Raw genomic sequence first — 230,686 nt, forward strand, 5'->3', positions numbered from 1 at the left:
CAACACCAGATGCAACGCAAAAGGGGCGCAAATATAAACCCCTTCTACTATATAACAAGTACTTTGACAACCTTTTTTTTTAAAAAAACCAGCCCAAAACAAATACCTATCCGTCAAGGTGTTAGAACATCCATTTATTGGCAATAAAAATGGGCGATATTAAACAACTTTTTGAAATGTCTGAAAATAACTAAGTACTATTACAGCTATTCAAATAAAATAAGAAACCATCAAATAATAAATAATACTTCACTTTGTCTATTATATATATAGGTATATCTTTGTAGGCTTAAAATTATACATTAACATAATGATTAATATTACTCTTCCTGATGGTTCTGTTAGATCCTATTATAAAGATGTTACCCCCCATAACGTAGCTAAAGATATTAGTGAAGGATTTGCTCGCAATGTCATATCTGCAAAATTTAATGATACCATTGTCGAAATAACAACTCCACTTAGTGAAGATGGAAATCTCGTTCTCTACACTTGGAGGGAAGATGAGGGTAAAAAAGCATTTTGGCATTCTTCCGCTCATATTCTTGCACAAGCTTTGGAAGAGCTATACCCTCGAATAAAACTTTGGGTTGGACCGGCAATTGAAAATGGCTTTTATTATGATGTAGACCTTGGCAATGAAACTATTTCTGAAAAAGACTTCAATACAATAGAAGCAAAAATGCTGGAGATAGCGAGAGGGAAACACGATTTTAAAATGAGAAGTGTTTCAAAATCTGAAGCTCTTTACTTTTACAAAGGAAAAAATGAATATAAAGTAGAATTAATTGAAAATCTTGAAGATGGCACTATAAGTTTCTGTGATCATTCAACTTTCACGGATTTATGTCGCGGTGGCCATATCCCAAATACTGGAATTATAAAAGCAATAAAAATATTAAGTGTTGCAGGTGCATATTATAAAGGTGATGAAAATGAAAAACAATTAACACGAGTATATGGTATATCATTTCCAAAACAAAAGGAATTAAATGAATACTTACACTTACTCGAAGAAGCCAAAAAAAGAGACCACAGAAAACTAGGGAAAGAACTAGAATTATTCACCTTCTCGCAAAAAGTAGGTCAAGGATTACCTCTATGGTTGCCCAAAGGTGCTGCCCTGCGAGAACGATTAGAAAACTTTTTGAAAGCGGCGCAGAAAAAAGCTGGATATGAAATGGTAGTTACACCACATATTGGCAATAAAGATTTATATGTAACATCTGGCCATTTTGCTAAGTATGGTGAAGATAGTTTTCAACCAATTAATACCCCTGCAGAAGGAGAAGAATTCTTATTAAAACCAATGAATTGCCCGCATCATTGTGAAATATACAATAGCAGACCATTCTCTTATAAAGAATTACCTATTAGATATGCTGAATTTGGAACTGTATATAGATACGAACAAAGTGGAGAATTGCATGGATTAACTAGAGTTAGAGGATTTACTCAAGATGATGCTCATATTTTCTGCACACCTGACCAACTAGATGCTGAATTCAAGGAAGTTATAGATTTAGTCTTATATGTTTTCGGATCTCTCGGGTTTGAAAATTTCACAGCACAGGTCTCTTTAAGAGATCCTGAAAATCCAGATAAATATATAGGTAGTGATGAAAACTGGGATAAGGCAGAAAAAGCAATATTAAATGCTGCTAAAGATAAAGGCCTCAATTATGTGGTCGAAACTGGTGAAGCTGCATTCTATGGCCCAAAATTAGATTTCATGGTTAAGGATGCTCTTGGGCGTAAATGGCAATTAGGAACTATCCAAGTAGATTACAACCTACCGGAAAGGTTTGATTTAACTTACAAGGGTTCTGATAATGAGCTTCATAGACCAGTAATGATTCACAGAGCACCATTTGGCAGTATGGAAAGATTTGTTGCTATTTTACTTGAGCATACGGGTGGTAATTTCCCTTTATGGCTAATGCCAGAACAAGCTATTATTCTCTCTGTAAGCGAGAAATATGAAAAATACGCACAAAAAGTTTTAAATTTGTTGGAAAATGACGAAATTCGCGCCCTCGCAGATAACAGAAACGAAACTGTGGGTAAGAAGATTCGTGAAGCGGAGATAAATAAATATCCGTACATGATTATTGTTGGAGAACAAGAAGAAATAAATGAAACTATTACGGTTCGTCAGCATGGAGGCGAAGCTCTTGGCACAATAAGTGTAGAGGACTTTGTGATAATTGTAAAAGAAAAAGTCTCAAATAGTTTGAGGACCTTTAAATAAGTTTAATTTAAATATATAAGCCATAGCAATACGAAGAAACAGAAGGAGTTATAATAGACGTGAAGCCCAAGAGGATAAGCATCGCATAAATTCTAAAATTAGAGCAGAAGAAGTTCGTGTGGTTGGAGATAATGTAGAAGTTGGGATTTATTCAACCAAACAAGCTTTAACGATAGCTGATGAACAAGGGCTTGACTTGGTCGAAATTTCACCAAACGCAACTCCACCTGTATGCAAGGTTATGGATTATAAGAAGTTTCTTTACGAACAAAAGAAACGTGAAAAGGCTTTAAAATCTAAAGCTAGTAAGGTAGTAGTTAAAGAAATACGTTTTGGTCCACAAACTGACGATCATGATTACGAGTTTAAAAAGAAACATGCTATCAAATTTTTAACCGATGGTGCTAAACTTAAGGCTTTTGTATTTTTTAAGGGACGTTCTATTGTATTTAAAGAACAAGGTCAAATCTTGTTGTTAAGATTAGCTCAGGACCTAGAGGAATATGGTAAAGTTGAACAGATGCCTAAGCTTGAAGGAAAGCGTATGATTATGTTCATTGCACCAAAAAAGAAATAAAAAAGCTGTTTGTGCAGCAAAACAATAATAAGCGAAACGTAATTAAAACTAGGAGAAATGCCTAAAATGAAAACAAAATCGAGTGCTAAGAAACGTTTCAAACTAACTGGCACTGGTAAGATTAAAAGAAAGCACGCTTTTAAGAGTCATATTTTGACAAAAAAATCTAAAAAGCGTAAGCTTGCGTTAACCCATGATACTTTAGTACACAAGGCTGACGAGAATAATGTTAAAACAATGTTACGTTTAAAGTAATATTATTTTAACCGGTTAAAACAAATGTAGAACCCTGGAGTTAGGCAAAAGAATTTAGCAAGTACCAATTATGGTCGCCTACTACAAAAAACAATTAATGAAATGCCAAGATCAGTAAATTCAGTTGCAAAAAGAGCTAGAAGAAAAAAAGTTCTTAAGCAAGCAAAAGGCTATTGGGGAAGACGTAAAAACGTTTGGACAGTAGCAAAAAACGCGGTCGATAAAGCGATGCAATATTCGTATAGAGACCGCAGAAACAAAAAAAGAACATTCCGTGCGTTATGGATTATGCGTATTAACGCAGGTGCAAGACAACATGGGATGAGCTATTCAAAGTTTATGGGAAAATTAAAAGCTAATAACATTGAATTGAATCGTAAGGTTCTTGCAGATTTAGCTATGAATCACCCTGAAGCTTTTGAAGCAATAGTAAACAAAGTTAAATAGGGCGTTCAGCCAAAATTAATAACAACATTTCGCTTAAATAAAAACCGACTCGATGAGTCGGTTTTTTTGTGTTTTAACCACAAATGGTTACAACTAAATGTCTTGATCCACCATGATTTCTATGCTCACCTAAATAGATTCCTTGCCAGATTCCTAAGTTTAATTCGCCACCTGTTATTGGAATTTGAACTGAATGACCAAATAATGACGCCTTTATATGAGCAGGCATATCATCAGACCCTTCATAATTATGCTTGTAATACGGCATATTTTCTGGGACCATCTTATTGATGTGAGTTTCAAAATCTTCTCTTACCGTAAAATCAGCATTTTCATTTATTGTAAGACTTGCTGAAGTATGTTTAATAAATAAATGGAGTGTACCAATTTTTACTTGCTGAATCTCCTCAAGATGAGTTAGAACTTCATTAGTTATAAGATGAAATCCTCTTGGTTTAGGTGAAAGTTGTATTTCCTTTTGAAAAGTGTTCAAGCTAATTAGAGATTATGTTTTCTGCTTTTTCTTTTTTGCTGCTGGAAACAGAACATTGTTCAAAATCAATCTATAGCCTGGCGATGTTGGATGAAGGTCCAATTCTGTCTTTGGGTCTCCTACTCTATGGGTATAATCTTCTGGATCATGGCCTCCATAAAATGTAAAGAAACCTTTCCCTTTTATACCATGTATATACTTAGCTTCCCCATTGGTTCTATTCTCACCCATAACTAAAACATTAGATTTTATCTGGTCTCTTGTAAAAGATGTTGTCTGTCCCATAAATCCTTTTACAAGAGCTGTATGGTTTTGAGTTAGCATGGTCGGAATTGGGTCCCATTTTGCAGAATACTCCATTAAAGTAAAATAATCAGTTTTAAAAGGTATTTGACGTTTCCTGGTCATGTCTATAGAGGAGAACTCATAGACATTTGGACTACGCTCTAACAAATAATCTTTAAATGCAAAGGTCTTAGTAAAGTCAATTTTATTTTGATAACCAGGATCACTTCCATCACCATCAAACATTGGCTCACAAATATCAATATTCTCAGCGGATAAAGCTATGTCAAAACTATCTGTAGCAGAACACATCGCAAACATAAAGCCACCACCTATTACATAATCTCGAATTTTTAATGCGACGTCAAGTTTTGCTTCCGAAACCTTTGAGTACCCAAGTTTCCTTGCTAATTCCTCTGCGTCTTTTTTCTCTTTAATATACCATGCTGCTGATCTATAAGTTCTGTAAAACTTGCCATATTGACCCGTAAAATCTTCATGATGTAAATGAAGCCAGTCATAAAGTAACAATTCATCTTTTAAAACTTCTTCATCATAAATGGTTTCATAAGGAATTTCTGCATAAGTCAGTACCATAGTTACGGCATCATCCCATGGTTGCTTGCCATATGGCGTATATACAGCTATTTTTGGCGCTTTTTCTAATACCACAGTTTCTTGATTAACTGCAGGACTACTAATTTCATCTAAAATTTGGGAAGCTTCCATATCTGATAGTACTTCAAAGGATACACCTCTTATTTGACATTCACGTCTAATAATATCAGCATCAGGCAATAAAAAAGAACCTCCTCTATAATTTAACAACCAATTGACCTTTAGCTCTCTTTCTAAGGTCCAATAGGTAACACCATATGCTTTTAAATGGTTTTCTTGTGATTCTACGTCCATAGGAATCAAGATATATGATGCCCAGGTATTGCTATAAAAGAATGCCGTAAATAGTAATATGAGTAGGCTTTTAATATTCATAGATTATATCGAAAGATACTTAATTTTTAGTCTCAACTAATAAATTTATGTTTCTTTTAAGAGCTAAAGGGCATGTTTTAACAACTCATTGTAATATGGAATGCATTCATTTAATAACGGTATGAGATGACTAGGGAAAGGGCTTTTCTTGGGTTTATATTTAATAAAACCACTAGAATTATGTACGCTATTATACCAATATTTTGCCCATATACCATCTTCTAAACGCTTTTGAGGTTGCCACGACAACATGGCTTTATCAAATTTAATACCTGCAAAACCACATAAGCTTTTCAATATTTTTTGAGGATCTATCAAGACTTGCTTAGAGTCAATTACTGTAAATGAAATATTATTTTCTCGGAAAAAATTCAATAAATCTAAATGTAACCTATAGCCTACATCATTTAGTATTGGGTTTGGTATAACCTTATCAAATGATGGTAACATCTCATAAGGATCTCTAGTTAGAATTATGTTCACTGTATTATGCATAAATGATTTATCTAATCCTAAGAGATGATGAATCATGTGCTTATAAAACAAAACAGGTTTTTCACTCGCCGTTAATATAGAGGCTACCACTTTTCCACCATCATTTTCCATGACCCTAAGAATATCTTCAGAACCTGGATGATATTTTTGAGCCTCTGGATAGTGTCGTAAATAATAAGCATAAAGTGGTTCATCAAAAACCTTTGTATCGCTACGTTGGGCGAAAGAATACATTAAGGCAGTTGAAATATTGCGTGGTCCTGACCATAAACAAATGCGTTTAGTATTATCCATTCTTGACCTCACTTTTTATTAGCTGATTATATAGTTCACTTAATTTTTTTGTCATATCACCAAAAACTCCTTTACCAATAGTTCTACCATCAATTTTTATTACAGGTGTTAGTCCACCAAATGTTCCAGTCACAAATGCTTCATCAGCACCATAAACATCAAATAGGGAAAAATCTTTCTCAACACATTTTATTTCATTTGCATGGCAAACGTCAATCACCTTGGTTCTTGTTATCCCATTCATGCAATATTTACTTGTAGAGGTCCAAACTTCATTATTTTTTACCATAAAAAAGTTAGTTGCATTACAAGTAGAAACAAAACCATTGACATCTAACATCAACGCCTCATCTGCTCCAGCTTCTATTGCTTGTATTAATGCCTGTACTTCATGTAGTTTACTATGGCAATTTAATCGTGGATCTAGATAGTCTGGTGAGCCTCTTCTAATTGTACTAGTAAATAATGTAATCCCCTTACTCTTTGATTCAGTGGAGGCTTTTTTAAATTCAGGTATAATTACAATATTTGGCCCAGATATTGTTAGCCGAGGATCTTGCGAAGGTGTTTTCTTAATCCCTCGTGTGACCATTATTCTGACATGAACACCATCTGTCATAGAATTTGCCGATAACACATAACTTACCTTTTCTAATAATTCTTCTTTGGTAAAAGGTAGTTTCATTCCAACAGTTTTAGCAGACTGCCATAATCTATTTAAATGATCTTTGGCAAAAACCAACTTACCATCATGTAATCTCAACGCTTCCCAGATACCATCTCCAACTAAATAACCACTGTCAAATACAGAAATCTTGGCTTCATTTCTGGGTAATAACTCATCATTAATTAATATTAAAATGCTATCATTTCTTGAATCTTCAAGAGCATTATGTGTACCATGTACCATAGAAGAAATTTTAAGCAGAAAGATACTTAAAATAAACAGTGTATAAAATGGTGGTTTTAAAGTTTTTCTACTTTGGTTTCATCACCAGAAAGAAGGCTAGCAATAACTTTTGTACTTGGAAATTGTTCCAATATAATTTTAATAAAAACGGTAATAGGAATTGCCATAATTAAACCTGGGATTCCCCATAAAAATCCCCATAACATCAACATAACTAAAACGGCAATAATGTTTATGGAGAATGATTTACCCATAAAAATTGGTTCTAGTATGGCGCCAAAAACAACTTGAACCATTGAAATTGAAACAATAAAGAAAAATAAGGTACTTGTTGGATCCAATTCCACAAACGCAAAAATAGCTAATAAAATGACTGATATAAAAGACCCGACCATTTGAATAAAATTTATAGCAAACGCAAATAATCCCCAAAAAATAGGGAAGCTAATATCAAAAAAAACACACATTAGTCCAGTAAATAAACCAGTCAATGCACTGACTAAAAACTTCACTTTAATAAATTTTATTAAGTCTTTTTCAATTTTCATGAAGGCCTTGATAGAAGTATATCTTTGCTTTAAAATGGTATTATTGAGTAGTTTATGAACATTGATCGATTCTGCTAACCAAAGCACTACAAAAAAGGCTGTCATTAAAATTGTAGTCAAGAACTTTCTTAAAAAACCAAAAGTCGAACCAATATTTTCCTTCTGAAAAAATTGAGAAAAAATGTTTTGATCTTCTCCAATTTCAATTCCAAAATTATCTGTTAAGTAAAATAGTAAATCTGCTAATTTCGCCTCTGCCTTAGGAAAAAAATCTGATTTAGTAGCAAGAATTTCTTTACTAGATAATTGTATTAATTCAACACCTAGTCTTAAGCCACCAGATACCAATAGTAATACTATAATTATACTTATAAACTTAGGAACATTTCGTCTTCCTAACCAGCGCATCAATGGTAGAAATAACAATGCGATAAACATTGAAAAAATAAGAGGTATAAAGATAAACGATAGAATCTTGAGCAAATAAAATATGAGCGGTATCGCTATAGTCAACAACAAAATATTTGTTGTTCGTCTTTGATTTAACATGAGGCATTACTATTATAAAGTAAGTCTACAAAGATAGATCTTAAATAACTTATTAAATCTAAAAACGCTGTTAAAAAGGAACTACATCATCCTCAGGACCATCAAATGCATCTGATGCAGAAGGATAATTATCTGGCTTAAAAGTATCGTCGTTTGCGGCCGCGTTCATTTTAGAATGAAACTCGCCGACGAAAGGTGTGTCAAAATCATCAAGATTATCAAACTTACCTAAGTGTCCGATAAACTTCAATCTAATATTATCTAAACCACCATTTCTGTGCTTAGCGACAATTAGCTCCCCTTGACCTTCGGTAGGAGATCGTTCCTCATCATCCCACTCATCAATTTTATAGTATTCTGGTCTGTAAATAAATGATACGATATCTGCATCTTGCTCAATGGCACCAGATTCACGTAAATCTGATAAAAGTGGTCTTTTACTTCCACCACGAGTTTCTACAGCACGTGACAGCTGTGATAATGCGATCACTGGTACATCTAGTTCTTTTGCTAATGCCTTCAAATTTCTAGATATGGTGGAAATTTCCTGTTCACGGTTACCACCTTTTTGACTTCCTCCAGCCGTCATTAATTGCAAATAATCAATAATGATCATTTTAATGCCATACTGAGAAGCTAAACGTCTTGCTTTCGCTCTTAAATCAAAAATTGATAATGACGGTGTATCATCTATAAACAATGGAGCTTTCTCAAGTGTTTTTACTTTTACATTAAGTTGTTCCCATTCGTGCTTTTCTAACTTACCTGTTCTTAATTTTTCTGATGATAATCCTGTTTCACTAGATATTAATCTGGTAATTAACTGAACCGAAGACATCTCCAATGAAAAGAAAGCAACAGGTATATTACTATTAACGGCAATATTTCTTGCCATTGTAAGCGTCAAGGCAGTTTTACCCATACCTGGACGTGCTGCAATAATTACTAAATCACTTGGTTGCCATCCTGAGGTGAGTTTATCTAGTTTATCAAATCCAGATGGAATACCACTTAATCCTTCTTTGTTAGAAATCTCTTCAATTTTCTTCTTAGCTTGAATTACTAAACTTTGAGCAGTTTCGGTAGATTTTTTAACATTACCCTGCGTAACCTCGTATAGCTTAGCTTCTGCATTGTCTAAAAGATCAAAAACATCCTTAGTTTCATCATATGCTTCCTCAATAATTTCACTAGAAATTTTAATCAAACTTCGCTGAATATATTTCTGTAATATTATTCTAGCATGAAACTCAATATGAGCAGAAGAAGATACTCTTTGGGTAAGTGAAATGAGGTAAAAATCACCTCCTACCAAATCTAGTTTTTCATCTTTTTTTAACTGACTAGAAACGGTTAATAAATCAACTGGTTCACTATTTTCAAATAATCTGAAAATAGCTTCAAAAATATATTTATGGGCATCTTTATAAAAGGCATCCGGACTCAAAATATCAATAACCTCGTCTACACCTTTTTTATCAATCATCATAGCGCCAAGTACAACTTCCTCTAAATCAATAGCTTGAGGTGGTATTTTACCTTTTTCTAAACTTATGATTGTACTTTTATCTACTTTAAAACCTTTTATTGGACTCGGTTGCTTCATATTACACAAATGTAACCAAATAGTATCGACGAAATGTAAATTTAACATTTGTCAATCTCAACACTTCGTTAACAATCTCATTGTTAATAACTCAAAAATATTGTTAATATGTATAAAAAAAACTGAAGTGTAAAACTTCAGTTTTCTTTATAGCCTATGTTTGCTGAATTTAGTCTTTGTAGACTCCCATATCAGCATATTTATCCATACGTTGTTTAACTAATTCCTTTGGTGATAAGTTTTTAAGTTCTTCATAAGACTTGACTATAGCATCTTTAACTGCCAAAAATGTTTTCTCTTTATCTGTATGAGCACCACCTAGCGGTTCTTTGACAATTTGATCTACAAGTTTCATTCTTTTCATATCCTTAGCAGTAAGTTTTAAAGCTTCTGCTGCTTGCTCCTTATATTCCCAACTTCTCCATAAAATTGACGAACAAGATTCAGGAGAGATTACAGAATACCAAGTATTTTCTAACATTAGTACTTTATCTCCTACGCCTATACCTAAAGCTCCTCCAGATGCTCCTTCACCAATTATTACGGTAATGATCGGTACTTTTAAGCGCGTCATTTCCAAGATATTTCTTGCAATAGCCTCACCTTGCCCTCTTTCTTCAGCTTCTAATCCTGGATACGCACCAGGAGTGTCGATTAAAGTCACAACTGGTATACCGAATTTTTCAGCAGATTTCATTAAACGCAATGCCTTACGATATCCTTCTGGATTAGACATTCCAAAATTTCTATATTGTCTTGTTTTGGTATTAAATCCTTTTTGTTGCCCAATAAACATATAAGACTGGTCTCCAATTTTACCAAGACCACCAATCATCGCCTTATCATCTTTAACATTTCTATCACCATGCAGTTCTAAAAAAGATTCTCCGCATAAAGCTTTAATATGATCTAAAGTATATGGTCTATTTGGATGACGTGATAATTGAACGCGTTGCCAAGCTGTTAGGTTTTTGTATATTTCCTTTTTAGTTTCTGCAAGTTTATTTTCAATTTGCTTGCAGGTTTCCGTTACATCAACATCACTCTCTTGTCCAATAATTTGACATTTATCGAGTTGTTCTTCTAATTCTTTTATTGGTAATTCAAACTCTAAGTATTCCATACAATTTGAAATTAGTTTTATTAGTTAGTTAGGGTACAAATATAAAAACTTTAATTGGTAATATTATTTGTTTTTTGCCTCCCACTTTTATAATTTTTAAAGAGCGCATCGAGTAATACCGTTACCAATATTAGAATTGCACCAATATAAAATTGCGGTGACATTTTTTCGGTTTCTGGAAATAATATCAAGGCTATTGCTATACCATACACAGGTTCAAGATTATAACTTAAAATTACCGTAAATGGACTTATATAGCGCATAACTTCAACAGCACCAATAAATGCATAAGCCGTACAAACTGAAGCTAAAATAAAAATGTAAATCCAATCCATTGATGATAATACAAAAAACTGCTTATTAAAGGCTGTTCCTGTTGCTAGTATAAATATGGTTAAGAATACAACACCACTAATAAACTCATAAAACGAAATTATAGTAGAATTATGACGTTCGATAAACCGACCATTTATCACAGCGAATAAAGTAGAAAACAACGCAGATAACAGTCCAAGAATAATGCCGTTAATATAGTTGATTTCGCTACTGGTAATAAGAAAAACACCAACTACTACCAATAGACCAAAGACAATCTCATAGCCTAAAATGCGACGTTTAAAAAATATGGGTTCAATAAATGAAGCAAAAAATGCACCTGAGGAAAACATGGCTAAAGCTATTGATACATTTGCTTGATTAATAGACTCAAAAAATGTAACCCAATGCAAGGCAATTATAACACCAGCAATTGAAAATAAAAGGAAGGACTTCTTAGTAATTCTGAGTTTTAACTTAACTAGTTTTATAAACAAAAACATAAGTATACCTGCAATTGCCATTCTATACCAAACAAGTTGAAGCGAACCAATAGTAATAAGCTCTCCAAGTATAGCCGTAAAACCAGCAATGAAAACCAGAAAATGTAAATGAAGGTAGTTCTTAAATTTAGCGTTTGGCATTTTGCAGAAGGTATATTGCTAAAATACCAAATATAAAATTAGGGAACCAAACCGCTATAATAGCGGGAAAATTAGATTGCTCCGCCATTACGCCAAATATCTTATCAAAGAACACATATACCATGGCTATAGCGATACCAAATGCCAAATTAACACCCATACCTCCCCTTCTTTTGATCGATGAAACTGCAACCGCAATAATTGTTAGTATAAATATTGATACCGGCAAGCTCCATTTCTTAAGTTTTACAACTTCGTATCTACCGATATTCGATGAACCGCGTCTTTTCTCCGCCTCAATAAAATTCAGTAGCTCAAAATAAGATTTGGTTTCTGCAGCATATTCAACAGGAGCAAGATCTTCAATTTCAAAAGGCATTTTCATGTTTTGCCTTCGGGATGTTTCAATGGTTTCCACTCCGTTATTGTAGCTTCTTTTTACATAACTTGTGAGCCTATAGCTTGAGTCTTCTTCAACATACCGAATATTATCGGCAAATATTTTATACTTAAGTTCATTGCCTTCGAAATGTTCATAGGTGAAATTCATTCCAATATTACGCTTTGGCAAGAAGCTACTTATGTATATGTAATCATTGTCATTAATCTGACGATAGACATCTCTAGTTTTTTGTATTTGCTTATTCTTTTTTAAGTATTTGTATTTAAATTCATTAAATCCTTGACTAGCAATTGGTGCCAGATACATTCCCAAAAACAATGCAAATGTGGCAACTATAGTAGAACCAATTATATACGGTCTTAAAAATCTAGAAAATGAAACTCCAGAACTTAAAAAAGCCACAATTTCAGTGTTATTTGCAAGCTTAGAAGTAAACCAGATAACACTTAAGAATAAAAAGAGTGGAAATAATAAGTTAGCAAAATAAACTGTGAAATTCATATAATACACGGCGACATCGCCAAAGGGTGCTTTATTTTCTAGAATCCGGCCTATTTTTTCGGCTAAATCCACTGTAATACCAATAGGTATGAACAACAAAAGCATCATTAGGAATGTAAAAATGTAGCGTTTCAATATGTACCAATCTAAAATTTTCACTTTTATAATCGCTTATCCATTTGTTTAACCATTTGACTTTTCCAGATGCTGAAATCACCTTCGATAATATGTTTTCTTGCCTCTCTCACCAACCACAAATAAAAACCTAAATTATGAATTGTTGCAATTTGCTTACCTAGTAATTCATTTACTGTAAACAAATGTCTTAGATAAGCCTTACTATACTCTAGGTCAACAAAAGTGATTCCCATTTCATCAATTGGCGAAAAATCATCCTCCCACTTTTTGTTTTTAATATTAATAGTACCATGCGAAGTAAACAGCATTCCGTTACGCGCATTCCTTGTTGGCATTACACAATCAAACATATCTACACCTAACGCAATATTTTCTAATATATTGATTGGTGTGCCAACACCCATTAAATATCTAGGCTTATCCTCTGGTAAAATATCGCACACAACTTCAGTCATTGCATACATTTCCTCTGCAGGCTCACCTACAGATAAACCTCCAATTGCATTTCCTTCTGCGCCGACATTTGCTATATATTCAGCAGATTGTTTTCTCAAGTCTGTATAAGTACTTCCTTGTACTATGGGAAAAAATGTTTGACTGTAATCGTATTTTAATGGTGTACTTTTAAGATGTGTCAGGCAACGTTCTAACCAACGATGCGTCATATGCATAGATCGCTTTGCATAGTTATAGTCGCATGGATAAGGTGTACACTCATCGAACGCCATAATAATATCAGCACCTATACTTCGTTGAATTTCCATTACATTTTCTGGAGTGAAAATATGATAACTACCATCAATATGAGATTTAAATTTTACACCCTCCTCCTTAATCTTTCTATTTGCAGAAAGAGAATACACTTGATAACCACCAGAATCAGTTAAAATGTTTCTATCCCAATTCATAAACTTATGAAGACCTCCAGCCTGCTCTAATATAGAAGTCTGAGGTCTTAAATATAAATGGTAAGTATTACCTAAAATAATATCTGGATTTATATCGTTTTTCAGTTCTCGTTGATGTACTCCCTTTACTGAAGCAACAGTCCCAACAGGCATAAAAATTGGTGTTTCTATTTGTCCATGGTCAGTATTGATTAGGCCTGCTCTAGCCTTAGATTGTTGATCTTTTAATAATAAACTAAACTTCATTAAAAATCCTTGTATGGTGGCAAATATAAATAACTCATATACATTCCACTCTTAATTAAATTTAAAATTGTTAGCAAATCTTCAAAATCGTTAATAAGTGACCCAAAAGTGTTTTTGTAAGGCTTATGTAAAAGGTTATTTTTGTGCGATTAATTTAAGCAATATAATATGCCAAACATTAAAGCATTAAATGATTTAACTACTCAAGTTCGTAGAGATATTTTACGAATGGTACATAAGGTAAATTCAGGACATCCAGGTGGTTCGCTTGGTTGCGCCGAATTCTTTGTAGCCCTTTACCAAGAAATAATGGAGACCAAGGATGGTTTTGATATGGATGGTATAGGAGAGGATTTGTTCTTTTTATCAAATGGCCATATATCTCCTGTTTACTACAGCGTTCTTGCTAGGTCTGGTTATTTTGATGTAGACGAATTAAATACTTTTAGGTTGATAGATAGTCGTCTTCAAGGACACCCAACTACTCACGAAGGATTGCCAGGTGTAAGAATTGCATCAGGATCGTTAGGACAAGGAATGTCTGTAGCAATTGGTGCTGCAGAAGCTAAAAAACTTAACAATGATGATAATTTGGTTTTTAGTCTGCACGGTGATGGTGAATTACAGGAGGGTCAAAATTGGGAGGCAATTATGTATGCCTCTGGAAATAAAATTGATAATCTAATATCAACTATTGATGTGAACGGTCAACAAATTGATGGATCAACAGACAATGTATTGCCATTAGGAGATTTGAAGAGAAAATTTGAAGCATTTGGTTGGTCTGTTGTTGAAATTAAAGAAGGTAACAATATTGTAGCGATCCTTGATGGTATGACAATTGCAAAGTCATTAACAGGCAAGGGTAAACCTGTCTGTGTATTATTACAAACAGTAATGGGTAATGGTGTAGATTTTATGATGCATACTCATGCTTGGCATGGTAAAGCACCGAATGACGAGCAATTAGCCACTGGATTGGCTCAGAATGCCGAAACTCTAGGAGATTATTAATCATCAATCAAAAGTAAATAATGAAAACATATATTAATACAGGAAATAAAGATACAAGGTCAGGATTCGGAGCCGGATTGACAGAATTAGGTAAATCTAATGAAAATGTGGTTGCACTATGTGCAGATTTGACAGGATCCTTAAAAATGGATGAGTTTAAAGCAAACCATCCTGAGCGATTCTTCCAAGTTGGTATTGCAGAAGCTAATATGATAGGGATTGCTGCGGGAATGACTATTGGAGGCAAGATTCCTTTTACTGGTACATTCGCAAATTTCTCAACAGGCCGCGTCTATGATCAAATAAGACAAAGCATTGCATATTCTGGTAAAAATGTAAAAATTTGTGCTTCTCATGCAGGAATTACACTAGGTGAAGATGGCGCGACACACCAAATATTAGAAGACATTGGGCTTATGAAAATGTTGCCTGGAATGACTGTAATTAATACATGTGATTTTAATCAAACAAAAGCTGCAACCTTAGCTATAGCAAAATATGATGGCCCAGTTTATTTAAGATTTGGGAGGCCAAAAGTCCCAAACTTTACACCTGAGAATGGAACCTTTGAAATTGGAAAGGCCGTTAAACTGACTGAAGGTAATGATATTACTATAGTAGCTACAGGTCATTTAGTTTGGGAAGCATTAGAAGCTACCAAATCTTTAAATGAAGCTGGAATTTCTGCTGAAGTAATAAACATACATACAATTAAACCACTTGACGAAAAGGCAATTATAGAATCCGTTGAAAAAACGGGTTGTATTATTACTGCTGAAGAGCACAACTATTTAGGTGGGTTGGGTGAGAGTGTTTCAAGAGTATTAGCAAAACACAGACCAACACCTCAAGAATTTGTAGCTACAAATGATACTTTTGGTGAATCCGGAACTCCTACGCAACTAATGAATAAGTATGGTCTTAATAGTGAGGCTATAGAAAAAGCTGCAAAAAGAGTACTTACTAGAAAATAAGTTCATTTTGGCAACGTTTTTGATATTACATAACTTATCTTAAAAACGAATATTATGAAAAATTTGAAAAAAGCAGTATTCCTATCTGCATTATTGACTTTTATTGGTTTATCCGTTAACGCACAAAACGGAAGTGCCTTCGGATTTAAAGGTGGTCTAAATTACAGTGCTAATGGAGATTATTTTGAATCTATTGGTGAAAATGCAAAGAATCCTGATAGAAATGTCGGATATCATCTCGGTATTTTTTGGAAATTAGGTAATGACCTTTATTTTAGACCAGAGCTAGTATATACAGCTACAAAAAGTGATTATGATAGTAGCGAATTTTCTATAAAAAAATTAGATGCACCATTACTTGTTGGTATTAAAGTACTTGGACCATTAAGTATTTTTGCAGGACCCTCTTTGCAATATATTTTAGACACTGAATTTGATGGCATCAATATTGACGAAGTTGAAGATGATTTTACTGTAGGATTAAACTTTGGAATTGGTTTTAACTTAAATAAAATTGGTATTGATCTGCGTTATGAAAGAGGTTTCAATAATAATGAAGCAGCATTTATTGATGAAAATCTTGGGAATGGTATTGTAAGTAGAATTGACACTAGACCAGATCAATTAATACTAAGTTTGTCCATAGCTCTGTAAGAAGAAACAATAATAAAAAAAGAAAAGCCACTCATAATGAGTGGCTTTTTATTTTGTCTTTTTAAGATATTATCCTTCGTCTTCGTCTTCATTGTAATTAGTAGTTACCTCTGCATCCAAATGGTCAAAAATCCCATTATTATTTGTGTCCACCAAAGTAACTGTTTCTAATGTTATTACACCATCTTCTTCTTCCCTACTTAATTCATATTCATTTTCTCCAAATTCAGGTTCCATTTCTCCCATGTTAGTATCTATAACGTAAGTATTAGGCAATAATTCATTTATCGTAAGTACTCCATCTGCATCATCATCTAAATCAATATAATCTGGCGCGGCATCATCATCAGTGTTATCATCAAAAGGATCTAGACTACCATCATAATCTTCAATATACGAAGGAATACCATCACCATCATGATCATTTACTTGAGTTTGTAATAATTCAAATTTGAAAATTAAGTTGGAGTATGTAGGAATACCTGTTCTTGGGAATGAAAAATACCCTAGGCCAGATGGAATAAACATCATACCCATACCGTAATTATCATAACTTACAATATTGTCATTACCAATTGAAAAGCTTGTAGACACATTAAATTCTGGCATAATTCGTTGCCACCCTGTTATAGCTCCTGTACCAAAAGCAATACCATATAAATCCAAGTCTATAGGTGTACTTACTTGATCAAAAGTATTTCCACCATCAACTAAATAGCCCTCATATCTTACTCTAACCTTGTCTGTAAATTCTGGAGAATCACCTCCTCCTTGATTTAAGGTGAGATAGTAATATTCATATTCAACATCCACGTATGTTGTAGTCTTTATAATAACATCCTCAATTAACAATTTATGACCTGCTGGCACATCTTCATCCTCAAGCAACTCGGTAATTACAATTTCTTCAATCGTATGATTTGTACCCGTTTCAAAAAATTCTGAATTATAATAATGAGAATTTAAATAATTCAAAAGCGAATCTTTATCCTTGGCTTGTTGTTCTGTTCTATCTTCTTCGATAAATTCATTTTGAATAGGATCATCTTCGTCTTCACAGGCAACAAAAACCGAGACCATTACGAATAAAAAAAGGATTAATTTTAGAGATTTAAATTTCATAGAATACTAATTATCCTGGTTTTGAAATACCACAAATCAAAACTAAGGTTCATAATTGCTTTAATAACTGGCGCAAGATACAATTTTATAATATTTTTGCATCATAACATTAACGTTGTTTTTAGTTAAAAAAATATGCGTATCGATAAATATTTATGGTCTGTTAGATATTATAAAACTCGAAGTATCGCAACACAGGCGTGTAAAAAAGGACACGTTAAAGTAAATGGCAGCGTTGTAAAGGCTTCTAGAGAAATCTACGCAACGGATAAAATTGAATTACGTAGAGACCAAGTTAATTATCAATTAATTGTAAATGATTTGCCACCAAATAGAGTTGGTGCCAAACTTGTGGATATTTACAGAACTGACACTACACCTAAAGAAGCACTTGAAGCTAAGGAAATGCTAAAGTACAGCAAAGATTACTATAGAAAAAAAGGAACTGGTCGTCCTACTAAAAAAGACAGACGAGACATTGATGATTTCTATGAAAGTGAATAATTTAGACAAACAATACTGGGAGAATAGATATAAGGAAAATCAGACCGGTTGGAATATTGGTTACATCTCTACACCTATTAAATTATACATTAACCAATTAACAGATAAGTCAATAAGAATTTTAATACCAGGTGCTGGAAATAGCTACGAGGCTGAATACCTATGGCTTAACGGATTCAAAAATGTATTTGTTCTTGATATTGCAGAGCAACCACTATTTAATATAAAGAAAAGAATACCAGAATTTCCAGATAATCAATTATTACACAATGATTTTTTTAAATTGGGTGATTCTTATGATTTAATTATTGAACAAACATTTTTCTGTGCGCTTCATCCTAGTTTAAGAGAAGCTTATGTAAAATCGATTTACAGTCTTCTAAGACCAAAAGGAAAATTATCCGGATTACTTTTTGATTTTGACTTAACCGATTCTGGTCCTCCCTTTGGTGGCAGTAAAACAGAATATTTTAATTTGTTTAATAACCATTTTAATATTAGAACCTTGGAACCATCAATTAATTCCATAAAAGAAAGGCAGGGTAAAGAACTGTTTTTTATCTTTGAAAAAAAAGCCAATGCCATTAGTTAAAAATACCATATTAACTCATACAGAGATCGAGCATAAAATTAAAAGAATTGCCTATCAAATTTATGAAAGTAATGCAAACGAGTCTGAACTAGTTATTGCAGGGGTTGAAAGTAATGGGTATTTATTAGCAAGGAAAATTAAAACTCAATTAGACAAAATATCTGATATTAAATCAATTCTTTGTAAAGTTACTATTGATAAGTCAAATCCATTAAATCAAATAAATACTTCATTGGAACCTAAAGACTACACGAACAAATCGATTGTTTTAATTGATGATGTTTTAAATTCAGGTAGCACTTTAATTTATGGTATTAAACACTTCCTAGACGTCCCTTTAGAACAATTTAAAACTGCAGTTTTAGTTAATAGAAATCATAAAAAATTTCCAGTAAAGGCAGATTTTAAAGGTATATCTCTCTCTACTTCATTATTTGAACACGTGCATGTAAATCTCAGTAAAAAGCCATACGAAGCTTACTTAGATTAAGGCAAGCAATATTGTTTCTGTAATATCTTTAACTGTTTTTTCTTCTGCTTCAAGAATATGATTAGCCTTAGAGTAATATTGAACTCGTTCAAATAAGTGTTTACCAACAAATTCTTGAAGTTTTTCTATATTTTCTAAATGGCTTATTAAAGGCCTATTATCCTTTTGGTTAAACAGCCTTTTACTTAAATAAGGAATTGATAATTTAAGATAAAACGAAATTACATTTTCATCATTTTCAATTAATTCAAGGTTATAAGAATAACATGGTGTACCTCCACCTAAAGCAAGAACGACTTTGTTTTCTTGAGATAAAATTTCTTTCAAGTATTGGCTTTCAATTTTTCTAAAGTAAATTTCTCCCTTATCACTAAATATAGTAGCAATTGTTCTGTTTTCTTTTTTAATTATGTAGTTATCTAAATCAATAAAATCATAGTCTAATACAGATGCCAATTGTTTTCCAATTGTAGATTTACCAGAACCCATATATCCCATTAAAACTATAATCATTGCGCTTATAAATTGATAATTAAACTACTTGTATTTTACTTAACAAAAAAACAAAAATTAAAGTTAAAAATGTATTGTTTTATTAATTAATCATTTTATATTTGCACCCTCGTAAGAGAAAAATTAATGACCGGGTAGCTCAGTTGGTAGAGCATCTCCCTTTTAAGGAGAGGGTCCTGGGTTCGAGCCCCAGCCCGGTCACAAAGTTAAGCCTAAAGCTTAACTTTTTTTTTATATTTACTTTACATTATTTGCGCACGTGGCGGAATTGGTAGACGCGCTGGCTTGAGGGGCCAGTGACCGTTTTAGGTCGTGGAAGTTCGAGTCTTCTCGTGCGCACTTCTCTAAAATCCTTATTAAATTTTACACTTTGTTAACTAACAGCCTAAATTTCTGGTAGCTACCATCTTTTTTTTACTTAATTTTTGTTAATTCTCACTCACGGTAAGAGTTATTAATGTATTTTTGTTTAAACATTTTTGATAAAAAATGAACAATATTAAGAATAGATTTAGTATTAAGGATCTTGAAAATCTTACCGGTATTAAGGCACATACTATTAGGATATGGGAAAAGCGATATAATCTACTTAAGCCCAAACGCACTGAAACAAATATTAGGTATTATGATTTAGCAAGTTTTCAAAAATTGTTAAATGTCAGTTATTTGAATAACAATGGTTACAAAATATCTAAAATTGCTACGATAGACGAATATAAAATTCCTCCTTTAGTAAGGGAAATTGCATCTCAAAGCAATATAGAAAATCATGCAATTAATTCCTTCAAATTATCAATGCTGAATTTTGATCAGACTTTATTTTATAATACTTATGAGTCTTTATTAAAAGAAAAGGCATTCGACGAAATTTTTTATGAAATCTTCATACCCTTATTAACAGAAATAGGGTTACTCTGGCAAACAGATACTATCACACCTGCTCATGAGCATTTCTTAACATCATTGCTACGTCAAAAAATATTGATCAATACTGAAAAGGTACAATCTCAACAAATAAATAATTCAAAAAAGGCTTTTGTACTTTATTTGCCTGAAAACGAGATACATGAACTAGGACTTATGTTTATCAATCATGAGTTGGTAAATAGGGGTTATCAATCTATCTTTTTAGGTTTTAGCGTTCCAATGGATAGTTTATTGGACCTTCAGAATTATTACGAAGAAATAATTTACATCTCATACTTCACGGTAAAACCAGAAAAAGCGGATATAAATAATTATATAAAAGATTTTGAAAAACTTCTAATTAATAATGGAAGTAATACGAAACTTTGGATTTTAGGTCAAATGCTTAACGCCTTAGATTTGGAAAACCTTCCAGAAGGCGTTACAGCATTTAAGAATATTAAATCATTAACAGACAATCTTTAGATAATAAATGGGTAAGACAATTTCAATAATTGGCTCTGGTTTCTCGGCTCTATCTGCAGCATGCTATTTGGCACAAGGAGGACATGATGTGTCTATTTATGAAAAAAATAGTACCGTTGGAGGAAGAGCAAGACAATTAGAGAAAGATGGATTTGTGTTTGATATTGGCCCAAGTTGGTATTGGATGCCGGATATTTTCGAGAAATTCTTCAATGATTTTGGAAAATCTACAGGTGATTATTATCAACTCGATAAATTGAGTCCGGCTTATAAGATTTTCTTTTCAGATGAAGTAATAACTATTGGTGACCATATGGATCAAATTTGTGAGGAATTTGAGCGTATAGAACCTGGTAGCTCTAAACCCTTAAGGAAATTTATTTTACAAGCACAAGAACATTATGATATCGCCATAAATAAAGTTGTTCTAAAACCTGGTATTTCGCCATTTGAACTTGTTACTAAAGAAACAGTCACTCGTGTGGATCGTTTTTTCAAAACAATAAGTTCAGAGGTTCGTAAGAATTTCAAAAATCCCAAACTCATTTCAACACTTGAATTTCCTGTACTCTTTTTAGGAGCAAAGCCAAGTCAGACACCCTCATTCTACAGTTTTATGAATTTTGCGGATTTTGGTCTTGGTACTTGGCATCCTAAGGGTGGAATGTATGAAATCATAAAAGCTATTAAGGCCCTTGCCGAAAGTTTGGGTGTCACAATAAATACGAATTGCAATGTTGAATTGATAAATGTTGAAAATGACAAAGTTTCTGGTATTATAGTTAATGGCGAAAATATTAAATCTGATGTAGTATTAAGCGGTGCCGATTATCACCATTCAGAAACATTACTAGATCAAAAATACAGACAGTACAGTGAGGCTTATTGGGAAAAACGCACATTTGCACCATCCTCCCTTCTATTCTATGTTGGTTTTGATAAAAAGCTTAATAATATAGAGCATCATAATCTATTTTTTGATACTAATTTTGAAACACATGCCGAGAATATATATGATGACCCTCAATGGCCAGAAAACCCGCTGTTTTATGTCAATTTCCCGTCGGTTACTGATAAAACTATGGCACCTGATGGATGTGAAACTGGCTTTTTCTTAATCCCAATAGCACCTGGGTTAGAAGACACACCTGAATTAAGGGAACAGTATTTCGACATTATTATAAGTCGTTTTGAAAATCTAACAAACCAAAAGGTTCAGAGTAGCATACTATTTAAAGAATCATTCTGTGTTAATGATTTTGTAAGTGAATACAATTCTTACAAGGGCAATGCCTACGGTATGGCTAATACCTTGATGCAAACTGCCTTTTTAAGACCAAAATTAAAGAGTAAAAAAGTTGATAGCCTATACTTTACAGGACAATTAACCGTACCAGGACCAGGAGTACCACCATCACTTATATCAGGTAAGCTAGTAGCCGAGTTAATAAATAAAAAAGAAAAATAGTTCAATATTTGAAAAGGATTTTATAAATTCAAAGGCACAAACGTAAATCATGAAATCAATTTTTGACAATGTATCAAAGGAATGCAGTAAAATGGTTACCAACGCCTACAGTACTTCATTCTCAATGGCTACCAAAATGTTATCTGACAATATTAGACAAGACATTTATAATATTTATGGATTTGTTCGTTTTGCTGACGAAATTGTTGATACATTTCATGATTATGACAAAGAAAAGTTATTCGAAAGGTTTGCTCAGGATTTGGAAAATGCGTTAAAAGATAAAATCAGCCTCAATCCAATATTAAACTCATTTCAAGAGACATATCATAAATACAACATTGACAAACATTTGGTTGATGCATTTATGCACAGTATGGAACTAGATCTCTATAAAAAAGATTATTTAACAGAACAAGAATATCGTGATTATATTTATGGGTCAGCTGATGTTGTTGGTTTGATGTGCCTAAAGGTTTTTGTTAAAGGAGATAATGAGAAGTACAACAAATTAAAAGATTCTGCAATGAGCTTGGGGTCTGCATTCCAAAAAGTTAATTTCTTAAGAGACCTTAAAGCGGATTTTGAAGATTTAAGCAGAACTTATTTTCCAAACACAGATTTAAACCAATTAGACGAGAAATCTAAGAAGGCAATAATAGATGATATAGAAAGTGATTTCACCAAAGGTCTAGAAGGCATAAAACGACTACCCTTAGAGGCTAGATTTGGTGTGTTTATGGCTTACAGATATTACAATAAACTACTGCAGAAATTAAAAAACACTCCAGCACTAGAAATTAAGTCTACTAGAATAAGAGTACCAAACTATAAAAAGATTGAATTACTTACTCGTAGTTACGTAAAATATCAATTAAATTTAATCTAAAATTTAATATACATGCAAATTGTTTTCTGGATATTAATCTTTTTAGGAACATTTTTTATAATGGAATTTAATGCATGGTTTACGCATAAATATATTATGCATGGATTTTTGTGGAATTTGCATAAGGACCACCATCATAAAGATCATGACAGTTGGTTTGAACGAAATGATGTCTTTTTTATGTTTTATGCCGTTGTAAGTATGACTTGCTTTTATTTATGGAGCGAGGAACAGTTATGGTATTGCTTACCGATTGGTGTTGGTATAATGGCCTATGGGTTAGCATATTTCATTGTTCATGACATTTTTATACATCAACGATTTAAGTGGTTTAGAAATATTGATAATAAATATGCTAGAGGCGTTAGACGTGCACATAAAATTCATCACAAGCATCTAGGTAAGGGAAATGGTGAAAACTTTGGGATGCTTATTATACCAAAAAAATATTTTAAATAATATTTATTCTTTGAGCAACTTATTTAGTTGTTCTTTTACTGTTTCACTATACCAATTAATCGCTCCTTTTTCGTCAACAATGATTTCGCCGTTTTTATCTATTATAAAAGTTCGTGGAATAGATCTGGTAACTAGTTCTTCAGGAATTTCATTTACAGGATTAAAAACTTTGAAGGAATAACTATTTCTATCTTTAAATTTCTCAACAGTGATTAAGTCATCATTGGTTATATACAAAAATACAACTGACTCATTATACTCATTATAGAGTTGATCTAAACTTTTCATTTCTGCGATGCACGGAGGACACCAAGTTGCCCAAAAATTTATGAATACAACCTTTCCTTTTAAGTCCAATAGATTTAATTGATCTCCAGTATCTGAAATCAATCTCCAGTTTTGATAAGTAATCTTGCGTCTGTTCGCCTTTTCAATCATAGTTGATTGATTGATAAAACTCAATCCTTTATGCAAAACAATTTGTATCTGTTGCCTTATCTTAGGAATCAGTAATAGTGCAATTACACTAACGAATAAAATATTTCTTTTGGTGAGTTTGTTCTTCATGCTTTAAATTTAAACAGAACTTTTATAAATTCTCATTTGTTTAAAATTGAAATTAATAAAACGTTCTTCTTTTAGTTCATTCATAAGTATATTCAAGGCAGGTCTAGAAAAACCAATCAATGGAGCTATATCTTTTTATGTATATGGGTAATTGATTATGTGTACGCCATATTTTTAATTCCCTAAAACAAGCATAAAAAAACTCTCAGCAATACTGAGAGTTTATATTTATGTAAATTTAAATAGTATATTTAAGCGTTTTGCTTTTTAATTAAATTTAAAGCAGAACCTTCTTTATACCATTCAATTTGAGCGTTATTATATGTATGATTTAATGCAATAACATCTTTACTACCATCTGCATGAACTACCTCTAGGTTTATTTGCTTTTCTGGAGCAAATTCATTTAAATCTAGGAAATTGAAAGTATCATCTTCCTGGATTAAATCATAGTCGGCCTCATTAGCAAAAGTCAAACCTAACATACCTTGTTTCTTAAGATTTGTTTCGTGGATACGTGCAAATGATTTTACAATTACAGCTGCAACACCTAGATGTCTTGGTTGCATTGCTGCATGTTCTCTAGACGAACCTTCACCATAATTGTGATCACCAACTACTACAGACCATATTTCATTTTTCTTATAATTACGCTGCGTATCAGGAACTCCGCCATATTCACCAGTCAATTGATTTTTTACAAAGTTGGTTTTCTTATTAAAAGCGTTTACCGCTCCAATTAATGTATTATTTGCGATATTATCTAAATGTCCTCTGAAACGTAACCATGGGCCTGCCATTGAAATATGATCCGTCGTACACTTTCCAAAAGCCTTTATTAACAATTTTGCACCAGTAATTGATTCTCCGATTGGTGTAAATGGGGTTAACAATTGTAACCTTTCTGAAGTAGGGTTAACATTAATTTCTACACCACTACCATCAGTTACTGGTTCTAAGTAACCATTTTCCTTTACATCAAATCCTTTAGGAGGTAATTCCCATCCTGTTGGTTCATCTAGCATCACCTCTTCACCATTTTCATTGATCAGCTTATCTTTCATTGGATTAAAATCTAATCGTCCTGCAATTGCAATTGCTGCAGTAAGCTCTGGTGACGCTACAAACGCGTGTGTATTTGGATTACCATCTGCACGTTTAGCGAAATTTCTATTGAAAGAATGTACTATGCTATTTTTTGGTGCATTTTTAGGATCACTATATCTCGCCCACTGTCCAATACATGGCCCACATGCGTTCGTAAATATCTTAGCGTCTAATTTTTCAAATACATCTAAAATACCGTCACGCTCGGCTGTATATCTCACCTGTTCTGAACCTGGATTAATTCCAAATTCTGCTTTAGTTTTTAGTCCTTTATCTAATGCTTGTTGCGCTATTGACGAAGCTCTAGATAAATCCTCATAGGAAGAGTTTGTACAAGATCCTATTAATCCCCATTCTACCTTTATTGGCCAATCATTACTTTTAGCCTTGTCTGTCATATCAGATCCAACAGCCGTTGAAAGGTCTGGTGTAAATGGACCATTTAATAAAGGTCCTAATTCTGAGAGATTTATATCAATAACCTGATCAAAATACTGCTCTGGATTTGCATAGACTTCAGCATCTGCCGTCAAATAATCTTTTATTTTATTAGCTTCATCTGCCACATCTGATCTGTCAGTTGCTCTTAAGTAACGTTCCATAGAAACGTCATAGCCAAAAGTAGATGTTGTCGCACCTATTTCTGCTCCCATATTACAAATAGTACCTTTTCCTGTACAAGACATTGACAAAGCACCTGGACCAAAATATTCTACGATTGCCCCTGTCCCACCTTTTACAGTTAGTATTTCTGCAACTTTAAGTATTACGTCCTTTGGTGCTGTCCAACCAGATAACTTACCGGTTAATCTAACACCAATAAGTTTTGGAAACTTTAATTCCCAAGCCATACCAGCCATTACATCTACTGCATCTGCACCACCAACTCCAATAGCTACCATTCCTAAACCACCAGCATTTACCGTGTGAGAATCTGTACCTATCATCATACCACCTGGAAAAGCATAATTTTCTAAAACTACTTGATGGATAATACCAGCACCTGGTTTCCAGAATCCTATTCCATACTTGTTTGATACAGATTCTAAAAAGTTAAATACTTCACTACTTGTATTGTTGGCATGTTTTAAATCTGTCGCTGCACCATCCTTTGCTTGTATTAAGTGATCACAATGAACAGTTGTAGGCACAGCAACCTTTGGCTTACCAGCTTGCATAAACTGAAGCAAAGCCATTTGCGCTGTTGCATCCTGACATGCTACACGGTCTGGAGCAAAATCAACATAATCTTTACCACGAGTAAACGCAGTTGAAGGTTTCCCATCCCACAAGTGAGAATATAATATCTTTTCTGAAAGAGTTAATGGTTTACCAACAATATCTCTAGCAGCATCTACTCGCTCAGTCATATTGGTATAAACCTTTTTAATCATATCAATGTCAAAAGCCATATAGTATATTTAAAGGTTGATAATTCATTTTTAGCAGCACAAAATTACGAATTTTACCGTATTTTTAAAAGTATGTAACAAAATTGCATTTTTACTAAATATAATTCATAATTAAATAAAAATAATAGGGATATATTAAGTTATATACAATGAAATTGTTATTGTTATAATAATTTAACAAAAATAGCTATTTAGAATAAGTTTGAATAAGATTCAATAGACAAAACCCACAATTAATTGAACAATTTTCTGAGATCTTAAAACAGGCTTTCAATTATTTTTTCATCAGTTATTCCTTCGGCTTCTGCTTTATAATTTTTGATTATACGGTGCCTTAAAATACCTGTTGCCACAGATTGAACATTTTCAATATCCGGTGATAATTTACCAGTTGTAGCCGCGTGAGTTTTAGCTGCTAAAATTAAGTTTTGAGATGCTCTAGGACCTGCACCCCAATCAACAAACTCATTTACAATAGAAGCTGCAGTCTCCGTATTAGGTCTTGTTTTTGAGACTAAAGATACCGCGTATTCTATAACATTATCAGCAACTGGAATGCGTCTTATCACTTGCTGGAAGTCTATGATTTCTCGAGCAGTGAATAACGAATCAACTGTTTGTTGAATATCAGTAGTTGTAGTTTTTACCACCTCAACTTCTTCATTAAATGATGGATACTTTAAATTAATCGCGAACATAAAACGATCTAATTGAGCTTCGGGCAACGGATAGGTTCCTTCTTGTTCTATTGGGTTTTGTGTTGCTAATACAAAATAAGGTAAATTCAGTTGATATCTGTGTCCTGCCACTGTCACCGCACGTTCTTGCATGGCTTCAAGCAAAGCTGCTTGTGTTTTAGGAGGAGTTCTATTTATTTCATCCGCTAGAATAATATTTGCGAAAATCGGACCCTTGATGAATTTAAAATGTCTATTCTCATCTAATATTTCACTACCAAGAATATCACTCGGCATTAGATCTGGAGTGAATTGTATACGCTTAAAATCTAATCCTAAGGCTTGGGCAATTGTATTCACCATTAATGTTTTTGCCAATCCCGGAACTCCAATAAGAAGAGAGTGACCTCCAGAAAAAATTGAAATTAATATCTGATCTACAACATCTTCTTGCCCTATAATTGCCTTAGCAATCTCTTTTTTTAGAGCACTATACTTTTTTACGAAGTTTTCGATTAATGTAACATCAGACATAAACTTATTCTTTTAACCAGTTACTCTGAAAATCACAACCTCTATACTCACCATTAATTTTGATATAGGTATTTCGTATGGTCTCTCTTTGCCAAACTTCAATAGCTTTTACTTGTTTGTCTTGTAGTGCGAGATCTTTAATTTTAAGATAGTCTCTTGCAAAGTCAGCTTTGTGATCATCAATTCTGTCTGTGACAGTCATTATTTTAAACTTTATTCTGTTAATCCTGTCCTCATCCTGAATCACTGGGCTAATTTCATCATCTTTTAAACCTTGTACTTGAGAATACAATTCTGGCTCCATCCTTGTTAATTCAAAATTAAAATCTTGAGTAGTAGGATTAGTTAATTGACCTCCTTCAAATTTGGTTTCTTTTTCATCACTAAACTCTCTTGCTGCATCAGCAAAAGTAACGAGACCATTACTTATTTTTTCTCTTACATCTTTTATTTCATCTTTTGCTTTTTGAATGGCATCTTCAGTTAATTCCGGTCTTAAAAGGATATGCCTTACTTCATATTCTTGTCCTCTCACCTTTTCAAGATAAATGATATGAAATCCGAAATCAGTTTCAAATGGTTCTGAAATTTCTCCCTCTTGAAGATTAAAAGCTACGTCTCTAAATTCCTTAACCATTCTAGGACGTTTACGATTCATTGTTGGTAACAAACCTCCATTGTTTTTAGATCCACTATCTTCTGAATAAAATAAAGCTTTGGTTGTAAAACTTGCACCATTCTCCTCTACGTCTTTCTTAAACCCGTTTAGCCTATCAATTACAGCTTGTTTTGCCTCTTCAGTTACCTCAGGAATTACGACAATCTGCGCTAGTTTTAACTCCGTACCAAACGTTGGTATTTCTTCTTCTGGAATTTCATTAAAAAAGGTTCTCACCTCTTCTGGAGTAATCTCAATATCGCGTATCACTTTATCCTGCATTTCTTTGGCTAAGTATGCATTTTTGTTAATCTCATACATCTCCTCTCGTAATGCTTCTTCTGAGTCTTTTTTGTAAAAGTTCAAAAGACCATTCATATCTCCTTTAGTCTGAGCCAATATACCTTCAATTTGCTGGTCAACTAATGATTGTATATAGAGCTCGTTTACTATAATACTATCTTGAATCGCTTGGTGCGCATATAATTTACTTTCTAAAAGACTACCAAAAAGTTCACATCTAGTAACCCCTTCTAAATCTGCTCCTTGTGCTTTAAGCTGAGCAATTTCTCTATCTAAATCAGATTCTAATACAATGAATTCTCCAACTACCGCTGCAACACCATCTGCTTTAATCCGCGTTTTATTAAGTATTGTATCCTTTTTAACCTTTGGTTTTTCGTCCTCAATAATTTCTTGGGCAAAACTTAAATTGAAACAAAATAAGCATACTAGGACTAGTGCTTTATTCATAAATTTCAAACTGTTTATTTTTAATGGCATCTTTTGTAATATCTTTTTCAAGTTGCTTTATTAGCTCTAATTTCCGCTTGTTTATAACGATTTGTTCTATAGAACTACTAACGTATTCGAGTGGTGCATAATTATTCTGAATTCTTACATCTTTCACCTGCATCAAATATAGGTTTATTGAATCTTTGAGTTGTATAAAATTAGATTTTTTTAACAGTTGGTTTTTATTTTGAGAATTTACAACAGGTACTTTATCTGCTACCTGAGAATACTTAACCCACATTGAATCATTTAAGGAATAAGCTTTAAACTGAACTGATATTGAATCTAAGTAACGTTTATCATCATTATTGAAACGTTTAAACCTTTTTCTTATGGTATCTAAATCGATAGGGTTTTGTGGAAGACTTAAGTATCTAAGCTGAAGCAAATCATCGTTTAACTTAAATGATTCTTTATTGGCTTCATAAAACAATTCTGCTTCTTGTTTTGGAACAATAGTATCTATATTCTTTTTTACTAATGCATCGAGATAGGCTTTAGTATATAAATCCGTTTTGTATTGATCTACTAATTTGGTAAACGACTGTTGTTTTGATTTGTTTAAATTTAACATGGCACCATCCATCAATAATAATTGGGAAGCCCATCTATTAATATATTGATTAACAATCAAAGCGCTATCCGCACTCGATGCACCTTCTGGAACCAAATCCGTTATATCATTCTTATAAAGATAAACATCATTTACACGAGCAACTGCACCTTCTTCATCGGCCTTCTTAAAAAAGTCACAACCAACAAACAAAAACAAAACAATGATTATTAACGAAAAGTGTTTCAAGTCAATATTTAATTATTAATAAGCTGTTTTACAGCATTTAATGCGTCTTTATTTACTTCAATGCTGAAACGATCATAAAGTGACTTAACCCAATTGGTTTCAATTTCATTTTGGTAATCATTAATCACCATTCCCTTTGCTTCTTTTAAAGTTTTTGTACCTGCTGGTAAAATCTCATTTACATTTATAACATGAAATGCCTCATTATGGTTATAAACTCCAGAAACTCCTTTCTTAGCATTAAAATCTGAAGGAAGACGTTTGTCATTTGTATTGTAAACTCCTTTTGTAAATATGACATTTTGTTCTTTATCGTTATTAAGAGCATTTTCAATTTCTTCTTGAGATTTTCCGCGCTTAATTAATTTAAAAAATTTAGTAGCAATATCTAAATCAGCAGAGGAAGCCATTACAAAATCAACACGCTCTTGCCATTGGTATTTAGTCTTGTTTCTTTCATAATAGTTTTCTAACCCAACCGTATCCTTTGCCGCTTTGTTCCATATTTCTTTTTCCATTAAATCGAAAAGTAGAAGCCCATCCCTGTACTCTTTTACAATATTTGCAAATTCTTGATTCTCCATTTCAAGATTATCTTCTCTATACTTAAGAATAGATGACTCAAAAAACGATTCGTATTCCTTTTCTACTACTTCAGAAGCAGGTCTAGCTTTATTGGCATAGGTACGCTGTACAGCCATCATATGGCGGCCAAATTCATTATAGGTAAAATCCCTTTGATTAATGGAGAAAATAATCTCATCCTTTTCAAATGAATCTGGTAATCTCCATGAACGAGAGAAATAATCATCCGTAATGAGTGATTCAAAATAAGATTTGGCTTCTTCATTAGATCCAATATTATATCTCCCTTTTAACTCCTCCACCATGGCTTGGTTAATCAATTTAGAGCGAGAGTCTCTCTTAACCCTTGCCTCCAGAGTAGGTTTTAATTTATCATAAGAGTTTATTGGCTTTAAAGAAATTCGTTTTACAATATGCCATCCATAGTCCGTTAAGAAAGGTTCGCTAAATTCTCCATCATTTAGTAACCCAAATGCCTCGTCTTCAAACTTAACCGAACTTAATTGTCCGCTTTTAAATGGTGATAGCGTTCCTCCGTTCTTTGCAGAACTCTTATCATCAGAGAATTGTTTTGCTAAAGCATCAAAACTCTCTCCTTGTGAGAGTTTCTTATAAATCTCATTAATACGTTCTTCTGGCACTAATAATGAGTCCTTTTGATTAAGCCCAACCATTATATGCGCTGCGGTAATCGTGCCTCTGGAAGGTCTTTTATCATTCACCTTAACTACATGATAGCCAAATTGCGTTCTAAAAGGCTCTGACACTTCACCAACAGGTGTATTATAAGCTACTGATTCAAAATCGTAAACCATTTTAAACGCTGAGAAATAACCTAAGTCTTCAACGAAAATTGTTATACCATCATGAGCATCAGCTTTTACTTTGTCAAATCCTTCGTTCAATACACGTTTGCGTAAGGAAGAAATTTTATCATAAACGCTTGTTGTATCCTTTACTGATTCGTCTAAGCGAACCAATACATGAGATGCATTAATATCAAATGAATTACGTCCATATGCCTCTTTTACCAAATCCTCAGTGACCTTGTTTTCTGAAAGGTAATTTTTAGTAAGCTGTTTTTTATAACTTAAAAATTCTCTTTGATATTTAGGATCTTCATCCAATTTCAATCGCTTTGCTTCCTTTAGCTTTAATTGATATTCGGTAAAAAGTTTTAGATAACTATCTAAATCCTTTTGACTTTCGTTCTTAACAAGATCCAAATTTTTATTGTACACCCTCAAAAATTCAGAAACCATAATAGTTTCTCCATCTACAGTTAGTAAAACTGCATCCTGATCTTGCGCATTTGTTAATTGAACTACTAATAGAAATAAGAGTAAAAATTTAAACTTAGTTGTCATAGATTTTTTCTTTTAAAATCAATTACTTTTTATCATCATGAAGATGAGCAAAAATAATATAATTAGTGCATTTTACAAGTTATTGTTAAGCTATAAATAACCTTAAATCTAACGCACTGAATGAAATACTATTATTTAATATTTCTTCTAAGAAAATCTTAATTATTATTAACACTTGAATTTAATCTTTTACTTATAACAGGACAACGACTTTTAATACCATATCAAACACTTTTTTATACATTTGACTTGGTTAATGTTCTATTTTTATGAAATACACAACTGAAATTATAATTCATAAATCCTTAGCTGAGGTTATTCACAAAATGAACTCTACAGAAAATATGTTGCATTGGCAAGAAGGCCTAGTGAGTACTGAGCACTTATCTGGTACACCAGGTGAATTTGGTGCTAAAATGAAATTGAATTATGATTTTGGCAATAGAAAAATGGCACTAATAGAAACGATTACTAAAAGTAATTTTCCTAACGAATTCCATGCGACTTATAACACAGAGGGCATTTGTAATATTCAACAAAACTTTTTTGAGAGTATTACTGAAGGAGAGACAAAATGGATTTCTAAAAACGAATTTCAGCCTACAACCTTTGCAATGCATGCAATGTTGTTATTTATGCCTAGAGCATTTAAAAAACAGACCAAAAAATTTATGAATAATTTTAAATATTTTGTTGAAAAAGGCAAATCTGTTGGAAATGCGAAAACTTAAGTTGATTTGGGATTTTAGAGGTCCTACTAACAAACATACCGCAGAACATCATTTAATTCACCTTAAAGAGTATATCAATTTGAATAAATTAGATATTGAAAAAACAGGTATTGAAACCTTAAATGAAATGCACAGTTTGGTATATTTGGTTGTCGAAGAATCTAAAATGCAGTCAATTAGAGATACATTAAAACCGCATAGAGGTCAAATCTTCCCTTCTTAAAAGATTCTCCTTAATAAGGCAATAGTGAATTTTTTGGGTGGCACAGAAGAAATAATTTTTAAGTCGTCTAAAATGTTGGTCTCTTCATCTAAAAATCTCAAAATAGTTTTGGTTTTTGCTTTTTTAAATAATGAAGCAAACAATTTTGAACCCTCACCATTATTTTTTGCTAAAACATCTAAAAACAGTACGTCATAAAACCAAAATTTTGAACTTTTATGAAACTTGGACAAATCATCATTCTGTTTCAAATATTGAACTAAAGACCTTGTTTTTTTAGTCGTATTTTTGAATGTATAGCCGGTACTTGCCTTAGTCCAACCACCAGCGGTACCAATATTCAAAATATTCTTTGAGTTTAATTTTGAGAATTTATATGATGTCATTGGAATTGATCCCTTTTCCTTTTCTATAATCTCGTATTCTTTTATTCCTTTATTTTCTAAGTATTTTTTTATTGATTCTTCATATTCATTTAATGGCAAAAGTGTTTCTGAGAATAGGGTATATTCAAACAGTGCAATATTTTTCTCAATAGGTAATACATACATAAATCGAGTATTGCCTTTTTGAGCAACAGTAAAATCCATAAAAGTTGCTACAGAATCATCAAACTCATTTGACTCTGTTTTAATAAACCAACCTACAAAATGCTGCTGTAGAACCGGATACCTATCTTGTACTTTATACAAATCTGAATCTGGTATACTGTTAAAGACTTTGGCGCCTGAATATGACCTGTCCATTGTTTTGACCCGTACAACATTACTATGTTCCTCAACTTCAATAACGTTATCTTTAACAAATGATATATTTGACTTTAGTTTAATCTTTTCCCATAAAAACTCATAGAATTTTTCACTTCTAATCATTTTATAATTATAGTCATCTAAATTGACGGTTTTCGAGAATTCTTTACTACCAAACAAAATATTTGGCCAACTTTTTCGAATCAAATTGTCCCATTCTCCTTCATCTTTCTCCCAATAACACCACGTTCTATCATTGCCTTTATTATCTTGCTTATCAATGATTAAGATAGACTTATCGTCAAAAAAAGTATCTTGAGACAAACGATATGCAAGCATTAATCCAGATGCACCTGCTCCTAATATTATGAAATCTTGATTAGTCATTTAAAAGAATAAAAACATTGTAAAAAATACAACAATAGAAATGAATACATGTATTGAGATTATTTTGCTAGTATTCACTTTAAAATACTGATAACCTAAGTGTGCAACAAATGCTGTACATAACCAGCCAAAATAATTTTGTAATGGTACATGACCATTTTCAAATTCCCAGTAATCAAAACGTGGTGCTGAAACTTCAATTACAAGATCTAATCCTGTCATTAATAACGCACCAATTAAAGAGGTTGCTATAATATTCTTAAAAAATAATCTAGCAATATCTGCCGTAGACATAGTTAGCAAAGCCCAGTTAACACAAATAATAATTGGTACTCCAATAAACTTCTGACCAAGATTTTCACCATAACTGTAATTTCCAAATATTAACCCATAATTAACACCTAGAGCCTCCACAATAAACCCTAATGAAAATGGAATTGCAACAGCAATAACTATATGCCATTTAAAATTATCAATATTTACCAAAATGATTATGAACGTCAATAGCAAATTGATAGGTGACATACTCAAAAACCAATCTGAATAATCAGGAGATAAAATCCCGGTCATTCCAGATATTGAAAACAGCCATATAATGAAAATAGAAAAGTATTTAATAAATTTTTTATCAACCATTTAGTTAGTTTTTTGAATTAAATCTGAAACAATTCTACCGGATAGCAGGCATAAGGGTATACCTCCACCAGGATGTACACTTCCACCACAGAAATACAAATTCTTAATGGATCTTTTGAAATTCGGGTGTCTCAAAAAGGAGGCAAACTTACTATTACTTGCAGCACCGTATAACGCACCTTGATAACTCTGAGTGTTAGATTCAATTTTTCTTGGATCTAATATGCTTTCAAATTCAATAAGTTCTTTGACACGTACTTTTAGCAACCTACTAATTTTGGAGATGATATTAGTTCGAGATTTTTCTATAATTTCATCCCAATTTTGCCCTGTATTACTAGGGACATTTATCATAACAAACCAATTTTCACATCCTTTAGGTGCATCACTTTTTTCTTCCTTGGAGGTTACATTAATATAGACGGTCGGATCGTCATAAACATCTTTTTTATTGAAGATAAAATCAAACTCAGATTTGTAATCCTCTGAAAAGAATATATTATGAAGGTCTAATTCTGGAAATTCCTTCTTAATTCCCCAATAAAAAATTAGAGCAGAACTGCTTCGAGGCTGATTCAATATTTTCTCAGGTGCCTTATGTTTTTTAAGTAATTGTCTATATGTTGGTACAACATCAGAATTAGAAACGACAATATCAGCTTTAATAATTTCATTGTCAATTCTAATGCCTTTAGCGCTTCTTTTTTCAGTAATTATTTCATCTACTTTTTTGTTAAAATGAAATTTAACCCCAATATCATTGGCAAGTTGATATAAACTTTGTGTTATAGAATGCATACCACCCTTTGGGAAAAAAATACCGAAATATTGTTCTAAATGAGGAATCATAGACATAATCCCAGGAGTTTTGTAGGGAGAAGATCCATTATATGTTGCAAATCTATTGAAGAATTTTACTAACCGGTCATCTTCAAAAACCTTCGAGTTATATGCATTGAGACTCACATTAATATCGAGGGCATTTACCTTTATTATTGCTTTTAAAGTTTCTGTACTAAGGTATGTTGTGAATTTATGTAATGATTTTTCAAGAAAAAGAGTTGATGTTAAATCGTACTTGCGCTTACTTCTTTTTAAATATTCAACTATTGCTTCACTATCTACATTGAAGGTTTTTGATGCCTCTTCTGCAAATTTATTAATATCTGCAAGTGCTGAAAATGTTGTCTCATCTTCGAAAAAATAATTACAAACTACAGATTTTCTTTCGTACTGAAAGTAATTTTCAATTGGCTTATTGGCTACCTTAAACAACTCATCAATAAACTGAGGCATTGTAAATAATGAAGGTCCCATATCAAATCGGTAACCCTCAGCACTGAAGGCTGTTAATTTACCACCTGGATATTCATTTGCTTCATAGACTGATACAAGATGGCCTTTAGATCGCAAGCGAATTGCTGATGCTAATCCAGCAACACCCGCTCCAATAATTACAATTTTCTTTTTTTTCATAGGTTTTTGCAAAGATAAGTGCTAGGCTATTTTGCTAATATAGTTATTAACATAATTATAAGGGAATATAATTTAAACCATAAAAAAAACAGCATCAACGTGATGCTGTTATATGTCTAAATTATGTATTTACTATCTAGAATAATTTGGTGCTTCTTTGGTAATAGTCACATCATGTGGATGACTCTCATTTATACCACTAGCTGTAATTTTTACAAATCGACCAATTTCTTTTAATGTCTCAATATCTTTAGCACCGCAATAACCCATACCTGCTCTTAAACCACCAACAAATTGGTGTATACTTTCAAAGAGTTCACCTTTATAAGGTACACGACCAACAATTCCTTCTGGCACCAACTTTTTTATATCATCTTCTACGTCTTGAAAATAACGGTCTTTACTACCTTGCTTCATAGCTTCAACAGAACCCATTCCTCTATAAGACTTGAACTTACGCCCTTCGTAAATAATTGTTTCACCTGGACTTTCTTTTGTTCCAGCCAATAATGATCCTAACATCACTGTATCAGCACCAGCAGCAATGGCTTTAGGTATATCACCAGTATATCTAATTCCACCATCAGCAATAACAGGTACACCAGAGCCTTTTATGGCATGTGCTACTTCAAGAACAGCTGAGAATTGCGGAAATCCTACACCTGCCACAACACGTGTGGTACAGATAGAACCAGGTCCAATACCAACTTTAACAGCATCAGCTCCAGCTTCAACCAAATATTTTGCGGCGTCACCTGTAGCAATATTTCCAACAATCACTTCTAGTCTCGGAAATTTCTTTTTTATTTCTTTTAAAACTAGAACAACACCTTTGGTATGTCCATGGGCCGTGTCAATAACAACAGCATCAACACCAGCTTTAACCAATGCTTCGGCTCTTTCAACAGCATCACCAGTAACACCTATTGCAGCTGCAACACGCAATCTACCATAGGTGTCTTTATTTGCAATTGGTTTCTGGGTGACTTTAGTTATATCTCTAAATGTAATTAATCCACCCAATTTATAATTGCCGTCAACAATGAGTAGTTTTTCTATTTTATTAGCTTGCAAAATGGCTTCAGCATCTTTTAAAGAAGTACCAACTGGTGCCGTAACGAGATTTTCACCAGTCATAACGTCAACAATTGGTTTATCATTCTTATGTTCGAAACGCAAATCTCTGTTCGTTACAATTCCTCTTAGTGTTCCATTTTTATCAACAATTGGAATACCACCAATACTATGCTCACGCATTGCATTTTTTGCATCTATTACTTTTGCAGTCATAGGTAATGTAACAGGATCTATTATCATCCCACTTTCAGCACGTTTTACACGTCTTACCTTAGCTGATTGATCTGCAATGGTCATGTTTTTATGTAATACACCTATACCTCCTTCTTGAGCCATAGCAATTGCCATCTTGCTCTCAGTAACAGTATCCATGGCTGCTGAAACAACAGGAATATTGATAGTGATATTCCGTGTGAATTTTGACTGAATATTAACTTCGCGAGGTAGTACTTGAGAAAAAGCTGGGACTAAAAGTACGTCGTCATAGGTAAGACCTTCACCTAAGATTTTGTTTTCGTGTGCTGTCATGTTGCAATTAAAGTATAATTGCGTGCAAATATAAGTGTTTTTTAGGTTACTTAATGTCAACTAAAGGTTAAATGAATATACACTCACATTAAATGCATCATTTTAATTATCTGTAAATCAGTTATTAGTAAATTTTATTTTTATTTATTCTAAATAAACTTTGATAAAACGAAATTCAGTCTTAAATTTGCACTCTGAACATATTCTTATTTTTAATCAGTCTAAATAAATGAAAGTAAAATTAGCCCTGTCGCTGCTTGGTTTAGTATCAATAATAAAACTAGAAGCTCAAGAAAATCAAACAAAATCACAACTAGATTCAATTCAAAAACTTGATGAAGTTATATTGAATGCAAATACCATTTTTGGGAACAAGTACATTGCTCGACACAGAACCGGTTCTGCTTACTACATATCTCCCGAAGAACTCAAAAAATTCAATTATACAGATATTAATAGAGTATTAAGAAGTATTCCTGGTGTCACTTTTTATGAAGAAGATGGTTTTGGCTTAAGACCAAACATAAGTTTAAGAGGTACGTCACCAGAAAGAAGTGCAAAAATTTCTGTAATGGAAGATGGTGTTTTAATTGCTCCTGCACCATACAGTGCACCTTCAGCATATTATTTCCCGTCAGTTGCTAGAATGCAAGCTGTAGAGATTCTTAAGGGTAGTAGTCAAGTGCAATACGGCCCATTTACAACAGGAGGTGCCATAAATATGATCTCCACTCAAATTCCAAATTCCTTTAACGGTCAAATAAGAGCAAATTACGGGAGTTTCAACACAAGCCAATTACATGCTCGCGTTGGGGATAGTAAACCTTCTATTGGTTATATGGTTGAGTATCTTAACTACAATTCTGACGGATTTAAAAACTTAACTGATGGCAGTAATACTGGCTTTGACATAAATGAGGTTGTAGCAAAATTTAGGGTAAATTCTAAAGCAGAAGCTAATATAAAACAAGCATTGGAAGTAAAATTTCAATACTCTGACGAGGTCTCTAACGAAACTTATTTAGGTCTTACCGAATCAGATTTTGCCGATAACGCATATAACAGATATGCCTCATCGCAAGAGGATCAAATGAATGCAGAGCATATACAGCTTATGCTCACACACACATTAAACTTTACAAAGAACTTTAGAATAACCACAAATGGATATTATAACAAATTCAACAGAAACTGGTATAAGCTAGATGATGTTGTATTTAATGGCGATAAACAAAAGATTGCTAATGTGATATCAGACCCTATGGAATTCTCAAATCATATGGATATTTTGAGAGGAAACATAAATTCAGATAATGATGCACTCTTGGTTAAAGCAAATAATAGAGCTTATTATTCTAAAGGCATCCAAACAAAATTGGATTATCACTGGTACGGGGAAAATACCTTTCATGATATTGAAATAGGTTTAAGATATCATTATGATGAAGAAGATCGTTTTCAATGGGAAGATGGTTACAACATAGTCAATGGTAATATGTCTTTAACCTCTCTTGGTGAAAGAGGAGTACAAGGTAACAGAATTAGTAGTGCTAATGCCTTCGCTAGCTTTATTATGTATAAGCTCAAATTCAATGATTTTACTCTTACTCCTGGCCTGAGATATGAAAATATAATACTTCAACGTGATGACTTTGGCAGTGATGACCAATTTAGAACTGGAATAGAGCTTTCTTCTAGAGAAAACAAAATAGATATTTTTATTCCGGGTATTGGTTTCAATTATGCTTTTACAAATGAATTATCATTGTTTGGTGGTGTACATAAAGGATTTTCACCACCAAGTAATCAACCTGGTCAAAAATCTGAAGAAAGTATAAACTATGAATTAGGATCTAGATTTATGTTTGGAGAGTTACGCGGTGAATTAATTGGTTTCTTTAATGATTATAGCAATTTATTAGGGAGTGATTTGGCAGCTACTGGTGGTACTGGTTCATTAGAACAGTTTAATGCTGGAGAAGTTGCTGTTAGTGGTATAGAACTACTGTTGAATTACAATTTTTTAACCGATAATGATACTTTCAATCTTCCTATAACATTTGGCTATACTTTCACAAATACTGAGTTCTTAAATAGTTTTGATAGTAATAATGATATTTGGGGTGAAGTAAATCAAGGAGATCAATTGCCCTACATACCAGAGCATCAATTTAATGTAATGATTTCATTAGAACACTCAAAATATGAATTGAATTTGAGTGGCCGATATAATGGTGAATTTAGAACGCTTGCAGGCACTGGAGATATTCCAATCGACCAATTAGTTGCATCAAATTTCATTATAGATTTTTCAGCAAAATATCATTTCACAAATAAACTAAGTCTAACAGGAAACATTATAAATATGTTAGATGAAACATACGCTGTTTCTAGAGTACCTGCAGGATTAAGACCTGGTCATCCTTTTGGAGCAAATCTAGGATTAGAGTTTAGTTTTTAAAAAATATAAATTGGTTAATTGGCGAAAGGCGTTACTTGACAAAATAAGTAGCGCTTTTCTATTTAATGATAATTAGCAAATATCTTTGTTGCTTCATTATATGCACTTTCAAAGCTCATGGCATTAAGATTGTGTGCTTTTTTTTGAGTGAAATAAGAAAGCATTTTTTCAGTTGGCATATTTCCCGTTAATTCATCCTTTGCCATTGGACATCCTCCAAAACCTTGAATAGCCCCATCAAAGCGTTTACAACCAGACTTATAAGCCGCATCAATCTTTTCAAACCATGTTGAAGGTGTTGTGTGTAAATGGGCACCGAATTCTATATCAGGATAACTTGGTATTAAATTTGAAAACAAGTAAGTGATATTCTCCTCATCCGAGCTACCAATTGTATCACTCAATGATAGAATCTTTACACCCATTTTCGAAAGGCGTTCGGTCCACTCACCCACGATATCAACATTCCATGGATCTCCATATGGATTACCAAATCCCATTGATATATATACCACAACTTCTTTATTGGATTTATCAGCAATCTCCAAGATTTCATTCAATGTAACCACAGATTGTGCAATGGTCTTATGAGTATTACGCATTTGAAAATTTTCAGAAATCGAAAACGGAAATCCCAAATAATCAATTTCAGAAAATTTTGAAGCATCATTTGCTCCACGCGTATTGGCTATAATCGCCAACAATTTACTCTTAGTTTTACTGAGATCTAACTGCGATAATACTTGTGCAGTATCTACCATCTGAGGTATTGCTTTAGGAGAAACAAAACTCCCGAAATCTATCGTATCAAAACCAACACGTAATAATGACTGAATATACTGTACCTTTTTCTCAGTGGGTATAAAATCCTTAATGCCTTGCATAGCATCTCTGGGACATTCAATGAGTTTAACGTGCTTATTCATTGGCCAAATATAAGGTTTAGACATTCCAATTCATAACTATAACTTATATAAGAATGAATATGGCAATTCCAACAAAAACAACAATTTGAAGCCATTTAAAAACCTTACCTGAGTTCTTATGACTCAATGTGTAAGTCTTAATTTCACTAGCTAATAATGCAATAGTAGAAAAAATAACAAAGGATACTAACATGAAGATTCCGCCAAGTATATAAAACTGAATCACGGTACTCAAGGAATCACTGAATAGAAAACCAGGAAAGAATGCTAGAAAAAATATGGTAACCTTTGGATTAAGCACATTCATAAAAAAACCTTGTACAAAAAGAGCCTTTAAACTTTTCTTAGGCGCTCCATTAGCTTCAAGATCCACCTCTGAATCTGATTTATAAACCATAAAAGCTAAATACAATAGATAAATAACTCCAAAAATTTTTATTGCTAAGAAAATATTTTCATTTGCCTTAATAATAGCAGATACACCAAAGGCCAATAAGGTTGTGTGTATTATACATCCAGTAATTAAACCACAAACGGTTGCCAAACCATATGACTTGCCATTAGAGATACTCTGTACCAGCACATAAATATTATCTGGACCTGGAGAGATTGCCAGAGCAGATGTGGCTAGTGCAAAAGAAAAAAGTACTTCTATATTCAAAACAAAACTTTGCTCTAAAATACATTAAATGAAAATATTTTTAATTAACCATAATATTTAATAAGAGAAGATTAAATCAAGTCAGAGTTTTTAATTAGATAAACAGTTAAAGAATTAAGCCAATTATCGAATTTAAATGGATAATTGTCCGTAATTTCTTATTTTAGGTCGCTTTGAAAATTAAAAACCAAACCAAATGAACCAAAAATTCTTTCGCCAATTCACCTTATTTTTCGTGCTTTTTTTTATTGGAATCTCATCTAGTTATTCTCAAAATGATGAATGTGGATTTGAATTCACAGAAGAAAATCAAAACTATTATAATTCCATAAAGGAGCAAATTAAACAATTAGAAACTGAGTTTCTACAAAACCAATTTACTGGTAGAAGTTCTACAGTTGTAAGTTCTGTTCCTGTTAAGGCACATATTATTAGACAATCTGATGGGACTGGAGGTTTAACTGATATGGAATTAAATGATGCAATGGCTACCATGAATTCAATTTATATAAATGCAGGGATAGAGTTCTTTTTATGTGATGGAATAAATTATATCAATAGTGATGATTATTATACTTATGAACAAGCTGAAGAGTCGTTAATGACCTCAGTTCATAACGTCAACGGTGTGATAAATATATATTTTACAAACTCAATAACAAGCAGTTCTGGAGGTAGTCTTTGTGGCTATGCTTATTTCCCAGGTGGTCCAGAGACTATTTTAATGGCAAATAGTTGTACGACCAATGGTAGTACTTTATCTCATGAAATGGGACATTTCTTTGCATTATCGCATACCCACGGAAATAGCAATGTCTTTAACTCTACTCAAGAGCTCGTAAATGGTTCTAATTGCGAAAGTACTGGTGACTTCATATGTGATACTCCTGCCGATCCAAAATTGGGAGTGAACAATGTTAATGTAGATTGCAATTATACTGATACTACTAGTCAAGATGCTAATGGAGAGATTTATCAGCCAGATCCATTAAACTTTATGTCTTATTCTCGTAAAAGATGTAGATCATTATTTTCACCGCAACAATATGCCAGAATTAACGCTATTTATCAAGTTTCTAGAGAAAGTATGGCATGCCCAAGTTTTAGTACTGATTTTATTGCTGATGAAACCGAAACTTGTGGAACAGACCTCACAGTTAGTTTTACTGATAATAGCGTTGGAGCTACGTCTTGGTCGTGGGATGTAGATGGTGATGACATTGTAGATTATAACACCCAAAATGTAACACATACTTATAATGGTGTTGGCTCTTATGATGTAGCATTAACAGTATCAAACGGTTCAAACAATATAAGTAAAGTTAAAGCACAATACATCAATGTTGGAGCCCAAGAAATTAGTACAACGACTATTGAGTTGAGCCTAACACTGGACGATTGGCCAGCTGAAACATCATGGAACTTTTTAGATGGAGACGGAAATGTATTGTATTCTGGAGGACCTTACGTCGAAGGCGTTGATGATTTTACAACAAAAACGGAAATGTTTACAATCAACCCTGATTTATGCTACAAGTTTGAAATAAATGATAGCTATGGAGATGGAATTTGCTGTGCTTCAGGGAATGGAAATTATGAATTAAGGTCTGATGATAATACCTTATTGGCAAGTGGTGGTAATTTTAGCAGCGGTACTACAAATAGTTTCTTTAATGGTGTACTTAGCGTCAATAAATTTAGTAATGAGGAGATTAACCTGTACCCAAATCCAGCTTCAAATTCCTTCACTGTAAAATCGAGAATACGTCCTGATAATTATGAAATCTTTAATGCACTTGGTCAGAAAATAAAAACTTTAAAAGTAAATTCAAATCAAGATTTAAACATAAATGTTGAAAATTTAAAGGAAGGTATTTACTTTATCAAACTTACAAGAGACAATTCTAGTCAGGTCTTATCATTTATTAAAGATTAACAGACTATTTGAAATATAAAAAGGCGCATTTACTGCGCCTTTTTTATTATTGCTTTGTTAATATCCTTAATAAGTTTTGGTCCTTCATAAACGAACCCAGTGTATAGTTGAACCAGATCTGCACCGGCATCAAGTTTATCTAAAGCATCGTTCGCAGAATAAATACCTCCTACTCCAATAATAGGGAATGATTTATTACTTTTTTTAGCTAAAAATCTGATTACTTCAGTAGATCGTTTTGTTAAGGGTTTACCACTCAATCCTCCAGTTTCTGATTTATTCGCACATGTAAGCCCTTCACGTGAGATTGTGGTATTGGTTGCAATTACACCATCTATCTTAGTAGTTTTAACAATATCAATGATGTCCATTAATTGTTCATCCGTTAGATCTGGAGCAATTTTTAGAAGTATTGGTTTAGATTTCGTCTTGCCAAAATTTAAGACCTGCAAAGCTTTTAAAAGGTTTGTTAAGGGTTCCTTATCTTGCAACGCCCTTAGATTTGGCGTATTTGGTGAGCTTACGTTAACAACAAAATAATCTACATAATTAAACAAAGCCTCAAAGCAAATCTCATAATCTTTAATTGCAATTTCGTTAGGCGTAATCTTGTTCTTGCCAATATTACCTCCAATTAATACACCCTTGTTCTTTTTAAGCCTTATCACTGCCTCTTCTACACCACCATTATTAAAACCCATTCTATTTATAATTGCTGAGTCAGACTTTAATCTGAATAAACGCTTTTTTGGATTTCCAGGTTGTGGTCTAGGTGTTAGAGTACCTATTTCAATAAATCCAAAACCAAAATTTGATAATTCATTAAACAATTTAGCGTCCTTATCAAAACCTGCTGCTAATCCAACAGGGTTTTTAAATTTGAGCCCAAACAATTCACGCTCCAATATTGGGTTTTCAATCTGATATAAGCTTCTAAACAAACTTTTGACACCTGGTATTTTTGATAAATTCCGAATTAGTGAAAATGTAAAATAATGTACTTTTTCTGGATCGAATAAAAATAAAACAGGTCTAATTATAGTTTTATACATGTAGTGCTAATTTGCTGTACAAAAATAACATTCTTATTAGTTTTTATTGACTCAAGAACATATTAATTAAATCAGAATAAACTGTCATTTGTCATTAAATTATACCGTTGTAATTCTTAACTTTAACATATAACTAATAAACACAATCATGAAAAAAATTATTATTCCAGTCGATTTTTCTATCCATTCAGAATATGCCTTAGAAACAGGTGCTGCACTAGCGAAAAAACATAATGCAGAATTAATTATAATGCATATGCTAGAACTTTCTGAATCACTTATATCATCATCCAGTAATGCAAGAAATGAAGAAACTGCATTTATGCTAATGTTGGCCAATAAAAGGTTTGAAGAGTTTTTAGATAAGCCATATTTAGAAGGAGTCCATGTGACACCATTGATTAAACATCACAAAGTTTTAAAAGAAGTTTCAGATGTTGCCAATTATGAAAAGGCAGATTTAGTTGTAATAGGTTCTCGCGGACATAGTGAGCATGATGGTATTTTTACCGGTTCTAACACCGAAAAGGTAGTCCGTTATAGCGAGATTCCTGTTTTGGTAGTAAAATCTAAACCTGAATCGATAGAATTTAAAAATATAGTTATGGCTACCGATTTTATGGAAGAAAGTATTTCTGCTGTAGAAACTGGTCTTGAATTATTAAACCAACTATCAGAAAATGTAATTCTACTGCACGTTAATTTACCTAATTTAAGTTTTATGAGTTCTGATGAAATTGACGAAAGAGTATCTGAATTTATGAAACAATCTCAACTTGATGACAAAAAGTTTAATATTGATTTTATAGCCGATCATAATGTTGAAGATGGAGTATTAAGTTATGCTAGACGAATTAATGCTGATGCAGTTGCGATGATTACTCATGGCAGAAAGGGCTTAAGTCATTTCTTTGGCGGTAGTATCTCAGAAGATCTTGTAAATCACGCGAAACGACCAGTAGTAACCTTCAGGAAGTAATAAATTAAAAGCCTTGAATTTCAAGGCTTTTTTTAGTTATGGCTATTTAATTTTTTAATCGTATGAAAAATTTATAAATCTTCATAATTCTATATTTAAAAAAATCATTGTTTGTTAAAATCAGTGCTCGATTGGTTAATGTATTTACCAACAACAATTGCTGTCAATATTACTAAATAGAATTGTCCTATTAACCCAATAAACATAGAAGCTTTTTGAGCTAAATCTGTTATTGGCAAAATATCACCGTATCCTATTGTCATTAATGTTATATAAGCAAAGTACATTAATTGTTCAGATTTGCTAGGACTAATAGCAGAAGTTTCAATACCTGAAAACGAACCAGGGTTAAGAATTTCTATTGTTAAACATAAAAAAAAAGATAGTAGTCCTAAAGAAATATAACCGCTTATTAAACCCAGAATAACATTTTTACTAACAACTTGCGCCTTCCAGACTTGGCGCATTATTTCTAGCGTTACCAACGCATAAAAAATAAAATAAAGTCCTAGCCTGATATTATTTAAACTATTTTCTTCTTCTAAATATTCAAAAACAACAAAACCCAACGCTAATATCGCGAGAGCAAACAAGATTCTTGTTAAGTTTTTAGATTTTGAAACAAGTAACAAACCAAAACATAAATTTAGCAATAGTAATGTAGGTAAAATAAAATTTTCGAACCATACAGAGGGTATAAATAAAGATCCAAATAACACTGCAAGTTGAGTTATAAGAAATAATTCAAATCTGTATGGATAAAATTTATTAAGCATTACCTTTTAAGCTTCCAATATGGCGTCATCAAACTTATAATCCTTATAATTAACCTTGAATAAAATACTATAAAGAGATGGTATAAAAAGTAAAGTTATAACAGTACCAAACAATAATCCAATCATTATACTAACGGCCATTCCTTCCCACATTTCCCCTCCACTAAGATAAAGAGGAATAAGACCAAGTACAGTAGTAAATGTAGCCAGCAATATTGGTCTAAAACGTTGCAAGCATGCAGCTATAATTGCGTCTTGAATAGGACGTTTAATTTCAGTCTCTTCAATTTGAATACGGTCAATAAGTACGATGGCATTATTTATAACTATTCCTGCTAATGATATAACTCCCAGAAATGGCATAAAACCAAATGGTTCCTGAAAAATGAGCAAGCCAATTACAACTCCGATAATACCTAATGGTATTGTAGCAGCGACCATAATGGTTTTCCTTACTGAGTTAAACATAATTATCAAAAGAAGAATAATTATAAATCCTGATAATGGTAAATAATTAATAACGGCACCCATGTTCTCTGCCGTATTCTCTGCATCACCACCAAATTTATAAGTATATCCTTCAGGCCAATTATCAGATACTTCAATCATGTAAGGATCCATTTCTTTCATTATTGCAGAGGAGTTTCCTGTCGCGCTCAATTCACTACTAACATTTATAGTTCTATCAATATCTAATCGTTTGATCTTAGCATATTGCCATTGTGGTTCAATACTTGCTACCTGCAAAAGAGGAACACTTTTACCTGTATTTTGAGCGTAGATATTCAATGTTTCTATAGAAGCCAAAGTTTGTTGTTGACTTTCATTACTACGCATTAAAATTGGAATTGATTTATCATTCTCACGATATTCTCCAGTTTGAAAACCATCTAATACTGTTTGTAATGATGTTGCAACATCAGCACTTGTTACACCTGCCAACTGTGCTTTATTTTGATCTATATTAACAGCAAATTTCTTTGTCTTTGGACCCCAATCATCTTTAATATTTTTTGTACCTCTCACGGTACTTAATTTTTGCTTGGTCTGCTCCGCCAATTGTGCTAATACATCAGGATCATCTCCTGAAATTTTAATCTCAATTGGTGTACCACCACCACCAGAACCTAACAATCCTACTTTAATATCAGCATTTGGAAAATTATAATAACAGTAACTATTCAGTTTTTCAACCATTTCATTATTGTATGTGAAATCTGACGTATTTACCAAAATATGAGCATAACTAGGATCTGGTTCATCTGGTGAATAACCCAAATCATATGATTCTGGACCTTTACCAATATATGCGGACCAATCTGTGATACCATTAGATCTGGTTTCATTGACAACAAGGTCGGAAAGCATATAGCTTTCTATTTGTTTTATCACATCTTCAGTAGCTTCAATTCTATTTCCTTGTGGTAAATTTATGTCAATAGTTACCATATTTCGGTCACTATCCGGGAAAAATATAAATGGAATAAATCCAAATCCTTTTAAAGACAAGAAAAAGAGCAAGACTATTATTACTATTACTAAGCGTTTAAATGATAGTGCGAACAATATTAGATCCTTATAATAGAGCTTTAAATTATTGATTACTTTATCAATTAAACTATCCTTTTTTTCTGCTTTAGGTGTAATTTTTAAGAATAGAAAACAAAGTAGCGTAATTACCGTTAAGGCCAATATCCAAGAAGACAATAGAGCTAAAGATATAACTACGAAAATAGGGCCAACAATATCTCCCATGGTAGATTCTGCCATATAAAAGGCTAAAAATGCGGCTGAAGTCGTTAAAGTAGATATCAATAACGGAGTAAATAATTCTCCACAGGCATCAATTGCTGCAGTTTTTGCATCAACACCATTTTCCATTTTTACCATTATTGTTTCTGCAACAACAATGGCATTATCTACCATCATACCTAAGGCCATAATTAAAGCCGCTAGGGTTACCTGATTAAGTCCCATATCGATAACGCCCATAAGCATCAATGTCATGATGGTTACCATTGGGATAAGACTAGCAATTATACCACCTGTTCTTAACCCTAAGAATATAAGCATCACTACAAGAACAATTACGATAGCTTGTATTAAATTTACGATAAAAGCACCAATTTTCAAGTCAATATAGGAATCTAATGACGACAACCTTTTAAGTTCTAACCCTACAGGTAATATCCTTTCCCATTTCCCAACAATCTTATCTATATCTGCACCTAACTGAATGACATTTGCCCCTTCTTTAAGACTTATGTGCATGGATATTGCTTCCTGTCCATTAACCGTGACTAACTGACTTGGAGGATCAATATAATCTTGTCTAACACTCGTGATATCACCTAAATAAACTAATTGTGTGCCATCACCAACTGGAATTAAAGTTTCTTTGATATCCTCAATAGAATTAAAATTCCCTGTTGGTTCTAATATGATACGTTCATTACCTAAATTTATCTGCCCACCTGAACTCAAAATATTTGTAGAGCTAATAATATTTTGAAGTTTCGAGGCAGATAATCCGTACTCTTTTAATCTGTCGTTATCAAATTCAATAAAAATACGTTCGTCTTGTACTCCACCTAATTCAACCTTCGCTGCTAAATCTAATTTTATTAAATCATCCTTTATATCATCTACATATTCCTTTGCCTCTGCATATGTAAATCCATCAATAACAAGACCAACGGCTATACCAAATACCTCACCAATGCCATCATCATCAAGATTTGGATTTACACCAGATGGCAATCCTTTAATTTGAGATAATTTTCGCCTTAACCTATCCCAAACCGGTTGTAAGTCCTGTGGCTCAACTTGTTCTTTTAATTCAACTGAAACAACAGATAGACCAGATCTAGAAGTACTACTTACCTCTTTTAATTCTGGAAGTTCTTGTACTACTTTTTCTACCTTATCAGTTACTAATTGTTCCACACGTTCTGGACTAGAGCCAGGAAAGGAAGAAACTATTGTAGCAACTCTTACGGTATATGGTGGCATACTATCTCGTGGAAGAGATTTATACATTACAATACCTAAAAGAATAATTGTTGATAGTACAGTAAAAGTTATGCGATTTCTGTTTATTGAAAATGAAGCTAAATTCATTGATACTTATTAATTAAGTTTAACTTCTTGTCCATCAAGGAGCGTTTGTAATCCTGCAGTAGCAATCTTTTGTCCAATTTGTAATCCAGATACCACTTCAAATCCTTCAGGAGTCAAATTACCAATGGTTATTGGTTGTTTGTTTACGGTTGTCATTTCATCAGATTCCTCAATTATAAAAACAAATCTACCATTACCATCTTCACCGACTGCATTAGCTGGGACAACCATTGTTTTTTTGTCTAGTGATTCAGAAACAAACTCAAAATTAACCGATGCTGCCATACCACTCTTGATGCGATCATCTCTATCTGTAACCATTACAGTTACAGGATAAGTCGACGTATTTTGATCAACTGCAGGTGCCACTTCTGTAACAACTGCATTGAAGTTTTCTTCTGGAATTGCTGTAAAAGATACCCTTACCTTCATGTCCTTCTTAACTGCATTGATCACAGATTCTGGTAAACCTAATGAAATCTCAATGGCACTACCCGCATTTAACACACCTATGGTTTGTCCTGGTGAGACATTTTCATCTACTTCTGCACTAACAGAAGCGATGACACCATCTTCTGGCGCATACAAGTATCCAAATCTTATTTGATCTTGCTGAATTGCAACACTACGTTTAGAAGATTCAAAGCTTGCAACAGCAGTTCTATAGGAGTTTTTTGCATCCTCATAATCGCTTAAAGATGAACTTCCTTTTTCATAGAGTGTTCTTACCCTGTTTAAAGCTAGTTTGGCAGTATTCATTTGAGACTCTGAACTATTTTTAGACTCTATTGCAGACTCATAATTTAATCTAGCAGAAACGTTATCCAAAGTTCCAAGCAAATCATTTTTTCTTACTTTTTGGCCTAATTTCATGTCTAGTTTTGTAACAATCCCACTACTTCTAAAACTAAGATTTATAATTTTTTCCGTTTTTGCGGTTCCACTAAAACTTCTAGATTTATCACCTCCAACATAACCGACTTCACTATATCTAACTGGCCTTAATACAACCTCTTCTTTAACTTCATTTTCTCCACAACTTAGTAGAAAACAAAATATAAAAAGGCTACTAACTTTAAAAATACGATTGATTATCATTGTTCTTTTCTTAATTTTTACTTAGTCTTCGTTATTATTTAAAAATTCCAAAAATCGTTGAGCAAATGCCTCACGTTCAGATTGATCTTGCAACAAAAAGAAAAGCCCAAGTGAACGCTCGAGTTGCATGGCACTCTGTAAATAGTTGTAAGTTGCATTTGCACTAGCCAATTGTGCTTGCAAATAGTTATTTTGGGCATCTAATAATTGTACAATATTAACTGCACCATTGGCATAAGAAGTCTGAGTTAAATCAAGCGCTTCTTTTGCTGTATCTTCAAAAAGTTTGGATAACTCTATATTTGAAATTTGATTAACGAGTTCTATAACAGAATCATTGATATTCTTTTCAATATTAAGTTCAATATTTTCTTTAGAAATTTCCAGTTGTTCCTTTTGAATCGAAGCAATTTGTTGGTTTAAATTTTGTTTGTTCTGATTAAATATTGGTATTGAGACATTTAATCCCAAGTTATAATAGCCTTCCGGTATTGAAGGAAAACCAGTTGGAAAATCTACGCCAGCACCCGATCTTGAAAACTCATAGTAGTATTGGCCTTGAAGGGCTACAGTAGGCAAAAATCGGCCCGCTCCATATAGACGTTCACTTCTTTCTGTGGCTTCAATATTGTATTGCAATGCCTTAAGTTCAGGTGCATTATATATTGCTTCTTGAACTAAAAAATCCACGAATGGTTTTCTTAAGGTTGGGTCATCTAAAAACTGTCCCAGTTGCTCATAATTATAATTACTGAAAATTCCCTTTTTCAACTCAGCTTCATCAACGTCAATATCTGTATCAATAGGGTTATTTAGTAGCTGATTCAAGGTATAATAGCCTTGTTCTAACTGATTTATTGCTTCTATCAGTTGTTGCGTGTTTTGAGCCATTTCTGAGCGAAATCTCAACACATCAGATTTACCAGACTGTCCAGCTTCATAATTTTCAGTAGCTATCCTTAGGTTATATTTTGTTAGTTCAAGATTCTTACTTTGAATAGCCAAATTTGACTTTAAAATTAAAGTGGTAAAATAGGCCGTCGCTACGTTTAAAATGACATTCAATGCTTCACTGTTATAATTTTCTTTCTGTGCTTCGCGCAAAGATTTCTGAATGCTAATATTGGCATTTGCTGATTCAGAGAATACAGTTTGTTGCAAAGTGACGTTACTAGAAGTAGTAATCTCTGGATTTTGACCATTACTTACAGTTGCTAATTCTGGATCTACATAAGAACCTGTGGCACCTGCAGAAACATTCGGTAAATAATCACTTTTTGCAATTTGTACATCCTTTTCTGTAAGGGTAATATCTCTACTCAAGGTTTGCAAATCCAAGTTCTTGGCAATTGCTTCTTGCAAAACACCTACAAGGTTATAGTTTTTCTCAGCAACTTTGAGCTTAGGATCACCAATAAAAGTAGTTGTAGCTATTAAACTATATTTAATTGGTAAATCGATTTTTTGTGCAGTATTGTAATTAATTGTAAGACTAAGTTTAGAATCTATTTTGGTACCCACACCAGAAAGTTCATCACCAGTAACAATAGATTCTATGGTCAAGGCAATTTTTCTAAAAAACTGATTCAGGCCTGACTGATCATAGTTACTTGCTAAGATTCCATTCTTTACATCCTTTTCTGGATTAGCAGAAAACGAAGGAATTTTTCGTTCAATTAATTCTTTCGCCAAATTTGCAATCTCTTCATCTGACAAATAAAATCCTCCAGCGAGATAAAGACCACCTAATCCATCTAACTGTAAAATAATATCATTTAATGACGTGAAAGGAAGTAATTTTATTTCTATACCTAACTCCTCACCTATCTTTATAAAAGTATCTTCAATTCTTAAATCGTCTACAAATGGTTGTTCAACTGCTATTCCAATCTTTTCGGGTTTTGCTAATTCCTTAAATACACTTAAATCCTTTTTAAAAGAATGAGTTGTAGTAATTGAAATGAAATTTGGTATCTCATTTAGTGTTTCTTCATTGGCTATCAATTCTTCACTTAAAGTTCCAAAAACAATGGTTGGTTTGGGAAACGAACTGTTCCTTGTTATAATTAAGTTGTTGATTTTTCCAAATGCTACAATTATATCCGCGTCATTATTAATTAGTTGATTATAATTAATTATTGCCTGATCTGTACTAAAGTTATTTACAAGCCTATATTCCGTTGGAAATTCCATAATTGCATCTTCACCAACTACTGCAGAAATCTCACTTGAAAGATCATCCAAAAGAGCTTCGATTTCAACAGAAGATTTTTCCAACAGGTAACCAATTTTGTATGTCTTTGATTGTGAATATGCATTTATGGTCACAAAAAATGCAAATAAAATAACGAAGTAATTACGCATTGGTTGATTATTTGGCGATAAAAAATTAAAAGTAAAAAAATTTATCTAGTAAATAATTAATTATTAACAAATTTAATTCTCTTTAATCTTTATTAGGTTTTGTTATTATTTTTGATAAAAACAATAAACATGCAACATATTATAAAGCGATTTATAAGTTACATAACGATAGATACAGAATCAGATCCAAATTCTAACACAACACCAAGTACAAAAAAGCAATGGGATTTAGCAAACAAACTTATTGAGGAGTTAAAAGCCATTGGTATGAGCGATATAACTATAGATGAAAATGCCTATATCATGGCTACCCTGCCAAGCAACGTAGATTTTGACGTACCTACCATTGGTTTTATTTCGCATTTTGATACTTCACCAGACTTTACAGGAGCTAATGTTAAACCACAAATAATTGAAAACTACGATGGTAAAGACATTGTTCTCAATAAAGAACAGGACATTATTTTATCCCCAAGTTATTTCGAAGATTTATTATTATATAAAGGTAAAACTCTGATAACAACAGATGGCACAACACTTCTTGGAGCTGACGATAAAGCAGGAATCACGGAAATAGTCACCGCAATGGAGTATCTTATAAACAATCCACATATTAAACATGGTAAAATTAGGGTTGGATTTACTCCTGATGAAGAAATAGGGAGAGGCGCTCATAAATTTGACGTTGATAAATTTGGTGCGGATTGGGCTTATACTATGGATGGTAGCCAGATTGGAGAATTAGAATACGAAAATTTTAATGCTGCTGGTGCAGTTATAAAGGCTAAAGGAAAAATTGTTCATCCAGGATATGCAAAAGGAAAAATGATAAATTCAATGTATTATGCTACTGAATTTATAAATTCATTACCAAGATTAGAAACACCAGAACATACTGAAGGATACCAAGGCTTTTTTCATTTGACAAAAATTGAAGGAAAGGTTGAAGAAACATCACTTCAATATATAATCAGGGATCATGACAAAGAAAAGTTTGAAGCGCGTAAATCTTTAATGGAGAAAATAGTGAACGATTTAAACAAAAAATTTGAATCTGACATTTTTTCAATTGAATTAAAAGATCAGTACTTTAATATGAAAGAAAAAGTAGAACCAGTGATGCATATTGTAGATATTGCTGAAGAAGCAATGAAATCCTTAGGCATTAAACCTTTAATAAAACCTATTAGAGGTGGAACCGACGGTTCTCAACTATCCTATATGGGATTACCATGCCCAAACATATTTGCAGGAGGACACAATTTTCATGGACGTTATGAATATGTGCCAGTAGAAAGTATTCAGAAGGCGGTTGAAGTTATTTGTAAAATAGCTGAATTAACAGCCACAAAATATAGCTAAAGAATAATTCTCAAAACGAAAAAAATCTATTCAGTTGAAGAATACATTGAGGAAAACTCTCATTATGGTGAAGAACTTAAATTAATTAGATCTATTATTAGCAAAACAGAGCTGGTTGAAACAATTAAGTGGAGTGCACCTACTTATACACTAAATAGAAAGAATGTGGTTGGTTTTAGCGCCTCTAAAAACCACTTTGGTCTTTGGTTTTTTAATGGTGTGTTTTTAAAGGACAAACATAATCTATTAATAAATGCTCAAGAGAATAATACTATAGCATTAAGGCAAATGCGCTTTACGCATAAAGATCAAATCAATGAAGCTACTTTATTAGAGTACATTAAAGAAGCAACTGAAAATCAGCTCTTGGGAAAAGAAATTAAACCTACCTGAAATACAAAACCAGTAAAAGTACCAGCAAAATTAGAACATGTTTTTAGAGACAATAAAGATGTTAGCAATGCATTTAAAGCATTAACTCTTAGGAAACAACGCCAGTATTGCGATTATATCTCAAGCGCAAAACGGGAGGTCACCAAACTTTCACGTATTGAAAAAATATTACCGTTGATTTTAAAGGGTGTAGGCCTTAATGACAAATACAAAAACTGCTAATAAAAAAACCCGCTGTAAAAGCGGGGTTTTTTATATCTTAATTACAAACTGTTATTTCTTAGCAACAGCAGTTGTATTTAGTTTTTTACTCATTTCCATAGAAATCGCAGAGCGATCAAACTTAATCTTACCTGCAAGTGTTTCTATAACACAGCTATTGTCTTTATCGTTCAGATCAACAACTTTACCATGCATGCCACTTTTGGTAATAACACGATCACCGCGTTTTAATTCGCTCGCAAATTTCTTTTCTTGTTTTGCACGTTTCATTTGTGGCGCAATCATAAAGAAATACATCACAGCAAAAATTGCAATAAATGGTAAAAAAGATCCTAATCCTTCCATTAATAAATATTTAGTCGTGGTTATGGCCTTCGTGTCCAGGTTGAGTCGATGTCTTAGTTGTAGATAAAGGATTGATGCTTGCTTTTCCAGCTGCTTGAACTGGTGCGTTTGGATCCTTTTGAACCATCGCAGTAATTTTTACAATTTCTTTACCTTTTTCTGTGTTTGTAGTCATTGTTAACGACTTAGAAACTTTTCCATTTCCCTTACCATTGAACTTTACAGTAAATTGACCTGATTCTCCTGGTGCAACTTCTTTTGTCCAGTTATTTGGTACTGTACATCCACAAGTGCTTTTAATATTACTTACAACCAACATTGAGTTACCAGTATTTGTATAATTGAATACGGTCTCTACAGGAGTACCATCCATAATAGTACCAAAGTCGTGTGTAGTTTTGTCTAATGCAATTACAGGGAAATTACCTGCGTTAGCATCTCTTTTTGCCGCTACGGCAACGTTTTCTGATTTTACTTTACTTGCTGCATCTTCTTTACAAGATGTAAAGACTACCATACATAATGCGCTAAGTCCTAAGATTACTTTTTTCATCACTTTATTATTTAAATTTATGATTCTTTGTGGGTTGCGAAGTTAATAATTATTTCAACCAATTAAAATTTTTAAAGGTGCTTCTGGATTTTTTGTAAGAATATACGCTTTACCTCAAACCACGCCCAGACTTTGGATGCAAATTGTTTGTTTGATATTCTTTAACGATTTTATCTAAAATACCATTGATAAATAAACTACTTTTTGGTGTAGAATATTCTTTTGCAATCTCTAAATATTCATTAATAGTTACTTTCTGAGGAATTGAAGGGAATTTCTGAAATTCGCAAATCGCCATTTTAAGAAGCACACCGTCTAAACTTGCTAACCGCTCTGAATCCCAATTCGTGGTCTTCTTGGCAATTTCTTCACTAAAACTAGATGTATTCAATAATGTTTTTCTCAGTAGGTCTGTTGCAAATTTTTTATCGTCCATATCCTTGTAAAGCTCAGGTAATAAAGCCGTTTCAGAAGCATTGAGTTTTAATTTTCTAAATATTTTAATCAAGGATGTATTGACTACAGGTAAGTCATCTACCCAAGTCAAACGCTTATCTTCAAAATAGTCGTAAAGCTTATCGTTTGGAGCAATAATTTCTGAATATATGTCTAATACAAACTGCTTATCATTATTAAAATCATTGCCAGAATATTCACTGTAAATCTTACTTTTCAGAATTAACTTAAAAAGTATATCCACATATTCTGAATCCAAATCCCAAAAGTCTAATTTCTTTTTAGTTATAGTTTGTTGCAATAATGTATTGCCACTAATTAATTCTAAGAATTGGTTATTGGCAAAATTAGAACTGTTTTCCACGCCATCTTCTGTGGCTAAATGTATGTTCTGAAGTTTTTTGTGATAATCCTTGCTCTTCTTGTGTATTGCTGTGAGCAGAGCTAAAATTGATAAATACAAGTCGTACATGCTATCTATACTATGAAGTAAAAACTTTTCATCTTTTGTAAGATCATCACTTTCAGTACCATTAAAAGCGTACAATGATTGCATTACTTTAATTCTGATGTGTCTTCTGTTTAGCATGTTTAAGAACTTCTTATATGGTGTTTAAAAAAGGTGAACCATCTTGTGATTCACCTTGCAAAAATACTATTATTTAATTCTGAAAAAAATTATTTAGAATTTTCTCGTTTTCTAGTTTCAATACGCTCACTTGCTATTTTGTAAGCCGCTTCAAAAGTGGTAAGATTATTTGCTTTAGCACTATCTAAAATCTCAAGAGTGGTATTATAAATATTCTCGGTTTTTCTTATTATTTCTTGCTTGTCATAGTCTTCTAACTCCGCATAAACATTTATAATTCCACCTGCATTAATTAAAAAATCAGGAGCATATACAATACCTCTATCTTGTAATATTCTGCCGTGTTTAGTTTCTTCGACCAGTTGATTATTTGCCGCACCTGCAATAATATCTGCCTTTAATCTATAAATAGTTTCGTCATTAACAGTAGCTCCAAGCGCACATGGTGCATAGATATCCATTTCTTCGTTATACAAATCATCACCTTCATAAATAGAAGCGTGATATTTATTACTTACAAATTCTAATTGCTCCTTATTTATGTCAGTAATATATACATCTGCACCTTCATTAACCAAATGTTCAACCAAAGCTTCGCCTACACTACCTATACCTTGAACAAATACTTTTTTGTCTTCGAGTATATTAGAACCGTACTTAAATTGAGCTGCCGCCTTCATTCCCATAAATACGCCATAGGCAGTTATTGGAGATGGGCTACCAGCACCACCTTTACTTTCAGATATTCCAGTAACATAAGGTGTAACTTCCCTTACAATATCCATATCCTCAGTATGCATTCCTACATCTTCTGCTGTAATGTATTTGCCATTTAGTGAATGTACAAACTCACCAAATCGTTTCATTAATTCAGGTGTTTTTTGTATTTTGGAATCACCAATAATAACTGCCTTTCCACCACCTAGGTTCAATCCTGTAATTGCAGATTTAAATGTCATGCCACGGGAGAGACGTAACACATCATTTAATGCTTCCCACTCATTCTTATATGGTAACATTCTGGTACCACCTAATGCAGGTCCTAAAACGGTATTATGAATACCAATTATAGCTTTTAAACCAGTATCTTTGTCATTGCAAAAGACAATTTGCTCGTGATTATCAAAAGATGCTTGACCAAAAACCGGATCGACTTTTGACAAATCTTTCGAGTCCATAACTGCTGAAGTCATATTGAGATTTTAGGATATTAAAAATTGTTTAAAAACAACGTGCAAATTTAAATCAATACTAGAGGATTAGCAAAATATTAACGATTAAATAGGATTATCGTAATACTTTTGACCGACCAAATGCAACATGAAAGCACTAAAGCATCTTAATAAGTATTTTTTTAAGTACAGATATCGATTAATCATTGGTATAAGTATTACCATTCTAGCTAAAATTTTTGCACTCTTTACGCCTAGATTAGTAGGCGCTTCAATTAACGTAGTTTCTGATAGATTTTATGGTAAAATATCTTATGAAGTTTTTAAGTCTGAATTGATAACAAATATTCTTTTTTTAGTTGGTGCAGCAGTTATTGCAGGAATCTTCACGTTTCTAATGCGTCAAACCATTATTAATGTATCGAGATATATTGAGTATGATTTGAAGAACGAAATATATCAGCATTATCAAGTGCTTTCTCTCAACTTTTACAAGTCAAATAGAACAGGTGATTTAATGAATCGTATAAGTGAAGATGTCGGTAAAGTACGCATGTATGTTGGGCCAGCTATTATGTACACCATGAATACTATTACCTTGTTTTGTGTGGCATTAATATATATGGTTAGTACCGCGCCTAAATTAACAATGTACACGCTACTACCCTTACCGATATTATCATTTTCAATATATAAATTGAGTCGGCTTATAAACAAGAGAAGTACAATTGTACAAGAATCTTTGTCTACACTTTCAACCTATTCTCAAGAAACTTTTAGCGGTATATCAGTAATTAAATCTTATGGGATCGAAACCAGAACGAATACTGAATTTGAAGGGCTTTCTTCAGAAAACAGACAAAAACAAATCAATTTAACCAAGGTACAAGCTTTGTTTTTCCCTTTGATGATCTTATTAATTGGCCTTAGTAATTTAATAGTAATCTATATTGGAGGATTGCAATATATGAATGGTGAAATAGAAAATATTGGTACTATTGCAGAATTTATTATTTACGTAAATATGCTCACTTGGCCTGTTGCAACCGTTGGATGGGTAACCTCATTAGTACAGCAAGCCGAAGCCTCTCAAGAACGTATCAATGAGTTTTTGAAAACCGAACCAGATATAAAGAATTTTGCAGATACACCAACAGCTATTAAAGGTGATATTGAATTTAAAAATGTCTCATTTGTTTATCCAGATACAAATATTGAAGCACTTAAAGGAATTAGTTTTAAGATTGATTCTGGTAAAACTTTAGCTATACTGGGTAAAACAGGTTCTGGTAAATCCACCATATTAGACTTAATAGGTAGATTATATGATGTTGATAATGGCAATATTATAATTGATGGCAAATCAATAAAAGAAGTCCACCTCAATAGCCTAAGAGAAAGTATTGGGTGCGTACCACAAGACGCATTTTTATTTTCAGATACTATAAAAAATAATATTAAGTTCGGTAAAGAGGATGCCACAGATGAAGAAGTGATTGAAGCTGCAAAAAATGCACGAGTTCATCGAAACATAATAGGATTTAAAAAAGGTTACGATACCATACTTGGGGAACGTGGTATAACCTTATCTGGTGGACAAAAACAAAGGGTTTCCATAGCGAGAGCAATTATTAAAAAACCAGATATATTATTATTTGATGATTGTCTTTCTGCGGTAGATACCGAGACTGAAGAAAAAATTCTCAAAAATTTGGTAAAACTGACTAAGGACAAAACTACTATAATTGTTAGCCATAGAGTTTCTTCTGCTAAAAATGCGGATACCATTATCGTATTAGAACATGGTAAGGTTATTCAGAAAGGAAACCATGAATCCTTAGTAAACACAGACGGCTATTATAAGGAGCTCTACACAAAACAACTCTCCGAAAAAGAAATGCATTAAATTATTTGTTAGTTTACATTTTTTTTAGATTTTTGGATAGAATTTAAACAAACGATATATGAGTGATTATGGAATGATGGACAAAGAAGAAATATTCTCTAAAGTGCTACGCGCTGGTAGACGTACATATTTCTTTGATGTAAGAGCTACTAAAGCTGGAGACTATTATTTAACAGTTACGGAAAGTAAAAAATTCACTAATGATGATGGTTCATTTCATTATAAAAAACACAAAATCTATCTCTACAAGGAAGACTTTGCTGAGTTTAGAGATATTTTAGGTGAAATGACGGATTACATCATTAATGAAAAAGGGGAAGAAGTAATTAGCGAAAGACACCAAAAAGATTACAAAAGAGAAGATGACTTCGTTCAGCAGGAAGCCAAAACTCCTCTAGATACTGAACCAACTACCGAAAGTTTTACAGATATCAGTTTTGACGATATATAGTAGACACTTTTGTTAAATTAAAATAAAAAACCGTTACGTTGCGTAACGGTTTTTTTATTTTTATAACCTAACTAACTTAAATTATTATGCTACGAAGTATTTTATTGTTCTTCTTAACTACTACCCTACTTTTCTCACAGTCCCAGACCGATTCATCTTACTATTTACCACAAAATGTCACATACAACCCTAGTATACCAACACCTCAGAGTATAGTTGGTCATAATATTGGAGAATGGCACATAACGCACGATAAATTGGTACAATATATGTATGCCCTTGCTGATGCCTCAAATAGAATAACTATTGAAAATAGAGGGGAGACTTTTGAAGGCAGGCCGTTACTCTTACTTACAATAACATCTCCAAAAAATCATAGCAATATTGAGCAGATACAACAAGAGCATTTAAATGCAACTGAATCTAACAATACAGATACCCAAAACAGACCAATAGTTGTTTACCAAGGGTTTTCGATACATGGTAATGAACCTAGTGGTTCAAATGCATCACTTTTAGCAGGATATTATTTGGCCGCAGCAGAAGGTCCAGAAATAAATGAGTTACTTGACAATGTGGTTATATTATTTGACCCATCTTATAACCCTGATGGATTACAACGCTTTGCTTATTGGGCAAATACAAATAGGAATATGAATCTAAATCCAGACCCAAATGATAGAGAATATTCTGAAGTTTGGCCTGGTGGACGTACCAATCATTATTGGTTTGATATGAACAGAGATTGGCTACCAGTGCAGTTACCAGAGTCTAGAGCACGTATCAATACATTTCACAACTGGTTACCAAACATTTTAACAGATCACCATGAAATGGGTACAAACGCTACTTTTTTCTTTCAACCTGGTATACCATCTAGAACACATCCTTTAACACCAAAATTAAATCAAGAGTTAACTAAGGAGATTGGCACCTATCACGCTAAAGCATTAGATAATATTGGTTCCTTATACTACTCTGAAGAAAGTTTTGATGACTTTTATTATGGTAAAGGTTCTACTTTCCCAGATATTAATGGTAGTATAGGAATTCTATTTGAACAGGCAAGTTCCCGAGGGCATGTGCAAGAGAGCGATAATGGTATTCTTACATTTCCGTTTACGATTCGCAATCAATTCACTACAGCATTGTCAACTTTAGAGGCAGCTAAGAATATGCGAAAGGACATTTTGCAATATCAACACAACTTTTACAAAAACGCTAGGAATGAAGCCAAAAAGCAAGGTAACAAGGCCATTGTTTTTGGAAATTTTAAAGATGCGGCTAGAACATATCATTTAGCAGAAATTCTAAAAAGACATAAAATCAAATTTCATAATTTGAAAACTGATTTTTCTGAAGACGGTAAATCATTCAAAAAAGGTAATGCGTTTATAGTACCTAAAAATCAAAAAAACACAAGGTTGATAAATGCTATGTTTGAGAAACGCACCACATTTCAAGATAGTTTATTTTACGATATATCGGCATGGACCTTTCCACTTGCGTTCAATTTAGATTATGCCGAGACTACAACTGCAAATGCAGGTGATGTTGTAACTGACTTTAAATTAAACACAGGTGGTGTAACTTCAAAAAGTGAATATGCTTATTTGTTTGAATGGCATGAATATTACACGCCTAAACTGCTTAACGCCTTACTTAAAAAAGAAATTAGAGCTAAAGTTGGTATGAAGCGATTTAATGCAAATGGTAAGTTCTATGATTATGGCACAATATTAATTCCAGCTAAAAATCAAAATATTAGTACTTCAGAACTGTATACAACTTTAAATGATTTAGCACAAGAAAGCCATATAACTATTGATGCAGTATCAACTGGTCAGAACAAAGGTGTAGATCTTGGTAGCCGCAACTTTAGGACAGTAGAGGTGCCAAAAGTTGCTTTATTAGTTGGTGATGGAATGACCTCTTATGATGCAGGTGAAATTTGGCATTTGTTAGATACACGATATGATATTGTTGCAACAAAAGTCGATACCAGAAATTTAGGTAGAGTTGATTTGAATAGATATAATACCATTATTATGGTAAATTCTAACTCAGGGTTAAGTGAAAGTAACACCAAAAAAATGAAGTCTTGGATTGAAAATGGCGGCACACTTGTAGCATATCGAAATGCACTTCGCTGGATCAATAGTAAGGAATTAATGAAAATTAATTTCAAAAAACGAAATAATTTGAAAGCGAAGACTATCAGTTTTGAGCAACGTAGTGATTTTAGAGGTGCTCAAGTCATTGGTGGTGCCATCTTTAACACAAGTATTGATAGATCGCATCCGATTAATTTTGGAGTGACAAGTGATGAATTGCCAATGTTTAGAAACACAACATTGTTTATCAATGCAGATAAAAACAGTTATAACAATCCTATTCAATACACTAAAACCCCTTTGCTAAGTGGTTATATTTCTGAAGAAAATCTAGATAGTTTAAGCCTGAGCGTACCTTTAAAAATTGGCAGATTAGGGCGTGGAAAAATTATTGGTTTCACGGATAATACAAACTTTAGAGCATTTTGGTATGGTACTAATAGGCTTCTAATGAATGCCATTTTCTTTAGGGATGAGATGTAAGGATACATTTATGCTTTAGGAATAATATGTCTAAGATACTTGAGCTCCATTTTTAACCTTGGTTTCAGGATGCAAAAGAAAAACATCATTTTCCTTCACTGCTCCCATAACTAAGCACTCGCTCATGAAATTTGCAATTTGTTTTGTTGGAAAATTGACAACAGCTACAATCTGTCTATTAAGTAAATTTTCTTTTTTGTAAAGAGTTGTGATTTGTGCTGAAGACTTTTTAAAACCAAGATCACCAAAATCAATTGTGAGCTGATAAGCAGCTTTGCGTGCATTTGGAAAATCATTAACCTCAGTTATAGTACCAACCCTTAAATCTACCTTTGTAAAGTCTTCAAATGTTATTATCTTATCCATTCACTAAAATTACTAAATAAAACTAAAAAAAATACAATGGCTTTAACACCTTCTAATATGCTACCATTAGGCACAAAAGCACCTGAATTTTCTCTGATTGACACAAAGGACAACAAAATTAAATCCTTGCAAGATTTAAAGGGAAAAGCAGGAACTTTAGTTATGTTTATCTGCAACCACTGTCCTTTTGTAATTCATGTAAATAAAGAACTTGTGAGGCTTACAATTGATTATAAGTCAAAAGGTATAAACTGTATTGCTATTTCAAGTAATGATGTTATCAATTATCCTCAAGATGGTCCAGACCAAATGAAGCAACATGCCAAAGATAACCACTACCCTTTTCCATATTTATATGACGAAACACAAGATATAGCAAAAGCCTATGACGCTGCGTGTACACCTGATTTCTTTTTATTTAATAGTGATTTAAATCTCGTTTACACTGGCCAGTTGGATGGTTCTAGACCAGGAAATGAAGTTCCTGTTACTGGCGAAGATCTCAGGAGTGCTATTGATGGACTAGTTAATAATTCACCGATAAATCAGAATCAAAAACCAAGTATGGGCTGTAATATTAAGTGGAAATGAGTTATTTAATAGAAACTGAACGCCTTTACTTAAGGCGTCTAACAGAATCGGATACAACCGATTTATTTGAATTAGATTCTAATCCTAAGGTCCATAAACATTTAGGAAACAACCCTGTAAAATCATTAGAAGAAAGCCAAAATCAAATTAAAAATGTATTGAAGCAATACGAGGAATTTGGTATTGGAAGATTAGCAATAATAAATAAAGAAACTAAAGAATTTATTGGATGGTCTGGTATAAAATTTGAAAGGGAACTGCGGACAGAGTTTGATTATTACGATTTGGGATACAGGCTCAAGGAAATATATTGGGGACATGGTTATGCTACAGAAGCCGCAATCGGATCTCTTGAGTATGGTTTTAATGAATTAAGGCTAAATGAAATAAATGCTTGTGCTGATGTTAATCATGTGGTATCCAATAAAATTTTAAAAAAAATAGGATTTATTCCTGATGGAAACTTCACTTTTGAAGGTTCACTGATCAATTGGTTTTTTCTAAAAAACAAAGCATAACACACAACAAAACTCCTTTTTCAAGGGATTTCATCATCAATCAAATTATTCTAAACCAAGTGTGTTATAATTTAGTTTATTGTTGTTGTAATTTAAAGTTAATTGGTATACTGTATGGCACGCCAACTTGTTTATTACGCTGTTTTCCTGGTTGCATATTAGGTAGTAGTCCTATAATTCTTTCTGCTTCAGTTTCTAATAACTTATCCGGACCTCTACTTCTTATTTTAGTAACCTTACCATTTTTATCAATTAGGAAGAATACAAATACTTTACCTTGAATATTTAGTTCTGAAGCTACTACAGGATATCTAAAGTTTTTATGTAGGTGTTCTTGCATTTTTTTCTGGAAACACGCCTTTAATTCTGCATTACTTCCTTTACACCCCGGGAATACAGGAACTTTCTCAATAACTGCGAAAGGTACTTCTATATCTTCTTCAATTTCTTCTACCTCAACCTCTTCTACTGCAACAACATCCTCAATAATGTCATCCAGTCCAATTTCTGTACTTTCCACCACAGTTTCCTCAATATCTTCAACGTCCTCTACCACAGTAATAGATTCTGAAACTACTGTTTTTGGTGGAGGTGGTGGAGGTGGAATATTGATAGTGGTAATTGGAATTTCTTCTTCTAACTGTTCTGTTAACATTAAGATATCAATCTTTGTACTAGATTTATCGTAAGTCTTATGTTCTAGTCCTAAATAAGTAAGAACTAACATTACGTTTAAGCCAACAGCAAAATATAAACTGCTGTTTCGACCTACATTGGCTTTTGGGTTCTTTTTGAGTTCCATGACGTTTAATTTAATACCATAAAGTTAATCATCATATGGCGTAAGAATTATGACAAAAGTCATATTTGAAACTGAAGACTCATATTAACAATTTAAAGATTGTCTAATTGATTATCTGTACCATCTTCACTAATAGTCAAAAAGAACCCTACAAAGAAGAATTGATCTGTAGCTGGTTTAAGTGCCATTCTATCTGGTAGTTTGCTCATAAATAATACTTCCGAAAAGGAAAGTTATTAAAGTGATTAGCGTTTTCATTGATTGATTGATTTATACTGTTCGTTTTTGATTGTGATACAAAATTGAGGCATTTTTATGTGTTTCTTAATTCATATTAACCGAACTGTTATAAAAGGAGGATGAATTGAATATCTTTGGCACAAGAATCTAAATAAAACCCATGCTAACAAGTACAGAAAGGCAGTTTACTATACTATTCTTTATTATAGTTTTATTTGAATTAATTACTGGTTCAGTGCCAGAATTAGCATTGGCACACTATTTAGCGAAACCAGCTATTGTAATTAGCCTAATGGTCTTGTTCATTAATAGTTCGCACAAGCTATCAAGTGGCATAAGAAAAACAACCTTGTTAGCACTAGGGTTTTCTTTATTAGGTGATATTTTATTGATGTTTGTTAATCAAAGTACTCACTTTTTTACATTAGGTTTAATTGCATTTTTGTTGGCACATATAATGTATATTATCGTTTTTCTTAAGCACAGAAATAATAAAAGATCACCAATAGGTTTTTTACTACTACTTATCATTTATGCAAGTGGTTTATTCTTTTTCCTCAAAGATGGTTTAGGTGAAATGTTTATACCTGTTATATTTTATATAGTGATTATTCTTAGTATGGCAGCTACTGCATTTCTTAGAAAATCAATGGTTTCAAATTTGAGTTATTTACTAGTGCTCATAGGTGCAATTGTATTTATTTTTTCAGATAGTTCGTTGGCCATCAATAAGTTCCATAAAGAATTACCATTTGCTAATATTATTGTGATGCTCACTTATGCTATTGCACAATATTTAATTGTACTAGGAATTTTAAAAATAAATGTAACAAACACCAAGGTATAACTACTAATGGTGTAACTAACCAAAATCATCAATTGAACAAAGAGCTCGAACATAGTTTTGTTGAACAGTTGCAAAAGCACCAAAACATTGTGCATAAGGTATGCCGTTTGTATACCAATAATGTAGATGCTCACAACGATTTGTTTCAAGAAATTACAATTCAATTGTGGCGTGCTTACCCTAAGTTTAGGGGAGATTCAAAATTTAGTACTTGGATGTATCGTGTTGGTTTAAATACTGCTATTACATTATATCGAAAGTCTAAGCGAAGAATAAACACACAACAGTTTGATAATATTCAGTTTAAAATCAAAGCTGAAGAATATGATGATACGGAAGAAGAGCAATTAAAGCTTTTGTATACAGCGATTCATCAATTAAATGACATTGAAAAAGCCTTGGTATTCTTGTATTTAGAAGACAAAGATTACAGGGAAATAAGTGAAACCTTGGGTATTACTGAAGTTAATGCACGAGTTAAAATGAACCGTGTAAAAAAGAAATTGAGAACAATCTTAAATCCGTAAAATATGGATGAGTTAGAATTATTAAAAAAGGACTGGAAGAAGGAGCAACTTGAATTTAACACTTTTGCAGATTCGGAAATTTATTCGATGCTTCACAAAAAATCGTCCTCTATAATAAAAACATTGTTTTATATAAGTATAGCGGAATTTGCTTTTTGGATACTTGTAAATACCTTGCCTTACTTTTTATCAGATTCTTATGAAGAAAAACTTGAAGCGAGCTATGAAAACCCATTATTTGTGGGCCTTTCATTCTTAAGCTTTGGTGTAATAATTCTATTTATATACTTACTATACAATTCTTATAAATCCATTTCAATAACGGACAATGCAAAAAAATTGATGGAAAGTATTTTAAGAACCCGAAAAGTGATTAAGTACTATGTTATCTTCAATTTAGTAATGATCTTTATTTCAATCCCTTTGTCATTGTATTTTGAGTTTAATCAAAATCCTGAGTTTCATGAGCGGGTTGCATCTATGGATTCTGGACAAATGCTAGTACTTTATTTAATTACCACATTGGTCACAGGAGTAATTATATTGATTTTCTGGTTGATCTATAGATTGATTTACGGAATATTATTGAAGCGTCTTAATAGAAATTATGATGAATTGAAGAAACTAGAGGTTTAAAATTACCAATCTCTAAGTTCCTTATTTAGGCGTTCTTTTTCCTCAAGCTCTTCCTGTGGTATTACTTTTAAGAATGAAGGATGTTGTTCTATTGCATATTCTATTTTTTCAACAATGTCTGAAATTGTTTCATTCTCGTAATCTATTTCTAAGGGTTGTTTAACCTCAAAAGATTGATATATGTTTTTCTTTTTAATTCTAAGTCCTTTCTTATCGAATGAACGTCTAAAACCATCAATAACAATAGGTACAACGATTGGTTGGTATTGCTTAATAATATGCGCCGTACCTTTTCTTATAGGTTTAAACGGTGTCGTTGTTCCTTGAGGAAAAGTAATGACCCAACCATCATCCAAAGCTTTCTTAATATTAGTAATATCACTCATTTTTACCTGGCGATTTACATTCTGGCCTTTAGAACGCCAAGTTCGTTCAATACTAATAGACCCAGTATAAGAAAAAATTTTAGGGATTAAACCAGATTTCATGGTCTCTTTAGCAGCAACGTAATAGATATTCAACTTAGGATTCCATAAATATCCCACATTTTTTATACTATCTAATCTTCCGCTAAGGCTTGCATTGAATACATGGAACATGGCAATTACATCAGCAAAATAGGTCTGATGATTAGAAATAAACAATACATTTTTATCTGGTAAATTCTTTAATATTTCAGACCCCTCAATTTGCAAATCATTAAAGCCTCTAAAACGTCTATGCGTCAATAATCCTAAAATCCGAATTAGCCACTTTTTCACCCAAAGAATATGTCCAAAAGGATTGGTTTTAAATAAACCCATGTTGATTTTTCAATTAAACTGAATTACAAATGTAACAAATAAGACTAGCTATAAAACTTGTTTTAATAAGTCTTTTAGTTCACTTAGCATCATTGCTGTTGCTCCCCATACAATATGATCATTAAGTTTAAATGCAGGAACATCTACCTCAACATTATAAGAAGTTGGCACTCTGGTCATTAAAACATTTCTATCATTTAAAAAATCTAACAAGGAGACTTCTATGATGTCTTCAACCTCATCTTCCTGTTTTCTAAATAAAGGTTTACATTCAGAAACTGCCAAAAATGGGTGTACTATAAAATTGCTAGGTGGTATATATAATGGAGACATTGGTTTAATAATGTTAAGAATAGATGTTGGGACACCAACTTCTTCCTCAGTTTCGCGCATAGCTGTTGTCATTAAGTCATTATCACCTTCTTCATATTTTCCTCCAGGAAAACCAACCTGAGCAGAATGTACACCTTTATACGTCTTACGGAGAATTAATACAAAATTGGTATTAAAATCAGCATTGGGATAAAACAAAGCCAAAACTCCAGCCTTCTTTGCTGACTTAGCTTTAGCTTGCATTTTCTTAGCCAACTCAAGACGATATGGAGGAGACATTTTAGCATGAGATAATTCGCCAAAAAGCTCGAGATGTTTTATTTTTACTACAGCATCCAAAAACGAATTAAATACCATTTATGAGATTTCTTTTAATAGTAAGTTTTACACTCTTAATATTGAATTGTGAAGATAAACAAACTTCAAAACAAAATAATACAACCCTTGTAAAAGATTCTACTTCAGTTAAAATATCAACTAAAGAAAATTCTAAAAATGAAGTCAAGGAGGATTTCCCTATACTTACAGATGCTAATGCCATGGAATTTTTCTTAGAGTATGAAAAAGAACATAAAGAAGATAAAATAAGAATAACGACAGATTATGGCGAAATTGATATTAAGTTATACGAAAAGACAAAATTTCATAGAGCCAATTTTATATACCTCACAAAGCTTAAATATTTTAACGGTACGCAATTTTACCGTGTAGTAGAAAACTTCATAATTCAAGGAGGTAACAGTGACGATTACAATATTGCCAAAAGACGAAGAAAAATTGGTAAATATCTATTACCACCAGATACAAAAAGAGGATACACTCACAAACGTGGAGCAGTTTCAATGCCAAGTAGTGAAATTGAAAATGCTTATAAATTAGCCTCACCATATCAGTTTTTTATTGTTCAGAGACCTAGCGGAGCAGATTATTTAGATAAAGGCTATACAGTATTTGGAGAAGTAATTAAGGGACTGGATGTAGTAGACGAAATAAACAAAGTAGAAACGGACGAAGGTGAATGGCCTTTACAAAATGTATACATCAGAAAGGTAGAAATTATAGATTAATTGAGAATTCTTATGCCCTATTTTAATACCTTGCTTACACTAACAACAAAACTAACAACTATGATGCGTAAATCAATTAAAATGGCAGTACTCAGCAGTATTTTGCTATTTGCAAGTTGTAAAAATGACAACAAATCGAACGAAGAATTAATGACTGATAATTTATTACTTCAAGAGTGGAAAGGACCATATGAGGGCACGCCAACTTTTGACAAAATGAAGGTAACTGATATTAAAGAAGCTGTTGAAAAAGGAATGGAGCTCAGTTTAGAAGAGATCGAAGCTATTGCCAATAACTCCGAAGAACCAACCTTTAAAAACACTATTGAAGCTATGGAGAGTTCTGGTAAAGTTTTAGACAGGGTTTTTGCATACTATGGCATTATGTCTAGTAATGTTTCTTCTCCTGAGTTTAGAGAGATTCAAGCAGAATTAGCTCCAAAGCTATCCGAATTTAGATCTAAAATTTCTCAGAACGAAAAACTTTTCCAGCGGATTAAAGCAATATATGATGCGTCACAAGAAACACCATTAGAACCTCAAGCACAACGAGTTGTAGAACTAACCTACAAACAGTTTGAAATGAATGGTGCTAATTTAGACGCGGAAAAGAAAAAACGATATGCTGAAATTAACAAGGAACTATCTTTATTGTATACCAAATTTGCTAACAACGTACTCCATGATGAAGAAAATTATGTTACATATTTAAATGAAGACCAACTCGATGGGTTATCCGATGCCTTTATTAAATCTGCGAGAAAAATTGCAAGCGATAAAGGTAAAGACGGTATGTACGCTATAACAAATACGCGTTCATCAATGGATCCTTTCCTCACCTACTCTACTAACAGAGATTTGCGTAAACAAGTTTGGACTAACTATTATTCACGTGGTGACAATGGCGATGAATATGATAACAATAAAATCATTGCTGAAATTTTAAAATTACGTAAAGAACGTGTTGGTCTATTAGGATACGATAATTATGCCCAATGGCGTTTACAAGATCGTATGGCGAAAAACCCAGAGAATGCTATGGCATTAATGGAAGCCGTATGGCCTGCTGCAACAGCACGCGTCAAAGAAGAAGTTGCGGATATGCAAGTAATTGCTAATGAACTTGGAGATAATGTTACTATTGAGCCTTGGGATTACCGTTATTATGCAGAGAAGGTACGCAAAAAGAAATACGATTTAGATAGTGACGAAGTTAAGCAATACCTTCAATTAGACAAATTGAGAGAAGCTATGTTTTTTGTCGCTGGAGAACTTTTTAATTTTGAATTCACACCAATTGAAGAAGGTAAAGTACCTGTTTTCCAAGAGGATGTTAAGGTTTGGGAAGTTAAAGATAGAACATCAGGAAAACATATAGGGCTATGGTATTTAGACACCTTTGCTAGACAAGGCAAACGCTCGGGAGCTTGGGCAACAACCTACAGAAGCTACACGTCTTTTGAAGGCGAAAAAACAGTTTTAGCATCTAACAATAATAACTTTGTGAAACCGGCTCCAGGTGAAGCTGTACTGATCTCTTGGGATGATGCAACTACATTTTTCCATGAGTTTGGACATGCATTGCATTTCTTCTCATCTAACGTAAAATACCCAACACTTAATGGTGGAGTGCGTGATTATACAGAATTTCAATCTCAATTACTCGAACGTTGGTTATCTACTGATAAAGTAATCAACCAATTTTTGGTTCATTATGAAACAGGAGAACCAATACCTGCATCTTTGGTTGAAAAAATAAAGAATGCATCAACATTCAATCAAGGATTCGGCACTACTGAGTATTTAGCCTCTGCTCTTATGGACATGAAACTACATTTAGCAGATCCTTCAGATATAGATATAGATAAATTTGAACGTGAAACACTGGACGAACTTGGTATGCCTAAAGAATTACCAATGCGACATAGAACACCACATTTTGGACATGTGTTCTCAGGTGAAGGATATGCCACTGCTTACTATGGATATATGTGGGCAGACGTCCTTACAAGTGATGCGTCTGAAGCTTTTAAGGAAGCACCTGGTGGATTCTATGACAAAGATGTTGCAGATAAATTAGTGAAATATTTATTTGCTCCTCGCAATGCTATGGACCCCGCTGATGCCTACAGAAAATTTAGAGGACGAGATGCAAAAATTGAAGCTTTAATGCGCGATAGAGGATTTCCAGTTCCTCAAGGATAATTCTAAATAAAAAAAGACTTAAAAACGCTCAATTCTAAGGTGTTAGATTGGGCGTTTTTTAATTGAAAGGAATTATCTTTAATTCAACAACAAATTTAGTAACCAACAGTAAATGATTTGTTAAATGCGTTAATGCATAAAAAAGTATTGCAACGAAATGTTGAAGGCTTAAATCAACTAAATAAAAAGTACAACCAATCCTTAGAAGATAAAAGGGAAAATAATTAAAATTATTATCCATTAATTATTGAGTAATAAGATTCTGTATGAAAGCAAAACAACTCATTGCATTAGCTCCAGAAATATACCTTGTACTTGCTACCTTTTACTATTGGGTATTAACGGCTAATTTCTTTAATCCTTTTGCAATAGTTCTTTTAATTATACTGCTCTATCAATTGATTTTTAGAAAATTCGCAACAGGAATAATTATAGCTTCAATTTTTATTTTGCTAAACCTGTACATGATTTTTGCACTGCTTTCAGAGCTATCCGAATTCACCGAACCAAATGAAAATTATAATAACCTTTTAATCGTAAGTTCATTATTTATAGGGCTCAATCTATTGGTCGGAATATCTATGTTATGGAAGTATTTAAAAACAAAAGTTGTCTATTAATAAAGATAATTCTTCAATTTAAAGCCAAAGGTCAATACACTATAATTATGTACTTAAGCGCACCACCTCCTGCTTCTTCAACAAAAGCAATAATAATTACGCCAAATGCATCCATGCTTTTGTTCATGGCTACTAAAACTCAAGAAATAGCGAAAGTAATGGTTTCTAAAATATCTACAACTTGAAAAAACATTACATGTTCTGTGTATAGTAATTATAATCCTTTATCACTTTAGCTATAAAATCTACGGGTTTTTCTTTTGGCTCAACTGCCATTACTTTAATTAACCTATGGTATAGAGTAAGAATGATATTATGATTTCCCTTTAACACGGCATCATCATAAAGGGTTTTAACTTTTTGGATATCAGCGTCATTAAGTACTGTTACCTGACTATATGTTGGTACATATCCAACAGGTATATCTTTAAATATAGTATCATTAATTGTTACTTTCTTTTTTTCACTGATTACTGTTGTTCCAGCCGCAATATCTCCAATACGCTGGCCGTTGCCTTTTATCAGAATTGTTAATACTGCAACACCGCCTGAGGTTAAAACCACATCAATAATCCTTAAAATCCAACGAACAAAATAATTTGCAAAACTAGCCTTAGAACCATCGAGCTTAACAACCCTTGTGCTCATGGCACTTTTGCCAATTGTTTTACCATCCCAAAAGGTTTCTAACAAAACGTAATATAAAAAGGCTGGTAAATTTACTAAAAGATAAATGGCCCAAGTATCACCCATATCCAAATCTAATGCCACCAAAAGTAATATGGAAGCAATGACATAAAATAGGATTACTGCACTATCAATAAGGTATCCCAGCATGCGATCACCAATGTTTGCTACGTTTTGGTTAATACCTACATTTTGGGCAGTTTCTATTTGAAATTCATCCATATTTTCTTTTCTTTGAAAGCTAAAGGTTTTAGTGTATGCGCGAAGCGACTTTTGTGAAGCAAAATAAAGATAAATGGTTAGAATTTGAAAGCATTCTAAAAAATAAAACCTCAATAGATCCCGATTTACTTTCAGACCTTTATATTGAAGTTACAGATCATTTAAGTTACGCAAAAACCGTCTATAATAACAGCAACACAGAACGGTATTTAAACCAATTAGCAGCCTTAGCCCATCAGAAAATTTACAAGACTAAGAAAGAGCCTAAAAATAAATTGATTTCTTTTTTTAAAACTGAATTCCCATTAATGTTTTTCAATCATCATAGAGAGCTTTTAATTGCTTTTTTAACCTTTGGTTTTTTTGTATTGGCTGGTGCATTTTCTGCCGCAAATGAAGGTGATTTTGTTAGGTCGTTTCTCGGCGATGCTTATGTCAATATGACCTTGGATAATATTGAGAAAGGAGAACCTATGGCCGTTTACAAAGAGCAAGGTGAATTCAATATGTTTTTAGGGATAACACTAAACAATATTAAAGTTGCCCTTTTCGCATTTGGTTATGGAATTATGTTTGGAGTAGGTACATTGTATATTATGATGCAAAATGGTATTATGCTTGGGAGTTTTCAGTATTTCTTCTATGAACAAGGACTCCTATGGGAATCAGCACGAACAATTTGGATACACGGCACTATAGAAATATCGGTAATTATTATAGCTGGCTGTGCTGGCCTTGTAATGGGTAACGGAATGATATTTACTGGCACATTGCCTCGACTGGAATCTTTTAAACGAGGTGTGATAAAAGGATTAAAAATATTAATGAGCACGATTCCTTTTTTTATTATCGCCGGTTTTTTAGAAGGATTCGTAACGCGACATACAGAAATGCCAGATTGGCTTGCCATTTTAATAATTGGAAGCTCACTTACACTTATATTGTTTTACTATGTGTATTATCCCATTAAATTGAATAAAAAAATAAAAATTAATAAAGACATTTCAAAAACTCAAGAAGTTTACCCAATACCTCAAACCAACCCAATATGATCAAACCTTATATAGAATTTAGAAAACAAAGTGATTTTAGTGGTATTCTAACAGATACTTTCGGTTTTATTCGAAATGAATTTAAACCTTTAATGAAAATGATAATAAATATTGCTGGTCCTGCCATATTAGTATATCTGCTATCATTAGCAGTATATAATTATGTAGCTGGTGACATTTTTGATATTGGTGTATTTAGGGGTACCTCATTAAATTCTGGAAGCCTGGTACTATCATTATTGGCATTCTTTGTCTATTTCATTTCTGCAATTGCTACTTATATCTTATTAGGAGGTACAGTGTTATTTTATATTAAATCTTACAATGAGAACAAAGGAGTAACAAATTACAACGAAATTAAAAGAAATACCTATAGGTTTCTAGGGTCGTTTTTTGGGTTAGGTATACTTAAGGGAATCACATTAACGTTTGCAATAATGCTCTGCGTATTACCTGTACTATATGCTATGGTGCCAATGGCTATTGTTTTTAGTCTATTTGTTTTCGAATCTAGAAATTCGGTTATAGATGCCTACATCAAAAGTTTCAATCTTGTTAATGTGGATTTCTGGACTGCTTGGGGCTCATACATTGTATTGTTTATTATTTATTATATAATAATAGTTGTATTTGCTTTACCAAGTTCTATATACGCTATGATCAGCACCGGAATATTTACTGGTGAAGTCGATCCTGCGAATATAGAGAGTTTTTCAAGAGACCCATTTTTGATAGCACTAAGCGTAATTCAAGCATTTATTCAAATATTTCTCAACATAATTTTGGTAGTTGGTGGAGCTGTAATTTACTTTCACCTTCATGAAAAAACTAATTTCACAGGCACCTATGAACGCATAGGAGAAATTGGTAAAATAGAAGAGTAATGCAACTATTAAGGTTTTTACTTTTTTTTCTATTCTTGGGGCAATTTTTGGTTGCTCAGCAAAATGCGAATCCAGTTATTTATGATGACACCGAAATCGATAAAAAAGAAATTATCGAAAAGTATCTTGAAACTTACAAAGCTGATAAAGATTTCAATTATGCGGAATTTGAAGCCGAGGAAACTTTTTTAGACAGAGCTTATAGGTGGTTGCAAAACATTCTCAGAAAATTCTGGGAAGCTATTTTCGGTGTTGGTACGGCGTCAGGATTTTTATATTTTATTTTTAGAATTTTACCTTATCTATTACTTGGATTTCTGTTTTTTCTATTGATTAGATTTTTCCTTAAAGTGAATTCAAACCGGTTGGTTATGAATACCAAAGAGCAAGGTAATGTATCTATTACTGAAGAAGAACAGATAATAAAAAATGAAGATATTCCTGCTCTAATAAAAGAAGCTATAAAACAAAAAAATTATAGGCTAGCCATAAGGTACTATTATTTGCTGTCATTAAAACATTTAACTGACAATAATAGCATAAACTGGGAGCCACAGAAGACCAATGAAGATTATATAAAAGAAATTAGCACTTCTTCCTTAAAAGATAGTTTTAAGAACATCACTAGGATTTACGATTATGTATGGTATGGTGAGTTTGGCGTAGATGCTTTAAGATTTGAAGCTTTGAAACAACCGTTTGTAAATTTAAATAATAGAATTACAAATCCTTGAGTAAAAAAGGCAAAATATATATAACCCTGGTTCTATTAACTATTATATCTATAGTTATACTAGAAATGAACAAGCCCAAGGAATTGAATTGGTTCCCCTCCTATGCTACACACCACAAAATTCCTTTTGGATCTTACGTCTTTAACGAACAAATAGAGCGTATTGCTGATAGTGTTAATTTGGTAGATAGACCACCTTTTGAGTTTTTATTAGACAATGACATCTCTGGTACTTATCTTTTTTACAATGGAGGTATAAACTTTGGTGATGAAGAACTAAATGCACTGCTCGATTGGGTAAACGTTGGCAATACATTAATGATCTCTGCTGTAGATTTTGAAGAAACATTGTTAGATACGCTTAACCTTGAAACAAAGTCTGTAAATACCGTTGGTAATTTTAACAATGAATATCAGGTTCAATTTGTTAACCCAAGATTAGATCATACACGCTCCTATAAATTTGACAGGCCCAACACCTTCTTTTATTTTAATGAAATAGACACTTTAAATACAAGTGTTTTAAGTTTTATAGATAATTACAGAGGTGAAAATAAAACAGTAGTAGATTCTCTAGTTAATATTATTAAACAACCTTTTGGTAATGGCGAAATAATACTTAGTACGTTTCCGCAGGCCTTTACAAATTACTTTATACTCAATTCCCCGAATGAAAAATACACAGCTGGCCTGCTTTCATATTTAGATACAACAAAACCTATATACCTTGATAAATACTATAAAAGCGGAAAGAAATATTATACATCACCAATGTATTTATTATTAAATACTAAATCATTAAAATGGGCTTATTATATAGTATTGATTGGTGTTTTTATCTATATAATTTTTGAGGGAAAACGTAAACAACGTGCAATACCTGTTGTAAAACAACTTAAAAACCAAACGCTTGAATTCACTAGGACCATTGCTAATATGTACTATGAAAATGGAAAGCATAAAGATATTGCTCATCATAAAGTTCAGCACTTTTTAGAGCATATAAGAAACACAATATATCTCAACACCTCAGAAATCAATGATACATTTATTAAAAACTTAGCTGCAAGAAGCAATAACACTATTGAAGATAGCCAAAAGCTTTTCAGTTTTATAGATAGCTTAAATCACAAATCACAGATTAACAATATTGAATTAGAAAGGTTAAATACCTTAATAGAAAATTTTAAATCCAATAACCAATGGAAAACGAAGAACTAAAAGACGACTTAAATTTTAATAATAGAATTCCCTTAGACGACTTAAAAGAGTCAGTAGAGCAAATAAAATCCGAACTAAGAAAGGTCATAATTGGTCAGGATAATTTTGTTGAACTACTTATTGTTGCACTTCTCGCAGATGGCCATGTCTTAATCGAGGGTGTACCAGGTATTGCAAAAACGGTTACAGCAAAGTTATTTGCCAAAGTCTTAAAAACAGATTTTAGCCGTATTCAGTTCACACCAGATTTAATGCCTAGTGATGTTCTGGGAACTTCGGTTTTAAACATGAAAATATCAGATTTCGAGTTTAAGAAAGGACCAATTTTCTCGAATATTGTATTGATCGATGAGATTAACAGAGCTCCAGCCAAAACTCAAGCTGCCCTTTTTGAAACCATGGAAGAAAGGCAGGCAAGTATTGACGGAATAACTTATAAGTTTGAAAACCCATTTATGGTATTGGCAACACAAAACCCAATTGAGCAAGAAGGTACCTATGCCCTGCCAGAAGCACAATTAGACCGTTTCATTTTTAAAATAAAAGTTGATTATCCTTCATTAGAGGATGAAATAAAAATCATTGCATCACATCACGAGCGTAAAGGTGAAGCACCTCAGTCTAGAATAAATGCAATATTAGACACTAAATCACTAGAGGATTATAAGAACAAAACCCAAGCAATTGTTGTTGAAGAAAAGATCATAAAATACATTGCAGAGATCGTTTCTAAGACTCGTAATCATCCACACCTTTATTTAGGAGGTTCTCCTAGAGCTTCTATAGCAATATTGAATACATCAAAGGCATTTGCCGCAATAAACGGGAGGGATTTTGTTATACCCGAAGATGTTAAACGCGCATTAATACCTGTACTTAACCATAGAGTCATTCTAACTCCTGAGCGAGAAATGGAAGGCATGACAACTGAAAATGTCATTGAAATGATTGTTCAATCTGTTGAAGTACCAAGATAAAGCCAGTATGAAATTTATTAAGTCATTATATATACACAAGCAACTCTATATTTATCTAGCAGTTGTATCAGTGTGTTTTCTAATGTCTTATTGGTTTCCTGTTTTGTACTCACTTGCATGGATATTAATTACAATTGTTATAGTTCTACTTTTTATCGACTTAATGTTTTTATATGGTCCAAAAAATGGAATTGATGCTAGACGATTATTACCAGAAAAATTCTCAAATAGCGACAATAATCCAGTACCTATTACAATAAACAGCTCATACAATTTCAAAACATTTATAGATGTAATAGACGAATTACCGATGCAGTTTCAAAAACGTGACTTTTCATATAAGATAAGTCTCAACCTTAGTGAAACGCATAATTTCGAATATGCAGTAAGGCCAATCGATAGAGGCGAATACTATTTTGGGTATCTCAACATTTTTGCCTCTTCAATACTAAAAATAATTAAGCGTAGGTATAGGTTTCAGAACGAACAGATGGTAATGGTTTACCCATCAATAATACAAATGCAGAAATATGATTTCTTGGCTATTAGTAATTCACTTACCCAAATAGGACTTAAAAAAATTAGGCGTATTGGTCATACTTCAGAATTTGAGCAAATTAAAGAATATGTGCTCGGTGATGACTTTAGAACAGTTAATTGGAAAGCTACAGCCAAGCATGGTGAGTTAATGGTCAATCAATACCAAGACGAAAAGTCCCAACCAATATATTCTGTAATAGATACAGGAAGGGTAATGAAAATGCCATTTGACGGATTAAAACTATTAGACTATGCCATAAATTCTACTTTGGCTTTTAGTAATGTTGCCCTTAAGAAACATGATAAAGTAGGCATGCTTTCGTTTTCTAGAAAAATTGAATCTTTTCTACCTGCACTTCACAAGATCACCTATTTAAACCGAATACTAGAAACACTTTATAACGTTGACACCCAGTTTAACGACAGTGATTTTGGGCTTTTATATGCCCAATTAAAACGAAAAGTAACACATCGCAGCTTAATCTTACTTTATACTAATTTTGAACATGTAAGTGCACTTAAACGACAAATGCCTTATCTTCAGGCCATATCAAAAAAACACATGCTTGTTGTCGTATTATTTGAAAATACGGAGTTAGATAACATTATTAAAGAAAATGCTGAAGATTTGCAATCCATTTACCATAAAACCATTGCAGAGAAATTTGCTTTTGAAAAGCGCTTGATGGCAAAAGAATTACAGAAACATGGAATCCAGACCATTTTGACACCTCCTGAAAAACTTACAATTAACACAATCAACAAGTATTTAGAAATTAAGGCAAGAGGATTGCTTTAAACGCTATATTAAATTTAGGCTTACTTTAGTTTTAGCATTTCAGCATCTTTTTTACAATTCGTCTTGCTCATAATACAATTCGTTATATACATTTATAATATTATAATGTATAGATGGATATTTGAATCATCAATCATTAACCATTAAACATTATTATCATGAAAAATTTAATTTTAACTATCGTATTTACTCTGACTGCCTTTTTAGGATATTCTCGAGAAAATGGTATAACAATAACTGTTACTGTAGATAATTTAACTAGTGATAAAGGTATTGCCGCATTTGCACTTCATACTAAAGATACTTTTATGAAAAGTGATGGTATATTGAATGTTGCAAGTACTATTAAAGATGGAAAAGTAAAGATAACATTTGACAATGTGCAACCTGGTGAGTATGCAATCCTAGGATTACACGATGTCAATGAAAATGGCAGAATGGACTTTAGCGAAAATGGTATGCCAATAGAGGGATTCGGTACATCTAACAATGTAATGGCCTTCGGTCCTCCTCAATACGAAGACTCAAAATTTAAAATTGAAGACAAAGATGTAGAGCTCAGTATTCGATTCTAAAAATGTATCATCAATCAGAAAACTAAATCAATCAAAAAGTAAAAGACTGTCTACCATAGCAGTCTTTTTATTTGAAGTTTTTCCCATAGATTTTGACAATACTTTTTGTAATTTTATAGACTAAATTTATAATAATGACAATTACGCAATTAAAGTATGCTTTATCCATAGCTGAACATAAGAACTTTACCAAAGCTGCAGAAAAGTGTTTTGTTACCCAGCCAACATTAAGTACACAAATTCAGAAATTAGAAGATGAATTAGATGTTATAATTTTTGATAGAGGTAAAAAACCTATTGAATTAACTGAAGTGGGTAGAAAAATTGTTTTTCAAGCTAGAAATATTGTGAATGAAGCAGAACGGATTCAAGACATTGTAGACCAACAAAAAGGATTTATAGGAGGTGAATTTAGACTTGGTATTATTCCAACAGTTATGCCAACGTTATTGCCAATGTTTTTACAGAATTTCATTAAGAAATACCCAAAAGTTAAACTAAAAATTGAAGAGCTTACTACTGAAGAAATTTTGACTAGAATTAGTGATGGCCATTTAGATGCTGCAATTGCCGCAACGCCGTTAGAAAGCGATAATATTAAGGAACGTGTATTGTATTATGAACCTTTTGTTGCGTATGTACCTGCCAATCACAGATTGAGAGATAAAAAAACAATTGAGGTTTCAGATCTAGATATTGACGATATGCTATTATTAGAGGATGGCCACTGTTTTAGAGATGGTGTAATAAATCTTTGTAAATCATTTAAAGATCATTTAGACGATAGTTTTCAGTTAGAGAGTGGTAGTATTGAAACATTAATTAAGCTTTCTAATGAGGGTCTAGGTATGACACTACTTCCTTACTTGCATACCTTAGATGTAAAAGAAAAACTGAATCCAAACCTAAGGCACTTCAAAGAACCTTCACCGGCCAGAGAGGTAAGTATCATATATCATAAAAGCGAACTAAAAATGCAGATTATAGACGCCTTGCATAATGTTATATCTGGTATAATAAGAGGTGCGATTGCTTTTCAGAATGTAGAGATAATAAGTCCTTTACCTAAATAAAAAAAGCGACTCGTAAGTCGCTTTTTTTTATGCTTTTAAATAAATTAAACATTGATTTAATTCTGGGTTTTGATTGATCAGGGACTGAATAAAAATTCTGAGATCTTCCAATTCATGAGGCAATAATCTTCTTACTGCTTTTTCTACTTCCTTACAGAATAATACCGCATCAAAACTCACCTTGTTAAGTACAGTTTTGGTGTACTCGTACATTGCTCTTGCCATATTTTACTTTTGGATTTTAGGTTCAACAAAATGTAGATTTCTTCTATAGGCTATTGTTTCATATTTATTCTAAATTTAGAAAAAAAAACAATCGATTATAAGTGTTTAACAGCTTTTTATGTTAAATGTTGTGTTTATCCGATAATACACTTTTTGTAGAAAAGGTAATTCTTACAACTTAACCTTTTGACTTTCATAATGTTGTATTGGTCTAAAATCTATTATCTCCATCTAAAATATCACCTAGTCCACCTAAGATACTACCCTCACCTCTATCCTTACCACCAGTGCGTGGTGCCGAAGCAATTATTCTATTTGCCAATCTGCTAAATGGCAAGGATTGTACATACACCTTACCAGGTCCCTGAAGTTTTGCAAAGAATAATCCTTCGCCTCCAAAAATTGAATTTTTAATACCTCCTACATATTCAATATCATAATCCACGTCTTGTGTAAACCCAACTATGCATCCTGTATCTACTCGTAAGGTTTCTCCTGGTTGTAATGTTTTCTCTGCCATAGTGCCACCAGCATGCACAAATGCCATACCATCACCTTCTAATTTTTGCATTATAAAACCTTCGCCACCAAAAAGACCTCTTCCTAATTTCTTTGAAAATTCAATACCTACACTCACGCCTTTTGCCGCACATAAAAAAGCGTCCTTTTGACATATAAACTTACCTCCAAACTCTGTTAAATCAATAGGAACGATTTTACCTGGATAAGGAGAAGCAAAAGATACATTTCGCTTTCCAGTTAGATCATTATAAAAGGCTGTCATAAAAAGACTTTCTCCAGTAAGTATTCGTTTGCCAGCACCCAATATTTTCCCTAAGAATCCCTTATCTTTTAGGGAACCATCACCAAAAATAGTATCCATTTTAATACCATCATCCATCATCATAAAACTTCCCGATTCTGCAATAACCGCTTCTTGAGCGTCTAACTCTATTTCAACATATTGCATTTCTTCGCCGTATATTCGGTAATCTATTTCGTGTGCATTTCTATCGCTGAAATCTGGCAATTTTTCCATAATGTATTTTATTTAATGATTGATACTAGTAATAAGTTGAATACAATTCTATTTTGTTACACTACTATCTGGATTTCACCTTTAATGTCCATTCAAAATTAAAGGAGGAAACTTGTATGCCCTCTTCGTTAATTCCATTTGCATTTAACCAAACTGTTTGTCCCTCACCTGTTTTGATAGCCTTATCTATGGCTTCATTTATTTTCAAACCTTCATGACAAGTAAACTTAATTCTACCTGTAGCTTTCTTTGTGAAAGAAGCACTGTTATTTGCTACAAGCATTGAAATATTTTTACCACTTTCCTTTATCTTCTTCATCACCAAGGCACCTGTAGTAAGTTCTGCTGCCATACCCTGGACAGCCCAAAACATAGATTTAAATGGATTTTGATTGATCCACCGATGTTTTACGGTAACAACACAAGTAGTATCTGTTATTGTTTTGGTCCTTACTCCCGTCAGAAATGCAGCTGGTAATTTAAAAAGTAAAAAGGTGTTAAGTTTTGAGGGTGTTATTTTCATTTATCACAGATTATTAGACTAAAATAAAGTAAATATACAAGTTCCACTAATGTTAATATTTTGTTAATTTTTAGTACTATGCGTAACATAATACCTTTTAAAAGACATATATTTGTATAAGCAACTATTATATACTTTTAAAAATGATAGATAATCACTATAAAAATCTAGCAACATTTATACATCTTTCAACATTTTCCAGATTTATTATACCATTTGGAAATTTCATTGGGCCTATAGTTTTATGGGGTGCTAATAAGAATAAATCAGAGTTTGTAGATAAGCATGGCAAACAAGCCATAAACTTTCAAATGAGTATATTTCTATATGCCATAATTATAGGAACTATTAGTGTACCCTTTTTCATCTTTAAATTATTTGATGGCATGAGTGTATTTGATTTTAGAGGATTCAACAATTTCCATATCAATATTGGTGAGCCTTCTCCTCTATTATATATTGGTGGTGGTTTAGGTGTTTTAGCAGTAATAGCATTTATCATTGAACTAGCACTTATTGTAAAGGCCAGTATTTCTGCCAGAGATGGGCAATTGTATAATTATCCATTAACAATTAACTTTTTGAAATAGCATATAAATCATCATAATCAATCAAAAAATGAACAGTTAATCGAATTTAAGATACTATTAATATGAAAATAGAAAACACAAAAGCACAAATGCGTAAAGGTGTCCTGGAATATTGCATCTTGTCTATTTTAAAGGACGAAGATGCCTATGTTGCAGAAATTCTCGGAACACTAAAGGACGCAAAAATGCTTGTAGTAGAAGGAACAATTTATCCTTTGCTCACAAGATTGAAAAATGCTGGATTACTGAATTACCGTTGGGAAGAATCCACATCTGGACCACCAAGAAAATATTATGGTCTTACGGAAACAGGTAAATTGTTTCTGAATGAATTAAACACTACTTGGAGTGAATTACAAAATGCCGTTAACCTAGTAACAAGTACAAAAACAACAAAAAAATGAATAAAACAGTCAATATAAATTTAGCAGGTGTATTTTTCCATATAGATGAAGATGCATATCTTAAATTATCACGCTATCTTGAGGCTATAAAACGTTCATTTACAGACTCTCAAGGACGATCAGAAATTATTTCAGATATAGAGGCACGTATTGCCGAATTATTCTCAGAACGTATTCAAAATGAAAAACAAGTCGTAGGAATAAAGTTGGTTGACGAAGTCATTACTATAATGGGACAACCAGAGGATTATTTGGTAGATGACGAAATATTTGAAGATGAACCTCAACCAAGACAATCTTATAGCTCTAGAACAACTAAAAAATTATTTAGAGATACGGTTAACTCTTATATTGGAGGTGTAGCAGCAGGATTGAGCCACTATTTTGGAATAGATGCAATTTGGATGCGTTTACTTTGGATTCTTTTAACCATTGGATCTGGTGGTACTTTTATACTTATATATTTAATTTTTTGGGCCTTAGTACCAGAAGCTGTTACCACAGCAGAAAAACTAACAATGACTGGTGATCCTGTAAATATTACCAACATTGAAAAAAAAATTAAAGACGGTATTGATACTGTATCCGAAAAAGTTAGGAATGTAGATTTAAAAAAGCACGGAGAAAAAATTAAGGAAGGAATTGATTCTGTTTCAGACAATATTTCAGAAACGGTCAAAAATGTAGATTTTCAGAAGCAAAGTAATAAGCTAAAATCTAGTTCGCAAAATTTCTTTGACACACTAGGAACCATTATTATGTTTTTCCTAAAAGTTATTGCAAAGTTCATCGGAGTTATTTTAATCATTGTAGGTATTAGTACTTTGATAAGTTTAATAGTTGCATTTTTCACTGTTGGAATTACTGATGCTGTACATTTCCCTGGTATGGATTTTATTGATGCTGCAAACTCAGCCAATATTCCTCTGTGGTTAATGTCTATGCTTATATTCTTTGCCATTGGTATTCCATTCTTTTTTGTGTTCTACTTAGGTCTTAAAATCTTAGTAAACAACTTAAAGTCTATAGGGAATGTTGCCAAGTTTACATTACTTGGTATCTGGCTCATGGCAATAATCGGATTATTTGTTATCGGAGTAAAACAGGCCACTGAACATGCCTTTGATGCAAAATTTACGGTGAAAGAACAATTAGATGTTACTGCTAATGACACCTTAAAAATTAATATGGTAAGTGATAGTAATTACAATGGATACTATTACAGACGCAACAATAATTATAGACTTGTGGAAGATGAAAATGGTCGCACTATTATATCCTCAGATATTAGATTGGTAGTGAGATCTACCAAAGATTCGTTAGCCTCTATGGTTATTGAAAAACAAGCTCGAGGAAGCAGTTATGACATCGCACGAAATAGAGCTGAAAACATCAATTATAGCTATACGTTAAATGATGGAAAACTAGACCTTAGTTCTTATTTAACAACTGATATTGAAAATAAATTCAGCGAACAAGAAGTAATGGTGATATTATATGTTCCTGAGGGTACAGTTATTTATGCAGATGATAACACCTATAGTTTTCACAGAAATTCAAGTTATTACAATGATATTTTAGATAACGGAATGGAAGAACAGTATTTGAAAATTATAGAAGATGGTACTGAATGTTTAGATTGTGAGATCGAAGAAGAAGATGAAAATTTAGATGAGACGAACTCAGATAATAACCAAATTATTACAGAAGAAAAACCAGACGTAAGTATTCAAATCAATGAAGAAGAAGGTGTTAATATTGAAGTAAATGACAATTGAGACACAATTATTGACAATTCAGTCTTATTTAATTCAATCTAAAGAACCTTCATCATAAATTTGAACTATCAATCAATCAAACAACGATTTTACTAAATCAATTTTCAATCAAAAAAAGAAATCATGAGCACATTAGTAAGAATTATTATTACAAGCATCATTAGTTTATTAATGGTATCCTGTATCATGGACACAAACTTCGGCATAGGAGTCGATGGGAATGGTAAAGTTATCAGTTCGGATAGAAATATCTCAGATGACTTTAAGAGTATTAAGGTTAGTCAAGGGTTAGATCTTTATATAACACAAGGCAATTCTGTAGACCTAACAGTTGAAGCAGATGAAAATCTGCATGAACTTATAATGACAGAGGTAGAAAACAATGTATTAAAAATTTACACTACTGAAAATATTAGACGTGCATCCTCTAGAAAAATTCTACTTGGAATTACCGATCTTGAAGCTATAAAAGCAACAAGTGGCAGTGATGTTAGATCTACAAATGTCATTGAAGTTGACGAACTAGAATTAAATTCAACAAGTGGTAGCGATATTAGATTAGATGTTAAAACAGAATCCTTAAACTGTCATTCTACAAGCGGTAGCGACATTATACTTAGTGGTACAACCAAAGTTCTGATAGCAGAAGCCACAAGTGGAAGTGATATCAGAGCATCTAACCTTATAGCAGTAAAAACTAGAGTTAAGGCAACTAGTGGCGCAGACATCTCTGTTAATACTTCTAAAGAATTAACAGCTAGAGCCACAAGTGGTGGAGATATTAGGTATTCTGGCAATCCAGAGAAAGTCGAGAAATCTGATAGTTCATCAGGTAGTGTAATCAAACAATAAATCAATCAAATAAAGTGTTATTGGTTAATTACTTTAAACGCTTAAGTATTTTACAACCAATCAGTTAAAGACCATTTTAAACTCAATAATAGAGTTTGGGATGGTTTTTGTATATATTTGTTAAACAGCTATAAAAGTGACCAAAAAATTAACTTTGGGTCTTAATAGCATTTAATAATATAGATTAAATGAAAAAACAACTACTAGTTTTTATGCTCATGATTGCGATTGTACCTGGAGCATTTTCTCAATCAACTGAAAAAATAAAAGGTGATCGAAATGTCACCATTAAGCAGACTTTTATTGAGGATTTTGAAACTTTAATTGTCAATGGCGATTTTGCAATTGAAGTAGTATACAACAGTAAACCTTCAGTACAGATTGAAGTAGATGATAATTTACATGATGTTATACAGATTTCAGTTAAAGATGGTACACTTTCATTTATACAAACAAGGAGGATTGCATCAAAAAAGAAACTGAGTATTACTGTGAATTATGGTGATGCACTTCAAAATATTGAAGTTAAAGGAAATGGCGAGATCAGGTCTTTAACCTCAATGGAACTTAGTGATGTTACTTTAAAAACATCAGATAATTCTAGAGCATATTTAAATATAAATTCTAGATCTTTTGATTATAAAAGTTACGGCAAGTCAAAAACAAGATTAAACCTAACATCAGATTCTACAAAAGTTGAGTTAAGTGATACCAGTAAATTAGATGCCTTAATTAAAAGTAGGATTGCAGATTTTGATCTATCTCAACGTTCTGACGCCGCAATTGAAGGTGTTTCAGATACTTCAATAATTCGCGTTGATAATTTTTCAAACTTTACAGGTATAAAATTTGATGTTAAAAATGTTGAAGCTAGTTTAATGGACAATAGCGATATCACAATTTCTGTTGAAGAGAATATTACTATCGGTGCATCAGGCAATAGTGAAATTTATTTATATGGTAATCCTGCAGTTACAATAACTAAATTTGAAGACACAGCTAAACTCCAAAAGAAAAAGCGATAAATAATTACATTTAAATAAAAAAGCCAAAGTCAAAACTTCGGCTTTTTCATTATTAGTATTATAATTTCTAATTATATGTTGATGTCGAGACTTCAAAATCTGCTTCTTTTGCTGCCAAGTAGCGCTCTGCATCTAGTGCGGCCATACAACCTGTGCCTGCAGCGGTTATAGCCTGTCTATAAACATGGTCCGCCGCATCACCACTAACAAATACACCTTCTATATTTGTTTTACTAGTACCAGGTTCTGCGTTTATTATATAACCTGTTTCATCTAAGTCTAAATATTCTTTGAAAATATCGGTATTTGGTTTGTGACCAATCGCAACAAAAAATCCAGTCGCAGGAATATCAAAAACTTCTCCTGAAACTTTATTCTTAGCTCTTACTCCTGTAACAACCTGTCCATCACCTAAAACTTCTACCGTTTCAGTATTTAATAAAATTTCAATATTCTCTGTATTTCTAACACGTGATTCCATTATTTTAGATGCTCTAAATTCATGACGTCTAACAAGCATTGTCACCTTTTTACAAAGATTTGATAGATAATGTGCTTCCTCACAAGCTGAATCTCCTGCCCCAACAATGACAACATCTTGGTTTCTGTAAAAGAAACCGTCACAAACAGCACAAGCAGATACACCACCACCCAATCGAAGGTATTTCTGTTCAGAAGGTAATCCTAAGTATTTTGCAGATGCTCCTGTAGATATAATTATTGTAGATGCGTGGATTTCTTTTTCATCATTTACCCAAACCTTGTGTACATCTCCGGAAAAATCAACTTTTGTTATCCAACCATAGCGTACATCTGTCCCAAATCGTTCAGCTTGCTTTTGAAGTTGAATCATCATTTCAGGACCAGTTATCCCATCTGGATAACCTGGAAAATTCTCCACATCATTCGTTGTCGTTAATTGTCCACCAGGTTGCTCTCCTTGATATAAAACAGGTTCCAAATTTGCTCTAGATGCATAAATGGCAGCTGTGTAACCTGCAGGTCCAGAACCTATGATTAGGCATTTAACTTTTTCTATCGTATCAGACATATATTCGTTTATTTTACTGTTTAGCAAAAGTAGGATTTTTGTCTAAATCCTTACACAGAAGTTATTAACACTACCTATGCCATTATAAAATTGAAAAATACCACATAATTCTGTGTTTATTTTTGTAATTTATAAGGGTTTAACAGCTAAATCATCAGGATCATGAAAATTAAGTTTATCATTATTTGCCTCCTTTTTGTGTTTATATCTTCATGCAGGGATAATGCAGAAAGTACTTCAGATACCATAGAAAATACAGAAGCTATAGTTACCATAAAAAACGGACTTAAAGGTGCTTGGGAGTTAAAAGGGTTTTATAACTATCAAGATAATGTTGTTGTAGATTCATTCGAAAACAATACTCTATCAAGACAGATTAAAATGTACACTGACACGAAAGTAATGTGGTGCAAACTACTAAAAACAGATTCAATTGAATTTTTTGGGTATGGTTCTTATACCTATGATGACAAAGTTCTTACTGAAATTCTAGAATTTGGATCAGCGTTTATGAATGAGGTAATTGAAGAGCAACAAGAATTTGTGTTTCAATTTATAATAGGGCCAGATCGCTTTGAGCAAATTGAAATTGATGAAGATGGTAATCGTATTTACTCTGAAAATTATGTCAGGATAGAATAAAAACCCAACCATTACAGTTCAAAACAATTTAACAATTTTAGAAGAAAAGCTAACTTGAATGAATTAGTTATTAAAACTAAATTCATTTCTTATTTTTTCTGTGATAAACTTGAATCTGTATGTGCTAATTCTATGAACTATTCTTTTAAGTGCACTTGTACGTAACCAACCTTTACGATTATTAAATTTCTTTATATTTGAATCATTCATGAGATGATTTTCTCCGTTGGCTACGCTATAAATACCCCCATAAAATGGAAGAACAGAAAGATTAATGTCATTATTAAGGACAGTCAACCTATGATCAAAATATAAAATTGGATCTACTTCAAAGAAATACTTTAAATAATTAGGCTTTACAATTACAGAACTTCCACATAAATAACTGAACTTACGTGTTGATATTAAAAAGTTTCTACCGTCCATGTGAATAAAACCTCTTTTTATGTACCAACCAGGAACATCATTTTTACTTTGATTAATATGAGCCGCTATTCGATTACTTATATAATCGTCTGAATCAACAGTCATTATATAATCCGTATTGAAATTTTCTAAGGCATAAGCAGCACCAATTTTAAGCTTTTTGCCCTTGTCAATTTCTCTTCTTATGTTTATATTTTTATTGCTTTCTTTTTCTCCCTTGATAGGAGGTTCAAATTCGACTTGAACAAAATGAATATTTTTGTGAGTAAAGTCTAATACAGGTATTTCATGGCAAACTGCCACAACTTTAAAGTCTTGATCCGTCTGATTACATATAGATTTTAATGTAGCCTCAAATAATTTACAAAAACTAGGCCAATCACTAGACACTCTCTCACTCTTAACTGGAACAATAAACGTCAACATAAATTATTTTCTAAAAAATAAAACTAATAATATTATTCTCATGTTATTAATATATTCGGCTAAAAGACTCCATTAATTGATTATCTGTAACACGTCCAAATAAAAATATTTTATCTTATTTTCAATTCAGACTAAAGGCAAAATTTAGAACTTGAATAAGTTGCAACCAATTTTTATTTAAACTAATACACCTTTTTAAAATAAACAAGGTTCTATATGACTTCTATTATAAATTATTAAAATAAAATTTGACAATTTAGCCCTCCTAAATAATGTGATTTTTAATATTGACTACTTTACAATTAGACACTTTAAAAAAATAGAATAAAAAAAACTCAGATGTTGCTGAGCTTTTTCTTTTAAGTCGGGGTGGCAGGATTCGAACCTGCGACCTCCGCGTCCCAAACGCGGCGCGATAACCGGGCTACGCTACACCCCGAAAAATGGTCATCAAATTTGGATTGCAAATATATTATTTTTCTTTATAATCCAACAACAATTATCTAACTTTAGAAATTAATTTAAGAATAAATTAAATGATGAGATTCAAACCATTAATTCTGGCTTTAATACTAATAAGTACCATTGCTTGTGCTCAAGATAAGAATCCAAAAAACAATGAAAATAGCCACAAAGTGGTAGTATCCGATTTAACCATTCCTTGGGGCTTTACTTTTTTACCTGACGGATCAATGCTTATAAATGAAAGAGCAGGACAACTAGTTCATTTTAAAAATGGTGAGAAGATTGAAATTTCAGGATTACCTGATATATATGTCCGTGGCCAGGGAGGTTTAATGGATATTATATTACACCCTTACTATAAAAATAATGGATGGATATATTTCTCATATGCTTCATCCATAGGTAAAGGAAATGGAGGAAACACAACTATAGCAAGAGCGAAACTTAGTAACAAAACACTTATTAATTTCGAAGTTCTCTATAAAGCAGAACCAAATTCGTCAGCTGGACAGCATTTTGGATCTCGACTTATTTTTGACAGCGAGGGTTATTTATACTTCACAATTGGTGATAGAGGTAATAGAGACGTTAATCCTCAAGATATAACAAGGGATTGTGGTAAGGTATACCGAATAAACGATAATGGTTCCATACCTAGAGACAATCCATTTATTAATTCATATAATGCTAAAAAAGCCATTTATTCTTATGGCCACAGAAACCCTCAAGGTATGACGCTACATCCCGAAACTAAAAAAATTTGGACCCATGAACATGGACCGAAAGGTGGTGATGAAATTAATATTATTAACAAGGGTAAAAATTATGGATGGCCCCTTATCAGCTACGGTGTAAATTATAGTGGAACAAAATTCACTGATATTACTGAAAAAGAGGGTATGGAGCAACCTTTTCATTATTGGGATCCGTCAATAGCACCAAGTGGAATGGCTTTTATAAATAGTGATAAATATGGTAACTGGAATGGCAATTTATTGATAGGCTCATTAAAATTTCAATATCTTAATATGTGTACACTTAAAAATGGGAAAATAATTAAAGAAGAGCGACTCTTAGATGGTTTAGGAAGAATTAGAAGTATAGAACAAGGGCCTGATGGCTATATTTATGTAGGAATTGAAAATTTAGGAATTGTAAAATTATTGAGAGAATAAAAAATATTATATTACTATTCAAGAAGTGACATTTGTCATTATAATATATCCCTAAATACCTAACTTTGTGCTTTACTAATTTAATAATTTTATTTAATGCTAATAATTGGAATTGCCGGTGGAACTGGCTGTGGTAAAACTACAGTAGTAGACACGATATTAAAAGAATTACCTGAAGGCGAAGTTGGTATTATCTCTCAAGATTCCTATTACAAAGACACCTCTCACCTTAGTTATGATGAGCGTGTTAAAATTAATTTTGACCACCCAAGATCAATCGATTTTGATTTGTTGGTAGACCATTTAAAACAACTTAAAGCTGGCAAAACAATTGAACAGCCTATTTATTCATTTGTTAAGCACAATAGAACAGGAGATACTGTAAACACGCATCCCAGAAAAGTTATAATTGTAGAAGGTATATTAATACTTACCAACAAAGAATTACGTGATTTATTTGATATTAAAATATATGTACATGCAGATTCAGACGAACGATTAATCCGTAGGCTTAAGCGTGACATAAGTGAGCGTGGTAGGGACATTGAAGAGGTTTTATCGCGTTATCAAAACACGTTAAAGCCAATGCATGAGCAGTTTATTGAACCAATGAAGAAATATGCAGACATAATAATCCCTAACAACAGATACAACACAGTAGCAGTAGATATTGTTAAAACTATAATTAACGATAAATTGTAATGGCAAAACTCAAATCTAAATACTTCAAACCATTTAAAAATATATACTTCATTGTATTATTAGGATTCGCAATATGGATGCTATTCTTTGACGCCCATTCTTGGTTGTTTCACCATGAATTAAATACGGATATTAAAGAATTAGAATATCAGAAGCAACACTATAAAAATGAAATGGCTAAAGACAATAAAGCTATTAAAGAGTTAAGTACCGAAGAAGGTGTTGAACGCATGGCAAGAGAAACCTATAATATGAAAAAACCAAATGAAGATATTTATATCATAGAATATGAAGATAGCATAGCAAAAAACAACCCAGATGAATAAGACGTTATTTAATGAGTTTGAGGGAGTATCCTCAAAGGCTTGGAAACAAAAAATACAAGTAGACCTCAAAGGCGCTGATTATAATGATACTCTGATCTGGAATACTAACGATGGTATAGATGTTAAACCATTTTATCACTCAGATGAATTAAGTGAGTTACCCGAAGTATCATTAAGTCAAGCAACTAATTGGATGATTTGTCAACACATCGTTGTAAAAGAGACGATTGAGGCTAATAAAACTGCCAAGGACGCAATTAAAAGAGGAGCTGAAAGTCTCATTGTAGAAATTAAGAACGAATCAACGGATGTTGTTGAACTATTGCAAGGTCTAGATACCATAAACATTCCAATCTTTATTAAAACTAGATTTTTATCCAACGACTTTGTTCAAAAATATTTCAGCAAGTTAGGGAGCACTATTGTATTCCTTAATGATATCATCGGGAATTTATCAAAAACAGGGAACTGGTTTGAGTCTCTAAAGGCAGACCATATCAAATTTGAATCTATTGTTAAAGCTACGAATCAAATTACAGTTGATTTGAGTTTGTATCAAAATGCAGGTGCAAATAATATTCAACAATTAGCTTATGCATTATCACACGCAAACGAATATTTAAATCATTTTGATACTATTCTTGATTCGGATGCGAAAAAATCACTTCAACTTATATTTAAAGTAAGTGTTGGTTCTAATTATTTCTTTGAGATTGCTAAGCTCAGAGCCTTACGTGAAATATGGTCTGTTTTAGCAACAGAGTATAATGTAAATACTAGTTGCACCATATTGGCAACTCCTAGTAAACGTAACAAAACAATTTACGATTATAACGTGAATTTGTTACGTACCACAACAGAATGCATGAGTGCTATTTTAGGTGGTGCTGATGTAATCTATAATTTACCATATGACAGCCTATATCATGAATCTAATGAGTTTGGTAATAGAATTTCAAGAAATCAATTATTGGTAATTAAAAAGGAGAGCTACTTAGATAAGGTAAATAATCCTTCTGACGGCGCTTACTATATTGAATCATTAACCAATCAAATGGGTGATAAAGCTATTAATCTTTTCAAGGAGATTGAAAGCAATGGAGGGTTTTTAACACAATTAAAATCAGGTACTATTCAAAGGAAAATAAAAGATAGTGCAAAACAAGAACAAGAAGATTTTGATTTTGGAAAACTTGTTTTATTAGGTACAAATAAGCACCCAAACACTAACGATAAAATGAAAGATAATCTTGAAAAAAGTCCTTTCTTATCTAAAGTATCAAGAAAAACTTTAATTGAACCAATTATTGAGAAAAGATTATCTGAAAAATTGGAAATCAGTAGATTAAATAAAGAATAGTTATTGGTATTGATAAAATCTATAGTGTATTTTTATCTAAAATTTCACAATAATGAGCAGAAAAAACATACAGCATATCAATCTTAAAAAAAGAGTTCCTCAGGGCACGAATTCAGATGTGTCAAAATTCAAAACCGCGGAAAATATTGATGTAAAATCGACCTATTCTAAAGAGGATATTAAGGATTTTAAACATCTTGATTACGTTGCTGGTATCGCACCTAATCTGCGCGGTCCATATTCAACAATGTATGTAAGACGACCTTGGACCATAAGACAATATGCTGGGTTCTCTACTGCCGAAGAAAGCAATGCATTTTACAGACGAAATTTAGCTGCTGGCCAAAAAGGATTGTCCGTTGCATTTGATTTAGCAACCCATAGAGGTTATGATTCTGACCATGAACGTGTTGTAGGTGATGTTGGCAAGGCTGGTGTAGCCATAGACTCGGTTGAAGACATGAAAGTTCTTTTCGACCAAATCCCTCTAAGTAAAATGTCTGTGTCGATGACAATGAATGGTGCTGTTTTACCAATTATGGCCTTTTATATTGTCACAGCAGAAGAGCAAGGTGTTAAACCGGAACAATTAGCAGGTACTATTCAAAATGATATCCTTAAGGAATTCATGGTACGAAACACCTACATTTACCCCCCTAAACCATCCATGAAAATTATATCAGACATTTTTGAATATACTAGTCAAAATATGCCTCGATTTAATAGTATAAGTATATCTGGCTACCACATGCAAGAAGCTGGAGCGACTTGTGACATTGAATTAGCCTATACGCTTGCTGACGGACTGGAATATATAAGAAAAGGACTGGAAGCTGGTATGGATATAGATACCTTTGCTCCTAGACTTTCATTCTTCTGGGCTATAGGAATGAATCACTTTATGGAAATTGCAAAAATGCGTGCAGCGCGTATGCTATGGGCTAAATTGGTAAAACAATTCAATCCCAAGAATCCAAAATCATTGACATTGCGCACACACAGTCAAACATCCGGTTGGAGCTTAACAGAACAAGACCCTTTTAACAATGTGGCAAGAACTTGTATTGAGGCTGCGGCTGCTGCATTTGGTGGTACACAAAGTTTACACACCAATGCATTAGACGAAGCGATTGCACTACCTACCGATTTCTCTGCGAGGATAGCAAGAAATACACAGATTTATCTGCAAGAAGAAACACATATAACCAAAACTGTAGATCCTTGGGCTGGAAGTTATTACGTAGAAAGCCTAACCAATGAAATTGCCCATAAAGCTTGGAAACTTATTGAAGAAGTTGAAGAATTAGGCGGAATGACTAAGGCTATTGAAGCAGGCATTCCAAAACTTAGAATTGAAGAAGCCGCTGCTAGAAAACAGGCTAGAATAGATTCTGGACAAGATATAATCGTAGGTGTTAATGCATATCAGTTAGAACAAGAGGACCCGCTGCATATTTTAGAAGTAGATAATCAGACTGTTAGAAATCAACAAATAGAACGATTAGATAAGTTAAAGGCAGAGCGTAATAGGAAAGATGTTGAGGCTGCATTGAAAAAATTAACTGAAGCTGCTAAATCAGGACATGAAAATTTACTAGATTTGGCAGTAGGTGCAGCAAGAAAACGCGCAACTTTAGGTGAAATAAGTGATGCGCTAGAAGCAGAATTTGGACGTTACAAAGCACAAATTAAATCTTTTTCAGGAGTGTATAGTAAAGAAATCAAAGATGATAAAAGCTTTATAAAAGCAAGGGAATTAGCTGATAAGTTTGCTGAGCAAGACGGTCGCAGACCTCGTATTATGATTGCCAAAATGGGACAAGACGGTCATGATAGAGGTGCTAAAGTAGTGGCAACAGGCTATGCTGATGTTGGCTTTGATGTAGATATTGGCCCTCTCTTTCAAACACCAAAAGAAGCAGCGAAGCAAGCGGTAGAAAATGATGTACATATACTTGGAGTTTCTTCGTTGGCAGCTGGCCACAAAACACTAGTCCCTCAAGTTATTGAAGAATTAAAATCTTACGGAAGAGATGATATTATGGTTATTGTTGGAGGTGTAATCCCTAAGCAAGACTACAAATTTTTATTCGATACCGGTGCAGTAGCTGTATTTGGACCAGGAACTAAGATAAGTGAGGCTGCAATTCAAATTTTAGAGATATTAATAGCTTAACAATTGTAAATTATTCAAAAAAATAAAGGATAACCTGTTAACAACTTCCGTTTTCAAAACCCATAATTAATTGTATTTTTAAACCCTATTAAAACCAAATCATTTAATGGGTAAAATCATTGCAATTGCTAACCAAAAAGGAGGTGTCGGCAAAACCACAACATCGGTTAATTTAGCGGCCTCACTTGGTGTATTAGAAAAGAAAGTCCTACTTATTGACGCAGATCCTCAAGCCAATGCCAGTTCTGGTTTAGGCGTAAATGTAGATGCTGTTAAAATTGGTTCTTATCAAGTGCTCGAACATACACAATCAGCAAAAGATACCATTGTAAAATCAAATGCACCAAACGTTGATATTATACCAGCGCATATTGATCTAGTGGCAATAGAAATTGAACTAGTTGATAAAAATGAGCGTGAGTACATGCTAAAAAAGGCGATTGCCGATATCAAATCAGATTACGATTATATTTTAATTGATTGTGCACCTTCCTTAGGATTATTAACTTTAAATGCGTTAACTGCTTCAGATTCAGTCATAATACCGATTCAGTGCGAATATTTTGCACTTGAAGGTCTTGGTAAACTGTTAAATACTATTAAAAGTGTACAGAAAATACACAATGAAGCGTTAGATATAGAAGGTATGTTATTAACCATGTTTGATTCTCGCTTGAGGCTTTCTAATCAAGTGGTTGAAGAGGTACAAAAACATTTTAGTAACATGGTATTTGAAACTATTATTCAACGAAATGTAAGATTAGGTGAAGCCCCTAGTTACGGTGAAAGCATTATAAATTATGACATTAGCAGTAAGGGAGCATCAAACTATTTGAGTTTAGCCAAAGAGTTGATTAATAAAAATGAAGTATATGGCGAAAGCAACTAAAAAACAAGCTTTAGGAAGAGGACTTTCCGCTTTATTGAAGGATCCAGATAATGATATTAATTCTACAGAGGATAAAAATGCCGATAAGGTTGTCGGTAATATTGTAGAATTAGATATAGAAAGTATTGAGGTAAATCCATTTCAACCTAGAACTAATTTTAACGAAGAGCCCTTAAGAGAATTGGCTTCCTCTATTAGGGAACTAGGTGTGATTCAGCCCATTACGGTTAGAAAATTAGCGTTTAACAAATATCAACTTGTATCTGGTGAAAGACGATATAGAGCCTCTAGACTAATTGGGTTAAAGACAATTCCAGCATATATTAGAATTGCGAACGATCAAGAGTCTTTAGAAATGGCTTTGGTTGAAAACATTCAAAGACAAGACTTAGATCCAATTGAAATTGCTTTATCCTACCAACGATTAATTGACGAAATCAATCTTACCCAAGAACAAATGAGTGAGCGTGTTGGAAAAAAACGCTCCACAATAGCAAACTACTTGCGCCTATTAAAACTAGATCCAATTATTCAAACTGGAATGCGTGATGGTTTTATTAGCATGGGCCACGGTAGAGCTATGGTTAATATTGAAAGCCAAATAGACCAGCTTGAAATTTATGAAAAAGTTATCTCCAACAAACTTTCAGTAAGAGCGACAGAGCAATTGGTAAAAAACTTAAATGGTCCACAAGACGACAAAAAAGAAGAGTCAACTTCTGAAATGCCTAAGTTTATTAAGAAAGGAATTAAAGATTTCTCTGAATATTTTGGTCATAAAATAGATGTTAAACTGGCCAAAAATGGCAGTGGTAAAATTACTATACCATTTCATTCAGAAGAAGATTTTAATAGAATAAAAAAATTAGTTCAACGTGCTAAATAAGCATTTATATACACTTTGCCTGTGCTTATTTTCAGTCTGCCTATTATTTTCTCAAAAGGAAAAGGACAGCGCAAACATTGGATTAGACAAAGATCTCGTTCAAATTAATCAAAGTATAGTTGAAACAACACCAATTGATCCTCTGAGTCCGTCTAAAGCAGCCTTTTATTCGGCAATATTACCAGGATTAGGACAAGCTTACAATAAAAAATACTGGAAAATCCCAATTGTTTGGGGAGCTATTGGTACAGGCGTTTACTTTTATGTTAGAAATGATAAGCAGTTCGATAGGTTACGTGATGCATATAAACGTAGATTAGCTGGTTTTACTGATGACGAGTTTTATGGAGATGGCTCAACTCCTCAAATCTCTGATGACGGACTTATACGTGCTCAAGAACAATTCCGGCGAAATAAGGAGGTCTCTTTGTTAATCACTATAGGTTTATACGCATTGAACATTATAGATGCAAATGTTGATGCACATCTACTTCAATTTAATGTTGATGAAAATTTATCATTGAGGCCACATTACCAATATAATAAAATGGAGAATAGTTCGGATTTAGGAGTAACTGTAAATTTTAAATTTTAGAATATGAATATTGCATTACTCGGATATGGCAGAATGGGTAAAAGTATTGAAAAAATTGCCATTGATCGAAATCATCATATAATATTAAAAATTTCCGAACCGGAAGATAAATTTGATTTTTCAAATTGTGATGTTGCCATAGATTTTAGCGTTCCAAGTGCAGCAGTAAGGAATATAACAAAAGCTCTAGATGCTAATATACCTGTAATTTCCGGGACAACTGGTTGGCTTGAAGACTATGAATCAATAGTAGATTATTGTAATAAAAAAAATGGAACATTCTTATATGCGTCTAATTTCAGTTTAGGAGTGAACATATTTTTTGAGCTCAATAAAGTATTAATTGAATTAATGGGAGGACTTAATGATTATTCCGTATCTATGGAAGAAATACACCATACTCAAAAATTAGATGCACCAAGTGGCACAGCAATTACACTTGCGGAGCAAATTATTGATAAAACGCATTATAAAAATTGGACAATAGAAAAGCCTGAAGCCAATGAAATTCATATAAACGCTAAAAGAATTATAGATGTTCCTGGTACGCACGAAATATCCTATGATTCTAAAATAGATTCAATTAATATTAAGCATACTGCTCATAATAGACAAGGATTTGCCTTAGGTGCCGTAATTGCGGCAGAATGGATTAGAGACAAAAAAGGTGTTTATACAATGAAAGATGTGTTAAACATTGGTTAATTAAACTTTGAATTGAAACATTTTAAAATATTTTTCAACCTATTAGACTAAACATAATATTATGACCTGGACACAGTGGTTCATCTTTTTAATAGTTATACAAATAATTCATGGGCTTGGCACATGGAAATTATATACTAAAACAGGGAGAAAAGCTTGGGAAGCTTTTTTACCAATATATAATGGGGTGATATTGATGAAAATAATTAGCCGTCCCTGGTGGTGGATAATATTAATGTTCTTACCAATAGTAAACCTAATAATGATACCTGCAGTTTGGGTAGAAACTGCACGTAGTTTTGGTAAAGACACTAAGAAAGATGCTCTTATTTGTATAGTAACGTTAGGGTTTTATCTATTTTACCTTAATTATGTTGAAGATGTAACATATATTGAAAACAGAAGGCTAAAACCCAAAACATCGTCAGGTGAGTGGATTACATCCATACTTTTTGCCATAGTAGCCGCAACAATTGTACATACTTATTTTTTTCAGCCATTTGTTATTCCATCATCATCATTAGAAAAGTCATTACTAATAGGAGATTTCCTTATCGTTAGTAAAATTCACTACGGTGCAAGGGCACCTATGACAACTGTTGCAACGCCAATGGTTCATGATACAATTCCGGTTTTAAAGAAGAAATCATATTTGTTTAGTGATAAATTTGAGGATAGAAATACCAGTTTACTTAACAAACTTCAGCTACCCTATTTTAGGTTACCTGGTTTTGAAAAAATTGAGCGAAATGATATAGTGGTATTCAATCAACCGGCTGATACACTTCTGGATATGAATAAATTTAAACCAGATCGCAATTATTACAAACCTATAGATAAAAAGACTAATTTGGTTAAACGTTGTGTAGGTGTTGCTGGAGACACGTTAGAAATTAGAGATGGATATGTGTTCATTGATAGTGAGCAGAATAAATTACCTCCTCGATCACATATTCAATTTTCGTATGATATAAGGTTTAAGAGAAACCTTCAGCCTTCGAGAATTTATGATATTTTAGATAAACATGATATCACTGATGGATTGGGTTATGGAACTCAGGAAGGATATTACAGAATACCAGCTGCAACAGATGGGGCAATTACCAGATTAAAAGCGCATCCAGAGGTTGCAGAGATAATTCCAATAAAAAAAGAAAAGGGTTTTCAAGAAGATATATTCCCAAGAGATCCAAATTATAGTTGGAATATTGACAATTTTGGACCAGTTTATATACCTAAAAAAGGAGCAACTGTTCAATTGAACACAGAAAATATAGCCTTATATAAACGTGCCATTTCAGAATATGAGGGGCACAATGTAGTAACTAGAGGAAATGAAATTTTAATTGACAATGTCCCTACAACCTCATATACATTCAGGCAAGACTATTACTGGATGATGGGAGACAATAGACATAATTCTATTGATAGTAGATTTTGGGGATTTGTGCCTTACGACCATGTGTTTGGGAAGCCGGTTTTTATATGGATGAGTATAGATGGTTTAATGGAAGGTGTAAAAAATTGGAGCTTTCGTTGGGACAGAATATTTACAACTGTTAGCGGGAGTGGTAAAAGAACATCGTACTTAATCCCATTTATTGTTGTTGTTTTTAGCATTACATTCTTGAATAAATGGAGAAAAAAGAAGAAAGCGAAGGCAAGCAAGTAGTTTAAATAAATAATGCAGAGCTTACTACATCCAACTTACTTTCCAAATATTGCTCATTTTGTAGCTACTGTTAGTACAGATAAAATTTATTTTGAAATCTGTGACAATTACCAAAAGCAAACCTTTAGAAATCGTTTTGAGATCTATGGCGCCAATGGTAAATTAGCGTTAACTGTGCCTGTTATTTACACTCAAAAAAACAGGCAATTGTATAAAGATGTTAAAATTTCCAATGAAAATGACTGGCAAAAGATTCACTTAAAATCATTAGAATCTGCCTATCGCATGTCACCTTTTTACGAATTCTATATTGATGATATTATGCCAATATTTGAAGATAATTTCAAATTTATTGTAGATCTAAATTTAAAGTGTTTTCAAATTATTAAAGAATGTCTTCAACTTGATTTTAGCTTGGCTTTCACAAATCAGTATGAAAAATCACCACCTAATGTTAATGATTACAGGCATCTAGTTAATAAGAAATTTAATGCTATTAAATTGGAACCTTATACTCAAGTTTTTTTACAAAAACATGGATTTATACCTAATCTAAGCATACTCGATTTATTATTTAATGAAGGTCCAAATACAGAATTGTATTTGAATAGACATCAAATTGATTAATGCTTAAACAAATAATTCATTACGGAATACATCTTTTTCTGCCCTTGGCCTTGTCATTATTGTTTTATAGAAAAAAATGGCTTAAAGCGTATTTAATAATGCTCCTAGCGTTTATTATTGATTTAGACCACTTGCTTGCTTCACCAATATTTGATTCAAGTAGATGCAGTATCAACTTTCACCCTCTTCATTCTTATTCTGCCATTATGTTATATCTCGTTTTATTAATACCAGGTAAAACAAGACTTTTCGCAATTGGTTTGTTAAGCCATATTATTGCTGATAGTGCAGATTGCCTATTGATTTAATTTAACCGTTGCCTTAATTGGATAATGGTCGGATAATTTTTTATTGTAATTCTTAAACCCATTTACCTTAAAAGCTTTATCAACAAGAATAAAGTCAATTCGAAACGGAAAAAACTTAAAGTCAAAAGTTCGACCAAAACCATTGCCAACCTCTTCGAATGTATCTAGTAAATCGCCTTTAATTTCATTGTATACATACGAATGTGCAGTGTTATTGAAGTCTCCAGCTAGAATTGTTTTATAACTTGTTTCAGATCTATGCTGATTTATAAGTTCAGCTTGTTCTTGTTGTTTTTGAAATACATTTTTTATTTGAGAAAATAACCCATCTGAAGGTTCATTTTTTAATGCTTCTACATCCGTATTAATACCAGAGGACTGAAGATGAACATTATAAACTCTAATGGTGTCCTTTCCCTTAACTATATCCATAAATAATCCATTATTATAAGAATCTGGGAAGTCCAAGGAACCACCATTGATAATTGGATATTTTGAAAACATTGCCATTCCACCTCTAACATTTTTCATATATCGAGCATTGAAATGGTTATAACCTTCGAGCTTTATTGGCAAACCTCTTGTATATTCTTGTAAACAAATTACTTCTGGGCTTTCACTTTCAAAGAATACAATAATATCTTCCCTTACCGATTTATCTGGTATCCAATTATAATGGTTAAATAATCTGACATTAAAAGACATTATAGAAATATTGTCCTTATCCTTCTTATTTAATGATGATGAGAATTTATAAAGGGAGGTCACATGATTCCATCCGAGAACTAATACCAATAAGGATAAAAGGAGTTGTTTCTTAACACGCATTAACCAATAAATAAAAAACAATATGTTTAATATTATTAAAACTGGCACACTTAAACTTAGAGCAGATATCGTCGCGAAGCTTTTAGGCGGAACATAGGGCAACAAATAAGAAATCAGCAACAAAAAAGCCACCAATGAATTGATGGTGAAAACTATTTTATTCCATAAATTTAATTTTTTCATTAATTTTTAATCCTTACCGGCTTTAAATAGAAATTCCTTTTCTTCTGAATTAAGACTGTCGTAACCGCTTTTACCAATCTTATCCAGTATCATATCAATTTTCTTTTGTTTATTAAAGGCATCAAACTCTTGCTTTGTTTTACCAGTATAGCCACTTTTTCCTTTTTTTCTGTGAACTGTCTTTAGCTTTGACTTTGGTTTAAACCAACTAAACAATCCATTAATCATTCGTTCAAAGCCTAAACCAATATCCTTTCCCTTCAATAGATTTGATGCATGTAAATAACCAAATAGATAACCACCAAAATGCGCAACATATCCACCTTGATTAAAACCTAGAAAAAATCTAAATATATCGTATACTACAAAAGCCATAGCTATGTGCTTCCATTTTACTGTAAAGGCGTTAAAAAGTCTTATTTGGTTTTCTGGCATATATACTGCAACAAACATTAATAGTGCAGAAATACCAGCTGAAGAACCCAAAAGTACGCCACGTGTTCTCACAAAATTTGTTGGTAGAATATTTGCCACTGTCAAATAGGTTAATCCACCAGAAATAATACCCAAAAAAAACACATTGAGCATCATTTTAGGTCTAAATAAATTTGTAGTCACTCTGGCTAGATAAAACAGCAATAACATGTTAAAAAGAATATGCCAGAAACCACTGTGAAAAAAACCATAAGTAAGAATTGACCAAGGTTGAAGTATAGCATCCATAAAATTAGATGGTAGCACAAAATATTGTGCAATATCCCATTTTAATAAAACGCTTATCAAAAAACAGAAAACAAAAATAACGGAGTTTACAACAATTATTTTACCGAATAGATCAAGGTTATTATACTTGTATTTAAGATTATTAAAGTTACTCATAACTAATTCCAACGATATTTATCAGTCTCATTTTTCTTCCAAAAATACATGAGTAAAAATCCTGTTAATGCACCACCAACGTGAGCCATATATGCCGTATTACTTGGACTAAAAATTGAGCTACCTGTCAATGCAGAAAACAAATCCAAACCTATTATAGCAGGAATAAAATATTTTGCCTTAATTGGTATAGGCAGGAAAATGAGCATTAACTTCGATTCTGGAAACAACATACCAAAGGCCACTAACACACCCATAATTGCTCCTGATGCACCGACCATAGGTGCAATATAAGAACCTACGAAACTACTTAAATCTTCTCCCAAAATTGGAACCCATCGCGTATTATACTCTCCATTTGCTAGCGTACTTAATATCTCAATCTCTCCAAAGCCGGCGCCTAATAATGTTGACAAACCAGTGTTAAATTGAAAATATAAAAATGCAATTTGAATTGTTGCCGCACCAAATCCTGATAATAAGTAGAAAATTAAAAATTTGCGCATCCCAAATATCTGTTCTACTGCTGTTCCAAACATCCATAATGCAAACATATTAAATAAGATGTGTGCAAAAGTGGCATTGCTATGCATAAACATGTGAGTTAATACTTGCCAAGGCTGAAATAATTCATTTTTCGGAAAGAATAATGCAAACCACTGCATAAATAGCTCACCGTTATTACCCATTAGCATCATACCAGCATACATGATAACATTAATAATCAACAAGTGCTTTACACCTTCTGTCATTGATTGTCTCATACTTCTTTACTTGAATTTTTTTTCAATATCATCAACACTCCATGTTATAAATGTTGGCCTATTGGTTGGTGATAAATTTGGTTCTTTACATGCAAAAAGACTATTTACTAAATGTTCTTGCTCAGTATTACCTAGAGTTTGACCATTTTTAATAGCTAAGCTTTTTGCCATTGATTTAGCCAATAAATCCGTTGGGCTAAAATTAGCATCTGGCACTTCGTTTTCTACATCGCTAATGAGTTGCTCTAAAATAATTGAAACCTCACTTTCAGGAACACCAACTGGAATACCCGAAATTATAATTCCTTTCTCATTTATATCTTTAAAATCGAATCCCGTAAACTCTAAATCGCTTTTTAGTTGACTAATAATATTAAGCTCATTTGATGCAAAATTCAATTCAATCGGAAATAATAGTTGCTGACTTATGGCTTCTTTAATTGTAATATGTTTTAAAAAGCCTTCATACAAAATACGCTGATGCGCTCTATTTTGGTCTATTATTAACATACCCGATTTAATGGTGCTAACAATATATTTGTATTGCAACTGAAAGGTTGTATTCCGTGATTCTACCAATTGATTATTTTCAAAAATAGATTTAGTTTGAGCATCACTTTCAAATACAGTCTCTCCAAATGGTTGTTTTAAAGAATTACTATCAGATTCTAAACCAATATATAATCCTTCCCAAGATTCTTTAGACTTTCTGGTAAAGGAATCTGTAAATGAAGAACTTTTTTTTAAGTTTTCATCTTTAAATGGATTAAAGTCCCTATCTATCTGAACCTGAGGTGATTTTACCACCTTATCCTTGTAATTATAGGGCGTATTCAATTGTTCTTGATGCTCAAAATCTAAAACTGGAGCAATATTAAATTGACCCAGACTATGTTTTATTGAAGATCTCAAAATTGCATATAAAGTATGTTCGTCATCAAACTTAATTTCAGTCTTTGTCGGATGAATATTGATATCTATTGTTTTAGGGTCGACCGTTAGATTTAAAAAATAACTCGGATGATAACCGTTTTTTATTAAACCTTCAAATGCTGCTTTCACAGCGTGATTTAAATAAGGACTTTTAATAAATCGATTATTAACAAAGAAAAACTGTTCTGACTTGGTCTTTTTTGAAAATTCTGGTTTACCAACAAAACCGTCTATTTTCAATACTTCAGTGGACTCTTCAACTGGCACTAAACGCTCATTGGTTTTAGATCCAAAAACATGAACAATGCGTTGTCTATAGTTTTCTTGAGGTAAATTAAATAACTCACCTCCATTGTGATAGAACGTAAAACTAATATTAGGATGAGCCAATGCAACACGGTGAAACTCATCTGTAATGTGCCTTAGCTCTACAGTATCAGACTTTAAAAAATTTCGTCTCGCTGGTATATTAAAAAATAGATTTTTAACTGCCACTGAAGTCCCTGATGGTGTAACAGAAACTTCTTGAGATACAACTTTACTACCTTCAATTTCAATTGCAGTACCAAGATCTTCTTCTTCTTTTTTTGTCTTTAACTCTACATGTGCAATTGCTGCAATACTTGCCAATGCCTCCCCTCTAAATCCCTTAGTGTTTAGTTGAAATAAATCCTCTGCATTTCTAATTTTTGAAGTAGCATGACGCTCAAAACTTAGCCGTGCATCAGTTACACTCATTCCCTTACCGTTATCGATAACTTGCACTAGAGTCTTGCCTGCATCTTTTATAATAAGTTTGATGTCGGTTGCATTAGCATCAATAGAATTTTCTAATAGCTCTTTAACCACGGAAGCTGGTCGTTGCACTACTTCACCTGCCGCAATTTGATTCGCAACATGGTCTGGTAATAGTTGAATGATATCTGCCATTAGCTACCTAAAGAGAATATGGATAAATCAAAATCTATAATAAACAAGAAGATTAAAATAAAAATGGCAATTAAGATTAGTATAATACTATTCAACCCAGAATTATCTCTAGTTCTGTTTCTTATTCTGCTTTCATGCCATTGACCAGAAAAATCATTCTTATTATAGGTGTCTGCGTAGGCATCAAACTTAGTTGTGTATTTTGAATGATCCGCCTCTTTCTTACCCTTATAATACCTTGGCGTATAATTAAACCTCTTATTACGAGGAAGTCTTTTAATTAGCGTAAACTTTATAGGTCCCATAATCTTCTCTTATTTCATATATCCATCTAGAATATACATTAATATAACAATTGCAACTAGCATTAAAATTAAGGCCGGCAATGATGTTAAAAAACTTCCTCTGCGCTTAGTTTTTCCTCTTGCTTCATTCCACTTAGCCTCAAAACTATCTTTTAATTTTTCTTCAGAAGAATCATTAAAGCGTGGTTTATAGCTAAATCGTTTATTATTTCTTTGCTTAAACAAAAGGATTTTTACTTAACCTGTTATATCTCAAAAGTACTTAAAATACTGAGATATATTGCTTAATGATTCCTTAAAATTATCAACAAAAAGCCTGCCAACTTACAAACCCAATTGTCTAAAGAAAATTTAAATAAAAAGTTTTTTAAACGAAATCAGTACTAATTTGTAGTCTTTCTTAGTTCAGCCATTTTTATGGCTGTTATTGCTGCTTCTGTACCTTTATTACCGTGCTTACCACCAGAACGTTCGATTGATTGCTGTAAATTGTTATCCGTTAGAACGCAAAATATTACAGGAATATCACCTTTTAGATTAAGATCTTTAATGCCTTGAGTAACACCTTCGCAGACAAAATCAAAATGCCTAGTTTCCCCTTGTATTACGCACCCAATGACGATTATTGCGTCTAGCATTCCAGAATCTGCGTAAATGCTCTTGGACATTCTAGCCGCACCATAGGTTAGCTCAAATGTTCCTGGAACATTCCAACGAACAATGTTTTCCTTTTGTGCGCCACAATCTATTAAAGCATTGAAAGCACCTTGCCAAAGACCTTCTGTGATCTTAGTGTTCCATTCAGAAACAACAATCCCAAACCGAAAATCTTTCGCGTTTGGGATTGTGGCTTTATCATAATCTGATAAATTCTGATTTGCAGTGGCCATATTCTATAAGCTTGCTTGTACTTTACCTATTAACACATCAGCCTGAGTTACTTCAGTTGATGAAGAAAATTCTTTTTTGATACGATTTAAAAAATCTAATGCTTTAGCATTATCTCCAAGGTCAATAGATACTCTAGCCGCTTTTAATAAATATAGCGGTGTTGTGAAATCGTTAGTACTTGCGTTTATTGCCTTTTCGTAATATTCTAAACCTTCCTCTAATTGTTCTAATTGAACAAATGCATCTCCAATACCCCCTTGTGAGATTGGATTTAACATTTTATCATCGCTAGAAAAATCACTTAGATAAGTAATTGCATTTTGATAATCTTTTAAATTAAGATAAGCCATACCAGCATAATAGTTTGCTAGATTTGCAGCAGGAGTTCCACCATATTCGTTTACTATATCTAACATACCATACTTTCCTTCACCACCATTTAAGGTCATGTTATACAATGAATCAGACTCTACTCCATTTACAGCTTCTTCAAAATATTTTTTAGCTTGATACATTTCATTCATTGCCTCTTTTTGTTGAGGCTCAGCTACAAACTTATTGTATCCTAGATATCCTAATACCACCAAAGCGATTGCTCCTATCACACCAAAAATATAGTTTTGATTTTTTACAACCCATTGCTCGGTTTTAGAAGCTCCTTCGTCCAAAGACTTAAATACCTCAGCTGTTGTTGAGTTTTCCTCAACAATTTCTACCTTCTCTTTTTTGGTTTTTGGTTTATAGCCTCTTTTCTTGTACGTTGCCATATTTTGTCAATTTATGCGTGCGCAAAAATAAAATTTTTATTGGGATTTAAAAGCCTATTTATTTGTTATTTTTGAATAATTTTTTACTCGTTAACCCTCAGCTAGGGCAACAAAAATAGGCGAAACATTCGTTTTACATGAATCTAAACACACTATCCTTAGTTAATTATAAAAATTTTGAAAGTCAGGTTTTTGATTTTGATTCTAAAATCAACTGTTTTGTGGGTGCAAATGGAATTGGTAAAACAAATGCATTAGATGCCATCTATCATTTGGCTTTTGGTAAAAGTTACTTTAATCCTGTAGCGCTTCAAAATATTAAACATGGTGAAGAATTCTTCGTAATCGACGGATCATTTACTAAAAATGAGCGTAAAGAAAAAATAGTTGTTTCCCTTAAAAGAGGTCAAAAGAAAGTTATAAAAAGAAACGGCAAAGCTTATGAGAAGTTTAGTGAACATATTGGTTTTATTCCACTAGTAATAATTTCACCAGCCGATCGTAATTTAATTATAGAAGGTAGTGATACACGAAGAAAATTTATAGACAGTGTTATTTCCCAAAGCGACAAGAGCTATTTATCCGCCTTAATTTCTTATAATAAGGTCTTGTCGCAGCGTAATGCACTTTTAAAGTACTTCGCTCTTAACAGTACATTTAATTCCGATACTCTGGCTGTATACAATGAGCAAATGACAGGTTATGGTAACGAAATTTTCAAAAAGCGTGATGAGTTTTTAAAGATTTTTATACCCATTTTCCTTCAACGGTATAATGCTATAAGTTTAAGTAAAGAATCTATCAACTTAAAATACAAAAGTGATTTATTTCAAAATGATCTCAATGAACTTTTAGACCAAAATCTTAACAAGGATAAAGCGCTTCAATATACAAGCGTTGGCATTCACAAAGATGATTTAATTTTTTTAATTGACGGATTTCCAATTAAAAAGTTTGGTAGCCAAGGACAACAAAAGTCTTTTTTAATTGCTCTTAAGTTAGCTCAATTCGATTTTATTAAACAACAAAGTGGTGTATCTCCTATTCTTCTTCTTGATGATATTTTTGATAAACTTGATGAAAATAGAGTATCTCAAATAATAAGTTTGGTTGACGATGATCATTTCGGTCAAATATTTATAAGTGATACACATGCTGACCGAACCGAAAATATTGTAAAACAAATACATCAATCTTATAAACTATTTAAATTATGAGAAAGTTTGTTCTGATTTTTTTCATGGTGGTAATGTCTTGTTCAAATAATCCAGAAGAATATATTGAACACATAAATGGTTATTGGGAAATAAAAGAGGTTGTTTTTTCTGACGGCAAAAAACGAGAATATTCAATCAATGAAACTATTGACTATATTCAACTCAATGACAGTCTTAAAGGATTTAGAAAAAAAATGAAACCAGGAATAAATGATACTTATTTTACTTCTGATGACGCTGAAGCCATTACCGCTAAAATTGAGGACAATGAATTGAATCTATATTACTCAACATTATATTTCAATTGGAAAGAAACTGTATTAGATGCAGATGAGAATCAATTAAAAGTACGCAATGAGAATAACGTTGTATATTTATATAAGCGCTATCAACCAATTAATATAGAAATCGAATAACTAGACCATTATATTAAAGCCAAATAATGTCCAAGCGAAAAAACGATAATCAACCCATTCAAGATATCCTTAAGGAATTTGTACAAAGCAATAACCTTCAATCTGGATTAGATAAGGTTAATGTTCGTGAGGCATGGGCTAATCTTATGGGAAATGGTGTGAATAATTATACTAAGGCTATAGAGCTAAAAAATGATACATTATATGTTCAACTGAGTTCAAGTGTTTTGCGAGAAGAATTAAGCTATGGCAATGAAAAAATCGTGAATATGCTCAACGAATCTCTTGGTAAAGAAATAGTAAAAAAATTAGTCTTGAGATAGTCCCATGGAAGATATGATTTCTAGCAACTTTCCTATTCCATGGTCCATGACTAGGGCTGAGAAAGCTACATTAATTCAACTACTACAAAATATACGACCAGAAGTTGCCATAGAAATAGGGACATACAATGGTGGTAGCTTGCAGGTTTTGAGTGAATTTTCAGAAAAAGTCTATGCGATAGATATTACTCCAGAATATAGAGATGAGCAATGTAATAGGCTCAAAAATGTAGAATACCTTTTAGGAGATTCTAAAGTAATGATTCCACAATTAATTAATAAAATCAATGATTCAAATGAAAACATAGAATTTGTTTTGATAGATGGCGACCATAGCACAAAAGGTGTTTTAGAAGATATTACCAATATTTTAAAAATTATACCTAAAAAACCTATCATAATAATTCTCCATGATAGTTTTAACCCAGCGTGCAGAAAAGGAATGAAAGCCTATAACTACAGTAACAATGATTATGTACATAAAGTTGAGTTAGACTATGTAAATGGTGCATTCAACCACGATGGTCTGAACCGAGAAATGTGGGGCGGATTCGGACTAATTCAATTAAAACCTGATAAAAGAATAGAATCCATAGTAGTTTCAGAGTATCAAGGAAAACTCTTTAAGGTAACATACTTCAGGTCAATTCACTTCTTGAGAAAGTTGTTTTGGTTTTTAAAACCAATTTATAAAGTTTTCAAAAAGTAAAATCCAAATTGATACTGCGTTTGTATCTTTACAAAAAGCAGTGAAATGAGGTATTTGTACATATTAATAATTTCAATTTTTATTCAAAATATGACCATTTTCGATTTTAATGAAAACAGTAGCTTAACCAATTGGAATATTGTTGATGATGTAGTAATGGGTGGAAGATCTGATGGGAATTTTAGGATTAATAATGATGGTCATGGGGAATTTTTCGGAAAGGTTTCTACAGAAAATAATGGTGGGTTTTCTTCTATTAGATACAATTTCAAAAAAATTGATAGCCATAACTACTCAAAGTTTGTATTGAGACTTAAGGGTGATGGGAAAAACTACCAATTCAGAGTAAAAGACAACACATACAATCGCTATTCTTACATTTCTGAGTTTAAGACCACTGGAGAATGGCAAACAATAGAGATTCCGTATAATAAAATGTACGCGTCTTTTAGAGGATATAGGTTAGATATTCCAAACTTTAAAGGTGACCAGATGCAAGAGATAGCCTTTTTAATTTCTAATAAAAAACAAGAAGAATTTAGACTTCTCATAGATTCAATTTCCATAGAATAAATAATATTCGATACTTTAGATACTTCATAAACAATAACTAATGAAATACCTCAAAATTTTGATTTCCTTGGCACTTACCATAGGGATTTTTTATACTCTAAATACAAAGTTTGGCTCAATCCCACCTATAGGTAAATTTCTAAATCCATACTCGGGAGTTTGGCAAAATGAGACTGATGAATCCTTATCTGGTGAAGTTTTGATAAAAGGATTAAAGAACAAAGTAACTGTACATTACGACGAACAAATAATTCCACATGCCTTCGCTCAAAACGAGGAAGATTTATATTTAACCCAAGGCTATCTTACGGCAAAACACCGACTTTGGCAAATGGATTTTCAGACTTATGCTGCTGCAGGAAGATTGTCAGAAATACTAGGTGAAAAGGCTCTAAACTATGACCGACAGGAGCGAAGAAGAGGAATGGGTTATGGCGCCGACCAAGCGGTAAAGGTAATGAAAGAGAATCCTGAAACTTTTAAATTGGTACAAGCTTATGCCAATGGTGTAAACGCCTACATAAATCAGTTAACTCCTGAAAGTTATCCTGTTGAATATAAATTATTAGACTACAAACCAGAACCTTGGAGTGTTAATAAAACTGCATTACTACTAATGTATATGACAAAAATGCTTGCTGGTGCAGACTCTGATATGCAATACACCAATGCCTTAAGACTTTTTGGAAAAGACCGGTTTGATATGCTGTTTCCTGATTTTTTTGACATCACTGATCCTGTAATACCAAAAGAAACAGATTGGAGTTTTATAGATGTACCTCAAACTCCACTTCCTGCAAACCAGCAAATTGTGTTAGATACAATCCGTGAAGTTATAGATCAACCAAATCCAGATAATGGCAGTAATAATTGGGCTATTTCTAAGGAAAAATCTGCCACCGGGAATACTATATTGGCTAACGATCCTCATTTAGGCCTTAACCTACCTTCAATATGGTTTGTAATGCAACTTAGCACACCAAATCATAAAGCATTTGGAGCTACAATACCTGGTGCGTTAGGTATAATTTCAGGATTTAATGAGCACATAGCTTGGGGTGAAACCAATGCAACAAGAGATGTTATAGACTGGTACAAAATAGAATTTAATGAAGATCGTAGCAAGTATAAATTTGATGGTGAATGGAAAGATGCAAGAATTAGAGTTGAAGACATCAAAATTAAAGGTAAAGAAAGTTACAAAGACACTGTGTTATATACACATCATGGTCCTGTAGTATATGACAAAAACTTCAAATCTGACATGGAACTAGCAGGTTATGCCATGAAATGGATTGGACACATGGGAGGTAATAACCAACGCACATTTATAGATTTAAATAAAGCTAAAAATTATGACCAATATACCAAAGCATTACAATACTGGAATGCACCTGCTCAGAATTTTGTATTTGCTTCTGTAAAAGGTGATATTGCGCTTTGGATTCAAGGTAAACTGCCTAATAAGTGGGAAGGTCAAGGCAAATTTGTAATGGATGGAAGTGTTTCTGAAAATGATTGGCAAGGCTTTATTCCTCAAAAATATAATGCCCACTCAAAGAATCCTGAACGCGGGTTTGTTAGTTCTGCTAACCAACATCCAGTAGATGAAAATTATCCATATTTTGTTTTTAATGATCGCTTTGAAACATACCGAAATAGGGTGATCAACGATTATTTTAATTCAAAGGAAAAAATTAGCGTTGACGATTTCAAGGCCTTACATAATAACAATTACAATCTCAAAGCTGCTGAGTTAATGCCGTATATGCTTGATAACATAGACACTAGTAAATTAAATGAGGCTGAAAAAGAAGTATATAATGAGGCTAAATCATGGCAATTTAACAATGATATAAATGAAGTTGGACCGAGTATATGGCGCGAATGGTGGAAAGCAGTTTATAATCTAACATGGGACGAATTTGATGTGGAAGATAGTGTCATGAAGTCTCCTTTTGCATACCAAACCATTCATATGTTAAAAAATAATGGTGATAACGAGTTTATGGATATCGTTGATACACCAGAAAAAGAGACCTCAAAGGATTTATTTCAATTAAGTTTTAGTGAGGCAGTTACATCGTTAAACAATTGGAAAAATGAGAACGGAGACTATAATTGGTATAATTACAAAGCCACTTATGCAGGTCACCTTTTACAAGCATTACCAGCATTTTCAGTATTTAATATACCTGTAGGAGGAGATCGCAATATAGTTAATGCTACATCAGAAAATCACGGACCCTCTTGGCGAATGATTGTTGAGATGACCTCACCTCCTACTGCTTTAGGTATATATCCTGGTGGGCAGTCAGGAAATCCAGGAAGTAAGTATTACGATAATTTCATTGATGAATGGGCTGAAGGTTCATATCATGAGCTTAATTTTCTTCAATCTAACAAAGCTACTGACAAAATTATTGGCAGTCAAATCCTAAAACCAATTTCAAATGAATAAGAATATTATAAATTTTATTGCAACAATTATTATTGCCTATCTTCTTTCATTATTTATGGATTGGTATTCTGTGATGGTGGCATCTTCTTTAACGGCACTATTAATTCCACTCAAACGTTTTGCGGTTTTCTTTGTTCCGTTTTTGGCAATATTTGTGTTTTGGCTAATCTATAGTTTCATTTTAGGGTCTAACAATGACTTTATTTTAGGTAAGCGAATTGCAGAACTACTAGATCTTCAAGGAAATATCTATTTATTACTTACTATTACAGGATTAGTGGGTGGTATTTCAAGTGGAATTGCTGCGATATTTGGTAAACAGCTCAGTACACTTAATACAAAAACATAAATATTTATTTTCTGTTTTTTTCTTCAATCCACTTACTCATATACTTAGTGCTTTGCATAGTTTGATGCATCAGCATTTGACCTATAAAATTGTGTTCGCGATGATTATATAATGAATCGCATAATACGGAAAGTTTCGCACTAAATTTTTCTTCAAAAACAGGTTTTGAGAAATTTTTATTCAATATTTTAAATCCAGTATCTTTAGCTTCATTCCATGCATTCGAATCTTTATAGAGTTCAATTGCTTTCTTTGCAAATAGCTCAGGGTCATCTTGAATTAAATATGAATTCTCAATTATACCTTCAGAAGCAATATAAGATAGAACACAAGGTGTTCCATTAATAAATGCATCAATAACCTTTCCTTTTAATCCTGCCCCAAATCTCAATGGTGCTAAACATACTCTACTATTCTGCATAACAACGTTTACATCGTCTGCAAAACCCTTGATTATAAATCCTTCTTTACTGTTTGATAATTGTGAAACCTTTTGAGACTCATAAGCTCCATAGACATGTAATTGAGCATTTGGTAACTCCTTCCTTATTAATGGCCAAATGGAATTCTTTAAATAGATAATACTATCGTAATTGGGTACATGCAAAAAATTACCAATTATTATGAAATTTTTTCGTGAATCAAAGTTGGGCAAATCATCTCTTACCTTGTTTGCATCCTCAATTAGAAATGGTAAATATTGAAGTAATTCTTGAGGTAGTTTAAAGTCATTAACTAAAATATCCATCTCAAACTTAGAAATTATCAAGGTTAAATCACATCTATATATACTTGCAATCTCACGTTTTGTTACATCATTATAAAGATGTTGTGTACTAAATTCTTCCTCTGCTTTTAATGCAATTTCCCTGCCTTTTCTTAGACCATGTAAATCCTCAGTATCTAATATTTTAAGAGCATTAGGGGATTGCTCTGATACGCGCCAACCAAATTGTTCTTCGGTCATAAACCGGTCAAATAAAACAATATCTGGATTCAACTTTTTTAGAAAATCATCAAAGGATGCATCATTTAATAAAATTGAGTCTGTGCACACACCCATTTGTTCCAAATCAAATGATTTGTCTGTTTTATTTGCTGCACAACTGAACGTGATTTTATAGTCTTGTTTTTGAAAAAATAAAATCAGTTGAAGCATTCGCCTTCCTGCCGCAGAGCTCTTAGGCTCAGGCCACACAAAACCAATAATCAGAAGCTTTTTAATCACTCTGCCTCTTTTAAAAAGGCATATTTAATTCTAGCCGTTTTCACCCATTCCTTAACCGCTTTGATTTGCTCTTGAGTTAAATCAGCATCAGAATGAGTCCAGGTATAACTTGGTAAAGGCATGTGCTTTTTTTCAACTTCCTCTGTCAGTTCCTCAAGTTTGTGATCCTTCTTTTTGTCCGAGTACTCGGTCCATTTAGATACATTAAAATCACCCTTACCGTGTCTTACATGATCTGCCAACCAATAATTGATTGGAGTAATATCATTGTACCAAGGATAACGAGTATGGTCACTGTGGCAATCAAAACATGCGTTTTTCAAAATTAACTTCACATCCTCTGGCGGATTAGTATCAGCTAAGAAAGGTTCAATACTTACAACGTCTCCATCATTTTTATCTGGTCCGAAAAATTGTGCTAATACAACCACAATTAGAATAGCCAAACCTAATTTTTTAAGAAGTGTTTTTATCATGATTTTTAATTAATTTAGAAGGATTAAAAATAATAAACGTTTTGACAAAAGACCAACTTTATGATGAATTAAATTATGTAAATGCAACGCGAGCATGCAGGACAAAATTTGCCAATATAATCCTCAATAATTCTGATTTAATAAAGCCTATACTAGATATTCTGTTTATGATGGATGACAAAATTTCTACACGTGCTGCTTGGATGTTAGAATTTGCATGTAAACAAAATATTAATCTCATTTTGCCACATTTAGACTTTTTTCTAGAAAATCTACCAAAACTTAAATTAGACTCAGCCATTAGACCCTGTGCAAAAATTATTGAAATTATAATTGAGCTTTATTACAAAAAGGAAAATACAGTAATAAAAAATCTTTAAGTAAAAAGATCAAAGAAGACATCATAGAAGTTAGTTTTGATTGGATGATAAAGGATGAAGAAATTGCTGTAAAAGTGTACAGTATGAATTCATTCTATTATTTAGGTATCGAATATGTTTGGATTTATCCTGACCTCAGTGAAATATTAGGTAGAGAATATGCAAATTAAAGTACTGGATATAAAGCCAGAACCAGACAAATTTTAAGAAGAATTAATACACAAAAAACCAAAAATCTATAAAATACTCTTAACTATCTTCGTTATATTTGATGCTTCAAAATTTATAACAAAATGGCAATTACAACGCTCAATGCAATTTCACCAATAGACGGCAGATACAGATCTAAAGTTGATACCTTAGGAAAATACTTTTCTGAAGAGGCCCTAATAAAATATAGAGTATTGGTTGAGATTGAGTATTTCATTGCCCTTTGCGAAATTCCATTACCTCAGTTAAAATCGATCTCACCTTCTAGTTTTGAAAATCTTCGGGCTATTTATCAAAATTTTACTCCAGTCGATGCTTCTGAAATAAAAGAAATTGAAAAGGTTACAAACCACGATGTTAAGGCTGTTGAATATTTTATAAAAGAGAAATTTAATGAGCTTGGTTTATCAGAATTCAAGGAGTTTATTCATTTTGGGTTAACATCTCAGGATATTAATAACACTGCAATTCCATTAAGCATAAAAGATGCTATGAATGATATTTACGTTCCTGAATATTTTACACTTTTAGAAAAGATTGAGGAGTTAGCAAATGAATGGAGCGATGTACCAATGCTGGCTAGAACTCATGGTCAACCTGCATCACCAACTAGATTAGGTAAAGAAATAATGGTTTTTGCTGTAAGGTTAAAGGAGCAATTCAATTTACTGAACGACGTACCAAGTGTAGCTAAGTTTGGTGGAGCTACAGGTAACTTTAATGCACACAACGTTGCATATCCAAATATAGATTGGAAGGCTTTCGGAACAAAATTTGTACAAGAGAAATTGGGACTCCAACACTCATTCCCTACAACTCAAATAGAGCATTACGATCATATGGCTGCTCTTTTTGATGCCTTAAAAAGAATTAACACAATAATTATTGACTTAGATCGAGATATATGGACATATGTATCCATGGATTATTTTAAGCAAAAAATAAAGAAGGGTGAAGTTGGTAGCTCGGCGATGCCACATAAAGTTAACCCTATTGATTTTGAAAATAGTGAAGGAAACTTAGGAATTGCAAATGCAATCTTTGAGCACTTATCTGCCAAACTACCAGTTTCAAGATTACAACGTGATCTAACAGACAGCACGGTTTTACGTAATGTTGGCGTGCCTTTTGGACATACTCTAATTGGATTTAAATCTACATTAAAAGGATTAGGTAAGTTATTGCTCAATGCCTCCAAATTTGAACAAGATTTAGACAACAATTGGGCTGTAGTAGCTGAAGCAATACAAACTATCTTAAGACGCGAAAACTATCCAAATCCATATGAAGCATTAAAGGGTCTTACAAGAACTAACGAAGCAATTACAGAGCAATCAATATCAAGTTTTATTGATTCTTTAGACGTTAACGACTCAATTAAAACCGAATTAAAAGCTATATCACCAAGTAACTATACTGGTATATGAAGTGGTTTCCAATAAATAAAAATACAATTGCCTTACTATTTGTAATTATAGTGACACTTGGTTTTTTTATAGCTGGACTTTTTGAAGTTTTAGACTATTTGATTATCAAATTTCTATTGATTTGCGGTTATATTGGCCTGGTTGCTGTCGCAATTTTCTTTGCGGTTAAAAACAGAAAAAATCGCCTTGAAGATAAACTTCAAGACGATTCTCATTAACATTTTAAATAATTGTCAGTTTATTTAAAAAATTCCGTTAGGCCATTTAGTTGAGAATCTTCTATATTGGCATTCTGAAGAACTTCTCCTAATTGAAATATTTTTCTGGCATTCATGTCATCACCCAAAATTCGTGCTATTGCAAACCCCTTGTCACTTGCACTTCCAAACAGTATTAATTCATCAATACTAATTTCAGAATCCCCAAGAAATTTAACTATAAACCTACCCTCTGTTGTAGACCCACGTATCAATTCCTCGTATTTTGGATTCTTTAAAATAGTATTAACCTTGTCTAATTCAACTTTATAGTCATTTGCATTAGTGTCATTTAACACAAAGGTTAGTACGTTGAGTTTGTCAACAGAATTATATGCTTCGCGTTGCTCATCTGTCATTTCAACTTTTTCTACATTGACCACACTAGTTGGAACATCAAAAGAAGAAAATCCAGGTTGCAACTCATTATTTACATAATAAGTCTGTAAGGTAGGCCCTTGGTTACAACTTGTAATAGCTGTAACCAAAAGCAACATTACCATTAATTTTTTGATTGATTTTGTCATGTTTCATTAATTTTTCTTCCCAGCTTTCTTAAGCTGCTCACCACCTGGAATATCCATTTGGTTAGTGATTTTTGACACTTGTCTTAAATCTATATCTCCAGTTAATGTCATAACTACGGTTTCAAATTCACGCTTCTGACCATTAATTTCAATATTAGAGTCTTTAGTCATTTCTTTAAGACCTGTGATATGCATCAATAATTCCTTAACATGGTTATCGTCCTTACCTTCTTTTACATAGAAATTAACAGTTTGGTCACCATCTTTAATTCTCATTAATTCTTCAAGGTCAGATGACTTAAGGTATCTATTTACAGTTGCTTTCATATCTGCAGATACTTTTTCATCTCCAGTTGTGAAAACTTTAAATCCTGTAATGCTACTTGCCATTTCTGCATATTCTTTCATTTCTGGATCATCTATGTCTACTCCCATGGTAGCTAACATTTTAAACATTTTCTGATTCAAAATAACAGAAGCTACTTCTTCATTATCCTCATACTTATCAAATACACTCTGACTAAAACCAGTCATTGATGTAAAAACTACTGCGATGATTAAAACTAATTTTTTCATGATTTCTTGTTTTTAATTCTTTAATAATTTGTTTGTTGTTTGACTAAATTCTGTAATGTGGTTAGCTTTTTCTAAACCAACATTAAAGTTTTCGGAAGCCAAGTTCAATGTATTTATACTTGTAGTCCCTTGATTAAAATTATTCGAAAGCATTGCTAAAGCTTCTTTAGCTTCCAAATACATTTCTTGTTCTTCTTGCGAGTAATCTGCAAGAGTCTTTGGCCCTCCAAACCAATTTGGTATGAGTATGCCTAGCATTAGAATTGCGACCGCTGCGACAGAAATCCACTGATAAAATACTGTTCTGTTCTTAGGTTTTAATGGAACGTCTTTTGTGTACTGCTCTTCTTGTGCCATAGAGAAATATTGAAATAATGGCTTATAGTGCTCTAAGTGAGGCGCTACACTATTGCTTTTAAAATATGCTCTTAATTGAGCTTCTTCCTTAAGCGATGTTTCAGCATTATTATACTTCTCTATAAGTTTATCTATATTATTTAATACCATAACTATGTGTATTAGTTAACCTTTCTCTAATCGTTTTACGTGCTCTAGATAACGCTACTCTAATTGCTGTTTCGTTCATATCCAACATTTTAGAAATTTCTGCAAAATCGTATTGTTCTATATCTCTTAGTTGCACTATTATTTTTTGTTGTTCTGGTAATTCTTCCATTATTTTAGAAACCCAGTCTATACTGTCTTTTGCCTCTACTTGCTTCTGTAATGACAAATTATTATCCGTATAATTACTGTGAATAATTTTTAAATTTTGGGCTTGTTTGGACTTTAACCTATCTAGGCAAAAATTCTTGGTCATTGTCATTGAAAAAGCCTCAACATTTTTATACTCACCAATCTTTTCCTTATTTCTCCACAGCTTAAGTAAAATCTCTTGTGTGGCATCTTCTGCTTCTTCTCTAGAGACCAGTAATCGTTTTGCCAAACGAAACACTTTATCCTTAAATGGCATTACTAAGCTTACAAAAGCTGCTTGTTTCATTACTAATTTGATTGGTGGTAAAGTTGGTTTTTATCCTTCTTCAACATTAAGACGATAGACATTACATTTTGTTACAAAGTTTTTTTTTTCACAATAATGTAAGTAAATTTAGAGTTTTACAGACAGAAGTAAAATATTGCTACTTTAAAAAGGAAATGATGAAAAAGATACTGACCCTAACAATAGGTTGTCTGGTGCTATTTTTTGCTACCAGTTGTTTTGAAGACCTTGATGACAATGCTATTAATGCCTCAGAGATTACAGATTTTATTTGGAAAGGTATGAACGCCGCTTACTTATACAAATCTGAGATACCTAACCTAGCGAATGATAGATTTTCTTCTGACGAAGAGTATGCAGAATACCTTAATGGATTTGAATCTCCAGAAGATTTATTTGAGTCATTAATATACTTGCCTGAAGATATAGATAGATTTAGCCGATTGTTTTCAAATTATTTTGATCTTCAAAATTTATTACAAGGCAATTCAATAACTAATGGTCTTGAATTTAACCTATACTTTGTGCCTGGAAGTGAATTTGAAGTTTTTGGTGCTATAACATTAGTGTTAAATAATAGTGTTGCCGATAACGAAGGTTTAGAAAGAGGAATGATTTTTAGAGCCATTGATGGTGAAGATTTAAACACAAGCAATTTAAGTAGTCTATTAGGTCAAACAACTTACACTCTTAATTTTGCAGAATACAATGATAATGGCACTCCAGAGGCGGAAGATGATTCAGTTACATCAAATGGAGATAGCATTACGCTGACTAAGCAAGGTTTTTCTGAAAACCCAATTCATTATACAGACGTATTGGAAATAGACAATACCTCAATAGGATATTTAGTATATAATAGTTTCTTAAGTAGTTTTGATGACGAATTGAACGACTCATTTGGAACATTTCACAATGCAAATATTGATGAACTTGTTATTGATTTGAGATATAATGGTGGTGGGTCTGTTGAAACAGCTGCTTATTTAGGAAGCATGATTACAGGGCAGTTCAATGGTGAAGTATATTCCCAATTAAGGTATAATGACAACTTAATTAGTAGTAACAGAGATTATCTTTTTACTAATTCTATTGAAGGTGGTGGATCTATTAACAGCTTGAATCTATCAAGAATATATGTATTGACCACAAATAGAAGAACGGCTTCTGCTAGTGAATTATTAATTAATAGTTTAAAACCTTATATAGAGGTAATTGTGATTGGTGAAAATACCGCAGGAAAGACTCAGGCATCTCTCACTGTTTATGATGCACCAGTATTATTCTCTACCCAAAATATTAACCCAAATCATACTTATGCAATGCAACCGTTAGTTGCCAATTCATCAAACGTAAATAATCAATTAGTACCTTCTGAAGGGCTAGTGCCAGATATTTTTCTTTCTGAGTTTCCTGGTAATCTTGGTAGATTCGGTAACGTTGACGAGCCGTTATTGGCTGAAGCTATTTTTCAAATAACCGGATCAACTGGAAGAAATACATTAGAATATTATGATTATCCAACTCCTCCAAAAGAAGTTAACATGAGTAAATTCTTCCATCCATTAGAATTTGAAATGTATATAGATTAAAAAAAGCCACTTTAAATAAGTGGCTTTTTTTTATAAGTTTAGGTTAAACCCAACACTAACATTTCGTCCTCGAGTAGTGTAACCAAGAATTTCAAAATAATCCTCATTTAGGATATTATCAAGTGTGATAAATAGTTTCATTTTATCATCTAATATTTTATGACTGAAGTATAGATTGAATAGAGTATATGCATCCAATTCTGTATTTGAAAATGTAGAAAAATCTAAATCACTTCGGTCACCAACATATTGAAGATTAATTGCCGCATAAGTTTCATTTGAAAAATCATATCCCAAATTAGCATTAGCTCTATGTTTAGGCAATCTAATACGTTCTCCATCAATTAGCTCAGTAAAGGTGTAATTTGCTGTTAATTGAAGATTTTCAATTAAATCAAGCTGAGCCTCGACCTCAAAACCTTGAACTGTGGCGTCCTCTTCGGAGTTTTCATATGCAGAGGTAAATACAATAGTGTTCTTTTCATTTCTATTGAAATAAACACCACTAAGCCTAATACCATCCTTAGAATTATATTCTAGACCACCTTCTATGGTTTTATTTTCTTCTGGTTTTAAATCTGGATTAGCGCCAAAAAATCCAAATAACTGGGACAAATTAGGAGCAATAAATGAAGTAGCATAAGAACCAAATACTTTAGTGTACCCCTTGTTTAAATCAAAATTATATGAAGGATTGATATTGTAAACAAACTGAGAACCATACTCGCTGTGATTGTTTAATCTTCCACCTATATTTAGATTTAAGCCGTAATCGGAAACATAAACCACATTTGCATAAGGATCTGAATTTGAGAAACTTTCTTCTTCTGCAAAGATGCTGTTATAATCACCATAGTTTATTCCAATTATAGTGTAGAATTTATCATTAATTACGTATTTATTGAATGCATCAACTATAATACTTTCTGCCTCATTGATTGTGCTAAATGCCGAAATAGTTTCTCTATCAATTTTAGTGATTGCTGCATTAACTTGGAAACTTCCATTTTTATATTCAAACTTTGGTGTAAGTCCAACTCTAAATTGCTCGGAGCGAAATGTATCATCCGTATCAGCTAATAAGAAATTTGGTGGAGGAAAACCATCAATATCTGTTTTAAATTTATCAATTCCAGCAAATACGGAGACGCTAAAGCTATCTGAAAATTGATAACCTAATTTTACACTTGTATTGTATCTCGAAAATGGATCGATTTCAGGATTATCAGACTTTGCCGCTGATAATCCATCTACGAACTGATTCCCAAAACTTGCCAAATACGTCAACTTATTAAATGTTCCATTTAATGAAACATTATTAGTAAAACTTGAGACATTATAGTTAAGGTTATCCTGAGTTTGATTTGTACCAAAAACACTTAAGATACTCGCAGAAAATTCTTTCTCAGTTGCCTTTCTCGTAGTAATATTTATAACCGCAGTAGAAGCACTATTACCATATAATGTACTAGACGATCCTTTTAAGATTTCAATAGAGTCAATGGTGTTTAGATCTAATAATCGTAAATCGAATTCATTCGATACCAATGACGGATCATTGACTTGAATACCATCAATTAAAACTAATACTTGCCTATTGTTACCACCCCTTACAAAATAACCAAGATTTTGACCGGCTACACTCCTACTGCCATTAATTTCAATACCACTTTTGGTATTAATTAATTCTGCAACAGTTTTACCTTGGTTACGTTCTATCTCATCTCTGGTAATTTTAACAACTGTTTTACCGGAGTTTTCACGCTTAATTTTAAATCGTGTGTCTGTTAGCACTACTTCGTCTAACGTTTCTACTTTTACTGAATCCTTTTTTGTTTGTGCAAATCCAGTAGTTAGCACACCAATAGTTAGCATGCAAAACCATTTAGTTTTGTTCATTTAAATTTAATTGCTCGAGAACATACAGCGAACTATACGTAAACTTTTATCCCGAAAGTTTGACTTATTTGTTGAAATTGGCAGGTCTCCTGACTTGCGTCTTGTTATTAGTCTTCCCAGAATAATTCCAGTGACATTGAAGAAATAACAAGCGTAATAGCTTACAGTTGCGGGAACAGTTCTGGATTTTCACCAGATTCCCTTTTAATCCACTTTTAATAAAAAGTCGAACCAGATTTCGATGCGAAAATAATACTTATAATCCTTTAGCAGATTATAATCTTACTTTTTATTATTCAGTTTATAAATGAGATATATAAATCCGACTAAAAAATGCAGAATGATAACACCTGCAACAATATATAGTGTTAAATTTGAATCATCTCTAATGGTAATTGGTAATATTTAGATCAAAATTAAAAATTGCACAAGTTATTATATGCCACTTAAGTTACATACCATACATACTGTATTTTTAACAATACTTATTTGTTTAGTCTCTTGTAAAAGCGAAACCTCAAAAGAGTTTTCTCAGAATAATAGTGGTAATAATTTAAATCTAAAATATGCTACAGGTTTTTCTGCCAATGACTACGGTACTCACATAGTATTGGAAATTAAAAATCCTTGGCCAAAAGCTTCTAAAACATACAAATACGCTCTACTGAAGGATAATGGCATGACTCCCCAAATAGGTTATAGTTTTGATGGGATTATAAAGCCTATCAATAATTTGGTGGTTACTTCTACAACTCATATTCCGTCTTTAGAATTATTAGGTGTTGAAAATTCTTTGGTTGGATTTCCCGGTACAGACTATATATCCTCTGAAAAAACAAGAAAGCGAATCGAAACTGGAGATATTAGAGAACTAGGAAAAAATGAAGGTATTAATACAGAAGTATTACTAGAATTAAATCCAGATGTTGTTATAGGATTTGGTGTTGATGGTGTAAATAAAACCTTTGAAACAATAAAGAAAGCAGGTATCCCAGTTATTTACAATGGTGATTGGGTTGAATCTTCTTCATTAGCCAAAGCTGAATGGATTAAGTTTTTTGGTATTTTGTTTAATAAGGAAAAGGAAGCAGATTCAATTTTTAAGTCTATAGAAAGGAATTATTTAGAGGCAAAAAGCCAAGCAAAACAAGCATCAAATAGACCAACCGTATTTAGTGGTGCTATGCACAAAGATGTCTGGTATTTACCAAATGGTTCAAGTCCAGAAGCAGAATTTTTAAAGGATGCTAATGTAGATTACCTATGGAGTGATACAACCGGTAATGGGAGCTTGGCATTAAGTTTTGAAGCTGTTTTGGCCAAGGCAAAGAATGCTGAAATATGGCTAAGTCCTTCTTATTACACCAGTTTCGATCAACTTAAAGAAGCAAGTGAATTGTATACTAATTTTAAAGCCTTTAAAACAAAAAATATTTATACCTTTTCAAGAACTACAGGTTCAACAGGAGGTGTGTTGTATTACGAACTTGGAACTTCAAGACCAGATTTAATCCTAAAAGATCTGATTAAAATTTGCCACCCAGAACGCCTAAAAGATTACTCGCCATATTTTTTTAAAAAACTTAAATAATTGAATAATAATAAGACATACCGAATTCATTTTTTGATACTATTAATTGTGTTGTTATTATGCTTTTTAGTTAATATTTGTCTAGGTTCCATTAGCATTCCCTTAGGTAATGTAATTGAAGGGTTATTTGGCACATTAGAAAATGAAACTTGGCAAATAATTATTAAGGATTTTCGACTGCCAAAGGCAATTACTGCAATACTAGTTGGATCAGGATTGGGCATTTCAGGTTTATTAATGCAAACCTTGTTTAGGAACCCTTTAGCAGGTCCATTTGTACTAGGTATTAGTTCGGGAGCAAGTTTAGGTGTTGCAATTATAATTTTAGGTTCTGGATTATTCGGTGGTGTTTTTGCAACATACTTAATATCAAAATGGAGCATTGTAATTGCGGCAAGTCTTGGTAGTTTTTTGGTGTTATTGGCTGTATTGGCTGTTTCGAGCAAGGTAAGAGATACGATGGCCATTCTCATCATTGGATTAATGTTTGGTAGCATTACCGCAGCAGTTGTTAGTGTATTATCGTATTTCAGCACAGCCGAACAATTACAACAATACATTTTCTGGGGTTTTGGAAGTTTAAGTAATCTCTCGTGGAATGAATTATCCTTATTTTTTGGGCTTTATATTTTAGGATTGTTTTTAGCAGTTTTTTCAATTAAAAATTTGAACAGTCTCTTATTGGGTGACAACTATGCCAAGAGCTTAGGGTTGAGTTTAAAACGTAGCAGGCTAGTAATAATATTAGCAACAAGTCTAATTGCAGGAACCATTACGGCTTTCGCAGGGCCAATTGCCTTTATTGGTTTGGCAATACCTCATTTAACCAGACAAATATTTAGAACCTCAAACCATCGGATACTTTTACCTGCAGTTTTATTATTTGGAGCAATCGTAATGCTAGTTTGTGATAGCATAGCTCAACTACCATCTAGCGACTATGTATTACCAATAAATGCTATTACAGCCTTAGTTGGTGCTCCTGTTGTCATCTGGCTGTTAGTAAGGCAAAGAAAAATGATGTTTTAATGACAAAAAAGAATCTAAATATCATACTAAAAACAGAAAACCTTTCAATTGGTTACAAAACCAAGAGAGAGGATCTTATGGTTGCTTCAAATATTAATATTGAACTAGAAAAAGGGAAACTTATAGGTTTAGTAGGTGCAAATGGAATTGGAAAATCTACATTGCTTAGAACTTTAATAAAAGTACAACCATCGCTCTCAGGTTTAATACTGATAAATAATAAGGATTTAAATCAAACTCGTGTTCAAGAATTGGCTAAACAATTGAGTATTGTTTTAACTGAACAAATGACTTCTAAAAACCTATCCGTTTATGAATTAGTTGCATTAGGAAGACATCCATATACTAATTGGGTTGGGAACTTATCTCAAAATGATATAGAAATCATCAATAAATCTTTAGAATTGGTAAATATCTCAAATTTAAAAGACAAAAAGTGTTTTGAGCTCAGTGATGGGCAATTACAAAAAGTCATGATTGCTAGAGCCATGGCCCAAGATACAGAGATTATAGTCTTAGATGAACCTACAACACATTTGGATATGTATCATAAGGCTTATATATTAAAGTTATTACAAAAGTTAACAAAAGAAACTGGAAAAACGATTTTATTTTCATCACATGAAATTGAGCTAGCCATTCAACTTTGTGACACCATGATTGTAATGACCAACAATGATGTTATTTGCAATCAACCATGCAATTTAATATCAGAAGGTATATTTGAAACTCTGTTTCCCAAGGACCTTATTAAATTCGATAATTCCACAGGAAGTTTCAGGGTAAGTAAATAAAATAAAGTTTTAATCGTTACGTAAATACCATTTCATTTTAGGTATTTAAACTTTATCTTTGAGAAATACACTTTTCAACATGAATGATACACTCATACTTTTTATTACAGTCATAATATCAGCTGGTATCGGAGCATTTCTTGGTTTACAATTTGCTGTATTAAAAAGTAAAGGAGATAAGAGTGCTTTAGAAGAACGCCAACATCAATTAAGCAAGACAATAGAAGATTTGAAACAAAATGTTGAAAAGGTTGAATCAGAACGTGAAGCCATTAGAAGGGATAAGGAATTTTTAAACTCTGAACTTTCTAAACGTAATACAGAAATTGAAAACCTACAGCAACAAAATCTAAAACAAGATCAAGAATTAGAAGAGCGTCAAGCCCAATTACGTAAAGATTTTGAGCTATTGGCCAATAAAATACTTGAAGAAAAATCTAGCAAATTTACCGAGCAGAATAAAGAAAATATTAAAAACATATTGAATCCTTTACAAGAAAAAATTCAAGGTTTTGAAAAAAAGGTTGAAGACACCCAAATGCGAAGTGTCAAGATGCATACAGCACTAGAGGAACAACTTAAAGGGTTAAAGGATCTCAACCAGCAAATGGCAAAGGAGGCAACCAATCTTACCAAAGCACTCAAAGGTGATAGCAAAACTCAAGGTAATTGGGGAGAATTAGTCTTAGAACGTGTTTTAGAAAAATCTGGATTAGAAAAGGATAGAGAATATTTTGTGCAGCAAAATTTTCAGAGAGAAGATGGATCTCGTGTTATGCCAGATGTAGTTTTACATTTACCAGATTCTAAGAAAATGATTATTGACTCTAAAGTATCCTTAACAGATTATGAGCGCTTGGTTAATGCAGATGGAGATGACCGAGACATATATCTTAAAGCACATGTAAATTCAATTAAAAAGCACGTTGACCAACTTTCTGCCAAGAACTATCAGGACTTATATGATATTGAATCACCAGATTTTGTTTTAATGTTTATCCCTATAGAACCAGCTTTTGCAGTTGCAATAAATGAAGATAACTCATTATACAATAAGGCATTTGAACAAAACATAGTAATTGTTACGCCTTCTACCCTATTAGCAACATTGCGTACTATTGATACCATGTGGAATAATGAAAAGCAACAACAAAATGCTGTTGAAATAGCGAAACAAGCTGGTGCATTATACGATAAGTTTGAAGGATTAGTTACAGATTTAACTGGTGTCGGTAAAAAGATTGACGCCGCCAAAAACGACTACTCCTCTGCAATGAACAAACTTGTTGAAGGAAAAGGCAACCTTATTTCACGTGTAGAAAAAATAAAGAAAATGGGTGCAAAAGCTAAAAAATCTTTGCCTGAAAATATCATTAAACGCGCAACAGAAGATTTTGATTGATGTTAGGCAAATAATATCTTGAAATAGAAAAGCCACTTCAATTGAAGTGGCTTTTTTAGTACATATTTTATTTGAGTTTATTGCTTAATAAAGCGTTTCGTTTGTACTAATTCATTATTTGATACTCTTACTAAATAAACCCCACTTCTCCAATTGGTAACATTTACTGAAGATTCTAACTGTGTAATTGATCCCTTAAACACTCTTTTGCCTAAGACATCATATACCTCAAGTTTCAGTTCTCCATCCGATGATGGTAATTTTATATTTAATTTATTTCTTCCTGGATTAGGAGAAATTGTAAATTCTGTATTAGCTAATGAAAATTCATCAGTACTTAATGAAGATGAAGCTAAAATATTATCGACTTGAATAACTGCCGAAATAATATCTGCACTCGCCCATGTTGGTGAAGAACTACTTAATATTCGAATGGTAAAAACATCTGTAAGTACCGATTCAACATCCCCTCCACCTGAAACAATAGAAAAATCAGAATCAGCAATTGGTATAGTAATATTTGACCAAGTTCCATTTGCAGGAATATTTATAGCGTTTGTAGTACAAATTCGAGTACCATTAGTTCCTTGCATCGCCACTCTAAGATTTAAGTCATTTGTTTGAACATTAACATCTAAATTAATTTCATCCACACCAGCCGCAGAAAAGTCTCCACTCCATTGGTTATTTTGAGAATAAAAAACCATTTTACTTGCGACTCCACTTGAGCCTAAAGAAGTGTATTGCAAACAATTATCACCAACTCCACTAGGACCAGCATCTGCAACATTAATGGGTCCATTAGTAGCATTACCAGCACCACCAATTCTCCAATTCTCAGTAGTTCCACCTTGGAAATTATCTACTTGATTTAAGGCTACCTGAGCCATAAGACCAAAAGAGATACAACAAATGGAAAATAAAAGTAAAGTTTTTTTCATATGTAGGTTATTTTCAACGAAGTTAAGAATAATATAACAAATACCATGCTAACTTTAACAAATAGAAAGAGTTTACTTACTTAAATACATCTTACGACGCGAATATAAATCATAGAATTCATCATCTTTCAGACTATCTATAAACAATATACTCTCTCCTGTACTTTTCATTTCTGGTCCTAATTGCTTATTAACATTTGGGAATTTATTAAATGAGAATACCGGCTGTTTTATTGCATAACCATCCAAATGAGGTTTGAAATCAAAATCATTAATTTTCTTTTGGCCTAACATTACTTTAGTCGCATAATTTACATATGGTTCGCCATATGCTTTTGCAATAAAAGGAACTGTACGAGATGCTCTAGGATTAGCCTCAATAATGTATACCGTATCATCTTTGATGGCGAACTGAATATTGATTAAACCAACTGTATTAAGGGCTAACGCTATTTTCTTAGTATGATCCTTAATTTGCTGCATTACAAATTCTCCTAGGTTAAATGGTGGTAAAGTAGCATTACTATCACCAGAATGTATACCACAAGGCTCAATGTGCTCCATAATTCCAATGATGTATACATTTTCACCATCGCAAATGGCATCAGCCTCAGCTTCAATTGCACCATCAAGATAATGGTCTAATAACAACTTATTTCCTGGAATAGATTTTAATAAGTCAATAACATGTTCTTCTAGCTCTTGCTTATTAATAACTATCTTCATCCCTTGACCGCCAAGTACATAAGAAGGTCTTACCAATATTGGGAAGTTTAATCTATCTGCCACTTCAAGAGCCTGTTCTGCACTTTCTGCTGTGTCAAATTCTGGATAAGGAATATTATTTTTCTTTAATAATGTTGAGAAGCTTCCTCTATCTTCAGCCAAATCCAATGATTGGAAACTTGTTCCCATAATTTTCACGCCCCATCTTTCAAGTTTCTCCGCAAGTTTTAAAGCTGTTTGACCACCTAACTGTACTATTACACCTTCAGGTTTTTCATGCTGAATAATATCATAAATATGCTCCCAGAAGACAGGTTCAAAATAAAGCTTGTCTGCGATATCAAAATCAGTTGAGACCGTTTCTGGATTACAGTTTATCATAATAGTTTCATAACCACACTCTGCCGCGGCTAAAACACCATGAACACAACAGTAGTCAAACTCAATTCCTTGACCAATTCTATTTGGTCCCGAACCTAGAACTATAATTTTCTTACGATCGGTCACTTTACTTTCATTGTGAACTGACACTTTACCTTCAGCAGTTTCGACTTCACTTTCAAATGTTGAATAATAATATGGTGTCTCTGCTTTAAACTCCGCAGCACAGGTGTCTACTAGTTTATATACCCTATTTATATTGAATTCTCTTCTTTTATTATAAACTTCGCTTTCAAGACAGCCTAGCATATGAGCAATCTGACGATCACCATATCCTTTTTGTTTGGCTTCAAGTAGTAATTCTCTTTCAATACTCTGAATATTATAATTAGAAATTTCCTTTTCTAAATGGAACAATTCTTCATATTGCTTTAGGTACCACATATCTATTTTAGTAATCTCATGAATACGACTTAATGGTATACCTATTTGTATGGCATCATAAATCACAAATACCCTGTCCCAACTTGCATTTGTAAGTTTATCTATTACTTGTTCGTAATTCTTATAACCTTTTCCGTCTGCTCCTAGACCATTTCGTTTAATCTCTAATGATTGTGTAGCTTTATGTAAAGCCTCTTGGAATGAACGACCTATTGCCATAACCTCTCCTACAGCTTTCATTTGAAGTCCAAGTGATCTATCTGAACCTTCGAACTTATCGAAGTTCCAACGTGGTATTTTAACAATTACATAATCTAAGGTCGGTTCAAATAAAGCTGAAGTTGATTTTGTTATCTGGTTGCTTAATTCATCTAAAGTATAACCTAATGCCAATTTAGCTGCCACCTTCGCAATAGGATATCCTGTTGCTTTACTTGCTAATGCAGATGAACGAGATACACGTGGATTAATTTCAATTGCAATAATTTCTTCTTCTTCATCAGGACTTACTGCAAACTGAACATTACAACCACCTGCAAAATCTCCAATACTTCGCATCATATGGATAGCCATATCACGCATCTTTTGAAACGTCTTATCAGATAATGTCATTGCTGGTGCAACTGTGATCGAATCACCAGTATGAATGCCCATTGGATCCATATTCTCAATTGTACAAATAATAACAACATTATCATTTTTATCTCTTAATAACTCAAGCTCATACTCTTTCCAGCCCATCATTGCCTTATCAATCATTACCTCGTGGATTGGAGAAATTTCCAAGCCTCTTGTTAATGCTTCATCAAATTCTGCTTCATCGTATACAATTGAAGCTCCTGCACCCCCCAAGGTAAATGACGCTCTAATACATAATGGAAAACCAAATTCTTGAGCGATTTCTTTACCCTTTAAGAAAGATGTTGCCGTTTCCTGTGGTGCCATGCCAACACCAATCTCTAACATCAATTCTCTAAACTTCTCTCTATCCTCTGTTATATTAATCGCGTCGATATCAACGCCAATAATCTCTACGTCAAAATCATCCCAAATTCCCTTGCCATCAGCCTCTATACAAAGATTAAGAGCGGTCTGTCCTCCCATAGTTGGTAATACAGCATCAATCTGAGGGTGTTCCTTCAATATTTTAATGATAGACTTGGTTGTTAATGGCAAAAGATATACATGATCAGCCATAGTAGGGTCCGTCATTATTGTTGCTGGGTTGGAATTAATTAATATCGTTTCAATTCCATCCTCTCTTAAAGATCTTAAAGCCTGCGAACCTGAATAGTCGAACTCACATGCTTGACCTATGATTATTGGACCTGAACCAATTAATAAAATTGATTTGATGTTTTTGTTTTTTGGCATGAGTATTTGTTTTGGTGTGCTAAAATAATTATCACTTGGGTACAAAAAAAGGTGTTACACCTAAGTAACACCTTAAAAATATTAACAATTGTTAATCATTATTTCTTATGTCTTGATTCTGAAGATACAGACAACTTCTTTCTACCTTTAGCTCTTCTGCGTGCTAAAACTTTTCTTCCATTAACAGAAGCCATTCTTTCTCTGAAACCGTGCTTGTTTCTTCTCTTTCTTTTCGACGGTTGAAACGTTCTTTTTGGCATTGTCCTATCTTTTTAAAATCTAAATATCTTTTTAATATTGAGCCTTATCTCAAAACTGCGTGCAAATATACAACAAGTTTTTACTTTAACAAGTACCTAAATAAAAATATTTCTATTACTTTTTATTAACTTTGACCCTCCAAAAAATATAAAACTACATGTTTAATAAAAATATAAAACTAGTTATTACCGTACTAATAGTTGCATATGCCATTTATCAGTTCACTGAAGGATATATTGGTAATGGTATTATGTATATTCTATTGTCTACAATATTTATATTTCTTTATTTTAAAAATGAAATAATACTACTTGCCTTTTTAAGATTACGCAAGCAAGATTTTGCAGGTGCAAAAAGATGGCTTGATAAAATTAAAAACCCTAAAGGCTCACTAGTAAGGAAGCAACAAGGATATCTAAACTATCTTAATGGTATAATGGTTTCCCAGACCAATATGAACGAGGCAGAAAAGTACTTTAAGAATGCTATTAATTTAGGATTGTCAATGGATCACGATTTAGCTATGGCAAAATTAAATCTTGCTGGAATAGCCTTCTCTAAAAAACGAAAGCAAGAAGCACAAAAACTATTGACGGAAGCTGAAAAGCTTGACAAACGGAATATGATAGCTGATCAGATTAAAATGATGAAGCAACAAATGAAAAAAGCTTCAATACCAAGACAGCATTATGGACAACCAACTTCGTCTAGACAAAACAGAAGAAGTAGAAGATAATAAAAAGGCGCTAAGATTAGCGCCTTCTATTTTATTTATAATACCCTTCCTTCGGAATTTCAATTTGGTACATTTTCCTTGATTTATTATTAAGATGTTTTTCACGTAACCAAGGATTGTGAAGCTTTAAAATCTTATAATTAATTCCGAAACGTTCAGCAAACTGTGTAAAATCAGTTACGGCTGTATCAACTTCTATTTTATAAGTTGGTATTGGTTTGTACAGGTGATCCTTATTAAAGTTAAAACCATACTTAGTAGGGTTATTTAGTATTTCTTTTAGAGCAACAATTCTAAACATGTAGCGTCCTGTCTCTTCTCCAAGTAACAAGTCATAATAATTATCTACATCTTGCTCGTTTAATCTTTTTGAAATTCCAGCATTACCAGCATTGTATGCCGCTGCGGCCAAAGTCCAAGAACCAAGTTTTTCTTTCGCCTTTTTTAAATAATTACAAGCAACCTCAGTTGCCAATTCTAAATTATAACGTTCATCAACATTGCTATTGACCTCTAATCCGTTTTCACGACCAGTTGTTTTCATTATTTGCCAAAAACCCCTTGCTCCAGCTGGTGAAACTGCATTAGTTAAACCACTTTCTATAACGGCTAAATATTTAAAATCATTAGGAACGCCATTTTTTTCTAATATTGGCTCAATAATCGGAAAATATTTTTGAGCTCTCTTAAACATTAACAACCCATTTGATTGCCAATAAGTATTAACTAGAAGTTCTCTATCCATTCTCTCATATATATCAGGATTCTCCACTGGTACGGCTTCCTCAGCAAAATTTAAGTCCTCTGGCATTTCAAGCGCGTAGACATTATAATCGTTTAAAATAGGTTGTTCTTTGCCTAAATTTCCGTCAGAAGGAGCCTTCTGCATTGCAAAAATGAATAAAACTGAAATACAGATTAATCCAATACCGGCTAATATGTTTTTTAAGATTTGCATGGCTTTCAATTTTGTCTAAAAGTAAAAAATCTATTTAATTCTTTTAAATTTAGGACTCTATAAGTTTTGGTAAATTTTCATTAAACCATTTATGTTTATTAATAATCATAATATGCGTACCTCCTTTTATTACTATACAACCTCCAGCACAAGAATGAGGAAATACAGAATCATCATCACCATTAATATATATAGCATTTGGGTTTGGCTCATCTTGTGACCAACATAATACTTGCTTTATTGACCAATCTAGGTAAACTTTATCATTAAAAGACAAATATTTTTTATAGAGATCAACACGTTTTTTAATGGTTTCTCCAAAAGCATACTTTGCCAAAAAATCAACATTTCCTGCCAATTGAGTGGGTAATATTTTATATGCTTTTGTAATTTTTAAAAGTTTAAACCTCTTGGGTAATTCATGACGAGATTTAATACTAGAAACCACAAATAATTTTTTAATATTTAAAAACTTAATCATCTCTTGCACCAAAATACCTCCAAATGAGACACCTAAAAGCACTATATTGTCTTCAATAATAAAATCGCACATTCGCTTAGCGTATTCCTCTAAAGTTTCGTTCTCTCCAGGAATTTGCCACTCTAACCAATGAATTTTGTATTTGTCTTCTGGTAGTTTTATATATTCAAAAATAGTTGGGCTCGCAGCCATACCTGGCATTAAATAGATATGTATAATTTCAGAAGCCATTTTTAGTTTCAATTTAGAGCTTAAAATGTTTTAGGCCTTCATAAATGCCCATCTCACAAGCATTTAACAGTTGTTACTTAGGAGAATTCCCTAATAATTTGTACTTTTGCACTGCAAATCTATATAAATTATAGAATCTACACGCCATTCGCTAATCTTAAATAACGTAAATATGACAGATATTGTTGAATTGATTGATAATGATTTTCTACGTCAATTTGAATTAAAGGTAGATAACGACATGGCTGTTATTGAATATTCCCTTCAAGAACGTAAAATATTCCTTACTAAAATGGTAATTCCAGACGCAATGAAGTCTGACACTTTTGAAAAAGAATTTTTAGCGATGGTATTTGACAATATTAAAGATAGAAATATAAGCGTAGTACCAACAAGTCCAGAAATAGCAAAATTTGTAAGAAGTAACAGAAAATATAAGCGAATGTTACCAGTAGGTATTCGTATATAATTTGAAAAAGAAATATATTTTACAAACCCATGACTTATTATAGTTGTGGGTTTTTTATTTTAGCGTACTAGAGCTTCTTTAAAATTAAAGCGTACCAAACCGTCTTCACCAATTTTGGTTAGTTTAACCTTATGTATTGTATTCACTAATTCGGGATTCCAAGGTACCTTAACCTTTACATAATTTTCGGTAAACCCATGTATGTAGCCCTCTTTATTTTCACCTTCAAATAATACTACGTGATCAGTGTTCAGTTGACTTTCATAAAACGCTCTGCGCTTCTTAACTGAAAGCCCTCTAAGCATTTTACTTCGCTTTGCTCTTACATTATTTGGCACAATACCATCCATTATCGCAGCTTCTGTGTTGTCTCTTTCAGAATAAGTAAATACATGTAGGTACGAAATATCGAGTTCATTTAAGAAATTATAGGTCTCCAAAAACAACTCATCTGTTTCTCCAGGGAAACCAACTATAACGTCTACCCCAATACATGCATGAGGCATTACTTGTTTTATCTTTGAAACCCTATCAACATATAATTCCCGCATGTAACGGCGTTTCATTCTTTTTAGCAACTCATTACTCCCACTTTGAAGTGGCACGTGAAAATGCGGTACAAATGCCCTCGATTTAGAAACGAGATCTATTGTTTCATTCTTTAACAAATTTGGTTCAATGGATGATATTCTTAAACGTTCTATCCCTTTTACTTTATCAAGTTCTGTAACTAAATCTAAAAAAGTATGTTCGTGTTTCTTGTTACCAAATTCACCCTTACCATAATCACCAATATTTACTCCAGTTAAAACAATCTCCTTGATACCTTTTTGAGATATTTCTTGCGCATTATTTAACACATTCTCCATAGTATCACTTCTCGATATGCCACGAGCTAATGGAATTGTACAGTACGTGCATTTATAATCACATCCGTCTTGTACTTTTAAAAATGCTCTTGTCCTATCTCCAATGGAATAACTACCAACATAGAAATCTGCCTCTTCAATTTCACATGAGTGTACTTCGCCAAAATCATTTTTGGAAAGATCATTGAGGTAATCAGTAATTTTAAACTTCTCTGTGGCTCCTAATACCAAATCTACTCCATTTACATCAGCAAGTTCTTCAGGTTTAAGCTGGGCATAACAACCAATAGCAGCAACAAAAGCTTCTGGATTTAATTTTTGAGCTTGTTTAACAATAGTTTTAAATCTTTTATCGGCATTTTCGGTTACAGAACACGTATTTATGACGTAGATATCTGCCTTTTCCTTGAAATCAACACGCTGAAATCCTTCATCATTAAAACTCCTAGCAATTGTTGAAGTTTCAGAGAAATTAAGTTTACAACCTAGTGTATAAAAAGCTACTTTTTTTGTTTCCATGTTTTGGTCTCTTGAACTTGTTTCAAGATCATTAATGGTATATATTTACTCTTCTCTAAATTTAGAGTCTGCAAATTTACAATATATTAGTTATATGCTAAAACACAGGAGATGCTTATTCAACTACTTACTAGCAGTGTTTAGTTGTTTAATTCTGGTTTCTTGTTTTTCAAAAAACAAGTTTGAAAAAGACCACCTTGTTTTTAGGTATAATGAACATAAAAATATAAGTTCACTAGATCCTGCATTCTCAAAGGATATAGCAGATATCTGGGCAACACACCAATTATTTAACGGATTAGTGCAAATGGATGACTTACTGAATGTTAAGCCATGCATCGCAACGAGTTGGAAGATTACAGATAGTGCTAGAGTCTATACTTTTATTCTTAGAGACGATGTGTATTTTCACAAGCATGCACTCTTTGGTAAGGATTCTTCCAGAACCGTTAAAGCTTCAGATTTTGAATATAGTCTAGATAGACTAAATGATAATTCCATAGCATCACCTGGTAGTTGGGTTTTAAATAAAGTTGATAGTTTTAAAGCAATTAATGACACAACTTTTCAGATTAGACTTAAACAACCTTTTCCTGCATTTTTAGGACTCTTAACAATGAAGTATTGCTCAGTTGTACCAAAGGAGATTGTTGAACATTACGGTAGTGAATTTAGGTCTAACCCTATTGGTACAGGTCCTTTTAAATTTAAAAGATGGGAGGAAAATATTAAGCTTGTTTTTCGAAGGAACAATAATTATTTTGAGACCTCAATTGATGGTAATCAATTACCTTATTTAGAAGCTGTTGCCGTAACCTTTTTACCTGACAAGCAAAGTGAATTCTTACAATTTTCACAAGGTAATATTGATTTTGTTTCTGGATTAGACGCTTCTTACAAGGATGAAATTTTGACGACCGATGGTAAACTAAAATCTTTGTATGAAAGTGATGTAAACATGATAAGGGGCCCATATCTCAATACAGAATACCTAGCCTTTTTTATGGAAACGAAGGTTAAACCAATTCAAAATCTTAAATTAAGAAAAGCAATCAATCTTGGGTTTGATCGAAATAAAATGATTACCTATTTGCGAAATGGAATAGGTACACCTGCCAATGGTGGTTTTATTCCTAAAGGGCTCCCAGGCTATATTAAGGAAATAGGTTTCTCTTATAACCCAGAACTAGCTAGCCAACTTATTGAAGAGTTTAAAAAGGAAACAGGTATTTTAAATCCAGAAATTACTTTAACCACTACTAGCAACTATCTAGATTTTTGTGAATTTATACAAAGAGAAATTCAAAAAATAGGCTTAAATGTAAATGTGGATGTAATACCAGCTTCAAGTTTAAAAGATGCCAAAGCAAATGGACAGTTAGATTTTTTTAGAGCAAGTTGGGTAGCTGACTATCCTGATGCAGAAAATTATTTATCACTTTATTACAGTAAGAATTTTGCTCCAAATGGACCAAATTACACACATTATAAAACTGAACTATTTGATAAATTATATGAAGCATCTTATTTAGAGACTGATCCTAGTGAACGATCTAAACTTTATACAAGAATGGATTCTCTTGTAATGTCATCAGCTCCCGTTGTACCGATGTTCTATGATGAAGTGGTGAGATTTACACGTAAAACAGTGAACGGTCTTGGTATAAACGCAACAAACTTATTAGAATTAAAATCAGTTAAAAAATCTAAAATTTACTGAAATAATATAGATCGTCACCTCCTGCTCCCTTAAGACGTCTAGATGATAAATAACCAGTTGTTAAATCATCATTTAAGAAAAAAGAGAAATCATCACCAGGACTATTTATTGGAGTTTCTAAAGAAATAGGTATTTGTTCTGGGTCGCTTGATTTTAAGTCATAACTATAAATGTCTAACCCACCCTTTCCATATCTGCGATTAGATGTAAAATATAAGACATTGTCTACACTAACAAATGGAAATATTTCAGTTCTTGAGGAGTTTATAGTTTCGCTCAATTTTGTTATCTCACCATAAGTCTTGTGGTTAGACACAGCCACTTTATAAAGATCTGATTTTCCCTTTGTTCCTCTAATATCTGCAATAAAATATAGTGTATTATCATCTGGACTTAAAGCCGGATGCGCGAAATTATTATTCGGTTTACAGAATGGTAATGTTTCAAAATTTGTCCATCCCCTCCCTTCAATATACTCTGCTCTTTGTATTAAAAGGTTATAAGTTTCTATTCCTTTTAATTTATTTGCGCCTTTACCCGAATGATTAGAAGTAAAATACATATATCTACCGTCCTTTGTATAAGTTGCTGCAGACATATTAAATTGCCCAAGCTCAGTCTTCACTATTGGTTTTGACTTAATAATTTCTCCGTCATTAGTCATTTCGCCTTCGTAGATTCCATAAATAAATCCTGAATACCTATCTTTTATTGGTCTTCCTCTTTTTGTGGTGAGATTATGGCAAAAAAACACTTTATCACCGACCACTCTTGCCGCAAAATGATCTAATTCAGTATTAATTGATAATTGTGTCACTTGTACATTCTTATTTTGAGAAAAAGAAAAAGTAAGAATGAATATTAACAGAAATGTAATCTTAACTTTAAACATGGTTATTCTCTTCTGTATTGTTTTGTTTCTTCAAAAACGTGTTCTAATATTGCTTTGTCTTTATTTGTAAATTTCTCGTCTCGCCTAGCCATTACAACCTCTGCTACTTCAAAAGCCTTGTTTGTTTTATAGGTTACAAAACCTTTGCTTCCGCCCCAAGAAAAACTTGGAACAAAATTACGAGGAAATCCACTTCCAAATATATTTGAACTAACACCAACAACCGTACCAGTATTAAACATGGTATTAATACCGCACTTACTATGGTCTCCCATCATTAGTCCACAAAATTGAAGACCTGTTTTAGCAAACCCTTCTGTTTTATAATCCCAAAGTCTAACTTCGGCATAATTGTTTTTTAAATTTGAATTATTGGTATCCGCTCCTAAATTGCACCATTCCCCAAGAACAGAATTACCTAAAAATCCATCATGTCCTTTGTTTGAATAACCAAAAAGCACCGAATTATTTACCTCTCCACCAACCTTACTATATGGTCCAACGGTTGTAGGTCCATAAATTTTAGAGGCTAACTTAACAGTTGCGTTTTGGCAAAGCGCAAACGGCCCTCTAATTACAGAAGCCTCCATTACCTCTGCGTCCTTACCGATATAAATAGGGCCAGAACTAGCATTTAGAGTCACATACTCCAATTTTGCACCTTTTTCAATAAAAATATTTTCAGGCTTAATAGTATTTACAGTTGTTGGAATAGGTTGTGATTGACGACCCTTTGTTATTAAATTAAAATCTTCTGAGATTGCATCTCCATTTTTTGAAAAAATATCCCACGTGTGTTCAATTTTTATTATTTCACCATTAAAATCAATCGCCTCGAAACTTGAAAAATTCTTGACCTCTTCTCCTTCCTTTACAAAGAAAGCAATGACATCCTCTCCATTAAATAATGCCTGATTATGTTTAAGCCCCTTAACAAGCTCTGACACTTCCATATTTGGAAGAAAAGAGGCATTAATCATTATGTTATCCTCCATTTCTACCAATGGATACTTATTTGCTAGATAATCTTCTGTAACTGTTGTTGTTGTATACTCCAAATATGATTCCCATTTCTGACGTATTGTAAGAATCCCAACTCTAATATCTGCAACAGGTCTTGTATATGTAAAGGGTAATAGGTTGTTTCTGTATGGACCATCAAATAATATGTAATTCATAATAAGGACGTTGCTTTAGTTACTTATCAAAAGTAGCGTAATTGTATAAAACAAAAAAGCCTTTCAGTTGTAAGAAAGGCCTTTTTTAATATGTTGTTGTAGCTAAACTTATTTTTTAAACTTAGCGTATTTGTTTTTAAATTTATCAATACGACCAGCAGTATCTACTAATTTAGATTTACCAGTGTAGTATGGGTGAGATGTTCTAGAAATCTCCAACTTAACCAATGGATATTCAACACCATCTACTTCAATAGTTTCATTTGTATCAGCAGTAGACTTAGTTAAAAACACGTCATCATTTGACATATCTTTAAACGCTACTAATCTATAATTTTCTGGATGTATTCCTGCTTTCATCACTAAATTGTTTAAACTTACATTCAATTTTTTCGAGGTGCAAATTTAAGTATTTTTTGTAAATGTACAATCTTTTTATTCTTTTTTATTTGTTATTTATGATGTAACAATTCCTTATATTTATATACTAACTAGACAATTAACTAAAAATCAAAATTCAATCATGGAAAATCAGAAACCAACAGCTGGTAAATTTGCACTTAATTACGGAGTAATTCTTGGTGTATTAATGATAGCAATTGGTGTCGTTACTTATGTAACTGGCATGGCGTTAGAAGGGCAACAATGGCCAAATATTATTTACTATATAGCCTTCCCAGTTGTTATTATGTATGCAATTAGCCAATACAAAAAAGCTAATGCAAATACTCTTGGCTTAGGTGACGCAATAAAAGTTGGATTATCTATTGCAGTAATAAGTGCAATTGTTTATTTAATTTATGGGTTACTTTTCAACTATGTAATTGATCCAGAATTTATGGGGCAAATGATGGAAGTACAACGTGACAAATTGCTAGAAAATCCGAATATGACTCCAGAAGCAGTTGAGCAAAGCATGAAAATGATGGAGATGATGTTTAACCCATTTATAGGATCAGCTTTTTGGGTGGCGATGAGTGCGTTCTTTGGATTAATATATTCACTTATTGGAGGTTTAGTAATGAAAACTAAATCTAACTAATGCTTAAATAATTTAATTATTTTTGAAGTCTACTATAGAAGACTTTTAAAACATGAGCATATCAGTAGTAATACCACTACTTAATGAAGAAGATTCATTAAAAGAATTACACGATTGGATTGTATCAGTGATGCAATCCAATTCGTTTTCATACGAAATTCTATTTATTGATGATGGTAGCACTGATAAATCTTGGGATGTAATCCAACAACTTTCTAATTCCAATAAAAGCGTAAAAGGCATCAAGTTTCTAAGAAACTTTGGGAAGTCTCAAGCATTGCATGCTGGGTTTGCCAAAGCGGAAGGCGATGTTATAATTACAATGGATGCAGATTTACAAGATAATCCTGAAGAAATCCCTGAACTTTATAATTTGATTATAAATGATGGATATGACTTAGTTTCTGGTTGGAAGAAAAAGCGGTACGATTCGGTTATAGCAAAAAATATTCCTTCTAAATTATTTAATTGGGCCGCTAGAAAAACGTCTGGTGTAAAACTCAATGATTTTAATTGTGGTTTAAAGGCATATAAGAAGACAGTGGTTAAAAACATAGATGTTTACGGAGAAATGCATCGTTACATACCAGTTCTGGCAAAAAATGCCGGATTCACAAAAATAGGTGAAAAGGTAGTACAGCATCAAGCTCGTAAATATGGACATACAAAATTTGGCATGAATAGATTTATTAATGGTTTTTTAGACCTCGTAACCGTATGGTTTATTTCTAAATTCGGAAGGCGACCAATGCACTTATTTGGTGCTCTAGGTGTTATAATGTTTATAATAGGATCTGGCTTTGCCTTTTACCTTGGAATAGACAAACTCTTTTTAAATCCTACAGGAAGGCTAATTACTGACAGACCACAGTTTTTCATTGCATTAGCGACAATGATAATTGGTGTTCAGTTTTTTATTGCCGGTTTCTTAGGTGAACTAATACTTAGAACAAAAAGACAACAACAACGCTATAACATAGACGAAGAATTAAATTCACCAAAATAACATTAACAAAATCGGTAATTGTTTACCTTTATACTATTAATATTTTATAGCATGATTTATATAGAACCAGAGATTCTAGAGCGTGTAAACACTTGGCTAACACCAAGTTTTGATGAAGAGACTCAATCACAAATAAAGAACCTTATTGCATCTAATCCTAAAGAATTAGAAGAAAGCTTTTATAAAGATTTGGAATTTGGAACTGGAGGTATGCGCGGTATTATGGGACTGGGAACCAATCGCATAAATAAGTACACATTAGGTAAAAATACTCAAGGCCTTAGTAACTATTTAAAAAAGGTATTTCCAAAAGAAGATATAAAGGTGGCAATAGCATATGATTGTAGACATAATAGCCAGACATTTGGTAAGGTCGTTGCAGATGTTTTTTCGGCGAATGGAATCAAGGTTTACCTTTTTGAAGATTTAAGACCAACACCAGAATTATCGTTTGCCCTTAAACATTTAAATTGCCATTGTGGTATTGTATTAACGGCATCTCATAACCCACCAGAGTATAATGGATATAAGGTATATTGGCAAGATGGTGGTCAATTAGTACCTCCACAAGATGCAGAAATTATTGCGGAGATAAATAGTTTGAATTATGATCAAATTAAATTTGATGCTAACCAAAACCTAATCCAATACATAGGTAAAGATGTAGATGATGTATTCATTAATGCTTCTGTTAATAAGGGAAGTTTTACCTCTCAACAAGCAAGAGATAATCTAAAAATTGTATTCACCTCACTTCACGGCACATCCATTACTACCATTCCAGAAACCTTAAAACGTGCAGGATACAGTAATGTACATATCGTTGAAAAACAAGCTGAACCTAACGGGAATTTCCCAACAGTTGTTTCACCTAACCCCGAAGAACCAGAAGCACTTAAAATGGCGATGGAACTTGCTGAAAAAACTAATGCTGATATTGTAATTGGCACTGATCCTGATAGCGATAGATTAGGAATAGCAATACGTGATTTAGAAGGCAACATGAAACTTCTAAACGGAAACCAAACCATGGTTGTAATGACTGAGTTTTTACTAAACAATTGGAAAAAAGAAGGCAGATTAAATGGCAACGAGTTTATTGGCTCTACCATTGTTTCAACACCAATGATGCAAGCTTTGGCAGATGGTTATAATACTGAACTTAAAATTGGATTAACCGGTTTTAAATGGATTGCCAAAATGATAAAAGATTTTCCAGATATGGATTTTATTGGTGGTGGTGAAGAAAGTTTTGGTTATATGGTAGGTGATTTTGTAAGAGATAAAGATGCAAATACTTCAACCCTATTAGCTTGTGAAATAGCAGCAGAAGCCAAATCTAAAGGAAGTTCATTCTACAAAAGTTTAATAGGACTATATTCAGAATTTGGGTTCTACAAAGAACGTTTGGTTTCACTTACTAAAAAAGGTATTGAAGGTGCGCAGGAGATTAAACAAATGATGGTTGATGCTCGGGAAAACCCACTAAATGAAGTAAATGGATCGAAGGTGATTAGAGTAGAAGATTATCAATTGTCAATTGCCAAGGATAGGGTCAACAACTCCCAAAGTAACATTGATATACCAAAATCTAATGTATTGATCTACTATACTGAAGACGGAAGTAAAATTGCATTAAGACCAAGTGGTACTGAACCGAAAATTAAATTCTACTTAAGCGTTAACACCAAATTAGACAATGTGTCCGATTTTGAAAAAACGGAGCAGTATTTGGAAGCTAGAATTGATGCTATCCTTAAGGATATGAATTTATAATTAATGGATTATATCAAAAAACTTGCGAGATTTATTGTTCCTTACAAGCGTTATGGAATATTAAATATAATCTCAAATATTTTTTATGCCTTGTTCAGTACACTGGCTATGGTTTCTTTAATGCCAATGATCAATGTATTATTTGGCGAAGGTAAAAAGGTAACAGAAAAGCCAATTTATGAAGGGATAAGAAACCTAAAGGACTATGTTGAGAATTTTATCAATTACATAATAACTTCAACATCAGAACAATACGGAGCACAACGTTCCTTATTGTATATGATTGTTCTAATCATTAGTTTGTTTCTGCTAAAAAACCTATTTAACTATTTAGGACTTTATTTTATTACCTTTTTAAGAAATGGTGTGCTAAAGGATTTACGAAATGAAATTTATGCTAAGGTGACCAGTCTTCCAATTTCCTATTATTCAGAAAAGAAAAAAGGTGATATAATCGCTAGGATTTCCGGTGATGTTAATGAGGTAAAAAATTCTCTTTTGGCCATTTTGGAGTTAATAGTAAAGGAACCGTTGACTATTTTATTTGCAATTATTGCAATGTTTACGATTTCTGTGAAACTCACCATTTTTGTATTTCTATTCATTCCTATATCAGGTTTTATAATTTCAAGAATAGGAAAAAGCTTGAAGAAAAAATCTGATCGCGTTCAAAGAGAACAAGGAATATTTCTCTCGACATTGGAGGAAACGCTTGGTGGATTGAAGGTAATTAAAGGATTTAATGCCGAAGAAAAATTTAATAATAGATTTAAGGATTCAACCAATCGGTTTTACAATTTTTCAAATACATTAATTAATCGTCAAAATTTAGCCTCTCCTACTAGTGAGTTTTTAGGTATTGTTACAATTGCAGCATTACTTTGGTATGGTGGCAGTATGGTATTGGTAGAAAAAACACTTTCTGGTGGTGCGTTTATTGGTTACATGGCATTAGCCTATCAAATATTAACACCAGCAAAAGCAATAAGTAAGGCAAGTTATAAGGTTAAAGCAGGTAACGCTGCCGCAGACCGTGTACTAGAAATATTAAATACTGATTCTCCTCTTGAAGATAAACCTAACGCTAAAATCAAAGAAAGTTTCAATTCTGAAATAAAACTGGACAATGTTTCATTTAAATATGAAGAGGATCTTGTGCTTAGGAATTTTAATTTGACAGTAGCTAAGGGTAAAAGTGTTGCTTTAGTAGGTCAATCTGGAAGCGGTAAAAGTACAATAGCAAATTTGGTAACTCGTTTTTATGACGTAAATGAAGGAAATATAACTATTGATGGTGAAAACATTAAAGACCTAACCAAACATTCCTTAAGGAACTTAATTGGATTGGTCACGCAAGATTCAATATTATTTAATGACAGTATTAAGAATAATGTTCTTTTGGGTAAAGAAAATGCCACTGATGAAGAAATAATCGACGCGTTAAAAATTGCCAATGCTTGGGAATTTGTTAAAGATTTACCTAATGGCATAGATTCAAATATTGGTGATTCAGGAAATAAACTATCCGGAGGACAAAAACAACGTATCAGTATTGCTAGAGCAGTATTGAAAAACCCTCCTATTATGATACTTGATGAAGCAACCTCAGCTTTAGACACTGAAAGTGAACGTTTAGTTCAAGAAGCACTTGAAAATATGATGCGCAATAGAACGTCAATAGTCATTGCTCACAGATTGTCTACAATTAAAAATGCTGATCAAATTGTTGTTATGCAAAAAGGACAGATTGCAGAGCAAGGCACGCACAAAAAGTTAATTGACAAGAATGGTGTTTACAAAAAGCTTGTTGAGATGCAAAGTTTCGAATAAGTTATAAAATGGATTATATAAAATCAAAAAGGATGCGCCTTTCGGTACATCCTTTTCTGTTTGTTACCAGATTTGGGGACACTGGTAACGGTTAATAGGTTAAGCGGGTCAAACATATAACAAAATATTGTACAATCCAAGAAAAAAGTGCTTTTTATCGTATTTTTTTGCTTTTTATCGGTAAAAATTAATGTAACTATTTGATTATCAGCATTTATTCAAATTAGAAGTAAATTAAAAATATTTCTAATTAAACTTTTATTAATTTACAAAGTCAAAAAAGCAAAACAATTTAATTGACCGACGAATCAGAATTCATATTGCGTCTAAAAGACCCCAAGTCTAAAGAAGCCGCTTTTAGAGAGTTATTACAACTTTATAAAGAAAGGTTGTATTGGCATATAAGAAAGATTGTTATTAGCCATGATGATGCAGATGATGTATTACAAAACACCTTCATTAAGGTATATAGGAGTATAGATAAGTTCAAAGGAGAAAGTAAATTGTTTTCGTGGCTTTATCGCATTGCAACTAACGAATCTATTACGTTTATCAATAAAAATGCAAAACGTTTACAAATTAATAATGAAGAACAAAAAACCAATGCAATAGACAACTTAACTGCTGATGTGTATTTTGAAGGTGATGAAATTCAACTTAAATTACAAAAAGCAATTGCCTCGTTACCAGAAAAGCAACAAATTGTGTTTAATATGAAATATTTCGATGAGATTAAATACAAGGATATGGCAGATATATTAGAGACAAGTGAAGGTGCATTAAAAGCGTCATATCATATAGCGGTTAAAAAAATAGAAACCTATTTAACTTCAAATTAAACCATTGAGAAAATTTGAAGTCCAATAAATAAATGAAAAAAGGTAATTTACATAACATCAATGACCCAGGTTTTAAAACACCTGAAAACTACTTTGAGTCTTTTGAAGGAAACCTTATGAAAAAGCTTGAAGGAACAGAGTCAATCCCTAATCTTAATAACCCAGGATTTACTGTACCTAAAGACTATTTCAATTCAGTGGATGATGAGATTTTAAATAAACTTAATAAGGACGATACTCCTGTTATAAGTTTAAACTCAAGAAAACCTTTGTATTATATAGCTGGTATTGCTGCTTCAATAGTATTAATTCTTGCTATTTTCTTAAACAAACCATTTGAGGATGAAATATCTGTTGAAATGGTTGAGGCTTATTTAGGAGATAGAGACCTTAGTAGTTATGAATTAGCTGAACTATTATTAGATTCTGACCTGTTAGAAGATGATTTTGTAATAACCGAAACAAGTTTTGAAGAAGATAATTTAGAATCTTATCTTTTAGATAACTCAGAAATAGACTTAATTATAGAATAGAACTTTACAATATTATGAAACGATTAATCCCAATATTAGTATTACTAATAGGTCTCTCAGGCTATGCGCAACGTGATGGCAGAATGAACGAGCGTATAAAAGCACAAAAAGTAGCTTTTATAACTGAGAAACTTAGTCTTACGGCAGAAGAAGCGCAGCAGTTTTGGCCTATATACAATGCTTTTGAAGAAAAAAGAGAAAGTATCAAATCAGGACAACTTAGAGAAGTAAAAATAAAGATTAGGCAAAATCCTGATATGTCTGACCGTGAAGCGAGTAAACTTTTAGATCAGATCTTGGATGCTGAGAACGAAATCCATAATGCTAAAATGAAATTAGCTGAAGATCTGAAATCTGTATTATCGCCAAAAAAAATAATAAGGTTAAGAGCCGCCGAGGATGGATTTAACCGCGAGCTCCTTCAGCACCTAAAAAAAATGCGTGAAAGACGTATGAATAAAAACTAAAGTATAAGGAAGCCAATTCGCTTCCTTTTTTTATCTGAATGTTAATTTACTTATCCTGCCTCGACCAGCTGCATATGCAATAGAATCATTAAGAAATCTAATCGTATAAAAGCCTTCGTCACTTAAATGATTCCAGGAATTTCCTGCATCATTACTGTAATCCATACCTTTAAACCCAACAGTTACCAACTCATTCCCTTCTCTATTTGGTATGTATTGTACACAACTTCTATATCCAGGCCCTTTTCCATCGGCTACAACTTGCCAAGTTTTACCGCCATCAGATGTTCTTATTTTATTAGCTATTGTATCATTAGGCTTAGTATAGTCTCCCCCAATGGCAAAGCCGTTATTTTGATCATAAAAATCAATAGAATACATTCCTGTGGTTGATTTCCCTAGAATAATTGGTGTTTCAAAAACTTGCCATGTAACACCTTTATCTGGTGAATATAAAACTCTACTTGACTTTCCTCCAGTTGCAACCCAAGTATGATCACCCACAGTAGTTATGTTTGTATCACTCGCAGCAAAAGCAGCTTCTCCATCAAAGGCAGGTGGTAAATCCGAACAGCTAATTTTAGACCACGATTCTCCACTATCTCTGGTAATAATAATACTCATACAATCTTCAGTTGGGTCACCTATGGCAATACCTTCATTCTCGTTCCAAAAAACCATGGCATCATAAAATACTTTTTCATTTACTTCCTCATAAACTAATTTAGGCTTTCTGGCTTTTCTGTAAAGTTTGAATAGTTTGGCAGGGTTTCCTATAGACAAGGCAAATAAATTACCATTTACTTCCTCAATTGCCCTAAAATGGAGATAAACAGAATCATTATTTATTTGATACTTTTCATGTACTTTTTGATCACTAATTACAACTTCAGTTAAGTCTATCTTAAACGCCGATTGTAATGCTTTCATTCCAAAATGATCAGAACTCCCGTAAAATATATATTCATCATTAAAATCTAAGGCCCTAATACTAAAAGTAGAATCGGTTACAATATGTTCAATTTCAACTTGAGTGATGTTAGAGGATCTTTTGTATTCATCTTTGCAACCAAAGAAAATCAGTAAAATAAATATTAAGGTAATACTTCTCATAGATCAATTTTCCATAAAAATAGAAAAGTCTCATGATTAATCGAATATACCTTTAGGCATTTAAACATTTATGTACCTTTGCGTTCTTAATTAATTATAATGCGACTACACAGAAATTTATGCTTTGCGGTTATTGATGGATTACATAAGATTTTCAATGAAAATGAGTATGCAGATAAAGTTGTTCAACAATTGTTAAGACGAGATAAACGCTGGGGAAGTAGAGATAGAGGATTTATTGCAGAAACTGAATATGAAATTGTACGTTACAAAAGGCTTTATGCAGAAATTGCCAATGTAAAAGAGCCTTTTGACAGAGATAATCTTTGGCGCATGTTTGCAGTTTGGGCAACATTGAAAGGTATCAAACTTCCAGACTGGAAATATTTTGAATCGACACCAACTCGTAAGATTAAAGGGCGTTTCGATGAACTTTCAAAAACCAGAAAATACAAAGAATCTATTCCTGATTGGATTGATGATTTGGGTGTTGAAGAACTTGGTGAGTCTGCATGGGCAAAAGAAATTGAAATGCAGAATGAGCAAGCTGATGTCATTCTTCGTGTTAATACCTTAAAAACAAATAAAAAGGATTTACAATTAAAGCTTCAATCTGAAAACATTGAAACTGAAGTTATCCCAAATTATCCAAGTGCGCTAAAGCTAATAGAGCGTGCAAATGTATTTAAAACTGAGGCATTTAAAAATGGATGGTTTGAGGTACAAGATGCATCCTCTCAACTTGTTGCTGACTTCCTAGATGTTAAGCCAGGCATGAAAGTTGTAGATGCTTGTGCAGGTGCTGGTGGAAAAACACTTCACTTGGCCTCTCTTATGGAAAATAAAGGGCAAATTATAGCAATGGATATTTATGAGAGTAAATTAAAAAAGCTAAAAATTAGGGCAAGAAGAAATGGTGTACATAATATAGAGTTAAAGGTAATCGATTCCACAAAACCAATTAAAAAACTATATGGGAAAGCGGATAGATTATTAATTGATGCACCATGTTCTGGATTGGGCGTATTAAGACGTAATCCTGATGCGAAATGGAAATTGCAACCTGAGTTTATTGAAAACATTAAAAAAGTACAATCTGAAGTTTTAGAAAAATATTCAAAAATGGTTAAACCTGGTGGCAAAATGGTTTATGCGACATGTTCTGTTTTACCATCTGAAAATCAGGACCAAGTTGAAAAATTCTTAACTTCAGAGGCAGGAAAAGATTTTAAATTTGTGAAAGACAAAAAAATATTGGCGCATAAATCTGGATTTGACGGATTTTATATGGCTCAATTAGAGAAAAACAAATAGCCCAAATCATCAATACAATTAGATACTATGAGACACATTTACATTTTATTTTTATTTATAGCTGGCTTAGCATATAGTCAAATACCTTCAAATTATTACGATTCGGCGAATGGCTTGTCGGGTTATGCTTTAAAAACGCAATTAAAAAACATCGTAACAAGTGGTCACACATATAATGCAAGCAGTTATGATAACTTATTTACTGCATATGCATCAACAGATAGAGATTATTATTATGAAAACGATGGCTCTTTGCTAGACATATATTCAGAAAACCCTACAGGTTCGGAGACTAGTTATAATATTCCTAACGACGAATGTGGTGGTAATATTACTGGTGAAGGTCAATGCTACAATAGAGAACATTTATTCCCGCAAGGGTTCTTTAACAATTCAGATGCATTACCGATGGTATCTGATATTCATACTGTAGTTCCTACAGATGGATTTGTTAATAATGGAAGAAGTAATTACCCCTTTGGTATTGTATCAAACACGAATACCTCCTATGCTAACGGATCAAAATGGGGAACAGGAAATAACTACGGATATACTAATAGGGTTTTTGAACCAATCGATGAATTTAAAGGTGATATCGCAAGAGCCATGCTTTATTTTGCAGTAAGATATGAGGACAACTGGAATGATAGCGGTTGGGAAGCACCTGATGCATCACCTTACAACCCATTAAATGGAACTAGTGATCAATTTTATGAAACATGGTTTATCAATACCATGTTAGATTGGCACGCGGCAGATCCTGTTAGTCAGAGAGAATTAGACAGAAATGACGAAGCTTATAACTTTCAAGGTAACGCAAACCCATTTGTAAATCATCCTGAATACGCAGCATTAATTTGGAATCCAGTACCAGATACTCAAGCACCATCTGACCCAACAAATTTGGTTACTTCAAACCCAACTGATAATAGCATTAATTTAAGTTGGACAGCATCAACTGATAATGTTAGTGTAACATCATATGACATTTATCAAGATGGTGTTAATCTATACAACACAGTTACAACCTCCTTTGTAGTTACTGGACTTAGTGCAAATACAAATTACTGTTTTACTGTTAGAGCAAATGATGGATCTGGTAATACTTCTGGCTTTAGTAATCAAGCTTGTGAAACCACCTCAGATAATGGTTCACAAACAACTGACCTCTTCATCTCTGAATATGTTGAAGGTAGCGGTAATAATAAAGCTATTGAAATTGCTAATTTCACTGGGTCTTCTGTTAATCTTAGTTCATACTCACTTCAAAGAGACACCAATAGTAATGGTATCTGGAGTGGTGAAATTACGTTATCTGGAACTTTAAATGATGGAGATGTTTATGTAGTTGCTAATGGAAGTGCTGATTCTTCAATATTAGCAGTTACGGATCAGACAGCTGGTAGTAGTTCCGCAATGGCATTTAATGGAGATGATCCTGTAGGATTATTTAAAAATGGAACATTAATTGATATTTTTGGAAATTTTGGTGGGAGCAATAGTTTTAGCAATGTAACATATAGACGCCAGGAATCTGTAACGGAACCTACAACCGCTTTTGATCTTAACGGTGAATGGGATATGTATCCTCAAAATAATATTGATGATTTAGGTAGCCACTCCCAAGTTTTGAATATTGAAAATTTTGAAGTTTTAAATTTCAGTATTTATCCAAATCCTTCAAGAGGAAACACGTTAAATGTTAGCACTAATACAAGTCTTCAATTTGAGGTTTATTCAATTTTGGGCAAGAAGGTTTCTGAAGGGAATCTCATTAGCAATCAAATAGATATCAGCGATTTGAAAAAAGGGATATACCTTATAAAATTTACGGTAGGTGAAAATAGTAAAACCTATAAATTAGTTCGTCTATAAAAATGCATTTAATTGAAGGCTTACAGAGGCATATTGAGGATTTACTTAATACGTCAATAGTAGGCTCTAGATCACTTTCAGGTGGTGATACAGCTTCTGTTTACAAATTAGACTTTGCTGATAAGACGTCCTCTATACTTAAGTGCAGTCGTAATATTGGTTCTGTAGATATGTTTGAAGCAGAAGTCTCTGGACTTCAACTTATTGCCAGTACAAATACTATCGCGACACCAAGTATTTTGAATTACGGAACTCATAATGACATCTCCTTCATCCTTATGGAGTATGTCAAAGGAAAATCTCCATCTAAGGAAGACTACAAAAAACTTGGATATCAAATTGCACAACTTCATGAACACACATCTGATAATTTTGGCTTAGACGATGATAATTTTATTGGAAGTCTTGAACAAAAAAACAATCTCATTAATAATTGGATTGACTTTTATAGTGAACAACGTTTAGGATTTCAAATAAAAATGGCCATTAAAAAAGGGCTTTTAATAAACTCAGAGATTCCATCAATTGATGATATCAAAACTTGTTTACAATCTTATTGTAAGAAGGTAAAACCATCCTTAATACATGGCGATTTATGGAACGGTAATTTTATAGTTTCAGAAGACGGAAGACCATATTTAATTGACCCTTCGGTATCATACAGTCATTCTGAAATGGATATCGCAATGAGTAGACTTTTTGGAGGGTTTGATTCAAGTTTTTACCAAGCCTATCATAATGAAAAACCAATTACCGAATATTATGAAGAACGTATTGAGATTTATCAATTATATTATTTACTCGTTCATTTAAATATTTTTGGCACCTCTTATTATGGCTCGGTAAAACGTATCTTAAACAATCATTTTTGATTTTATTTTCTTGTAGGTTTTTTTGTTCAAAACATGTTGAATACTTAAACATTTGAAATTGATTTTTAAGTCAGTTTATCACAATTTCGATTAACTTTGTGTTTTTATTTTTCACACCAAATACTAAGACATAAATGATTCATTTCTTCGGAAACCAAAACAGTAAAATATTTGCTGTTCAAGTAACAAAAGAATTATCAACAGAAGACATTTCAAAATTGGTATGGCTTTTTGGCAACCAACCTAAAATAGAACAAGCATCAATAGATGCTTTTTTTGTTGGTCCGAGAGCAGCAATGATAACACCATGGAGTACAAATGCTGTTGAGATTACCCAAAACATGGGTATAGATGGAATTGTTCGTATTGAAGAATTCATGTCAGTTACAAAGGATTTTAAGGATTATGATCCTATGATTTCCGAAAAATTCAACCAATTACATCAAGATATTTTCACAATTGATATTCTGCCTGAAGCTATTAAATACATTAATAATATTGAGGCTTATAATCAACAAGAAGGTTTATCACTTAGTGATGAAGAAGTGGAGTATTTAGAAGGTGTTTCTAAAAAAATTGGACGACCATTAACAGACTCTGAAGTATTTGGATTTTCTCAAGTAAATTCTGAACACTGTAGACACAAAATTTTTAATGGTACGTTTGTCATAAATGGTGAGGAAATGCCAACTTCATTGTTTAAGCTTATCAAAAAAACTTCAGAAAAACATCCAAATGATATTGTATCTGCCTATAAAGACAATGTCGCCTTTATTAAGGGACCTGTTGTTGAACAGTTCGCACCAAAAAGAGCAGATATTCCAGATTACTACACAACAGAAGATTTTGAATCTGTAATTTCTTTAAAAGCTGAAACTCACAATTTCCCAACTACTGTAGAGCCATTTAATGGTGCGGCAACTGGTTCGGGAGGTGAGATTAGAGACAGACTAGCCGGTGGAAAAGGATCTATCCCACTTGCCGGAACGGCAGTATATATGACATCATATTCTAGACTAGAAGAAGAACGTCCTTGGGAAAAAGCCTTTCCTGAACGCAAATGGTTGTATCAAACTCCAATGGATATTCTTATTAAAGCAAGTAATGGTGCATCAGATTTTGGAAATAAATTTGGCCAGCCTTTAATCTGTGGTTCCGTATTAACGTTTGAGCATCAGGAACAAAAGGATAGACTCGGTTTTGACAAAGTAATAATGCTAGCCGGTGGTATCGGTTATGGCAAAAACGATCAAGCCCTTAAAGACACTCCGAAAACCGGAGATAAAATTGTAATTCTTGGTGGAGATAATTATCGTATTGGTATGGGAGGTGCTGCAGTGTCCTCTGCTGATACGGGAGAATTTGAATCGGGAATTGAGCTTAATGCCGTACAGCGTTCTAATCCAGAAATGCAAAAGCGAGCTGCTAATGCTGTTAGAGGAATGGTTGAAAGTGAAGAGAATTATATTGTATCAATACACGATCATGGTGCAGGCGGTCATCTAAACTGTCTATCGGAATTAGTAGAAGATACAGGAGGTAAGATTAATCTTGATAATTTACCAATTGGTGACCCAACACTTTCAGCTAAGGAGATTATTGGAAACGAGTCTCAAGAGCGTATGGGCTTAGTAATTTCAGAAGAACACCTCAATATATTGCAGAACATAGCCGATAGAGAGCGTTCTCCAATTTATGACGTTGGTGACGTTACAGGGAATGATCGTTTCACTTTTGAGTCTGAAAAGTCTGGTGCTAAGCCTATGGATTTGGCATTAGAAGATATGTTTGGCAGTTCACCAAAAACAATAATGTCAGATTCAAAAATTGAAAAACAGTACACTGGTATATTATACGATACTGACAGGTTATATGATTATTTAGATCAAGTGCTTCAATTAGAAGCGGTTGCTTGTAAAGATTGGCTAACAAATAAAGTAGACCGTTGTGTGGGTGGTAAAGTTGCGAAACAACAATGTGCCGGACCATTGCAATTACCTTTAAATAATGTTGGAGTTATGGCACTAGATTATAAAGGAAAAGAAGGTATTGCAACTTCAATTGGTCATTCACCTATTTCAGGGCTAATAAATCCTGAAGCAGGTAGTCGAAATTCGATAACGGAAGCACTAACCAATATTATTTGGGCACCACTTAAAGATGGCTTAAAAAGTGTATCATTATCTGCAAATTGGATGTGGCCTTGTAAGAACGAAGGTGAGGATGCTAGATTATATGAAGCGGTTAAAGCAGTTTCTGATTTTGCCATTGACTTGGGTATAAATGTCCCAACAGGAAAAGATTCGCTTTCAATGAAGCAAAAGTATCCTGATGGTGATGTTATAGCTCCTGGTACAGTAATAATTTCTGCAGCTGCAAATTGTAATGATATTTCAAAAGTAGTTGAACCCGTTTTTCAAAAGAATAAAGGTTCCATTTATTACATCAATTTATCGCAAGACACCTATAAATTAGGTGGAAGCTCTTTTGCACAGATTAATAATAAAATTGGAAGCAATACTCCAAATGTAAGAGATGCCAATTATGTAAAAACTGTTTTCAATACCATACAAAACCTGATTAAAAATGATAAAATAGTTGCAGGGCATGATGTTGCTTCAGGTGGTTTAATAACTACCCTTTTGGAAATGTGTTTTGCTGCTAATAATTTGGGCGCAGAGATAGATCTTACAAATCTTGGTGAGAAAGATTCATTTAAGGTCCTCTTTGCAGAGAATGCGAGTATTGTTATTCAATCTAAAGATGACTCTATTGAGGCAGAGTTATCAGATGCAAATATTGAATTCCTTAAAATTGGAGAAGTTACTGAAAGTGATGTATTAGGTATTATCAATAGCAACCAAGTATACACCATGACAATATCTCGTTTAAGAGATGTTTGGTATAAAACCTCGTATTTATTAGACCAGAAACAAACCGCTAATAACTTGGCGACCGAACGTTATAACAATTTCAAGCATCAACCTTTAGAGTATAAATTCCCAGAACATTTTACTGGCAAGCTACCGAAGATAAATTCAGGCCAACCAAAACCAAAGGCTGCCATATTAAGAGAAAAAGGAAGTAATTCTGAACGGGAAATGGCTAATGCCATGTTCTTAGCTGGATTTGATGTTAAGGATGTCCATATGACTGATTTAATCTCAGGTAGAGAGAATCTTGAAGATATCCAGTTTTTAGGAGCTGTTGGCGGTTTTAGTAATAGTGATGTTTTAGGCTCAGCAAAAGGTTGGGCTGGAGCTATAAAGTATAACGAAAGGGCCAATAGAGTTATCCAGAATTTCTTTGATAGAAAAGACACCTTATCTGTAGGTATCTGTAATGGTTGTCAATTATTTATGGAACTCGAAGAGATTTACCCAGAACATGAAGTTCATGGTAAAATGGTTCATAACGATTCACTGAAACACGAAAGTAGTTTTACCTCAGTAAAAATTCAAGAGAATAATTCTGTGATGCTTTCAACTTTAAGTGGTTCTACATTGGGAGTTTGGATATCTCATGGTGAAGGTAAATTTGATTTACCATATTCAGAAGACAAATACAATATTGTTGCCAAATATGGTTACGAAGGATATCCTGCTAACCCAAATGGATCAGATTTTAATACCGCCATGATGTGCGATAAAACTGGTAGGCATCTGGTAACTATGCCACATATTGAACGTTCTACTTTCCAATGGAATTGGGCGCATTACCCCAGTTACAGAAAAGATGAAGTTTCTCCGTGGCTCGAAGCGTTTGTAAATGCCAGAAAATGGATTGAAAGCAGATAATCACATAAAGAAAAAAAGCCTGAAGAAATCTTCAGGCTTTTATGAAACAAAAAATATTCAATTGTTAGTTTATTTATAAAAAAACCGACTACAAAAGTCATATTATAATAATTATAACCTAGATTTTTATATTTTCGTAATATTCTGACTAATTATTTGCATAAACGATTATGATTGAAGTTACACGTCTTTTTGATTTCCCTTATTATCAATTAGAAAATAAACCAAACGATTCTGCCCTGGTGACTAAATACGATGGGAAATGGACTCCTATATCAACTAAGGAGTATTTAGATAAAGCTAATGCCGTAAGTAGAGCACTAATAAAACTTGGTGTTCAAAAAAATGATAAAATCGCAGTGATTTCATCAACTAACAGAACTGAATGGAATATCATGGATATTGGTGTATTACAAGTAGGTGCACAGAATATTCCTATTTATCCAACAATATGTTCGGAAGACTATGAATATGTGTTGAACCATAGTGAATCTCTATATTGCTTTGTTTCTGATGAAGAAGTTTTGGAAAAGGTTAACAAGATCAAAAACAACACAAAACTAAAGGAAGTATATTGTTTTGATCATATTAAAGGGTGTAAACACTATTCTGAATTGTTTGAAATTGGCAAGGATGAAAATACTCAGGGAGAAGTTGAAAAGAGAAAAGATGAAGTAAAGCCTGAGGACTTAGCAACAATTATATACACATCAGGAACAACTGGCAGGCCAAAAGGTGTGATGCTATCTCATTGGAATATAACTAGTAACGTTCTAGCGAGCTCACCTCGAGTTCCTCTTCCTCCATCTGGTGAAACAAGGGTCTTAAGCTTTTTACCAATTTGCCACATTTTTGAAAGAGTACTTATATACGTTTATCAATACGAAGGGACATCGATTTACTTCGCAGAAGCACTAGATAAAATTGGAGACAATGCAAAAGAAATTCATCCTCATTTAATGAGTGTCGTTCCTCGACTTCTAGAAAAAGTATTTGATAAGATAATGCTTAAAGGGGAAGAACTAACAGGAATTAAAAAAGCACTATTCTTTTGGGCAGTACGTCTTGGTGAAAAGTGGGAACCATATAATGTAAATGGGAGCTGGTATGAATTTAAATTGAAAATTGCCAACAAATTGATATTTAGTAAGTGGCGAGAAGCTTTAGGTGGCGAATTAGGTACAATGGTTTCTGGTAGTGCTGCACTACAAACTAGATTAGCAAGAGTATTTGGAGCTGCTGGTATGAAGGTGATGGAAGGTTATGGACTTACCGAAACTTCTCCTGTTGTCTCCGTAGGAATGTATAACGATAAACATTATAAAATTGGGACAGTTGGCAAACCTATAGATAATGTTGAAGTAAAAATTGCTGAGGACGGTGAGCTCTTAATTAAAGGGCCCAATGTAATGATGGGTTATTATAAAGACCCAGAGAAAACAGCAGATGTAATGACTAATGATTATTTCCATACTGGAGATAAAGGTGTAATTGATGAAGAAGGATTTTTAAAAATAACTGGGCGTAAAAAAGAAATGTTTAAAACTTCAGGAGGTAAATATGTAATTCCGCCTCTTCTTGAAAATGAAATGAAGCAATCACTTTTCATTGAGCAGATTATGGTGGTAGGTGAAGGAGAAAAAATGCCTGGTGCAATCATTCAACCTAATTTCGAATTTATTAGAGATTGGATAAACCATAAAGAATATGACGATATTGGTACTTCTGAGCACGAAATTGCAACTTCAAAAAGAGTTATAAAACGTATTCAAAAAGAAGTTGACAAATACAATAAGAATTTTGGTAATTGGGAGCAGATTAAACGATTTGAACTTACACCTGAGATTTGGTCAATAGATGATGGCCACCTTACACCTACCATGAAAATGAAACGAAGTGTTATTCGAAAAAAATACGATGATTTGTACGAGAAAATCTATAGACCTTAAAATTTAAACTTCTTTTAAGAATTGGAATTAGATATAATAAAAGATTAATAAAATATTTTGTACTACAATAGTCCTGTTACATTAAATCCAGTTGATTTATAATACTTTTTCTGTTTTATCACATCTTTAAACGTACTAACTAAACATATCATATTATAAAAATAGAAATATTTGTTATCGCAGGACTTGTTGAAGGAATTGTTGTTAATATCCTAATATCTATTGTTGTAGGAGCTGCTGTTGGGCTTATACAATGAAAAGTAAAATAGCATTAATTTAGCTTTAAATTGAAAAAGTGTTTCTGATTGGGAACACTTTTTTTGTATCTACTAATAAGAGATATACTATGCGTGCATAATTTTTTTAATATACTATGCATGCATAGTATATTTTTATTATATTTGAAAAGTTCCTAAAAAATATGAAAGACAAAACAATAGATTATATACTGAGAACAACGTGGTTAGCAGTAAATAAAATGTATAATGAGGAGGCTTCTCAGTTTGGCACTACAATGGCCACAGGCTTCGCTTTATTAAGTATTGACCCTGAAAAAGGGACACCATCAACCTCTTTGGGTCCAAAAATGGGCATGGAAGCCACTAGTCTCTCACGTACTCTAAAAACTATGGAAGAAAAAGGGCTGATTGAGAGAAAGCCAAATCCAGAAGATGGACGTGGAGTGTTAATACATTTAACCGAGTTTGGCAGAGAGAAACGTGAATATTCTAAAGAGCGCGTTTTAATTTTTAACAATGCTATAAAATCGAATATCACAACAGAAAAACTTGAGAATTTTTATGAGGTAGCTGAAGTTATAAACAATATGATTTCCAACAAAAAAATATACACTAAAAAAGAACAGACTATAAATAATGAGTAAACGTAGAATTAAAAAAATAGCCATTATTGGATCTGGTATTATGGGAAGCGGTATTGCTTGCCATTTTGCCAATATCGGTGTCGATGTCTTATTATTAGATATTGTGCCAAGAGAACTTAATGACAAAGAGAAAGCAAAGGGCTTAACTCTTAATGATAAGGTTGTTAGAAACAGATTGGTTAATGATGCTTTAATGACATCAATTAAATCTAAACCAGCACCTCTTTATCATCCTTCCTTTAAAAATAGAATTACAACAGGTAATTTAGAAGATGATATTGAAAAGGTTGTCGATGTAGATTGGATCATGGAGGTTGTTGTAGAACGCTTGGATATTAAGCAACAAGTATTCGAAAAACTCGAAAAACACAGAAAGCCAGGTACGCTTATAACATCTAATACTTCTGGTATTCCTATTAAATTCATGAGTGAAGGTCGCAGTGAAGATTTTCAAAAGCATTTCTGCGGTACCCACTTTTTTAATCCAGCAAGGTATCTAAGATTATTTGAAATTATTCCAGGCCCTAAAACTGATGCTTCAGTATTAGAGTTTTTGAATGGCTACGGAGAACAATTTCTTGGCAAGACTTCTGTTGTCGCCAAGGATACACCAGCATTTATTGGTAATCGTATTGGGATTTTTAGCATAATGAATGTCTTCCATGTTGTAGAAGAATTAGGAATGACAATAGAAGAGGTAGATAAATTATCTGGTCCTGTTATAGGTCGTCCTAAATCTGCAACTTTCCGCACTGTTGATGTTGTTGGTTTAGACACACTTGTTCACGTTGCAAACGGAATCAAGGATAACTGCCCTAATGATGAGCGCCTTGAGCTATTTACCATACCAGATTTTATCAATACCATGATGGAGAACAAATGGTTAGGGAGTAAAACTGGTCAAGGTTTTTACAAGAAAAGTGTATCTGCAGAAGGTAAAAAAGAAATACTTTCCTTGGATCTGAAAACTTTAGACTACAGATCAAAACAGAGAGCAAAATTTGCTACACTAGAGCTTACCAAAACCATTGACAAAGTAGCTGACAGATTTAAAGTTCTTATCAGTGGTAAAGATAAAGCAGCAGAATTTTACAGAAAGCACTTTGCTGCTCTATTTGCATATGTATCTCATCGTATACCAGAAATTACTGATGAAATCTATAAGATTGATGATGCGATGAAAGCTGGTTTTGGCTGGGAAGACGGCCCATTCCAAATTTGGGATGCAATAGGTGTTGAAAAAGGAATTGAAATGATAAAAGCTGAGGGTTTAGAACCTAATGCTTGGGTAACTGAGATGCTTGATGCAGGGAGTACTTCATTCTACACTGTTAAAGATGGTGCGTCATTTTGCTATGACATACCTAACAAATCACAAGAAAAGATACCAGGTCAGGATAGCTTTATAATCTTAGATAACATCCGTAAAACGAATGAAGTATTTAAAAATTCAGGTGTAGTTATTGAAGATTTAGGTGACGGAATTCTCAACTGTGAATTCCAATCTAAAATGAATACCATTGGAGGTGACGTTTTAGCTGGGTTAAACAAAGCAGTTGATCTTGCTGAAAAAGATTTTGATGGTTTGGTTATCGGTAATCAAGGAGCAAACTTCTCTGTTGGTGCGAACATTGGAATGATATTTATGATGGCTGTAGAACAAGAATATGAAGAGTTGAATATGGCCATTAAGTATTTCCAAGACACAATGATGAGAATGCGTTATTCGGCAATTCCGACTGTCGCCGCACCTCATGGTCTGGCCTTAGGTGGTGCATGTGAGTTATCAATGCATGCTGACAAGGTTGTTGCTGCCGCTGAAACTTATATTGGTTTAGTTGAATTTGGAGTTGGTGTAATTCCAGGTGGTGCTGGATCGAAAGAAATGGCGTTAAGAGCATCAGATACTTTCAGGAAAGGTGATGTGGAATTAAATGTTCTTCAAGAGTATTTTCTAACTATAGGAATGGCTAAAGTGGCAACTTCTGCTTATGAAGCTTATGATTTAGGAGTTCTTCAGAAAGGTAAAGATATAGTAGTTGTTAATAAAGACAGACAGATAGCAACTGCGAAAGCGCACGCAAGGCTAATGGCTGATGCAGGTTATACTCAACCCGTAAGAAGAAAAGATGTAAAGGTAATAGGAAAGCAGGCTTTAGGTATGTTTTTAGTGGGAACAGATTCTATGGAGGCAAGTCACTACATTAGTGAGCACGATCAAAAAATAGCGAATAAACTAGCTTATGTGATGGCTGGTGGAGACTTATCAGAACCAACACTAGTTACCGAGCAATATTTATTAGATCTAGAGCGTGAAGCCTTCCTCTCATTGTGTGCAGAACGTAAAACATTAGAAAGAATTCAGCACATGCTTAAAACCGGTAAACCTTTAAGAAACTAAGACAATGAAACAAGTATATATAGTAAAAGGATATAGAACTGCCGTAGGAAAATCTAAAAAAGGTGGTTTCAGATTTAAGAGAGCTGATGAACTTGCAGCTGAGACAATTCAATATATGATGGGAAAGTTACCTGACTTTGATGTTACTCGTATAGATGACGTTATTGTTGGTAATGCTATGCCAGAAGGTTCTCAAGGCCTTAATATGGCACGTATAATATCATTAATAGGTTTAAACACTGTTGATGTTCCTGGTGTAACGGTAAATCGTTTTTGTTCATCTGGTTTAGAAACAATCGCAATGGCTGTTGCAAAAATAAAAGCTGGAATGGCAGATTGCATTATTGCAGGTGGAGCAGAAAGTATGAGTAGCGTTCCTATGACAGGCTTTAAACCAGAATTAAACTACAACATCGTAAGTTCTGGACACGAAGATTATTATTGGGGAATGGGAAATACTGCAGAAGCTGTAGCAAACAAATTCAATGTTTCTAGAGAGGATCAAGACGAATTTGCTTATAACTCCCACATGAAAGCTTTAAAAGCCTTAGAAGAAGATAGATTCCAAGACCAAATAACACCTATTGAGGTTGAAGAGACTTATGTTGATTCAAATGGTAAAAAGGCAAATAGAAAATTCACCGTAACTAAAGATGAAGGACCAAGAAAAGGCACAAGCAAAGAAGCGTTAGCAAAACTAAGACCTGTATTTGCTCAAGGCGGATCCGTAACTGCAGGTAATTCCTCTCAAACTAGTGATGGTGCCGCATTTGTTTTGGTAATGAGTGAAGATATGGTTAAAGAACTAAAACTTGAGCCAATTGCACGTTTAGTAAGTTATGCGGCCGCTGGTGTTCCTCCAAGAATTATGGGTATTGGACCTGTTGCAGCAATTCCAAAAGCTTTAAAACAAGGTGGACTTTCACAAAAAGACATTGAACTAATAGAATTGAATGAGGCCTTTGCCTCACAATCACTTGCAGTAATGAGAGAACTAGATTTAAATCAAGACATCGTTAATGTAAATGGTGGTGCTATTGCATTAGGGCATCCTCTAGGATGTACTGGTGCTAAGCTATCGGTTCAATTATTTGATGAAATGCGAAAACAAAATATGAAAAACAAATATGGCATGGTAACCATGTGTGTTGGCACAGGACAAGGTGCTGCCGGAATATTTGAATTTTTAAACTAATAGAAAATTATCAATTATATAAGCAATGGAAACAATTGAGAAAGAATTATTAAGAGGTGGACAGTTTTTAGTTAAGGAAACTAACTGTGAGGATGTATTTACACCAGAAGATTTTAATGAAGAGCAGCAAATGATGAAAGAAGCGGTAATAGAATTTAATGACCGTGAAATTATTGCTCATAGAGAACGTTTTGAGAAAAAAGACTATGCATTTACGGAAGAGTGCATGCGTAAGGCAGGTGAACTTGGATTTTTAGGTGTAGCCGTACCTGAAGAATATGGAGGATTAGGAATGGGATTTGTTTCTACAATGCTTGTTTGTGACTACATATCAAGTGGTACAGGTTCATTTAGTACGGCATTTGGTGCTCATACTGGTATTGGTACAATGCCAATCACCTTATACGGTACTGAAGAACAAAAACAAAAATATGTACCTCAATTAGCTACTGGAGAATGGTTTGGTGCTTACTGTTTAACGGAGCCAGGAGCAGGTAGTGATGCTAATTCTGGTAAAACAACTGCTGTATTATCTGACGACGGTAAATCCTATAAAATTAATGGACAGAAAATGTGGATTTCCAATGCAGGATTCTGTAAGTTGTTTATAGTCTTTGCAAGGATTGAAGATGATAAAAATATTACGGGATTTATTGTTGAAAATAACCCATCAAACGGTATTACCTTAGGTGAAGAGGAGCATAAACTAGGTATTAGAGCTAGTTCTACAAGACAAGTGTTTTTTAACGATACTGTAGTTCCTTTAGAAAATATGTTAGCAGGTCGCGGTGAAGGTTTTAAAATTGCCATGAATGCTCTTAATGTAGGTAGAATTAAATTAGCTGCTGCTTGTCTAGATTCTCAAAGAAGAATTACAACTACAGCCATTCAATATGCAAACGAACGTAAACAATTTAAAACGCCGATCGCAGATTTTGGAGCTATAAAATCTAAAATTGCAGAAATGACAGCAAGTGCTTATGCTGGAGAATCTGCATCTTATAGAGCAGCAAAAAATATTGAAGATCGCATCGAAATAAGACGAGCTTCAGGAAATACACACCAAGAAGCAGAATTAAAAGGTGTTGAAGAATATGCGATTGAATGCTCTATACTTAAGGTAGCAGTTTCAGAGGATGTACAGAATTGTGCAGATGAAGGGATCCAAATATTTGGAGGAATGGGCTTTTCTGAAGAGACCCCTATGGAAGCAGCTTGGAGAGATGCTCGTATTGCACGTATTTACGAAGGTACTAATGAGATAAACCGCATGTTATCTGTAGGTATGTTAGTTAAAAAAGCCATGAAGGGTCATGTTGATTTATTAGGTCCAGCGATGAAAGTTAAGGATGAATTAATGGGTATACCATCCTTTGACGTTCCTGATTATTCTGAATTATTCTCAGAGGAAAAAGATATCATAGCAAGACTTAAGAAAGTATTCTTGATGGTGGCAGGAGCTGCAGTACAAAAATTTGGCCCAGAATTAGAAAAGTACCAGCAATTGTTAATGAATGCCTCAAATATTTTGATAGAAATCTATATGGCAGAATCTGCAATTTTACGTACTGAAAAGAATGCTAAGCGATTTGGTGAAGAAGCTCAAAAAGAGCAAATCGCAATGGCAAAACTATATTTGTTTAATGCTGTAGAAATTATCAAGAAAAATGGTATAGAAGGCATTATTTCATTCGCCGAAGGTGATGAACAAAAAATGATGTTAATGGGCTTAAAGCGTTTTACAAAGTACACCAACTACCCTAACGTTGTTGAACTAAGAAACACTATAGCAGATAAAGTTAAAGCAGAAAACAAATATTGTTTCTAATAAACCCCCTAAGGACGAATTAGAAGCTAAGAGCCAATTCTTTATTGAATTGGCTTTTTTTATTTTATTACCTTTCGATTAGCAAATTTTATAATATGAAATCGATATTAAACTTACTTCTTTGTTTTTTCACTCTAATTAGTTTTTGCCAATCAAACACAGATGTGTTTCTTTTTGACTTAGTATCCAATAACAATTCTATTAAGGTTACCAATGGCACTAACATTTCAAATAATGAAGGTTATGATAACCAACCCTCATTTTTAAATGACGATAGAATCTTATACTCTTCCACAAGAAATGGCCAAACAGATATTGCTCAATATTTTAGCAATTACAAATCTAAGGTGTGGATTAACTTTACGGAAGGCAGTGAATATTCACCATTAAAAATTCCAAATAGAAATGAGGTTTCGGCTGTTAGACTAAATAAAGATGGTAATCAGCGGCTTTACAGATACAATCTTAGTAATGGGGAATCAAGCGAGTTAATTCAAGATTTAGTAGTTGCATACTATACATGGTTTAACGAGGAAACTATTGTTTCTGCTGTTATTGAAGACCAGCAACTTAATTTATTTACAACTAATATTTCAGCAGGTACAAGTAGAAAATATGCAACTAATGTTGGACGATCATTTCACAAAATCCCCAACTCAAATTTGATAAGTTTTATTTCAAAAGAAAATGAGAATCAATGGCAAATAAAATCAATAAATCCAGACACAGGTGTTACAAAATTAATAGCAAATACCATGGAGGGTGTTGAGGATATATGTTGGCTCAATAATAAAACAATTTTATCTGGGAGAGGAACAAAATTGTATAAGCTCACTTTAAACAAAGACAATAATTGGGTAGAAATAAGCGATTTTAGTTCTCTTGGAATTACTTCAATTACAAGAATAACAGTAAACTCGTCTATGGACAAACTCGCTATTGCAGCTGATTTTAAAACTGCAAATGATAATACTGAAACTACTAATCAAGACGAAGAACAGGATGATACTGATACAACATCTACGGAAAGCAACAAAGAAGTAACAGAAATAGAAACCATTGTTCAACGTAATTTAGATGCTTACAATGCTAGAGATATAGATGCATTTATGAAGGATTATGCAGATGATATTACGTTATATGCCTATCCTAATACGTTGCAAACAGAAGGTAAGGAAGCCATGCGAAAAGGATATAAAGATTGGTTTGGAAGAGTTCCAGATTTAAGGGCTTTTATCAAAAAACGGATTATCATTGGCAATAAGGTCATTGATGAAGAGCAAGTTACAGCAAATGGTCAAATCTTTAATGCAGTAGCAATTTATGAAGTAGAAAATGGTAAAATATCCAAAGTAACCTTTATCCAGAATTAGTTTGACTTAATTAAAATCAAATCTTCCTGAGGTTCAATTAAATATTCAGCTTTATCTTTTTTAACTACGGCCATTTCTTCAACGGAAATTGTTTTAGTGCCACCATCTTCTAATTTCCAAGCATGAAAACCATCAAATGCAAAGGTCATTCCTTCTTTTATAATTTTTTCAGATGCAGGTCTAACATGCGATGCTCGTGATCCTCCTAAATTTGGTCCTACATCATGCGCTACATAACCTACAGGATGTCCTGTACTCCACATAACATATTCTGAACCTGCTTTTTCCATTAAGGTACGTTGTGCTCTATCAACATCTACACCCTTAACTCCTGGTTTCATTGCACTAAGAGCAGCTCTATTGCCTGCTTTGCCACTTTCCCAGTAATGCATTATATCATCAGGTGCTTCTGTTTCATCCTCTTTCAAAACATAAGCAAATCGCTGTATGTCACTTACCCAGCGATCATAAACTTTTATCCCAAAATCAATTTGTATAACATCTCCTGGCATTATTATTTTATCTGTAGCATGAGAATGCCCTCTGTCTACACCAGAATTTACATTTGGGTTCTGGTCTGGAGCCCAACCATCAGTAACGCCATATTCAGTCATTTTTTGTTTTAAAAACTTTGCAATATCAGCATCCGTAGATTTACCAGGTATTACTTCCTTATAAGCTTCAATTTGCCAATCTGCCGTGAGTTGAGCCGCCTTTCTAAGAATTTCAACTTCTTCAGGTAACTTAATTGATAACCATTCATATACTACTTCGGTTGAAGATACCAACCTATCTGCATTTTCACCCATCAACTCTTCAATGTATTTTCTTTGAGTGTATGACATGCCATCGGCCATAGAGTTACTATCCGAAGAATTAATTGCAATTGATTTAAAATTCATTTCAAGAATAAAATTTACTGCCATCTTAACAGCTGAAGTGCCACGTTCTACACTTATTACCTCATCATGTATATTTAAATCATCTAATGCTGTTGCTTCACCAGAAGGTGAAAAGACCTTGGAGTGAAAACCATCTGGATCGTTATAAAACAGAAATGCCGCCGTACCACCAGCATTTTCACCACCTATATGATCTGCAATCGGATCATTGTTATTTTCTCTACACACAACCATCCAACAATCCACATCAGAATTTTTAAGTGCTTTTGGTAAAAGTTGATTGATTCGTTTTGTTCTTATTTCTGGCCAGGGATTTTCACCCCAATAAGTATCTGGTTCAATTGATTTTTTTTCATTGCTTTCATTTTTACATGAAAAACAGACCAAAACAATAAGTAGAATTCTCGTGAAATTGTTCATAATTAAAGATTATGTTATCTTGACGAAAGATAATAATAGTCATAAAGACTTAAAAGAATCATTTAATGAAAATCACTTACCTATTCTCGCTACTAATATGTTTAAATATAACATCAAAACAAAAGGCTATTGAACCAACTCTAGAAAATATTTCATGGATTTCGGGCACATGGCATGGAGAAGCCTTTGGTAGTATTACAGAAGAAATTTGGAGTGAACCATCTGGTGGATCAATGTTGGCCACCTTTAAGTTAATTAATGAGGGAAAGGTTAAATTTTATGAAATTGAAATAATTAGGGAAATTGAAAACAGCCTTATTCTTCAATTAAAACATTTTGGACCAGATCTAAAAGGTGGGGAAACAAAAGACAAAACTGTAGTCTTTCCTCTAAAGGAGATAACTGAAAATAAAGTGGTATTCGAAGGGATTACATTCGAAAAAATTAGTGATTCTGAGATGAACGTTCATGTTGATATAAATGAAAAAAGTAAAGTTGAAACCGTAATATTTAATTATAAAAAAGCAATTCAAAATTCTAAACCGATAAAACAATTGATTGAAGTATATCATACTACTACAGGTCCAGTATTAGACGGTAAAGCAGATGAAGAAATTTGGAAAAAGAGTGAATGGCACAAATTAGATCAACGGTGGCTTGGTAATCCATATTCAGAAAAAGACTTTTCAGGCAAATATAAACTTGCATGGACTGAGGACGCCCTTTACTTATTAGCTGAAATTCAAGATGACAAACTTGTTGATTTTTATGAAGATCCTTTAACCACGTGGTGGGATGATGATTGTTTAGAAATATTCATAGATGAAGATAATAGTGGTGGTGAACATCAATTTAATCATAATGCTTTTGCTTATCACATTGCATTAGATGGAAATATAGTTGACATGTCAACTAAAAAGGAAGGGAAACTGTATAACTCACATGTACAATCAAAAATTAAAACGGAGGGCAATACCACCATTTGGGAGGTTAAAGTTTCTCTTTATGACGATTCATATGATGATGATGATAAAAATTATCCTGTAAAATTACATACTAATAAAAATGTAGGTTTTGCTTTAGCCTACTGTGATAATGATAGTAGTAAAAACAGGGAAAACTTTATAGGATCGGTATATGTAGAAGGTGATGATAAAAACAGAGGTTGGATAGATGCCAATATTTTTGGAACTCTTATACTTAAATCCTCTAAAAACTAAGTTTGTATTAACAAATTTTTATACAATCTCATTTTTCAATCAATTATTTTTAAGCTTTATTTCAATACAATTACAATGAAAACAACCATTATTGCCTTAGCATTGCTTTTTTCCATTACAATTGAAGCACAAACAGATCCTAAAATTTATGATATTGTTGATGCCGTATCAGAAGATAGATTAAGAAATGATGTCAAAAAACTCGCAGATTTTGGGACTAGACATACCTTAAGTGATACGCTTTCTGAGACAAGAGGTATTGGTGCTGCAAGACGTTGGATTAAATCAGAGTTTGATAAAATTTCTAGTAACTGTAACGATTGTTTAGAAGTTTTTTATCAAAAGGATTTGGTTGAAAAAGGGACAAACCAACGCATTGTAAAAGATGTAATGGTGGTCAACGTAGTTGCAATACAACGAGGAACAAAATATCCAAACAGGTATATTATCATGAGTGGTGATATAGATTCTAGAGTTTCTGACCCAACTGATTACACCACAGATTCTCCTGGTGCTAATGACAACGCGACTGGAATGGCTGGTGCCATGGAAGCTTCAAGGGTTCTTTCTCAATATAAATTTGAAAATAGTATTGTTTATGTTGGACTCTCTGGAGAGGAGCAAGGGTTATTTGGAGGTCAAGGTTTAGCAAAATATGCTAAGGAAAATGAATGGGAAATTATTGGTGTGTTAAATAATGATATGATAGGTAACATTACTGGTGTTGACGGCGTAGTTGACAATAGAACATTCAGAATTTTTTCAGAGCCTATTACAACAGACATAACCGACCCAAAAACATTAGCTAGACAAGCAAGAAGTAGACGTTTTTATGGTGGTGAAGTAGACGGAATATCAAGGCAATTGGCTCGTTATGTTCATAAAACGACTAAAACCTATATGCCTGAAATGAATCCAATGATGGTATATCGCCTAGACAGATTTGGACGTGGTGGTCACCACAGGCCATTTAATGATCAAGGTTTTGCTGGTATTCGTATTATGGAAGCCCATGAAAATTATACCCAACAGCACCAAGATATAAGAATAGAAAATGGAATTAATTATGGTGATACTTTTGAACATGTTAATTTTCCATATTGTAAAAAATTAACAGCTGTTAATGCCATAACCATGGCTAGCCTTGCTTCTGCTCCTCCATCACCAAAAGAAGTAGGAATTGGAGGTGTCGTTGAAGCCTCAGCTAAATTTAAATGGAATAAAGTTGAAGGTGCTAAAGGCTATAAAATTTATTGGAGAGATACCACTTCCCCTACTTGGGATAATAGTAGGTACGTTGGCGATATTTCAGAATTCACATTAGAAGGTATAGTAATTGATAATTATTTTTTCGGAATATCTGCAGTTGGTGAAAACGGACATGAAAGTTTGGTGGTATTCCCAAACAAAATTTTTAGGTAATGAAAAAAAAAGCCATAACAGCAATTTTCTTATTATGCCTCTCATTAAGCTTTGCTCAACTACTTCAAGAAAAGAACAACTTTACAAGACAAGACTCATTACGTGGTAGTATCACTCCAGAACGTGAGTGGTGGGATCTCACATATTATCATTTAGATATTGAAGTTAAGCCAGACGAAAAGTTTATTTCGGGTAAGAATACAGTTCAGTATAAAGTACTTAAACCTCACAATAGGATTCAAATAGACTTACAATCTCCATTGCAGATTGAAAAAGTGATTCAGAATGGAAAAGAATTATCCTTCACATCAGAAATGAATGCACATTTTATTAATCTTGTTGACCAGCAAGAAGTCAATACCATAAATTCCTTAACCCTGCATTATAAAGGACATCCAAGAGAAGCTAAACGTGCACCTTGGGATGGTGGTTTATCCTGGAAAAAGGATGAAAATGGCAAACATTTTGTTGCCACATCTTGCCAAGGATTAGGTGCAAGTGTATGGTGGCCAAATAAAGATCATATGTATGATGAACCTGACAGTATGTTAATCAGTGTCACCAACCCAAAGGGTTTAACAAATGTTTCTAATGGCAGACTTCGCAATCTTGAAGAAAATGATGATAACACAGTAACATCACATTGGTTTGTGAGCAATCCTATCAATAATTATGGTGTCAACATTAATATAGGTGATTACACACACTTTTCAGAAACGTATAATGGCGAAAAAGGAGCATTAGATATGGATTACTGGGTATTATCCGATAATCTAGAAATAGCGAAAGAACATTTTAAGGATGCTCCAAAAATGATGAAGGCTTTTGAACATTGGTTTGGTTCTTACCCATTTTATGAGGATAGTTTTAAACTGGTTGAAGTCCCTTATTTAGGTATGGAGCATCAAAGTTCTGTTACTTATGGCAATCAATACAAGAAGGGATATTTAGGTAATGATCTGTCAGGAACAGGCTGGGGACTTAAATTCGATTTTATAATAATTCATGAAGCCGGACATGAATGGTTTGCAAATAACATTACTTACAGAGACGCTGCAGATATGTGGATTCATGAAGGATTTACAGCTTACTCGGAAAACTTATTTCTAGACTATTATTACGGCAAGGAAGCATCAGCAGACTATGTTATAGGCACAAGAGCTAATATTCAAAATGACAGACCGCTTATTGGACAATATAACGTCAACAATGAAGGGTCAAGTGATATGTATTATAAAGGTGCCAATATGCTTCACACATTACGCCAATTAATTGAGGACGATGGCTTATGGCGAGAAATCTTACGTGGTTTGAATAAAGAGTTTTATCATCAGACTGTGTCGAGCCAACAAGTAGAAGACTACATTAGCAAACGCACAAATAAAGACCTTACATCATTTTTTAATCAGTATCTACGCGATGTTAGGATTCCAACTTTAGAATATAAAATGAAGGACGGTAAATTAAATTATCGCTATACAAATATTATTAAAGGTTTTGATATGCCTATCCAAGTTGAGTTAGATGGGTATTCTCATTGGCTCTTTCCAAATTCGGAATGGCAAGTGTTAAAAACACCAGCTAAGACTTTTAACATAGATCGAGATTTTTACATTGAGACCAAAGAAATCTGATGATTTCAGAAATACCAGAATATTATTTTGAACGCGATGTAGAATGGTACGATTGGTTGCAATCCAACCACGATAAGTTTAAGGCTGTACTTCTTATCTTCTATAAACTCGAGACTGCTATGCCCACCATGCGCTAGGAGTAAGCAGTTAAGGTTACACTATGTTTCGGCTGGATTGATTCTACAGTAAAAAGTCTAGGTAAAGGAAAGCGAAAACAGTATTTCTCACCTCGCAATCCAAAAAGTACGTGGAGTGCTTTAAACAAAAAATACATCATAGAGCTTGAAGACGCTGGACTTGTCTAAAACCCAGGATACGACATGATAAATCTTGCTAAAAAACAGGTACTTAGACGGCAATAGATGATGTTGAAAATGGAGTAATTCCACCTGCCCTGCAAAAGCCTTTAATACTAATCCAAAAGCCATTGAAAATTTTAATAACTTCAGTCATGGATATCGTAAAAGTTATCTCTCATGGCTGAATAGTGCAAATTAAAAAAAGAAATAGTGTGCTCTTGGTTCTTATATACATAATGAAATAGTTAGGTGATATAAATATATGCGAAAAATGCTTAGGTCTATTCAATAGCATAGGCACGTTCTATTGGCCAAGAATCTTCATAACCTTCCTCCCATTTATGTGATTTAATTTCATCATCTGTAGCTAAACAACTATCAAGATGAGATCTGACTAGAGCTTCATCCATATCCTGCCCAATAAAAACAATCTCGTTTTTTCGATCGCCAAATGTCGTATCCCAATCTTTTTCAATATGATCCTGATTTTCTACAAAAGCGTATTGCTGTATTCTACTTTCAAAAGGCATACTGCTCCACCAAACTCCTGCACTATCTGCCTTTAATGAGCCTCCTGCTTGTCCCCAGATTAAAGCTTGGTCTGGACGCGAAGCCAACCAAAACAATCCCTTACTTCTTATAATGGATAACGGAAATCTTTGTTGTATATAATTCATAAAACGAACAGGGTCAAATGGCTTTTTTGTTCTATAAACAAAAGAAGAAATCCCATACTCCTCTGTTTCTGGAGTGTGGTCTTCCTTATTCAGTTCTTCGATCCATCCTGCACTTTGCTCAGCCTCATCAAAATCAAATAACCCAGTATTTAGAATTCTACTTGGATCTACTTTGCTGTAACTAGACTCAATAATCTGAGCAGATGGGTTTAATTTGTTTATAGTTGCTCTTAATACACCCAAGTGATCTTTGGAAACTAAATCCGTCTTATTTAGAATAATTACGTTGGCAAATTCTATTTGATCAGTCAATAGATTTACTATGGTTCTATAATCATTTTCAATATCTGTTAAATCTCTATCTACCAGTAATTCAGGACTACCAAAATCCTTAAAGAAATTAAAGGTATCTACAACAGTAACCATGGTATCAACATAGCTAAAGCGTGATAGGTCAATACCATTTTCCTCATCGACAAATGAAAAAGTTTGTGCTACGGGAATCGGTTCACTAATACCTGTACTCTCAATAAGTAAATAATCAAATCTGTTTTCCTTAGCAAGACGTTCAACCTCAACCATTAGATCTTCACGCAGTGTACAACAAATACATCCATTACTCATTTCTACAAGCTTCTCCTCTGTACGCGAAAGCGTATTCTCGCTTTTAACAAGTGCCGCATCAACATTTACCTCACTCATATCATTAACAATTACAGCAACCTTTAGGCCTTGCTTATTATGCAGAACATGGTTTAATAAAGTTGTTTTTCCTGCTCCAAGAAAACCACTTAAAACAGTAACCGGCAATTTCTTATCCATAGTCTATAGATTTATTATTAATGAAGAGGACAAATTTAAGTGTAATAAATTACAAATGCAACCAAGTTGCATTTGTAATTCTATGTCATAGTAAGACTATAACCCACTTATATAACTCCCATAAGGATCTTGAAACTGAAGTCCTTCGGAGTAACGATATTTACTCAATTTTTTAAATTGCACCAAGCCCCAAAGAATAAACTCTTTTTCAAAATAAACATCTTTTGGATCTATGTCTGGCTGGTAATCTGCGATTAAACTATCTAAAGGTTTAACTTCATCTAATTTAGATTGGTAAGTTACATCATCATAATCATCTAAGAGTTCAAATCCATCTCCATTAAAGAACCAAGATATCAAATCATCATAAGGTGTTTCTTCATCTTGCTTTTGAAGTTTTTCAATTTTGGGAAAATACTTTGGGAACAACGTTTTTATGGCATTATCCAATAAATTTTGAGCGACAAAATCCGCACCTTCTTGTTCACCTTCATAAACAAGTTCAACCTTACCCGTAATTGCAGGAATAACTCCAATAAAGTCTGATAATCTGACTGTTGTAGATTCATCACCTGAAATTAAAGCACGTCGTTCTGACGTACTGAGTAGATTCTCAAAGGCCGTAATACTCATTCTTGCACTAACACCACTTTTTACATCTATAAACTCACTTTCTCGAGCTTCAAAACTTATCTGTTCAATAAGGTCCTTGGCAAGTTCGGGTACATAAATTGTAGATTTTTGACGATCATCTAAACGCGATTCCTGGTTTGTAATAGTCTTTGCTATTTCAGTTGTATTTGGGTAATGCGTTAGTATTTGAGAACCTATTCTATCCTTTAAGGGTGTAACGATACTTCCTCTATTTGTGTAATCTTCTGGATTTGCAGTAAAAACAAACTGCATGTCTAAAGGCAACCTCAACTTAAAACCACGTATTTGAATATCCCCTTCTTGTAAAATATTAAATAGTGCTACTTGTATTCTTGCTTGCAGATCTGGTAATTCATTAATCACAAAAATACATCTATTAGCACGAGGTATCATTCCATAATGTATCACGCGATCATCAGCATAGCTCAATTTTAAATTGGCTGCTTTAATGGGATCTACATCTCCAATAATATCAGCTACCGTAACATCTGGAGTTGCCAGTTTTTCAACAAAACGTTCACTCCGGTGTATCCATGCTATTGGTGTGTCATCCCCTTTCTCTTTAATTAACTCGACTGCATAACGAGATATGGGTTTTAGTGGATCATCATTTATCTCAGAGCCTTCAACATATGGTATATATTCATCTAATAAAATTATCATCATCCGAGCTAGACGTGTCTTGGCTTGCCCTCTCAATCCTAACAAATTGATATTATGTTTAGATAAAATTGCACGTTCTAATTCTGGTATTACGGTATGTTCGTAACCATGTATTCCTTCAAATGTAGTTTTCTTTTCTTTTATGTTAGATATTAAATTTTCTCTTAATTCGTCTTTAATGGTTTTGCTCTGATAACCTGATTTCTTAAGGTCTCCTATTGTTTTTATCTGTATCTTTTTCATATTATCCTTTAATTCTTCTTTTTCTATTGTTTTCGTAATCTTCAAATATCATTTCGCCCAATCCCTTCAATCCTGTATAAAATGCTTTACCTCTATTCGCTTGTGTAAACTCCCTAACAAATCTCATTAAGTAAGGATCTTCAGCAATCATAAATGTTGTAATTGGTATATGTAATCGCCTTGCCTGTTGAGCCATTGCGTAGCATTTATTAGTTATGTAAGGATCAAGTCCATTACTGTTTTTATAATACTGTCCATCTGGCATTCGTAAGCAACTTGGTTTACCATCCGTAATCATAAAAATTTGTTTGTTAGTGTTACGCTTACGTCTAAGCATATCCATTGCCAACTGCAAACCAGCCACGGTATTAGTATGATATGGTCCTACTTTAAGATATGGTAAATCCTTAATTTTAATGGGCCAAGCGTCATTTCCAAAAACTAAAATATCTAGAGTGTCTTTTGGGTATCTAGTCATTATCAATTCAGATAATGCCATTGCCACTTTTTTTGCTGGAGTAATTCTATCTTCACCATATAATATCATACTATGACTAATATCAATCATGAGTACAGTGCTCATTTGACTTTTATGTAAAGTCTGCTCAACAACCAAATCGTCTTCAGTGAGATTAAAATCACCAACGCCATGATTTATTTGAGCATTTCTAAGACTTTCAGTTATTGACACTTTTTCTAAGGCATCACCAAAATGATAGGATCTAAATTCACCAGTATGTTCATCTCCAATTCCAACGCCTTTACTCCTATGGTTTCCAGAACCACTACGTTTTATTTTACCAAAAATATGTTCAAGTGCCTGTTTACGTATGGCTCTCTCCGTTTTTTCAGTAATTGTCAATTTACCTTTGCCTTCACCATCACCTAGACCATCTATATCAATTTCTTCGCGTATGTATCCTTTATTCTTTAGATCTTCAATAAAATCTTCAATAGTATATTCTGGTGTTGTTAGGTTGTACTCTTGGTCTAATTGCCTCAACCAATCAATAGCCTCATCAAAATCACCTGAAGTGTAAGTTATGAGTTCTTTGAAAATTTCAAAAAGTTTATCAAATGGAGACTGATTCTGAGCTTCATATTGCTTAAAAACAAATCCAGATTTTTTCAAGTTCTCTTTCATATTAGTATAAAAATACTGCTTTTTAAGACGCTGATGAAAGCATTAACATCTCTTTTAGAAATACGAATTTTCTTTTCCTTAATTTTATCAAAAACTAACCTAATTTAGAATGAAAAAACTTTTCTCTCTTGTTATGCTCTTAAGCGTAACACTTCTCATCGCACAAGAATTATCAATGGACATGCTTAAAAATATGGCACCAAGAAATATTGGTCCAGGTGGAATGTCTGGTCGTGTCACAGCAATTGATGTTGTTCATAACAATCCTGATATAATGTATGTAGGCACAGCATCTGGTGGACTTTGGAAATCTACTTCTGGAGGCATAAAATGGGATCCGATTTTTGATAATGAACTTACTGCATCAATTGGAGCAGTGGAAATTCAGCAATCAAACCCAAGTGTTATTTGGGTTGGTACAGGAGAAGGAAATCCCCGTAACTCCTTAAATGGTGGTTATGGTGTCTACAAGTCCCTTGATGGTGGTAAAACTTGGAATGCTATGGGTCTAGAAAAAACACGTCACATCCATAGAATTATAGTGGACCCTACAAATCCAGATGTTGTTTATGTTGGCGCCATTGGTTCACCTTGGGGCGAACATCCTGAGCGTGGTGTTTTTAAAACTACCGATGGTGGTAAAACTTGGAATAAAATTTTATTCGCAAATAATAAAACTGGTGTTGCTGATATGGTAATGGATCCAACCAATCCAAACAAATTATTTGTTGCTATGTGGGAGCATAAGCGTGACCCTTGGTTTTTTAATTCTGGAGGCAAAGGATCTGGGTTGCATATGACTCATGATGGTGGTAAAACTTGGAAAAAGATTTCAGATGAGGATGGACTGCCAGAAGGTGATTTAGGAAGAATTGGCGTGGCCATAGCACCTGGTAAACCAAATATTGTATATGCTCTTGTTGAAGCCAAGAAAAATGCACTTTACAAAAGTAATGACGGTGGGTTTAAATGGCAGAAAATCAATGACAAAAATGATATTGGTAATAGACCTTTTTACTATTCTGAAATCTATGTAGATCCACAAAATGAAAATAGAGTCTATTCAGTTTTCACCTATGTAAATGTGTCCGAAGATGGCGGTAAAAATTTCAGCCAGTTAATGCCAGCCTATGGTGTGAGTAATGGTGTACATCCAGATCACCATGCATGGTGGATTCATCCCGAAGACGGTAGTTTTATGATAGACGGAAACGATGGCGGGATGAATATTACCAGAGATGGAGGTAAAACCTGGCGTTTTATTGGCAACATTCCTGTGGCTCAATTTTATCATATTGCTGTGGACAATGAATATCCTTATAATGTATATGGTGGTATGCAAGACAACGGATCTTGGCGCGGACCAGCATATGTTTGGCGAGCACAAGGGATTAGAAATAGCTATTGGCAAGAAATTAGTTTTGGTGATGGATTTGATGTAGTACCAGACAGAGACGATTCTAGATATGGATGGTCTATGAGTCAACAAGGATATGTGAGTAGATACGATTGGCAAACTGGAAATAACTACTCGGTAAGACCAACTCATCCTGACCCAAATATTAGGTTAAGGTTCAACTGGAACTCTGCAATAAATATTGATCCATTTAATAATAGCACCATATATTTTGGAAGTCAATTTGTACATAAATCAACAGACAAGGGTGAGACATGGACCATAATTTCTCCTGACCTATCAACTAATGATCCTGAAAAACAAAAACAATCAGAAAGTGGTGGTTTGACAATGGATGCTACTGGTGCTGAAAACCATACTACTATTTTAGTGATAGAACCCTCACCTGTTGAGAAGGATATGCTTTGGGCAGGAACAGACGATGGACGTGTTCATTACACAACAGATGGTGGCACACAATGGACAGAGGTTACAAAAAACATAAAAGGTTTACCTCAAGGAAGTTGGGTTGCACAAATAAAAGCTTCTAATAAAAATAAAGGAGAAGCACTTTTAATTGCCAATGACTACAGACGCTTTAATTATACACCATATGCCTATAGAACCAAAAACTATGGTAAAACTTGGGAGCGTATTGTAGATGATAGAGATGTACAAAGTTATACTCTAGCCATAGTTGAAGATTTAGAAGAACCTAATCTTATGTTTTTAGGTACTGATGATGGACTTTATGTTTCTATTGATGCAGGTGAAAAATGGACTAAATGGACAGAAGGATTCCCGACAACCTCTGTAAAGGATTTAGTAATTCACCCTCGTGAACATGATTTGGTAATAGGTACATTCGGTCGAGCAGCATGGGTTTTAGATGATATTAGACCCTTACGAGAAATGGCTAAAAACCCTTCTGTAACTAAAGCAAACATCAAACTTTTTGATACTCCAATAGCATATCAAGCAGCTTATCAACAACCAACTGGTAGTCGTTTTGGTGCAGATGCGATGTATCAAGGCGAAAATCGTCCTGGTGGAGCTAGTTTAGCATATATGTTCAATAAAAAGGACGCTGTGAAGTCGGACATAAAGGATAATGCAAAAAAAGCTGATAAAAATGTTAGTGCTAAAAAAGTAGATATAGAGAAAGCAGTGAAATGGGATTCATTAACATTAAAAATCTATGATGGTGACAGACTAATAAGAACCCTTAAACGCAAAGCTCCAAAAGAAAACGGCATTCAAAAATGGACTTGGTATATGGATGAAGCTGGTGTTGACAGACCATCTAGAAGAGTTAGACCACGACGCGGTGAACCTGGTGGTGTAGGTGTAAAACCAGGAACATACAGAGTAGTTTTACATTATGGCGACCAATCATCTGAATCAAATATAAAAGTTGTGTCAGACCCAAGATTAGAAGTATCACAGAAGAATATCGATGAAGTCTATGCAGCAGCTAAAGAGCTAGAAAAACTGCAAAAATCCTCTGCCGATGCTGTTAAACAATTATCTGAAAGTAAAACCATCTCAGAAAAGTTTAAAAAAGATCTAAGTAAGTTAGACAAAGAAGGATTTAAAGATCAGATTAAAGAATCAAAAGAGATTGTAAAAGCAATTGACAGCTTAATTGACAAATATTTAGGTAAGGTAGATAAGCGTCAAGGTATAACTAGAAATCCTGAAGTAACACCTCTTCAAAGATTAAGAACAGCTGCAGGCTATGTATTTAATAGCCAAAATGGATTAACTTCTACAGAAACTACATTGATTAAGCATGCAAAAGATGCTTTAGATGAGTTGTTTGGAGAAACTAATAATTTCTTCAATACGGAATGGAAAAGCTATCAAGAAAAAATGACGCAAGTAAAAATGAATCCGTTTAAAGAATACAAGACCTTCTCCGTAGATTAAGTCATAAAAAAACGCTCTAAAATTTAGAGCGTTTTTTTATTATTCTATCCATTTAAGACTACCATAGTCTTCAATTTTTATCTGTTTTCCTTTTGTGGAAATAAGACCTTCCTTTTTAAATTGTGATAAAATTCTAATGGCTGATTCTGTTGCTGTACCTACTATGCTTGCATAGTCCTCTCGAGATATTACAATATTTAAATAATCATCAGCATTGGTTCCGAAATTATCATATATGTATATTAATATTTCGGCCATTCTGCGTTTTACTGATTTCTGAGCCATATTTACTAATGAAATATCAGAATCTTTCAAATCGTTAGCCATTTTCTTTAAAACATCCATTGTGAATTTTGGATTCTTGACTAAGTCTGCCATAATCTCACTCTTCGGAATAAAACACATTTCCATATCATTAAGAGCTACAGCACTTAAATTGGTTTTTTGCTCTGTAACTAAAGAACGTTTACCTAATAAACCTCCTTTTACCACAAGCTTAACGACCTGATTCTTTCCATTTTCGCTCAACTTAGTTAATTTACAAACACCGTCTCTAACGCAGTAAACTCCATTTAAGGTCTCTCCTTCTTCAAAAATAACTTGACCCTTTTTATAGATTTTCCCAGTTTTACAAGCTGATACTCTCATTAGTTCCTGTCTTGTCAAGGATTTTAAAGAATTGAATTCCTTAACAATACAAGATTCACATTTACTCATACCAATTGATTTTGTGACAATATCAAATATAAGAATTACATGATAAATATCATATTTTAAGTATTATTATAATACCACTTTTGTTACAGGTATAATTGAGCAAATTTTAAATGGTAAATAACTCCTGTTTTCATTGTGGTGATGATTGTGGTAGTCACCCAATTTCTTTTCAAGATAAATCATACTGCTGTAACGGTTGTAAAACTGTTTTTGAAATTTTTAACGAGAATGAATTGACCTGTTACTATGACATGGGAAATACTCGTGGTGCTATTCCTAAGGAAATAGAAGGCAAATACGATTTCTTATCCCAAGAAAACATCATTGAAAAACTTACAGATTTTAGAAGTGATACTTTAGAAGTTGCTACACTTTATATTCAACATATCCACTGTAGCTCTTGTATTTGGATTCTTGAAAACCTAAACAAACTCAATGAAAACATCTCTGATTCTCAAGTAAACTTCGGGAAGAAAACAGTTAGAATTACCTATAATTCTGACACTTCAAATCTTAAGGAAATTGTTTTGCTATTGAGTTCAATTGGTTATGAACCATACATTAGTCTTGATGATTTTAGCTCTGGTAAAAGCCATATCAATAGAACATTAATCTATAAGCTGGGTGTAGCAGGTTTTGGATTTGGTAACATCATGTTTTTATCCTTTCCTTAGTATTTTGAAATCAATGAGTTTTGGTTATAGCAATACAAACATATGTTTAGATGGTTAATGTTTGCAATTGCTGTACCAGTTTTGTTATATTCTGCTCAAGATTATTTTGTTTTGAAGCAATCAGTTGCTTAACTTTACTTTTATCTAAATAACACATCTAAAATGAAACACTTAAAACTAATTGCATTAGCAGTAACTCTAATTTTTGCTACGGCATGTAAAAAAGATAAAAAAGAAGCAGAACAAATTATCGAAACCGAAATTGAGGAAGTTGTAGAAGGCACAAAAACTGACAAAACAATTACTGTAACCATGTCTCCTAAAAGTGATAGTAATGTTACTGGTACTATCATTTTTAACGATGAGGATGGTCAAGTAACAATGGAAGGTAAACTCTCTGGGCTTACCGAAGGTGTACATGCCATTCATCTACATGAAAAAGCAGATTGTTCGTCGCCCGATGGAAAATCATCTGGTGGCCATTGGAATCCAGCAGGTCAACCTCATGGTGCTTGGGGAGCAGAGTCTGGTTTCCATAAAGGAGACATAGGTAATATGACTGCAAATGCAGAAGGTAATGCTGAAATATCACTTACAACGGATCAATGGTGTATAGGATGCGGAGATGACACAAAAAATATTATAGGTAAAGCGGTAATTGTACATCAAGGAGAAGATGATTTAATCTCACAACCGTCGGGTGCTGCAGGTGCAAGAGTAAGTTGTGCAGGAATTATTGAATAGAACTTAAAAAATGAGCTATAATTAAAGCCATCAATTATGATGGCTTTTTTAATTGACCTAACTGTTTAAATTTGAAGATAAAATTTATCTTTATATAATAATTCTACCTCTATGAATCCATCAGCTCACGGCTGGATAAAAAAATTAATTAAGGAAGTTTCTGAAACCATGTATTCAGATACCCAATTAACCGAGTTTTACATAAAACTTAAGCAAACTGGTTTCATTTACGGAAGCAATATCAAAGTAGTTTTGGATATTGTAAAACCATTTGATTTAACTGAGGAAGAACGCTGTAAAATCAATCTACTTCTCACCTATTATTTCATATATAAAAAAGCGAATACCAATCAAGATTTTATTGAAAGCTTAATTGGATATTACAAAGCTATCAGTGAAAAAAAGAGATCATTTTTTGAAGAATTATTTAGCGATAATACTTCTGATAGTTTATTAGAGAAAATGATACATAAACGTATCCACGTTGATGATAATTTTATTACGAAAAGCTTTAATTATTTTTTAATAAATGCCTTATTATTTGTAGACGTATTGGGCTACCAGCGCTTTTTACTCAACAATAATAGTATAAAGACCTATATAAATAACCTCGAAGCATCCTTAGAGACAATCATTTTTTCGGTAATGGAGAAAAAAGTAAACAAATCCCATTACGACCAAAACCTTATTAAGTTATTTGAAGGTTCCATAAGACATAAAAAATCACAGCCACCATCTTATCATGAGGCAATTTCATTTATCACAACGCCATTAGAAAAACTCTATGTGGTAGATCTTGTGTGCATGGCATCATGGACTGACAAGGTTATTGACAAGGCCGAACGTGAGTTTTTGAGCGAGTTAAATTCGAGTTTAGCACTTGACAACAGCGTAATTACACAGTCTGTAGATGATATAAATACATTCTACAACGAACATAAGGAAGATGTAGCTTTTTTGAGTTCAAAAAATCTAGCTCAAAGTTTTTATGACAATAGCAGTAAGGTAGTGACAAGGCTCATTAAAAGAAATAGCAAACGGTTAATAAGAGAACTGTCTGAAAGCAAGGAAGCCATGTCATTACTAGCGCAATCTACACAAAGACATCTTACTGACGATGAGCAAAAGAAGATACAGACTCAATTGTTAGATATCTTTAAATCCATACCTAGTTTGGCTATTTTTATGTTGCCAGGAGGTATGCTTCTGCTTCCACTTTTTGTGAAGTTTATTCCAAAGTTATTGCCGTCTGCTTTTGATGATAATAGAATCGAAGACGATTAAATTGCTTGATTTATTCTAGCCAGTTTTTAAAATCCTTTACACGTTCTCTTGCCACAATAACATCTTGTTCATTATAATGGTTGAGTTTTATCTGAAGCCTAGAATTGGTGTAGCTAATAATATCTTTAATTGCATTAATATTCACATAGAATTTACGGCTAGTTCTATAAAACATGTGAGGCTCTAACTCATCTTCCAACTGATCTAAAGTTAAATCTAAAAGATAATTTCTGCCTTCAACCGTATGTGCGTAAGTACCTTTGTTTTCGCTGTAAATACATTCTATATCTTCTATATTAATCAGCTTTAAATGTTGGCCGACTTTTACAGAAAACCTTTTTTTATACTCACGTTCAATTGGGTTAACCAAGAGTTTCTTTATATCATTAAAATCTAATGTAACTGACTTCTGCTGTTGTGTAGTACTTTTATATTGTTTTATGGCCGCTTGCAACTCGTCTTCATCAATTGGCTTGAGCAAATAATCTATGCTATTTAATTTAAAAGCTTGAAGTGCGTACTCATCATAAGCTGTTGTGAAGATAACAGCAGAATTAATTTCGAGAGTCTCAAAAATCTCAAACGAAAGCCCATCACTAAGCTGAATGTCTAAAAAAATAATATCTGGGTGTTCATTATTCTGAAACCAATCTATGGATTCTTCTACGGAGTGCAACATTGTTTCAGCTTCTATCCCAATAGTACTTAACATGCGTTGTAAGCGTCTTGCAGAAGGCTTCTCGTCTTCAATAATTATTACATTCATTCTTTAAAAAAAGTTTTTTAGTTGGCTTAAAATTAGCCTACTCCCACATTGTTGTTTCTTCCTCTGTAATTTTATTAAGGTATTCTTCAATCTTTCGATCTTCCCATTCTTTCTTAAACAAGAATCTACCTTTAAATGCACGCCACCAATGGATGATTATAAAAATGGTCCAACCTACTAAGGTACTCGTATTAACCCATGTAACGGCCTTTTTGTGTGGACCACCGTCCATAATATAAAAGTTATACAGAATCAAACTAACTACTACTAGGTAACCTACCAAATGAAGGTAAAAAATCTGAATCTGTTTTACCTTTTTCTTTGCTCTAATGAGGCTTTCTTGTTCATTGAATTCTGTCATGGCTACTCCCAGTTCTTACGTTCCTTATCCATAAACTCTTCGATCTTGCGCTTCTCCCAATTCTTCCCAAAGAAGAAATCTGGTCCAAACACACCAATTAAGTGAAAGAATAAACCTATTCCCCAAAATACTGCAGTTGCATATGGTCCGAAACCGTCAAAACCTGCATTAACGCCTATGAGAATAATTAAAAAGACATTAACTATAATGTAAACTGCGAAGTGCCAGTAAAAACCTATTAAAGATTCTACTTTTTTCTTTGCTCTTAAATATGCTTCTTCTTTTCTATAATCCGAAACATTATCTTCTTTGCCATATGGCTCTATATTATATTTTTCCATGATATCTTTTATTTTGAATTATTAGATAATTCTTCATTCATAATCTGTTCTATTTTACGCTCTTCCCAAGCTTGCCCAAACTTAACCGATAGAAAATGTAGCACTACAAATATGCCCCAAATCACCCATGTGCTCAGTACGTTTATGGTTAGAAATTCATCTATAAAACTATTCCAACTATTTAAACCGCCCCAAACCTTAAAACCGGTTAATACAATATTTACAATTAAGTAAATAATTAGGTGTGTGTAAAAGCCCTTCTGACGTTCCACGCGGTTTTTAGCTTTTATATAACTTAAATTAGAGTTTTGATTTTTCATAATTCCACAAATTAATTCCAACGATTTTTTTGTTCTTCCTCACGCATATACTCCTGTATTTTGCGTTCTTCCCACTTAGCTCCTAATGCACCTTGATCTACAAAGACACGGTAAGCATTAAATACTAATCCTATTCCCCAAAATACTAGTGGAAACCAAAACCATTGGATGGTGAATGGTGTAAAAGTGCGCCAGATAAAATATAAAAATGGAATTACAATTACATAGGAGATTATGCTATAATAAAATCCTTTTAATTCGTCGACGCGCTTACGTGCCCTCACATAATCGTCTCGTAGTCTGTCTTCTGATCGTTGTGTTGTTCTCATAATTGATACTTGTTTTGTGAGAATCGGAATTGCTACTGCAAAATCCTTCTCTCGTTGATTGATGTAAACTTTTCTTTTTGTCAGAAGTGCGTAGCGTTGCTTAATATTCTCTAATCCAACACCACTACCCTTCTTTACGATTTGTTTTGGCTGAAGATTATTCATCACCACCAGGTGATTTCCGTCTTCATATATTTTTATGTGCAATGGTTTACTTGAGGTAACCATATTATGCTTTACAGCGTTTTCTAAAAGCAACTGTAATGACAAAGGCACAACTTTATTTTCTAGGTTTGAAGACTTATCCGGAATATCAAAAATGATACTGTCTTCAAATCGCATTTTTAATAGCGACATATAGGTTTTGGCAAACTTTAATTCTTCGTCTACAGTAACCAGTTCTTTATTCTTTTGCTCTAATACATAGCGATAGACCTTAGATAAAGAGGTAGTAAACTTCTTTGCACTATCAGGATTTTCCTCAATTAAACTTGTTAATACATTCAGGCTGTTGAATAAAAAGTGTGGATCTAATTGATTCTTTAAAGCATCAAACTTAGCACTCGCCGCACCTGCAATTACTTTTTGCTCCTTAACCTTATTTTTTTGATAACGGTTGTAGAAATAAGTAATATAAAATATTGATAAAATGCTTAGTGTTATCCAAAGGCCAAATGCATAGCCACTCCATCCGTCGTTTTGGAAAAATGTTTTAAAGGATTGACCGTACAAAAAGACCAAGACTAATATTCTCATTATAAATATTGAAGCCAAGGTAATTACCGTTGCTCCTAATATACCATAGATAATTCGTTTTAGTACATCGTAATTTCTGATTTTTAGTTTTTGAATAAAATCAAAATATAAAGAGTTGACATAACTTAAAGCAAACGTATACAACTGTGTAATACCAAAATCAACTAGGTATAAATTGATGTCATCATAATTAACCTCATTAACTACCATGAAAAATCTGATGGCATATATACCACAACCAATTAAAAAAACAACGACTAAACTTTTAGCTGATTTAAGCATCTCTTAACTAGTTTTATTACTTTTTACAATTAGTAGCAATGTCACCCTCTACTCTATCTTTTCCCCATTTTGGGTGAAACTCACTCTCTGCTTTAAAGGTATCAAAAAGTTCTATTGTCGCTTCAATATCTGTACAAAAAGGCTTGGTATCCTTTCCAAAGTAACGCGCACTTCCCATGGCCCAACTTGCCTTACAATATGCCACTCTAGGATTTTCTGGTGCTATATCATAAGCCTTGGCGTAAAGCTCACTTACTTTGCCAGAGTATTTCATACCATAGGTCATACCATCATAAGCAATCCAGTTGGTTAATACCTGCGCTTGTATTACCATTAGCTCTGGGTTGTTTTTACTTTTTGCCATAGCAATATCTAGGTGTTCCTGGGCTTTATCCAATTGCGCTTTTAAGATCGCTTCGTCTTTGATATTCCAGCTTTTTAAACTGTTCATAAAAGCAACGTAGTAATTTGGCAACCACTCATTTTCCTCCGCATTTGAGATTCGTACAAATAAATTCTCTGCTTCATCCCATTGATCAGCTTCCCAAAGCTGAAACGCCTTCGTCATTCCTTTTTCATAATTAGTCTGTGCTTTTGTCATTCCTGTAACGACTAATAAAGCCATGATGATTAAACTTTTCATTTGTTGATTGATTTTAAAGTGTTATTGTTATTGATTTATCTTCTTTTAATTCAAACTTGGCATCCTTCCATTTTGGAGGTCCCATAAAACCTTTAGCATTATTAGAACATCCATAATCTTCTTTTGGGATACCAATAAAATTGCCGTCTAATTTATCATTCTTGTTTTCATCATGAAAAATGGAAACCGCATAAGTCCCTTCAGGTACATTTTCAAAGGATACCGTACATCCATTATTGCTAATCTCACTCTTGGCACCTTTAAAGATTTTATCTAAAAAATCTGATTCGCTATTATAAAGCGCAATCATCATTTGACCTTCATTACTATTTGCTTCCTCAATATTCACAGTTAGTTTAAATTCCTTCTGTGCATTTGACACATAAGATACCAGACTCAATATGATGATAATTGCAATTTTTGTTAATACGTTCATGACTTACTTTTTTAATTGATACAAATATCCGACACATTTCCAGTTTTTTAAAACCCATATTACCGAATTGTAAAATTTTACAGACGAATTGTAATTTTCTAAAAATTCACCTCAAAAATCAGTAACTTATTATAATATTTTGCTACTTATAGCTTATGACACCATTAAACTAATCCAAATATGAAACGCATTTCCATTTTATTTGTCCTTTCCTTATGTATTACCTTCTCTTTTGCTCAGACCGATAAGCGATTAAAAGGTATAGAAAAACAGTTTAATTCTATTTTAGAAACCAGTAAAGCACCTGGTTTTGCAGTTGCCATTGTTGAAGGCGATAAAATTGTCTATGCCAAAGGATTTGGCTATAAAGATTATGAAAAGAAATTACCAGCAGATGCCAATACCTTATATGCCATTGGATCCTCAACCAAAGCCTTTACCTCTGCCTTATTAGGTTTATTACGCGAGGATGGCAAACTAGATTTTGATGACAGTCCAATACAGCATGTTCCAGGATTAGAGTTTTATAATGGCGATATGAATAACAATATTATCATTAAAGACTTGATGCGCCATAGTACAGGCTTACCTAGACACGACGGCGCTTGGTACTTTTTTCCAAATAAAAATAAGGATACCTTGGTGGCACGTATGAAATATCACGAACCATTTACAGGTGTACGCCAACGTTGGTATTACAATAACTTTGGTTTTTTACTACAAGGCGTTATCACTGAGAAACTTACAGGTAAATCTTGGGAACGGAATATTGAAGAAGAATTCTTTAAGCCATTGGGTATGGACCGTTCTAAAACCAACTTGGCTGGCTGGAAAAGCTCTAGCAACATTGCCGTAGGTTACCGACTAGACGAAGATAGAATGGTTAAGAAAATGGATTATTACGACATCTCAGGAATGTCACCTGCGGGAAGCATTAACAGCAGCGTTAATGATATGAGCAAATGGATGATGTTATGGCTCAATAAAGGAAAAATTGGTGAGGAGCAGATTTTGCCAGAAGATTATATACAAGAAGCTATGAGCTCTCAGATGGTTGCCGCTGCAGGTTTCCCATCGGAGGAATTACCAGACGTACAATATGCCAATTACGGTTATGGTTGGTTTTTACACTCCTATAAAGGGCATTACTTGGTTGAGCATGGTGGTAATATAGATGGTTTCTCAGCAAGTGTAGCCTTATATCCTATGGATAATATAGGTATAGTGGTACTGACCAACCAAAACGGATCTGCCGTACCACAATTAATAAGAAGTATTGCAGCAGATCATATGCTTAAGGTTGAAAAAACAGAATGGGCAAAAGAATATAAAAAGGATATTGAAAAGGCTCTAGAAGCTCAAGCGAAGGCAGAAGATGGTGGCAAAGAAGATGCTAATGTTAAAGGAACAAAACCATCACATATTTTGTTAGATTACACTGGTTTTTACGAACATCCAGGTTATGGTAAGTTTGAGGTTGTTGTAGAAAACGATACGATGTATACAGAGTTGGATAACAACAGACAATACCTGCACCATTACCATTATGATACTTTTGAGCTTATAGATGTTAATGATGGTAAGATTGAAGCATCTCAGATTGGTGGTGCACTAAAGGTGATGTTTACCACTAATGTGGCTGGCGATATAGATTATATGAAGGCCAATATAGAGCCTATGACAGATCCTATAGCCTTTAAACGCACACCAAATACCATAGATGTAGATGCAGACACTTTAGAGCAGTATGTAGGCTTATACGATTTAATGGGTACGGAAATTAAAACCTATATTAAAGACGAGAATGTGCTCTTTGTCTTTGTACCGGGTCAGCCAGAATACCCTCTTTTACCCACGGCAGAACATAAGTTTAACTTTAAGACTTTAGAAGGCTTTAAGGTAGAATTTATAGAAACCGATGGCACTATTACCGAAGTTAAGTTTATACAGCCTAATGGTACTTTTGTTGGCACACGAAAAAAAGAATAAATATGTAACCTTACGTATTACAACTATCAATATTTATAGCTTTCTTTATCACATAAAACATATTTGGGCTAAAAATAATGTTATATTCCCTAGTTGTACTTAATTGAGTTATGAGAATAAATGAGATACTACTCAATATTATTACAATATCCGTTATTGTCATTTTACCGCATACTGAACTCATTCCAAATTTCGGATACAGTGTCCCGATATTTGTTTTAGTTTGGCTCATTTTAAAATATTCCAATGAGACTTTTTCAAATATTGGATTCAGCTTAAAACAATTTAAACCAAAATCGATTCTAATCGGGAGTTTGGTTGCGTTACTGACTTTAAGCTTCATGCAACTAATATTCTTTCCAGTACTAGAAAATTTCGTAGTTTTTGAAGATACCGAAGTTGGATTACATGCTTTTATAAAAGGTAACTTAGGTCAATATTTAATTATAATAATTATGGGGTGGATAGTTGGTGGATTTTATGAAGAAATTGTATTTCATGGATTCATCTTTTCTCGACTAGAAAAAATGATTAAAGGTAAATATGCAACAACTATAGCATTTATAGGAACGGCTACTATTTTTGGTGCATATCACTATCAATTGGGAGGAGCTGGACTTATTAATGCATTGATTGTTGGTGCAGTATATCTTGGGCTTTTCTTATTTTATAAAAGAAATTTATGGTATTCAATATTCTGCCATGGCGCATACAATACAATTGTAATAACATTGATATACAATGGATACATATAAAAAAACTAAGTACAACACTGTATAAACGGAATTAAAACGACCGTTTATACTAAACGTTCTCATCAATTAAAAAAATGAAAATAAGTCATGTAATATACAAGGTTGATAATTTAAGAAATGGATTCAAACATTTTAAAAGCAAAGGATTTGAAATTGAATATGGTTCAAAAAGAAATCCACATAATGCCTTAATTTATTTTTCACAAGGACCCTATATTGAAGTATTAGAAAATGTAAAACTTCCACCCTATGCAAAACTATTTTTAAAGCTGATCGGCAAGCATAAAGTTATTGATAGATTGGAACGGTGGAATAAGGAGAAGGAGGGTTTTATTGAATTATGTTTGGAGAATTATGATACCGACTTTAAAAAAGAAGAGGAAGTTTTAAAAAAGTATAAGCAAGGTTACTTTATTACGAAGAGCAAAAGATTAGATCCATCAAATAGATTACTCAAATGGAAACTCCTTTTTCCAGAAGAATGGAGAATCCCATTTCTAATGACTTATTTTAATATTGACCCCAAACCAAAAAAAAATAATCACCCAAATGGAATAAAAAAAATTAAGATCATTTCATATGGTACAAATGCAGAGTTCATTCCAATAATTAATGAATTATGCGACGATAACATCCTTAATTTATTCATTGGTGATGGTTTTTTAAATTTAGAGTATGAAAAATAAAAACTGATGAGAACAAATCCTATACGCAATACCTTTCCGGATACTGCGTATTTCCAGACCGTTGGGCATAATTAAAATGAGTTAAAAAAAATCATAATGACTTATAATAATTAGGTGATTTTAAGGCAAAGAAAAGACCATCAATTCTAATGGCCTTCTTATATCTCATAATATTGAGTTTAAAACATCTCTCTACCTGAGAAATGAAATGCACCTTCAATAGCAGCGTTGTCATCACTATCACTTCCATGTACAGCATTCTCACCAATAGAAGTAGCATATAATTTACGGATAGTTCCTTCAGCAGCCTCAGCAGGATTAGTAGCACCAATTAAAGTTCTAAAATCTTCAACGGCATTATCCTTTTCTAAAATAGCTGCAACAATTGGCCCACGTGTCATATACTCCACTAATTCTGGGAAGAATGGACGCTCTTTATGTATTGCGTAAAACTCCTTTGCATCTGCCGCAGTCATTTGAGTTAGCTTCATTGCTACGATTCTAAATCCTGAGGCAGTAATTTTTTCTAATATTGCGCCAATGTGTCCTTTTTCGACAGCATCTGGCTTTAACATTGTAAATGTTTTGTTAGTTGCCATGTATCTTTTTTTAAATGTGGTGCAAAAGTAATGTATTTCTTGAATTTATCAAGTCCCTAATTTTAATAAATCTTTATCATTTCAGAATACAAAAATCAGCAATGAGATTATAAAAAATTGTATCTTCGTCAACTATGATTAAGACACACATCTCTGAAATAAAATCACTTTTAAAAACACCTAAGAATGTGGTTATTGTACCACATAAAAATCCAGATGGTGATGCCATGGGTTCTACCCTTGCATTGTGTCATTATTTAAAAATATACAATCATAATGCTGTGGTGATTGCACCTAATGACTATCCAGAGTTTTTAAAATGGTTACCTGGGGATGAACATGTCTTAAAATTTGATTCCTTAGTAAAAGAAAGCTTAGATGTCATAGAAAACGCCGATCTCATTTTTACATTAGATTTTAATGCCTTACATAGAGCTGGCGAGGAATATGGTGCGATATTAAAAGTTTCAAAGGCAATAAAAATAATGATAGACCATCACCAGCAACCTGATGATTATGCTAAATATGTCTACTCTGATGTAAGCATGTCCTCTACTTGCGAAATGGTTTTTAACCTTATTGAAATGCTTGGTGATGTTGAAATAATAGACACCACAATTGCTACTTGTTTATATGTTGGTATTATGACTGATACGGGCTCTTTTAGATTTCCATCAACTACAAGCAGAACACACCAGATCATTGCAACACTAATTGATAAAGGTGCAGAGAATTCTGAAATTCATAATAATGTATACGACACCAACAATTTTGGACGATTACAATTACTTGGTAGAGCAATGCAAAACCTAAAAGTGATTCCAGAATTAAGAACGGCATACATAACACTTTCTCAATCAGAACTAGATGAATTCAACTTTAAGAAAGGTGACACAGAAGGGTTTGTAAATTATGCCTTATCGTTAAAGGGTATCATATTTGCTGGCATCTTTATAGAAAACAAAGCTGAGGAGATTATAAAAATTTCTTTAAGAAGCAAAGGGGAATTCTCTGTTAACGAATTTTCCCGTGCTCATTTTAATGGAGGTGGACATACAAACGCAGCTGGTGGACGTAGTCATACCAAATTAGAAGAAACCATTGATAAATTTATTAGTATCTTACCACAGTATAAAGAACAATTGTCCCAAAAATGAAAAACCCATACCTCATATTAATATTGCTTGTAACACTTGTTAGTTGCAAATCTCCAGAAGCTCGCATGCCAGAGTCAGTTAAATCTGGATCATTTCTAAAAGAGTCTGCAGAACGCAATAAAAAACTCAATGCCTTAGAACATAAAATGATAGAATCCATAATGGAAAGTAACCCAGACAAGGATTACATAGCCTCAGAAAATGGATTTTGGTATTTCTACACAAATAAAGTTGAATCAGACAGCTTGAAACCCGTATTTGGTGATGTTATTGACTTTGATTTCAATGTTTCAAACCTAAAAGGATCAGAAATATATGCATCAGAAAACAAAACCTATGTCATGGATAAGGAAGAATTATTCACAGGTCTTCGCGAAGGCTTAAAACTAATGAAGCCCTCAGAAAGTGTGACATTTATTTTCCCTTCTCAAATAGCATATGGGTACTATGGTGATGAAAATAAAATAGGGACTAATGTTCCATTAATATGTGAAGTAACTTTAAATAATATAAATAAAAACAATGATTAGAAAAACGTTAACAGTATTTGTTGTATTACTCGTCTTGGCCAATATTTCTTGCCAAGAACGTTACCCTGATTTAGATGATGGACTTTATGCAGAAATCATAACTTCAAAAGGTACAATGGTAGCTAAATTACACTATGATAAAGTACCTGTAACAGTAGCTAATTTCGTAGCACTAGCTGAAGGAAATCATCCTTTAGCTAAGGAACAATACCAAGGAAAACCGTTCTATGACAGTATAATTTTTCATCGTGTAATGGATAATTTCATGATTCAAGGTGGTGATCCTCAAGGCATGGGAAGCGGAACTCCTGGTTATCAGTTTGCCGCTGATTTTAGTCCAGAATTAAAGCATGATAAGCCAGGTATTTTGTCAATGGCAAATGCTGGTGGGATAAAAACAAATGGAAGCCAGTTTTTTATAACCGAAAGACCTTACCCACGGGGTAATTTTTATGATGAAAATGGTAATCTAAAGCCTTGTGATCAGCCTAGGGTAAGTTGTCATTCCGTTTTTGGGGAACTAGTTATGGGACTAGAAGTACAAGATTCAATTTCTAATGTAAAAGTAGCAGGTAGAAATAAACCTGTAGAAGATGTTGTAATCAAAACTGTAAATATCATAAGAAAAGGGAATGACGCCAAATTCTTCGATGCACCAAAAGTATTTGAAGAGGAGATGCCAAAGGTTGAGGCTAACTTTAATGGAATTAGAGCTGAACAGAAAGAAAAAGCCGAAGCTATAGCGAGACAAGCAAAAGTTGATTGGTTGAAACAAAACGAAGCTTTAGATGGTCGTCGTATAGAATCTCCAACAGGAATGGCGATGATTTTTACTAAAGAGTCTAATGGAATTAAAGCTAAGTCTACGGATTACGTGAATATTGATTGTGCCGGATATTTTGAAGATGGCACCTTATTCTGGACCACTATGAAAGATGTTGCAGAAAAGAATGGTCAATATAACGAGCAACAAGACAGTGCAGGACAATATGCACCATTTGCTATGCCTTACAATGAAACGGCTACGCTTGTAGCAGGTTTTAAAGAAGCGATGTTAAATATGAAAATTGGTGATAAAGCAAGAGTCTTTATACCTTACTATTTAGGATATGGTGATGCCGGTAGACCTCCACTGATTCCTGGTGGCACAAACCTTGTTTTTGACATTGAATTGGTTGGCGTTAAAAAATAAAACTCAGTATTTATTGAAATAAAAAAGCAGCGATAACGCTGCTTTTTTTTTGCTTTATTTAACTAGCTTTAGGAATATGCTTTAGAATTTCCAACACAAATTTCCAATATTTCTGTGCAGAAGAAATCTGTGCACGTTCGTCTGGTGAATGTGCACCTTTAATATTTGGTCCAAAGCTTATCATATCCATCTTAGGATAATTAGTGCCAAGAATACCACATTCTAATCCTGCATGGCATGCTGCCACATGAGGTTTCTCACCATTATTTAATCGTTCGTAAATAGGAACCATTACCTTCAAAATATCTGAATCCATGTTTGGGGCCCATCCAGGATAATCACCTGATAATTTCACATTACATCCAGCGAGCTCAAAAGTTGATGTCAATGCATTTGCCAAATCCGCCTTAGAGCTTTCAACGGAACTTCGTGTTAGACAACCAATTTTAATATTACCATCTTTTACTATAACCCTTGCAATATTATTTGAAGTCTCAACCAAATCCGGAATGTCTGGACTCATACGATAAACACCATTATGGGCGGCATAAAGTGCTCTAATTAATTTATCCTGAGCTTCATTTTCCATAACCATATTAGGCGTTTCAATGCTTTTAATATTAATCTCCAAGTCTGGCTCCATGGTTTTAAACTCATGTTCTATTGTTTCGGTAAGCTTTGTTAATTGAGATAAAAACGCGGTTTCTTTAGCCTTATCAATTGCAACAATAGCATTGCTCTCCCTAGGAATTGCATTACGTAAACTGCCACCATCAATTTCACCTATTTGTAATCCAAAATTCTTGCTACCAGTATAGAGCAATCGATTCATGATTTTATTGGCATTTCCTAAACCTTCATGAATTTGCATACCTGAGTGACCACCTTGCAATCCCTTGACCTCAATCTTAAATCCAACAGCGTTATCCAATGCTGATACCACAATATAATTTCTAGTTGCTGTAACATCTACACCTCCAGCACAACCCACACCTATTTCGTCATCTTCCTCAGTGTCTAAATTCAATAATATTTCACCTTTTAAAATACCACCTTTAAGACCTTTTGCACCTGTCATTCCAGTTTCTTCATCGATTGTAAATAGGGCTTCTAAATCAGGATGTGCAATTGTATCACTTTCTAGAATGGCCATTATGGTTGCAACACCAAGACCATTATCTGCACCAAGTGTGGTGCCTTTTGCTTTCACCCAATCTCCTTCAACGAACATATCAATGCCTTGAGTATCAAAATCAAAAACTGTATCATTATTCTTTTGGTGCACCATATCTAAATGCGATTGCATTACAATTGGCATTCTATCTTCCATTCCTAAAGACGCAGGTTTTCTAATAATCACATTTCCAACTCCATCTTCAATAGTTTCTAAACCTAAATTCTTGCCGAAGTCTTTCATAAATTGAATAATGCGCTCCTCCTTTTTAGAAGGTCGTGGTACTTCGTTTAAATCTGCAAACTTATTCCATAATACTTTTGGTTCTAATACCCTAATTTCTGCACTCATGTCTCTATTTTTTGTGAATTACAAAATTACAAAACCAGTTGTATTTGCAGTGGTTTATTAGACCATAAGTTTTGCTTATTTTTGAACCATGTTAAAAAACAAAAGGCTTGTTTTAATTCTTCTTTTTGGACTACAGATTCTATTGAATAATGTTTTGAAACACTATCCAGAATTTGTTGAACGCTTTTACAGTAACAGCATATATATATTTATTTCTAAACTTATGCGCTATGCCTTTGGATGGTTATCTTTTTCAGTTGGAGATGTATTTTATACCATTGTGACAATATACATTATAAGTTGGTTAATTCTCAACCGTAAACGCATCATAAAAGACACCTTAAATTGGGTGTTAGATATTTTAGCCACTTTGTCAATTTCTTTTATTTCATTTCATATACTTTGGGCATTTAATTACTACAGACAACCACTGAACAAATCCTTGAATATTAAGGCGGAATACAGCACAAATGAACTCGTTGCCTTTACTGAGCGACTAATCAAAAAATCCAACAGTTTTCATAACAAATTAAGCCCTGAAGATGATTCATTAAAGATTGAAATTCCATATTCAAAAACCGAAATTTTCAATATGGTCAATAATGGTTATGATGAGTTAGCAAAAACCTATCCACATTTAAAATATAAACCAGCTAGCATTAAAAAATCAATATATAGTATACCTCTCACGTATATGGGCTTTTCAGGTTACCTGAATCCATTTACTAACGAGGCGCAAGTAGATGGCTTAATACCAACATATAAATTTCCTACTACTTCCTGCCATGAAGTTGCGCATCAACTTGGTTATGCTGCAGAGAATGAAGCTAATTTTATAGGTAGTTTGGCTGCGATTCATAATAAGGATGACTATTTTAAATATGCCGGCTATACGTTCGCATTGAGATATTGTTTAGCAGAATTATTTAGAAGAGATTCTGAAATCTACTACAACATTCTACCAAGTGTGAATTATGGAATCATAAGGAATTACCAAGAGGTTCAAACATTTTGGATGGACTACGAAAATCCATTAGAGCCATTATTTGAAAAAACATTTGATAGTTTCTTAAAAGTAAATAACCAAGCGAATGGCATGAAAAGTTATAATTATGTCGTGGCCTTATTGGTTAACTATTATGATAACAAGACTTTGTAGTAATAAGATAAATTAATTTCTACAAACGTTAAAAACTCTTAACAAAAAGAAGAGACTAATCATATATCCCTATCTTTAAACATCTTATTTAACTAACCCTTTTTTTATGATTAAAATACATTTACGGCTGCTCATCGTTATGTGCAGTTTTTCGTTATTCGCACAAGATTATTTTCCAAGCAACTCTGGAGTAATTGCAAATAACACTAATTACACGGCATTGACCAATGCCAAAATACATGTTTCAGCTTCTGAAGTTATTGATAACGGTACCCTTCTTATAAAAGAAGGAAAGGTGATTAGTGTTGGTAAATCGGTATCTATTCCAAAAAATACCACAACAATTGATTTAGAAGGTAAAGAGATTTATCCTTCATTTATTGATATTTATACCTCATTCGGAGTAAAAAAACCGAAGAGAGCTACAGGTAATTTGCCTCAATATGAAGCGAGTAGAAGTGGCTTCTATTGGAACGATCACATAATGCCAGAACAAGATGTTATGGCAAGTTTCAAATATGACGATAAGGCTGCTTCCGAAATGCACAAACTTGGATTTGGAGTTGTAAACACACACATGCCTGATGGAATTGTAAGAGGTACTGGTGCGTTAATAGCACTTAATAATAATGCTGATAATTCCATGCGTGTCATTGATGGCGAAACTGCTCAACACTTATCATTTAGTAAAAGTGTTGCCTCACGTCAGTCCTACCCTTCATCATTAATGGGTAGTATGGCACTCCTTAGACAAATGTATAATGATGCTAAGTGGTATGCAGATGGGAATATAGATACAAGAGATCTTTCATTAGAGGCGTTAAATGGTAATAAAAATCTTCTTCAAATATTTGAAGCTAATGGTAGAGCAAATGTAATGCGTGCTGACAAAGTAGGAGATCAATTTAATATACAATATACCATTGTTGGTGGTGGTGACGAATATGAGCGGATCGATGAGATAAAAAGTACAAATGCCACACTTATTTTACCAATAGATTTTCAGTTAGCTTATGATGTAGACAACGCCTTTTTAGCAAAAACACTATCGCTGAGTGATATGCGTGCATGGAACCAAGAACCTCATAATCCGAGAATTCTATCTGAGAATGGTGTTACGTACGCACTAACTACGCATGGATTAAAATCTAAGAAATCCTTCATTAATAATTTAATGAAAGCTATTGAAAGTGGTTTATCAAAGCAAAAAGCACTTGAGGCGCTCACTACAGTTCCTGCACAACTATTAGGGAAATCTAACGAATTAGGAACTTTAAAAGCTGGTAGCTATGCTAATTTCTTAATTACAAGTGGTGATATTTTTGATAAAAAAACAAAGCTTTATGAAAATTGGGTTCAAGGAACACCTCACGTTATATCAGATATGACTATAACAGATATTGATGGCGATTACAACTTTAAACTTGCAGGTAAACTTTATCAGCTAAATATCTCTGGCAGTAGTTCTAAGCCAAGTGTTAAACTTGTTAGTGGTAAAAATGAACTTGGCACTAAAATGAATTATAAAAATGATTGGGTGACCATGACATTTAAAACAGCTGATACTTCTAAAACTGAATTTATTAGAATAGCAGCTTCTCCTTCTAGTGGTAAAAGCCTAAGCGGTAAAGCAACAATGCCAAATGGCAATGAGTACTCTTTCTATGCAAGTAGTGAAGTTAAAAGTGCAAATGCAGAAGGAGAAAAAGGTAAAAAAGGTGAAAATGCCAAAACTAAAGATGCTTACATGAGTCCTGTGACCTATCCTAATATGGCCTATGGATTTACTGAAAATCCAAAAGCCGAAACCATCCTATTTAAAAATGCAACCATTTGGACGAATGAAGGCGATGGTGTTTTAGAGAATTCAGATCTTTTAATTAAGGATGGGAAAATAGCTAAGGTCGGGAAAGACCTAAATGCCAGAAATGCTAAAGTTATCGATGCCTCTGGTAAGCATATTACAGCAGGAATTATAGATGAACATTCACACATAGGAGCAGTTTCAATTAATGAAGGAGGTCATAACTCCTCTGCCGAAGTTACAATTGAAGACGTACTTGATGATGAAGATATTGATATATACCGAAACCTAGCAGGTGGTGTAACTTCAATTCAGATTCTGCACGGAAGTGCCAATCCAATTGGTGGCCGTTCTGCAATAATTAAATTAAAATGGGGTGAATCAGTAGATAATTTAGTTTACGACAATTCTCCAAAGTTTATAAAATTTGCCTTGGGAGAAAACGTAAAACAATCGCGCAGTAGATTTAATGTGCGTTTCCCACAATCTAGGATGGGTGTTGAACAAGTTTATATGGACTACTTCAGTAGAGCCAAGGCTTATGACGATTTAAAGAAAAGTGGCAAAACATATCGAAAAGATACAGAAATGGAAGTTTTAGCTGAAATATTAAATAAGGAACGCTTTATATCTTGTCACTCCTATGTACAAAGTGAAATCAATATGCTAATGAAAGTTGCTGAGAAGTTCGATTTTAACATCAACACATTTACACATATTCTAGAAGGATACAAAGTTGCTGATAAAATGAAGGCACATGGTGTAGGTGGTTCAACTTTCAGTGACTGGTGGGCTTATAAATATGAAGTTAATGATGCTATACCTTACAATGCGGCCATAATGCATAAGGTTGGTGTTGTTACCGCAATAAATAGTGATGATGCTGAAATGTCTCGTAGATTAAATCAAGAAGCAGCAAAATCAATAAAATATGGCGGTGTAAGTGAAGAGGACGCACTTAAGTTTGTTACCCTAAATCCAGCTAAGCTTTTACATCTTGATGAACGCGTTGGAAGCATAAAAGTTGGTAAAGATGCTGATGTTGTCTTATGGTCTGATCACCCATTATCGGTGTATGCGAAGGCAGAAAAGACCATAATCGAAGGTGTCACCTATTTTGATATTGAAAAGGACAAGAAAATGCGAGAAGCCATAAAAAAGGAGAAAAGCACTTTGGTAAATATGATGCTACAAGACAAAAACAAAGGATTGAAAACACAACCTGTTAAAAAGAAGGAAAAAGTGTTATTACACTGTGACTCCATGGATTTTAACACAACTGAAAAATAATAAAACGATGAAAACATTTAAAAATATAAACCTCGTATTAATTCTGTTGTGTTTCTCATTTAGTTATGCACAACAGACACCGGCCAATGATCAAGCAATGGACTTTGCAATAGTTGGTGCTACTGCACATATTGGCAACGGAACTGTTATAGACAATAGTTTAATAATTGTGAGTAACGGTAAAATAACCAAAGTATTAGATAATAGTCAACCAAATGCAGTCACATTACAAGCTATGGATATTATTGATGCTAAAGGAAAGCACGTTTATCCAGGTTTTATAGTTGTTAATGGTACTTTGGGATTAGTTGAAGTAGATGCTGTAAAAGCTTCTAATGACTTGTCGGAATTAGGAACTTTTAACCCACACATAAGAAGTATAATTGCCTATAATGCTGAATCTAAAATTGTGGAATCCATGAGACCTAATGGTGTTTTATTAGGCCAGGTAGTTCCAAGAGGTGGTCGGATTACTGGCACCTCATCTGTTGTACAGTATGATGCATGGAATTGGGAAGATGCAGCTATAAAGATGGACAACGGTTTACATATTAACTGGCCAAATAGTTTTAGTAGAGGACGTTGGTGGTTAGGTGAAGATCCTGGGTTAAAACCTAATAAAAACTATGCAAAACAGGTTAAAGAATTAGGCAACTATTTTAAAGAAGCTAAAAGCTATAATAGTGGTGCAAAGAAAGAGGTGCACCTACCATTTGAAGGTATGACTGGAGTATTTGACGGTACAAAACGATTATATATAAATGCAAATGACGAAAAAGGAATTACAGATGCTGTTAATTTCGCAAAAGCTCATGGTGTTGATCAAATAACTATTGTAGGAGCTTATGAAGCTGGTAATATGACGGAGTTTTTAAAGCAAAACAATGTGTCTGTATTTTTAAGACGTGTACATACTAGACCAAATGCAGAAGATGATGACTATGACTTACCTTTTAAGCTCGCAAAAAAATTGGTTGATGCTGGAGTTTTGATTGCTTTAGAACCTAGCGGTCAAATGGAACGTATGAATTCTCGTAATCTGCCATTCTACGCAGGTACGACTGTAGCATATGGATTAACAAAGGAACAAGCCTTACAACTCATTACCGAAAATCCAGCAAAGATTTTAGGCATTGATGATATGTATGGTACCTTGGAAGAAGGAAAAAGTGCGACACTTTTTATAAGTGAAGGCGATGCCTTGGATATGCGTACCAATATAATTCATCATGCTTTTATTGACGGTAGAAAATTAAGCTTAGAATCCCATCAAACTGAGCTCTGGCAACGATACTCTAAAAAGTATGGTTTAGAAGACTAAGACAAAAAAGCGAACCAATTGGTTCGCTTTTTTATATAAATGTATTATTGCTTATTCTACAATTTTCGAAGTATCAGGTTTTGTAAACAAAGCTGAATCTGATGCTTCTTCACTAAGAATAACCTCATCAAATTCAACGGTATTCCAAGTGCTTACACCACCATGAGCATCAAACACCTTAGTGACAGATTCTGGATATATGCTCGTTGTAATATTTCCTTTTTTGATGTCTTCAATAAGAGATACCTCAATCTTTGATTCATTTTTGCAACTAAATAGGGTTAAATTGACAACAATTATTATTATTAAGTTTTTCATAATTTATTTTTTCGTTTGATGCTTTTGACGTCAACCAAACTCTAAAATTACATTACTTTTGTTATATCATGATAAAAGCTATTAGAAGCACTCAGAATCCTTTAATAAAACAATTAGTTCTGTTAAAGGCTAAATCGCGTGAACGAAAGAAAAAAGGGCAATTTCTTATTGAAGGCAAGAGGGAACTTTCCTTATCAATAAAAGGTGGTTACAAAATTGAAACACTATTATTTTATCCCGATTTGTTTTCTGAAAGCGAAGCACGAGCCATGTCCCAATATGAAATTGATATTATTGAAATATCCAAGGACGTTTTTCAAAAGTTAGCCCATAGAGATACAACTGAAGGCGTAATAGCAATTGTGAATACTAAACCACATACCTTAGAAGAATTAAAACTCACTTCTAAAAACCCTTTAATACTTGTTGCTGAGGCACCAGAAAAACCCGGTAATATTGGTGCATTATTGCGAACAGCAGATGCTGCAAATATCGATGCTGTGATTATTGCCAATCCTAAATCTGATCTGTACAATCCAAATATTATAAGATCTAGTATTGGTTGTGTATTCACAACAGAAATTGCTATGGCTAGTACCAAGGACACTATTGACTTTTTAAAAAAATACAACTTCAATATTTTTTCAGCAATATTAGAAGAATCAGAGCCCTATCACACTCAAAATTACACATTACCTACAGCAATAGTTGTAGGTACAGAAGCAACAGGTTTAACCCAAGAATGGAGAAATGCATCCAAGGCCAATATCAGTATACCAATGCAAGGCGTTATTGATTCTATGAATGTGTCTGTTGCTGCAGGAATCCTTATTTTTGAAGCCAAAAGACAACGCGATTTTAACTAATATGACTGCAGATATACTCTTCTATATTATCCTTAGTATCATTACTATCAATTTTATTAAAGATAAAATCCTCGATTCACTAAATGCAAAACATTATAATGATCCAATACCTCAAGAGTTAAGTGATGTGTATGATGAAGATGATTATGCAAAATCACAGGCATACAAAACCACCAACTACGGATTTAATCTTTGGACATCGCTTTTCTCATTTGTAATTACCTTAGCTTTTTTATTATTAGATGGGTTTGAATTTATTGATAATCTAGCCAGAAGTGTTTCGGATAATCCAGTAATAGTTGGTTTATTATTTTTTGGAATTATAATGATTGCCAGTGACATAATTACAACTCCATTTTCTTATTACAAGACATTCGTGATAGAAGAAAAATTTGGATTTAATAAAACCACAAAAAAGACATTTCTTCTAGATAAACTTAAAGGATTACTGATGTTGGCAATTCTTGGAGGTGGCATTTTAGCGGTAGTCATTTGGTTTTATCAACTTACTGGAAATCAGTTTTGGCTATATGCCTGGGGAATTGTTACATTTTTCACTGTGTTTATGAATATGTTTTATTCTAAGCTTATCGTGCCAATATTTAATAAACAAAAACCATTGGAAGAAGGGGAATTGCGACAAAAAATTTCAGATTATGCCAAGTCTGTAGGATTTAGTCTAAGTAAAATTTTTGTCATTGATGGTTCAAAACGCAGTACAAAAGCAAATGCCTATTTTTCTGGCTTTGGAAGTGAAAAAAGAGTTACACTTTACGACACCTTAATTAATGACTTGGAGGATGAAGAAATAGTTGCTGTTTTAGCACATGAAGTTGGACATTATAAACGGAAACACATCATTTTTAATTTAACAACTTCAATCTTGCTAACGGGCTTAACATTGTATATTCTCTCCATTTTTATTTCAAATCCATTTTTGTCCAACGCTATTGGTGTAGAAACACCAAGCTTTCATGTTGGTTTAATTGCCTTTGGCCTACTCTACTCTCCAATTTCAGAACTTACAGGGTTAATAATGAATTATGTATCTAGAGTTTTTGAGTACCAGGCAGATGATTATGCCAAAAACACATATATGGCTGAACCACTTATTACATCCTTAAAAAAACTTTCTAAAAACAGTCTTAGCAATCTTACACCACACAAGGCCTATGTTTTTATGCACTACTCACATCCAACATTATTGGATAGAATAAATAATTTAAGAAATAATGTTAGATAAAAATTTACGAGAATTATTGTTTTACTCTAAAATAATAACATTTAATATGCTAGATATAGATGATTTAAAATTTATGAAATCATAGTATCTTTAGTAATTCACTTCGTGTTTTTAAATAAGAATTTTTAGTTTCTTTTATTTCTAATTCAATACCGCTCTCTTTTATACTTTTAATAGATTGAAGCCCTAATGGATGCATTTCCTTAAATTTAAGATGTTTGTCTGACCAAAGCATCATTTCACAAATAATAGGGTATAAGTCTATACCTTTATTTGTTAAATAATAATATTTTACTTTCTTATTGTATTCTTTGTAAACATAAGATATGAGTTCGTTGTTTTTCATCAATTTCAATCGATCTGCTAAAATATTTGTTGAGATGCCCTCAGGCGAATTCAAGAACTGACCGTAGGTATTTTTACCCATAAATAAATCTCTGATTATAATCAAAGACCATTTGTCACCTATAATATCCAATAAACTTGTTAATGGACAGGTTGATCTGTAAGTCTTATTTTTTAGCACTTTAACTTATTTATTGATCCAATTTCGCAACAATCACAAAATAAAAGGACCAAAATTTGATACAACTGCTTTAAAAATACGAAATTTTAACGCTTTATTAGGTTTTGATCAAAAATTAAAAGTATTTATTTTTTGATATAAACTAAGAATTCATCTTAAAAAAGATCATTTGGACTTTTTTTACTTGTTTTTTGCAATTGATTTTTTATTTTTACTTTAAACTAATTCAATTAAATAATTATGAAAAAAAACTTTATGATTTTTTGCTTATTATTCAGTCTAATATCTTTTAGTCAAAATGAGCAAATTGTAACAATGCACGCTGTATTAATCGAAGGTGATTTAAAGGCATTTGAAGAAGTAGAAACCATGTACATGCAAAAGGTAGCACAAAAAGCCACTGAAAGAGGTGACATTTCTGCATGGAACTTTCTTAAAGCTCTACAGTTTGATTCCTTAAATGATGAATCTAACTTTAATTACCTTTTTGTTCAAGGCAATAGCTCGATTGAAAAAACACTTGATCCAAAAAATAGTTGGTGGAACCTTGCATCTGAAGTATTAAGTTTAGATGAACAAAAACGAGTTGAAGAATTAAGATCTAAGTTTACCTGGAAAAAAGACGTCAAGGTTATGTATACTATAGACACCGGTATCTGGTTAGTTGATAGCTTAGATGATTATCAAAATACATTTATACAATTCAATTTTGCAAAGCCTAAAAATTCAGAATTATTCATCAAGGAAAACAAAGAATTATGGCAACCATTTTTTGAAGAAATTGCCTCAGACATTAATCTTATTTCATGGGGCGTAGGAACAAAGATACATCCAACTGGTGAGGAATGGTCGAATGTAATGACGTGGGATATGTTTAAAAGTTTAACCGATCTTTTTAAATTTAGGTTAGGAGAAAATATAGTATGGCCTGTTGAAAAATCAAATATGTCAGAAATAAATCCAGAAGGATTTTCTACTGTTGCTGTTTGGCAATGGATTACTGGTGCTGCATCTAATTAATTCATTAACAATATAAAATAATCAAATGAAATCTATTTATTTAACATTAGCCCTTTTATTTACTTTAAGCACTTTTGCTCAAAAGAAAAATATTAATGGGAAAATTTATGATAAACATCCAGCCATAGATCTTGTGGACCAATTTACAAGTGCTTTCGTAAAAGGAGATTCTGCAGCAATTACTAATTTAGTTTCAGAAAATTTTGGTTGGTGGCAAATGAACGAAATGCGACCAAGAAAAAGAACACTCAATAATTTATTAAATCGTTCTAAATATCTAAGCAATAATGTAATTGGATTTAATTTAAAAAATAGAGGAGCAGCATATTCAGATGCTATGGAGTTTGGCAAGGATAAAAGAATTCATGTCTATTCGTATCAAATTATGCAAGGCTATGATAAAAACACCGGAGTTGAACTAAATATTCCACGGAATTCTATCTTTTTTTTAAATGAAGATCAAACAAAAATTGCAGGATTGAGTGTGTCAGATAGTCAATTAAAATGGCAAAAGGCTTATGATGCTTGGGGTACAAGCTCGAACGGTAAGATTTATAAAGACCATCCAATGATTGCAAAAGCAAGACTATTATATGCATATATCGCTTTGGGTGATATTGAATCGTGTAGAGCATTATACTCAGACAATGCTGTTATTAGAGATGTAATGAGTGTTACTGACTTAGAGGATACTCGTGGGCCTGATGTAGAAATGGAAATGTTAAGAGAATTTCTTGATAAATATGAAGTAGTTGATATCACAGAAATAGGTTATCCTGATCTTCTAGAGTATGATGGAGCAGAATATAAAACTGTAATATCATGGTGGGAAATGACCGTGAAAAACAGAACATCTGGAAATTTAAGCACAGGTTATCATCATTCTCAAATTGATATCAATAATGAAGGTTTAATTACTCGGGAGGATTATTATTGGAATCCTGCCCTTTTGCCAGATTAAAACATTAGAAATACAAATAATAAAAGGTCTGTTATATACAGACCTTTTATTATTTACATTATCACCTGATGTATAAACCAGTTATGATATTATCACAATTAAAATAGATTAAAGGATATATTTATTGATATACCAATTTAGGGTTACATGCCAAAACATTGGTGATTGATAATTAAATTTCTATTTTGGGTACTTTTAATTGAGATCTAAGAAGCGCAAACTTTAATGCCGAATTTTTGATTATTGCAAACTCTAAAGCTTTTATAAAAGCTGTAATCCAAGCAATGCAAATTGAGTTTAAAAAATTGACATTTATGAAACAACGCCAACTTATATCTCAAATATTGAATTTAAAAATTTTTAGAGACTTAAAACATTAATGAGAAAACTGATCCGTAAAAAATATTTTAGGAGTTTCTACAGTTAATTTATATTAATCATAATAAAACTCTAGAGAATTAAACTTTGAACAAATACAAAATTATAAATCATAAATAATGAATCGAATTCCTAATATTTTAATACTCATACTTTTGCTCTGGGTATATAATTGCAAAAGTGAAAACAAAAATGAAAATACAATGCAAGAAACGAGCAATAATTGGAAAATAGATTTCCTTGATGAATTTGAAACCTTTAATCCAGAGAATTGGCAAGACCAGCGCATTTGGGTTAATAATGAAAATCATTGTTACGTACCTGGTGGCGAATATGGAACTAGAGAAGTGAGTAATGGTACATTAAAAATCAAAGTAGTAAAGATTGATGAGAAAAGACCTTGTGATAATTTTGACAAGCATGGCAACAAACATCCTGACACCGAATATGTGGCTGGTCGTATTTGTTCTAAAAACCGTAAGGAATTTGTAAAAGGCAAATGGACAGCACGTCTTAAGCTCTCTAGCAACGGAGAACCAAGTATGTTCCCAGCATGGTGGTTATTAGGTGCACAAAACAATGAGCCACCTGTTCAAGAAGAAGATGAGAATATCTGTTGGCCGTTGACCGGTTCTGGTGAAATTGACATTTTTGAGCATCACGGAGATCATATGAAGGATGAATTTACAACTGGTGCTATTGTTAGTTTAGGTGAATGTGATAAGGGTGATTGGCAAAGCAAACGTCGTAATTTCCCGGCTACATTAAATGAGTTTCATGAATATTCTGTTGAATGGGAAGGCAGTGACCTTGTTTATCGTTTGGACGGTAAAGAAGTATATAGAAATGAAGGTGAGGGTGATAAATATCCAGAACCTATGTTTGCAATATTGAATTTTGCTAAAATCACTGACTCACCAATGGAAGGTGAATGGGTAATGGAAGTAGATTGGGTAAAGCATGAATTCAGAAAGTCATAGAAATTATGAGAATTTACATTGCTTCATTTTTTCTTTCCTTTTTTACTGGTAACTTCATTGCGCAGTCTAACAAAATTCTGTTTGATTATGACTAGGAAAAAGAAAAGTTAGCAGTTGTTGTTCAAAGCAGAAAATTTAGATTCGGTTATAAATTTTTAAAAAGTGTTAAAGTTTTTAATTCTGGCCATATCCAATCAAATGATTACAAAATTGATACTATCAGACGGATTTGACTCTATAATAAATTTTAATAATGAAAAAAATCAACCTTATATATCATTGACGGTAATTATATAGAGAATATCGAGGTTTTTTCGAGAGATAACTCCAAGGCTGGTTTAAGTCTAAAATTCAATTAAACGCTAATGGATGGAAACTAGGCATCATAAAGAATTATCAAGTAAAGGAGATCCTATCCATGAAATTTGGAGCATTAGAAAATAAAATAGAATGGCAAAAAATAATAACAACAGTAAACTTGCTCTAGTCATTGGAATCTTAGGAACAATAACAGGGATTATTCTAATTTTTTAAGACAACTTAATGATAGGTGTTTTTTGTACTATTTCGAGCTTAGGTGTTGCGATTAAAGGCTACCAAGATTATAAGTCTTAAAGTTCAAAATGAAATGATGATTTTTGTATAATTTCACTTCAAGAAAGCGTTGCACATTAAATAAGCTTTCACTACTTTAGTTCTATGACTGAGGTGGATATAGAAAAAGAAAATGCAGCCATTGCAAAAGCTTACAAAGAACTACTTAAAGTAAGCTATCAAACATTGAGTAGGGAGGATAAGAAGTTGATTCGACAGGCTTTCGATGTGGCTGTAGATGCCCATAAAGATCAGAGAAGAAAATCTGGGGAAGCCTATATATTTCATCCAATTGCAGTTGCTAAAATTGTTGCACAAGAAATAGGTTTAGACGCCACTTCGATTGCTTCTGCCCTTCTACATGACGTAGTAGAAGACAATCCTAAATACACAATTGATGATATTGAACAACTTTTTGGTGAGGCCGTTGCACGGATTGTAGATGGTCTTACAAAAATTTCATCCTTAAAAAAAGATATGGATGTTTCTCTCCAGGCAGAGAACTTCCGGAAAATGTTGTTGACCTTAAATGAAGATGTACGCGTTATTATCATAAAGATTGCTGATCGTTTGCACAACATGCAAACAATGGACTCAATGCGTTCGGATAAACAAGTAAAAATAGCATCAGAAACACTTTATATTTATGCGCCTCTTGCCCATAGAATAGGATTATACAATATTAAAACTGAACTTGAAGATCTTGGCTTAAAATATACAGAACCAGAGGTGTATCAAGATATCTCCGAGAAAATGCAGGAGAGTAAAGAGGAACAAGATGCATATATAAAATCCTTTTCTAAAGTTATAGAAAAATCTTTGAACAAAGAGGGTCTAAATTATCAAATAAAGGGTAGACCAAAATCCATTTTTAGCATAAGAAGAAAAATGGTTAAGCAAGGTGTTTCTTTTGATGAAGTGTATGATAAGTTTGCCGTTAGAATAATTTACAAATCGGATTTTGAGAATGAAAAGTTTTTAGCTTGGAAAATATATTCAATTGTAACCGATCACTTCACTCCTAACCCAACTCGATTAAGAGACTGGATTTCTTCCCAAAAATCAACAGGTTACGAAGCATTACATATTACTGTAGTTGGTCCTAAAAGCAGATTTGTCGAGGTTCAGATAAGAAGCGAGCGTATGGATGAAATAGCCGAAAAAGGCTATGCTGCACATTACAAGTACAAAAATCAAAATGTCAAAGAAGACAATTTAGATTTATGGATTAATAAGCTTCAAGAGGCCTTAGAGAATAATGAAGCCGATGCTGTTGATTTTGTTGAACAGTTTAAATTAAATCTTTATTCAAAGGAAATCTTCGTTTTTTCTCCAAAAGGAGATCTAAAATCATTACCTAAGGGAGCAACACCATTGGATTTTGCTTTTAGTATTCATACTGAGGTTGGAATGAAAACCAGAGGTACCAAGGTCAATGGCAAATTGGTCCCTCTAAGTCACGAACTACAAAGTGGTGACAGAGTAGAAATTTTAACTTCGGAAAATGCAAAACCAAATTCTAACTGGTTAGATTATGCTACAACAGCAAGAGCAAGGAGTAAAATTAAATCAGCATTAAAAGCAGATACCAAAATTATTGCTGAAGAAGGTAAAGAAATTCTTAGACGTAAATTAAAACAGTTAAAGATTACATTGAATGAAAGTTCAGTGAACGAACTAGTCAACTATTTTAAATTAAATACATCTCTAGATCTATTCTACCGTGTAGGTATTGGAACCATAGATAATAAAAAATTAAAGGCCTTTGCTTCGTCAAGGAGTAATGCATTTGTAAGCTACATAAAAAATAAAATTAGAAAACCAGAGGTTTCAAAAGATCTTGACAAGGAAGAAATCACATCTAAATATGACATGCTGGTTTTTGGTCAGGAGGAAGAAAAGCTCAATTATAAACTAGCAAACTGTTGCAACCCTATAGCCGGAGATAAAGTTTTTGGTTTCTTAACCATAAATGACGGAATAAAAGTGCATAAAAAGAACTGCCCAAATGCTGTTAGCTTACAGTCTAATTATGCTTACCGTATAATGCCTGCTAAATGGATTGATTCCTCACAACAGGTATATACCTCGCACATTAACCTCTCAGGAATTGATAATTTAGGCCTTGTTAACGACATTACAACTTTAATTTCTGATAACATGCATGTAAACATGAAAAGTATAAGTTTCACCAGTGATGATGGAGTTTTTACAGGTAAGATTACGGTACAGGTTAAGAACCAAACAATGCTAAAAAAGTTAATAGATCGGTTGAAAAAAATTAATGGTATTGATAAGGTATCAAGAGCATAAAATTATGTAAATTTGCACCTTAATTATGAATGCAAAGAAAGAAGAAAGCAATCAGGAAATCGTAAGACGGGTTTTTACTCAATTCTTAGAAGAAAAGGGTCATAGAAAAACACCTGAACGCTACGCTATACTTCAAGAAATTTATGATAGTGAAGAGCATTTTGATATAGAATCACTCTATATTAAAATGAAGAATAAAAACTATCGTGTTAGTAGGGCAACACTTTACAATACTATAGAATTATTACTAGAATGTAGTTTAGTGAGAAAGCATCAGTTTGGTCAAAGTCAAGCACATTATGAGAAGTCTTATTTTGACAAACAGCACGATCATGTCATTCTAACTGACTCTGGCGAAGTTATTGAGTTTTGTGATCCGCGCATTCAGACTATTAAAAAGACAATCGAAGAAGTTTTCGACATAAAAATTAACAATCATTCACTTTATTTTTACGGTACGCGTAATAAGGACGACTAACTAATTTATTAAAATGGCAGTAGATTTACTACTAGGACTACAATGGGGAGATGAAGGCAAAGGAAAAATTGTTGACGTATTTACCTCTAAATACGATATTATTGCAAGATTTCAAGGTGGACCAAATGCAGGTCACACCTTAGTATTTAATGGAAGAAAACACGTATTGCATACGATACCTTCAGGAATATTTCATAATAACACTACCAATCTTGTTGGAAATGGTGTAGTAATAGACCCTGTGATTTTCAAAAAAGAATTAGACAAACTAAACGAACAAAATGTAGACTACAGAAAATCATTATGTATTTCTAGAAAAGCTCACATTATTCTACCAACACATCGATTGTTAGATGCTGCGAGTGAGGCATCAAAAGGTAAAGCTAAAATTGGTTCTACATTAAAAGGGATTGGTCCAACATATATGGACAAAACCGGTAGAAACGGAATTAGAGTTGGCGATATTGAACTTTCAAACTGGAAAGATAAATACAGAGCATTAGCAGATAAGCATGAAGCAATGATTGCTTTTTACAATGTTGACATTCAGTATGACTTGGAAGAGTTAGAAACTGATTTCTTCGATGCGATTGAAACTCTTAAAAGTTTAAAATTTATTGACTCAGAAGAATTTATACATCAGTCTCAAAATTCTGGGAAGTCAATTCTTGCTGAAGGTGCTCAAGGTTCACTTTTAGATATTGATTTTGGTACTTATCCTTTTGTAACTTCTTCCAATACTACTGCTGCAGGAGCTTGTACAGGATTGGGCGTAGCTCCAAATAAAATAGGTGAAGTATTCGGTATTTTTAAGGCGTACACCACACGCGTAGGATCTGGGCCGTTTCCGACTGAGCTTTTTGATGAAAATGGAGAAACAATGGCACGTGTTGGCCATGAGTTTGGAGCAACTACAGGCAGACCTAGACGATGCGGATGGTTAGATTTAGTTGCACTTCGCTATGCTTGTCAAGTTAACGGAGTAACGCAGCTTATAATGATGAAAGGTGATGTTCTTTCAGGGTTTAAAAACCTTCGAGTATGTACATTATACAACTACAAAGGCGAAACTATTTCACATTTACCATATAATATTGAAGCTGAAAATGTTACTCCTATTTATACCGAAATGGATGGATGGAAAGAAGATCTAACAGAAATGACAGAGGCTGCACAATTACCTGCAGAATTTAATGCTTATGTAGAGTTTTTGGAAAATGAACTGAATATTCCAATAACAATTGTATCTGTTGGGCCTGACCGTAATCAGACAATAGTAAGAAAGACAGTTTAGTTTTTCGCTAACATTTAGTGTTAAAAATTCTGTTAACCTATAATAAAGCTGTTACATAAATATTATTTTGTAAAAAATTTATGGTTTTGAATAGTTTTAAGAAATTTCTTTTACTAATTTTTCTAAACACCTTGTTTCTAGGTTTTTCTCAAGAAAAACAGAAAATTACAATTAAGTATGCAGGTACTGCCTATACAGACTCCGAAATAGAGGAAGGAGCAAAAGTATTCTTAAGAGACAAATCACAACAAGTTCATTTCGTACATAAGGGCGTTAACATGTGGTGCGACAAAGCCATTTATTATGAGGACCAAGATTTTATAGAGGCATTCAGTAATGTTGTAATGAAACAAGGCGATTCCATAAACATGGTTGCAAAATATGTTGAGTATAGTGGTAAATCACAGTTAGCATTTGCAAGAGGTGACGTTGTACTGACAGAACCGCAATCAGTACTAACAACAGAAAAACTATATTTCGATAGAACAAGACAGATTGCTTACTACAACACTAAAGGAAAAGTAGTAAGAGACTCTTCTGGCACAATTACAAGTCAGATTGGAAGATATTATACAAATTCGAGCAAATATCAATTTGTAAAGGATGTCGTTCTTGTAAACCCAGATTACACACTTAACACAGAACGATTAGATTTCTTCTCTGAAAATGGACATGCATATTTATTTGGCCCATCAACCATAGTTGGCGAAGACAGTAATATCTATACAGAACGCGGATTCTATAACACTAAGACTGATAGAGGACATTTTCAACGTAAAGCACGTATAGATTATGAAAACAGAACAGTAGAAGGCGACAGTATTTATTTTGACAGAAATAGAAATTTTGCATCCGCAACCAATAACATAACTGTAACAGATACTATTAACAAAAGTGTTGTAAAAGGTCATTATGCCGAACTATGGAGAGATAGAGACTCAATTTTTATAACCAGAAGAGCCTTAGGAATAACCGTTCAAGAACAAGATTCTGTATACATCCATGCTGATACCTTAATGGTAACTGGTAAGGAAAATAATAGAATAACCAGAGCATTTTATAATGTTAGACTTTACAAGAGTGATCTTGCGGGTAAATCAGACTCAATACATGTCAATCATCAAACTGGATTAACCCAGATGATTAATTTGGACCGTTTCAGTTCTAATGATGCATTTGCCACCAAAAGAAAACCAATTTTATGGAATATGGGCAATCAGATGACAGGTGATACTATCCATTTAATTTCAAATGTTGAAACAGAAAAATTAGATTCACTTAAAGTATTTAATAATGCCTTTTTAGTCAGTAAGGACACCATTAGTGAATCAGGTTTTAACCAAGTAAAAGGCAAATTATTGATAGGTTTATTTGAGAACAATGAGCTTTATAATGTTGATATTATTAAAAATGCTGAAATGATTTACTACATGCGTAATGAGGAAAATGAACTCGTTGGCATACAAAAGTCTAAATCTGGCAGTATAAATATGAAAATAAAAGAACAGGCCATAGAAGAGGTTAGATTTATAAATCAAATTGATGGAGAACTTTATCCTGAATCAAAGTTTCCAAAAAGCGGTAGTCGATTACGTGCATTTGATTGGCGTGGTAAGGAACGTCCTATGTCTGTTGATGACTTGTTTAAAGATGACCCACCATTGGTTTTACCTGTAATTAAAGGATTAAAAGATTATGTACCTCCAGAAGAGTTTATTGATGATTCAATAACCGAAAGAATCGAAAATGCTGGTAAAGACACTCCTAATAAACCAAATAAGGCAGCTCGTAATCTACCCAAAAAAGACAAACAAATACCGTCACCAAATCAGTTAAAAGTACCTCCAGGATTAAAGAAAAAATCTAGTCAATAATGCAGAATGCAAGTAAGCGACTTCTTTAAATATCAAGCACAAACAACACCGCATCCATTGGCAATGGAAATAAAGTATGCTAAGGGATCTTATATTTATGATTCGGATGATAATCCTCATCTAGATTTTGTTGCTGGTGTTTCTGCTTGTACTTTAGGACATAGTCATCCTGCGGTTGTTAATGCTGTAAAAGAACAGCTCGACAAGTATTTACATGTAATGGTATATGGTGAATATATACAACAACCAGCTGTAGATCTTTGCAAAAAAATGGCTGAATTACTACCAGAACCCTTAGACACAACTTACTTAGTCAATTCTGGTACAGAGGCAATTGAAGGAAGTATAAAGTTAGCTAGACGTTATACAGGAAGATCTGAAATAATTGCGGCTAAAAATTCTTATCATGGCAATACTTTGGGGTCTTTAAGTCTTATGGACTATCAAGAACGTAAAAGACCTTTTCTACCCTTACTACCTGGCATTAGGCACATCACCTTTAATTGTGAATGGTGTCTTGAACAAATTACAGATAAAACAGCTGGAGTAATACTTGAGACCATACAAGGTGGTGCAGGTTTTATAGAACCAATAGAAGGGTATTTAAGCAGTGTTCAAAAGCGGTGTAATGAAGTGGGTGCCGTATTGATTTTGGATGAGATACAACCCGGTATTGGTCGCACAGGTAAAATGTTTGGATTTGAAAATTATAATTGCAAACCAGATATAGTGGTTACAGGCAAAGGCCTAGGTGGCGGACTTCCAATTGGTGCTTTTACAGCATCTTACGAAATGATGAAGCACCTAACTGATAATCCTAAATTAGGGCATATTACAACATTTGGAGGTAATCCTGTTATTGCAAGTGCAGCCTTATCAACATTAATGGAGCTTACAAATAGCAATCATATTGCAGAAACACTTGAAAAAGAAAAGTTGATTCGAGAACATCTTTCTCATCCTCTAATCAAAGAGATTAGAGGTCGTGGGTTGATGCTTGCTGCCATTACAGAAAATGCTGAAATTACAAATGAAGTTATTCTGAAATGCAAAGAAAAAGGATTAATCCTATTCTGGTTACTTTTTGAATCGAAAGCAATAAGAATTACACCTCCATTAACTATTTCTAACGAAGAAATTGTTAAAGGTTGTCAAATTATCTGCTCAGTTTTAAATACTATCCAAAATTAATTTTTGTTATAAATAATTGACAATCAAGAGCAAAAATATGTTTATCAAAGCATTATTTTAATGTTAATTAATTTGTTAAAAACAATAAATTAATTCTTTAGTATTAGTACATGATAACAGTAAATTTAATTCAGTGAATTTTAAAACCGCTTATGGAATATAGTCAGAACGACGAAAATTTCTCACTTACTAGATTTGAATCAATGTTAAAAACAAATGACATTTTGTTTTTTGACTCCAATGAATTCGAAAATATCATTCACCACTATCTTGAGAGTGGTAAAATTGCACTAGCAAAGCGTGCAATTAAGCTTGGCCTAGAACAGCATCCATCTTCGATAAATCTTAGATTATATCAGGTTGAAATATTAGTAATCGAAAATAAATTTGATGAAGCAAATGATATTTTGGATATGCTAAACGACTTAGAGCCAAACAATGAGGAGGTATATATCCAGAAGGCTAATGTTTTATCTAAACAAGATGAGCACGAAAAAGCAATTGAAATTCTATTATTAGCAATAGACAAATCAAAAACACCAGATGATGATAGTGATTTGTACGCTCTTATAGGGATGGAATATCTCTTTTTGGACCAATTTGAAAACGCAATAATATATTTTAAAAAGTGTATTGAAGTTGATACGACAGACTATTCTGCTTTACATAATATCATTTATTGTTATGATTTCTTAAATCAGAATACTGAGGCTATAACCTATTTAAATAATTTCTTGGATAATCACCCATATTGTGAAGTGGCTTGGCACCAATTAGGACGACAATATTTTGCAATAAAAGAGTATGCGAAGGCTAACGCCTCATTTGATTTTGCAATAATTTCTGATGATACATTTGTAGGTGCATATATTGAAAAGGGTAAGGTCTTAGAAAAACTGAAACACTATGAAGATGCCATAGAAAACTATAAAATCACCTTAGCACTAGATGAACCAACCTCATTTGCATTGTTAAGAATTGGGCATTGCTACGAAAAGCTGGGTGAAGATGATATGGCTATTCAGTTTCTTAAAAAAACCGTTGACGAAGACCCTCTTTTAGATAAGGGCTGGTTAGCTATTACAAAATTTTACATGAAGCGGCTTGATTATCAGAAAGCGCTTTACTACATAAATAAAGCTGTTAACATTGATGGCGATAATGTACTCTATTGGAAACTTTATGCAACTGTAAACAAACGCTTAAACTTTCTTGAAGAAGCAGAACGAGGCTACAAACGAAGCTTAGAGCTCGGAAATTACGAACTCGACACGTGGCTTGACAGGTCTGATATACTAATTTCTCTCGGTGAATATGGAGCTTCTGCTTATAATTTATTGCAGGCATCAGAATTCTACCCTGAAAATGCAGAGGTTGAATATAGACTTGCTGGATTATATTTTACAATGCACCAAAATGAAGAAGGAAGATTTCATTTAAAAAATGCGGTACAGCTCAATTTCGAATATAATTTTATTATTACGGAGCTGTTTCCTAAGTTAAATGAACGCGCAATTGTCAGAGCTATTATTTCAGATTCTAAAAAGACTCCCAACTAAAAAATTCCATACCTTAGCGACTCACTATTTCACATAAAATGAGTCGAAGAATAATAGATTATCTTGTTATAACTTTCAAAGGAATAGCAATGGGTGCAGCTGATGTTGTTCCAGGCGTTTCTGGTGGTACAATCGCATTTATTTCAGGTATTTACGAAGAATTAATTGAGAGTATTGACAAGTTTAATCTTGGTTTTTTTAATGTTTGGAAAAAAGAAGGGTTTCTAACAGCTTGGAAAGCTATTAATGGAAGTTTTCTTTTTGCTTTATTTCTTGGAATTGCAATAAGTATACTTTCATTGGCCAAAATAATTAAATGGTTACTTCATAATGAACCAATAATATTGTGGTCGTTCTTTTTTGGTTTAGTCCTAGCAAGTATTATTTATATAGCTAAACAAATTAGCAAATGGTCATTAAAGGTAATAGTGGCTATAATCCTAATTTCAATATTATCTTACTATATAACCTTGGCAGAACCTTTTGCATCGCCAGACAGCCCTTATTATTTGTTGTTTTGCGGTTTTATTGCAATAATTGCGATGATATTACCTGGAGTTTCTGGAGCATTTATATTATTGATATTAGGTGTCTACCAAACTGCTATTGACACAATTAATAATCTAAGAGATGGAATTTTGCAGGGTGACATGACCTTATTTAAAGAGGCATTTTTAAATTTTATCCTACTTGCTGTCGGAGCTGTTATAGGTTTAAAAGTTTTTTCTAAAGCCTTAAACTGGATGTTCAAGTATCAAAAGAATCTCACTTTGGCAATTCTAACCGGTTTTATGGTTGGTTCTTTAAATAAAATTTGGCCTTGGAAAGAAATCTTAAAAACACGCATTAATTCTAAAGGCGAAGAAGTTACCTTACTAGATAGAAGTATATTACCTACTTCCTATGGAGGAGACAATCAATTAGTAATTGCAGTTGTATTCATCGTTATTGGGTTTGCGACTATTTTAATATTAGAGAGACTAGGTAAGAATAAAACCACTGTTTAAATGCAGAGCACAAGACGCTTTAAAGATCGGGTTTTTTTGGTAATTAAGGGGCTGGCAATGGGAGCAGCAAATAAAGTTCCTGGTGTTTCAGGTGGTTTGGTAGCCTTTGTTGCGGGCTTTTATGAAGAATTTATTTATTCATTACAACGTGTTAATAAAACTGCATTTAGACTGCTGTTTAATGGACGCTTCAGTAGTTTTTATAGATACGTGAATGGTAAGTTTTTAGGCTTACTTTTCCTTGGTATGATAGTCAGCTATTTTAGTGTTTCTAAAATTCTAGACTACTTAATTATCAATTATGAGCTCTATGTTTGGAGTACTTTTTTTGGAATGATCTTAGGATCAATTTATTACATAAACAAAGATTTTAAAGAATGGAACAGAAGAACTTTAACTTTCCTAGTCATTGGAGCTCTGGTTGGATTAAGCATAAGTTTTTTAGATCCTGCCAAGGAGAATGATAATTTAATTTTTATTTTTTTCTGCGGAATAATTAGCGTTTCTGGAATGACGCTTCCAGGGTTTTCGGGTTCATTTATTTTAATTCTCCTTGGGAATTATGTTCTGCTTCTTGTTGATTCTGTAAACGCCCTTTATGATACCATTGCAGATGTTTTTACTGGAGATTTTGAATTTGTAAAAGACGCTGTCAGAATACGAATGTTGAAGGTTTTAGCTGTTTTCGCATTAGGTTCTGTTACCGGTCTTGTAACGTTTTCTCATATTTTAAACTACATTTTACATCATTATAAAAATATTACACTCGCTACTATAATTGGTTTTATAATTGGATCGCTTGGTGTTGTATGGCCTTGGAAGGAAACCATATACATGACTAATGACAACGGTGGTTACATTCTTGATTCTACAGGTAAACAAATCATATTGAATTATAAGCGTTTTTTACCTGAAGCAAGTACTGATACTTATATTGCAATTGCTTATATTGCCCTTGGTATCTTTATAGTTTTAGGATTAGAATGGTATGGACAACACACACGACAAATTAAAGCTTAAATTCGGACTAGTAGGGCGGAATATTTCCTACTCATTTTCAAGAGGTTATTTTGCCAAAAAGTTTGAAAATGAAAATCTTAATTACTCCTATGTAAATTTTGATTTAGAGTCTATTGATGATCTTTTGAATGCAATAAATAACACACCAAATTTAAAGGGTCTTAATGTAACCATTCCCTATAAGGAGGAAGTCATTCCTTTACTCGATAAATTGAACAAACGCGCTCGAAAAATTGGCGCAGTTAATACTATACAGTTTAAAGACAACAAACTAATAGGCTACAACACTGACTATTATGGTTTTAAAAACTCTTTAAGTCCTCATTTAAAAAATTATCATAAATGTGCATTAATTTTAGGTACTGGCGGTGCATCTAAAGCAATTGCCTATGCTTTAAAAAAATTAAATATTGAATATACATATGTATCACGGTCTAAGAAAATGGCTGTAGAATATCAGTATTCAGATTTGGATGATAATATAATTACAAAACATCAAATCATCATAAATTGTACGCCTTTAGGAACCTTTCCGAACATTGATCATTGTCCAAGTATTCCATATAAGGCAATTACTAAAAAACATATCCTTTTTGATTTAATTTACAACCCAGAACAGACCAAATTTTTAAAAAAAGGTCACGAAAAAGGAGCTACAACAATTAATGGTCTTAAAATGTTAGAACTTCAAGCAGAAAAGTCTTGGCAAATCTGGAATAAGCCTTAATACAGACCAAACTATTCATTTCCTTTGTAGTTCAAGGAGTTGTTAGTATCTTTAACATGCGATTAAAATAATTGACATATGTCTGAGAATGATAACCTGCAAGAAGCAGAAGGAAAAAAAGAAGTAGAAGTATTAGATGCTACTCCAAAAGAAGAAACTAAAACAGAAGTTTCAGAAGACGCTACCAATTCAAGTGAAAATGATTCTGAAACAAAGGAAGAACATGTTGATGAAATTGAAGCATCTAATGCTGAAGATGCTGAAGATGAGTCTAATGCAGAACGTCATGAGGTAGAAGAAAAGGATTACCATACTATGACATTAGACCAGTTGGTTACTGAGTTTAATAGATTACTGAACCACCATAAAATTCAAACTATATCAAAGCATGTTAATCAAATAAAAGCAGAATTCAACTCAAAATTTAGCACGCTATTAGATGAGAAGAAAGAAGAATTCGTTAATGAAGGTGGCAATGAAATAGACTTTTTCTACACTGATGATACCAAAAAATTATTCAACCAACTTTACAAAGAATACAAACAGTCTATAAGTTCTTACTATAAAGAAAGGGAACAAAACCTCAAGCAAAACTTGGAAAACAGACTAAGTATAATTGAGGAAATAAAGGGTTTGTTGAATGTTGAAGAAAATATAAATACAACTTATAAGCATTTTAAAGAACTACAAGAGAAATGGCGTAATGCAGGTCCTATCCCTAGAGATAAATACAATAATGCTTGGAATTCTTATCATCACCATGTAGAACGCTTTTATGATTTCTTGCATCTAAATAATGATTTGCGAGATATGGACTTTAAGCACAACTATGAGCAGAAGCTTAAGATCATTGAACGTGCTGAGGAACTTGCAAAAGATGAAAATATAAATCGTTCATTCAGAGAATTACAAGTTTTACATAAACTTTGGAAAGAAGAACTAGGTCCTGTAGCGAAAGAGCATAGGGAAGAAATTTGGGAACGATTTAGTAGCGCAACTAAAACAATTCATGATAAGCGACAAGCATATTATGCGGATTTAGATAAAGCCTACGAAAAGAATTTAGAAAAGAAAGAAGAAATTATTGCAAATATTCAGACAGTTGCAGAAGATAAAGTAAACTCTCATGGTGCTTGGCAGAAAAAAATACGAGAGATAGAGGCTTTAAGAGAGTCTTTCTTTAATGCTGGTAAAGTTCCATTAAAAGTAAATGAAGCCACATGGGCAAAATTTAAAGATGCGGTTAGAAATTTTAATAGAAGTAAAAATCAATTCTATAAAGATCTAAAGAAAGAACAATACGAAAATCTTCAGAAAAAAAAGGAGCTAATTAAAATTGCAGAGGAAAATAAAGAAAGTGAGGACTTTGCTGTTGTTACTCCTCTTATGAAGAAAATTCAAAACGACTGGAAAAAGATAGGTCATGTACCTCGCAGGGACAGTGATAAAGTTTGGAAACAATTTAAAAATGCCTGCAACTACTATTTTGAAAGAATACACTCTCAACGCAAAGCTGAAAATCAGCATTTGTATGATGCATTTGATAAAAAGGTAAAACTGTTAGAAAGTATTAGGAATTTAGAGTTAAAAGGAGACAATAAAGAATCTATTGAAACTTTAAAATCTAAAATTACTAAATGGAAAACCATTGGACATGTACCACAGAATAAACGCTATATAGATGGTAAATTCTATAAGGTAATCGATGAGGCTTTTGGCAAACTTAAAATGGATAAGGCCAAGCTAGAAATGGTAAAGTTTGAAAGCAAACTAGAAAACCTTGCTAATAATGATAACGACACGAGGTTATTAGACAATGAACAAAACTTTATTCGTAAAAGAATTGGTGAGGTACAAAGTGAAATAACACAATTAGAAAATAATCTACAATTTTTCTCTAATGTTGATGAATCCAACCCATTAGTCAAGGATGTTATAAAAAATATTGATAGACATAAGAAAGAATTAGATACTTGGAAAGCTAAATTGACCAAGATAAAAGGAATGTATAGTTAAAATCAAAACCCATCTGCCATTAACAGATGGGTTTTGCCCTAACTAAACTAAATTAATCTTAATTACAACCGCTTACATAATAATTAAGATCTCCTACTAAGAATATAAAAACGTTTATGTTTTTATTTTAATGTATTTACGCACAGATGTTAGTCTTGGATGTTAGAATAATAATATTTAGAAAGATTTAACAGTATTGATTATTTCATTAATCTCATGTTATAACTGAAGGACTAAATTGATTTCGCCTCTTCCCAAAACACATCCATTTCAGAAAGGGTCATGTCTTTTAGGGATTTATTAAGCTCTTTTGCTTTAGACTCTAGGTATTGAAAGCGCTTTATAAATTTCTTATTGGTGCGTTCTAGAGCATTTTCAGGACTCACTTTTAGAAATCTCGCGTAATTTATCATTGAAAATAACACATCTCCAAATTCACTCTCAATAGCATTTTTATCACCTATTGCAATTTCAGATCTTAATTCAGCCAATTCTTCCTCTATTTTTTCAAAAACCTGTTCAGGCTTCTCCCAGTCAAATCCTACACCTGCCACCTTATCCTGAATTCTGTTGGCCTTAACCATTGCTGGTAAACTTCTTGGAACACCTTCTAATACACTTTTTTTACCTTCTTTAAGTTTAATTTGTTCCCAATTGCGCTTAACATCCTCTTCGTTGTCTACTTTAACGTCACCATATATGTGCGGATGACGCTCAATAAGCTTGTCACAAATACTGTGACAAACATCAGCTATATCAAAGTCATTGGTTTCACTGGCAATTCTAGAATAAAAAACAATATGCAATAGCACATCTCCAAGTTCTTTTTTTACCTCGTCTAAATCCTTATCTAAAATGGCGTCACCAAGTTCATATACCTCTTCAATTGTTAAGTGTCGTAAAGATTCCATGGTTTGCTTTTTATCCCATGGACATTGCTCTCGCAATTCGTCCATTACAATCAATAAACGTTCAAAGGCTTTAAGTTGTGAACTTTTATCAGGCATAATTATTCCTCCTCAGAGATATCAGATTCATCTTCAGATTCTAAAGAATTTAATAGATCATTTTTCTGAAGTAAGTTGTACCATTGTACAACCTTTTTTATATCAGATGCGTAGACTCTATCTTCATCATAATCAGGTAATACTTCAAAGAAATATTCTTCAAGAACATCTTTGCCGTCTTTATGGCTAATAGATGTAGGACGACCATTCTCTTTGTCTTTTACCTTCCTTAAAACATCCTTTAATGGCACTTCTTCAGTAAGTGTATAAATGGCAATTTCACTTAAAATACTAATGTTACTGTGCGCACCAACCGTAAGTCTTTTTTTATCGAGCAACGATTCTACAACCGCTCCAGTTCTAGTTTGGGTAACAATTTCGTATAATCCTGGCTTACCAGAAATTGCCAATATTTTTTCTAAACTCATATATCTTGTATTAACGTTTTCTGCTCATAAGAGGAAAACGCATTTTATAATCTATTTTTATTTTTCCTTTCGAAATGTTGGATAACTTACCTTTAATCAAACGTTTTTTAAACGAGGAAAGTTTATCGGTAAATAAAATACCTTCAATGTGATCATACTCATGCTGTATTACACGTGCGATGAGTCCATCAAATTCCTCAACATGTGTCTCAAAATTTTCATCTTGGTATTGAATCTTTATTTTAGGCTGTCTAAATACATCTTCTCTTACGTCTGGAATACTTAAGCACCCTTCATTAAAGGCCCACTCATCACCTTCTTCCTCAAGAATCTGTGCATTTATAAACGTTCTTTTAAAATTTTTAAGTTGCCCCTGTTCTTTTTCAGAAAAACTATCGTCCTCTGCAAATGGTTCCGTATCTACCAGAAATAAACGAATTGGCAACCCAATTTGAGGTGCGGCTAAACCAACACCATAAGCTCCATACATTGTTTGGTACATATTTTCAATTAATTCGGAAAGCTTCGGATAATTCTTGTCAATATATTTTGCTTTCTTTTTTAATACGGGATCACCATATGCAACAATGGGTAAAATCATAATTTATTTATTTACGGGAGCAAAAGTACAATTCTTATTTAAGAATTTGAAGCCAAATAACTTTGCAATATTAGTGTTGCGCTAATCTCATCAACGAGTGCTTTATTCTGTCTTTGTTTTTTACTTAAACCACTATCTATCATGGTCTGAAAGGCCATTTTTGATGTAAATCTTTCGTCAATCCTTTCTACTGGTATTTCGGGTATAGCTTTATTCAGTTTCTTTAAAAAAGATTGTATATGAATCTCGCTTTCAGAAGCTGTATTATTCATTTGTTTTGGTAAACCAACCACAAACATTTCTACTTTTTCTAAATTAACGTAATCAACTAGAAAGGAAATAAGAGATTTTGTATCTACAGTTGTTAGACCAGATGCAATAATTTGTAGCTCGTCAGTAACAGCAATACCAGTTCTTTTTGTACCATAATCAATGGCTAATATTCTTCCCATATTTTGCAAATGTACAACCTTATTGAATAAAAAAACGCTCCTTATTACAGAAGCATTTTTAATTTAGCTATCAATTAAGTAATGATTTTATTTCCCTCATTTGAATAAATCATGTCATTAATTATTTATTAGACACTAAATTTTTAAGCAGGTCACGTTTATATAATATTTTTTATTTCTTCTTAAAAGAAAACTCCTCAATTACAAGGGAGAGGAGTTTTCATAATTAGCTGTTAATCAAATTCTCAGATATACTCACTAAGTAGTTTATTATCCTCGATTCAATTATATTTAAGATGCAACTTATTAATATAAGTCACAATTTTTTATTTTTTTTTTCATGATGCCTATTTGTAAGGTTATCTTTGGCAATACAAATTTTGATTATTAAATGAAAGAGTTACAGAAAACCATAGAAAGTGCTTGGAATAATCGTTCATTATTATCTGAGCAACAAACAATAGACACCATAAGAAATGTTATTGACCTTATTGATGAAGGTAAGCTACGTGTAGCTGAACCAATTGAAGGTGGATGGCAAGTTAACGAATGGATTAAAAAAGCAGTCGTTCTTTATTTCCCAATTCAAAAAATGGAATCGTTTGAAGTAGGCATTTTTGAATATCACGATAAAATACCATTAAAAAGAAATTACAAGGAAAAAGGTATCAGAGTTGTTCCTCATGCCGTTGCCAGACATGGTGCTTTTATTTCTAAAGGTGTCATTATGATGCCAAGTTATGTTAATATTGGTGCATATGTAGATGAAGGCACAATGGTAGATACCTGGGCAACGGTTGGTAGTTGTGCTCAGATTGGTAAAAATGTTCATCTTTCAGGAGGTGTAGGTATCGGAGGTGTTTTAGAGCCTTTACAGGCCGCACCAGTTATAATAGAAGATGGAGCTTTTATTGGTTCTAGATGTATCGTGGTAGAGGGAGTTAGAGTAGAAAAAGAAGCGGTATTAGGAGCTAATGTAGTACTAACAATGAGCACTAAAATTATTGATGTAACTGGTAATGAACCCATTGAAATGAAAGGTATAGTACCGGCAAGATCGGTTGTGATACCAGGTAGCTATACCAAAAAATTCAATGCTGGAGAGTTTCAGGTCCCTTGTGCATTAATAATTGGCAAGCGTAAAGAAAGTACAGATAAGAAGACCTCACTAAATGATGCACTTAGAGAATATGACGTGGCTGTTTAAATCTAAAAGATTATATACTTTATTAAAATAAACTTTAAAATCAATGTCAAGTTCCATTCGTCGTTTTTTCATTAGGCATTTACGTAAAATCAGATCTTTACCACCCAAAATCTATGTGAAAATTCACTACGAATATTTTTCTGGCCAAAAATTAGATCTTAATAATCCACAGGATTTTAATGCCAAACTTGAATGGTACAAAGTATATTTTAGACCAAAAATTTTAACCACTCTTGCAGACAAGTATGAAGTCAGGTCTTTTGTCAAAGAAAAAATTGGTGCAAAATACCTTAATGAGCTTTATGATTTCTATGATAGTCCTGAAAAAATTGATTTTAACAAATTACCTAATAGTTTTATAATTAAAGCTAATCATACCAATGGCCATAACATTATTGTAAAAAACAAGGACGATTTAGATAAGAAAAAGGTAATTAAAAAGTTTAAAAAATGGCTGGGTAAAAATCAATACTATCGAAGAGGTCAAGAATGGGCCTATAAAGATGTTAAACCAAAGATAGTAATTGAAAAATTCTTAAAGGAAGATGAAAAGGATACCTTGGTGGACTATAAGTTTTATTGTTTTAATGGAGTACCAAAATTTATAGATGTCCATTTAGATCGAGGAAATAAACATAAACAACAGTGCTTTGATTTAAATTTTGAATTATTACCCTTTAGAAAAGGTAAAGTCAATGATATCAACTATTTTACAAATTTTGAAAAACCAAGTAATCTTGAGGAAATGGTGGAATTAGTAAAAGTTTTATCGCAAAAATTACCTTTCGTACGTATAGACTTCTATTCAGTTCATGGTAGAAGCGTATTTGGCGAAATGACCTTTTATCCATCTGATGCAAGAAAGAAATTTTATCCAGAGGAATACAATGAAATAATTGGTGATTATTTTAAGCTTCCTAAACTGAATGAAAATAAATCGGTAATAACCAGTTTAGATCAAATCGAATATTAAACATAATCAATGGCTGTACCTGTAAATAAAACAGATAGTTTAATAATTGATGCCGTAATCCTTTGGGTAGATGGCAATGATGAAAAACATCGTTCTAAGATGTTGCCATATTTAGAGGATAAATCTAAGGTGAATTCTGAGCGTTATAAAACACGTTACTTTCAAGTTAATGAGATAAAATTTACCATTGACTCTATTTTTAAGTTCGCCACATTTATAAGAAATATTTATATCATTACAGACAATCAAATACCTTCTTTCTTAAAAGAAAACGAAAGAAACAATAAATATGGTAATGTTAAGATTGTGGATCACAAAACAATTTTTAAAAATTACGAAACCTATTTACCAACTTTCAATAACAGACCAATTGAAACCTGTATGCATCTCATTCCTGGTATGTCTGAACATTTTATTTACTTTAACGATGACTTCTTTTTAATTAATGAAACTAAGCCAGAAGATTTTTTTAAAAATGGTATGCCAATTCTTAGAGGAAAATGGTTGAAGTTTTCTGAAGATAAATTCAAAAATAAATTTAAGAAAGCAAAAACTGGACATAAGCATGCACAACAATTAGCTGCTAAAATTTTAGGATTTAAAAAATATTATAATTTTAGACATACACCCCATCCTCTCAGAAAATCAACCTTTGAAAATTACTTTAAAAAACATCCAGAAGTATTTATTGAAAATATCAAATATAAATTTAGAAACCCAAAACAATTTACGCCACAAGGATTTGCCAATCATTTAGAAATAAAACAAAAAACTTGTATCTTAAAAAAAGATTTAGAATTACTTTATTTTAGATCTTATAAAAAATCTTTGTATTGGTATAAATTTAAGCTGAATATTAAAGGTAGAAAGAAATTGTTCCTTGGATTGCAAAGTCTTAATCACTGTCCAGAAAAAAAATTAGATTATATCCTTGGTTGGCTTTCAAAACGTGTTGTTTAGGTTGGAACATTTAATAATTCTGCAATTTTTCAATACCGTAAGGTGTTCTTGTCACTTTTTGCTTTTTGGTGTAAGCTCTAATCTTTAAGTTTTTGTCTATTGATTCTTTCGTTTTATAGCTTCTAGGGTGATCTAGATGCAAACAAATCCCTGTGTAACGTATTTGCTTTGTTCTAATACCATTGTTCACCAAACGCTCTCCTAATTCTCTATCTGGCCCACCATATTGCATGCGTTCGTCATAACCATTTATGGCAATTAAGTCGGATTTCCATGCAGATGAATTACAATTATTAAATGTAGCACCTGTTGGTGTTACAGCATTTAAAAAGTCTGCAAAACCGTCTTTAGCAGAAAGTTTTAATATATTTTTTCCACTTAGTGTTCCCTGTTTTTTTAGCCATTTAACCTCAAAACAACGTTTAGATTTTATATCATCTTCATCAATAGCTTCGCTAATATCCATTGGTAGTTTACAGTAACCACCAGACAAAAAATAACCTTTTTCTGCATGCCTCGCATGCGTTTCAACAAAATCTACACGCGGAATGCAATCTCCATCTGTAAATAAAATGTAGTCATATTTTGCCATTACTATAGATTCATTCAAAATCTTTTGGCGTCTATATCCTTTATCTTCATGCCAACAATGTGTGATTTCTACCTGACAGTCTTTCTTAAATCTATCTATTAATGCCTTGGTTTCTTCAGTAGATCCATCATCTGCAATGATTATCTCAAAATCCTCATACGTTTGAATACTATAACCGTGTAATACTTTCTCTAACCAATCGGTTTTATTATATGTGGCAATAATTACTGTAATCTTTGGTAATACCATAGTTTTATTTAAATATACCAAATTTGGTATATATTGATTTATTCTTTTTTGTCTCTTGTCTAATTTGCAGATTTAAGACCTCCGCATTTTTATTTTTATATGGTCTATCATGATACAAATGTACGCAAATCGTACTATAACGCGCTTGTTTAAACCTTACACCATTGTTCATCATTCGCTCTCCTACTTCTCTATCTTCACCACCATATTCCATGCGCTCATCAAAGCCATTTACTGCCAGAATATCATTCTTCCAACAAGACACATTCATACCATCAAAAGTTGCTTTCGTAGGGGTTATATGATTTAAAATACGAGCCTTATGTCTTGATTTTGTTAACTTATTTAATTTAAAACTTTTTGGCTGACCTTGTTCTAATAACCAATCCATATCAAAGCATTTTTGACTCTCAACTATATCCTTATTCATTTTAAATGAAATGGACTCTGTTAGTTTAAAATAACCACCAGATAATGCAAGATTTGGCTTTCTTAATTTTAAATGGGTTTCAACAAAATCATTGCGTGCAATACAATCACCATCTGTAAAGATTAAATAATCAGTTTTTGAAGCGACAATAGCCTTATTTAAAACCTTTGTTTTTTGA

220 protein-coding genes, 3 tRNA genes, 2 pseudogenes and 1 riboswitch (1 of these 226 cut by a window edge) are annotated in these 230,686 nt (G+C 33.1%); of the genes and pseudogenes, 133 read left to right on the forward strand and 92 right to left on the reverse strand.

Going from position 1 to position 230,686, the window contains the following annotated elements; genetic code table 11:
* Positions 1 to 310: 310 nt before the first annotated feature.
* The 4 genes from thrS (at position 311) to rplT (ending at position 3,530) form a co-directional block, all read left to right on the forward strand.
* Complete coding sequence (gene thrS, locus DUZ96_RS04475; RefSeq protein ID WP_114300766.1) at positions 311 to 2,251, forward strand: threonine--tRNA ligase; 1,941 nt, start codon at positions 311 to 313, stop codon at positions 2,249 to 2,251.
* Positions 2,252 to 2,279: 28 nt separating this feature from the next.
* Positions 2,280 to 2,828, forward strand: coding sequence for a translation initiation factor IF-3 (infC, locus tag DUZ96_RS04480; protein ID WP_114300767.1), 549 nt, complete (start codon positions 2,280 to 2,282; stop codon positions 2,826 to 2,828).
* 57 nt (positions 2,829 to 2,885) lie between these two features.
* Complete coding sequence (gene rpmI / locus DUZ96_RS04485; RefSeq protein WP_034040729.1) at positions 2,886 to 3,083, forward strand: 50S ribosomal protein L35; 198 nt, start codon at positions 2,886 to 2,888, stop codon at positions 3,081 to 3,083.
* 102 nt (positions 3,084 to 3,185) lie between these two features.
* Positions 3,186 to 3,530 (forward strand): 50S ribosomal protein L20, encoded by a 345-nt coding sequence (gene rplT / locus DUZ96_RS04490; RefSeq protein ID WP_073081329.1) that lies wholly within the window; start codon positions 3,186 to 3,188, stop codon positions 3,528 to 3,530.
* Positions 3,531 to 3,603: 73 nt separating this feature from the next.
* Here rplT and DUZ96_RS04495 read toward each other — a convergent pair whose 3' ends face one another.
* The 10 genes from DUZ96_RS04495 to tgt all read right to left on the reverse strand — a co-directional run bounded on the left by DUZ96_RS04495 (position 3,604) and on the right by tgt (position 13,981).
* Complete coding sequence (locus tag DUZ96_RS04495; protein ID WP_114300768.1) at positions 3,604 to 4,023, reverse strand: secondary thiamine-phosphate synthase enzyme YjbQ; 420 nt, start codon at positions 4,021 to 4,023, stop codon at positions 3,604 to 3,606.
* A 12-nt stretch (positions 4,024 to 4,035) separates the two neighbouring features.
* Complete coding sequence (locus tag DUZ96_RS04500; RefSeq protein WP_114300769.1) at positions 4,036 to 5,220, reverse strand: asparagine synthetase B; 1,185 nt, start codon at positions 5,218 to 5,220, stop codon at positions 4,036 to 4,038.
* 144 nt (positions 5,221 to 5,364) lie between these two features.
* A complete protein-coding gene (locus tag DUZ96_RS04505; RefSeq protein WP_220222689.1) occupies positions 5,365 to 6,090 on the reverse strand; it encodes a sulfotransferase family protein in 726 nt (241 codons plus the stop codon).
* Positions 6,083 to 7,000, reverse strand: coding sequence for an aminotransferase class IV (locus tag DUZ96_RS04510; RefSeq protein WP_114300770.1), 918 nt, complete (start codon positions 6,998 to 7,000; stop codon positions 6,083 to 6,085). Before DUZ96_RS04510 ends, DUZ96_RS04505 begins: the two co-directional genes overlap by 8 nt.
* A gap of 56 nt (positions 7,001 to 7,056) precedes the next feature.
* The gene (locus DUZ96_RS04515; RefSeq protein WP_114300771.1) at positions 7,057 to 8,097 is read right to left on the reverse strand and encodes an AI-2E family transporter; all 1,041 of its coding nucleotides are present in this window, start codon (positions 8,095 to 8,097) and stop codon (positions 7,057 to 7,059) included.
* Positions 8,098 to 8,167: 70 nt separating this feature from the next.
* Positions 8,168 to 9,703 (reverse strand): replicative DNA helicase, encoded by a 1,536-nt coding sequence (gene dnaB, locus DUZ96_RS04520; protein WP_114300772.1) that lies wholly within the window; start codon positions 9,701 to 9,703, stop codon positions 8,168 to 8,170.
* A gap of 169 nt (positions 9,704 to 9,872) precedes the next feature.
* Entirely contained in the window at positions 9,873 to 10,826 is a 954-nt protein-coding gene (locus DUZ96_RS04525; protein ID WP_114300773.1) for an acetyl-CoA carboxylase carboxyltransferase subunit alpha, read from the reverse strand.
* 50 nt (positions 10,827 to 10,876) lie between these two features.
* Positions 10,877 to 11,785 carry a DMT family transporter gene (locus tag DUZ96_RS04530; protein ID WP_114300774.1) on the reverse strand — a complete coding sequence of 303 codons (909 nt, stop codon included), beginning with the start codon at positions 11,783 to 11,785 and terminating at the stop codon, positions 10,877 to 10,879.
* Positions 11,772 to 12,794 carry an LptF/LptG family permease gene (locus DUZ96_RS04535; RefSeq protein WP_409010763.1) on the reverse strand — a complete coding sequence of 341 codons (1,023 nt, stop codon included), beginning with the start codon at positions 12,792 to 12,794 and terminating at the stop codon, positions 11,772 to 11,774. Before DUZ96_RS04535 ends, DUZ96_RS04530 begins: the two co-directional genes overlap by 14 nt.
* Positions 12,795 to 12,850: 56 nt before the next feature.
* Positions 12,851 to 13,981 (reverse strand): tRNA guanosine(34) transglycosylase Tgt, encoded by a 1,131-nt coding sequence (gene tgt, locus DUZ96_RS04540; protein ID WP_114300776.1) that lies wholly within the window; start codon positions 13,979 to 13,981, stop codon positions 12,851 to 12,853.
* A 168-nt stretch (positions 13,982 to 14,149) separates the two neighbouring features.
* Here tgt and DUZ96_RS04545 point away from each other — a divergent pair, with 168 nt between their 5' ends.
* The 3 genes from DUZ96_RS04545 to DUZ96_RS04555 are packed head-to-tail and all read left to right on the forward strand — an operon-like array spanning position 14,150 to position 16,623.
* Positions 14,150 to 14,995: a transketolase gene (locus DUZ96_RS04545; protein WP_114300777.1), complete on the forward strand. Its 846-nt coding sequence runs from the start codon at positions 14,150 to 14,152 to the stop codon at positions 14,993 to 14,995.
* Between the two features lie 20 nt (positions 14,996 to 15,015).
* The gene (locus DUZ96_RS04550) at positions 15,016 to 15,969 is read left to right on the forward strand and encodes a transketolase family protein (RefSeq protein ID WP_114300778.1); all 954 of its coding nucleotides are present in this window, start codon (positions 15,016 to 15,018) and stop codon (positions 15,967 to 15,969) included.
* Between the two features lie 54 nt (positions 15,970 to 16,023).
* A complete protein-coding gene (locus DUZ96_RS04555) occupies positions 16,024 to 16,623 on the forward strand; it encodes an outer membrane beta-barrel protein (protein WP_114300779.1) in 600 nt (199 codons plus the stop codon).
* Positions 16,624 to 16,692: 69 nt separating this feature from the next.
* On the opposite strand, the gene DUZ96_RS04560 is transcribed toward DUZ96_RS04555, so the two are convergent.
* The gene (locus DUZ96_RS04560; RefSeq protein ID WP_114300780.1) at positions 16,693 to 17,745 is read right to left on the reverse strand and encodes an FKBP-type peptidyl-prolyl cis-trans isomerase; all 1,053 of its coding nucleotides are present in this window, start codon (positions 17,743 to 17,745) and stop codon (positions 16,693 to 16,695) included.
* A 135-nt stretch (positions 17,746 to 17,880) separates the two neighbouring features.
* Between DUZ96_RS04560 and DUZ96_RS04565 the strand changes: the two genes are divergently transcribed.
* The 3 genes from DUZ96_RS04565 to DUZ96_RS04575 are packed head-to-tail and all read left to right on the forward strand — an operon-like array spanning position 17,881 to position 19,331.
* Positions 17,881 to 18,249 carry an RNA-binding S4 domain-containing protein gene (locus DUZ96_RS04565; protein WP_114300781.1) on the forward strand — a complete coding sequence of 123 codons (369 nt, stop codon included), beginning with the start codon at positions 17,881 to 17,883 and terminating at the stop codon, positions 18,247 to 18,249.
* Positions 18,236 to 18,841 (forward strand): methyltransferase domain-containing protein, encoded by a 606-nt coding sequence (locus tag DUZ96_RS04570; RefSeq protein ID WP_309484645.1) that lies wholly within the window; start codon positions 18,236 to 18,238, stop codon positions 18,839 to 18,841. Before DUZ96_RS04565 ends, DUZ96_RS04570 begins: the two co-directional genes overlap by 14 nt.
* The gene (locus DUZ96_RS04575) at positions 18,828 to 19,331 is read left to right on the forward strand and encodes a phosphoribosyltransferase family protein (protein ID WP_114300783.1); all 504 of its coding nucleotides are present in this window, start codon (positions 18,828 to 18,830) and stop codon (positions 19,329 to 19,331) included. The genes DUZ96_RS04570 and DUZ96_RS04575 overlap by 14 nt, the downstream gene beginning before the upstream one ends.
* On the opposite strand, the gene DUZ96_RS04580 is transcribed toward DUZ96_RS04575, so the two are convergent.
* On the reverse strand, positions 19,323 to 19,844 hold the full coding sequence (locus DUZ96_RS04580) for a shikimate kinase (protein ID WP_114300784.1): 522 nt from the start codon (positions 19,842 to 19,844) through the stop codon (positions 19,323 to 19,325). The two genes, DUZ96_RS04575 and DUZ96_RS04580, sit on opposite strands and share 9 nt — an antisense overlap.
* Positions 19,845 to 19,972: 128 nt before the next feature.
* Between DUZ96_RS04580 and DUZ96_RS04585 the strand changes: the two genes are divergently transcribed.
* The 6 genes from DUZ96_RS04585 to DUZ96_RS04610 all read left to right on the forward strand — a co-directional run bounded on the left by DUZ96_RS04585 (position 19,973) and on the right by DUZ96_RS04610 (position 24,052).
* Positions 19,973 to 20,045 (forward strand) — tRNA-Lys (locus DUZ96_RS04585).
* Positions 20,046 to 20,097: 52 nt separating this feature from the next.
* Positions 20,098 to 20,183, forward strand: a tRNA-Leu gene (locus DUZ96_RS04590).
* A gap of 150 nt (positions 20,184 to 20,333) precedes the next feature.
* Positions 20,334 to 21,236, forward strand: coding sequence for a MerR family transcriptional regulator (locus tag DUZ96_RS04595; protein WP_114300785.1), 903 nt, complete (start codon positions 20,334 to 20,336; stop codon positions 21,234 to 21,236).
* A gap of 7 nt (positions 21,237 to 21,243) precedes the next feature.
* The gene (locus DUZ96_RS04600) at positions 21,244 to 22,704 is read left to right on the forward strand and encodes an NAD(P)/FAD-dependent oxidoreductase (protein WP_114300786.1); all 1,461 of its coding nucleotides are present in this window, start codon (positions 21,244 to 21,246) and stop codon (positions 22,702 to 22,704) included.
* 49 nt (positions 22,705 to 22,753) lie between these two features.
* Positions 22,754 to 23,593, forward strand: coding sequence for a phytoene/squalene synthase family protein (locus tag DUZ96_RS04605; RefSeq protein ID WP_114300787.1), 840 nt, complete (start codon positions 22,754 to 22,756; stop codon positions 23,591 to 23,593).
* Between the two features lie 12 nt (positions 23,594 to 23,605).
* Positions 23,606 to 24,052 carry a sterol desaturase family protein gene (locus DUZ96_RS04610; RefSeq protein ID WP_114300788.1) on the forward strand — a complete coding sequence of 149 codons (447 nt, stop codon included), beginning with the start codon at positions 23,606 to 23,608 and terminating at the stop codon, positions 24,050 to 24,052.
* Between the two features lie 3 nt (positions 24,053 to 24,055).
* Here the strand turns inward: DUZ96_RS04610 and DUZ96_RS04615 are convergent, their stop codons facing one another.
* The 6 genes from DUZ96_RS04615 to DUZ96_RS04645 form a co-directional block, all read right to left on the reverse strand.
* Positions 24,056 to 24,619 carry a TlpA disulfide reductase family protein gene (locus DUZ96_RS04615; protein WP_114300789.1) on the reverse strand — a complete coding sequence of 188 codons (564 nt, stop codon included), beginning with the start codon at positions 24,617 to 24,619 and terminating at the stop codon, positions 24,056 to 24,058.
* 251 nt (positions 24,620 to 24,870) lie between these two features.
* A complete protein-coding gene (locus tag DUZ96_RS04625; RefSeq protein ID WP_114300790.1) occupies positions 24,871 to 27,138 on the reverse strand; it encodes an aconitate hydratase in 2,268 nt (755 codons plus the stop codon).
* Between the two features lie 257 nt (positions 27,139 to 27,395).
* The gene (locus DUZ96_RS04630) at positions 27,396 to 28,349 is read right to left on the reverse strand and encodes a MoxR family ATPase (protein ID WP_114300791.1); all 954 of its coding nucleotides are present in this window, start codon (positions 28,347 to 28,349) and stop codon (positions 27,396 to 27,398) included.
* 4 nt (positions 28,350 to 28,353) lie between these two features.
* On the reverse strand, positions 28,354 to 29,760 hold the full coding sequence (locus tag DUZ96_RS04635; protein ID WP_258774317.1) for a peptidylprolyl isomerase: 1,407 nt from the start codon (positions 29,758 to 29,760) through the stop codon (positions 28,354 to 28,356).
* Positions 29,753 to 30,604 (reverse strand): peptidyl-prolyl cis-trans isomerase, encoded by an 852-nt coding sequence (locus tag DUZ96_RS04640; protein ID WP_258774318.1) that lies wholly within the window; start codon positions 30,602 to 30,604, stop codon positions 29,753 to 29,755. The genes DUZ96_RS04635 and DUZ96_RS04640 overlap by 8 nt, the downstream gene beginning before the upstream one ends.
* A gap of 8 nt (positions 30,605 to 30,612) precedes the next feature.
* Complete coding sequence (locus tag DUZ96_RS04645; protein WP_114300794.1) at positions 30,613 to 32,556, reverse strand: peptidylprolyl isomerase; 1,944 nt, start codon at positions 32,554 to 32,556, stop codon at positions 30,613 to 30,615.
* A gap of 269 nt (positions 32,557 to 32,825) precedes the next feature.
* Here DUZ96_RS04645 and DUZ96_RS04650 point away from each other — a divergent pair, with 269 nt between their 5' ends.
* Entirely contained in the window at positions 32,826 to 33,287 is a 462-nt protein-coding gene (locus tag DUZ96_RS04650) for an SRPBCC family protein (protein ID WP_114300795.1), read from the forward strand.
* Positions 33,274 to 33,510 carry a hypothetical protein gene (locus DUZ96_RS04655; protein ID WP_114300796.1) on the forward strand — a complete coding sequence of 79 codons (237 nt, stop codon included), beginning with the start codon at positions 33,274 to 33,276 and terminating at the stop codon, positions 33,508 to 33,510. The genes DUZ96_RS04650 and DUZ96_RS04655 overlap by 14 nt, the downstream gene beginning before the upstream one ends.
* Here the strand turns inward: DUZ96_RS04655 and DUZ96_RS04660 are convergent.
* The 4 genes from DUZ96_RS04660 to guaB form a co-directional block, all read right to left on the reverse strand.
* Positions 33,507 to 34,646 carry a lycopene cyclase family protein gene (locus tag DUZ96_RS04660; RefSeq protein WP_114300797.1) on the reverse strand — a complete coding sequence of 380 codons (1,140 nt, stop codon included), beginning with the start codon at positions 34,644 to 34,646 and terminating at the stop codon, positions 33,507 to 33,509. The two genes, DUZ96_RS04655 and DUZ96_RS04660, sit on opposite strands and share 4 nt — an antisense overlap.
* A complete protein-coding gene (locus DUZ96_RS04665; protein WP_114300798.1) occupies positions 34,647 to 35,282 on the reverse strand; it encodes a carotenoid biosynthesis protein in 636 nt (211 codons plus the stop codon).
* A complete protein-coding gene (crtD, locus tag DUZ96_RS04670) occupies positions 35,283 to 36,758 on the reverse strand; it encodes a 1-hydroxycarotenoid 3,4-desaturase CrtD (protein ID WP_114300799.1) in 1,476 nt (491 codons plus the stop codon).
* A gap of 132 nt (positions 36,759 to 36,890) precedes the next feature.
* The gene (guaB, locus tag DUZ96_RS04675) at positions 36,891 to 38,363 is read right to left on the reverse strand and encodes an IMP dehydrogenase (RefSeq protein ID WP_114300800.1); all 1,473 of its coding nucleotides are present in this window, start codon (positions 38,361 to 38,363) and stop codon (positions 36,891 to 36,893) included.
* 229 nt (positions 38,364 to 38,592) lie between these two features.
* Here guaB and DUZ96_RS04680 point away from each other — a divergent pair, with 229 nt between their 5' ends.
* Positions 38,593 to 40,824, forward strand: a complete 2,232-nt coding sequence (locus DUZ96_RS04680; protein ID WP_114300801.1) for a TonB-dependent receptor domain-containing protein — start codon at positions 38,593 to 38,595, stop codon at positions 40,822 to 40,824.
* Between the two features lie 62 nt (positions 40,825 to 40,886).
* Here the strand turns inward: DUZ96_RS04680 and DUZ96_RS04685 are convergent, their stop codons facing one another.
* Positions 40,887 to 41,750, reverse strand: coding sequence for a hydroxymethylglutaryl-CoA lyase (locus DUZ96_RS04685; protein WP_114300802.1), 864 nt, complete (start codon positions 41,748 to 41,750; stop codon positions 40,887 to 40,889).
* A gap of 43 nt (positions 41,751 to 41,793) precedes the next feature.
* Positions 41,794 to 42,411 (reverse strand): LysE family translocator, encoded by a 618-nt coding sequence (locus tag DUZ96_RS04690; RefSeq protein WP_114300803.1) that lies wholly within the window; start codon positions 42,409 to 42,411, stop codon positions 41,794 to 41,796.
* A 196-nt stretch (positions 42,412 to 42,607) separates the two neighbouring features.
* Here DUZ96_RS04690 and DUZ96_RS04695 point away from each other — a divergent pair, with 196 nt between their 5' ends.
* A complete protein-coding gene (locus DUZ96_RS04695) occupies positions 42,608 to 44,347 on the forward strand; it encodes a T9SS type A sorting domain-containing protein (protein ID WP_114300804.1) in 1,740 nt (579 codons plus the stop codon).
* 29 nt (positions 44,348 to 44,376) lie between these two features.
* Here the strand turns inward: DUZ96_RS04695 and DUZ96_RS04700 are convergent, their stop codons facing one another.
* The gene (locus tag DUZ96_RS04700) at positions 44,377 to 45,399 is read right to left on the reverse strand and encodes a quinone-dependent dihydroorotate dehydrogenase (RefSeq protein WP_114300805.1); all 1,023 of its coding nucleotides are present in this window, start codon (positions 45,397 to 45,399) and stop codon (positions 44,377 to 44,379) included.
* A 148-nt stretch (positions 45,400 to 45,547) separates the two neighbouring features.
* Between DUZ96_RS04700 and DUZ96_RS04705 the strand changes: the two genes are divergently transcribed.
* Positions 45,548 to 46,378, forward strand: a complete 831-nt coding sequence (locus DUZ96_RS04705) for a universal stress protein (RefSeq protein ID WP_114300806.1) — start codon at positions 45,548 to 45,550, stop codon at positions 46,376 to 46,378.
* A gap of 104 nt (positions 46,379 to 46,482) precedes the next feature.
* Here DUZ96_RS04705 and DUZ96_RS04710 read toward each other — a convergent pair whose 3' ends face one another.
* The 4 genes from DUZ96_RS04710 to DUZ96_RS04725 are packed head-to-tail and all read right to left on the reverse strand — an operon-like array spanning position 46,483 to position 53,736.
* A complete protein-coding gene (locus DUZ96_RS04710; RefSeq protein WP_114300807.1) occupies positions 46,483 to 47,154 on the reverse strand; it encodes a potassium channel family protein in 672 nt (223 codons plus the stop codon).
* Positions 47,155 to 47,160: 6 nt separating this feature from the next.
* Positions 47,161 to 50,274 carry an efflux RND transporter permease subunit gene (locus DUZ96_RS04715; RefSeq protein WP_114300808.1) on the reverse strand — a complete coding sequence of 1,038 codons (3,114 nt, stop codon included), beginning with the start codon at positions 50,272 to 50,274 and terminating at the stop codon, positions 47,161 to 47,163.
* A 9-nt stretch (positions 50,275 to 50,283) separates the two neighbouring features.
* Complete coding sequence (locus DUZ96_RS04720) at positions 50,284 to 51,372, reverse strand: efflux RND transporter periplasmic adaptor subunit (RefSeq protein WP_114300809.1); 1,089 nt, start codon at positions 51,370 to 51,372, stop codon at positions 50,284 to 50,286.
* 21 nt (positions 51,373 to 51,393) lie between these two features.
* Positions 51,394 to 53,736 (reverse strand): TolC family protein, encoded by a 2,343-nt coding sequence (locus tag DUZ96_RS04725; RefSeq protein ID WP_114300810.1) that lies wholly within the window; start codon positions 53,734 to 53,736, stop codon positions 51,394 to 51,396.
* A 129-nt stretch (positions 53,737 to 53,865) separates the two neighbouring features.
* On the opposite strand from DUZ96_RS04725, the gene pepT reads away from it, so the two are divergent.
* From pepT to DUZ96_RS13190, 3 genes and pseudogenes are all read left to right on the forward strand, one after another.
* Complete coding sequence (gene pepT, locus DUZ96_RS04730) at positions 53,866 to 55,098, forward strand: peptidase T (protein ID WP_114300811.1); 1,233 nt, start codon at positions 53,866 to 53,868, stop codon at positions 55,096 to 55,098.
* Between the two features lie 45 nt (positions 55,099 to 55,143).
* Positions 55,144 to 55,491, forward strand: coding sequence for a DUF1801 domain-containing protein (locus DUZ96_RS13185; RefSeq protein ID WP_309484646.1), 348 nt, complete (start codon positions 55,144 to 55,146; stop codon positions 55,489 to 55,491).
* A 24-nt stretch (positions 55,492 to 55,515) separates the two neighbouring features.
* A pseudogene (locus tag DUZ96_RS13190) lies at positions 55,516 to 55,713 on the forward strand (YdeI/OmpD-associated family protein); the annotation flags it as partial.
* Between the two features lie 51 nt (positions 55,714 to 55,764).
* On the opposite strand, the gene yajC reads toward DUZ96_RS13190, so the two are convergent.
* From yajC to DUZ96_RS04755, 4 genes are all read right to left on the reverse strand, one after another.
* A complete protein-coding gene (gene yajC, locus DUZ96_RS04740) occupies positions 55,765 to 56,058 on the reverse strand; it encodes a preprotein translocase subunit YajC (protein ID WP_114300812.1) in 294 nt (97 codons plus the stop codon).
* Positions 56,059 to 56,068: 10 nt separating this feature from the next.
* Complete coding sequence (locus tag DUZ96_RS04745; RefSeq protein WP_114300813.1) at positions 56,069 to 56,611, reverse strand: DUF1573 domain-containing protein; 543 nt, start codon at positions 56,609 to 56,611, stop codon at positions 56,069 to 56,071.
* Positions 56,612 to 56,720: 109 nt separating this feature from the next.
* On the reverse strand, positions 56,721 to 57,656 hold the full coding sequence (gene nusB, locus DUZ96_RS04750) for a transcription antitermination factor NusB (RefSeq protein ID WP_258774319.1): 936 nt from the start codon (positions 57,654 to 57,656) through the stop codon (positions 56,721 to 56,723).
* Between the two features lie 89 nt (positions 57,657 to 57,745).
* The gene (locus DUZ96_RS04755; RefSeq protein WP_114300814.1) at positions 57,746 to 58,849 is read right to left on the reverse strand and encodes a Glu/Leu/Phe/Val dehydrogenase; all 1,104 of its coding nucleotides are present in this window, start codon (positions 58,847 to 58,849) and stop codon (positions 57,746 to 57,748) included.
* 127 nt (positions 58,850 to 58,976) lie between these two features.
* Between DUZ96_RS04755 and DUZ96_RS04760 the strand changes: the two genes are divergently transcribed.
* The 3 genes from DUZ96_RS04760 to DUZ96_RS04770 all read left to right on the forward strand — a co-directional run bounded on the left by DUZ96_RS04760 (position 58,977) and on the right by DUZ96_RS04770 (position 63,782).
* The gene (locus tag DUZ96_RS04760) at positions 58,977 to 60,734 is read left to right on the forward strand and encodes an ABC transporter ATP-binding protein (protein ID WP_114300815.1); all 1,758 of its coding nucleotides are present in this window, start codon (positions 58,977 to 58,979) and stop codon (positions 60,732 to 60,734) included.
* A 58-nt stretch (positions 60,735 to 60,792) separates the two neighbouring features.
* Entirely contained in the window at positions 60,793 to 61,185 is a 393-nt protein-coding gene (locus DUZ96_RS04765) for a PUR family DNA/RNA-binding protein (RefSeq protein WP_114300816.1), read from the forward strand.
* A gap of 86 nt (positions 61,186 to 61,271) precedes the next feature.
* A complete protein-coding gene (locus tag DUZ96_RS04770; RefSeq protein ID WP_114300817.1) occupies positions 61,272 to 63,782 on the forward strand; it encodes a M14 family metallopeptidase in 2,511 nt (836 codons plus the stop codon).
* Positions 63,783 to 63,812: 30 nt separating this feature from the next.
* On the opposite strand, the gene DUZ96_RS04775 is transcribed toward DUZ96_RS04770, so the two are convergent.
* Positions 63,813 to 64,148, reverse strand: a complete 336-nt coding sequence (locus tag DUZ96_RS04775) for a tRNA-binding protein (RefSeq protein ID WP_114300818.1) — start codon at positions 64,146 to 64,148, stop codon at positions 63,813 to 63,815.
* Between the two features lie 36 nt (positions 64,149 to 64,184).
* On the opposite strand from DUZ96_RS04775, the gene DUZ96_RS04780 reads away from it, so the two are divergent.
* Positions 64,185 to 64,739: a thioredoxin family protein gene (locus tag DUZ96_RS04780; protein ID WP_114300819.1), complete on the forward strand. Its 555-nt coding sequence runs from the start codon at positions 64,185 to 64,187 to the stop codon at positions 64,737 to 64,739.
* Positions 64,736 to 65,257, forward strand: coding sequence for a GNAT family N-acetyltransferase (locus DUZ96_RS04785; RefSeq protein WP_114300820.1), 522 nt, complete (start codon positions 64,736 to 64,738; stop codon positions 65,255 to 65,257). Before DUZ96_RS04780 ends, DUZ96_RS04785 begins: the two co-directional genes overlap by 4 nt.
* A 76-nt stretch (positions 65,258 to 65,333) precedes the next feature.
* Here the strand turns inward: DUZ96_RS04785 and DUZ96_RS04790 are convergent, their stop codons facing one another.
* Positions 65,334 to 66,059: an energy transducer TonB gene (locus DUZ96_RS04790; protein ID WP_114300821.1), complete on the reverse strand. Its 726-nt coding sequence runs from the start codon at positions 66,057 to 66,059 to the stop codon at positions 65,334 to 65,336.
* Between the two features lie 400 nt (positions 66,060 to 66,459).
* Here DUZ96_RS04790 and DUZ96_RS04795 point away from each other — a divergent pair, with 400 nt between their 5' ends.
* The 3 genes from DUZ96_RS04795 to DUZ96_RS04805 are packed head-to-tail and all read left to right on the forward strand — an operon-like array spanning position 66,460 to position 68,309.
* Positions 66,460 to 67,146 (forward strand): lysoplasmalogenase, encoded by a 687-nt coding sequence (locus DUZ96_RS04795; RefSeq protein WP_114300822.1) that lies wholly within the window; start codon positions 66,460 to 66,462, stop codon positions 67,144 to 67,146.
* A gap of 32 nt (positions 67,147 to 67,178) precedes the next feature.
* A complete protein-coding gene (locus tag DUZ96_RS04800; RefSeq protein WP_114300823.1) occupies positions 67,179 to 67,673 on the forward strand; it encodes an RNA polymerase sigma factor in 495 nt (164 codons plus the stop codon).
* Between the two features lie 3 nt (positions 67,674 to 67,676).
* Positions 67,677 to 68,309, forward strand: a complete 633-nt coding sequence (locus DUZ96_RS04805; RefSeq protein ID WP_114300824.1) for a hypothetical protein — start codon at positions 67,677 to 67,679, stop codon at positions 68,307 to 68,309.
* A 2-nt stretch (positions 68,310 to 68,311) separates the two neighbouring features.
* On the opposite strand, the gene DUZ96_RS04810 is transcribed toward DUZ96_RS04805, so the two are convergent.
* Positions 68,312 to 69,112: a 1-acyl-sn-glycerol-3-phosphate acyltransferase gene (locus DUZ96_RS04810; RefSeq protein ID WP_114300825.1), complete on the reverse strand. Its 801-nt coding sequence runs from the start codon at positions 69,110 to 69,112 to the stop codon at positions 68,312 to 68,314.
* Positions 69,113 to 69,160: 48 nt separating this feature from the next.
* A complete protein-coding gene (locus DUZ96_RS04815) occupies positions 69,161 to 69,802 on the reverse strand; it encodes a CoA pyrophosphatase (RefSeq protein WP_114300826.1) in 642 nt (213 codons plus the stop codon).
* Positions 69,803 to 69,804: 2 nt separating this feature from the next.
* On the opposite strand from DUZ96_RS04815, the gene DUZ96_RS04820 reads away from it, so the two are divergent.
* From DUZ96_RS04820 to DUZ96_RS04835, 3 genes are all read left to right on the forward strand, one after another.
* The gene (locus DUZ96_RS04820) at positions 69,805 to 70,512 is read left to right on the forward strand and encodes a peptidylprolyl isomerase (RefSeq protein WP_114300827.1); all 708 of its coding nucleotides are present in this window, start codon (positions 69,805 to 69,807) and stop codon (positions 70,510 to 70,512) included.
* A 60-nt stretch (positions 70,513 to 70,572) separates the two neighbouring features.
* A complete protein-coding gene (locus tag DUZ96_RS04825; protein ID WP_114300828.1) occupies positions 70,573 to 72,717 on the forward strand; it encodes a M3 family metallopeptidase in 2,145 nt (714 codons plus the stop codon).
* A gap of 266 nt (positions 72,718 to 72,983) precedes the next feature.
* Positions 72,984 to 73,337: a hypothetical protein gene (locus DUZ96_RS04835; RefSeq protein WP_114300830.1), complete on the forward strand. Its 354-nt coding sequence runs from the start codon at positions 72,984 to 72,986 to the stop codon at positions 73,335 to 73,337.
* A 192-nt stretch (positions 73,338 to 73,529) separates the two neighbouring features.
* Here DUZ96_RS04835 and DUZ96_RS04845 read toward each other — a convergent pair whose 3' ends face one another.
* Positions 73,530 to 74,246, reverse strand: a complete 717-nt coding sequence (locus tag DUZ96_RS04845; protein WP_114300832.1) for an RDD family protein — start codon at positions 74,244 to 74,246, stop codon at positions 73,530 to 73,532.
* Between the two features lie 35 nt (positions 74,247 to 74,281).
* On the opposite strand from DUZ96_RS04845, the gene DUZ96_RS04850 reads away from it, so the two are divergent.
* The 8 genes from DUZ96_RS04850 to DUZ96_RS04885 all read left to right on the forward strand — a co-directional run bounded on the left by DUZ96_RS04850 (position 74,282) and on the right by DUZ96_RS04885 (position 82,100).
* Positions 74,282 to 75,298, forward strand: coding sequence for a stage II sporulation protein M (locus tag DUZ96_RS04850; protein WP_114300833.1), 1,017 nt, complete (start codon positions 74,282 to 74,284; stop codon positions 75,296 to 75,298).
* The gene (locus DUZ96_RS04855; protein ID WP_114300834.1) at positions 75,295 to 76,182 is read left to right on the forward strand and encodes a hypothetical protein; all 888 of its coding nucleotides are present in this window, start codon (positions 75,295 to 75,297) and stop codon (positions 76,180 to 76,182) included. The genes DUZ96_RS04850 and DUZ96_RS04855 overlap by 4 nt, the downstream gene beginning before the upstream one ends.
* Positions 76,182 to 76,916 carry a DUF4129 domain-containing protein gene (locus DUZ96_RS04860; RefSeq protein ID WP_114300835.1) on the forward strand — a complete coding sequence of 245 codons (735 nt, stop codon included), beginning with the start codon at positions 76,182 to 76,184 and terminating at the stop codon, positions 76,914 to 76,916. Before DUZ96_RS04855 ends, DUZ96_RS04860 begins: the two co-directional genes overlap by 1 nt.
* 65 nt (positions 76,917 to 76,981) lie before the next feature.
* Positions 76,982 to 78,136 carry a DUF4350 domain-containing protein gene (locus DUZ96_RS04865; RefSeq protein ID WP_258774321.1) on the forward strand — a complete coding sequence of 385 codons (1,155 nt, stop codon included), beginning with the start codon at positions 76,982 to 76,984 and terminating at the stop codon, positions 78,134 to 78,136.
* Positions 78,118 to 79,113 (forward strand): MoxR family ATPase, encoded by a 996-nt coding sequence (locus DUZ96_RS04870; RefSeq protein WP_114300837.1) that lies wholly within the window; start codon positions 78,118 to 78,120, stop codon positions 79,111 to 79,113. The genes DUZ96_RS04865 and DUZ96_RS04870 overlap by 19 nt, the downstream gene beginning before the upstream one ends.
* 7 nt (positions 79,114 to 79,120) lie before the next feature.
* Positions 79,121 to 80,452, forward strand: coding sequence for a DUF58 domain-containing protein (locus DUZ96_RS04875; RefSeq protein WP_114300973.1), 1,332 nt, complete (start codon positions 79,121 to 79,123; stop codon positions 80,450 to 80,452).
* Positions 80,453 to 80,610: 158 nt separating this feature from the next.
* The gene (locus DUZ96_RS04880) at positions 80,611 to 81,027 is read left to right on the forward strand and encodes a DUF2141 domain-containing protein (protein WP_114300838.1); all 417 of its coding nucleotides are present in this window, start codon (positions 80,611 to 80,613) and stop codon (positions 81,025 to 81,027) included.
* A gap of 134 nt (positions 81,028 to 81,161) precedes the next feature.
* Positions 81,162 to 82,100: a LysR family transcriptional regulator gene (locus tag DUZ96_RS04885; RefSeq protein WP_114300839.1), complete on the forward strand. Its 939-nt coding sequence runs from the start codon at positions 81,162 to 81,164 to the stop codon at positions 82,098 to 82,100.
* A 27-nt stretch (positions 82,101 to 82,127) separates the two neighbouring features.
* Here DUZ96_RS04885 and DUZ96_RS04890 read toward each other — a convergent pair whose 3' ends face one another.
* The 3 genes from DUZ96_RS04890 to DUZ96_RS04900 all read right to left on the reverse strand — a co-directional run bounded on the left by DUZ96_RS04890 (position 82,128) and on the right by DUZ96_RS04900 (position 83,887).
* Positions 82,128 to 82,325, reverse strand: a complete 198-nt coding sequence (locus DUZ96_RS04890) for a hypothetical protein (RefSeq protein ID WP_114300840.1) — start codon at positions 82,323 to 82,325, stop codon at positions 82,128 to 82,130.
* Between the two features lie 211 nt (positions 82,326 to 82,536).
* Positions 82,537 to 83,364, reverse strand: coding sequence for a TIGR00266 family protein (locus tag DUZ96_RS04895; RefSeq protein ID WP_114300841.1), 828 nt, complete (start codon positions 83,362 to 83,364; stop codon positions 82,537 to 82,539).
* A gap of 64 nt (positions 83,365 to 83,428) precedes the next feature.
* The gene (locus DUZ96_RS04900; protein ID WP_114300842.1) at positions 83,429 to 83,887 is read right to left on the reverse strand and encodes a DUF4442 domain-containing protein; all 459 of its coding nucleotides are present in this window, start codon (positions 83,885 to 83,887) and stop codon (positions 83,429 to 83,431) included.
* A gap of 143 nt (positions 83,888 to 84,030) precedes the next feature.
* Between DUZ96_RS04900 and DUZ96_RS04905 the strand changes: the two genes are divergently transcribed.
* The 5 genes from DUZ96_RS04905 to DUZ96_RS04925 all read left to right on the forward strand — a co-directional run bounded on the left by DUZ96_RS04905 (position 84,031) and on the right by DUZ96_RS04925 (position 88,536).
* The gene (locus DUZ96_RS04905) at positions 84,031 to 84,477 is read left to right on the forward strand and encodes a DUF4870 domain-containing protein (protein ID WP_114300843.1); all 447 of its coding nucleotides are present in this window, start codon (positions 84,031 to 84,033) and stop codon (positions 84,475 to 84,477) included.
* A gap of 62 nt (positions 84,478 to 84,539) precedes the next feature.
* Positions 84,540 to 84,881, forward strand: a complete 342-nt coding sequence (locus tag DUZ96_RS04910; protein WP_114300844.1) for a PadR family transcriptional regulator — start codon at positions 84,540 to 84,542, stop codon at positions 84,879 to 84,881.
* Positions 84,878 to 86,659, forward strand: a complete 1,782-nt coding sequence (locus tag DUZ96_RS04915) for a PspC domain-containing protein (RefSeq protein ID WP_114300845.1) — start codon at positions 84,878 to 84,880, stop codon at positions 86,657 to 86,659. Before DUZ96_RS04910 ends, DUZ96_RS04915 begins: the two co-directional genes overlap by 4 nt.
* A gap of 123 nt (positions 86,660 to 86,782) precedes the next feature.
* Entirely contained in the window at positions 86,783 to 87,511 is a 729-nt protein-coding gene (locus DUZ96_RS04920) for a head GIN domain-containing protein (RefSeq protein ID WP_114300846.1), read from the forward strand.
* 188 nt (positions 87,512 to 87,699) lie between these two features.
* Positions 87,700 to 88,536 carry a DUF2807 domain-containing protein gene (locus DUZ96_RS04925; RefSeq protein ID WP_258774322.1) on the forward strand — a complete coding sequence of 279 codons (837 nt, stop codon included), beginning with the start codon at positions 87,700 to 87,702 and terminating at the stop codon, positions 88,534 to 88,536.
* 67 nt (positions 88,537 to 88,603) lie between these two features.
* Here DUZ96_RS04925 and trxB read toward each other — a convergent pair whose 3' ends face one another.
* On the reverse strand, positions 88,604 to 89,587 hold the full coding sequence (gene trxB / locus DUZ96_RS04930; RefSeq protein WP_114300847.1) for a thioredoxin-disulfide reductase: 984 nt from the start codon (positions 89,585 to 89,587) through the stop codon (positions 88,604 to 88,606).
* Between the two features lie 162 nt (positions 89,588 to 89,749).
* On the opposite strand from trxB, the gene DUZ96_RS04935 reads away from it, so the two are divergent.
* Positions 89,750 to 90,229 (forward strand): hypothetical protein, encoded by a 480-nt coding sequence (locus tag DUZ96_RS04935; RefSeq protein WP_114300848.1) that lies wholly within the window; start codon positions 89,750 to 89,752, stop codon positions 90,227 to 90,229.
* A 63-nt stretch (positions 90,230 to 90,292) separates the two neighbouring features.
* On the opposite strand, the gene DUZ96_RS04940 is transcribed toward DUZ96_RS04935, so the two are convergent.
* Complete coding sequence (locus DUZ96_RS04940; protein ID WP_114300849.1) at positions 90,293 to 91,081, reverse strand: hypothetical protein; 789 nt, start codon at positions 91,079 to 91,081, stop codon at positions 90,293 to 90,295.
* Positions 91,082 to 91,445: 364 nt separating this feature from the next.
* A tRNA-Pro gene (locus tag DUZ96_RS04945) sits at positions 91,446 to 91,520 on the reverse strand.
* Positions 91,521 to 91,617: 97 nt separating this feature from the next.
* Here DUZ96_RS04945 and DUZ96_RS04950 point away from each other — a divergent pair.
* The 12 genes from DUZ96_RS04950 to DUZ96_RS05005 all read left to right on the forward strand — a co-directional run bounded on the left by DUZ96_RS04950 (position 91,618) and on the right by DUZ96_RS05005 (position 102,967).
* Complete coding sequence (locus DUZ96_RS04950; protein WP_409010762.1) at positions 91,618 to 92,721, forward strand: PQQ-dependent sugar dehydrogenase; 1,104 nt, start codon at positions 91,618 to 91,620, stop codon at positions 92,719 to 92,721.
* 96 nt (positions 92,722 to 92,817) lie between these two features.
* Positions 92,818 to 93,423 (forward strand): uridine kinase, encoded by a 606-nt coding sequence (gene udk / locus DUZ96_RS04955; RefSeq protein WP_114300851.1) that lies wholly within the window; start codon positions 92,818 to 92,820, stop codon positions 93,421 to 93,423.
* Positions 93,423 to 93,749 (forward strand): septum formation initiator family protein, encoded by a 327-nt coding sequence (locus tag DUZ96_RS04960; RefSeq protein ID WP_114300852.1) that lies wholly within the window; start codon positions 93,423 to 93,425, stop codon positions 93,747 to 93,749. Before udk ends, DUZ96_RS04960 begins: the two co-directional genes overlap by 1 nt.
* Positions 93,742 to 95,109, forward strand: coding sequence for a methylmalonyl-CoA mutase subunit beta (locus tag DUZ96_RS04965; protein ID WP_114300853.1), 1,368 nt, complete (start codon positions 93,742 to 93,744; stop codon positions 95,107 to 95,109). Before DUZ96_RS04960 ends, DUZ96_RS04965 begins: the two co-directional genes overlap by 8 nt.
* 52 nt (positions 95,110 to 95,161) lie before the next feature.
* Positions 95,162 to 97,285 carry a methylmalonyl-CoA mutase gene (gene scpA / locus DUZ96_RS04970; RefSeq protein WP_114300854.1) on the forward strand — a complete coding sequence of 708 codons (2,124 nt, stop codon included), beginning with the start codon at positions 95,162 to 95,164 and terminating at the stop codon, positions 97,283 to 97,285.
* 106 nt (positions 97,286 to 97,391) lie between these two features.
* Positions 97,392 to 98,174: a ParA family protein gene (locus DUZ96_RS04975; protein ID WP_114300855.1), complete on the forward strand. Its 783-nt coding sequence runs from the start codon at positions 97,392 to 97,394 to the stop codon at positions 98,172 to 98,174.
* Positions 98,158 to 99,060: a ParB/RepB/Spo0J family partition protein gene (locus DUZ96_RS04980; RefSeq protein WP_114300975.1), complete on the forward strand. Its 903-nt coding sequence runs from the start codon at positions 98,158 to 98,160 to the stop codon at positions 99,058 to 99,060. Before DUZ96_RS04975 ends, DUZ96_RS04980 begins: the two co-directional genes overlap by 17 nt.
* Positions 99,050 to 99,655, forward strand: a complete 606-nt coding sequence (locus DUZ96_RS04985) for a DUF5683 domain-containing protein (protein WP_114300856.1) — start codon at positions 99,050 to 99,052, stop codon at positions 99,653 to 99,655. The genes DUZ96_RS04980 and DUZ96_RS04985 overlap by 11 nt, the downstream gene beginning before the upstream one ends.
* 3 nt (positions 99,656 to 99,658) lie before the next feature.
* Entirely contained in the window at positions 99,659 to 100,360 is a 702-nt protein-coding gene (dapB, locus tag DUZ96_RS04990; RefSeq protein ID WP_114300857.1) for a 4-hydroxy-tetrahydrodipicolinate reductase, read from the forward strand.
* A 61-nt stretch (positions 100,361 to 100,421) separates the two neighbouring features.
* Complete coding sequence (gene lepB, locus DUZ96_RS04995; RefSeq protein ID WP_114300858.1) at positions 100,422 to 102,032, forward strand: signal peptidase I; 1,611 nt, start codon at positions 100,422 to 100,424, stop codon at positions 102,030 to 102,032.
* A 12-nt stretch (positions 102,033 to 102,044) separates the two neighbouring features.
* The gene (locus DUZ96_RS05000; RefSeq protein WP_114300859.1) at positions 102,045 to 102,659 is read left to right on the forward strand and encodes a WbqC family protein; all 615 of its coding nucleotides are present in this window, start codon (positions 102,045 to 102,047) and stop codon (positions 102,657 to 102,659) included.
* Positions 102,659 to 102,967 (forward strand): DUF6122 family protein, encoded by a 309-nt coding sequence (locus DUZ96_RS05005; RefSeq protein WP_114300860.1) that lies wholly within the window; start codon positions 102,659 to 102,661, stop codon positions 102,965 to 102,967. The genes DUZ96_RS05000 and DUZ96_RS05005 overlap by 1 nt, the downstream gene beginning before the upstream one ends.
* On the opposite strand, the gene DUZ96_RS05010 is transcribed toward DUZ96_RS05005, so the two are convergent.
* The 8 genes from DUZ96_RS05010 to DUZ96_RS05045 form a co-directional block, all read right to left on the reverse strand.
* Complete coding sequence (locus DUZ96_RS05010; RefSeq protein ID WP_114300861.1) at positions 102,956 to 103,978, reverse strand: endonuclease/exonuclease/phosphatase family protein; 1,023 nt, start codon at positions 103,976 to 103,978, stop codon at positions 102,956 to 102,958. The two genes, DUZ96_RS05005 and DUZ96_RS05010, sit on opposite strands and share 12 nt — an antisense overlap.
* A gap of 6 nt (positions 103,979 to 103,984) precedes the next feature.
* Positions 103,985 to 104,857, reverse strand: a complete 873-nt coding sequence (locus DUZ96_RS05015) for a rhomboid family intramembrane serine protease (protein ID WP_114300976.1) — start codon at positions 104,855 to 104,857, stop codon at positions 103,985 to 103,987.
* Positions 104,858 to 104,859: 2 nt separating this feature from the next.
* Positions 104,860 to 105,621 (reverse strand): rhomboid family intramembrane serine protease, encoded by a 762-nt coding sequence (locus tag DUZ96_RS05020; protein ID WP_114300862.1) that lies wholly within the window; start codon positions 105,619 to 105,621, stop codon positions 104,860 to 104,862.
* 6 nt (positions 105,622 to 105,627) lie between these two features.
* Positions 105,628 to 107,484, reverse strand: coding sequence for a DNA mismatch repair endonuclease MutL (gene mutL / locus DUZ96_RS05025; protein WP_114300863.1), 1,857 nt, complete (start codon positions 107,482 to 107,484; stop codon positions 105,628 to 105,630).
* Positions 107,484 to 107,789, reverse strand: coding sequence for a hypothetical protein (locus DUZ96_RS05030; protein ID WP_114300864.1), 306 nt, complete (start codon positions 107,787 to 107,789; stop codon positions 107,484 to 107,486). Before DUZ96_RS05030 ends, mutL begins: the two co-directional genes overlap by 1 nt.
* 9 nt (positions 107,790 to 107,798) lie before the next feature.
* On the reverse strand, positions 107,799 to 108,014 hold the full coding sequence (locus DUZ96_RS05035; RefSeq protein WP_114300865.1) for a hypothetical protein: 216 nt from the start codon (positions 108,012 to 108,014) through the stop codon (positions 107,799 to 107,801).
* 158 nt (positions 108,015 to 108,172) lie between these two features.
* Positions 108,173 to 108,679 (reverse strand): 6,7-dimethyl-8-ribityllumazine synthase, encoded by a 507-nt coding sequence (gene ribH / locus DUZ96_RS05040; RefSeq protein WP_114300866.1) that lies wholly within the window; start codon positions 108,677 to 108,679, stop codon positions 108,173 to 108,175.
* Between the two features lie 3 nt (positions 108,680 to 108,682).
* Positions 108,683 to 109,447: a tol-pal system YbgF family protein gene (locus tag DUZ96_RS05045; protein ID WP_114300867.1), complete on the reverse strand. Its 765-nt coding sequence runs from the start codon at positions 109,445 to 109,447 to the stop codon at positions 108,683 to 108,685.
* 137 nt (positions 109,448 to 109,584) lie between these two features.
* On the opposite strand from DUZ96_RS05045, the gene recF reads away from it, so the two are divergent.
* The 7 genes from recF to DUZ96_RS05080 are packed head-to-tail and all read left to right on the forward strand — an operon-like array spanning position 109,585 to position 115,495.
* The gene (recF, locus tag DUZ96_RS05050) at positions 109,585 to 110,664 is read left to right on the forward strand and encodes a DNA replication/repair protein RecF (RefSeq protein WP_114300868.1); all 1,080 of its coding nucleotides are present in this window, start codon (positions 109,585 to 109,587) and stop codon (positions 110,662 to 110,664) included.
* Positions 110,661 to 111,080 carry a lipocalin family protein gene (locus tag DUZ96_RS05055; RefSeq protein ID WP_114300869.1) on the forward strand — a complete coding sequence of 140 codons (420 nt, stop codon included), beginning with the start codon at positions 110,661 to 110,663 and terminating at the stop codon, positions 111,078 to 111,080. The genes recF and DUZ96_RS05055 overlap by 4 nt, the downstream gene beginning before the upstream one ends.
* Positions 111,081 to 111,106: 26 nt before the next feature.
* A complete protein-coding gene (locus tag DUZ96_RS05060; protein WP_114300870.1) occupies positions 111,107 to 111,403 on the forward strand; it encodes a DUF721 domain-containing protein in 297 nt (98 codons plus the stop codon).
* A 4-nt stretch (positions 111,404 to 111,407) separates the two neighbouring features.
* Positions 111,408 to 112,112 carry a CmcI family methyltransferase gene (locus tag DUZ96_RS05065; protein WP_114300871.1) on the forward strand — a complete coding sequence of 235 codons (705 nt, stop codon included), beginning with the start codon at positions 111,408 to 111,410 and terminating at the stop codon, positions 112,110 to 112,112.
* A 45-nt stretch (positions 112,113 to 112,157) separates the two neighbouring features.
* Positions 112,158 to 112,685 carry a CIA30 family protein gene (locus tag DUZ96_RS05070; protein ID WP_114300872.1) on the forward strand — a complete coding sequence of 176 codons (528 nt, stop codon included), beginning with the start codon at positions 112,158 to 112,160 and terminating at the stop codon, positions 112,683 to 112,685.
* A 40-nt stretch (positions 112,686 to 112,725) separates the two neighbouring features.
* Positions 112,726 to 115,146 (forward strand): penicillin acylase family protein, encoded by a 2,421-nt coding sequence (locus tag DUZ96_RS05075; protein ID WP_114300873.1) that lies wholly within the window; start codon positions 112,726 to 112,728, stop codon positions 115,144 to 115,146.
* On the forward strand, positions 115,139 to 115,495 hold the full coding sequence (locus DUZ96_RS05080) for a hypothetical protein (protein WP_114300874.1): 357 nt from the start codon (positions 115,139 to 115,141) through the stop codon (positions 115,493 to 115,495). Before DUZ96_RS05075 ends, DUZ96_RS05080 begins: the two co-directional genes overlap by 8 nt.
* Positions 115,496 to 115,499: 4 nt before the next feature.
* Here DUZ96_RS05080 and DUZ96_RS05085 read toward each other — a convergent pair whose 3' ends face one another.
* Complete coding sequence (locus DUZ96_RS05085) at positions 115,500 to 116,723, reverse strand: glycosyltransferase (RefSeq protein ID WP_258774323.1); 1,224 nt, start codon at positions 116,721 to 116,723, stop codon at positions 115,500 to 115,502.
* Positions 116,720 to 117,199, reverse strand: coding sequence for a heme-binding domain-containing protein (locus tag DUZ96_RS05090; RefSeq protein ID WP_114300875.1), 480 nt, complete (start codon positions 117,197 to 117,199; stop codon positions 116,720 to 116,722). Before DUZ96_RS05090 ends, DUZ96_RS05085 begins: the two co-directional genes overlap by 4 nt.
* Before the next feature lie 41 nt (positions 117,200 to 117,240).
* Here DUZ96_RS05090 and DUZ96_RS05095 point away from each other — a divergent pair, with 41 nt between their 5' ends.
* From DUZ96_RS05095 to DUZ96_RS05105, 4 genes are all read left to right on the forward strand, one after another.
* Positions 117,241 to 117,579 (forward strand): hypothetical protein, encoded by a 339-nt coding sequence (locus DUZ96_RS05095; protein WP_258774324.1) that lies wholly within the window; start codon positions 117,241 to 117,243, stop codon positions 117,577 to 117,579.
* Positions 117,580 to 117,623: 44 nt separating this feature from the next.
* Positions 117,624 to 117,749, forward strand: coding sequence for a hypothetical protein (locus DUZ96_RS13070; RefSeq protein WP_258774325.1), 126 nt, complete (start codon positions 117,624 to 117,626; stop codon positions 117,747 to 117,749).
* Positions 117,750 to 117,872: 123 nt separating this feature from the next.
* Entirely contained in the window at positions 117,873 to 119,216 is a 1,344-nt protein-coding gene (purB, locus tag DUZ96_RS05100; protein WP_114300876.1) for an adenylosuccinate lyase, read from the forward strand.
* Positions 119,213 to 119,434 carry a hypothetical protein gene (locus DUZ96_RS05105; RefSeq protein WP_114300877.1) on the forward strand — a complete coding sequence of 74 codons (222 nt, stop codon included), beginning with the start codon at positions 119,213 to 119,215 and terminating at the stop codon, positions 119,432 to 119,434. The genes purB and DUZ96_RS05105 overlap by 4 nt, the downstream gene beginning before the upstream one ends.
* 20 nt (positions 119,435 to 119,454) lie before the next feature.
* On the opposite strand, the gene DUZ96_RS05110 is transcribed toward DUZ96_RS05105, so the two are convergent.
* Genes DUZ96_RS05110 through DUZ96_RS05125 form a run of 4 tightly spaced genes read right to left on the reverse strand, consistent with a single transcriptional unit; the run spans position 119,455 to position 121,579 of the window.
* Positions 119,455 to 120,000 (reverse strand): DUF4252 domain-containing protein, encoded by a 546-nt coding sequence (locus DUZ96_RS05110; protein WP_114300878.1) that lies wholly within the window; start codon positions 119,998 to 120,000, stop codon positions 119,455 to 119,457.
* A 6-nt stretch (positions 120,001 to 120,006) separates the two neighbouring features.
* Entirely contained in the window at positions 120,007 to 120,576 is a 570-nt protein-coding gene (locus DUZ96_RS05115; protein WP_114300879.1) for a DUF4252 domain-containing protein, read from the reverse strand.
* 12 nt (positions 120,577 to 120,588) lie between these two features.
* Positions 120,589 to 121,083 (reverse strand): hypothetical protein, encoded by a 495-nt coding sequence (locus tag DUZ96_RS05120; protein ID WP_114300880.1) that lies wholly within the window; start codon positions 121,081 to 121,083, stop codon positions 120,589 to 120,591.
* Positions 121,070 to 121,579, reverse strand: a complete 510-nt coding sequence (locus DUZ96_RS05125) for an RNA polymerase sigma factor (protein WP_114300881.1) — start codon at positions 121,577 to 121,579, stop codon at positions 121,070 to 121,072. Before DUZ96_RS05125 ends, DUZ96_RS05120 begins: the two co-directional genes overlap by 14 nt.
* 158 nt (positions 121,580 to 121,737) lie before the next feature.
* Between DUZ96_RS05125 and DUZ96_RS05130 the strand changes: the two genes are divergently transcribed.
* Entirely contained in the window at positions 121,738 to 123,171 is a 1,434-nt protein-coding gene (locus tag DUZ96_RS05130; protein WP_114300978.1) for a S41 family peptidase, read from the forward strand.
* Between the two features lie 30 nt (positions 123,172 to 123,201).
* On the opposite strand, the gene DUZ96_RS05135 is transcribed toward DUZ96_RS05130, so the two are convergent.
* Entirely contained in the window at positions 123,202 to 125,070 is a 1,869-nt protein-coding gene (locus tag DUZ96_RS05135; protein ID WP_114300882.1) for a TonB-dependent siderophore receptor, read from the reverse strand.
* A gap of 61 nt (positions 125,071 to 125,131) precedes the next feature.
* Positions 125,132 to 125,321, reverse strand: a riboswitch (cobalamin riboswitch).
* A 188-nt stretch (positions 125,322 to 125,509) separates the two neighbouring features.
* Here DUZ96_RS05135 and DUZ96_RS05140 point away from each other — a divergent pair.
* The 4 genes from DUZ96_RS05140 (at position 125,510) to rmuC (ending at position 129,886) form a co-directional block, all read left to right on the forward strand.
* Positions 125,510 to 126,661 carry an ABC transporter substrate-binding protein gene (locus DUZ96_RS05140; protein WP_114300883.1) on the forward strand — a complete coding sequence of 384 codons (1,152 nt, stop codon included), beginning with the start codon at positions 125,510 to 125,512 and terminating at the stop codon, positions 126,659 to 126,661.
* Positions 126,662 to 127,690, forward strand: a complete 1,029-nt coding sequence (locus tag DUZ96_RS05145) for an iron ABC transporter permease (protein WP_114300884.1) — start codon at positions 126,662 to 126,664, stop codon at positions 127,688 to 127,690.
* The gene (locus DUZ96_RS05150; protein ID WP_114300885.1) at positions 127,690 to 128,484 is read left to right on the forward strand and encodes an ABC transporter ATP-binding protein; all 795 of its coding nucleotides are present in this window, start codon (positions 127,690 to 127,692) and stop codon (positions 128,482 to 128,484) included. The genes DUZ96_RS05145 and DUZ96_RS05150 overlap by 1 nt, the downstream gene beginning before the upstream one ends.
* 79 nt (positions 128,485 to 128,563) lie before the next feature.
* Positions 128,564 to 129,886 carry a DNA recombination protein RmuC gene (gene rmuC / locus DUZ96_RS05155; RefSeq protein WP_114300886.1) on the forward strand — a complete coding sequence of 441 codons (1,323 nt, stop codon included), beginning with the start codon at positions 128,564 to 128,566 and terminating at the stop codon, positions 129,884 to 129,886.
* Positions 129,887 to 129,963: 77 nt separating this feature from the next.
* Here rmuC and DUZ96_RS05160 read toward each other — a convergent pair whose 3' ends face one another.
* The 3 genes from DUZ96_RS05160 to rpmH form a co-directional block, all read right to left on the reverse strand.
* On the reverse strand, positions 129,964 to 130,827 hold the full coding sequence (locus DUZ96_RS05160) for a T9SS type A sorting domain-containing protein (RefSeq protein WP_114300887.1): 864 nt from the start codon (positions 130,825 to 130,827) through the stop codon (positions 129,964 to 129,966).
* Between the two features lie 72 nt (positions 130,828 to 130,899).
* Positions 130,900 to 133,752 carry a carbamoyl-phosphate synthase large subunit gene (gene carB, locus DUZ96_RS05165; RefSeq protein ID WP_114300888.1) on the reverse strand — a complete coding sequence of 951 codons (2,853 nt, stop codon included), beginning with the start codon at positions 133,750 to 133,752 and terminating at the stop codon, positions 130,900 to 130,902.
* Between the two features lie 98 nt (positions 133,753 to 133,850).
* Entirely contained in the window at positions 133,851 to 134,012 is a 162-nt protein-coding gene (gene rpmH, locus DUZ96_RS05170) for a 50S ribosomal protein L34 (RefSeq protein ID WP_114300889.1), read from the reverse strand.
* Between the two features lie 158 nt (positions 134,013 to 134,170).
* On the opposite strand from rpmH, the gene DUZ96_RS05175 reads away from it, so the two are divergent.
* Positions 134,171 to 134,749 carry a DUF2892 domain-containing protein gene (locus DUZ96_RS05175; RefSeq protein ID WP_114300890.1) on the forward strand — a complete coding sequence of 193 codons (579 nt, stop codon included), beginning with the start codon at positions 134,171 to 134,173 and terminating at the stop codon, positions 134,747 to 134,749.
* Positions 134,750 to 134,780: 31 nt separating this feature from the next.
* Here the strand turns inward: DUZ96_RS05175 and DUZ96_RS05180 are convergent, their stop codons facing one another.
* Together DUZ96_RS05180 and DUZ96_RS05185 are read right to left on the reverse strand one after the other, a co-directional pair.
* Positions 134,781 to 135,707 carry a lytic transglycosylase domain-containing protein gene (locus DUZ96_RS05180; protein ID WP_114300891.1) on the reverse strand — a complete coding sequence of 309 codons (927 nt, stop codon included), beginning with the start codon at positions 135,705 to 135,707 and terminating at the stop codon, positions 134,781 to 134,783.
* A gap of 49 nt (positions 135,708 to 135,756) precedes the next feature.
* Positions 135,757 to 136,419, reverse strand: a complete 663-nt coding sequence (locus DUZ96_RS05185; protein ID WP_114300892.1) for an alpha/beta hydrolase — start codon at positions 136,417 to 136,419, stop codon at positions 135,757 to 135,759.
* Between the two features lie 172 nt (positions 136,420 to 136,591).
* Here DUZ96_RS05185 and DUZ96_RS05190 point away from each other — a divergent pair, with 172 nt between their 5' ends.
* On the forward strand, positions 136,592 to 136,888 hold the full coding sequence (locus tag DUZ96_RS05190; protein WP_114300893.1) for an N-acetyltransferase: 297 nt from the start codon (positions 136,592 to 136,594) through the stop codon (positions 136,886 to 136,888).
* Positions 136,889 to 136,947: 59 nt separating this feature from the next.
* Here the strand turns inward: DUZ96_RS05190 and mtaB are convergent, their stop codons facing one another.
* Positions 136,948 to 138,276, reverse strand: coding sequence for a tRNA (N(6)-L-threonylcarbamoyladenosine(37)-C(2))-methylthiotransferase MtaB (mtaB, locus tag DUZ96_RS05195; RefSeq protein ID WP_114300894.1), 1,329 nt, complete (start codon positions 138,274 to 138,276; stop codon positions 136,948 to 136,950).
* 94 nt (positions 138,277 to 138,370) lie between these two features.
* Between mtaB and DUZ96_RS05200 the strand changes: the two genes are divergently transcribed.
* Positions 138,371 to 139,996, forward strand: a complete 1,626-nt coding sequence (locus tag DUZ96_RS05200; RefSeq protein WP_114300979.1) for an ABC transporter substrate-binding protein — start codon at positions 138,371 to 138,373, stop codon at positions 139,994 to 139,996.
* Here the strand turns inward: DUZ96_RS05200 and DUZ96_RS05205 are convergent.
* The 3 genes from DUZ96_RS05205 to DUZ96_RS05215 form a co-directional block, all read right to left on the reverse strand.
* A complete protein-coding gene (locus DUZ96_RS05205) occupies positions 139,983 to 140,813 on the reverse strand; it encodes a PD40 domain-containing protein (protein ID WP_181855226.1) in 831 nt (276 codons plus the stop codon). The two genes, DUZ96_RS05200 and DUZ96_RS05205, sit on opposite strands and share 14 nt — an antisense overlap.
* A 77-nt stretch (positions 140,814 to 140,890) precedes the next feature.
* Positions 140,891 to 142,066 (reverse strand): GlmU family protein, encoded by a 1,176-nt coding sequence (locus tag DUZ96_RS05210; protein ID WP_114300896.1) that lies wholly within the window; start codon positions 142,064 to 142,066, stop codon positions 140,891 to 140,893.
* 108 nt (positions 142,067 to 142,174) lie between these two features.
* A complete protein-coding gene (locus DUZ96_RS05215) occupies positions 142,175 to 142,426 on the reverse strand; it encodes a type B 50S ribosomal protein L31 (protein WP_114300980.1) in 252 nt (83 codons plus the stop codon).
* A gap of 163 nt (positions 142,427 to 142,589) precedes the next feature.
* On the opposite strand from DUZ96_RS05215, the gene DUZ96_RS05220 reads away from it, so the two are divergent.
* The 7 genes from DUZ96_RS05220 (at position 142,590) to DUZ96_RS05250 (ending at position 149,559) form a co-directional block, all read left to right on the forward strand.
* Positions 142,590 to 143,108: a DUF4199 domain-containing protein gene (locus DUZ96_RS05220; RefSeq protein WP_114300897.1), complete on the forward strand. Its 519-nt coding sequence runs from the start codon at positions 142,590 to 142,592 to the stop codon at positions 143,106 to 143,108.
* A gap of 52 nt (positions 143,109 to 143,160) precedes the next feature.
* Positions 143,161 to 144,114 (forward strand): glycosyltransferase family 2 protein, encoded by a 954-nt coding sequence (locus DUZ96_RS05225; protein WP_114300898.1) that lies wholly within the window; start codon positions 143,161 to 143,163, stop codon positions 144,112 to 144,114.
* A 51-nt stretch (positions 144,115 to 144,165) separates the two neighbouring features.
* Entirely contained in the window at positions 144,166 to 145,890 is a 1,725-nt protein-coding gene (locus DUZ96_RS05230) for a phospho-sugar mutase (RefSeq protein ID WP_181855227.1), read from the forward strand.
* Between the two features lie 3 nt (positions 145,891 to 145,893).
* Positions 145,894 to 147,720, forward strand: a complete 1,827-nt coding sequence (locus DUZ96_RS05235; RefSeq protein WP_114300899.1) for an ABC transporter ATP-binding protein — start codon at positions 145,894 to 145,896, stop codon at positions 147,718 to 147,720.
* Between the two features lie 296 nt (positions 147,721 to 148,016).
* Positions 148,017 to 148,559, forward strand: coding sequence for an RNA polymerase sigma factor (locus DUZ96_RS05240; RefSeq protein WP_114300900.1), 543 nt, complete (start codon positions 148,017 to 148,019; stop codon positions 148,557 to 148,559).
* Between the two features lie 32 nt (positions 148,560 to 148,591).
* Positions 148,592 to 149,092 carry a hypothetical protein gene (locus DUZ96_RS05245; RefSeq protein ID WP_114300901.1) on the forward strand — a complete coding sequence of 167 codons (501 nt, stop codon included), beginning with the start codon at positions 148,592 to 148,594 and terminating at the stop codon, positions 149,090 to 149,092.
* Positions 149,093 to 149,106: 14 nt separating this feature from the next.
* Complete coding sequence (locus tag DUZ96_RS05250) at positions 149,107 to 149,559, forward strand: sensor of ECF-type sigma factor (RefSeq protein ID WP_114300902.1); 453 nt, start codon at positions 149,107 to 149,109, stop codon at positions 149,557 to 149,559.
* A 30-nt stretch (positions 149,560 to 149,589) separates the two neighbouring features.
* On the opposite strand, the gene DUZ96_RS05255 is transcribed toward DUZ96_RS05250, so the two are convergent.
* Entirely contained in the window at positions 149,590 to 150,672 is a 1,083-nt protein-coding gene (locus DUZ96_RS05255) for an oxidoreductase (protein ID WP_114300903.1), read from the reverse strand.
* Positions 150,673 to 150,771: 99 nt separating this feature from the next.
* Here DUZ96_RS05255 and DUZ96_RS05260 point away from each other — a divergent pair, with 99 nt between their 5' ends.
* The 10 genes from DUZ96_RS05260 (at position 150,772) to DUZ96_RS12980 (ending at position 168,159) form a co-directional block, all read left to right on the forward strand.
* Complete coding sequence (locus tag DUZ96_RS05260; protein WP_114300904.1) at positions 150,772 to 151,986, forward strand: RsmB/NOP family class I SAM-dependent RNA methyltransferase; 1,215 nt, start codon at positions 150,772 to 150,774, stop codon at positions 151,984 to 151,986.
* Positions 151,987 to 152,013: 27 nt separating this feature from the next.
* Positions 152,014 to 153,861, forward strand: coding sequence for an endonuclease (locus DUZ96_RS05265; protein WP_114300905.1), 1,848 nt, complete (start codon positions 152,014 to 152,016; stop codon positions 153,859 to 153,861).
* Between the two features lie 2 nt (positions 153,862 to 153,863).
* On the forward strand, positions 153,864 to 154,733 hold the full coding sequence (locus DUZ96_RS05270) for a fructosamine kinase family protein (RefSeq protein ID WP_114300906.1): 870 nt from the start codon (positions 153,864 to 153,866) through the stop codon (positions 154,731 to 154,733).
* A gap of 134 nt (positions 154,734 to 154,867) precedes the next feature.
* Positions 154,868 to 158,530, forward strand: a complete 3,663-nt coding sequence (purL, locus tag DUZ96_RS05275) for a phosphoribosylformylglycinamidine synthase (protein WP_114300907.1) — start codon at positions 154,868 to 154,870, stop codon at positions 158,528 to 158,530.
* A 170-nt stretch (positions 158,531 to 158,700) separates the two neighbouring features.
* Positions 158,701 to 160,479 carry a long-chain fatty acid--CoA ligase gene (locus DUZ96_RS05280; protein WP_114300908.1) on the forward strand — a complete coding sequence of 593 codons (1,779 nt, stop codon included), beginning with the start codon at positions 158,701 to 158,703 and terminating at the stop codon, positions 160,477 to 160,479.
* Positions 160,480 to 160,900: 421 nt separating this feature from the next.
* Positions 160,901 to 161,362, forward strand: a complete 462-nt coding sequence (locus tag DUZ96_RS05285; protein WP_114300909.1) for a MarR family winged helix-turn-helix transcriptional regulator — start codon at positions 160,901 to 160,903, stop codon at positions 161,360 to 161,362.
* Complete coding sequence (locus tag DUZ96_RS05290; protein WP_114300910.1) at positions 161,355 to 163,763, forward strand: 3-hydroxyacyl-CoA dehydrogenase/enoyl-CoA hydratase family protein; 2,409 nt, start codon at positions 161,355 to 161,357, stop codon at positions 163,761 to 163,763. The genes DUZ96_RS05285 and DUZ96_RS05290 overlap by 8 nt, the downstream gene beginning before the upstream one ends.
* A gap of 4 nt (positions 163,764 to 163,767) precedes the next feature.
* Positions 163,768 to 164,958, forward strand: a complete 1,191-nt coding sequence (locus tag DUZ96_RS05295; RefSeq protein ID WP_114300911.1) for an acetyl-CoA C-acyltransferase — start codon at positions 163,768 to 163,770, stop codon at positions 164,956 to 164,958.
* Positions 164,959 to 164,983: 25 nt separating this feature from the next.
* Positions 164,984 to 166,786: an acyl-CoA dehydrogenase family protein gene (locus tag DUZ96_RS05300; protein ID WP_114300912.1), complete on the forward strand. Its 1,803-nt coding sequence runs from the start codon at positions 164,984 to 164,986 to the stop codon at positions 166,784 to 166,786.
* A 95-nt stretch (positions 166,787 to 166,881) separates the two neighbouring features.
* Entirely contained in the window at positions 166,882 to 168,159 is a 1,278-nt protein-coding gene (locus DUZ96_RS12980) for a nuclear transport factor 2 family protein (RefSeq protein ID WP_220222691.1), read from the forward strand.
* On the opposite strand, the gene DUZ96_RS05310 is transcribed toward DUZ96_RS12980, so the two are convergent.
* Positions 168,156 to 169,481, reverse strand: a complete 1,326-nt coding sequence (locus tag DUZ96_RS05310; protein ID WP_114300913.1) for a Xaa-Pro peptidase family protein — start codon at positions 169,479 to 169,481, stop codon at positions 168,156 to 168,158. The genes DUZ96_RS12980 and DUZ96_RS05310 overlap by 4 nt on opposite strands.
* Before the next feature lie 65 nt (positions 169,482 to 169,546).
* Between DUZ96_RS05310 and DUZ96_RS05315 the strand changes: the two genes are divergently transcribed.
* From DUZ96_RS05315 to DUZ96_RS13230, 5 genes are all read left to right on the forward strand, one after another.
* On the forward strand, positions 169,547 to 170,701 hold the full coding sequence (locus tag DUZ96_RS05315; RefSeq protein ID WP_220222693.1) for a DUF6265 family protein: 1,155 nt from the start codon (positions 169,547 to 169,549) through the stop codon (positions 170,699 to 170,701).
* Positions 170,702 to 170,776: 75 nt separating this feature from the next.
* Positions 170,777 to 172,123: a M28 family peptidase gene (locus tag DUZ96_RS05320; protein WP_114300914.1), complete on the forward strand. Its 1,347-nt coding sequence runs from the start codon at positions 170,777 to 170,779 to the stop codon at positions 172,121 to 172,123.
* Entirely contained in the window at positions 172,123 to 173,757 is a 1,635-nt protein-coding gene (locus tag DUZ96_RS05325; protein WP_114300915.1) for a M1 family metallopeptidase, read from the forward strand. Before DUZ96_RS05320 ends, DUZ96_RS05325 begins: the two co-directional genes overlap by 1 nt.
* Positions 173,757 to 173,894, forward strand: coding sequence for a hypothetical protein (locus DUZ96_RS12895; RefSeq protein WP_181855228.1), 138 nt, complete (start codon positions 173,757 to 173,759; stop codon positions 173,892 to 173,894). The genes DUZ96_RS05325 and DUZ96_RS12895 overlap by 1 nt, the downstream gene beginning before the upstream one ends.
* Before the next feature lie 289 nt (positions 173,895 to 174,183).
* On the forward strand, positions 174,184 to 174,255 hold the full coding sequence (locus DUZ96_RS13230; protein ID WP_114300984.1) for a hypothetical protein: 72 nt from the start codon (positions 174,184 to 174,186) through the stop codon (positions 174,253 to 174,255).
* Positions 174,256 to 174,337: 82 nt separating this feature from the next.
* On the opposite strand, the gene DUZ96_RS05335 is transcribed toward DUZ96_RS13230, so the two are convergent.
* The 3 genes from DUZ96_RS05335 to DUZ96_RS05345 all read right to left on the reverse strand — a co-directional run bounded on the left by DUZ96_RS05335 (position 174,338) and on the right by DUZ96_RS05345 (position 178,259).
* On the reverse strand, positions 174,338 to 175,555 hold the full coding sequence (locus DUZ96_RS05335) for a GTP-binding protein (RefSeq protein WP_114300916.1): 1,218 nt from the start codon (positions 175,553 to 175,555) through the stop codon (positions 174,338 to 174,340).
* Positions 175,556 to 175,651: 96 nt separating this feature from the next.
* The gene (locus tag DUZ96_RS05340; protein WP_114300985.1) at positions 175,652 to 177,115 is read right to left on the reverse strand and encodes a magnesium chelatase; all 1,464 of its coding nucleotides are present in this window, start codon (positions 177,113 to 177,115) and stop codon (positions 175,652 to 175,654) included.
* A 1-nt stretch (position 177,116) separates the two neighbouring features.
* Positions 177,117 to 178,259: a VWA domain-containing protein gene (locus DUZ96_RS05345; RefSeq protein WP_114300917.1), complete on the reverse strand. Its 1,143-nt coding sequence runs from the start codon at positions 178,257 to 178,259 to the stop codon at positions 177,117 to 177,119.
* A 109-nt stretch (positions 178,260 to 178,368) separates the two neighbouring features.
* Between DUZ96_RS05345 and DUZ96_RS05350 the strand changes: the two genes are divergently transcribed.
* The gene (locus DUZ96_RS05350) at positions 178,369 to 181,584 is read left to right on the forward strand and encodes a VPS10 domain-containing protein (RefSeq protein ID WP_114300918.1); all 3,216 of its coding nucleotides are present in this window, start codon (positions 178,369 to 178,371) and stop codon (positions 181,582 to 181,584) included.
* Between the two features lie 39 nt (positions 181,585 to 181,623).
* Here the strand turns inward: DUZ96_RS05350 and DUZ96_RS05355 are convergent, their stop codons facing one another.
* Entirely contained in the window at positions 181,624 to 182,301 is a 678-nt protein-coding gene (locus tag DUZ96_RS05355; RefSeq protein ID WP_114300919.1) for a Crp/Fnr family transcriptional regulator, read from the reverse strand.
* 110 nt (positions 182,302 to 182,411) lie between these two features.
* On the opposite strand from DUZ96_RS05355, the pseudogene DUZ96_RS05360 reads away from it, so the two are divergent.
* The 3 genes and pseudogenes from DUZ96_RS05360 to DUZ96_RS05370 form a co-directional block, all read left to right on the forward strand.
* Positions 182,412 to 183,086: pseudogene (locus tag DUZ96_RS05360) on the forward strand (heavy metal translocating P-type ATPase metal-binding domain-containing protein); the annotation flags it as partial.
* Between the two features lie 51 nt (positions 183,087 to 183,137).
* Complete coding sequence (locus DUZ96_RS05365; RefSeq protein WP_114300920.1) at positions 183,138 to 183,719, forward strand: superoxide dismutase family protein; 582 nt, start codon at positions 183,138 to 183,140, stop codon at positions 183,717 to 183,719.
* 111 nt (positions 183,720 to 183,830) lie between these two features.
* On the forward strand, positions 183,831 to 185,003 hold the full coding sequence (locus tag DUZ96_RS05370) for an LETM1-related biofilm-associated protein (RefSeq protein WP_114300921.1): 1,173 nt from the start codon (positions 183,831 to 183,833) through the stop codon (positions 185,001 to 185,003).
* Between the two features lie 10 nt (positions 185,004 to 185,013).
* Here DUZ96_RS05370 and DUZ96_RS05375 read toward each other — a convergent pair whose 3' ends face one another.
* From DUZ96_RS05375 to DUZ96_RS05405, 7 genes are read right to left on the reverse strand one after another with little or no spacing between them, the layout of a single operon-like run.
* The gene (locus tag DUZ96_RS05375; protein ID WP_114300922.1) at positions 185,014 to 185,769 is read right to left on the reverse strand and encodes a LytTR family DNA-binding domain-containing protein; all 756 of its coding nucleotides are present in this window, start codon (positions 185,767 to 185,769) and stop codon (positions 185,014 to 185,016) included.
* A 37-nt stretch (positions 185,770 to 185,806) separates the two neighbouring features.
* Positions 185,807 to 186,130, reverse strand: a complete 324-nt coding sequence (locus tag DUZ96_RS05380) for a 2TM domain-containing protein (protein ID WP_114300923.1) — start codon at positions 186,128 to 186,130, stop codon at positions 185,807 to 185,809.
* A gap of 2 nt (positions 186,131 to 186,132) precedes the next feature.
* The gene (locus DUZ96_RS05385) at positions 186,133 to 186,471 is read right to left on the reverse strand and encodes a 2TM domain-containing protein (protein WP_114300924.1); all 339 of its coding nucleotides are present in this window, start codon (positions 186,469 to 186,471) and stop codon (positions 186,133 to 186,135) included.
* A gap of 8 nt (positions 186,472 to 186,479) precedes the next feature.
* Positions 186,480 to 186,791, reverse strand: a complete 312-nt coding sequence (locus DUZ96_RS05390; RefSeq protein ID WP_258774327.1) for a 2TM domain-containing protein — start codon at positions 186,789 to 186,791, stop codon at positions 186,480 to 186,482.
* 11 nt (positions 186,792 to 186,802) lie between these two features.
* Positions 186,803 to 188,158 carry a histidine kinase gene (locus DUZ96_RS05395; protein WP_114300925.1) on the reverse strand — a complete coding sequence of 452 codons (1,356 nt, stop codon included), beginning with the start codon at positions 188,156 to 188,158 and terminating at the stop codon, positions 186,803 to 186,805.
* Between the two features lie 16 nt (positions 188,159 to 188,174).
* Entirely contained in the window at positions 188,175 to 188,801 is a 627-nt protein-coding gene (locus tag DUZ96_RS05400) for a hypothetical protein (protein ID WP_114300926.1), read from the reverse strand.
* Between the two features lie 13 nt (positions 188,802 to 188,814).
* Positions 188,815 to 189,237, reverse strand: a complete 423-nt coding sequence (locus DUZ96_RS05405; RefSeq protein WP_114300927.1) for a DUF2141 domain-containing protein — start codon at positions 189,235 to 189,237, stop codon at positions 188,815 to 188,817.
* A 180-nt stretch (positions 189,238 to 189,417) separates the two neighbouring features.
* Here DUZ96_RS05405 and DUZ96_RS05410 point away from each other — a divergent pair, with 180 nt between their 5' ends.
* Positions 189,418 to 191,226 (forward strand): serine hydrolase, encoded by a 1,809-nt coding sequence (locus DUZ96_RS05410; RefSeq protein ID WP_114300928.1) that lies wholly within the window; start codon positions 189,418 to 189,420, stop codon positions 191,224 to 191,226.
* 10 nt (positions 191,227 to 191,236) lie between these two features.
* Here the strand turns inward: DUZ96_RS05410 and DUZ96_RS12900 are convergent, their stop codons facing one another.
* On the reverse strand, positions 191,237 to 191,569 hold the full coding sequence (locus DUZ96_RS12900) for a hypothetical protein (protein ID WP_181855229.1): 333 nt from the start codon (positions 191,567 to 191,569) through the stop codon (positions 191,237 to 191,239).
* Here DUZ96_RS12900 and DUZ96_RS12905 point away from each other — a divergent pair.
* Both DUZ96_RS12905 and DUZ96_RS05420 read left to right on the forward strand, forming a co-directional pair.
* On the forward strand, positions 191,568 to 191,981 hold the full coding sequence (locus tag DUZ96_RS12905) for a CPBP family intramembrane glutamic endopeptidase (RefSeq protein WP_181855230.1): 414 nt from the start codon (positions 191,568 to 191,570) through the stop codon (positions 191,979 to 191,981). The genes DUZ96_RS12900 and DUZ96_RS12905 overlap by 2 nt on opposite strands.
* 74 nt (positions 191,982 to 192,055) lie before the next feature.
* Complete coding sequence (locus DUZ96_RS05420) at positions 192,056 to 192,667, forward strand: VOC family protein (protein WP_114300930.1); 612 nt, start codon at positions 192,056 to 192,058, stop codon at positions 192,665 to 192,667.
* Positions 192,668 to 192,846: 179 nt separating this feature from the next.
* Here DUZ96_RS05420 and DUZ96_RS05425 read toward each other — a convergent pair whose 3' ends face one another.
* Positions 192,847 to 193,266, reverse strand: a complete 420-nt coding sequence (locus tag DUZ96_RS05425; RefSeq protein WP_114300931.1) for a nucleoside-diphosphate kinase — start codon at positions 193,264 to 193,266, stop codon at positions 192,847 to 192,849.
* A gap of 134 nt (positions 193,267 to 193,400) precedes the next feature.
* On the opposite strand from DUZ96_RS05425, the gene DUZ96_RS05430 reads away from it, so the two are divergent.
* From DUZ96_RS05430 to DUZ96_RS05440, 3 genes are read left to right on the forward strand one after another with little or no spacing between them, the layout of a single operon-like run.
* The gene (locus DUZ96_RS05430; protein WP_114300932.1) at positions 193,401 to 194,423 is read left to right on the forward strand and encodes a bifunctional oligoribonuclease/PAP phosphatase NrnA; all 1,023 of its coding nucleotides are present in this window, start codon (positions 193,401 to 193,403) and stop codon (positions 194,421 to 194,423) included.
* A complete protein-coding gene (gene gldI, locus DUZ96_RS05435; RefSeq protein ID WP_114300933.1) occupies positions 194,420 to 194,953 on the forward strand; it encodes a gliding motility-associated peptidyl-prolyl isomerase GldI in 534 nt (177 codons plus the stop codon). Before DUZ96_RS05430 ends, gldI begins: the two co-directional genes overlap by 4 nt.
* Positions 194,946 to 196,145, forward strand: coding sequence for a peptidylprolyl isomerase (locus DUZ96_RS05440; RefSeq protein WP_114300934.1), 1,200 nt, complete (start codon positions 194,946 to 194,948; stop codon positions 196,143 to 196,145). The genes gldI and DUZ96_RS05440 overlap by 8 nt, the downstream gene beginning before the upstream one ends.
* 58 nt (positions 196,146 to 196,203) lie before the next feature.
* Here the strand turns inward: DUZ96_RS05440 and DUZ96_RS05445 are convergent, their stop codons facing one another.
* A complete protein-coding gene (locus DUZ96_RS05445) occupies positions 196,204 to 197,670 on the reverse strand; it encodes an aminoacyl-histidine dipeptidase (RefSeq protein WP_114300935.1) in 1,467 nt (488 codons plus the stop codon).
* 88 nt (positions 197,671 to 197,758) lie between these two features.
* On the opposite strand from DUZ96_RS05445, the gene DUZ96_RS05450 reads away from it, so the two are divergent.
* The 3 genes from DUZ96_RS05450 to DUZ96_RS05460 all read left to right on the forward strand — a co-directional run bounded on the left by DUZ96_RS05450 (position 197,759) and on the right by DUZ96_RS05460 (position 203,244).
* Positions 197,759 to 198,829, forward strand: coding sequence for a DUF3810 domain-containing protein (locus DUZ96_RS05450; RefSeq protein WP_181855231.1), 1,071 nt, complete (start codon positions 197,759 to 197,761; stop codon positions 198,827 to 198,829).
* 106 nt (positions 198,830 to 198,935) lie between these two features.
* Complete coding sequence (locus tag DUZ96_RS05455; protein ID WP_258774328.1) at positions 198,936 to 201,923, forward strand: amidohydrolase family protein; 2,988 nt, start codon at positions 198,936 to 198,938, stop codon at positions 201,921 to 201,923.
* A 7-nt stretch (positions 201,924 to 201,930) separates the two neighbouring features.
* Positions 201,931 to 203,244, forward strand: a complete 1,314-nt coding sequence (locus DUZ96_RS05460) for an amidohydrolase family protein (protein WP_114300937.1) — start codon at positions 201,931 to 201,933, stop codon at positions 203,242 to 203,244.
* A gap of 51 nt (positions 203,245 to 203,295) precedes the next feature.
* On the opposite strand, the gene DUZ96_RS05465 is transcribed toward DUZ96_RS05460, so the two are convergent.
* Entirely contained in the window at positions 203,296 to 203,562 is a 267-nt protein-coding gene (locus DUZ96_RS05465; RefSeq protein ID WP_114300938.1) for a hypothetical protein, read from the reverse strand.
* A gap of 68 nt (positions 203,563 to 203,630) precedes the next feature.
* Between DUZ96_RS05465 and DUZ96_RS05470 the strand changes: the two genes are divergently transcribed.
* Together DUZ96_RS05470 and DUZ96_RS05475 are read left to right on the forward strand one after the other, a co-directional pair.
* Positions 203,631 to 204,428, forward strand: a complete 798-nt coding sequence (locus tag DUZ96_RS05470) for an RNA methyltransferase (protein WP_114300939.1) — start codon at positions 203,631 to 203,633, stop codon at positions 204,426 to 204,428.
* Between the two features lies 1 nt (position 204,429).
* Positions 204,430 to 205,671 carry a M48 family metallopeptidase gene (locus tag DUZ96_RS05475; protein ID WP_114300940.1) on the forward strand — a complete coding sequence of 414 codons (1,242 nt, stop codon included), beginning with the start codon at positions 204,430 to 204,432 and terminating at the stop codon, positions 205,669 to 205,671.
* Between the two features lie 79 nt (positions 205,672 to 205,750).
* Here the strand turns inward: DUZ96_RS05475 and DUZ96_RS05480 are convergent, their stop codons facing one another.
* Positions 205,751 to 206,197, reverse strand: a complete 447-nt coding sequence (locus DUZ96_RS05480; protein ID WP_220222695.1) for a helix-turn-helix domain-containing protein — start codon at positions 206,195 to 206,197, stop codon at positions 205,751 to 205,753.
* Positions 206,198 to 206,512: 315 nt separating this feature from the next.
* Here DUZ96_RS05480 and DUZ96_RS05485 point away from each other — a divergent pair, with 315 nt between their 5' ends.
* From DUZ96_RS05485 to DUZ96_RS05545, 13 genes are all read left to right on the forward strand, one after another.
* Positions 206,513 to 207,217 (forward strand): hypothetical protein, encoded by a 705-nt coding sequence (locus DUZ96_RS05485; RefSeq protein ID WP_147267055.1) that lies wholly within the window; start codon positions 206,513 to 206,515, stop codon positions 207,215 to 207,217.
* A 25-nt stretch (positions 207,218 to 207,242) separates the two neighbouring features.
* Positions 207,243 to 208,178: a hypothetical protein gene (locus DUZ96_RS05490; RefSeq protein ID WP_114300943.1), complete on the forward strand. Its 936-nt coding sequence runs from the start codon at positions 207,243 to 207,245 to the stop codon at positions 208,176 to 208,178.
* 497 nt (positions 208,179 to 208,675) lie between these two features.
* Positions 208,676 to 209,536 carry a family 16 glycosylhydrolase gene (locus tag DUZ96_RS05495; RefSeq protein WP_181855232.1) on the forward strand — a complete coding sequence of 287 codons (861 nt, stop codon included), beginning with the start codon at positions 208,676 to 208,678 and terminating at the stop codon, positions 209,534 to 209,536.
* A gap of 699 nt (positions 209,537 to 210,235) precedes the next feature.
* Positions 210,236 to 212,443, forward strand: a complete 2,208-nt coding sequence (locus DUZ96_RS05500) for a bifunctional (p)ppGpp synthetase/guanosine-3',5'-bis(diphosphate) 3'-pyrophosphohydrolase (RefSeq protein ID WP_114300944.1) — start codon at positions 210,236 to 210,238, stop codon at positions 212,441 to 212,443.
* Between the two features lie 25 nt (positions 212,444 to 212,468).
* Complete coding sequence (locus DUZ96_RS05505; RefSeq protein ID WP_114300945.1) at positions 212,469 to 212,921, forward strand: Fur family transcriptional regulator; 453 nt, start codon at positions 212,469 to 212,471, stop codon at positions 212,919 to 212,921.
* A 13-nt stretch (positions 212,922 to 212,934) separates the two neighbouring features.
* Positions 212,935 to 214,215 (forward strand): adenylosuccinate synthase, encoded by a 1,281-nt coding sequence (locus DUZ96_RS05510; protein WP_114300946.1) that lies wholly within the window; start codon positions 212,935 to 212,937, stop codon positions 214,213 to 214,215.
* 80 nt (positions 214,216 to 214,295) lie between these two features.
* The gene (locus tag DUZ96_RS05515) at positions 214,296 to 216,089 is read left to right on the forward strand and encodes an OstA-like protein (RefSeq protein ID WP_181855233.1); all 1,794 of its coding nucleotides are present in this window, start codon (positions 214,296 to 214,298) and stop codon (positions 216,087 to 216,089) included.
* Between the two features lie 6 nt (positions 216,090 to 216,095).
* The gene (locus tag DUZ96_RS05520) at positions 216,096 to 217,280 is read left to right on the forward strand and encodes an aspartate aminotransferase family protein (RefSeq protein WP_114300948.1); all 1,185 of its coding nucleotides are present in this window, start codon (positions 216,096 to 216,098) and stop codon (positions 217,278 to 217,280) included.
* 152 nt (positions 217,281 to 217,432) lie between these two features.
* Positions 217,433 to 218,839, forward strand: a complete 1,407-nt coding sequence (locus DUZ96_RS05525) for a lipopolysaccharide assembly protein LapB (protein WP_114300949.1) — start codon at positions 217,433 to 217,435, stop codon at positions 218,837 to 218,839.
* A 38-nt stretch (positions 218,840 to 218,877) separates the two neighbouring features.
* Positions 218,878 to 219,846 carry a DUF368 domain-containing protein gene (locus DUZ96_RS05530; protein WP_114300950.1) on the forward strand — a complete coding sequence of 323 codons (969 nt, stop codon included), beginning with the start codon at positions 218,878 to 218,880 and terminating at the stop codon, positions 219,844 to 219,846.
* The gene (locus DUZ96_RS05535; RefSeq protein ID WP_114300951.1) at positions 219,847 to 220,866 is read left to right on the forward strand and encodes a DUF368 domain-containing protein; all 1,020 of its coding nucleotides are present in this window, start codon (positions 219,847 to 219,849) and stop codon (positions 220,864 to 220,866) included. It abuts the gene before it with no gap.
* Positions 220,835 to 221,593: a shikimate dehydrogenase gene (locus tag DUZ96_RS05540; RefSeq protein WP_114300952.1), complete on the forward strand. Its 759-nt coding sequence runs from the start codon at positions 220,835 to 220,837 to the stop codon at positions 221,591 to 221,593. The genes DUZ96_RS05535 and DUZ96_RS05540 overlap by 32 nt, the downstream gene beginning before the upstream one ends.
* Positions 221,594 to 221,671: 78 nt before the next feature.
* Positions 221,672 to 223,609 carry a DUF349 domain-containing protein gene (locus tag DUZ96_RS05545; protein ID WP_114300953.1) on the forward strand — a complete coding sequence of 646 codons (1,938 nt, stop codon included), beginning with the start codon at positions 221,672 to 221,674 and terminating at the stop codon, positions 223,607 to 223,609.
* Between the two features lie 233 nt (positions 223,610 to 223,842).
* On the opposite strand, the gene mazG is transcribed toward DUZ96_RS05545, so the two are convergent.
* From mazG to ruvX, 4 genes are read right to left on the reverse strand one after another with little or no spacing between them, the layout of a single operon-like run.
* Positions 223,843 to 224,616, reverse strand: coding sequence for a nucleoside triphosphate pyrophosphohydrolase (gene mazG / locus DUZ96_RS05550; RefSeq protein WP_114300954.1), 774 nt, complete (start codon positions 224,614 to 224,616; stop codon positions 223,843 to 223,845).
* A 2-nt stretch (positions 224,617 to 224,618) separates the two neighbouring features.
* Positions 224,619 to 225,044, reverse strand: coding sequence for a DUF5606 domain-containing protein (locus DUZ96_RS05555; protein WP_114300955.1), 426 nt, complete (start codon positions 225,042 to 225,044; stop codon positions 224,619 to 224,621).
* Between the two features lie 10 nt (positions 225,045 to 225,054).
* Entirely contained in the window at positions 225,055 to 225,645 is a 591-nt protein-coding gene (gene def, locus DUZ96_RS05560; protein ID WP_114300956.1) for a peptide deformylase, read from the reverse strand.
* 38 nt (positions 225,646 to 225,683) lie between these two features.
* Entirely contained in the window at positions 225,684 to 226,097 is a 414-nt protein-coding gene (gene ruvX, locus DUZ96_RS05565) for a Holliday junction resolvase RuvX (protein ID WP_114300957.1), read from the reverse strand.
* Positions 226,098 to 226,488: 391 nt separating this feature from the next.
* Here ruvX and DUZ96_RS05570 point away from each other — a divergent pair, with 391 nt between their 5' ends.
* Genes DUZ96_RS05570 through DUZ96_RS05580 form a run of 3 tightly spaced genes read left to right on the forward strand, consistent with a single transcriptional unit; the run spans position 226,489 to position 229,237 of the window.
* Positions 226,489 to 227,304, forward strand: coding sequence for a 2,3,4,5-tetrahydropyridine-2,6-dicarboxylate N-succinyltransferase (locus DUZ96_RS05570; protein ID WP_114300958.1), 816 nt, complete (start codon positions 226,489 to 226,491; stop codon positions 227,302 to 227,304).
* 43 nt (positions 227,305 to 227,347) lie between these two features.
* Complete coding sequence (locus DUZ96_RS05575; RefSeq protein ID WP_181855234.1) at positions 227,348 to 228,277, forward strand: ATP-grasp fold amidoligase family protein; 930 nt, start codon at positions 227,348 to 227,350, stop codon at positions 228,275 to 228,277.
* 9 nt (positions 228,278 to 228,286) lie between these two features.
* Entirely contained in the window at positions 228,287 to 229,237 is a 951-nt protein-coding gene (locus DUZ96_RS05580; RefSeq protein WP_114300959.1) for a Stealth CR1 domain-containing protein, read from the forward strand.
* 10 nt (positions 229,238 to 229,247) lie between these two features.
* Here the strand turns inward: DUZ96_RS05580 and DUZ96_RS05585 are convergent, their stop codons facing one another.
* Together DUZ96_RS05585 and DUZ96_RS05590 are read right to left on the reverse strand one after the other, a co-directional pair.
* Positions 229,248 to 230,078 (reverse strand): glycosyltransferase family 2 protein, encoded by an 831-nt coding sequence (locus DUZ96_RS05585; protein WP_114300960.1) that lies wholly within the window; start codon positions 230,076 to 230,078, stop codon positions 229,248 to 229,250.
* A 4-nt stretch (positions 230,079 to 230,082) separates the two neighbouring features.
* Positions 230,083 to 230,686, reverse strand: partial view of a glycosyltransferase family 2 protein gene (locus tag DUZ96_RS05590; protein WP_114300961.1) — the 3' portion only. 218 nt of this gene lie beyond the right edge of the window; the window shows 604 of its 822 coding nt (coding positions 219-822); its start codon lies beyond the right edge, outside the window; its stop codon occupies positions 230,083 to 230,085.

Source organism: Winogradskyella sp. KYW1333 (assembly GCF_003335675.1).
Taxonomy (GTDB): domain Bacteria; phylum Bacteroidota; class Bacteroidia; order Flavobacteriales; family Flavobacteriaceae; genus Winogradskyella.

Excerpts from the sequence above, each read along its gene's own strand:
- thrS (WP_114300766.1), top strand. The coding sequence starts at position 311 with ATGATTAATATTACTCTTCCTGATGGTTCTGTTAGATCCTATTATAAA.
- rpmI (WP_034040729.1), top strand. The coding sequence starts at position 2,886 with ATGCCTAAAATGAAAACAAAATCGAGTGCTAAGAAACGTTTCAAACTA.
- rplT (WP_073081329.1), top strand. The coding sequence starts at position 3,186 with ATGCCAAGATCAGTAAATTCAGTTGCAAAAAGAGCTAGAAGAAAAAAA.
- DUZ96_RS04500 (WP_114300769.1), bottom strand. The coding sequence starts at position 5,220 with ATGGACGTAGAATCACAAGAAAACCATTTAAAAGCATATGGTGTTACC.
- DUZ96_RS04505 (WP_220222689.1), bottom strand. The coding sequence starts at position 6,090 with ATGGATAATACTAAACGCATTTGTTTATGGTCAGGACCACGCAATATT.
- DUZ96_RS04510 (WP_114300770.1), bottom strand. The coding sequence starts at position 7,000 with ATGGTACATGGTACACATAATGCTCTTGAAGATTCAAGAAATGATAGC.
- DUZ96_RS04515 (WP_114300771.1), bottom strand. The coding sequence starts at position 8,097 with ATGTTAAATCAAAGACGAACAACAAATATTTTGTTGTTGACTATAGCG.
- dnaB (WP_114300772.1), bottom strand. The coding sequence starts at position 9,703 with ATGAAGCAACCGAGTCCAATAAAAGGTTTTAAAGTAGATAAAAGTACA.
- DUZ96_RS04525 (WP_114300773.1), bottom strand. The coding sequence starts at position 10,826 with ATGGAATACTTAGAGTTTGAATTACCAATAAAAGAATTAGAAGAACAA.
- DUZ96_RS04530 (WP_114300774.1), bottom strand. The coding sequence starts at position 11,785 with ATGCCAAACGCTAAATTTAAGAACTACCTTCATTTACATTTTCTGGTT.
- DUZ96_RS04535 (WP_409010763.1), bottom strand. The coding sequence starts at position 12,794 with ATGCTTTTGTTGTTCATACCTATTGGTATTACAGTGGATTTAGCCGAA.
- tgt (WP_114300776.1), bottom strand. The coding sequence starts at position 13,981 with ATGAAGTTTAGTTTATTATTAAAAGATCAACAATCTAAGGCTAGAGCA.
- DUZ96_RS04545 (WP_114300777.1), top strand. The coding sequence starts at position 14,150 with ATGCCAAACATTAAAGCATTAAATGATTTAACTACTCAAGTTCGTAGA.
- DUZ96_RS04550 (WP_114300778.1), top strand. The coding sequence starts at position 15,016 with ATGAAAACATATATTAATACAGGAAATAAAGATACAAGGTCAGGATTC.
- DUZ96_RS04555 (WP_114300779.1), top strand. The coding sequence starts at position 16,024 with ATGAAAAATTTGAAAAAAGCAGTATTCCTATCTGCATTATTGACTTTT.
- DUZ96_RS04560 (WP_114300780.1), bottom strand. The coding sequence starts at position 17,745 with ATGAAATTTAAATCTCTAAAATTAATCCTTTTTTTATTCGTAATGGTC.
- DUZ96_RS04565 (WP_114300781.1), top strand. The coding sequence starts at position 17,881 with ATGCGTATCGATAAATATTTATGGTCTGTTAGATATTATAAAACTCGA.
- DUZ96_RS04570 (WP_309484645.1), top strand. The coding sequence starts at position 18,236 with ATGAAAGTGAATAATTTAGACAAACAATACTGGGAGAATAGATATAAG.
- DUZ96_RS04575 (WP_114300783.1), top strand. The coding sequence starts at position 18,828 with ATGCCATTAGTTAAAAATACCATATTAACTCATACAGAGATCGAGCAT.
- DUZ96_RS04580 (WP_114300784.1), bottom strand. The coding sequence starts at position 19,844 with ATGATTATAGTTTTAATGGGATATATGGGTTCTGGTAAATCTACAATT.
- DUZ96_RS04595 (WP_114300785.1), top strand. The coding sequence starts at position 20,334 with ATGAACAATATTAAGAATAGATTTAGTATTAAGGATCTTGAAAATCTT.
- DUZ96_RS04600 (WP_114300786.1), top strand. The coding sequence starts at position 21,244 with ATGGGTAAGACAATTTCAATAATTGGCTCTGGTTTCTCGGCTCTATCT.
- DUZ96_RS04605 (WP_114300787.1), top strand. The coding sequence starts at position 22,754 with ATGAAATCAATTTTTGACAATGTATCAAAGGAATGCAGTAAAATGGTT.
- DUZ96_RS04610 (WP_114300788.1), top strand. The coding sequence starts at position 23,606 with ATGCAAATTGTTTTCTGGATATTAATCTTTTTAGGAACATTTTTTATA.
- DUZ96_RS04615 (WP_114300789.1), bottom strand. The coding sequence starts at position 24,619 with ATGAAGAACAAACTCACCAAAAGAAATATTTTATTCGTTAGTGTAATT.
- DUZ96_RS04625 (WP_114300790.1), bottom strand. The coding sequence starts at position 27,138 with ATGGCTTTTGACATTGATATGATTAAAAAGGTTTATACCAATATGACT.
- DUZ96_RS04630 (WP_114300791.1), bottom strand. The coding sequence starts at position 28,349 with ATGTCTGATGTTACATTAATCGAAAACTTCGTAAAAAAGTATAGTGCT.
- DUZ96_RS04635 (WP_258774317.1), bottom strand. The coding sequence starts at position 29,760 with ATGAATAAAGCACTAGTCCTAGTATGCTTATTTTGTTTCAATTTAAGT.
- DUZ96_RS04645 (WP_114300794.1), bottom strand. The coding sequence starts at position 32,556 with ATGACAACTAAGTTTAAATTTTTACTCTTATTTCTATTAGTAGTTCAA.
- DUZ96_RS04650 (WP_114300795.1), top strand. The coding sequence starts at position 32,826 with ATGAAATACACAACTGAAATTATAATTCATAAATCCTTAGCTGAGGTT.
- DUZ96_RS04655 (WP_114300796.1), top strand. The coding sequence starts at position 33,274 with ATGCGAAAACTTAAGTTGATTTGGGATTTTAGAGGTCCTACTAACAAA.
- DUZ96_RS04660 (WP_114300797.1), bottom strand. The coding sequence starts at position 34,646 with ATGACTAATCAAGATTTCATAATATTAGGAGCAGGTGCATCTGGATTA.
- DUZ96_RS04665 (WP_114300798.1), bottom strand. The coding sequence starts at position 35,282 with ATGGTTGATAAAAAATTTATTAAATACTTTTCTATTTTCATTATATGG.
- crtD (WP_114300799.1), bottom strand. The coding sequence starts at position 36,758 with ATGAAAAAAAAGAAAATTGTAATTATTGGAGCGGGTGTTGCTGGATTA.
- guaB (WP_114300800.1), bottom strand. The coding sequence starts at position 38,363 with ATGACAGCACACGAAAACAAAATCTTAGGTGAAGGTCTTACCTATGAC.
- DUZ96_RS04680 (WP_114300801.1), top strand. The coding sequence starts at position 38,593 with ATGAAAGTAAAATTAGCCCTGTCGCTGCTTGGTTTAGTATCAATAATA.
- DUZ96_RS04685 (WP_114300802.1), bottom strand. The coding sequence starts at position 41,750 with ATGAATAAGCACGTTAAACTCATTGAATGTCCCAGAGATGCTATGCAA.
- DUZ96_RS04695 (WP_114300804.1), top strand. The coding sequence starts at position 42,608 with ATGAACCAAAAATTCTTTCGCCAATTCACCTTATTTTTCGTGCTTTTT.
- DUZ96_RS04700 (WP_114300805.1), bottom strand. The coding sequence starts at position 45,399 with ATGTATAAAACTATAATTAGACCTGTTTTATTTTTATTCGATCCAGAA.
- DUZ96_RS04705 (WP_114300806.1), top strand. The coding sequence starts at position 45,548 with ATGAAAAAAATTATTATTCCAGTCGATTTTTCTATCCATTCAGAATAT.
- DUZ96_RS04710 (WP_114300807.1), bottom strand. The coding sequence starts at position 47,154 with ATGCTTAATAAATTTTATCCATACAGATTTGAATTATTTCTTATAACT.
- DUZ96_RS04715 (WP_114300808.1), bottom strand. The coding sequence starts at position 50,274 with ATGAATTTAGCTTCATTTTCAATAAACAGAAATCGCATAACTTTTACT.
- DUZ96_RS04720 (WP_114300809.1), bottom strand. The coding sequence starts at position 51,372 with ATGATAATCAATCGTATTTTTAAAGTTAGTAGCCTTTTTATATTTTGT.
- DUZ96_RS04725 (WP_114300810.1), bottom strand. The coding sequence starts at position 53,736 with ATGCGTAATTACTTCGTTATTTTATTTGCATTTTTTGTGACCATAAAT.
- pepT (WP_114300811.1), top strand. The coding sequence starts at position 53,866 with ATGCAACATATTATAAAGCGATTTATAAGTTACATAACGATAGATACA.
- yajC (WP_114300812.1), bottom strand. The coding sequence starts at position 56,058 with ATGGAAGGATTAGGATCTTTTTTACCATTTATTGCAATTTTTGCTGTG.
- DUZ96_RS04745 (WP_114300813.1), bottom strand. The coding sequence starts at position 56,611 with ATGAAAAAAGTAATCTTAGGACTTAGCGCATTATGTATGGTAGTCTTT.
- nusB (WP_258774319.1), bottom strand. The coding sequence starts at position 57,656 with ATGCTAAACAGAAGACACATCAGAATTAAAGTAATGCAATCATTGTAC.
- DUZ96_RS04755 (WP_114300814.1), bottom strand. The coding sequence starts at position 58,849 with ATGACTTCAGCAGTTATGGACTCGAAAGATTTGTCAAAAGTCGATCCG.
- DUZ96_RS04760 (WP_114300815.1), top strand. The coding sequence starts at position 58,977 with ATGAAAGCACTAAAGCATCTTAATAAGTATTTTTTTAAGTACAGATAT.
- DUZ96_RS04765 (WP_114300816.1), top strand. The coding sequence starts at position 60,793 with ATGAGTGATTATGGAATGATGGACAAAGAAGAAATATTCTCTAAAGTG.
- DUZ96_RS04770 (WP_114300817.1), top strand. The coding sequence starts at position 61,272 with ATGCTACGAAGTATTTTATTGTTCTTCTTAACTACTACCCTACTTTTC.
- DUZ96_RS04775 (WP_114300818.1), bottom strand. The coding sequence starts at position 64,148 with ATGGATAAGATAATAACATTTGAAGACTTTACAAAGGTAGATTTAAGG.
- DUZ96_RS04780 (WP_114300819.1), top strand. The coding sequence starts at position 64,185 with ATGGCTTTAACACCTTCTAATATGCTACCATTAGGCACAAAAGCACCT.
- DUZ96_RS04785 (WP_114300820.1), top strand. The coding sequence starts at position 64,736 with ATGAGTTATTTAATAGAAACTGAACGCCTTTACTTAAGGCGTCTAACA.
- DUZ96_RS04790 (WP_114300821.1), bottom strand. The coding sequence starts at position 66,059 with ATGGAACTCAAAAAGAACCCAAAAGCCAATGTAGGTCGAAACAGCAGT.
- DUZ96_RS04795 (WP_114300822.1), top strand. The coding sequence starts at position 66,460 with ATGCTAACAAGTACAGAAAGGCAGTTTACTATACTATTCTTTATTATA.
- DUZ96_RS04805 (WP_114300824.1), top strand. The coding sequence starts at position 67,677 with ATGGATGAGTTAGAATTATTAAAAAAGGACTGGAAGAAGGAGCAACTT.
- DUZ96_RS04810 (WP_114300825.1), bottom strand. The coding sequence starts at position 69,112 with ATGGGTTTATTTAAAACCAATCCTTTTGGACATATTCTTTGGGTGAAA.
- DUZ96_RS04815 (WP_114300826.1), bottom strand. The coding sequence starts at position 69,802 with ATGGTATTTAATTCGTTTTTGGATGCTGTAGTAAAAATAAAACATCTC.
- DUZ96_RS04820 (WP_114300827.1), top strand. The coding sequence starts at position 69,805 with ATGAGATTTCTTTTAATAGTAAGTTTTACACTCTTAATATTGAATTGT.
- DUZ96_RS04825 (WP_114300828.1), top strand. The coding sequence starts at position 70,573 with ATGATGCGTAAATCAATTAAAATGGCAGTACTCAGCAGTATTTTGCTA.
- DUZ96_RS04835 (WP_114300830.1), top strand. The coding sequence starts at position 72,984 with ATGAAAGCAAAACAACTCATTGCATTAGCTCCAGAAATATACCTTGTA.
- DUZ96_RS04845 (WP_114300832.1), bottom strand. The coding sequence starts at position 74,246 with ATGGATGAATTTCAAATAGAAACTGCCCAAAATGTAGGTATTAACCAA.
- DUZ96_RS04850 (WP_114300833.1), top strand. The coding sequence starts at position 74,282 with ATGCGCGAAGCGACTTTTGTGAAGCAAAATAAAGATAAATGGTTAGAA.
- DUZ96_RS04855 (WP_114300834.1), top strand. The coding sequence starts at position 75,295 with ATGATCAAACCTTATATAGAATTTAGAAAACAAAGTGATTTTAGTGGT.
- DUZ96_RS04860 (WP_114300835.1), top strand. The coding sequence starts at position 76,182 with ATGCAACTATTAAGGTTTTTACTTTTTTTTCTATTCTTGGGGCAATTT.
- DUZ96_RS04865 (WP_258774321.1), top strand. The coding sequence starts at position 76,982 with ATGAACAAGCCCAAGGAATTGAATTGGTTCCCCTCCTATGCTACACAC.
- DUZ96_RS04870 (WP_114300837.1), top strand. The coding sequence starts at position 78,118 with ATGGAAAACGAAGAACTAAAAGACGACTTAAATTTTAATAATAGAATT.
- DUZ96_RS04875 (WP_114300973.1), top strand. The coding sequence starts at position 79,121 with ATGAAATTTATTAAGTCATTATATATACACAAGCAACTCTATATTTAT.
- DUZ96_RS04880 (WP_114300838.1), top strand. The coding sequence starts at position 80,611 with ATGAAAAATTTAATTTTAACTATCGTATTTACTCTGACTGCCTTTTTA.
- DUZ96_RS04885 (WP_114300839.1), top strand. The coding sequence starts at position 81,162 with ATGACAATTACGCAATTAAAGTATGCTTTATCCATAGCTGAACATAAG.
- DUZ96_RS04890 (WP_114300840.1), bottom strand. The coding sequence starts at position 82,325 with ATGGCAAGAGCAATGTACGAGTACACCAAAACTGTACTTAACAAGGTG.
- DUZ96_RS04895 (WP_114300841.1), bottom strand. The coding sequence starts at position 83,364 with ATGGAAAAATTGCCAGATTTCAGCGATAGAAATGCACACGAAATAGAT.
- DUZ96_RS04900 (WP_114300842.1), bottom strand. The coding sequence starts at position 83,887 with ATGAAAATAACACCCTCAAAACTTAACACCTTTTTACTTTTTAAATTA.
- DUZ96_RS04905 (WP_114300843.1), top strand. The coding sequence starts at position 84,031 with ATGATAGATAATCACTATAAAAATCTAGCAACATTTATACATCTTTCA.
- DUZ96_RS04910 (WP_114300844.1), top strand. The coding sequence starts at position 84,540 with ATGAAAATAGAAAACACAAAAGCACAAATGCGTAAAGGTGTCCTGGAA.
- DUZ96_RS04915 (WP_114300845.1), top strand. The coding sequence starts at position 84,878 with ATGAATAAAACAGTCAATATAAATTTAGCAGGTGTATTTTTCCATATA.
- DUZ96_RS04920 (WP_114300846.1), top strand. The coding sequence starts at position 86,783 with ATGAGCACATTAGTAAGAATTATTATTACAAGCATCATTAGTTTATTA.
- DUZ96_RS04925 (WP_258774322.1), top strand. The coding sequence starts at position 87,700 with ATGAAAAAACAACTACTAGTTTTTATGCTCATGATTGCGATTGTACCT.
- trxB (WP_114300847.1), bottom strand. The coding sequence starts at position 89,587 with ATGTCTGATACGATAGAAAAAGTTAAATGCCTAATCATAGGTTCTGGA.
- DUZ96_RS04935 (WP_114300848.1), top strand. The coding sequence starts at position 89,750 with ATGAAAATTAAGTTTATCATTATTTGCCTCCTTTTTGTGTTTATATCT.
- DUZ96_RS04940 (WP_114300849.1), bottom strand. The coding sequence starts at position 91,081 with ATGTTGACGTTTATTGTTCCAGTTAAGAGTGAGAGAGTGTCTAGTGAT.
- DUZ96_RS04950 (WP_409010762.1), top strand. The coding sequence starts at position 91,618 with ATGATGAGATTCAAACCATTAATTCTGGCTTTAATACTAATAAGTACC.
- udk (WP_114300851.1), top strand. The coding sequence starts at position 92,818 with ATGCTAATAATTGGAATTGCCGGTGGAACTGGCTGTGGTAAAACTACA.
- DUZ96_RS04960 (WP_114300852.1), top strand. The coding sequence starts at position 93,423 with ATGGCAAAACTCAAATCTAAATACTTCAAACCATTTAAAAATATATAC.
- DUZ96_RS04965 (WP_114300853.1), top strand. The coding sequence starts at position 93,742 with ATGAATAAGACGTTATTTAATGAGTTTGAGGGAGTATCCTCAAAGGCT.
- scpA (WP_114300854.1), top strand. The coding sequence starts at position 95,162 with ATGAGCAGAAAAAACATACAGCATATCAATCTTAAAAAAAGAGTTCCT.
- DUZ96_RS04975 (WP_114300855.1), top strand. The coding sequence starts at position 97,392 with ATGGGTAAAATCATTGCAATTGCTAACCAAAAAGGAGGTGTCGGCAAA.
- DUZ96_RS04980 (WP_114300975.1), top strand. The coding sequence starts at position 98,158 with ATGGCGAAAGCAACTAAAAAACAAGCTTTAGGAAGAGGACTTTCCGCT.
- dapB (WP_114300857.1), top strand. The coding sequence starts at position 99,659 with ATGAATATTGCATTACTCGGATATGGCAGAATGGGTAAAAGTATTGAA.
- lepB (WP_114300858.1), top strand. The coding sequence starts at position 100,422 with ATGACCTGGACACAGTGGTTCATCTTTTTAATAGTTATACAAATAATT.
- DUZ96_RS05000 (WP_114300859.1), top strand. The coding sequence starts at position 102,045 with ATGCAGAGCTTACTACATCCAACTTACTTTCCAAATATTGCTCATTTT.
- DUZ96_RS05005 (WP_114300860.1), top strand. The coding sequence starts at position 102,659 with ATGCTTAAACAAATAATTCATTACGGAATACATCTTTTTCTGCCCTTG.
- DUZ96_RS05010 (WP_114300861.1), bottom strand. The coding sequence starts at position 103,978 with ATGAAAAAATTAAATTTATGGAATAAAATAGTTTTCACCATCAATTCA.
- DUZ96_RS05015 (WP_114300976.1), bottom strand. The coding sequence starts at position 104,857 with ATGAGTAACTTTAATAATCTTAAATACAAGTATAATAACCTTGATCTA.
- DUZ96_RS05020 (WP_114300862.1), bottom strand. The coding sequence starts at position 105,621 with ATGAGACAATCAATGACAGAAGGTGTAAAGCACTTGTTGATTATTAAT.
- mutL (WP_114300863.1), bottom strand. The coding sequence starts at position 107,484 with ATGGCAGATATCATTCAACTATTACCAGACCATGTTGCGAATCAAATT.
- DUZ96_RS05030 (WP_114300864.1), bottom strand. The coding sequence starts at position 107,789 with ATGGGACCTATAAAGTTTACGCTAATTAAAAGACTTCCTCGTAATAAG.
- ribH (WP_114300866.1), bottom strand. The coding sequence starts at position 108,679 with ATGGCCACTGCAAATCAGAATTTATCAGATTATGATAAAGCCACAATC.
- DUZ96_RS05045 (WP_114300867.1), bottom strand. The coding sequence starts at position 109,447 with ATGGCAACGTACAAGAAAAGAGGCTATAAACCAAAAACCAAAAAAGAG.
- recF (WP_114300868.1), top strand. The coding sequence starts at position 109,585 with ATGAATCTAAACACACTATCCTTAGTTAATTATAAAAATTTTGAAAGT.
- DUZ96_RS05055 (WP_114300869.1), top strand. The coding sequence starts at position 110,661 with ATGAGAAAGTTTGTTCTGATTTTTTTCATGGTGGTAATGTCTTGTTCA.
- DUZ96_RS05060 (WP_114300870.1), top strand. The coding sequence starts at position 111,107 with ATGTCCAAGCGAAAAAACGATAATCAACCCATTCAAGATATCCTTAAG.
- DUZ96_RS05065 (WP_114300871.1), top strand. The coding sequence starts at position 111,408 with ATGGAAGATATGATTTCTAGCAACTTTCCTATTCCATGGTCCATGACT.
- DUZ96_RS05070 (WP_114300872.1), top strand. The coding sequence starts at position 112,158 with ATGAGGTATTTGTACATATTAATAATTTCAATTTTTATTCAAAATATG.
- DUZ96_RS05075 (WP_114300873.1), top strand. The coding sequence starts at position 112,726 with ATGAAATACCTCAAAATTTTGATTTCCTTGGCACTTACCATAGGGATT.
- DUZ96_RS05080 (WP_114300874.1), top strand. The coding sequence starts at position 115,139 with ATGAATAAGAATATTATAAATTTTATTGCAACAATTATTATTGCCTAT.
- DUZ96_RS05090 (WP_114300875.1), bottom strand. The coding sequence starts at position 117,199 with ATGATAAAAACACTTCTTAAAAAATTAGGTTTGGCTATTCTAATTGTG.
- DUZ96_RS13070 (WP_258774325.1), top strand. The coding sequence starts at position 117,624 with ATGATAAAGGATGAAGAAATTGCTGTAAAAGTGTACAGTATGAATTCA.
- purB (WP_114300876.1), top strand. The coding sequence starts at position 117,873 with ATGGCAATTACAACGCTCAATGCAATTTCACCAATAGACGGCAGATAC.
- DUZ96_RS05105 (WP_114300877.1), top strand. The coding sequence starts at position 119,213 with ATGAAGTGGTTTCCAATAAATAAAAATACAATTGCCTTACTATTTGTA.
- DUZ96_RS05110 (WP_114300878.1), bottom strand. The coding sequence starts at position 120,000 with ATGACAAAATCAATCAAAAAATTAATGGTAATGTTGCTTTTGGTTACA.
- DUZ96_RS05115 (WP_114300879.1), bottom strand. The coding sequence starts at position 120,576 with ATGAAAAAATTAGTTTTAATCATCGCAGTAGTTTTTACATCAATGACT.
- DUZ96_RS05120 (WP_114300880.1), bottom strand. The coding sequence starts at position 121,083 with ATGGTATTAAATAATATAGATAAACTTATAGAGAAGTATAATAATGCT.
- DUZ96_RS05125 (WP_114300881.1), bottom strand. The coding sequence starts at position 121,579 with ATGAAACAAGCAGCTTTTGTAAGCTTAGTAATGCCATTTAAGGATAAA.
- DUZ96_RS05130 (WP_114300978.1), top strand. The coding sequence starts at position 121,738 with ATGAAAAAGATACTGACCCTAACAATAGGTTGTCTGGTGCTATTTTTT.
- DUZ96_RS05135 (WP_114300882.1), bottom strand. The coding sequence starts at position 125,070 with ATGAACAAAACTAAATGGTTTTGCATGCTAACTATTGGTGTGCTAACT.
- DUZ96_RS05140 (WP_114300883.1), top strand. The coding sequence starts at position 125,510 with ATGCCACTTAAGTTACATACCATACATACTGTATTTTTAACAATACTT.
- DUZ96_RS05150 (WP_114300885.1), top strand. The coding sequence starts at position 127,690 with ATGACAAAAAAGAATCTAAATATCATACTAAAAACAGAAAACCTTTCA.
- rmuC (WP_114300886.1), top strand. The coding sequence starts at position 128,564 with ATGAATGATACACTCATACTTTTTATTACAGTCATAATATCAGCTGGT.
- DUZ96_RS05160 (WP_114300887.1), bottom strand. The coding sequence starts at position 130,827 with ATGAAAAAAACTTTACTTTTATTTTCCATTTGTTGTATCTCTTTTGGT.
- carB (WP_114300888.1), bottom strand. The coding sequence starts at position 133,752 with ATGCCAAAAAACAAAAACATCAAATCAATTTTATTAATTGGTTCAGGT.
- rpmH (WP_114300889.1), bottom strand. The coding sequence starts at position 134,012 with ATGCCAAAAAGAACGTTTCAACCGTCGAAAAGAAAGAGAAGAAACAAG.
- DUZ96_RS05175 (WP_114300890.1), top strand. The coding sequence starts at position 134,171 with ATGTTTAATAAAAATATAAAACTAGTTATTACCGTACTAATAGTTGCA.
- DUZ96_RS05180 (WP_114300891.1), bottom strand. The coding sequence starts at position 135,707 with ATGCAAATCTTAAAAAACATATTAGCCGGTATTGGATTAATCTGTATT.
- DUZ96_RS05185 (WP_114300892.1), bottom strand. The coding sequence starts at position 136,419 with ATGGCTTCTGAAATTATACATATCTATTTAATGCCAGGTATGGCTGCG.
- DUZ96_RS05190 (WP_114300893.1), top strand. The coding sequence starts at position 136,592 with ATGACAGATATTGTTGAATTGATTGATAATGATTTTCTACGTCAATTT.
- mtaB (WP_114300894.1), bottom strand. The coding sequence starts at position 138,276 with ATGGAAACAAAAAAAGTAGCTTTTTATACACTAGGTTGTAAACTTAAT.
- DUZ96_RS05200 (WP_114300979.1), top strand. The coding sequence starts at position 138,371 with ATGCTAAAACACAGGAGATGCTTATTCAACTACTTACTAGCAGTGTTT.
- DUZ96_RS05210 (WP_114300896.1), bottom strand. The coding sequence starts at position 142,066 with ATGAATTACATATTATTTGATGGTCCATACAGAAACAACCTATTACCC.
- DUZ96_RS05215 (WP_114300980.1), bottom strand. The coding sequence starts at position 142,426 with ATGAAAGCAGGAATACATCCAGAAAATTATAGATTAGTAGCGTTTAAA.
- DUZ96_RS05220 (WP_114300897.1), top strand. The coding sequence starts at position 142,590 with ATGGAAAATCAGAAACCAACAGCTGGTAAATTTGCACTTAATTACGGA.
- DUZ96_RS05225 (WP_114300898.1), top strand. The coding sequence starts at position 143,161 with ATGAGCATATCAGTAGTAATACCACTACTTAATGAAGAAGATTCATTA.
- DUZ96_RS05230 (WP_181855227.1), top strand. The coding sequence starts at position 144,166 with ATGATTTATATAGAACCAGAGATTCTAGAGCGTGTAAACACTTGGCTA.
- DUZ96_RS05235 (WP_114300899.1), top strand. The coding sequence starts at position 145,894 with ATGGATTATATCAAAAAACTTGCGAGATTTATTGTTCCTTACAAGCGT.
- DUZ96_RS05245 (WP_114300901.1), top strand. The coding sequence starts at position 148,592 with ATGAAAAAAGGTAATTTACATAACATCAATGACCCAGGTTTTAAAACA.
- DUZ96_RS05250 (WP_114300902.1), top strand. The coding sequence starts at position 149,107 with ATGAAACGATTAATCCCAATATTAGTATTACTAATAGGTCTCTCAGGC.
- DUZ96_RS05255 (WP_114300903.1), bottom strand. The coding sequence starts at position 150,672 with ATGAGAAGTATTACCTTAATATTTATTTTACTGATTTTCTTTGGTTGC.
- DUZ96_RS05260 (WP_114300904.1), top strand. The coding sequence starts at position 150,772 with ATGCGACTACACAGAAATTTATGCTTTGCGGTTATTGATGGATTACAT.
- DUZ96_RS05265 (WP_114300905.1), top strand. The coding sequence starts at position 152,014 with ATGAGACACATTTACATTTTATTTTTATTTATAGCTGGCTTAGCATAT.
- DUZ96_RS05270 (WP_114300906.1), top strand. The coding sequence starts at position 153,864 with ATGCATTTAATTGAAGGCTTACAGAGGCATATTGAGGATTTACTTAAT.
- purL (WP_114300907.1), top strand. The coding sequence starts at position 154,868 with ATGATTCATTTCTTCGGAAACCAAAACAGTAAAATATTTGCTGTTCAA.
- DUZ96_RS05280 (WP_114300908.1), top strand. The coding sequence starts at position 158,701 with ATGATTGAAGTTACACGTCTTTTTGATTTCCCTTATTATCAATTAGAA.
- DUZ96_RS05285 (WP_114300909.1), top strand. The coding sequence starts at position 160,901 with ATGAAAGACAAAACAATAGATTATATACTGAGAACAACGTGGTTAGCA.
- DUZ96_RS05290 (WP_114300910.1), top strand. The coding sequence starts at position 161,355 with ATGAGTAAACGTAGAATTAAAAAAATAGCCATTATTGGATCTGGTATT.
- DUZ96_RS05295 (WP_114300911.1), top strand. The coding sequence starts at position 163,768 with ATGAAACAAGTATATATAGTAAAAGGATATAGAACTGCCGTAGGAAAA.
- DUZ96_RS05300 (WP_114300912.1), top strand. The coding sequence starts at position 164,984 with ATGGAAACAATTGAGAAAGAATTATTAAGAGGTGGACAGTTTTTAGTT.
- DUZ96_RS12980 (WP_220222691.1), top strand. The coding sequence starts at position 166,882 with ATGAAATCGATATTAAACTTACTTCTTTGTTTTTTCACTCTAATTAGT.
- DUZ96_RS05310 (WP_114300913.1), bottom strand. The coding sequence starts at position 169,481 with ATGAACAATTTCACGAGAATTCTACTTATTGTTTTGGTCTGTTTTTCA.
- DUZ96_RS05315 (WP_220222693.1), top strand. The coding sequence starts at position 169,547 with ATGAAAATCACTTACCTATTCTCGCTACTAATATGTTTAAATATAACA.
- DUZ96_RS05320 (WP_114300914.1), top strand. The coding sequence starts at position 170,777 with ATGAAAACAACCATTATTGCCTTAGCATTGCTTTTTTCCATTACAATT.
- DUZ96_RS05325 (WP_114300915.1), top strand. The coding sequence starts at position 172,123 with ATGAAAAAAAAAGCCATAACAGCAATTTTCTTATTATGCCTCTCATTA.
- DUZ96_RS12895 (WP_181855228.1), top strand. The coding sequence starts at position 173,757 with ATGATTTCAGAAATACCAGAATATTATTTTGAACGCGATGTAGAATGG.
- DUZ96_RS05335 (WP_114300916.1), bottom strand. The coding sequence starts at position 175,555 with ATGGATAAGAAATTGCCGGTTACTGTTTTAAGTGGTTTTCTTGGAGCA.
- DUZ96_RS05340 (WP_114300985.1), bottom strand. The coding sequence starts at position 177,115 with ATGAAAAAGATACAGATAAAAACAATAGGAGACCTTAAGAAATCAGGT.
- DUZ96_RS05345 (WP_114300917.1), bottom strand. The coding sequence starts at position 178,259 with ATGAAAGAGAACTTGAAAAAATCTGGATTTGTTTTTAAGCAATATGAA.
- DUZ96_RS05350 (WP_114300918.1), top strand. The coding sequence starts at position 178,369 with ATGAAAAAACTTTTCTCTCTTGTTATGCTCTTAAGCGTAACACTTCTC.
- DUZ96_RS05355 (WP_114300919.1), bottom strand. The coding sequence starts at position 182,301 with ATGAGTAAATGTGAATCTTGTATTGTTAAGGAATTCAATTCTTTAAAA.
- DUZ96_RS05365 (WP_114300920.1), top strand. The coding sequence starts at position 183,138 with ATGAAACACTTAAAACTAATTGCATTAGCAGTAACTCTAATTTTTGCT.
- DUZ96_RS05370 (WP_114300921.1), top strand. The coding sequence starts at position 183,831 with ATGAATCCATCAGCTCACGGCTGGATAAAAAAATTAATTAAGGAAGTT.
- DUZ96_RS05375 (WP_114300922.1), bottom strand. The coding sequence starts at position 185,769 with ATGAATGTAATAATTATTGAAGACGAGAAGCCTTCTGCAAGACGCTTA.
- DUZ96_RS05380 (WP_114300923.1), bottom strand. The coding sequence starts at position 186,130 with ATGACAGAATTCAATGAACAAGAAAGCCTCATTAGAGCAAAGAAAAAG.
- DUZ96_RS05385 (WP_114300924.1), bottom strand. The coding sequence starts at position 186,471 with ATGGAAAAATATAATATAGAGCCATATGGCAAAGAAGATAATGTTTCG.
- DUZ96_RS05390 (WP_258774327.1), bottom strand. The coding sequence starts at position 186,791 with ATGAAAAATCAAAACTCTAATTTAAGTTATATAAAAGCTAAAAACCGC.
- DUZ96_RS05395 (WP_114300925.1), bottom strand. The coding sequence starts at position 188,158 with ATGCTTAAATCAGCTAAAAGTTTAGTCGTTGTTTTTTTAATTGGTTGT.
- DUZ96_RS05400 (WP_114300926.1), bottom strand. The coding sequence starts at position 188,801 with ATGAAAAGTTTAATCATCATGGCTTTATTAGTCGTTACAGGAATGACA.
- DUZ96_RS05405 (WP_114300927.1), bottom strand. The coding sequence starts at position 189,237 with ATGAACGTATTAACAAAAATTGCAATTATCATCATATTGAGTCTGGTA.
- DUZ96_RS05410 (WP_114300928.1), top strand. The coding sequence starts at position 189,418 with ATGAAACGCATTTCCATTTTATTTGTCCTTTCCTTATGTATTACCTTC.
- DUZ96_RS12905 (WP_181855230.1), top strand. The coding sequence starts at position 191,568 with ATGCAACTAATATTCTTTCCAGTACTAGAAAATTTCGTAGTTTTTGAA.
- DUZ96_RS12900 (WP_181855229.1), bottom strand. The coding sequence starts at position 191,569 with ATGAAGCTTAAAGTCAGTAACGCAACCAAACTCCCGATTAGAATCGAT.
- DUZ96_RS05420 (WP_114300930.1), top strand. The coding sequence starts at position 192,056 with ATGAAAATAAGTCATGTAATATACAAGGTTGATAATTTAAGAAATGGA.
- DUZ96_RS05425 (WP_114300931.1), bottom strand. The coding sequence starts at position 193,266 with ATGGCAACTAACAAAACATTTACAATGTTAAAGCCAGATGCTGTCGAA.
- DUZ96_RS05430 (WP_114300932.1), top strand. The coding sequence starts at position 193,401 with ATGATTAAGACACACATCTCTGAAATAAAATCACTTTTAAAAACACCT.
- gldI (WP_114300933.1), top strand. The coding sequence starts at position 194,420 with ATGAAAAACCCATACCTCATATTAATATTGCTTGTAACACTTGTTAGT.
- DUZ96_RS05440 (WP_114300934.1), top strand. The coding sequence starts at position 194,946 with ATGATTAGAAAAACGTTAACAGTATTTGTTGTATTACTCGTCTTGGCC.
- DUZ96_RS05445 (WP_114300935.1), bottom strand. The coding sequence starts at position 197,670 with ATGAGTGCAGAAATTAGGGTATTAGAACCAAAAGTATTATGGAATAAG.
- DUZ96_RS05450 (WP_181855231.1), top strand. The coding sequence starts at position 197,759 with ATGTTAAAAAACAAAAGGCTTGTTTTAATTCTTCTTTTTGGACTACAG.
- DUZ96_RS05455 (WP_258774328.1), top strand. The coding sequence starts at position 198,936 with ATGATTAAAATACATTTACGGCTGCTCATCGTTATGTGCAGTTTTTCG.
- DUZ96_RS05460 (WP_114300937.1), top strand. The coding sequence starts at position 201,931 with ATGAAAACATTTAAAAATATAAACCTCGTATTAATTCTGTTGTGTTTC.
- DUZ96_RS05465 (WP_114300938.1), bottom strand. The coding sequence starts at position 203,562 with ATGAAAAACTTAATAATAATAATTGTTGTCAATTTAACCCTATTTAGT.
- DUZ96_RS05470 (WP_114300939.1), top strand. The coding sequence starts at position 203,631 with ATGATAAAAGCTATTAGAAGCACTCAGAATCCTTTAATAAAACAATTA.
- DUZ96_RS05475 (WP_114300940.1), top strand. The coding sequence starts at position 204,430 with ATGACTGCAGATATACTCTTCTATATTATCCTTAGTATCATTACTATC.
- DUZ96_RS05485 (WP_147267055.1), top strand. The coding sequence starts at position 206,513 with ATGCACGCTGTATTAATCGAAGGTGATTTAAAGGCATTTGAAGAAGTA.
- DUZ96_RS05490 (WP_114300943.1), top strand. The coding sequence starts at position 207,243 with ATGAAATCTATTTATTTAACATTAGCCCTTTTATTTACTTTAAGCACT.
- DUZ96_RS05495 (WP_181855232.1), top strand. The coding sequence starts at position 208,676 with ATGAATCGAATTCCTAATATTTTAATACTCATACTTTTGCTCTGGGTA.
- DUZ96_RS05500 (WP_114300944.1), top strand. The coding sequence starts at position 210,236 with ATGACTGAGGTGGATATAGAAAAAGAAAATGCAGCCATTGCAAAAGCT.
- DUZ96_RS05505 (WP_114300945.1), top strand. The coding sequence starts at position 212,469 with ATGAATGCAAAGAAAGAAGAAAGCAATCAGGAAATCGTAAGACGGGTT.
- DUZ96_RS05510 (WP_114300946.1), top strand. The coding sequence starts at position 212,935 with ATGGCAGTAGATTTACTACTAGGACTACAATGGGGAGATGAAGGCAAA.
- DUZ96_RS05515 (WP_181855233.1), top strand. The coding sequence starts at position 214,296 with ATGGTTTTGAATAGTTTTAAGAAATTTCTTTTACTAATTTTTCTAAAC.
- DUZ96_RS05520 (WP_114300948.1), top strand. The coding sequence starts at position 216,096 with ATGCAAGTAAGCGACTTCTTTAAATATCAAGCACAAACAACACCGCAT.
- DUZ96_RS05525 (WP_114300949.1), top strand. The coding sequence starts at position 217,433 with ATGGAATATAGTCAGAACGACGAAAATTTCTCACTTACTAGATTTGAA.
- DUZ96_RS05530 (WP_114300950.1), top strand. The coding sequence starts at position 218,878 with ATGAGTCGAAGAATAATAGATTATCTTGTTATAACTTTCAAAGGAATA.
- DUZ96_RS05535 (WP_114300951.1), top strand. The coding sequence starts at position 219,847 with ATGCAGAGCACAAGACGCTTTAAAGATCGGGTTTTTTTGGTAATTAAG.
- DUZ96_RS05540 (WP_114300952.1), top strand. The coding sequence starts at position 220,835 with ATGGACAACACACACGACAAATTAAAGCTTAAATTCGGACTAGTAGGG.
- DUZ96_RS05545 (WP_114300953.1), top strand. The coding sequence starts at position 221,672 with ATGTCTGAGAATGATAACCTGCAAGAAGCAGAAGGAAAAAAAGAAGTA.
- mazG (WP_114300954.1), bottom strand. The coding sequence starts at position 224,616 with ATGCCTGATAAAAGTTCACAACTTAAAGCCTTTGAACGTTTATTGATT.
- DUZ96_RS05555 (WP_114300955.1), bottom strand. The coding sequence starts at position 225,044 with ATGAGTTTAGAAAAAATATTGGCAATTTCTGGTAAGCCAGGATTATAC.
- def (WP_114300956.1), bottom strand. The coding sequence starts at position 225,645 with ATGATTTTACCCATTGTTGCATATGGTGATCCCGTATTAAAAAAGAAA.
- ruvX (WP_114300957.1), bottom strand. The coding sequence starts at position 226,097 with ATGGGAAGAATATTAGCCATTGATTATGGTACAAAAAGAACTGGTATT.
- DUZ96_RS05570 (WP_114300958.1), top strand. The coding sequence starts at position 226,489 with ATGAAAGAGTTACAGAAAACCATAGAAAGTGCTTGGAATAATCGTTCA.
- DUZ96_RS05575 (WP_181855234.1), top strand. The coding sequence starts at position 227,348 with ATGTCAAGTTCCATTCGTCGTTTTTTCATTAGGCATTTACGTAAAATC.
- DUZ96_RS05580 (WP_114300959.1), top strand. The coding sequence starts at position 228,287 with ATGGCTGTACCTGTAAATAAAACAGATAGTTTAATAATTGATGCCGTA.
- DUZ96_RS05585 (WP_114300960.1), bottom strand. The coding sequence starts at position 230,078 with ATGGTATTACCAAAGATTACAGTAATTATTGCCACATATAATAAAACC.